Origin of the sequence: Actinoplanes derwentensis, assembly GCF_900104725.1 — a bacterium.
Lineage (GTDB): Bacteria > Actinomycetota > Actinomycetes > Mycobacteriales > Micromonosporaceae > Actinoplanes > Actinoplanes derwentensis.
On the sequence record NZ_LT629758.1, the window covers coordinates 8,936,722 to 9,167,407 of the forward strand.

Sequence of the window (230,686 nt, forward strand, 5' to 3'; positions counted from 1 at the left end):
TCACCGCCTCCTGCACGATGCGGTAGGCGGCCTGGGACAGCGACTCGGGCAGCGGCACCGGCTCACCGTAGACGGCGAACTCCACGGCCAGCCCGGACTCCCGGGCCCGGTCGGCGATCTCCGGCAGCCGCTCGATGCCGATCTTCTCGATCGCGGCCTGCTCGGCCTCGCCGGAGCGCAGCGCACCGAGCATCCGGCGCAGTTCGTCGACAGCGGTCCGGGCGCCCTCCTCGACCGAGGCCAACGCGGTCCGGGCGCGAACCGGGTCCTTGTCCAGCGCCCGGCGGCACGCGGACGCCTGGATGCCCATCACCGACACGTGGTGGGCGACCACGTCGTGCAGTTCACGGGCGATCCGGACCCGTTCGGTGAGGACGGCGCGCTCGGCGGCCAGGGCCTGCGCGGCCCGCAGCTTCTCAGTCTGTTCCTCCAGCTCGTGCCGGCGCAGGACGCCGTTCCAGACGGCGTCGCCCATCAGGTGACAGAAGGCGAAGAACCCCACGTTCACCACCACCGCGTTGATCATCAGTGAAGCGGTCGCGGCCGGGCCGGGTAGATTGCCGGAGAAGACGACGAACGCGAGGGCGAGCCAGCCGAACATCACGCCGATGATCGACAGGCGCAGGATCCGCGAGCGTTGCCGGTCCCGGCCCCAGGCGCCGAGGGTGTAGATCGCCGCGAACAGAACTCCGGTGGTGATCTGCTGCTCCTGCGAACCCCGGTACTGACCGGCGATGAAGGCGACCGCGATGGCCACGGCGACCACATCCGGGTACGACCGGCGGACGGTCAGGGGCAGGGTGGTGACCAGCACCCACCAGATCTGCTCGGGCAGCGCCGCGGCGTGTTCGGAGTCGAACATCCCGCCGCCACGGGCGAGGAAGAGGTTGAGGACGGCGACGGCGGCCACGGTCAAGCCGGTCCACCAGTCGTTACGGCGCTGACGTGCGGTGGGGCCGGGACGCTGCCACTCGCCGGGGGGTACCGATGGCATGCGGTGACTTTTCCATGGATCGTCAGGATCGGCGGGTCTGAGTGGGGATCGTCGCGTCCTCGTCGGGTTGCACCCGGCCGCCCAGGTCCCGGATGTGCCGGTGCGCGGTGGTCAGCCGGTCCTCCAGGGTGACGATCCGGCAGGCAGCGGTGAGCAGGAAACCGTCGTCGAGCAGGATCCGCACCCGGGCGGCCAGGTCGAGTTGGTGACGCGAGTAGCGGCGATGGCCGCCGGCCGACCGCTCCGGTTCGATCAGTCCGGCCTCGTCGAGGCTGCGCAGGAAGGCCGGTGTCACACCGATCGTCTCGGCGGCGCGGCCCATGCTGAACACGGGACTGTCTCGGTCCATACCGTCCATCTAGACACAGGCCAGGGCCCCGGCGGGTAACCGGGGCCCTGGCTGTTCAATTCTGATGCCGGACGGTGCCGGCGAAGGTGGTAGACCGGCTGCGTGCCGCTAGCGGTCTACCGGAGTGTTGGGCATCGGCTGCGATCACCTCTCGTCGAGTCGGGGACGCCTTGATTACGCGTTGCTGCGGTATCTCGTCCTCCTTCTCCAACCTCAGCGACTGTGCCAGTTGCGTTGCCGGCCGTGACCGACAAGACAAATGTAGGCCGGTCGCCGCGAAATTTCTAGAGTCGCCGCTGTAGATTTTTTCGGGAAGAGTCTGACTGGCCTGCATGAATGCCTGTGCGGAAGGTGCGGCGGCGCGAGGCGGGCGCTTGATCCTTGAGAGAGGTGACCGCGCCCCGCACCGCCGCGAGAGGGGTGTCCGCTGGCGATCCTGCCGAGGAACCGCCGTGACTCAAGGCTCGCACCGGGTGATCGGCGCGGCAACGCAATTAACGCTGTGCATTGACGGCCGTAACACGACGGAGCGATCATGGCCCCAGCAGTGGCTCAGGTCACAGTCCTACGTGGGTAGAGGGGCAACCTCGATGAGCACCGACGAAGAACGACTCGCCCAACTCGGTTACAAGCAGGAACTCCACCGCCGGCTCTCCGGCTTCTCCAACTTCGCCGTCTCCTTCTCGATCATCTCGATCCTGGCCGGCGCGATCACCTCGTACGGCATCGCCATGAAGGCCGGCGGCCCGATCGCGATCACCCTGGGCTGGCTCTTCGTCGGCATCATGGTCACCTTCGTGGCCCTGGCGATGGCCGAGGTCTGTTCGGCCTACCCGACCGCGGGCGCGCTCTACTGGTGGGCCGCCGCACTGGCCAAGAAGAACAAACCCGCCTGGGCCTGGTTCGTCGGCTGGTTCAACTTCCTCGGCGAGGTGGCCGTCACCGCGGCCATCGACTTCGGCGCCGCGATCACCACGGCGGCGTTCTTCAGCCTGACCTTCGGGCTGGAGGTGACGGCCCTGTCGACGTTCCTGATCTTCCTGGTCATCATCGTCGTGCACGGCCTGCTGAACACGTTCGGCGTCAACCTGGTGCGGGTGCTCTCCGACGTCAGCGCCTGGTGGCACCTGATCGGCGTCGCGGTGATCGTGGGCATCCTCGCGGTCGTCCCCGACCAGCACAAACCCATCTCCGAGGTGTTCACCGAGGTCTACAACGCCACCGGGTTCACCTTCGCCGGGGCTGGGATCTACGCGGTGCTCATGGGCCTGCTGATGGCGCAGTACACGTACACCGGTTACGACGCCTCCGCGCACGTCGCCGAGGAGACCCACGACGCGGCCAACGCGGCACCGCGCGGCATCGTACTGTCGGTGGTCGTCTCGGTGATCGCGGGTTTCGTCCTGCTGGTCGCGATCACCTGGTCCATCCAGGACTACGAGGGTGCGCTCGGCACCGATCTGGGTCTGCCTCCGGCGCAGATCTTCATCGACGCGGTCGGCCACGACCTGGGTGTGTTCCTGCTCTTCATCTGCATGGTCGCCCAGTGGTTCTGCGGCATGGCCTCGGTCACCGCCAACTCGCGGATGTCCTACGCCTTCGCCCGCGACGACGCGATCCCCGGTTCGCGGATCTGGAAGAAGGTCAATCCCCGGACCGGTACGCCCACCAACTCCATCTGGCTGTGTGTGACCCTCTCCACGATCCTGGTGCTGCCGTCGCTCTGGAACACCGTGGCGTACTTCGCGGCCACCTCGATCGCGGTGATCGGCCTCTACATCGCCTACGTCGGCCCGGTCCTGCTGCGCCGGCTCAACCCGGACTTCCAGCCCGGCCCGTGGCACCTCGGGAAGTGGAGCGCCCCGATCGGATGGATCGCGATCGTCTGGGTAGGGATCATCTGCGTCCTCTTCGTGCTCCCGCCGGCCTCACCGATCACCGCCGAGTCGTTCAACTACACGATCGTCGCCGTGGCGGTGGTGCTCGGCGCGGCCACGATCTGGTGGTTCGCCAGTGCCCGTAAGTGGTTCACCGGGCCGAAGCAGAACGTGCTGGAGAAGGCCGCCCACGGCGACCCCGTCGACTGATAGGACTGAACACATGGATCTCGAGGAACTCGACGTCTCCGTCGCCAACGGCAGCATCGACACGGTGCTGCTGGCCCTGACCGACATGCAGGGCCGCCTGCAGGGCAAACGCCTGCACGGGCGGTTCTTCCTGGACGAGGTGGTGTCGGGCGGCAGCGAGGGGTGCAACTACCTGCTCGCCGTCGACGTCGACATGAACACCGTCGACGGTTACGAGATGTCCTCCTGGTCCACCGGCTACGGCGACTTCGTGATGCAGCCCGACTTCAGCACGCTGCGCCGGGTCCCGTGGCAGCCCGGCACCGCGATCGTCCTCGCCGACCTGCTCGACACCGCCGGGCAGCCGGTGCTCGCGTCACCCCGGCAGATCCTGCGCCGCCAGCTCGACCGGCTGGCGGCGCACGGACTGACCGCGTTCGCCGGGACCGAGCTGGAGTTCGTCCTCTACAAGGACAGCTACGAGGAGGCGTTCACTCGCGGTTATCGCGATCTGACGCCCGCCAATCAGTACAACGTGGACTATTCGCTGCTCGGCACTGCCCGGGTGGAGCCGCTGCTGCGCCGGATCCGCAACGAGATGTACGGGGCCGGGCTGATCCCGGAAAGTGCCAAAGGCGAGTGCAACCTCGGCCAGCACGAGATCGCCTTCCGGTACGCCGACGCTCTGACCAGCGCCGACAACCACGTGATCTACAAGAACGGGGCCAAGGAGATCGCCGCCCAGGAGGGCATGGCGCTCACCTTCATGGCCAAGCCCAACGAGCGGGAGGGTAACTCCTGCCACATCCACTTCTCGCTGCGCGGCGAGGACGGCAGATCCGCGATGCTCGGTGACGGTCCGGCCCACCTGAGCGTGACCGGGCAGCGGGTGCTGGCCGGGCTGCTCGCCACCATGCGCGAGTTCAGCCTGCTCTTCGCGCCGAACATCAACTCGTACAAGCGCTATCAGCCCGGCTCGTTCGCGCCGACCGCACTGCGCTGGGGTGTCGACAACCGCACCTGCGCGCTGCGGATCGCCGGGCACGGGCAGGGCATGCGGGTGGAGAACCGGGTACCGGGCGGGGACGTCAACCCGTACCTGGCGATCGCCGCCCTGATCGCCGGAGCCCTGCACGGGATCGAGAACGAGCTGACGCTGGAGGACGAGTTCGCCGGCAACGCCTACCAGGACGAGAGCGCCGAGCGGGTGCCCGGGACGCTGCGCGCGGCGACCGAACTCTGGGCGGGCAGTGCGGTGGCGGAAACGGCGTTCGGTGCGGATGTGGTGTCTCACTACGCCAACATGGGACGGGTGGAACTGGCGGCCTACGACGCCGCGGTCACCGACTGGGAGTTGCGCCGTGGCTTCGAGCGCCTCTGAGTGTGAGGATCTCAGCGTGGCGACAACAGAGGTGATCGACCCGTCGACGGGTGAGGTCTTCACGACCGTACCCTCGCTGGGGCTGGAAGAGACCGACGCGGCGATCGACCGTGCGGCGAAGGCCTTCGGTGAGTGGCGGCGGGTGTCGCCCGGAGACCGGGCGCGGTTGTTGCGCCGCTTCGCGGCGGTCGTCGAGGAGAACATCGAAGACCTGGCCCGACTGGAGGTACGCAACGCCGGTCACACCATCGGCAACGCCCGGTGGGAGGCCGGCAACGTCCGGGACGTGCTGAACTACTACGCGGGCGCGCCGGAGCGGCTGTCCGGGCGGCAGATCCCGGTGGCCGGTGGTGTCGACGTGACGTTCCACGAGCCGCTCGGCGTGGTCGGCATCATCGTGCCGTGGAACTTCCCGATGCCGATCGCCGGCTGGGGGTTCGTGCCGGCTCTGGCCGCCGGCAACACGGTGGTGCTGAAACCGGCCGAGCTGACGCCGCTGACCGCGATCCGGCTCGGCGAGCTGGCCCTGGAGGCGGGGCTGCCGGAGAACGTGTTCCAGGTGCTGCCGGGCAAGGGCTCGGTGGTGGGGCAGCGGTTCGTCACCCATCCGGCGGTGCGCAAGGTCTGTTTCACCGGGTCCACCGAGGTCGGCAAGTCGATCATGGCGGGCTGTGCCGACCAGGTGAAACGGGTGACGCTGGAGCTGGGTGGCAAGAGCGCCAACGTGATCTTCGCGGACGCTTCACTCGAGGCGGCCGCGGCTGCCGCGCCTTCTGCCGTCTTCGACAACGCGGGTCAGGACTGCTGCGCGCGGTCCCGGATCCTGGTCGAGGCCTCGGTGTACGACGAGTTCCTGGAGAAGTTCGAGGCCGCCGTACGGAAATTTCGGGTGTTGGACCCTTCTGATGATCTGTCGGAGATGGGGCCACTGATCTCCGCGGGGCAGCGGGCGAGTGTGACGTCCTACCTGGACGGCGCTGATGTGGCCTTCCAGGGCTCTGTGCCGGACGGGAACGGCTGGTGGTTCCCGCCGACCGTGCTGCTGGCGTCATCGAGGACCGACCGGCACTGGCGTGAGGAGATCTTCGGGCCGGTGGTGAGCGTGCTGCCGTTCCGGGACGAGGCCGAGGCGATCGAGCTGGCCAACGACACCGAGTACGGGCTGTCCGGCTCGCTCTGGACCCGGGACGTGGGCCGTGCGCTGCGCGTCTCGCGGGCTCTGGAGACCGGCGCGCTGAGTGTCAACAGCAACTCCTCGGTGCGCTACTGGACCCCCTTCGGTGGCATGAAACAGTCCGGTCTGGGTCGCGAGCTGGGACCGGACGCCTTGTTGTCCTTCACCGACGTGAAGAACGTGTTTATCTCAACGGGAGACTGAGTGGAACGCTTGCAGGGCCGGGTCGCCGTCATCACCGGCGCGGGCAGTGGAATCGGCTTGGCCACCGCGCGACGGTTCGCCGCCGAAGGGGCTTTCGTCGTCGCCGTCGACATCTCCGAGAAGGCGGGCAAGGCGATCGCCGAGGAGGTCGGCGGCGAGTTCGTGGCCTGTGACGTCAGCGAGGAGGAGCAGGTCAAGGCCCTCTTCGACGGCGTCGCCGAGCGGCACGGCCGGGTCGACATCGCCTTCAACAACGCCGGCATCTCGCCGCCCGACGACGATTCGATCCTGGTCACCGGCATCGACGCGTGGGAGCGGGTCCTCAAGGTCAACACGACGTCGGTCTTCTTCTGCTGCAAGTACGCGATCCCGCACATGCAGCGGCAGGGCAAGGGCTCGATCATCAACACCGCGTCGTTCGTGGCCCTGCTCGGGGCGGCCACGTCGCAGATCGCTTACACCGCCAGCAAGGGCGGGGTCCTGGCGATGACCCGGGAGCTGGGCGTCCAGTTCGCCCGGGAGGGCATCCGGATCAACGCGCTCTGCCCCGGCCCGGTGGCCACCCCGCTGCTGATGGAACTCTTCGCCAACGACCCGGAGCGAGCCGCCCGCCGGCTGGTGCACGTGCCGATGGGCCGGTTCGCCGAACCGGAGGAGATCGCCGCCGCGGTGGCCTTCCTGGCGAGTGACGACGCGTCGTTCATGACGGCTTCGCAGTTCGTCGTCGACGGCGGCATCACCGGAGCGTACGTAACTCCGCTGTGAGGTTTGCCAACCCGCTACGGTGGGGAAACAGCCCTATACACCCAGCTCAGCCAGGTGTGAAGGGTCGAATCCCCGCCCGCGCGGTCCAGCTCCCGTGTAGGTGGGACAGATGGGCCCGTGACGCGGCGCCGGTTCTCCGGCGCCGCGCGCCTGTGACTACGGTGGTGCGATGCGTCCGATCATCGGCATAACTTCCTACGTGCTTCCCGCGAGTTGGGGAGTGTGGGTCGATCTCCCGACCGCGCTGGTTCCGCACGACTACGCCGAGGCGGTTCGTCTCGCCGGAGGCCGTGCCGTGCTGCTGCCGCCGGACGACCTCGACGCCGACGTGCTGGACCGCCTCGACGGCCTGGTGCTGGCCGGGGGCCCGGACCTGGTGCCCGCGCACTACGGGCAGCAGACCGGGCCGCACACCGTCACCCATCCCGAGCGGGACACCGCCGAGCTGCTCCTGCTGCGTGCCGCCCTGGACCGTGACCTGCCGCTGCTCGGCGTCTGCCGGGGCATGCAACTGCTCGCGGTGGCCGCCGGTGGCACCCTGCACCAGCACCTGCCCGACCTGCTCGGGCACGAGAAACACCGTCCGGCACCGGGTGTCTACGGCTCCCAGTCCGCCGGGTTCGCGCCCGGCAGCCGGATCGCCGCCCTGATGGGCGACGACACGACCATCAACTGTTTCCACCACCAGGGTGTCTCCGACCCCGGTTCGCTCACCGTCACCGGATGGGCCGACGACGGCCTGCCCGAGGCGGTCGAGGACCCGGCGCGGCGGTTTGTGCTCGGGGTGCAGTGGCATCCGGAGGTGGGCCGCGACCGACGGCTCTTCGGGGCCCTGGTGGCGGCGTCCGAGGAGAACCGTTGACCAAGACCAGACCCCTGATCGGCCTGACCGCCTACGCCGAGCAGGTGCGCCACGGCCGGAACGACCTGATGGCCGGAATGCTCCCGATGTCCTACGTGAAGGCAGTGCACGCCGTCGGCGGCCGGGCAGTCCTGATCACGCCCGACGACCCCGGCACCGACGTGCTCGACGCCCTCGACGGCATCGTCTTCTGCGGCGGCGGCGACATCGACCCGGCGCACTGGGGTGCCCCGCAGCACCCGGCCACCGAGGTCGACGGCCCGCGGGACGCCTCCGAACTGATGCTGATGCGCGCCGCCCTGGCCGCCGGCCTGCCGACCCTCGGTGTCTGCCGGGGCCTGCAGATGATGGCCGTCGCCACCGGCGGCACGCTGCACCAGCACCTGCCGGACCTGATCGGGCACGACCGGCACCGGGCCGCGTCCGGCACCGACCCGCTCGCCGCCGGGGCCTCCGACTACGGCCGGCACGACGTGGTTCTCGAAGAGGGTTCGATGGCGCACCGGATCCTCGGCCGGACCCTGACCGTCAACTCCTTCCACCACCAGGCGATCGCCGATCCGGGCGAGTTCGTGCCGGTCGGCTGGTGCCCGGACGACCGGGTGATCGAGGTCGTCGAGCATCCTGGGCTGGCCTTCGCCCTGGGCGTGCAGTGGCATCCGGAGCGCACCTCCGACCTGCGGGCGTTCGCGGCGCTGGTGGAGGCGTCGGTGCGGGCCCGGTCGGTCGCCGCCTGACGAGCGCTCCCGCCGGTCCGGTGTTAAGTTTCTTTTCCGCGGATCAGGGGGAGGCGGCTGATGGGGTGGCTGCGCAACGCCTCGTCCTCTGCGGACGGGCCGGCGACATGGCCCGGGTCGCGCTGGAGGTGACCGAGCCCCGTGAGTTCGAGTTGCGGCTGCCGTCCGAAGCCGGCCGGCTGATCGTGCTGCGGCGGCGCCTGGAGGACTTCCTGTCCGCCCATCAGGTGCCCGACGACGACGCCTTCGACCTGGTGATGGCGGTCTCCGAGGCGGCGGCGAACGCCGTCGAGCATCCGGTCGACCCGGCCGAGCCGTGGATCACCGTGACGGCCTCGTTCCAGCCGGAGGCGGTGCTGGTGACGGTCCGCGACACCGGTGGCTGGCGCCCGTCCGGCGACGCCGGTTTCCGCGGCCGTGGCCTGGCCCTGATCGGCGCGCTCACCGAGCTCTCGGTGCATCGCTCCGCGGAGGGCACCGAGGTGGTGCTGCGCCGGCCGCTCAGCCGGTCCTGACCCGGCGAACGCGACGGTTACGCTGTCGGGCATGACCGTTCGTGCCCCACTCGTGCCGGGAAAACAGTCGCGTGAGCGGTCGGTCCCGGCGCAGATCACCCGCCCTGAGTACGTCGGCAAGAAACGCCCGCAGGAGTGGCGCGGCTCGCACGTGCAGACCGCCGAGACGATCGAGAAGATGCGGATCGCCGGCCGGATCGCCGCGCAGGCCACCCAGCTCGCCGGTGAGCACTGTGAACCCGGGGTGACTACCGACGAGATCGACCGGGTGGTGCACGAGTTCCTGCTCGACCACCGGGCCTATCCGTCGACACTCGGTTACAAGGGTTTCCCCAAATCCTGCTGCACCTCCCTGAACGAGGTGATCTGTCACGGCATCCCGGACTCCACCGTGCTTGCCGACGGCGACATCATCAACGTCGACGTCACGGCGTACCTGAACGGGGTGCACGGCGACACCGACGCCACGTTCTGTGTGGGTGAGGTGAGCGAAGAAGCCCGGCTGCTGGTCGAGCGGACCCACACAGCGATGATGCGGGGCATCCGCGCGGTCGCCCCGGGCCGTCCGATCAACGCGATCGGCCGGGTCATCGAGGCGTACGCGAAGCGGTTCGGTTACGGCGTGGTCCGTGACTTCACCGGGCACGGCATCGGCGAGGCCTTCCACTCCGGGCTGTACGTGCCGCACTACGACAAGCCCGAGCTCACCACCGTGATGGAACCGGGCATGACGTTCACCATCGAGCCGATGATCTGCCTGGGCACCTACGAGTACGAGGTGTGGAAGGACGGCTGGACGGTCGTCACCAAGGACCGGAAGTGGACCGCCCAGTTCGAGCACACCCTGGTGGTCACCGAGGACGGTTACGAGATCCTCACACTGCCCTGACCCGGTCAGTCGAAGAGCGCGCCGAGGCGGCCGTCCACCGGGCGGCCGCGTGCGGTCAGCTCCTCAGCCTGATAGTTCAGGATCGCGCCCAGCTCCTGTGTGCCGGCCGTGGCCACCCCGGCGTGCTTGACCGCGTCCGCGGTGTTGCGGAAGTAGGTGCGGGTCAGGAAACCGGTGACCATCGCCGCGTACAACCGGGCCTCGGCCATCATCATCGTGGCGGCGTCGGTGTCGCACCGCTGGGCGTGCCGCACCGCCCGGGAGTGCGCGCCACTGGCGACCGCCCAGCTGGACCGGGCCTGTCCGGTGAACTCCATCGGCCGGGCCTCGGTCAGCAGCGTCAGATGGGCCTCCCGCCGGTCCTTGAACCAGCTCTGCAGGTCCAGCAGCGGGAACGTGGTGATGAACGCGTCCGCCTGCAGCGGCCAGAGCGGGGCCAGCAGCCGGGCCTCACCCAGTCCCTGTTCCGCGGTGATCACCCGTAGGTCGACCGGGATGCCGTCGACCATGCGCCGGGCGGGTTTCGGCCCGGTCCGCGGACGCGACGTCACCACCAGCAGGTTGACGTCGCTGCTGTCGCTGTCGTCCCCGTGGGCCATCGACCCGAACAGGCCGATCGCCTGGACCTCGGCTCGCCACCGGTCCAGCACGGCCTCGCGCAGCCGGATCGCCAGCGCCCCACGGGGCGAGGTGGCGTCGAGGTCGTCGATCACACAGTCATTGTCGGCCATCCACCCGGTGCGCCGGGGCCGATCATGGGACCGGACGGCCCGGAAAAGCCATTGTCAACGGAGTCACCTCGGCCAGCCGCCGCCACCGGGTCGCCCGAACCGCGGAATCGGTCAGATGCGACAGCGCGTCGGCCCGCTCGGCGTCCTCGGTGACCGGCAGCAGCACCCGCCACGCCTGGGCCACCCCGTCCTCCACGTGCACGGCCAGCTTCAGCGCGCCCTCCCGGTCGGTGACCTCGAACGGCAGCTCGTACGCCGCCGGGGCCGGTGGTGAGCTGGCCCGCAACTCGTCCAGCCTCGTGACCAGGATGTCCCGCCGGGACCGGTGCTCCTGCTCGGCGGCGCGGGCCCGGGACACCTCGTCGTCGCCGGACAGGCGGACGCCGATCACGCCGTACGCATAGATGGCCGCCTCCTCGGCGGCGAGGGCGGCGGCGAGTTGTTCGGTCACGCCCGAAACCCTAACGGGTCAGCGCAGCGCCTCGGCGTGCGTGGCCCGGCAGGCGGCGATCGAACCGACCAGCGCGGCCCGTTCCCGTGGCGCCGCCTTGCACGCGGCGGCGGCGGTCTTCTGCGCGGACTGCTCGGCCTTACGCAGCGTGGCCGTGGTGTCCGTGGCGCCGGCCGGTGCCGAGGCCGAGGGAGCGACCGACGCCACCGCGGCGCCGATCACCTTGGTCAGCTCGGTGGCGTGCGCCCGGTGGTCCTCGGCCAGGGGGGTGAGCCGCGCCGCCAGGTTCGGCGTCGCGAGGATCACCCGGTCGTACGCCCCGGCCAGGGCCAGCGCCTCGTCGAGCAGCGGCTGCAACGCGTCCGGCTGCGGCGCGGGTTCGGGGCCGTCGTCGCCGAGCAGGCCACACCCGGCGAGCGCGGTCGAACCGGCCGCCACCGCCCCCAGGAAGACCCGTCGTGAGTGAATCTGCACCCGGCCAGTCAACACCATTCGGTGCGGCGCTGCTTCGGGCCGTCCGCCGGCGCGTTACGCTCAGCATCAGCCGCGGGGCCGTCGAATGCCCGGCGGCATATAGTCGTTCCCTGCGAGAACACTCGTTCCGCGAATTTTAAGTTGACGAGAGGTCGAGCCCGATGACGCAGCGCGGTCGCGCCGGGGCCCGGCCCGGTGGTCGCCCCGACAGCCGGCGTAACCGGCCGGAGTCCGAGACCCGTGACACCCCGGCCCCACCCCGTGTCGATCTGAGTGCCGCCCGTGCCCGGCTCCGCGAGGTGGTCGAGCCGGTGGTCGCCAAGTCCGGTTATGACCTGGAGGACCTGTCCGTGTCCCGGGCCGGCCGCCGGTTCGTGGTGCGGGTGCTGGTCGACCGGGACGCCGGTGTCGGCCTCGACGACGTGGCGGTGGTCTCCCGGGCGATCTCCGACGCGCTCGACGCCGCCGACGAGTCCGGTGGCGAGTTGCTCGCCGGGGAGTACCAGCTGGAGGTCGGCTCCCCCGGAGTGGACCGGCCGCTGACTGAGCCCCGGCACTGGCGCCGTAACACCGGCCGCCTGGTCGAGGTGAACGGACTGGTCGGCCGAGTGGTCTCGGCCGGCGATACAGGTGTGGCGCTTGACGTGGACGGCACGACCCGTGAGCTGGCCTGGGCCGAGCTCGGGGCGGGCAAGGTCCAGATCGAGTTCAAGCGCTTGGACGATGCCGATTTCGGCGAAGAAGACGAAGACGTCGAAGACGACGATGAGGACGAAGGGGAGGGCGAGGAGTGAACATCGACCTCGCGGCGCTGCGCGCCCTGGAGCGCGAGCGGGAGATCCCGTTCGAGACCATTATCTCGGCAATCGAGACCGCGTTGCTGACCGCTTACCGGCACACCGACGGCGCCGAGAGCCACGCCCGGGTGGAGATCAACCGCAAGAGCGGGGTGGCCTCCGTCCTGGCACAGGAGTTCGACGCGGACGGCACGAAGGTGCGGGAGTGGGACGACACCCCGCACGACTTCGGCCGGATCTCGGCGATGACCGCCAAGCAGGTGATCCTCCAGCGTCTGCGGGAGGCCACTGACGAGCAGCACTTCGGTGAGTACGCGGGGCGCGACGGCGACCTCATCACCGGTGTGGTGCAGGCCGACGCCGCGCGTGCCGAGAAGGGCATCGTGTCCGTCGATCTCGGCAAGATCGAGGGGTCGCTGCCGCAGTCCGAGCAGGTGCCGGGGGAGACGTACCCGCACGGCACCCGGATCCGCTGCATCGTGGTGCACGTGGCCAAGGGTTTCCGTGGTCCGCAGGTCACCCTGTCCCGCTCGCACCCGGCTCTGGTGAAGAAGCTCTTCGCCCTCGAAGTGCCGGAGATCGCCGACGGGACCGTGGAGATCGCCGCGATCGCCCGTGAGGCAGGTCACCGGACGAAGATCGCGGTGAAGTCCACCGTTCAGGGTGTGAACGCCAAGGGCGCCTGCATCGGCCCGATGGGCCAGCGGGTCCGGGCGGTCATGAGCGAACTGCACGGCGAGAAGATCGACATCATCGACTGGTCGGACGACCCGGCCCAGTTCGTCGGTAACGCGCTCTCCCCGGCCAAGGCGCTGCGGGTCGAGGTGGTCGACGCGGCCAGCCGGACGGCCCGGGTCACCGTGCCGGATTTCCAGCTCTCGCTGGCGATCGGCAGGGAGGGGCAGAACGCCCGTCTCGCTGCCCGTCTGACCGGATGGCGCATCGATATCCGTCCGGACAGCGAGCCCGCCGGAGTCTCGGACCGTGATGCGGCCGGGACGGGGAACTGACCGGATACGCGTCCGGCGCGATCGAGGGGTAGACTTGAACTCGGTCGGCCCGACGCGAACCTGCGTCGGATGCCGCAAACGCGAGCCGGCCGCTTCATTGCTGCGGTTCATCGCGGCAGAAACAGAGGGAAACCTCCGGCTTCTGCCTGATCCGGGCCGCCGACTGCCGGGCCGGGGAGCACACTTGCACCCCGATCCGGCCTGCTTCACGCAAGCAGAGCGACGTCGCGCTTTCGGGCGTGCGTTGCGTCTCACTGGTTTTGCTGACCCCGAGCTGCTCGCGGAGCACATCCGCGCGGTCTCCGTGCCGCGTGGAACCACCGATGACGAGGCGTCGGCGCCTCGTCACGACCCAGCAAGGTAGGACGACCCAGATGAGCACACGATGAAGTCCCTGAAATGAACAGGCTTCTAGTGCACGAGTGAGGTCTCTGCGGGTACTGCTCGCACGGACCTCAAAGTGAGGAGTGCAGTGCCAGGCAAGGCCCGCGTACACGAGCTCGCCAAAGAGCTCGGGGTCGACAGCAAGACCGTTCTCGCCACGCTCAAGGACATGGGCGAGTTCGTCAAATCCGCATCGAGCACCGTCGAGGCCCCCGTGGCCCGTCGGCTCCGTGGTGCTCTGGAGCAGGGTGGCGCCATCCCGGCGTCCTCGCCCTCTCCGGCGCCCAGTGCTCCCACCGCAGGTGGATCGAGCGCGTCGTCTCCGTCCCCGCGCCCCGGACCCCCGATGGGGCGGCCTCAGCCGCCGCGCCGGCCGGGCCCGCCGCAGGGTGGAGCACCCAACAACACACCTACCTCTCCGGCGCCGGCGCCCGGACCGGCTTTCTCCGGTCCGAAGCCTCCGGTTCCCGGTCGTCCGGGCCCCCGGCCCGGCCCGATCGCGAAGCCGGCGAGCGCCCACGACATCGAGGTGGCCGCTGCCGAGGCTCGCGCCCAGGCGCTGAAGGCCGAGCAGGAAGCCTCGGTCAAGGCCGTCCGTGAGGCGCAGGCCGCCCGTTCGCGGGATGCCGAGCGCCGTCCGCAGGGCACGACCGAGGCCGGCGCTCCGCGCGGTCCTCGTCCGCCCGGTCCGGGCAGTGTCCCGCCGCGTCCGGGTTCCCCGGCCGCCGGCCGTAACCAGGGTGGCGCCCCCGGTGGCCCCCGTCCCGGTCCTGCTGGTGGCGCTCCGCGTCCGCCGGCCCGTGGCCCGGGTAACAACCCGTTCGGTGTCTCCGGCGGTGGCGCTCCGCGTCCCTCGCCGGCCGGCATGCCGCGCCCGAACCAGCCGGGCATGCCGCCCCGGCCGAGCCCTGCCTCGATGCCGCCGCGGCCCAGTCCCTCTTCCATGCCGTCGCAGCGCCCGGCTCGTCCGGGTGGTCCCGGTGCCGGTGGCGCGGGTCGTCCCGGTGGTCCCGGTGCGGGTCGTGGCGGTCCCGGCGGCGGTGCCGGTGGCGGTGGCTACCGCGGTGGCGGTGCCGGTGCCGGTGGCGGTTTCCGTCCCGGTGGTGGCGGCGGCGCTGGTGGCGGTTTCCGTCCCGGTGGTGGCGGCGGTGCCGGTGGCGGTTTCCGTCCCGGTGGTCCCGGCGCTGGTGGCGGCGGTCCGGTCGGCGGTGCTCCGGGTCGTCCCGGTGGCGGCGGTGGCCGTGGTCGTGGCGGCGGTGCCGCGGGTGCCTTCGGGCGTCCGGGTGGCCGGCCGACCCGTGGCCGGAAGTCGAAGAAGCAGCGGCGTCAAGAGTTCGACAATCTGTCGGCTCCGCAGATGTCGTCCGGTGCCCCCCGGGGTAACGGCCAGGAGATCCGGATGTCCCGTGGGGCGTCCCTCTCCGACTTCGCCGACAAGATCAACGCGAACCCGGGCTCGCTCGTCCAGGAGATGTTCAACCTGGGCGAGATGGTGACCGCCACGCAGTCGGTGTCCGACGACACCCTGCTGCTGCTCGGCGAGCACCTGGGCTTCACCGTCGTGATCGTCAGCCCCGAGGACGAGGATCGCGAGCTGCTCGCGCAGTTCGACATCGACCTCGATGCCGCGGTCGCTGAGGACCGTCTGGTGACTCGTCCGCCGGTCGTGACCGTCATGGGTCACGTCGACCACGGTAAGACGAAGCTGCTCGACGCGATCCGCAAGACCAACGTGGTCGCCGGTGAGGCGGGTGGCATCACCCAGCACATCGGTGCCTACCAGGTCGTCGTCCCCCACCAGGGACAGGACCGGGCGATCACCTTCATCGACACCCCGGGTCACGAGGCGTTCACCGCCATGCGTGCTCGTGGTGCCAAGGTCACCGACATCGTGATCCTGGTGGTCGCGGCCGACGACGGCGTCATGCCGCAGACGGTCGAGGCCCTCAACCACGCCAAGGCGGCCGACGTGCCGATCGTGGTCGCGGTGAACAAGGTCGACAAGCCGGACGCCAACCCGGACAAGGTCCGGCAGCAGCTGACCGACTACGGCCTGCTCGCTGAGGAGTACGGCGGCGAGACGATGTTCGTCAACGTCGCGGCCAAGCCCGGCATCGGCATCGACGAGCTTCTCGAAGCCGTCCTGCTGACCGCCGACGCGGCGCTCGAGCTGACCGCCCCGATCGACGGCCCCGCCCAGGGTGTCGCGGTCGAGGCACACCTGGACAAGGGTCGCGGTGCCGTGGCCACCGTCCTGGTGCAGAAGGGCACGCTGCGGGCCGGCGACTCGATCGTGGCGGGTGGCGCGCACGGTCGTGTCCGCGCCATGCTCGACGAGAACGGCAACCAGATCGCTGAGGCGGGCCCGGCCCGTCCGGTCCTGGTGCTCGGTCTGACCTCGGTTCCCGCCGCGGGCGACACGTTCCTCGCGGCTGAGGACGACCGCACCGTGCGGCAGATCGCCGAGCAGCGGCAGGCTCGCCGTCGTGCGGCGACCTTCGCGAACTCGCGTCGTCCGAAGTCTCTCGACGAGATGATGCGCGACATCAAGGAGGGCGAGAAGGCTTCGCTCACCCTGGTCATCAAGGGCGACGGCTCCGGTTCGGTCGAGGCCCTCGAAGAGTCGCTGTTCAACATCAAGATCCCGGACGAGATCCAGCTCAAGGTCATCCACCGCGGTGTCGGTGCGATCACCGAGAGTGACGTCAACCTGGCGTCGGCCTCGTCCGAGCAGACCGCGACGATCATCGGCTTCAATGTCCGGGCCTCGAACAAGGTCAAGGAGATGGCCGACCGCGCCGGCGTGGAGATCCGCTACTACAGCGTGATCTACCAGGCCATCGAGGAGATCGAGGCGGCGCTCAAGGGCCTGCTCAAGCCGGAGTTCGAAGAGGTCGAGCTGGGCACCGCGGAGATCCGCGAGGTCTTCCGCTCGTCCAAGATCGGTCTCATCGCCGGCTGTATCGTCCGGTCGGGCCTCATCCGCCGCAACACCAAGGCGCGGGTTCTGCGCGATGGTGTCGTGGTGGCCGAGAGCGTCACGATCAGCTCGCTCAAGCGGTTCAAGGACGACGCCACCGAGGTCCGTGAGGGCTTCGAGTGTGGTCTGACGCTGCAGGGTTACGGTTCGCCGCAGCCCGGCGACGTGATCGAGACCTGGGAGATGCGCGAGAAGGTTCGCGCGTAACACCATGCGGTGAGCGGCCCCGGTGCTTCGGCATCGGGGCCGCTTTCTTTTTTCTGGTACGAGTGTCGAAACGGTCCCGCCGGGTCCCCGCGAGACAGGCGGTGGTCCGGACCGTCGCGCGGCCGCCGGGCCGGATCCGGTGGCCGGGGTACGGGCTGGGAGGATGTCGGCATGTCCCGGTATGCCATGCTGCTCGCCCCGTCCGCCAATCGTGTCTACGCCGATCAGGCGTCCCGCATGTCCCAGGCGGAGTTGGCCGCGTTCGGCGCGGTGCTCTCCTCGGGACTCGACGACATCGACGTGGCCGTGATCGGTGGGGTGGAGTACCTGACGTTCTCCGCCGACCTCTCCGAGCGTGACATCGCGTACGTCTCGAACCTCTCCTCGGCCTACGCCCTCTTCGAGCGTGTCGACGATGCCCTGCTGCGCCCGCTGGCGCTCACGCCGCTGGCCCACTACGACAGTGACCTGATCACCATCCCGAAGTACGCGGGCAAGACCAACGAGCAGTTCACCAAGCTGGTGCTGAACCTGACCGTGCTCGCCTCGGCGTCGGCCGACCGGATGCTCGACGGCCACCTCACCGTCCTGGACCCGCTCTGCGGCCGGGGCACCACGCTCAACCAGGCGCTGATGTACGGGTGGGACGGCATCGGTGTGGAGATCGACGGTAAGGACGTGGAGGCGTACAAGCTGTTCCTCCAGACCTGGCTCAAGCGCAAGCGGCTCAAGCACACCGCCGAGCTGGTGCCGGTGCGCCGCCAGGGCCGCCGGGCCGCCCGTCGCCTGGAGGTGACCATGGCCGCCAGCAAGGACGACCACAAGGCCGGAGCGGTGCAGAAGGTGGTGGTGCTGAACGCCGACACCACCGGGCTGGACGGGCTGCTCCGCGGCAACGTGGCCGACGTGCTGGTGGCCGACCTGCCGTACGGCGTGGCGCACGGCAGTTATGACGACGAGGGCGGCATCTCCCGCCGCCCGTTGGACCTGTTGGAGCGGGCCATCTCGCAGTGGCTGCCGCTGCTGCGCCCCGGTGGTGCGATCGGCCTGTCCTGGAACACCAAGGTCGCCAAGCGCGAGCACGCCGAGGACATCCTGTTCGCGGCCGGGCTGGACCTGGTCGAGTACCTGCCGGTCGACCACCGGGTGGACCAGGGCATCGAGCGGGATGTGCTGGTGGCCCGGAAATCCCGGTGACCGGCGGCTCTGCCGGGCGTAATCTGCTCGCTGATGTATACCGAGACCGCAGTCTTCGACCTGCTCCTGCCCGGTGATTCGCAGTCGCTGAAGCAGAAGCGTTCGTATATCCGCCCGATCATCGCGATGCTCAAGAAGTATGACGTCAGCGTCGCCGAGGTCGGTCTGCACGACCTGCACGGCCGGGCCCGCATCGGGGTGGCCGTGGTGGCGGCCGAGCCGTCGCAGGCCCGCGCCGTCGTCGACACCTGCGAGAACCAGATGGCTGGCCGTCCCGAGATCGAGCTGCTCTCGGTCAAGCGACGGCTGTACGGCGACGACGATTGAGCCCTGGGTAGGCTTCAGCAGTTAGAGCGGGGGCAGTTCGAGACCCGCGGGATTCACAGTCCGGAGGTGGGCGATATGTCGGACCCAGCCAAGACGCGGCGGCACGCGGAGCGTATTCGTGAGCTGGTGGCTTCGCTGGTACGGGAGATCAAGGATCCCCGTCTCGGCATGGTGACGATCACGGACGCCCGGATCACCGGTGACCTCCGCGAGGCCACGGTCTTCTACACGGTCCTCGGGGACCCGACCGAGCAGGCCTCGACAGCGGCGGCGCTGGAGAGCGCGAAAGGGATGCTGCGCACCCGGGTCGGGCACGCGCTGAAGCTGCGGCACTCGCCGAGCCTCACGTTCGTGCTGGACAACGTGCAGACCCACGTGAAGGAGATCGACGATCTGCTGACCGAGGCGCGCACCCGGGACCAGGCGGTCCAGAAGATCGCGGTCGGTGCGCAGTACGCGGGCGACGCCGATCCGTACAAGAGCGACGACGACGAAGTCGACGAGGAGACCGGCGACTCGCCGGAGCGGGTCGGTGCCCGCGAGGACCACGGGTGACCCTGCCCGGGCCTACGACTGAGTCATGGGCCGCCGCGGTCGCGGCGGTCCGCTCAGCCGGTGCCGATGACGAGGTCCAGCTCATCTGCCACGTGAACCCGGACGGGGACGCCCTCGGCAGCATGCTCGGCTTCGCGCTCGGGCTGCGGCGGCTGGGCCACACCCGGTTGCGGGCGACGTTCCCCGGCGAGTTCCAGGTCCCCGGCCCGTACGCCGCTCTGCCCGGCTCGGACATGCTGGTGCCGGAGGAGGACGCCTTCGTCTCCCCGCGCCTCGTCCTGATCTTCGACGTGGCGAGCGAGTCGCGGCTCGGCGGACTGGCCGGCCTGCTCACCGGCGCTCCGGCCGCTGTTGTGCTGGACCATCACGCGTCGAACACCGGTTTCGGCGGCGTGCAACTCGTCGACCCGGCCGCGGCGGCGACGTCGGTGGTGGTCGAGGGGCTGCTCAGCCGGCTCGGGGTGCCGCTGGACGCGGAGATCGCGGAGTGTCTCTACGTCGCGCTGGCGACCGACACCGGCTCGTTCAAGTTCGACATGACCACCGTCTCAGTCCATGAGCTGGCCGCGCGTCTGATCGCCACCGGGATCCGGCCGGGCGAGATCTCCCGGCGGATCTTCGACAGCAAGCCGTTCGGGGCGATGAAACTGACCGGCGAGGTGCTCGGGCGGGCGGTTCTGGAACCCGGCGTCGCGGGCGGGCTCGGCATGGTGTGGACCTACGCCACACTCGCCGACCTGGAGCGGCACAGTCAGCCGCCGTACATCCTCGACACCCTGATCGACCCGGTGCGGTCGGTGGCCGAGGCGGACGTCTCGATCGTGGTGAAAGAGGTCGCGCCCGGCGAGTGGTCGGTGTCACTGCGCAGCAAGGGCGCGGTCGACGTGAGCGCGGTAGCCGTGTCCCAGGGTGGCGGCGGTCACCGCCTGGCGGCCGGTTTCACCGGGTACGGTGATCCCGCCCACGTGGTGGACACGGTCCGCCGGCTACTTGACCGGCACCTGATCTGACCGATGTTTCGCCTGTTCGGCGGGGGTTGCCCGGAAGGGTGGCTCCCGTTTTTCCGTCCCGGATCGCGGGATCGGGACCTGCGGGGCGATAACTGAACGATAGTTTGGGGCGGAACGGTGATTTGGTTTCGCGAGGGCTGCCACCGACGCCCACCGCGACACCTCGAGCCGCCCGGGTCCACCGGCCCGGGTCGCGTCATCAGCGCCAGAGGTCCCGGTGATCCCGGGCCGGCCATGTGACGCCCCGCTCGACCGATTCTTGGGCGCACCCGGCGACGTGGTGCGCCCGCACCACCGGAAGGAACTCTCTGATGGCCGCCGAGCCGAAGCCCCAGCCCGCCGACGACGCCGCCGAGCAGGCTCGCCGCGCACTGCAGACCTCGATGGACACGCGCCAGTGAAAGGTAAGTGCCAGGCCGCCTAGCGCTCGTTACCCGCAGGCGGGCATCATGAGTCCCCATGAGCCCGCCTGACGATGCTCGGCGCCACTCGCCGCATCGCACCGCCTCCGCCCGCCGTATCGCCGGCCTGGCCCTGCCCGCGCTGGTGGTCCTGGCCGCCGAGCCGGTCTACGTCCTGGTCGACACCGCGGTCGTCGGCCATCTCGGACCGGTGCCGCTCGCCGCCGTCGCCATCGGCGGAACCGTGATGTCGATGGGTGTGTGGTTCGGCACCCTGATGGCCTACGGCACCACCGGCCGGGCCGCCCGCCACTTCGGTGCCGGCGACCGAGCTGCCGCCGTCGCCGAGGGAGTCCAGGCCTCCTGGCTCGCCCTCGCGTTCGGTGCCCTGCTCGCAATACTCGGCCTGGTCGGTGCGGAACCCCTCGCCGCTCTGATCGCCGGTGACCCGGAAACCGCCGCGGCCGCCGCCGGCTGGCTGCGGATCGCCGTTCTCGGAGCACCCGGCCTGCTGCTCGCCGCCGCCGGCAACGGATGGATGCGCGGCGTGCAGGACACCAGGCGGCCGCTGTGGATCGTGCTCGGCGCCAACGTGCTCTCCGCCGTCCTCTGCCCCGTCCTGGTCTATCCGGCCGGACTCGGCCTCGCAGGCTCGGCCATCGCCAACGTCACCGCGCAGACCCTCGGCGGCCTGCTCTTCCTCGCCGCCCTGATCCGGGAGACCCGGGCGCTTCGGCCGGTCCCGTCGATCATCGTCCGGCAGGTGGTCCTCGGCCGTGACCTGCTCATCCGCGGTGCAGCCTTCCAGGCCTGCTTCCTCTCCGCCACCGCCGTCGCCGCCCGCTTCGGCGTCGCCGCGGTCGGCGCCCACCAGATCGTCCTGCAACTCTGGTTCTTCGCCGCCCTGACCCTCGACGCCGTAGCTATCGCCGCCCAGTCACTGGTCGGAGCCGCCCTCGGCGCCGGCGACACCGACGAGGCCCGCGACGTGGCCCGCAGGGTCACCTTCGCCGGCGGTCTCGCAGCCGTGGCCTTCGCCCTCGCGGCCGCCGCCGGATCGTCGGTCGTCCCCGGCTGGTTCACCCCCGACGAGTCGGTGCACGCCCAGGCCGCGATCATCTGGCCCTACTTCGTGGCGCTGCTCCCGCTGGCCGGCATCGTCTACGCCTTGGACGGCGTCCTCATCGGTGCCGGCGACGTGGCCTTCCTCCGCACCTTGACGGTGCTGTCCGCCCTGCTCGGCTTCCTGCCGGCGATCTGGCTGGCCTACGCCCTGAACCTGGGCCTGGGCGGTATCTGGGCCGGCCTGGCCCTGTTCACCTTCGCCCGTTTCACCGGCCTGCTCTGGCGCTGGCGGTCCCCCCACTGGCTGATAACCGGCACCACCCGCTGACCCCTTCCCCAACGCCGAGCCACAACTGACCACGCGGTCGGCCGCTCCTCGTCGCATGCCGAGTTGCGGTTGGCAGCGGACCGTAGCTCTCCACACGGCCGGTCGCTTCGTGTTGCGTGCCGAGTTGCGCCCATCAGCGAGCCGCAATTCTCCACGCGGTTGGGCGGTCCGGGTTGCGTGACGACGTGTGGTTGGTAGCGAGCCGTAAGACTCCACGCGTCGGCCGGTTTGGCTTTGTGTGGCTACTCGCGGTTTGTATACGCGCCGTAAGTCACCACGCGCCGCGAGCAGGCGAGCGAACGGGCGGGCGGGCGGCAGCGGGGCAGCGGTGGGGGAGGGGAGCGGGGGAAATAGGGTGGGACGGTGGATACCGATGGTCTGATCGTGGTGGACAAACCGGCCGGGATGACGTCGCATGACGTCGTCGCCCGGATTCGGCGGCTGGCCAAGACCCGGCGGGTGGGGCACGGGGGGACTCTGGACCCGATGGCCACCGGAGTCCTGATCATCGGCGTCAACCGGGCCACCCGGTTGTTGACCTATGTGATCGGTTCGGAGAAGAGCTACGCCGGGACCATCCGGCTCGGCCAGACGACCGTCACCGACGACGCCGAGGGTGACGTGACCGCGACCGTTCCGGCGGGCGCCGTGACCGACGAGGCGATCCGGAGCGGGCTCGCCGCCCAGACCGGGGAGATCGACCAGGTTCCCAGTGCGGTCAGTGCCATCAAGATCAACGGCGAGAGGGCCTACAAGCGGGTACGGGAGGGCGAGACCGTGGAGATCCCCGCCCGCCGGATCACTGTGCACCGGCTCGAAGTCCTCGACATCCGGCGGCCCGAGGGCGAGGCGTTCGTCGATGTCGACATCGATGTCACCTGCTCGTCCGGGACGTACATCCGGGCCATCGCCCGTGACCTCGGCACCACCCTGGGCGTGGGCGGTCACCTCACCGCACTGCGCCGGACCGCGGTCGGCGGCTTGACCCTCGACGACGCCTCTACCCTCGCCGAGCTTGAGGAACGCGCCCCGGACGTGATCGGTCTCCCGCTTTCCGAGGCGGCCAGGCAGGCGTTCCCGCAGCGGATCGCGACCGAGGACGAGACCCGCACTCTCCGCCACGGCGGCCCACTGGACAGTGCCGGCATCGAGGGGCCCTACGCGGTCTTCGACCCGGACGGTCAGGTGCTGGCCATCGTCAGCGAGCGCGACGGCCGGGCCCGCGCCGAGATCGTCCTCGCCCCGACCTGATCCCCGGCGAGGTCACGGAGAACCCGGTCGGCCGCAACGCGGTACGCCCCAGCGTCACGCTGCCGGAGTGCTGGTCGGCGGCGCTGCGGTACGTGCCGGTGTCACGTTGCCGGAGTGCTGGTCGGCGGCGCCGCGCTGCGCAGCTTGATCGTGAACGGCGGCCGTTCCGGAGCGTGCGCGGTGTCCGGCCCACCGGCGGCAGTGACGAGCCCCACATCGGTGGTAGCGCCGAGACCGGCGTTCGCGCCGGGACCAGGGCCGGCCTCAGTGACGACGCCCGTGTCGTCGGCGAAGACGAGACCGGCGTCGGCATCGATGTCGAAGTCGAGACCCATGTCGACAGCGGAATCCGCATCGATGACAACAGAACCCGCGTCGGCGGCGGCAGAACCCGAGCTGGTTGCGGTGGAGTCCGTGTCGGCGGAGGGGGAACCCGGGGCGGTGGCAGTGGTGTCGGTGGTGGTGGGAGTCGCTGGTCGGGTGGGGTGCATGTGGGCGCCTCGTGTGGGGCGGGCACGGTCATCCGTACCCGCAAGGGTGTGGGAAAACAACGGCCGGGCTGTGGGATGGCCGGGCGACCTGGAGCCGGACCTGCCGGTGCCGGCGAAGGCGCGGCGGGCGTGGCGGATGCGGCAGGGCGGGAGTAGCGGATCACCGGACATCTCACTCGACGCTTATAACACTGTTTATGGTATCCATCCGGGCACGGTGGAGGGGCCATACCGGGCGGCTGAACGATCGATACGCTAGGTCGGGTAGATGTCGGCGGAGGAGCGTTTCGATGCAGCGATGGCGGGGGTTCGAATCGGTCCCGTCGGGGTGGGGCCGATCAGTCGTGACGATCGGCGTCTTCGACGGTGTGCACCGCGGCCACCAGGCGATCATCGGGCATGCCGTGAAACGGGCCCATGACCTGGGGCTTCAGTCGGTGGTGATGACGTTCGACCCGCACCCGGCCGAGGTGGTCCGGCCGGGCTCGCATCCGGCGGTGCTCACCGAGCCGGTCCGGAAGGCGGAGCTGATCGAGGCGCTGGGTGTGGACGCGCTCTGTGTGGTGCCGTTCACTCCGGCGTTCTCCCAGTTGTCGCCGAACGAGTTCGTGCACGATGTGCTGGTGGAGTCGCTGCACACGGCCGCGGTCGTGGTGGGGGACAACTTCCGGTTCGGGCACAAGGCCGCCGGTGACGTGGGGCTGCTGGAGTCGCTGGGCCGCACGTTCGGCTTCACGGTCGAGGACGCGCCGCTGGTGGCCGAGGACGGACTGGTCTTCTCCTCCACGTACATCCGCAGTTGTGTCGACGCCGGGGACGTGCGGGCCGCGTCCGCCGCGCTGGGCCGTCCGCACAGCCTGTCCGGGGTGGTGGTCCGCGGTGATCAGCGGGGCCGCGAGCTGGGTTTCCCGACGGCCAATCTGCTGGCGGACCGTTATGCCGCGGTGCCGGCCGACGGTGTCTATGCGGCCTGGTTCACCCGTAGTGGTGAGGGGGTGCGGCGCCCGGCGAGTGTTTCGATCGGCACCAATCCGACTTTCTCCGGGACGGAACGCCGTATCGAAGCCTATGTTCTCGATTTCGACGGTGATCTGTATGGCGAGAGGGCGAGTCTCGATTTTGTCGGCCATCTTCGTGAGCAGCGGACATATGACGCCATCGAACCGTTGATCGCGCAGATCAACGCCGACGTCGAAGAGACCAGGATGTTGCTGGCCTGACCCCCTGGTAGGGTTGAAACGTCGTTGGAATATCCGACACCGGTCCCGCCTGCCTGCCCGACGCCGCGGGCCGCGGGGTAACCGTGCAATCGGCAACACAGAATCTCGGAGAACATGGCGCTCGATCAAGAGACCAAGAACAAGATCATGGGCGAGTACGCGACCAAGGACGGCGACACTGGTTCGCCCGAGGTTCAGGTCGCGATGCTGACCAAGCGGATCGCCGACCTGACCGAGCACCTCAAGCTGCACAAGCACGACCACCACAGCCGTCGTGGTCTGCTGCTGCTCGTGGGTCAGCGCCGTCGCCTGCTGAACTACGTTCAGAAGAAGGACATCGCGCGTTACCGGACGCTCATCGAGCGCCTCGGCCTGCGCCGATAGTTTGACTCCCGGGGGAGCGGCGCTCCCCCGGGACGCACCACGGACACACCCCACGGACCCGCGCGGATCACACCCGTCAGCACCGGTCCTCGGTAGTGGTTCCCAGGCAGACTTCCTGGGCACTTCGATCGAAGACCGGCTCGACTGAAACGCGCTGTCGACCGCCGGGTCCTCGACGAAGGAGTACCGCACTTCATGACAGAACAGAACAACGCTCTCGGCAACGAATCCCGCACCGCCGTCATCGACAACGGTGCGTTCGGAACCCGCGAGATCGTGTTCCGGGTCGGTCGCCTCGCACAGCAGGCTGCCGGCTCCGTGATCGTCCAGCTGGGCGACACCACCGTCCTCTCCGCGACGACCGCCAGCAAGCAGCCGAAGGACCACTTCGACTTCTTCCCGCTGACCGTCGACGTCGAGGAGCGGATGTACGCCGCGGGTCGTATCCCCGGCTCGTTCTTCCGGCGTGAGGGCCGTCCGTCCGAGGACGCCATCCTCACCTGCCGCCTGATCGACCGGCCGCTGCGCCCGTCGTTCACCAAGGGCCTGCGCAACGAGGTCCAGGTCGTCGAGACCGTCCTCGCGCTCGACCCGTCCCACCCGTACGACGTCGTCGCGATGAACGCCGCCTCGATGTCGACCAAGCTCTCCGGTCTGCCGTTCAGCGGCCCGGTCGGCTCGACCCGCGTCGCGCACATCGAGGGTCAGTGGGTCGCGTTCCCGACCCTCGAGGAGCTCGAGCGCGCCACGTTCGACATGGTCGTGGCCGGTCGCGTCACCGCCGAGGGCGACGTCGCGATCATGATGGTCGAGGCCGAGGCCACGCCGCACGCGATCAAGCTGATCTCCGCCGGTGCCACCGCGCCGACCGAGGAGGTCGTGGCCAGCGGTCTGGAGGCCGCCAAGCCGGCCATCCGCGAGCTCTGCCGCGCGCAGAGTGAGCTGGCCGAGATCGCCGCGAAGCCGATCGCCGACTTCCCGGTCTTCCTGGACTACCAGGACGACGTCTACACCGCCGTCGTGGAGGCCGTCCGCGAGGAGACCGCCGAGGCGCTGAAGATCGCCGGCAAGCAGGAGCGCGAGGAAGCCCTCGACCTGGTCAAGGCGAAGGCGCACGAGCTGCTCGGCGCGCGCTTCGAGGGCCGGGAGAAGGAGATCAGCGCGGCGTTCCGCTCGGTCACCAAGTCCGAGGTCCGCCAGCGGGTGCTGCGTGAGCAGATCCGCATCGACGGCCGTGGCCCGCGCGACATCCGTGGGCTGTCCGCCCAGGTCGGCGTGCTGCCCCGCGTGCACGGCTCGGCGCTGTTCGAGCGCGGCGAGACCCAGATCCTGGGTGTCACCACGCTGAACATGCTGCGCCTGGAGCAGTCGCTGGACACTCTCGCTCCCGAGAAGACCAAGCGCTACATGCACAACTACAACTTCCCGCCGTACTCGACCGGTGAGACCGGCCGGGTGGGTTCGCCGAAGCGCCGCGAGATCGGTCACGGCGCGCTGGCCGAGCGGGCTCTGGTGCCGGTGCTGCCGTCGCGTGAGGAGTTCCCCTACGCGATCCGTCAGGTGTCCGAGGCCCTGAGCTCCAACGGTTCGACGAGCATGGGTTCGGTCTGCGCCTCGACGCTGGCCCTGCTCAGCGCCGGTGTGCCGCTGAAGGCGCCGGTCGCCGGCATCGCCATGGGCCTGATCTCGGACGAGGTCGACGGCAAGACCCAGTACGTCGCGCTGACGGACATCCTGGGTGCCGAGGACGCGTTCGGTGACATGGACTTCAAGGTCGCCGGTACCAGCGAGTTCGTCACCGCCCTGCAGCTGGACACCAAGCTCGACGGCATCCCGTCGGACGTGCTGGCCGGCGCGCTGCAGCAGGCGCACGAGGCTCGCGCGACGATCCTCGCCGTGATGACCGCGGCCATCGAGGCCCCGGCCGAGATGAGCGAGTTCGCCCCGCGCGTCACCACTGTGAAGATCCCGGTCGACAAGATCGGCATGGTGATCGGGCCGAAGGGCCAGACCATCAACGCGATCCAGGACGAGACCGGCGCCGACATCTCCATCGAGGACGACGGCACGATCTACGTCGGTGCGACCAACGGCCCGGCGGCCGAGGCCGCGGTCGAGCGGATCAACGCGATCGCGAACCCGACCATGCCGAAGGCCGGCGACAAGTTCCTCGGCACCGTGGTGAAGACGGCCGCGTTCGGCGCCTTCATCTCGCTGCTGCCCGGCCGGGACGGCCTGCTGCACATCTCCAAGGTGGGCGACGGCAAGCGGGTCGACAAGGTCGAGGACTTCCTCAACGTCGGCGACAAGGTCGAGGTGTCCATCGCGGACATCGACGCCCGCGGCAAGATCTACCTGGACAAGGTCCGCCCCGAGGGCGAGGAGGCTCCGGCCGCCGCGGCCGAGGGTGCTTCGGAGAGCAAGCCGCCCCGTGAGGAGCGCGCTCCCCGCGGCGAGGGTGGCGGCGAGCCCCGCCGTCGCCGGTCGCGTCCCGCCGGTGAGCGTGGCGAGCGCCGCGACTAAGTGACAATCAACAGCGAACACGGGCCGGCCGAAGTGCCGGCCCGTGCCGTAACCAAGACCCTTCAGGACGGCGTCAAGAAGACCGTCCTGCCGTCCGGTCTGCGCATCGTCACCGAGGCGATCCCGACCACCCGCAGTGCCGCTCTCGGCATCTGGGTGGGGATCGGTTCCCGGGACGAGACGCCGTCGCTGCACGGCGCCTCCCACTTCCTGGAGCACCTGCTCTTCAAGGGCACCCACAAGCGCACCGCTCTGGACATCTCCTCGGGGATCGAGGCGGTCGGCGGCGAGACCAACGCCTTCACCACGAAGGAGTACACCTGCTACTACGCGCGGGTGCTCGACGAGGACCTGCCGCTCGCGGTGGACGTGCTGGTGGACGCGGTGGCCGACTCGATCCTCGATCCGGCGGACGTCGAGACCGAACGTGGCGTGATCCTCGAGGAGATCGCCATGCACGAGGACGAGCCCGGTGACGAGGTGCACGACGTCTTCACCGAGGCGATCTTCGGCGACCAGCCGCTCGGCCGGCTGATCTCCGGCACCCCGGAGTCGATCACCCCGATGACCCGGGACCAGATCAACCGCTTCTACCGGCGCCACTACACGGCACCGGAGATCGTGATCGCGGCGGCCGGCAACCTCGACCACGCGACGGTGGTCAAGATGGTCCGCAAGGCCCTGGCCGGCACTCCGCTGGACACCGGGCCGGCACAGAGCGCGACACCACGTGCCGAGGACAAGCCGATCCGGTTTCGCAAGGCCCGCAACGTGGTCCTGCACCGCGACACCGAGCAGGCGCACATCGTGCTCGGTGGTTCCGGGATCGGCCGTCACGACGAGCGCCGGTTCGCCCTGGGCGTGCTCAACAACGTGCTCGGCGGCGGCATGTCGTCCCGGCTCTTCCAGGAGATCCGGGAGAAGCGCGGCCTGGCCTACTCGGTCTACTCGTACGCCAGCCACTACGCCGACAGCGGCCTGGTCGGTGTCTACGCCGGTTGTGCCCCGGCCAAGTCCCGGGAGGTGCTGGACCTGATCCGGGCCGAGCTGGTCCGGGTCGCGGCCGACGGGATCACCCCGGAGGAACTGGTCCGGGGCAAGGGCATGGCCAAGGGTTCGTACGTGCTGGGCCTGGAGGACTCGGGCTCGCGGATGAGCCGGCTGGCCAAGTCGGAGCTGCTGCACGGCGACCTGATGAGCGTCGACGAGCTGCTGGCCCGGGTGGACGCGGTGACCTTGGAAGAGGTGCACGCGGTGGCCCGGGACCTGTTCGGGCAGACGCTGTCGCTGGCCGTGGTCGGGCCCTTCGACGAGGATGAATTACCCGACTGGTAACCCCTGGTCCTACTCTGGTTCCCCGTGACGACACTGGAGACGCCGCCCGATACACCCACGACCCCGCCGCCACCGGATCTCCGGCGGCGGCGGATCGTCGGGATGCTGATCTGGGCGGCGTTCTTCGCTGTCGGGGTCTACTTCATCGGTGTGCCGACGAGTGACCCGCTGATCGCTTTCGGCTGGCTGTGGCTGGCCACCATCGCCTGGCGCAGCCACGAGCCGTGGCGCACCCACCTGCGCTTCCTGCGTGACTGGCTGCCGATCTGCCTGCTCCTGGTGCTGTACAACGTGACCCGGGGGTACGCCGACAAGTTCTTCGCCCCGCACGTCACCGAGCTGATCGCCTTCGACAAGTGGGCCTTCGGCTGGTTCACCGGTGATCTGACGCCGACCCAGTGGCTCCAGGAGCACCTGTGGCAGCCGGGTGTGGTGCAGTGGTGGGAGGTGGTCGTCTCGATCGTCTACTTCTCGCACTTCCTGACCATGCCGACGATCGCCGTGCTGCTGTGGATGCGGTCCCGCCCGCAGTGGGCCCGGTTCATGCGCCGCTGGTTCCTACTGTGTGTTTTCGGTCTGATCACCTACTTCCTCTACCCGGCCGCACCGCCGTGGTGGGCGGCTCTGCCCGAGCACGGTTCGCTGATCAGCGCCGAGCGCATCTCGACCAACGGCTGGGATGCGATCGGCCTGCACGGCGCCGGCAACACCCTGAACGCGCTGCAGGTGGAGGCGTCGAACCCGGTGGCCGCGATGCCGTCGCTGCACACCGCGTTCGCCTTCATGTCGGTGGTGTTCTTCCTGCCGGTGGTGAAGAAGTGGCTGTGGCCGCTGCTGTTCGCCTACCCGCTGTCGATGACCTTCACCCTGGTCTACACGGCCGAGCACTGGGTGATCGACGTGCTGGTCGGATGGGCGTACGTGGGGGTCGTCTTCCTGGTGGTGGGGGCCGGTGAGCGCTGGTGGGAGCGGCGCCGGGGTACGTTAAATTGAGCTGGTGACTGAAAACATTCGTGTCGGTGTTCTCGGCGCCCGGGGCCGAATGGGCCTCGAGGTGTGTAAAGCGGTCGATGCCGCCGACGACCTCACCTTGGTCTCGATGATCGACCAGGGTGAGGAGCTGTTCCAGGCCTCCTCGGCCGGTGCGCAGGTGCTCGTCGACTTCACCAATCCCGACGTGGTGATGGACAACCTGAAGTGGGCCGTCGGTCAGGGCATCAGCGTGGTGGTCGGCACCTCCGGGTTCTCCACCGAGCGGCTGGAGCAGGTCCGCGAGTGGCTGGCCGCCAAGCCGGGTGTCGGGGTGCTGATCGCTCCGAACTTCGGCATCGGCGCGGTGCTGATGATGCAGTTCGCCGCCCGCGCGGCCCGGTTCTTCGAGTCGGTCGAGATCATCGAGCAGCATCACCCGCGCAAGCTGGACGCGCCGAGCGGCACGGCGGCACACACCGCCCGGGTGATCGCCGAGGCGCGGGCCGCGGCGGGCAGCCCGCCGATGCCGGACGCCACCAAGGAAGAGCATCTCGGCGCCCGCGGCACCGACGTCGACGGGGTGCGGATCCACTCGATCCGGGCCGCCGGTCTGGTCGCCCACCAGGAAGTCCTCTTCGGCACCACGGGTGAGACGCTGACCATCCGCCACGACTCGCTGGACCGCTCGTCCTTCATGCCGGGCGTGCTGCTCGCCGTCCGTGCGGTGCTGCGGCGTCCCGGCCTGACGATCGGCCTGGACCCGCTCCTGGACGAGGGCTGAAGCCAGAGCGAAGTGGGCTAAAGAGCCAGAGCGACATGCAGCCGGGCCTGCGGTACGAGGAGATCGTCCACGTCCAGGGCCCGGCTCGCACCGTCCGGTTCCCACCCGGTCGAGCCGAGGAACGCCTTCATCACGGGGTCCGCGTCGTAGACCCAGGCCACCGCGGTCTGGAAACCGTCGTCGCGCCAGTTGTCCACCGCCGCCGCCAGCAGCCGGCTGCCGTGGCCCCGCCGCCCCCAGCGCGGCTCGATCAGCAGGTCAGTGACCGCCGCGACGTCGTCGGCAAGCGGTTTCTCCTCGGGCGCCAGAGCCTGCTCGTCGGCCGGACCGGACCCGGCGAACCCGACCACCGTCGTCACACTCTCGCCCTGCTCGACCGCGATCAGGACCCGGTGCCGCGACGACGGCGGCGCGCTGATCGCCTCGGCCCAGCCACGGGCCAGATAGTCCTCGTCCAGGTTGTCGAGCACGTGCGGCGGGAACATCCGCCGGTACGCCGTGCGCCAGGTGGAGAGCTGGATGCGTGCGATCTCCGCCGCGTCCTCGGGACGGGCGGGACGGACGAAGCCGAGTGCCATGGCGGCAACTTTGTCACACCTGGCGTCTAGTCTGCCCCGGTGGCCGTGCCCGAATCGCTCTCCGTCGCCCAGGCTCGCCGGATCACCCTGGCGGCGCAGGGCTTCACCGACCCCCGACCCGGTGGTGTCACCGACCTGCGGCACCTGCGCCGGGTCCTGCGCCGCCTGCACCTGATCCAGATGGATTCGGTGAACGTGTTGCAGCGCGCCCACTACATGCCGCTCTACAGCCGTCTCGGGCCCTATCCGGCCGGTCTGCTGGAGCGGGCGGCCTACCGGCGGCCCCGTGAGCTGTTCGAGTTCTGGGGCCACGAGGCGTCGCTGATCCGCACCGATCTGCAGCCGCTGTTCCGGTGGCGGATGGCGCGGGCGCACGAGTTCGCCTGGGGCAACATGCGGCGGATCGCGGTCGAGCAGCCCGCCCTGGTCGCCTGGGTGCTCGACGAGGTCCGCGAGCGGGGCCCGATCACCGCCGCCGAGATCGAGCACGACGCCCCGCGTACCAAAGAGCATTGGGGTTGGAACTGGTCGGTCGTCAAACAGGCGCTGGAGTGGCTCTTCTACACCGGTCAGGTGACCGCCGCCGAGCGCACCACCTCGTTCGCCAGGCGTTACGACCTGCCCGAGCGGGTGCTGCCGGCGGCGGTGCTGGCCACGCCCACCCCGGAGCCCGCCGAGGCGTTCCGGGCGCTGGTGGAGCTCTCTGCCCGGGCGCTCGGGGTGGCCGCCGAGTCCGAGTTGCGCGACTATTTCCGCCTTCCGGTGCAGCCGTGCCGGCAGGCGGTCGCCGAGCTGGCCGAGGCCGGAGTGCTGCGCCCGGTCACTGTCCCGGGGTGGAAGACGGCGTGGCTGCACCACGAGGCGCGACTGCCCCGCCGGGTCGGTGTGGCGACCCTGGTCAGCCCGTTCGATCCGCTGATCTGGGAGCGGGCGCGCACCGAGCGGCTGTTCGGCATGACCTACCGCATCGAGATCTACGTGCCCAAACCCCAGCGGTTGTACGGGTATTACGTGCTCCCGTTCCTCCAGGGCGACCGGTTCACCGCCCGGGTCGATCTGAAAGCCGAGCGCCGGACCGGTGAGTTGCAGGTCCCGGCGGCCTGGCTGGAGCCCGGAGCCGACCCGGTCGAGACCGCTTCCGCGCTGGCCGTGGAGTTGCGCCGGCTGGCCGGCTGGCTGGGCCTGACGTCGGTCGCCGTGCCTGAGCGGGGTGACCTCACGGCCGCGCTGACGAGCGCGCTGCGGGAGAGCCCGGCGGGTGTACCGTGACGGCCATGAACGCCGTCCAGCTGCCCCCCTGGCTGGCCGATCAGCCGATCCAGGGCCCGCCGGTGCCGCCCGAGTGGTTCCGGCACCCGGTTCATCAGCCCGACCGGCTGACCCGTTTCGTCAACCGGCTCGCCGCCCGGTCGCCGATCTGGCTGGCCCCGCTGGCGATCCTGGCCTGCACCGGCGGCGCGATCGGTTACACGCTGGCCACCGATCCGGCCGCGGCCGGTGCCGGTGACCCGCCGTCCTGTCTGCTGAAATATCTGACCGGTTTCGTCTGCCCGGGGTGCGGTGGCACGCGCGCCGCGTGGTTCCTGCTGCACGGCGATGTGACCGCCGCGGCCCGGCATCATCTGCTGTTCGTGTTCGCGGTGCCGTTCCTGATCTATCTGTACGTGGCCTGGGCGGGCCGCAAGGTCTTCGGCTGGAAACTGCCGGAACTCTCGATCAGTCCAGCGGCCATGATCACGTTCATGGCGGTCTGGGGTGTGTGGAGCATCCTGCGTAACCTCCCATGGGCGCCGTTCACCGCTTTCTACGTGTGACGGATGCGTCCGATAGGTTGTCAGGTATGACGCACCACCCGCGGCCCTTCGGACGGCTGCTGACCGCCATGGTGACCCCGTTCACCCCGGACGGTTCCCTGGACCTGGAGGGCGCCGCTCGGCTGGCCGCCCACCTGGTCGACGAGCAGCGCAACGACGCCCTCGTGATCAGCGGCACCACCGGAGAGTCCCCCACCACCACCGACGCGGAGAAGGAGTCACTGCTCCGCGTCGTGATCGACGCCGTCGGGGACCGGGCGCAGGTCGTCGCGGGTGTGGGCACCAACAACACCGCCCACACGATCGAGCTGGCCCAGGCCGCCGAGAAAGCGGGGGCGCACGGTCTGCTGGTCGTGACGCCGTATTACAACAAGCCGCCGCAGGCGGGCGTGGAACGGCACTTCCGCGAGGTCGCCGACGCCGCCGGCCTGCCGATCATGGTCTATGACATCCCGCACCGGGCCGGCACGGCGATCGCCACCGACACCATGTGCCGGATCGCCGAGCATGAGCGGATCGTCGCGGTCAAGGACGCCAAGGGTGATCTGATCGCCAGCTCCCAGGTGCTGGCCCGGACCGATCTGGCTTATTACTCCGGCGACGACGCCGCCACTCTGCCGCTGCTCTCCATCGGTGGCGTCGGGCTGGTCGGCACCTCGTCGCACTTCACCGGAGTGCTGGTCCAGGAGCTGATCGAAGCTTTCGAGCGTGGTGACAACGCCACCGCGCTGGCCCGGCACCGGACGGCGATGCCGCTGTTCACCGGCATCTTCCGCTCGCCCGGGACGATGCTGGTGAAGGCCGGCCTGAACGCACTCGGCCTGCCCTCGGGCCCGGTGCGGTCGCCGCTGGTCGACGCCGGGGAAGACGAACTGAACCAACTGCGCCAGGACGCCGCCGCGGCCGGCATCGTGCTCTGACAGGAAGAGGCGAATGAGTCAAGCTCACATGGAGCTGGGTCCGCCACCGCCGCTGCCGGAAGGCGCCTTGCGCGTCATCCCGCTCGGCGGGCTCGGCGCCATCGGCCGCAACATGACGGTCTTCGAATACGACGGCAAACTGCTGATCGTCGACTGCGGGGTGCTCTTCCCCGATGTCGAGCAGCCGGGTGTCGACCTGATCCTGCCCGACTTCGCACCGATCCTGGATCGGTTGGGGGACGTGCAGGCCATCGTGCTGACCCACGGTCACGAGGACCACATCGGCGCGGTGCCCTATCTGCTGGCCCACAAGCCGGACATCCCGCTGGTCGGCTCGGAGTTCACGCTGGCTCTGGTCGAGGCGAAACTCGCCGAGCGCCGACTCGATCCGTACACGTTGACCGTCCGGGAGGGCGGCATCGAGCGGCTCGGCCCGTTCGAGTGCGAGTTCTTCGCGGTGAACCACTCGATCCCGGACGCGCTGGCGGTCGCGATCCGGACCCCCGCGGGTCTGGTGCTGCACACCGGCGACTTCAAGATGGACCAGGTGCCGCTGGACGGCCGGATCACCGACCTGGCCGGGTTCGCCCGGCTCGGTGCCGAGGGTGTCGACCTGCTGCTGTCCGACTCGACGAACGCCGAGGTCCCGGGCTTCGTCACGCCGGAACGCGACATCGGCCCGGTGCTCAGCTCGATCTTCGGCAAGGCCAGTGGCCGGATCATCGTGGCCAGTTTCGCCTCGCACGTGCACCGCGTGCAGCAGGTGATGGACTCGGCCTGGGAGTTCGAGCGCAAGGTCGCCCTGATCGGCCGGTCCATGGTCCGCAACATGGGCATCGCCCGTGACCTGGGCCTGCTGCGCATCCCGGACGGCCTGCTGGTCAGCCTGGACGAGGCGGCGCGGATGCCGCACGACGAGATCGTCTTCATGTCCACCGGTTCGCAGGGCGAGCCGATGAGCGCGCTGGGCCGGATGTCGACCGGCGACCACCGGCACATCACCATCACCCCCGGCGACACGGTGGTGCTGGCAAGTTCACTGGTGCCGGGCAACGAGACCTCGGTCTACCGGGTGATCAACCAGCTCTCCCGGGCTGGTGCCACGGTGGTCCACAAGGAGACCGCCAAGGTGCACGTCTCCGGGCACGCGCCGGCCGGCGAGCTGCGGTACCTGCTCAACGTGACCCGGCCCAGCAACCTGATGCCGGTCCACGGCGAGTGGCGGCACCTGCGCGCCCACGCCCAGCTCGGCATCGAGACCGGGGTGGCACCCGACCGGGTGGTCCTCTGCGAGGACGGCAACGTCGTCGACCTGGTCGAGGGGCACGCCCGCGTGGTGGGTCACGTCAAGAGCCGCTACGTCTACGTGGACGGTCTCGCCGTCGGTGACGTCAGCGAGTCGCTGCTCACCGAGCGTCGCATACTCGGTGACGGTGGGTTCATCTCGGCGACCGTCGTCATCGACTCGGTCACCGGAAAGGTGGTCGGCGAACCGAATATCTCGGCGAAAGGTTTCTCCGAGGATCCGGACGCTTTCAACCCGGTCATCCCGCTGCTGACCGCGGCCCTGCACCGCTCGGCCGAGGACGGCATCACCGACCCCCACCAGCTACAACAGGTGGTGCGCCGCACTGTCGGGCGCTGGGTGAACGACGCTTACCGGCGTCGGCCGATGATCGTTCCGACGGTGGTAGAGGTGTGAGGAAACCTGTGTAATCCATAAGGATCACGGTTCCTTTTCAACCATCTTCGGACGCGCTGCGTATTCCCTGGCATCGGTGCCGCCCCCACGGCACCCGTGCCGGAGGGAGTTCACCAGATGCAGCGCAGATCGATCGCCGTGGTGACGGCGGTTGTGGTGTCGGCGGGTGCGGCGGCGGTCGCCTTCACCCTGCCGTCGTCGGCCGACACGGAGAAGAAGACGAGCGGTACGCGTGCCGCGAGCACCCCGGGGGGTCTGTCCCCGGAACTGCTCGCGGCCATGAAACGCGACCTCGGTCTCGACGGTGATCAGGCGGCGGCGCGGCTGGCCCGCTCGGAGTGGGCGGGTGGCGTCTCGGCGACGCTGGCGGCCCAGACCGGCGAGAGCTTCGGCGGCGCCTGGCTCGCGGCGGACGGCAAGACGCTCAAGATCGCAGTGACCGACTCCGAGTCGGCGTCCGCGGTGCAGGCCGCCGGTGCCGTCCCGGTGCTGGTCAAGCGGAGCGAGGCTGCCCTCGACGAGGCGAAGACCAAGCTCGACGCGGCGCTGTCCCAGGCGTCCGGCCTGACCGGCTGGTACGTCGACGTGACCACCAACAAGGTGGTCCTGGTCGCCAAACCGAGTGCCGAGTCCAAGGCTCTCCGGCTGGCCCGGCAGGCCGGCGTCTCCAGCGACGCGGTCACCGTGAAGGTCAGCGACGCCCAGCCGAAGCCGCTGATCGACGTGCGCGGCGCGGACCCGTACTTCGTCAACCTCGACGGCGGCCAGGCCCGCTGTTCCATCGGCTTCTCGGTGACCACCGGTTTCGTCACCGCCGGTCACTGCGGGGCCGAGGGCACCGCGACCACCGACCCGGACGGGGTGGCGCAGGGCACCGTCGAGCTCTCGGTCTTCCCGGGCGACGCCGACATGGGCTTCGTCGCGACGAACGACAACTTCACGCCGACGGCGTCGGTCGTCACCGAGATCAACGGTGCGGAGCTGCCGGTGGCCGGTAACACCGAGGCCCCGGTCGGTGCGGCGATCTGCCGGTCCGGTTCCACCACCGGCACGTTCTGCGGCACGATCCTGGCCAAGAACCAGACCGTGCAGTACCCGGAGGGCCAGGTCACCGGTTTGACCCGCACCGACGTCTGCGCCGAGGGCGGTGACTCCGGCGGCCCGTGGCTCTCCGGTGACCAGGCCCAGGGTGTGACCTCGGGTGGTTCCGGTGACTGCACCGTCGGCGGCGAGACCTTCTTCCAGCCGCTCAACGAGATCCTGGCGGCCGGGAACCTGACCCTGGTCACCACCGAGGGCGAAGCCGCTCCGCCCGCTGAGGAGGGCAACGAGACCGCCGCGTGCGACGCTCTGCCGGTCCAGCGCGACGGCACCATCAACCGGGCCGGTCAGGCCCAGGCACAGCCGAACGGCGGGGCCTACCGGGCTCGGGCCGGTACGCACACCGCCTGCCTGGAGGCTCCGGACGGCGCCGACTTCGACGTGGTGCTGCAGCGCCAGAACGACCGTGGCCAGTTCCGCACGGTGGCCACCGGGACGGGTGACGGCACCAAGACGCTGTCCTTCACCGGCCGGGCCGGCACCTACCGCTACGTGGTCGTGGCCTCCTCGGGCACCGGCGCCTACAGCCTGGGCTTCAACGTCCAGTAGCCGTAACGGGACCGGACGGGCCCGGCCCGGGTGTGGAAGCCACTCGGGCCCGGCCCTGCCGCCTGGTCACGGACGCCTCAGCCCGGCCGGGAATCCGTGACCCGGCAGACGATCGGGGTCCGCACGCTCAGCGTGCGGGCCCCGATTCGTCGTCGGGTGCGACGCCCGATTTGAGTTCGCCCAGGGCGTCGCCGAGCCGGCAGCCGGTCGCCACGCCGCAGAGCAGCACCTGATCGAGCTGTTCGAGGGTGGCGCCGTGTTCCCAGTCGGTCGTCACCTCGCCCACCACGATGGCCTGCCCCTCGTCGGTGACCTGCACGTACGCCTTCGGCCAGAGCTGGTCCCGGTTCCACGTGTTGCAGAATTCGTAGAGCCTGGTCACCTCCTCGACCGAGAAGACGTGCTGCATCATGGCCCGCACCTGGAGGATCTCCTGCCGCTCGCCGAGGCGGAAGAAGTAGATGAGGTTGCCCTGGAAGTTGCCGGCGATGTCGCCGTCGGCATCGACGAAGTACGAGAAACCACGCTTGTCCAGCGCGGCCTTGATCAAGTCGTTGCTGAGAGGTTGCACCGTACGATGGTAAATGCCGGGAAAGTGAAAAGCAGTCGCGGTGCGCCTTCTCGGCAGATAGGCCGCACCCGGCTACCGTGACATCCATGGCGGGCCGAACTCCTCCGGCGGGCCGGAGCCGCGCCGCGTCCACTACCAGGGGCGCGGCGGTCAACCGTGCCCAACAGCCGGCAGCTCGCAAGAGCACCGGCAAAGCCGCCGCGCGCAAACCCGCGGCCAAGCGCCCGGCCGCGCGCCGGGCGACACCACAGGCGGTCAATCCCAGCATCACCCGCGGCATCGGCAGTCTCTGGCTGGGCCTGGCCGGCAGCGTCGGCTGGCTGGCCCGGGGTGCCGGCCGGCAGGCGGCCACCGCCCGCAACATCGCGCCCGAGCACCGTCGCGACGGTGCCGGCCTCTTCCTGCTCGGCCTGTCCATCCTGATCGCGGTCGCGGTCTGGGCGGGCAGCGCCGGACCGGTCGGTGTCTGGGTGGCCGACATGGTGCGGCTGTTCCTCGGCAGTCTCGCGGTGCTTCTGCCGCTGCTGCTGTTCTACGGCTCGATCCGGCTGATGCGGGAGCCGGTCGACCCGGAGCACCGCGGGCGCACCATGGTCGGCTGGACCGCGATCATCGTGGCCACCGCGGCCCTGTTGCACATCTCCGGCCCCGATTCGGCGGCCGCCAACCCGACCGTCGACCAGTCCGGTGGCCTGCTCGGATTCGGGATCGGTGGACTGCTGGAGCGGGCGGTGAGCGCCTGGGTGGCCGTACCGCTGCTGCTGTTGCTCTTCGCCTTCGGTCTTCTGGTGATCACCGCCACGCCGATCAACAAGATTCCGGAGCGGGTGTCCCAGCTGCTCGATCTGGTCTCCGGCCGGTCCGGTCAGCACACCACCCGCCCGGTGCCCGAGCCCGGCGACGCCGAGGACGAGGGCGAGCCGGTGGGCGAGACGGCGAAACCGCGCCGCCCGGCCCGGCGCCGGCAGGCCGCGCTGGTCGAGCCGGCCCCGCTCGACCAGGAGCCGCCGGACGACTTCGACGAAGAGCTGATACTGCACGACACCATCGCTCTGCCGAAGCTGCCGAACGTGCCGAAGACCCGGCGCAAGCCGGCGCCCGAGCACTCACCGATGCCGCCCAGCCGGGCTGAGCAGCTGGAGATCTCGGCGGTCAAGGGCGACTACCGCCTGCCGCCGGCGAACATCCTCGCCACCGGTCCGCCGGCGAAAGCCCGCAGCCGCGCCAACGACGAGATCATGGCGGCGCTGACCGGGGTGTTCGAGCAGTTCAACGTCGACGCGGTGGTCACCGGTTTCACCCGTGGCCCGACGGTCACCCGTTACGAGGTGGAGATCGGCCCGGGCACCAAGGTCGAGCGGATCACCCAGCTGTCCCGCAACATCGCCTACGCGGTGAAGTCGCCGGACGTGCGGATCCTCAGCCCGATCCCGGGCAAGAGCGCGGTCGGTGTGGAGATCCCGAACACCGACCCGGAGAACGTGTCGCTCGGTGACGTGCTGCGCTCCCGGGCCGCCGCCGCTGACCACCACCCGATGCTGGTGGCGCTCGGCAAGGACATCGAGGGCGGGTTCGTCGTCGCCAACCTGGCGAAGATGCCGCACATCCTGATCGCCGGCGCCACCGGTGCGGGCAAGAGCTCCTGCCTCAACTCGCTGCTGGTGTCGCTGCTGACCAGGTCGACCCCCGATGAGGTGCGGCTGCTCCTGGTCGACCCCAAGCGGGTGGAGATGACCGCCTACGAGGGGATCCCGCACCTCGTCACGCCGATCATCACGAACCCGAAGAAGGCCGCGGACGCCCTGGAGTGGGTGGTCCGGGAGATGGACATGCGGTACGACGACCTCGCCGCCAACGGGGTCCGGCATCTCGACGACTTCAACCGCAAGGTGCGCAGTGGCGAGATCACCGCGCCGCCGGGCAGCGAGCGGGTGATGAAGCCGTACCCGTACCTGCTGGTGATCATCGACGAGCTGGCCGACCTGATGATGGTCGCGCCCCGCGACGTGGAGGACTCGGTCGTCCGGATCACCCAGCTGGCCCGGGCCGCCGGCATCCACCTGGTGCTGGCGACCCAGCGCCCGTCGGTCGACGTGGTGACCGGCCTGATCAAGGCGAACGTGCCGTCCCGGCTGGCTTTCGCCACGTCGTCGCTGGCCGACTCCCGGGTCATCCTGGACCAGCCGGGCGCGGAGAAACTGCTCGGCCGTGGGGACGGGCTCTTCCTGCCGATGGGCGCCTCCAAGCCGACCCGGATCCAGGGCGCCTGGGTCGACGAGTCGGAGATCGCGGCGGTCGTGGAGTTCTGCAAGGAGCAGCGCGAACCGGAGTTCCGTCCGGACGTCACCGAGGTGCCGCAGAGCAAGAAGCGGGAGATCGACGAGGAGATCGGCGACGACCTCCAGCTGCTGATCTCGGCCATCGAGCTGGTGGTGACCAGCCAGTTCGGGTCGACGTCGATGCTGCAGCGCAAGCTGCGGGTCGGGTTCGCCAAGGCCGGCCGGCTGATGGACCTGATGGAGACCCGTGGCATCGTCGGGCCGTCCGAGGGCTCCAAGGCGCGCGACGTGCTGATCAAGCCGGACGAGCTGGAGGAGACCCTCGCCGACCTCAAGGTCGACTGAGCTCCGGGGCCGGGAAGGTGCGGCGGAAGGTGAACGCCCGCGGCCCCGGCCCCTCCACTCCGAGCAGGGTCAGGCGTTGCAGGCCGTCCCGCAGCGTCGGGACGCGGCCGGCCTCCACCCACCACAGGACCATGGCGGACCGGCCGGGCACGAACCACTCCCGGCGGCGGCGCAGGTAGTCCAGATGGCCGGACTGGTAGACGTAACCCCGCAGGGCCTCCAGGGACACCCAGACCGACATCGTGGCGATCTGCTCCGGTGGCGCCGCCTGGATGCCGAGCGCTTCGAGGTCGACGTCCTCCTCCTTCAGCCGCCAGACGAAGCCCGGTGAACGGTCGGCCAGTGCGTTCATCTCATCGACGCCGGCGGTGAACTCGGCGACCAGGGGATCCCCCTCGGGGGCCACGAGCGTGGCGACGTTCATCTGCGCCAGGTGAAAGTCCGTCATGTGGTCACTTCACCAGCCGTACAATCTAAAGTCAATCGGTTTTGTTTTTAGAGTATTCAGAGAGGGTCACACAGCAGCGGCCGGGCGCCGGGTCCATCCGGGCCGTCCACTCCGAGCCCTCCAGCATCCCCTCCAGCATCGCCAGGTTCATCCCGCAGATCAGCGGTGGGAACTGCTCGGCGAGCTGGTGGAACGGGCAGTTGCGCAGCGTGATCCGGCCGCCCTCGGTGACCGGTGAATAGCCCAGTGCGGTGAGGTCCGCCACCGAGCCGCCGGTCCGGCCCTGCTCCCGGGCCACCGCGTAGAGGGTCTGCTCGGCGCCGGTGCGCTCGATCGTCTCGGCCAGCATCTCGGCGGCACCCCGGTAGGAGCGCGCCGGCACGCTCACTGTGTGCTCGCCGGGGGAGACCCGGTACATCTTGGCGGGCCGGCCGGCGCCCGGCCCGGTGCGGCCGGACCGGCGCTGGTACGACACCTCCAGCAGCCCCGCGTCCACCAGCTTGTCCAGATGGAACGCGGCGAGCGTGCGGCCCACCCCGAGCGTCTCGGCCACCTCGTCGCGTCCGACCGGATCGCCGCCCGCGTCCGCGACCCGATGGTAGGCGGCCCGCCGCACACCGTCGGCAAGTGTCGCCACGGCGGCGAGATCGTCCAGGTTCTCCGAGGTGGTCACCCCTGGATCGTATTACCAATGAGGCTTGGTGCTAGAAGCTGGACGTGCGGAGGAACGACTATCGCCGGGAGACCGGTAACCTTGTCGGGTGTCTGGAACTCCTCCCACCCGCCGTGTCGCGCTGCTGACGCTGGGCTGTGCCCGTAACGAGGTCGACTCGGAAGAGCTGGCCGCCCGACTCGACGCCGATGGCTGGGAGGTCGGGACCGACGCCGAGGGCGCTGACGTCGTCGTCGTCAACACCTGTGGATTCGTCGAGAAAGCCAAGCAGGACTCGATCGACACCCTCCTCGCCGCCGCCGACACCGGAGCCAAGGTGGTCGCCGCCGGCTGCATGGCCGAGCGCTACGGCAAGGAGCTGGCCGATCAGCTCCCCGAGGCCAACGCGGTGCTCGGCTTCGACGACTACACCGACATCACCGACCGTCTGGAGAGCGTGCTGCGCGGCGAGAGCCACGCCTCGCACGTCCCGCGCGACCGTCGCGAGCTGCTGCCGATCACCCCGGTCGAGCGGCACACCGCCAAGGTCGTGGTGCCAGGCCACGCCACCGTCGACGAGCACACCCCCGCCCACCTGCGCAAAGTGTTGCGCCGCCGGCTCGACACCGGCCCGGTCGCCTCGCTCAAGCTGGCCAGCGGCTGTGACCGGCGGTGCGCGTTCTGCGCGATCCCGGCGTTCCGTGGCGCCTTCGTCTCCCGTGACCCGCAGGAGCTGCTGGCCGAGGCGGAGTGGCTGGCCAAGACCGGCGTCCGTGAGCTGGTGCTGGTCAGCGAGAACAGCACGTCGTACGGCAAGGATCTGGGCGACCCGCGCCTGCTGGAGAAACTGCTGCCGCAGCTGGCCAAGGTCGACGGCATCGTCCGGGTCCGGGCCAGTTACCTGCAGCCCGCCGAGACCCGGCCCGGCCTGGTCGAGGCGATCGCCACCACCCCCGGCGTGGCCGCCTACTACGACCTGTCGTTCCAGCACTCCAGCGAGCCGGTGCTGCGCCGGATGCGCCGGTTCGGCTCCACCGAGCGCTTCCTGGACCTGCTCGACTCGGCCCGCAAGCTGGCGCCCGCCGCCGGGGCCCGGAGCAACTTCATCGTCGGTTTCCCCGGCGAGACCAAGCAGGACGTGGACGAGCTGATCCGCTTCCTCACCGAGGCCCGCCTCGACGCGATCGGTGTCTTCGACTACAGCGACGAGGACGGCACCGAGGCCGCCGGGCTGGACGGCAAGATCAAGGACGCGACCATCAAGCGGCGGTACGACCGGGTCGTCGCGCTCGCCGAGGAGCTCTGCGCGCAGCGCGCCGAGGATCGTCTCGGCGAGATGGTCGAGGTGCTGGTCGACACCACCGACGACGGTGAGGTCGAGGGTCGCGCCGAGCACCAGGCCCCCGAGGTCGACGGCTCAACCACCCTGGTCTCCTCGCCGGAGGAGGGTGTCGACCTGTCGATGCTGCGCCCCGGCGACCTGGTTCGCGCCCGTGTCACCGGCACCGAGGGAGTGGACCTGATCGCGGTGCCGGTGGAGATGATCTCGGCCGCCCCGGTGACCCGGTGACCAACGAGCCGGTGCCGGTTCCGGCGCCGCGCGTGGTGTCGCTCTACAACGCGGCCAACGCCCTGACCGTGGTCCGGATCGTGCTGATCCCGGTCTTCCTGTCGATGGTCGTCACCTCCGAGATGAACGACCCGGACTGGCGGATCGCGGCCTGTCTCGCCTTCTGCGTCGCGTCGGCCACCGACTTCGCGGACGGCTGGATCGCCCGGAGATGGTCACTGATCACCTCGTTCGGCAAGGTCGCCGACCCGATCGCCGACAAGGCCCTGACCGGCACGGCCCTGGTGCTCCTCTCCGCCTACGGCCCGCTGTCCTGGTGGGTGACGGTGGTGATCCTGATCCGCGAGTGGGGTGTCACCGCCCTGCGGTTCTGGGTGATCCGGTACGGCATCATCCCGGCCTCGCGCGGCGGCAAGCTCAAGACCGGACTGCAGACCGTCGCGATCGCCTGGTACCTGTGGCCGGTCCCGGAACCGTTCCACCTCGGCGGCGTGGTGCTGATGGGTGCCGCACTGGTGGTCACCGTGGTCACCGGCGCCGACTACGTGATGCAGGCGCTGCGACTGCGGCGCTCCTGATGGACGTCGCGGTGGCCGCCGTGGCGGCGGTGCGCGCGCTCGCCGGCCGGGGCGAGACGCTTGCCACCGCCGAGTCGCTCACCGGCGGTCTGGTGGCCGCGACGATCGTCGCGATCCCCGGGGTGAGTGCCGTCTTCCGGGGCGGGCTGGTCGTCTACGCCACCGAACTCAAACAGGTGCTGGCCGGGGTGCCCGGTGTCCTGCTGGACGAGCGCGGACCGGTCGATCCGGACGTGGCCGCCGCCCTGGCCGAGGGCGCCCGGGACCGCTGCGGCGCCGACTGGGGAGTGTCCACCACCGGGGTCGCCGGCCCGGAGCCGCAGGACGGGAAGCCGGTCGGGCTGGTCTATGTGGCGGTCGCCGGCCCGGACCGGACCGAGGTACGTGAGCTGCGCCTCACCGGAGATCGTGCGGCCATCCGATCCGAAAGTGTGACGGCCGTCCTGCAATTGCTCACCGACTCTCTGCGGGACCGTCCGGCTATGGTCTGAGCTGGGATTACTTCCGTAACTGCGCCGGTTGTCCGATTCTCTGTGTGTTCGGGCGGTCGCAAAATTCGGCGGGGCGGGATGTCGCTGCGGCTCGGGCCAGGTACGGTTGTGCGAAGCCTCCGGCTTCAGCCGGCGGCCTCGCACGCAGGAGGAGGTGCCATGGTCCTGCTACGCCGTGTTATCGGCGACGCTCTTCGTGCGCGCCGGCAGGGGCAGCACCGCACGCTGCGTGAGGTGTCGACCGCCGCGAACGTCAGCCTGGGCTATCTGTCCGAGATCGAGCGTGGTCAGAAGGAAGCGTCCAGCGAGTTGCTGGCAGCGATCTGCGATGCCCTCGGCGCCCGGCTCTCCGAGTTGCTCGGCGAGGTCAGCAACACGCTGGCCCTGGCGGAGAACATGGAGGGCGTGCTCGTCCCGCTCGACGAGAAGGCGACCGCCGGCGGGGATGTCTCCGTCGCAGTGCGCCGCGACTCGCCGCTGAAGGCCACGCTGCACGCGACCCGTAAGCCGAAGCGGGACATCGTCTACGCCGCCTGATCATGAATACGTCTGTGCCGGGCCGCTCCAAGGGAGCGGTCCGGCCTGTTTCACGTCTCGCTACGCCCACCAGGGGAGGCGTAACCTCGTATGCCAAGGGACAACCCTGAGATCCCCCGGAGGACCCGTGACGCCGGTGGCGTCCGGCTGTCACGATGGGTTTCGTGTTCCCGCACTGAACAGCGGTGACGCATCCGACAGAGCGACATTTGAGGGGACACCACGAGATGGCGAATCCGTTCGTCAAGGGCTGGCACTACATGATGGCGCTCTTCGGCGCGAAGATCGATGAGTACGCCGACCCGAAGGTCCAGATCCAGCAGGCCATCGAGGACGCCCAGCGTCAGCATCAGGCTCTCGTGCAGCAGGCCGCCGCCGTCATCGGCAATCAGCGGCAGCTCGAGATGAAGCTGTCCCGGCAGATGTCCGAGGTCGAGAAACTGCAGGGCATGGCCCGTCAGGCTCTAGTGCTCGCCGACCGCGCCCGAGCATCCGGCGATGAGGCCGAAGCCCAGAAGTACGAGTCGACCGCGCAGACGCTGGCCACTCAGCTGGTCTCCGGCGAGCAGTCGATGGAGGACCTGAAGACTCTCCACGACCAGGCTCTCGGTGCGGCCGGTCAGGCCCGCAAGGCCGTCGAGAACAACGCGATGCTCCTCCAGCAGCGCATCGCCGAGCGGTCCCGCCTGCTCAGCCAGCTCGAGCAGGCCAAGATGCAGGAGACCGTCGCGCAGTCGCTGGAGTCGATGTCGCAGCTGGCCGCGCCGGGTAACACCCCGTCGCTGGACCAGGTGCGCGACAAGATCGAGCAGCGGTACGCGAGTGCCATGGGCCGGGCTGAGCTGGCTTCCAACTCGGTCGAGGGCCGGATGCTGGAAGTGCAGAAGTCCAGTCTGGACCTGGCCGGTTCGTCGCGGCTGGAGCAGATCCGGTCGAGCATGGCAGGCGAGAAACTGGGCGGTGCCACGGCGCAGCCCGCCGTCGAGCAGCCCGGCACGATGGCCGCCGACTCGGCAAGCGTCGCCCGTCTCGACGAGATCCGGGCCAGCCTCAACCAGAAGCGCGGCGACACCTCGGCCGCGGGCTGATTTTGAGAAGGGGGAGCGGCGGTGGATGAGCGAGCCAAGTATTTTCGGCGGCTCAAGCGCCTGCGGGGTTCCGCGCGGCGCTGGAGTGTCCTCGGTGGCGGCCTGACCGCGGCTACCGCCGTCCTCACCCCTTACGCGGGTATCGGTCTCGTGGATGCCTTGTGGGCGGCCGGTGCCGGTGCCTCGGCGATGCTGGCCTGGTGGCGCTGGAGCGATCATCGTGAGCTGGCGGCTGCCCCGGCGCCTCCGCCCAGCCTGCAACAGGACCGGCTGACCGCCGCTCTGGAGCGGTTCCCGGCCGGGCAGGCGGTGGTCCGGGAGGTCCGCCGGCAGCACAAGCGCTACGCCCTGCGCGGTTCGGCGATCGCCGACGCGTGGGACCGTCTCGAGCGGGCCTCGACCGCCATGACCGGGCTGGCCGGCCGTCTCACCGGCTCCGCCGAGACCACCCTGCTCGAAGCGGCGACCGCCGAGCAGTGGCTGCGTGACCTGGGCCAGCGGGCGGCGAGTGTGGAGCGGGCCATCCCGTTCGGCCAGACCGGCAACCGGGAGACGCTCGTCGAATCGCACGCCGGGCTGGCCGACCAGTTCATCGAGGGCGTCGCGGCGTACGAGGAACTGGTCGTCGCGGCGGCCAGTTACGTCGCCGAGGACGGGCATCCGGTCACCGACACCCGTCACCCCGGTTACTTCAGCCTGGTCGACGCCACCGACCAACTCCGCGGCATTGCCGAGGCCCTGTCCGAACTCCGTGCCCAGGACCGCCGCACCTCACCCGGCAGCCAGCCCGCGGTCTGACCGGTTCTCCGGCTGGCAGCGCGGGCACCAGTAGGTGACACGCTCATCCTGCTCGGCTTTGCGGATCGCGGTGGCACAGCGACGGCACGGTTGGGCACGACGGCCGTAGACGTAGCTGGTCTGGCCCTTGAAGAGCGAACCGGTGGTGGTCTGCGTCCAGCGGCCACGGTTGTTGGCGACGAGTTTCTGCGCCAGCACGACCGTGGCGGTCAGATCCGGCACGTCGGCGACCGGGGTCCACGGCCACAACCCCCGCAGGAACAGTGTCTCCGCCTTGTAGAGGTTGCCGACTCCGGCGAGGTTGCGCTGGTCCAGCAGGGCCTCGGCGATGCTGGCGGACGGTTTCGCGGAGATCCGGCGGACCGCCTCGGCCGGATCCCAGTCGGCGCCGAGCAGATCCGGGCCCAGATGGCCGACCAGGGTGTCCTCGCCGGCCGTCGGGAGCAGCGCCACGTCGTGCAGGTGGAAGCCGACGGCCACTGAACGGGCGGTGCGCAGGACCACCCGGATCAGGTGGGCGGGCCTGCCGGTCCAGCGTTCACCCGGCGCATAGGACCGCCAGGCGCCCTCCATCCGCAGGTGCGAATGCAGCGTGTGCGCGGGCCGGCCGTCCTTCGTCAGGCGCAGCAGCAGATGTTTGCCCCGGCTGGCGGACTCGGCGACGGTCCATCCGGTCAGGTCGGTGGTGGCCAGCCGCGGCAGCCGGAAATCGGAGCCGGTCAGGGTTTCCCCCGTCAGGGCCTTCTCCAGCACGCGGGCCGTGTTCCAGACAGTGTCGCCTTCCGGCATACCTCCCATTCTGCCCGTTTACCAGGCCGGGAAACCGTGCGTGCCATCCTGTCCGCGTGGACCTGGACATCGCCCCGATCGGGGATCGCGCCGCACTGTTCGAGGAACTCACCGGGAACTGGCCCGAGTTCATGACGAACGACCCGACCGCCGGGTTCTACTACCGGTACCTCGACACACATTGGCCCGACTTCACGCTGCTCGCCGTCGACCGGGGCACCGGGCGGCCGGTGGCGAAAGCGCACGCGGTGCCGATCTCGTGGACCGGTGACATCGAGGCCGGCCTGCCCGAAGGCGGCTGGGACTGGGTGATCCGCACGGCCGTCCACGACCGGCTCTCCGGCACGGCACCGGCGATCGTGTCCGCGCTGGAGATCGCCGTCCGCCCCGACCTGCGCGGCAGCGGCCTGTCCGGCCGGATGCTCGGCGCGATGCGCGACAACGCGGCGGCCCACGGCTTCAGCGACCTGGTCGCCCCGGTCCGCCCCAACGGCAAACCCTTGAAGATCAACGATCCGATCGACGAGTACGCCTACCGAACCCGCCCCGACGGCCTGCCCACCGACCCGTGGCTCCGAGTGCACGTCCGGGCCGGTGCCCGAATCGTGAACGTAGCCCACCACAGCATGACCATCACCGGAACCCTGCCTCAGTGGCGAACCTGGACCGGCCTCCCTTTCGACACCACCGGCCCGGTCGAAGTCCCGGGCGCCCTGTCCCCGATCCACTGCGACACGACCCAGAACCACGCGGTCTACGTCGAGCCCAACATCTGGGTACACCACCGCCTCTAACCCAGGCCCACCCACCACAACCGCCGCACTCTTGCAGTCCCCGGCGCCCCGCCCCGCCTTGCCCCGGCCCGCCCCGCCTTGCCCCGGCCCGCCCCGCCTTGCCCGGCCCGCCCTGCCTTGGCCCGGCCCGCCCCGCCTTGGCCCGCCTCGCCTCAGCCTGCCCGGCCCGCCCGCCTCACTTTGGCCAGCCCCGGCCCGGGCCGGGGCCGCAGCCGCGGTCATGCGGGACCTGGCTCCGCGGTCTGCGGGGGGAACGACGAATCGGGGCCGCACGATGAACGCGGCGGGGACCCCGATCATCTGCCGGGTCACGGATTTCCGGCCCCGCCACCCCCGCCTTGCCTTGCCGCCACACCCGCTCTGCCTTGCCAGCCGCCCGCTCCGCCTTGCCGGCTGGCCTTGCCTGTTGGTCAGCCGCTCTTGCCCGTCGGCCTGCTGGCATTGCCCGGACATGCCTTGCCGCCAGGGGCATGCATGAGTCGGACGCCAGGGACGATCGGGAGGTGACGCCTGCCTTGCCGCCGGATGTGACAGGGCTTTGGAGCGGCGTATCAAATCTGGGTTTGGAAGGCGCGGACCCGCGTTCGTCGCGTCGGGAGTCCGGGCTGGCGCCGGGTCTCGCGGGCGGGTGGGGCCCTCGCGGGCGGTGGGCGGTGGGCAGTGGGCGGTGATGCGGCGGTGTGCGGTGGGCGGTGGTGCCGTGGTGCGGCGGCGGGCCGTGATGCGGTCAGCGGGCCGTGATGCGGACGGTGTCGCCGGGGCGGACGGACAGGAGGACGACGGCGCGGCCATTGTTGACGGCGATGGCGACGCGGTCGGCGGAGTCGGGGAAGACCAGGAGTTCGCCTGCGTTGACGTCGGCGAACGTGGTGCCGCGCCGGGCCCGGACACCGCCGTTGATCAGCAGGTCGGAGCCGAGGCCGGACAGAGCCGCGGCGTCGGCCGCGAGTTGCACGTTGCCGAACCGGTCGACGGTGAGCACCTCGGCCTCGATCCAGCCGTCGCCGATGGTGACCGCCGGGTCGGGCAGGCGGATCAGGGTCGCCGGATCGGCCTCGGGACCGGCCTTTTCCGGGGCGGCGCCGGACGCCAGGCGGGCCGCGGCGGGGGCGAACAGGTCGCGTCCGTGGAACGTCCGGGACACGTCGCCGAGTTGCCAGTCCTTGTTGTCCAGCACGTGTGCGGCGGTGATGCCGCCGAGCGCCTCGGCCGCCCAGATCAGCAGGCCGTTGTCGGGGCCGATCAGCAGACCGTTCGGGGTGGTCAGCACGATGCCGCGGCGGGCCGTGCCGACTCCCGGGTCGACGACCGCGAGGTGCACCGCGGCGGGCAGGTGTGGGGCGGTCTGCGCCAGGACCGCGGCGCCACGGGTGACGTCAGCCGGCGGAACGTGGTGAGTGACGTCGATCACCCGGACCTCGGGCGCCACGCGGGCGATCGAGCCGTGACAGGCGGCGGCAAAGCCGTCAAACGTGCCGTAATCGGTGGTGAAACTGATCCATCCATAACCGGGCATGGTGGGGAACGTTACTGCCTGTTGTTGATCGATGCGGGACGGGCGCGCCGGAGCGACATGGCAGTGTTGAGCCATGCGTCTCGTGATCTTCACCGAACCCCAGCAGGGTGCCTCCCACGACGATCTCCTGCGGGTCGCCAAAGCCGCCGAGGACGGCGGATACGACGGATTCTTTCGCTCCGACCACTACCTCAAGATGGGTGACGGCTCCGGTCTGCCCGGCCCGACCGACGCCTGGATCACGCTCGCCGCGCTGGCCGTCCAGACCTCGCGGATCCGGCTCGGCACCCTGGTCAGTTCGGCCACGTTCCGCCTGCCCGGCCCGCTGGCGATCGCCGTCGCCCAGGTCGACCAGATGAGCGGTGGCCGGGTCGAGTTCGGCCTCGGTGGCGGCTGGTTCGAGGACGAGCACTCCGCGTACGGCATCCCCTTCCCGCCCCTCGGCGAGCGCTTCGACCGGCTCGAGGAGCAGCTGGAGATCATCACTGGGCTGTGGGAGACGCCGGCCGGGTCCACCTACGACTTCGCCGGCAAGCACTACCAGATCGCCGGCTCGCCCGCGCTGCCCAAGCCGGCCCAGTCGCCACGCCCGCCGGTCATCGTCGGCGGCCACGGCAAGAAGCGCACCCCCCACCTGGCGGCCCGCTTCGCCACCGAGTTCAACGTCCCGTTCGCCAAGATCGAGGACATCTCCACCCAGTACGACCGGGTCCGCGCCGCCTCCGACGCCATCGGCCGCACCGACCACCCGGCGTTCTCGGCCGCCGCCGTCCTCTGCGTAGGCCGCGACGACGCCGAAGTGAACCGTCGCGCCGCCGCCATCGGCCGCGAAGCCGACGAGATGCGCACCAACGGCGGCATCGTAGGCACCCCCGCCGAAGCTGCCGACACCATCCGCCGCTACGCGGAAGCCGGCGCCACTCGCCTGTTCCTGCAGGTCCTCGACCTGTCCGACCTGGACCACCTGGACCTGGTCGCCGCCGAGGTCGCGCCGCAGCTCTAGACGTTCCGCGGTTCGGGCTGGGGCGTGAATCGAACTCCGGCCAGCCACGCGGATCGGCTCCCGCACTTGGACCGCGAACGTCTCTGGAGACGGTTCGCGGTCCGGGGCACGTGGCGATCGAGGATGCGAATCGAACCCGAACTCACCCCACCACCCTGACCGTGCTCCCGCATCCGGGGTGGGACACCCCACCCCGGCCCAGCACCGCCGCGTGGCAACCCGTGCTCCCACGTCAGGGGTGGGACTCCTTGCGCTTGGAGCGGGTGGGCATCGCCCTTGGGCGATGCCCACCGCTTGTGCTCGGGAGGGTGGGCATCGCGTTTGTCTTCGGGGCGGTGGGCATCGCATTCGGCCCGGCGGCCGCGTGTCGGCCCGGTGTGTCGCCTGCCTCGCGGGAACGGGGTGGGAGGTGTGGTTCGGCGGGGCGGTCGTCTCGTACCGGAAATGTCTTTTCATGCTCTCAAGCGCAGGCCTCGGGGGGTCGCGCGGAAGCCCGCCGCGGTCAGTGCGTCGCGTAGTGGGGAGGCGTGCACCGATTCGCCGTCGGCTCGTTCGACCGACATCGGGCCCAGGGCGCCGGAGCGGACCGCGGAGGCCAAGCCGTGGGCCGCGCGGGTCAGCAGGTCGGTGTCGTCGGTGAAGGACAGCAGGGTTCGGCCGCCGCGTTCCACATAGAGCACCAGGTCACCGGTGGTGAGTACCACCAGGGCGCCGGCTTTTCGACCGGCTCGGTGACCGGATCTGCCTGGTGTCTCCGGGTCGCCGCTGTCCACGATCCGGTCCGGCCAGGGGAGTGCGGCGCCGTAGGGGTTGGCCGGGTCCGTCGCCGCCAGCACCACCGCTGGTGGCAGGTTTCGATGGTCCTCGCCGGGTTCGCTCAGTGCCCGCAACCGGTCGACGGCGCCCGGCACCGCGAACTGCGCCGCCCCGAGGCCCTCGACGAAGTAGCCGCGGCGGGCCGTGCCGCGTTCCTCCAGCGCCGCCAGCACCGGGTAGACCGCCGCGAACCCGCCGGTCACCCCCTCCGCGACGGCCGCGCCTCGAGTCACCACGCCGTGTCGTTCCAGGAGAAGGTCGGCGACCGCTGCGGCCCGGCGGGTCGGATCGAGATCTCGGGCCGGCAGCCGTGACCAGCGGCCCGCCATGTTCGGTGGACCACCCCGGGCGGGCATGCTCGGCCGGCCGGGGCGCCGGTACCGGGAGCGGGCCGGTGCCGCTTTCGTCTTGTGCGCGCCACTGCCGCCGAGCAGGGCCCGCAGCGGCGCGAACGTGTCGTTGGTGAGATGCCCGGCCCACACCAGGTCCCACACGGCTGCGGACAGTTCGGTGTCGTCGGTCGAACCGACCCGGTCGGAGAGTGACCGGAAGAACAGGGCCTGCCCGTCCTCCAGCGCGGCCAGAACCTCCTGATGCAGCGGGGTGGCGGCGAACTCCTCGTCGGGCACCGGCAGCAGCAGCGGCGCGCTCTCCGCGTAGGCCAGCGTCACCCAGCCGTCCCCACCGGAGATCGACCCGGAACCGGCCCACAGCACCTCCCCGGCGGCGCACAACTCGTCGAGCAGGGGCGGAGCGTAGTCGGCGACCCGCGCGGGCAACACCAGCCGCTCCCACGCGGACGCCGGAACCGCCACACCCTGTACCTGATCGAGCGCGGCGGCGAGCGCGTCCACCCCGCGGTTGTTGCCGCCGACCTGCTGCCAACGGGGCAGGAAGGTGGCCAGCACCCGCGGCGGCACCGGCTCGATCTCGCGGCGCAGCGCGGCCAGCGAACGCCGTCGCAGCATCCGCAGCACCTCGGCGTCGCACCACTCCGTCCCGGCGCCGCCCGGCGAGAACTCGCCCGAGGTGACCCGGCCGGTCGCGGTGAGCCGTTTCAGTGCCTGCTCGACGACGAACACCCCGAGGCCGAACCGGGCCGCGCAGGTCGCCGCCGCGAACGGCCCGTGTGTCCGGGCGAAGCGGGCGACCAGGTCACCGAGCGGGTCGGCGATCGATTCCAGATAGGCCTCGGGGATGCCGACCGGCAGGGCGACCCCGAGCGCGTCCCGATAGCGGGCGGCGTCGTCGATGCCGATCCACCGGTCCTCGCCGGCCACCCGCACCCGGATCGCCCGCCGGGTCGCCTCCAGCCCGGTCACCCACTCCTCGGGGACACCGCGCACGGCCAGCTCGGCCGGTGACAGGTCGCCGAGGAGCCGGAGGAGCTCGGCGGCGTCCTCGGCGTCGCGGGGGGTGCGCTGCGCGGTGAGCCACTGCAACTGTGTCTCGGTCTCGGCCACCACCGCCGGATCGAGTAGCTCCCGCAGGTCGACCCGGCCGAGCAGCTCACCGAGCAGCGTCGAGTCGAGAGCCAGCGCGGCGGCCCGGCGCTCGGCCAGCGGGGCGTCCCCCTCGTAGAGGAAGGTGCCCACGTAACCGAAGAGCAGCGACCGGGCGAACGGTGACGGGCGCGACGTCTCCGTCTCCACCAGCCGGATCTTGCGGCCGGCGATCTCCCGCATCAGCCCGGACAGGCCCGGAACGTCGAACACGTCCTGCAGACACTCGCGGGCGGCCTCCAGCGTGACCGGGAAGTCGGCGAACTCCCGGGCCACGTCGAGGAGTTGCGCCGACCGCTGCCGCTGCTGCCAGAGCGGCTGCCGGCGCTTCGGATCACGGCGCGGCAGCAGCAGCGACCGGGCCGCGCACTCCCGGAACCGGGACGCGAACAGCGCCGAGGTGCCGACCGCCTCCTCGACGATCTGGGCGATCTCCTCCGGATCGAAGACCACCAGCTCGGAACCGGGTGGTTCGTCGGCGGTGTCCGGCAGGCGCACCACGATGCCGTCGTCGGAGGGCATCACCTGACCGTCCACCCCGAACCGCTCACTCAGCCGCCGGGCGATCGCCAGCGCCCATGGTGCGTTGACCTTGGCACCCAGCACACAGTGCACGGTCAGCCGCCAGTCACCCAGCTCGTCGCGGAACCGCTCCACCACGACGGTCCGGTCGTCGGGCAGATGACGGGTCGACTCGCGCTGCTCGCGCAGATAGGCCACCAGGTTGCCGGCCGCCCACTCGTCCAGGCCCGACTCCCGCAGCGCCGTGGTCGCGGCCTCGTCCCCGGCCTTGGTCAGGGCCCGCAGCCGGGCGCCGATGGCCCGGCCCAGCTCGATCGGGCGGCCGGGGGAATCACCTTTCCAGAACGGCATCCGGGCCGGCGCGCCCGGAGCGGGGGAGACCAGCACCCGGTCGGGGGTGATGTCCTCGATCCGCCAGGAGGTCGAACCGAGCAGGAAGACGTCGCCGACGCGAGACTCGTACACCATCTCCTCGTCCAGCTCGCCCACCCGCGACGCCCGCTCCGAACCGGCCAGGAAGACCCCGAACGTGCCCCGGTCGGGGATCGTGCCGCCACTGGTCACGGCGAGACGCTGCGCGCCGGGCCGCCCGGTGAGCTGATCGGTGGCGCGATCCCAGACCAGCCGCGGCCGCAGCTCAGCGAAAGCGGTCGACGGATAACGGCCGGACAACATGTCGAGCACCGCGTGCAAAGCCGACGACGGCAGCTCGGCGAACGGCGCGGCCCGCCGCACCAGCGTCGCCAGATCGTCGACCTGCCACTCGTCCAGGGCGACCATCGCCACGATCTGCTGGGCGAGCACGTCCAGCGGGTTACGCGGACAGCGCAGCTCCTCGATGGCCCCGGCGCTCATCCGCTCCGCGACCACGGCGCAGGACAGCAGGTCGCCGCGATGTTTCGGGAAGACCACCCCGCGCGAGACCGCACCCACCTGGTGCCCGGCCCGGCCGATGCGCTGCAACCCGGCCGCGACCGACGGCGGCGCCTCGATCTGCACCACCAGGTCGACCGCGCCCATGTCGATGCCCAGCTCCAGGCTCGACGTGGCCACCACCGCCGGCAGCTGACCGGTCTTCAGCGCCTCCTCGATCTGTTTGCGCTCCTCGCGGGAGACACTGCCGTGATGGGCGCGGGCCACCATCGGCGGCGCGCCCCGGGTGCCGCCGGCCTGCGCCATGATCTCCGCGGGCATCCGCGACCCGCCGTCGGCCGGTGTGGACGACGGATCGGCACGCTCGGCGGCCAACTCGTTGAGACGCGCGCAGAGCCGCTCGGAACCCCGGCGCGAATTCGTGAACACGATCGTCGACCGGTGTGCCTCGATCAGGTCGAGGACCCGCTCCTCGACCGCTGGCCAGATCGACGGGGTGCGCCGGCCGGACCCGGGATCGTCCTGATCGGTGTCCGGCACCTCGTCCAGGCGGGTCATGTCCTCCACCGGGACCTCGACCGTCACCTCGATGGTCTTGGCGGTACGCGGCTGGACGATCTCCACGTCACGGGCGCCGCCGAGGAACCGGGCCGTCTCGTCGATCGGCCGCACCGTCGCGGACAGGCCGATCCGCTGTGCCGGTTTCTCCAGCAGAGCGTCCAGCCGCTCCAGTGACAGGGCCAGATGCGCGCCGCGTTTGGTCGCCGCGACCGCGTGCACCTCGTCGAGGATCACTGTGCGGACGCCGCGCAACGACTCCCGGGCCGCCGACGTGAGCAGCAGGAACAACGACTCGGGCGTGGTGATCAGGATGTCCGGCGGGGTGCGGGCGAAGCCTCGCCGCTCCTCGGCCGGAGTGTCGCCGGTGCGCATGCCGACGGTGATCTCCGGCGGGGGCAGGCCGAGCCGCCCGGCTGCCTGCCGGATCCCGGTCAGCGGCGCCCGAAGGTTGCGCTCCACGTCGACCGCCAGTGCTTTCAACGGGCTCACGTAGAGCACCCGGCAGCGCCGCCGGGGCTCGGAGGGCAACGGCTCACCGGCCAGCCGGTCGAGGGACCAGAGGAAGGCGGCGAGCGTCTTGCCGGACCCGGTCGGCGCGACCACCAGCGCGTTGCGCCCCGCCTCGATCGCCTGCCACGCCCCGGCCTGAGCAGGGGTGGGCGCGGCGAAGGCAGCCGTGAACCACTCCCTGGTGGCCGGACCGAACTTCGCTAGCACCTCTGCCATGCCACACATCCTGCCTCGGGGGTACGACAAAAAATGGCCCACGCGGTGACCGGGTGATCGTCATTCCATGGGTGGTCTGTACCTGATTATCCTGATCTCCGACGTGATGGGTGGGTGCCGATGACGGTCAGGCAGAGACTCGTCGCCGGCCGGTACCGTCTTCGGGAGCCGGTCGGTGCGGGCGGAATGGGCCGGGTCTGGCTGGCCCGGGACGAGATGCTGCACCGCGACGTGGCGGTCAAGGAGATCGTTCCGCCCGATTGGATGACCGACGCCGAACAGGCGCGTCTGCGGCAGCGCACACTCCGCGAGGCCCGGAGCGCCGCCCGCCTGAATCACCCGCACGTGGTCCGGATCTATGACGTCGTGCACGCCGACGGCCTCTCGTGGATCGTCATGGAATACGTGCCGTCCCGCTCGTTGCATCAGGTCCTTCAGGAGGACGGCCCCTACGAGCCGGTCGTCGCCGCCCGGATCGGCCTCGCCGTGCTGGACGCCCTCGCCGCCGCGCACCGGGCCGGCGTGCTGCACCGCGACGTGAAACCGCACAACGTACTGATCGGCACCGACGGGCGCGTGGTGCTGACCGATTTCGGTCTGGCCACCTACGTGGACGACGGCACCGTGACCGCGCCCGGCCTGATCGTGGGCTCCCCGCAGTACGTCTCCCCCGAACGCGGTCTCGACGGGGCGTCCACCGTCGAATCTGATCTGTGGTCCCTCGGCGCGACGTTGTACGCCGCGGTGGAAGGCCGTTCGCCGTACGCCCGGGAGACCGCGATGGCAACCCTGGCCGCCCTGGCCACCGAGCCACCGGACCCGCCCGTCCGCGCCGGACCACTGACCCCGATCCTCGGCGGCCTGCTGCGGTACGAACCGGCCGACCGGCTGACCGCTCCCGAGGTCGAGCGCCGCCTCCGCATGATCGTCGTCGCCGATCCGCGGGAGATCCCGCCGCTGCCCACTCAGCGCACGCCTCGCTCGGCGGCTGCCGCTGAGCCCAGGCCTCCGGTTCCGAAGGCGTCGGGCCCCAGCCGCCCGAAGCGCGCGGCAGCCGTGCCCACGGATCCGCCGGTCGCGCCAGAGCCGCCGGTCGCGCCGTTCATGCGGGCGGCGCCAGAGCGGCCGGTGGCCGAGAGCTGGTCAGATGGCAGCACTGTGACCGATATGCCGGTCGAGCCCGAACCGAGATCCGTTTCCGGTCAGGCGCCAGTCCGAAGACCGGGTCCAGAGCCAGGGGTCGAGCCGGGTCCAGGCCCGGAACTCGAGCCGGAACCTGAGCCGGAACTCGAGCCGGAACCTCCTGCCGGAGCCGGAGCCGGAACGGGTGTCGGATCGGGAGGCGGAACTGGAACTGGAACCGGCAGCGTGTCCGAGGAGCCCGCATCGTCCGCCGCTCCTGAGCCCGAGATCATCAGTCCGAACCGGTCAGGCGGTCAGGAGATGGTGCTCGCCAGCCCCAAGCCAGGACCAATCATTTCCGGTCAGATAGTGAAGCCGTCCCGGCTGTCCCGCCTCGGCCGGGCGCGGATCCGCGTGACCCGGGCCCGTCTGTCGGCCACCGGTCTGGTCGTCCTGCTGCTGGGCGGCAGTCTGCTCGCCGGATACGTGACGGAGCTGAACGACCCCAGTCCTCAGGTGTTCCTGCCTGCTCCGTTGTCGGCCTCCGCTGCCGAATCCGCCGAACCCGCCGGATCGAGCCCGCCGGTTTCCGGTGATCCAGCCGATTCAGCTGGATCACCCGGTATGCCGTCACCGCGCCCCGGCACCCCACAGCCGCCGGTGGGCCTGCCCGGCATGCCAGCGGAGACAACACCCCCACATTCGGCGTCACCGGATGCGACCCTGTCCGGCCCGCAGTCACCGGGACCTATCTCGTCCGGCCCGCTGTCACAGGGAGCCAACTCGCCAGGGATGCAGTCGCCCGGGACGCTGTCACAGGGAGCCAACCCGCCCGGGACGCAGTCACCGGGAGTCGTCTCGTCCGGATCGGTGCCCCCTGGAGCAGGAACCGGTCAGCGACGCCTACCCGCAGCGACTCCCACCCCCGGAAGCGCGTCGGAGAAGGCGACTTCCAGGGCGGTGGCGTACTCGCCGGTCCGCTGCGACTCGGCCCGGCCCGCGGGTCTGCCCCGGACCCCGCAGCGCGGCGCGGCCCGCGGCGTCAAGGGCTTGACCCTCCAGGCTGGATGGTCTTACTTCAACGACGGCTCTGGCTTCCACATCGCGGTGCCCGATGGCTGGACCTATCAGCGGGTCGGCAGCACCTACTGTTTCCGGAGCCCGCGCAGCGCCCGAGTGATGAGCTTCGACACCGGCCGGGATCCCGCCGCCGACCCACTGACGGCGTTCCAGGACGACGAACGCCGCATCGCCCGCTCCGGAAATCCGCCGGGTTACGCCCTGATCGGCATCGCCTCGGTGCCGTTGCTGAACAAGGCCGCCGACTGGGAGTTCCGCTACCGCTCACCGGCCGGCGGATCCCGGCATGCGAGTGTCCGCTGGTTCGTGAGCAACGGCCGGGCCTACACGCTCGGCTGGAGCACTCCATCGAAAACCTGGAAGTCCGACCTCCTCAAGATTCAGATGATCCGCGGCACCTTCTACGCGAGCCGCACGACCTCCACCCCGCCGCCGTAACCGACTGCCCGCTAGCTCGGCAACCGGACCGGCTCAAATGGGTTCCGGGTGGCTCAGGAGCAGGTCAGCTGACGCTGGCTGTCGCCAGCTTGATGCTGAAACCCACGAACAGTGCGCCCACCGCTGTGGTCGCCCCGGTGGCCAGCCTGCGCCGCTGCTGGAACTGCCCGGCCAGGTAGCGCCCGCCGAAGATCAGCGCCGACAGGTACAGCGCGCTGAAGAACTGCACGACCGCGCCGAGAAGCAGGAACGACAGCGTGGGATGTGGATAGCCCGGCTCGACGAACTGGATGAAGAACGAAAGGAAGAACAGGATCGCCTTGGGGTTGAGCAGGCTGATCACGGCGGCCCGCCGGAACGGCCGCTGCATGCCGGACGGCATCTCCTCGGTCGTGGCGGAGGCGATCTCCGAACGCTGGCGCCACGTGCGCCAGGCGCTGCGGATGATGTTGACACCGACCCAGGCCAGGTAGGCGGCGCCCGCGTACTTCAAGACCAGGAACAGCGGCGGGTACGCGTTCAGCAACGAGGCGACACCGGTCGCGGCCAGGATCATGAGCACCGCGTCGCCGACGAAGACACCGCACGCGGCTTGATAACCGGCCCGGATCCCGCGCTGTGCGCCCACCGAGAGCACGAAGATCGAGTTCGGTCCGGGCAGCAGCACGATCGCCACCACGCCCAGCACGTACGTCCAGAAATCGGTGATGCCGAGCATCCGTCAGCCTTTCTCGGATCCGCGGCCGGAGAACCGGGCCGGCTGGGTCATCCTGCCGCCAGCCGATCCCGAAGGTGCTGCGCCGCGGCCGGCCACTCGTCCGCCGTCATCGCGAACACCACGGTGTCTCGCCAGCTGCCGTCAGCCCGTGGACGGTGGCGGCGGATCACCCCGTCGCGGCTTGCCCCGAGCCGGGCGATGGCACGTTGGGACCGCTCGTTGCGGATGTCCGTATACCAGAACACCCGCTCGGCGCCGAGGACGTCGAAGGCCCTCTCCAGCAGCAGAAGCTTCGCCTCGGTGTTCACCCCGGTCCGCCACCAGCGGCGGCCGAGCATCGTGTGGCCGATGCCGAGAGCCCGTAGCCCGGTGTCGATGTCGTGATAGGTCGTCATCCCCATCACCGCGCCGGTCACCGGGTCGATCTGGACCCACCCGGAGCGCTGGCCCAGCCACTGGCCTCGGAGCACTCCCGTGACGTCGCCGGCGAACTCCTCCGCCGTCCGAGGCCGGGCAGTCGGGAGATGTTGCCAGACCTCTTCGTCGTCGAGGGCCTCGAACAGCGCCGGCACATGCCCGGGCGTGAGCGGTTCCAAACGGACGTGCCGGCCCTCCAGGACGACCGGGGTCTGCCAGTCGGCGGGGTGGCCGGGCAGATAGACAGGTGGGGCTGCGGAGACCTCCGGCTCGGTCACCGGTGGCCCGGCCACCACGCGCAGTGGGAGCACACCTGCCCAGTGCGGCAGATCCATGTCCTCGGGGTCGTCGATCGCCCCGGCAGAACGCACCCGAACCGACACCTCGACGAGCGGCAGTGCGAGCAGACTCGTCTGGGCCAGCTCCTGCCGGTTGGGTGGCCGGCTGTCCGCGGCGCGGCCCTCGCCGATCTTGTCGGCCAGAGCGAGGAGCACCCGGAGTTTCTCGGCCTCGTCGGTGACCGGTCGCGCGGTGCCGAGAGCGACCACGGACCGGTAGTTGGCACTGTGGTTGAACTGGGAGCGGGCATAGACCAAGGCGTCCAGCAGGGTCACTGTCACGCACACCGGGACACCGTCGCCGCGGCCCGCCAGCCCGAGCCGCGAACCGGTCGAACCGTGCAGGTAGAGCACGTCGTCCACCCGAACGTGCAGGTTCGGCAGGACGCGTGGCTCACCGTCCACGACGAAACCCACCGCGCAGTCGTACGCCTCGTCGAGGATGGCGTGGGCGGCTTCCCGCTCGTAGTGCATCCGCTTACGGGTGCGGGTCGCGGTGGTGCGCGGGGTGGGTGTGTAGAGGTCGGTCATCATGGCCTCCCCGGAGGATTCCGCTGGCTGTTGGGGTTGCACAGGCTGCTGTGCTAGTACAGAATCGTTTCTGTGGCAGAACAGTACCAGGTCAGTGGTGAGAGCGCCGCCGAGATTTCGGCCAGCATCGAGTCGGGCGTCGTCCGGGGCGACTGGATCGCCGGTGCCGCGCTTCCCTCGGTGCGTGTCCTCGCGGGTGCCCTGCACGTCAGCCCCGCGACGGTCGCGAAGGCCTATCAGGAGCTGCGCCAGCGTGGGGTGATCGAGACCGAGGGCCGTCGTGGCACCCGGGTCCGTGCCCGCCCGGCGGTGGCCGTGTCGCGGGCCGGGTCACTCGTGCCGGCACCGCCCGGTCTGCGGGATCTGTCCACCGGCGAGCCGGACCTGCGGCTCCTGCCGTCGCTGGCTCCCGCGTTGACGGCCGCTGGAGCGGCGGACGACCCACCCCGGGGGTATGTGTCCGCCGTCACCATGCCGGAACTGGTCGATGCCGCGCGTGTCCGGCTGACCGCTGAGGGCATCCCGGTCGGTGACGCGGACCTGGTGGTGACCTCGGGAGCGCTCGACTCGATCGAGCGGGTGCTCGTCGCGCATCTGCGTTCCGGCGACGCCGTCGCGGTCGAGGATCCGGGCTGGGCCGGTGTGATCGATTTGCTCGCCGCCCTCGGTCTGCGAGTGCTGCCGGTCGCCGTCGACCGGCACGGCCCCGACCCCGGCGCGATGGAGAACGCGCTGCGGGCCGGTGCCCGGGCCGTGATCGTCACGGTCCGGGCGCAGAACCCGACCGGAGCCACGGTGAGTGCCGAGCGGGCCGGACAACTGCGGACCCTGCTGAGTGCTCATCCCGGTGTGGTGGTCATCGAAGACGATCACGCCGCCGAGCTGGCCGAGCGGGAAGCGCACTGCATCGGTCCGGTGACGGGTTCCTGGGCGTTCATTCGTTCCGCGTCCAAGCCGTTCGGTCCCGACCTGCGGATCGCGGTGCTCGCGGGTGACGAGACCACCGTGGCCCGGGTGGCCGGGCGGATGCGGATCGGCATGGGCTGGGTCTCCACCGTCCTCCAGCGGTTGCTGCTGTGGCTGTGGCAGGACCCGGAGGTGACCGGCCAGGTGGCGGGGGCCGCGCGGGCCTACGGCGAGCGCCGTCGCGAGTTGCGTGCCGCCCTGTGGGCCGAGGGTGTCGAGGCTCACGGAGACACCGGCATCAACGTCTGGATCCCGGTTCCGGACGAGACCCGGGCCATCACGGTGCTCCGCGATCGGGGTTACGCGGTGGCGCCCGGGGCGATCTTCCGGATCGACTCCCCGCCGGGGATCCGCGTCACGATCAGCACGCTGGAGGGCGGGGAGGCGGCCGACCTGGCCGGGGCGGTCGCGGCCGCGATCCATCCGGCCGGTGCCGCTCATCCGATGCGATGAGAGGGGGTGCGCCGTAAGAGGCAACCCGTGCGAATTTTGTCGGAGGGGCGGGGTAGAACGGTGCGATGTCATGGACGGAAGCGCCGGCCGGCGCGCAGCAGTGGGTGCCACTGCACCCGCGGAGTATCGATGAGCTGAAGTCGTCAGCGGCGGGCTGCCAGGGTTGTGAGCTGCACCAGGACGCGACCCAGACGGTCTTCGGCCGGGGTGCGCCGAACGCGCGGATCGTCTTCGTGGGCGAGCAGCCCGGTGACATCGAGGACCAGCGAGGGCTGCCCTTCGTCGGGCCGGCCGGACGACTGCTGCGGGAAGCCGTGGACGATGCCGGAATCGACCCTTCTGAGCTGTACATCACTAATGCCGTAAAACACTTCCGTTTCGAGCTGCGCGGCAGCCGGCGGATCCATCAGACTCCCGGGCCGGTTCACATCGCCGCGTGCCGGCCCTGGCTGGTGGCCGAGTTCGCGCTGCTCAAGCCGGAGCTGGTGGTGATTCTCGGGGCCACCGCGGGGAAAGCGCTGCTCGGGCCGTCGTTCCGGGTGACCCGGGCGCGGGGGCAGCTCATGCCGTGGCCGGCGTCCGCGCAGTACCCGGAGGATTTCCCGGTGGGCGAAATCCAGGCACTTGCCACTATCCATCCGTCCGCGGTGCTGCGGGCGGACGACCGTGAGGCGGCGTACCAGGGGCTTGTCGATGATCTTCGGATCGCGGCCCAGGCGGTCGCCGGACCAGCGGTCCGGTAGCTGCTGGATCGAGGCCCCGGCGAGCCACCAGGGCGATCATCGTGGCCGGGGTGGCCGGGGGTGGCGGCGAGGTTGTCGGGCGAGGCGGGGCGGCGTGATGTGGGTGCCCGGCCGTGCGACTGGGGCGTGGGTACCCTTTCCCGGTGCGGTTGACAGATTTCTGGGAACGACTGGAGCAGAGCTTCGGGCCCGCCTACGCCCGCAGCATCGCGGCCGACCACGCCTTCACGGAGCTTGGTGGGCGGACGATCAACGGTGCGATTGCTCACGGTATCGAAACCGTTACCATCTGGCGCGCTGTGGTCGCGTCATACCCCGATCGAGTGCCCTCGCAACTACGCTGAGCTGCTTAGAACACCCGTTCTGGCGTGTCGGCCGATCGTCGTACAGGTGTTCGGCTATTGTCCACAGCGGCTCGGTCATCCACAGCACACGCCGGGGCGGAGGATTTTTGTCATACCCCTCGCTTACCGTGTCGTCCGTGGTGAATAAAAGCTCGTCGACGAAGAACGCGAAGTCGAATACAGGGGTGGCAGGAATGGCGGCAGGACCTGATCGGGAGAAAGCGCTTGAACTGGCGCTGGCACAGATCGACAAGCAGTTCGGCAAGGGTTCGGTGATGCGGCTCGGGGAGCGGCCCGTCTCGCAGATGGCCGTCATCCCCACCGGCTCCATCGCCCTCGATGTGGCACTCGGCGTCGGTGGTCTGCCGCGCGGCCGGGTCGTCGAGGTCTACGGTCCCGAGTCGAGCGGTAAGACGACGGTCGCCCTGCACGCGGTGGCCAACGCGCAGAAGGCAGGCGGTCTCGCGGCGTTCATCGACGCGGAGCACGCCCTCGACCCGGACTACGCGCAGGCCCTCGGCGTCGACACCGACGCACTGCTGGTCTCCCAGCCGGACACCGGTGAGCAGGCCCTCGAGATCGCGGACATGCTGATCCGTTCCGGCGCCCTCGACATCATCGTCATCGACTCGGTGGCGGCCCTCGTGCCGCGTGCCGAAATCGAGGGTGAGATGGGCGACAGTCACGTCGGCCTCCAGGCCCGCCTCATGAGCCAGGCGCTCCGGAAGATCACCGGCATCCTCAACAACTCAGGTACCACCGCGATCTTCATCAACCAGCTCCGCGAGAAGATCGGTGTCATGTTCGGCTCGCCCGAGACCACGACCGGTGGCCGCGCGCTGAAGTTCTACGCGTCGGTTCGTCTCGACGTCCGGCGGATCGAGAGCCTGAAGGACGGCACCGACGTCGTCGGTAACCGGACCCGGGTCAAGGTCGTCAAGAACAAGGTGGCCGCGCCGTTCAAGCAGGCCGAGTTCGACATCATGTACGGCAAGGGCATCTCCCGCGAGGGCTCGCTCATCGACGTCGGTGTCGAGCAGAACATCATCCGCAAGTCGGGTGCCTGGTACACCTACGACGGCGATCAGCTCGGCCAGGGCAAGGAGAAGGCCCGGGAGTTCCTCAAGGAGAACCCGGACGTCGCCGCCGAGATCGAGAAGAAGATCCTGGAGAAGCTCGGTGTCGGCCAGGCCGGCGCCGGCGATGCCGCCGGTGGTCCCGAGTTGCCGCCGGTCGACTTCTGATCCGGTAACCCACGATGGCCGGACGACGTGGTGCACGGTCGGGGCGAGGATGGGATGCCATCCCGCCCCGGACCGGCACCGACATGTCAGCGGGCGACGACCCGGATGAACCGCGGCGCGCTGGGCCGCGCCGCGGTCATAGTGGCCGCTCGAGCTGGGGCAGTCCCGCCCGCAGTGACGACAGCGGATTCTCCAGCAGCGACGACGGATCTTCAGATGCCGGCGGTTCTTCGGGTGCCGGCGGATCTTCGAGCACCCGAAGATTTTCGGGCGGCGGCGGATCTTCGAGTGACGATGGATCTTCGGCCGACAGCGGTTTCCCGGCTGACGGCGGTTCTCCGGGCGGCGGTGGTTCTCCGTTCGGCCGAGGGCGGGGCGCGGCGAGCCGGAACGAGCCGCCGCGCAGTGAGTCGGAGGTCGCCCGGGAGATCTGTCTGCGCCAGCTCGCGGTTCGGCCGCGGACCCGGGCGGAACTGGCGAAGGTTCTGATCCGTAAGGAGATCTCCGAAGAGGTGATCGCCGAGGTTCTCGATCGTTACGACGAGGTCGGGATCATCGACGACGCGGCCTTCGCCCGGGCCTGGGTCTCCAGTCGGCATCACGGGAGGGGCCTGGCGCGCCGGGCGCTCGCCAACGAACTGCGGCAGCGTGGCGTCGACGCTGAAGTGGCCGACGAAGCGCTGGAAGTGGTCGACGAGGAGGCGGAAGCCGACGCGGCCCGAGCGCTGGTGGACCGCAAGCTGCGCACCGCGCGGGGTGCGCCGGACGCGGTGTTCCGCAGGCTGGTGGCGATGCTCGCCCGTAAGGGATACCCGGCCGGCATCGCGATCCGGGCGGTGAAGGACGCCCTGGCCGCCCGAGATGCCGAGGCCGCCGAGTTCGCTGACGCGATCGACCCCGACGCTCTGGCCGACGAAGCCACCGGTATCTGACCCCGGGCAGGCCGCACCCGAGCCGAGCCGCCCGTGAGGCGCGAGGCGTGAGGCGAGCCTGGCTGGTGTCTGCCCCGGGGTTGTGAGGTGGGGCGGGCCGGTGTCTGCGGGGCGTGCGGCGAGTCCGACGACACCGCGCGACCGTGCTGACGGTGCCTGCGTCTGTGGGGGCGTGTGGCGAGGCCGGCGGTACCCCGCGACTGGGCGGTGCCTGCGCTGGAAATGTGCGGCGAGTCCGGCGGTGTCTGTGCTGGGGGCGTGGGGTCAGCCCGGCGGAGTATGAGCCGAGAGCCGAGAGCCGAGAGCCGAGAGCCGAGACTGTGACGGTGGGCTCAGGGGTGGATGGTTTGCGGGTGGGGCCGGTGGTGTCGGGGGGTCACCCGTGTGGTGGGAATCGATTGTGGGCTTGGTTACCCGTACCGGATGAACGTTGTTGGGGTGGGGATCGAGGGTGTCGCCGATATAGTTCTGATGTGAGGATTGCTCCTCTGGTACCTGTTCGGTGGGATATCACTCGGTGGCTTGACAGGCGGGATGGCCGATACGTTCCGTTACTGTGGGTCTCTGTCACGCTCCGTGTCGCCAGGGATGGCGGTTGCGGGAGGGATGGCAGTGTTGGTGGCGGGATCGAGGCGGCGTGATCATACGGTACGTCGGGAATGTCCCGTGGGATCGTGAGCTGGGCGTAAGCAAGTCTGTGCCGTACGTCCCATCCGCTGCCGAATCATGAGTCCTTGACCGAAGCGGTGCTTGCGACCTAACCTCGCGTTACACAAGGTTTGTTCGACCATCGCATGCAACAGGCACAACATAGATCGCATCACATTACGGCATCACTTGGGCGGTCAACCGCTCGTGGGATGCCTCCGTCGGCCGCTGACCGCGTGGCCGACGGCGCGACATACCGGCGGTCAACCCCACAACTCCACACACTCCTGATTCGAGCGGCCTCCGGGCGGCTCACCGGCGGGGCGTTCTGAGCCAGACCGGGATGAGGGCGGAGTCTCCGGCGACAATGGTCGCGGGAGATGGTCGCCGATCCCACTGACGGTAACGAGCGTTCCCGGTCGTTGAGACGACCACGATGGCATGGCTACGCAGGGAAACGTTGCACGGATCTCCGTAGGTGATCTTCGGGCAACGCTGCCAGCCGATGATCCGAGCCGAAAGCTGTCGGCGAGTGCCGGCGGAAGCGGTGACACGGGCGTCGGTTGCCGGAAGCCGAGAGGCGACCGGGATGCCAAGGCGGGCGTCGGCTACTGGAAGCCCATGGGCGACCGGGATGCTGGGGCGGGCGTCGGATGCCGGTAGCTGAGAAGCGGCCGGGATGCCGAGGCGCGTGTCGGTTACCGAAAGCTGAGGTGACCGGGACGTCGAGGCGAGCGTCGGTTATCGGTAGCTGACAGGCGACCGGGATGCCGGGGCGCGCGTGGATCTCGGCACGACCGGGTGCGGCCTCAAGGCCGAGTCAGCCGGACGTGACGGGTCCGGGCTACGCCGGATCCGGTGACGATCGGTGTGAACCGATGGAAGCCGGACGCCAGGATCGACTGGCTGATGTTCAGCAGGGCCGACTGCGGGCGTATGGCTGAAGAGGCCGCCGCGAGAAGGCCCGGCGACGCCATCGTGAGCCGATCAACCGCCCTGGGAAAGCCGCGCACCGTGACCCGCGCACCGAGCGACCCGTAAGGGCCGGACGGGCTCGCGAACGAAAGGCTCGCAAGGGCCGGACAGCCGCGGTCCGAACGGTCGCGAGCCAGATGGCTACGCGTCGGACGGTCACCGGCTAGATAGCTGAGGGTCGGACGTTCGCTAGCCGAAGGGCTGCGCTTCGGACGACCGTTAGCCAGGGGCTGCGCGTCGGACGGCTGCGGGCCGGACGGTGCCGGACGGCTGCGACGGCCAGCGGTGCCGGGCCGGACGGCGAGGACGGAGACTGGAGGCTCGGGGTAGCCGAAGGCGGAACGCGTACTCCCGGGCCCGTTGCCGCCCGCGGTCATCTGCCTTGGTCGGGCATCCCGTAAGAGATGCTCGCGCGCGTGTGCACCGCGCCGGCGGCGAAGGGAGACGCGGCGAGATGGATCCCGTGGACTGGGTGCTCGTGGTTGCGATCATCGTGCTTGCCGCATTGGTGATAGCCGGGCTGGTTCTCGGGACTAGAGCTCTGCGCCAGTTGCGGAATGACCGGCAGGTGGCCCAGGAACGCCAGGAACAGGCGGTGGGCGACGCCCAGGCGAAGGTCGAGGACGCCAAGGCCAAAGCCGCTTCGGTACGGGCGGAGACCGCCGCCGCGAAGGCCGAGGCGAGTGCCGCCCGGGCGGAGGCTCGCCGGGTTCTGGAGGCGGCACACGGTGAGGCCGACACGATTCTGGAGCACGCGCACCGGCAGGCGGAGACGGACGCCGAGCAGTTGAGGGCGGCGGCCCGCCGGTCCGGTGAGCGGGAGACCGCGCTGATCAACGCGACGGTGAAGGAACAGTCGGCCGAGGTGGAACGCCGGGCCGCGCGGATCGACGAGCGGGAGCGTCTGCACGGCGACGAGGTGGAGCGCCTGGTGGAGCGGGAACGCCGCCTGGCCATGCTGGAGTCCGAGCTGTCGAAGCGGGAGACCGCGGTGACCAGCCGCGAGTCCGAGCTGACGAAGGCGGAAGAAGTGAAACGCCGGGAGCTGGAGCGGATCGCCGGGCTCAGCGTGGACACCGCGAGAACCGAGTTGATCGAGGCGATCGAGGGTCAGGCGAAGCGCGAGGCGGCGATCCTGGTCCGCGACATCGAGACGGACGCGCGGAACACCGCTGACACCCGGGCCCGGCACATCGTGGTGGACGCGATTCAGCGGATCGCGAGCGAGCAGACCGCGGAGAGCGTCGTCAGCGTGCTGCACCTGCCGAGTGACGAGATGAAGGGCCGGATCATCGGCCGTGAGGGCCGCAACATCCGGGCGTTCGAGTCGACCACCGGCGTGAACCTGATCATCGATGACACCCCGGAGGCGGTTCTGCTCTCCTGCTTCGATCCGGTGCGCCGTGAGGTGGGCCGGCTGACGCTGGAGAAGCTGGTGCTGGACGGGCGGATCCACCCGCACCGGATCGAGGAGGTCTTCGACAGCGCCAAGAACGAGGTGGAGCGTCTCTGTGACCGGGCGGCCGAGGAGGCCCTCGTCGACGTGGGGATCACCAACATCCACCCGGAGATGGTGAAGTTGCTGGGCCGGCTGCGGTACCGGACGAGTTACGGCCAGAACGTGCTGAAGCATCTGGTGGAGACCGCGCACATCGCCGGGATCATGGCGGCCGAACTGCGGCTGGACGTGCCGACGATGAAGCGGGCCGCGTTCCTGCACGACATCGGCAAGGCGCTCACCCACGAGGTGGAGGGCAGCCACGCGCTGATCGGTGCTGATCTGGCCCGCAAGTACGGCGAGCACGAGGACATCGTCCATGCGATCGAGGCGCACCACAACGAGGTGCCGCCGCAGACGATCGAGGCGGTGCTGACGCAGGCTTCCGACGCGTGTTCCGGTGGGCGCCCCGGTGCCCGGCGCGAGAGCTTGGAGGCGTACGTCAAGAGGTTGGAACGTATCGAGGAGATCGCCGGCGGTAAGGCCGGCGTCGAGAAGGTCTTCGCCATGCAGGCCGGCCGGGAGATCCGGGTGATGGTGCGCCCGGACGACATCGACGACATCGGCGCCGCGGTCCTCGCCCGTGATGTGGCGAAGCAGATCGAGGAGGAGCTGACCTATCCGGGCCAGATCCGGGTCACCGTGGTCCGTGAGTCCAGGGTGACGGAGCTGGCCCGGTAAAGCGGGTCAGATGGCGGCGTCGGCCGTGGCCGGCGCCTCCTTCAACGGCAGGGCGGCGGTCTTGCGGCCGCGTGCCAGGCGCTTCTGGACGTACTGGGCGAGCTTCGACAGCGAGTAGTTCACCAGGATGAAGAGCACCGCGATCACCACGTAGACCTGGATCGGGTTGCTCAGTGCGCCGATGATCTGCTTGCCGATGTTGAGGGTCTCCTCGTAGCTGATGATGAAGCCGAGCGAGGTGTCCTTCAGGACCACGACGAGCTGGCTGATCAGCGCCGGCAGCATGATCCGGAACGCCTGCGGCAGCAGGATCAGCGCGGTGGTCTGGAACGGGGAGAGGCCGATCGCGACGGCCGCCTCACGCTGGCCGGGCGGCAGGCCCTCCATGCCGGAGCGCAGGATCTCGCCGATCACCACGCCGTTGTAGATGGTCAGGCCGATCACCAGGTACCACAGGGTGTCCATGGTGAGGCCGAACTCGGGGAAACCGCGGGCCACGAAGAAGATCGTGATGACCACCGGCAGACCACGGAAGACCTCGACGCAGATCCGGGTGAGACCGGACAGCCCGATGCTGAGGCCGCGCAACAGGTAGGCGACCGCGGTGGCGGAGCCGGTGAAGCGGCGGGTGAGCAGACTCTTGACCTGGATCCGGAGGATGGCCAGCAGAGTGCCGATGACCAGCGAGCTGATGATCGCCAGGACGGCTGCGATCAGGGTGTTCTGGACGCCGACCCAGATCCGTTTCCAGACCAGGATGAAGTTCTCGTTGGAGGGGTCGATCATCGGACCCCACAGCTCCATCGAGAGCTGCCCCTTCTCGTCCAGCGGCAGATAGACGAGGAAGTACGCACCGGCCGCGACCAGGAGGGTCGCCAGGATGCTGATGATCAGGGTGAGCCGCCGCTGCCGGGGACCCGGAATGTCGTACAGAACCGTTTGCTGGCTCATCGGGCCGCCACCGCCTGCCGGCTCTCGATCCGGTCGAGGAGGGCCCCGAGGGGGACGGTCATGATCAGGTATCCGATCGAGATGCCGATGGCGACGGGGATGAAGGCGTAGCCCTCCGCCGAGGTCAGCTGGTCGGCGGACTGGGAGAGGTCACCGACGACGCCGAAGAAGCCGATCAGTGCCGAGTTCTTGATCATCGCGATGATGACCGAACCGAGCGGGACGATCGAGGCTTTCCAGGACTGCGGCAGCACCACGAATCGCAGGTTCTGGCCGAAGGTGAGACCCAGGGAGCGGGCCGCCTCGGCCTGGCCGGGCGAGACCGCGTTGATGCCGGAGCGCAGCGCCTCGCAGACGAACGCGGCGGTGTAGAGGACCAGCGCGATCAGGGCGAAGCGGAAGTACGGCAGGTCGGTGCTGAGCCGGGTGAAGATCAGGTCCAGTCCGGGAATGCGCAGGAAGTCGGCGTTGGAGCCGAGCGCCGGCAGCGCGAACGCGGAGAAGAACATGACCACGGTCAGCGGCATGTTGCGGAAGACGGTGACATAGGCGGTGCCGAGCGCGCGGAGCGGCGGCACCGGTGAGATACGGAGGACCGCCACGACGGCGCCCAGGATCAGGGCGCCGATCGCGGCGAGCACGCAGATCTGGAGGGTGAGCCAGAAGCCGCCCGCGAAGACGTCGAACTTGTCAACTAACACACTCACGGGCGGAAGCTCCCCGGATCAGATCAGCTGGTGCGGATCAGTAACGGTTGACGGCGGGCGCGGTGCCCAGCTCGGCGCCGAACTTGCCGGCGGTGTCGTCCCAGGCCTTCTTCCAGCTGCCGTCGGCGTACGACTTCTCCAGCGTGTCGTTGATGAAGGTCCGGAAGTCCTTGTCGTCGATCTTCACGCCGATGCCGTACGGCTCCTTGGTGAAGTTCTCGCCGGCGAGCTTGTACTTGCCCTCGTTCTTGGCGATGTAGCCGAGCAGGATGACGTTGTCGGTGGTCACCGCGTTGACCTGACCACCGTCGAGAGCGGTGATGCACTTGTCGTAGGTGTCGAAGAGCACCAGCTGGCTGGCGACGTCCTTGACCGAGGTCTTGATGGTCTCGGCCGGGGTGGAGCCGGTGACCGAGCAGACCTTCTTGTCGCCGGCCTTGAACGAGTCCGGCCCGGTGATCGTCGCGTCGTCCGCCTTGACCAGGATGTTCTGGCCGGCCTCGTAGTAGGGCCCGGCGAACGCGATGCGCTCCTTGCGCTTGTCGTTGATCGTGTAGGTCGCCACGACGAAGTCGACGTTGTTGTTGACGATGGCGTCCTCGCGGATCTTCGAGGTCGTCTCGACGAACTCGATCTTGTCCTCGGAGATCCCGAGCTCCTTGACGATGATCTTGGCGATCTCGACGTCGAAGCCCTCGGGCTTGCCGGACAGACCCTTCAGGCCGAAGCCCGGCTGGTCGAACTTCGTGCCGACCTTGACCGTGCCGGCGTCGCTGAGCCGCTTCATCGTGGTGCCGGCGGCGAAGTCCTTGCCGCCGGTGGTGCCGGTGTCACCCGACTCGGTGTCGCCGCCACAGGCGGTCATGCCGAAAGTGAGAGCCGCGGCGGTCGCCAGAGCGGCTACACGAGTGAAACGCATACATATCTCCTTCTTCGATCAAGCCCGCCGTCGTGTGGCGGACCTGAGGGGCACTTCAGTGCGTGAGGATCTTGGAGAGGAAGTCCTTCGCCCGCTCACTGCGCGGGTTCGCGAAGAACTCCTCCGGCGTGGCCTGCTCGACCAGCTGACCGTCGGCCATGAAGACGACCCGGTCGGCGGCGTGGCGGGCGAAACCCATCTCGTGGGTCACGACCACCATCGTCATGCCCTCGCGGGCCAGGGACGTCATCACGTCCAGGACCTCGCCGACCATCTCCGGGTCGAGAGCGCTGGTCGGCTCGTCGAAGAGAAGGGCCTTGGGCTGCATGGCGAGCGCCCGCGCGATGGCGACACGCTGCTGCTGGCCGCCGGAGAGCTGGGCCGGGTACTTGTCCGCCTGGTTGGCGATGCCCACCCGCTCCAGCAGGGACATGGCCCGGTCCCGGACCACCGCCTGCTTCTCCTTGCGGACCTTGATCGGACCCAGCATCACGTTCTGCAGGATCGTCTTGTGCGCGAAGAGGTTGAAGGACTGGAACACCATGCCGACCTCGCTGCGCAGCTTGGCCAGCGCACGGCCCTCGGCCGGCAACGGCTGGCCGTCGAAGACGATGGTGCCGGAGTTGATCGGCTCCAGCCGGTTGATGGCGCGGCACAGCGTGGACTTCCCGGACCCGGAGGGTCCGATGACGACCACCACCTCGCCACGCGCGACAGACAGGTCAACGTCCTGTAGCACGTGCAAGGGGCCGAACCACTTGTTGACGTTCTCAAGGACGATGAGAGCCTCGCCTGTCACCCCTGGTCCATCCACTCGTTGTCGGTTCACTCGAATGCACACACCCTAGGGGCCCGTCCGTATCGGAACGTGTCGAGAATGGTCACGGAGCGATAACTCCGGTACTGCACTGAGAGGGGGGTCTGGACCATGGACCTTATGGCGGACGGCCCGTGGAACTGGTGTATCGCCGGCCGGATCGAGCCCGGGAGCGTGACGGCCGCCCTGGCCGGAGCGCTGGATCGCCCGGTGCACGGGATGGTTCCCGGCGAGGATCTGATGTGCGACGTCTACCACGTCGGTGGAGACTTCCCGACCGTGGTGGACATCTACTTGACGCCCGCCGGCGTCGTCGAGGAGACCATCGCGAGCGCCGTCGCGGTCCGGTTGCGGTCCGCGGTGCTCCTGCCCGACGACACCCTCAACCCGACTCGGTACGTGGTGGCCGAGCCGGACGGGACGTTACGGGCCGTGCACGTCGATGAACGGGAGACCGACGACGGCACCGAGCGCCGTCACCTGCGGCCCTGCACCGGCTCCGACCCGGCGTGCGCTCTCCCGGCCGGCTGTGGCCGGTCCCGGTGGAAACCCGACCCGACACCGGAGCGGCCCGCCGCGGCTTAGCGGGTAGCCTGGTTGATTGCCATGACTACCGAGATTGCGGGCTCCCCGCGCACCTACGACGTGCGTACCTACGGGTGCCAGATGAACGTGCACGACAGCGAGCGGATCTCCGGCCTGATGGAGGACGCCGGTTACGTGCGCGCCCCCGAGGCGGACGCGGCCGACGTGGTGGTCTTCAACACGTGCGCGGTCCGGGAGAACGCCGACAACCGCCTCTACGGCAACCTCGGCCACCTGCGCCCGACGAAGCTGAAGAACCCCGGGATGCAGATCGCGGTCGGCGGCTGCCTCGCCCAGAAGGACCGGGGCGACATCGTCAAGAAGGCGCCGTGGGTCGACGTGGTCTTCGGCACCCACAACATCGGCTCGCTGCCGACGATGCTGGAACGCGCCCGGCACAACGAGGAGGCGCAGGTCGAGATCCTCGAGTCACTCGAGGTCTTCCCGTCGACGCTGCCGACCAAGCGCGAGTCGACGTACGCCGGGTGGGTCTCCATCTCGGTGGGCTGCAACAACACCTGCACGTTCTGCATCGTGCCCAGCCTGCGTGGCAAGGAGAAGGACCGCCGTCCCGGTGACGTCCTGGCCGAGGTGCGCGCACTGGTCGCCGAGGGTGTCTCCGAGGTGACGCTGCTGGGGCAGAACGTGAACTCGTACGGCGTCGAGTTCGGCGACAAGCTGGCGTTCGGCAAGCTGTTGCGCGCGTGTGGCGACGTGGAGGGCCTGGAGCGGGTGCGGTTCACCAGCCCGCACCCGAAGGACTTCACCGACGACGTGATCGCCGCGATGGCCGAGACGCCGAACGTCTGTCACTCGCTGCACATGCCGTTGCAGTCCGGTTCGGACCGGGTGCTCAAGGCGATGCGGCGCAGTTACCGCCAGGAGAAGTACCTGGGCATCATCGAGAAGGTCCGGGCCGCCATGCCGGACGCGGCGATCACCACCGACATCATCGTCGGCTTCCCCGGGGAGACCGAGGAGGACTTCGAGCAGACCCTCGAGGTGGTGCGCCGGGCCCGGTTCTCCACCGCGTTCACCTTTCAGTACTCGATCCGTCCCGGTACCCCGGCCGCGACGATGGCGGACCAGATCCCGAAGAAGGTGGTGCAGGCGCGGTACGAGCGGCTGATCGCCACCCTCGAAGAGATCACCTGGGACGAGAACAAGTTGCTCATCGGGGAGAAGGTCGAGGTCCTGGTCGCGGTCGGCGAGGGCCGTAAGGACGAGCGGACCGGCCGGATGAGCGGGCGGGCCCGCGACGGCCGCCTGGTGCACTTCGGTACCGGCGAGACCAAGCCGCGCCCCGGTGACATCGTCGAGACGGTGATCACCTACGCCGCCCCGCACCACCTCAACGCCGACGGCTCCCCGCTGAGCCACCGCCGCACCCGGGCCGGTGACGCGTGGGAGGCCGGCCGGACGCCGAAACTCAAGGGCGTCACCCTGGGCCTGCCGACCATCGGTGTCCCGGCCCCGCTGCCGGCCGCCGCCGAGGGCTGCGCGCTGTAGGAGGACCTGAAAAAGGGGGCGGCATCGCCGCCCCCTTTTTCAGTGGAGAAAACCTCAGTTCGCCTGCTCCGCGAGGGCCAGGAACTGCTTCTTGGAGGCGAGCGCCTGCTCGGCCTCCTTGATCCGCCGGTTGTCGCCGGCCGCCTTGGCCCGCTCCAGCCGCTGCTCGGCCTCGGCCACCTGGTCACGCATCTGGCGCAGCAGCGGGTTGTCCTGCGGGGCGGTCTTGCGCCAGGCCGAGTCCATCGCCACCCGGATCCGCTCCTCGACGGCCCGCCAGCGACGGTCCAGCCCGGCTGCGGCCTCCCGCGGAACCCGGCCCGCCTCGTGCCACGCGGCCTGGGCGTCACGCAGCTTGTTCTGCGCGCCGCGGGAGTCCGCGTCGACGTCGACGGCCTCGAGGTCGGCCAGGATGGCCTGCTTCTTCTCCAGGTTGCCCTGGTACTCCGCGTCACGGGCCGAGAAGACCTCGCTGCGCCGGGTGAAGAAGGCGTCCTGAGCGGCCCGGAAACGCTCCCAGAGGCGCTGCTCGGCCTCCTTGGCGGCCCGCGGCGCGGCCTTCCACTCGGTCATCAGGTCCTTGAGCCGGTTCGCCGTGCTCGACCACTCGGTCGAGGAGGAGAGCGTCTCGGCCTCGGTGACCAGGTCCTCCTTGGCGGTCTGCGCCTGCTTGCGCTGCCCGTCGAGGGTGGCGAAGTGGGCGCCCCGGCGCCGGGTGAAGCCGTCGCGGGCGGCGGCGAACCGCTTCCACAGCTCCCCGTCGGTCTTCTTGTCGACGCCGCGGATGCTCTTCCAGTCGTCGAGGATCTCCTTGAGGCGGTCGCCGGCCGTCTTCCAGCCGGTGGCGTCGGCGGCGATCGCCTCGGCCTCCTCGACCAGCGCGGTCTTGCGCGCCAGCGCCTCGACCCGGGCCACCTCGCGAGCGGCCTTGGCCTCTCCGGCCTTCTCGTCGGCGAGACCGGCGAGGCGCTCCAGGCGGGCCACGAGCCCGTCGATGTCACCCACCACGTGGGCCTCGTCGAGCTGGGTCCGCAGTCGCTTCACGCTTGTCAGCGAGTGGGAGGCGTCCGCCGCGCCCGATTTGAGGCGAGCCTCCACGAGGTCGACCTCGGTCACCAGGTCGGCGAAGCGCCGGGCGAAGTGAGCCAGCCCCTCTTCCGGGGTACCCGCCTGCCAGGAGCCGACCACCCGGTCGCCCTCAGCGGTCTTCACGTACACGGTGCCGTCGGCATCCACGCGCCCGAAGGCCGTCCAGTCGTTCATGAGCTCATCCTCGTTCTCCCGGCGTCACCGGCCCGAACCGGACCCGTGACCACCGCCACAGCGCAGCCTGAATGCCAACTTCCAACCGGCATTCTTTCTCGCGCATTGTCACAGGTCCAACCCGGTTAGGGGAAAGCTCCCGCTGACGACCGTGACACAACGGTGTCCTACGGTTGCTTACGTGCGGTTCCGGACAGATCAACGAGTACTGACCGTGGTCGGCCCGACGGCTGCCGGCAAGTCCGCCCTGAGCATCGCACTCGCCCATGAGCTGGGCGGCGAAGTGGTCAATGCCGACTCGATGCAGCTCTATCGGGGGATGGACATCGGCACCGCGAAGCTGACCGAGACCGAGCGCGACGGGATTCCGCACCATCTGCTCGACATCTGGGACGTGACCGAGCCGGCGGCGGTCGCGGAGTACCAGCGGCTGGCCCGGGCTGCGATCGACGGCATCCTCGACCGTGGGCGCGTACCGCTGCTGGTGGGGGGTTCCGGTCTTTATCTCCGGGCGGTTCTGGAGGATTTCGAGTTCCCCGGCACCGACCCGGCGATTCGGGCCCGGCTGGAGGCGGAACTGACCGAGGCCGGACCCGGAGTGCTGCACGCCCGGCTGGCCGAGCGGGATCCGGAGGCGGGCGCCAAGATCCTGCCGTCGAACGGCCGCCGGATCGTCCGCGCGCTCGAGGTGATCGAACTGACCGGGCAGCCGTTCACGGCGAGCCTGCCGGATCCGCGCCCGGTCTACCAGGCGGTGCAGATCGGCGTCGACCGGGACACCGCCGAGCTGGACGAGCGGATCGCGCTGCGGGTCGACCTGATGTGGTCGGCCGGGCTGATCGACGAGGTTCGCGGCCTGGACGGCATCCGGGACGGCCGGACCGCCTCCCGGGCGCTGGGCTACCAGCAGGTACTCGCCCAGATCGACGGCACGCTCACCGAGGAGCAGGCCAAGGCGGACACCGTCCAGGGCACCCGGCGGTTCGTCCGGCGGCAGCGTTCCTGGTTCCGCCGCGACCCGGCGGTGCACTGGCTGGACGGCGCCGACCCGAAGCTGTTGGCGGCCGCCCGGGAGCTTGCGGGATGATGGCCGGGTGCGTTTCACCAAAGGCCATGGAACCGGCAACGACTTCGTCATCCTCCCCGACCCCGACGGCGAGCTGACGCTGACGCCCCGGCTGGTCGCGGCACTCTGCGACCGGCGGAAGGGGATCGGCGGCGACGGCGTGATCCGCGTGGTGCGCAGCGCCAAGCACCCGGAGGCCGCCGCGTTCGCGGGCGAGGCCGAGTGGTTCATGGATTACCACAACAGTGACGGCTCGATCGCCGAGATGTGCGGCAACGGCCTGCGGGTCTTCGTTCGCTATCTGCTGGTCAACGGGCTGGCTGTGGCCGGCCCTTCGGGCCTGCCGGTGGCGACGAGGGCGGGGGTCCTGGTCGCCGAGATCGGTGACGGCACGATCCGGGCTTCCATGACGACCCCGCGGTTGTACGCCGGGAGCACCGCCACCCTCGGGCACCTGACCCTGACCGGTGTCGCCGTGGACTGCGGCAACCCGCACCTGGTCTGCGGCCTGCACGACGGTGTGGCGCTGTCCGCCCTCGACCTGGCCAAGGCCCCGCTGCACGACGCCGTGGCCTTCCCGCACGGGGTGAACGTCGAGTTCGTCGAGCAGGCCGAGCCCCTGCACGGCCGGGACCAGCACGTCCGGATGCGGGTGCACGAGCGCGGTTCCGGCGAGACCCAGTCGTGCGGCACCGGCGCGCTCGCGGTCGGCGCGGTGGCACTGCGCGACGCCGGCCTGACCACCGGCTCGGTCGCGGTGGACGTGCTCGGCGGCCGTCTGGTGGTGACCGCCGACGCCGACGGCGTCTGGTGGCTGGAGGGGCCGGCGGTGCTGGTCGCGGACGGCGAGGTCGACCCGGAGGCCGTGCTCTGATGACACACGTCGTCGCGCACCGGGGTTATCCCACGGTCGCTCCGGAGAACACCCTGCCCGCGTTCGCTGCCGCGTTGCGGGCCGGCGCCACGATCGTCGAGTTCGACGTCCGCTGCACCCGCGACGGTGTGCCGGTGGTGATCCACGACCGGACGGTGGACCGGACCACCGACGGTTCCGGCCGGGTCTGGGACCTGACCGCCGCCGAGATCGCCCGCCTGGACGCCGGATCCTGGTTCGGGCCCGGGTTCACCGGTCTGCGGGTGCCGACGCTTGTCGAGACGCTGGACCTGCTCGCCCCGGCGACCGCCGAACTGCTCGTCGAGATCAAGCCGCCGGCCACCCTGGACGAGGTGAAATCGATCATCGCCCAGCTCGGCGAGCGCGATCTGCTGGACCGTTCGGTGGTGCAGAGCTTCGACGCCGACGTGCTGCGCAAGGTCCGGGACGTGGCCCCCGAGGTCCGGCGCGGCCTGCTGCTCTTCCGGTTCGACGGGGAGACCGTCGAGATCGCCCGGGAGTTGGGCGTGACGTACTGCAACCCGCCGGTGGACGACGTGCTGAACGGGCCGGAGACGATGGCCGCGCTGACCGCGGCCGGGGTCGGCGTGATGCCGTGGACACCCAACGACATGGCCCGCTGGCGTCCGCTGGTGGACGCGGGCGCGGCCGGGCTGATCACCGATCTGGTCGGTGAGCTGACCGGATGGGTGAACGCCTGAGCGGTACGGGCGGGCGCTTGCCCACCCGTACCGCCGCAAGGGCTTAGAAGGTCGTCTCCGGAGCCTTGTCCAGCTCGCTCTCCGGCAGCGCCGCCGGGTTGGCCGGGATCGGGCCACCCTTGACCACCGCGCGGATCGCCGCGGCCACCGCCGGGGTGACCCGCGGGTCGAAGACGCTCGGGACGATCACCGTGGGGTTGAGCTTGTCCTCGCCCACCACGTCGGCGATGGCGCGGGCCGCGGCGAGCGCCATCTCCTCGGTGAACTCCTCGGCGGCGGCGTCCAGCATGCCGCGGAAGACGCCGGGGAAGGCCAGCACGTTGTTGATCTGGTTGGGCTGGTCGGAGCGGCCGGTCGCGACGATCGCGGCGTGCTTGCGGGCCTCCCTCGGGTCGACCTCCGGGTCCGGGTTGGCCATCGCGAAGACGATCGACTTCTCGGCCATCCTGGCGATGTCGTCGCCGGTCAGCAGGTTCGGGGCGGAGACGCCGATGAAGACGTCCGCACCGGCGATCGCGCCGGGCAGGTCACCGGAGTAGTTCTCCTTGTTGGTGTGGTCGGCCAGCCACTGCATCGACTCGTTCAGGTCGGGCATGCCACGGTGCAGGGCGCCCTTCCGGTCGTAGGCGATGATGTCGCCCACACCCTGCCGCATCAGCAGCTTCATGATCGCGGTGCCGGCCGCGCCCGCGCCGGAGACCACCACCTTGACGTCCTGCATCTGCTTGCCGACCACCCGCAGCGCGTTGGTCAGCGCGGCCAGCACGCAGATCGCGGTGCCGTGCTGGTCGTCGTGGAAGACCGGGATGTCCAGCAGTTCCTTCAGCCGGGCCTCGATCTCGAAGCACCGCGGGGCGGCGATGTCCTCCAGGTTGATGCCGCCGTAGGCCGGCGCGATCGCCTTCACGATCGCCACGATCTCGTCGGTGTCCTGGGTGTCCAGCACCACCGGCCAGGCGTCCACGCCGCCGAACCGTTTGAACAGGGCGGCCTTGCCCTCCATCACCGGCATCGCGGCGGCCGGGCCGATGTTGCCCAGGCCCAGCACGGCCGAGCCGTCGCTGACCACGGCCACGGTGTTGCGCTTGATGGTGAGGCGCCGGGCGTCCGCCGGGTTCTCGGCGATCGCCATGCAGACCCGGGCCACACCCGGGGTGTACGCCCGGGACAGCTCGTCCCGGTTGCGCAGCGCGACCTTCGAACTGACCTCGATCTTGCCGCCCAGGTGCAGCAGGAACGTCCGGTCGGAGACCTTGCGGACATCCACCCCGTCCTGTTCCTCGAGCTGCTTGACGACCTGGTCGGCGTGCGCGGCGTCAGCGGTGTCACAGGTGAGGTCGACCAGCACTCTGGTGGGGTCGGAGTCCACCACGTCCAGCGCCGTCACGATCGCTCCGGCCTCACCCACACAGGTGGTGAGCCGACCGATGGACGAGGCGTCCGCGGTTACGGCGATTCGGATCGTGATCGAGAATCCTGCGCTCGGCAGGCGGGTGGTCACCACGGTGGTCCCTCCGACGTTGGTGGGGTGAGTACTCCGCATTGTCGCCTGTCCGGAAATGCGGGGCCCGGGCCGGTGGTTACTGAAGGGTCACCATCACGCGGCGCGCATATGTGGATGCGCCTCCGAGCGGGACGTGCCACGATCGAAGGCGGAGGAGGTCACTTTTGCGAAACACTTACCAGACACCCGTCCTTGACGAGCTGGATCCCACCACCGGGGACCTGGAGCTCGAGGAGCGGCACTCGCTCAGGCGGGTGGCCGGTCTTTCCACCGAGCTGACCGACGTCACCGAGGTCGAGTACCGACAGCTGCGACTCGAACGTGTCGTCCTGGTCGGCGTCTGGACCGAGGGCAGCGTGGAGGACGCCGACAACTCGCTCGCCGAGCTCGCCGCCCTCGCCGAGACCGCCGGTTCCCAGGTGCTCGAGGGCCTGATCCAGAGACGAAAACAACCCGACGCCGCCACCTTCATCGGCCGCGGCAAGGTCGACGAGGTGCGCGACGTGGTCATCATGACCGGCGCGGACACGGTGATCTGTGACGGCGAGCTCTCTCCGTCGCAGCTCCGCAAGCTGGAGGAGCAGGTCAAGGTCAAGGTGGTCGACCGGACCGCGCTGATCCTCGACATCTTCGCCCAGCACGCCAAGAGCCGTGAGGGCAAGGCCCAGGTCGAGCTGGCCCAGCTCCAGTACATGTTGCCCCGGCTGCGCGGCTGGGGTGAGTCGCTGTCCCGTCAGGGTGGTGGCGCCGGTGGTTCGGGCGGCGGCGGTGTCGGCACCCGTGGTCCCGGTGAGACCAAGCTGGAGACCGACAAGCGCCGGATCAACATCCGGATCGCGAAACTGCGTCGCGAGATCAAGGCCATGAAGACGGCACGGGAGACCAAACGGTCCCGCCGGGCCGCCAGCGGCATCCCCGCCGTGGCCATCGCCGGTTACACCAACGCCGGCAAGTCCAGTCTGCTGAACCGGCTGACCCAGGCCGGCGTGCTGGTGGAGGACGCACTGTTCGCCACCCTCGACCCGACCACCCGGCGCACCGCCGCGGAGGACGGGCGGGTCTTCACGCTCTCTGACACGGTCGGTTTCGTCCGGCACCTGCCGCACCACATCGTCGAGGCGTTCCGCTCGACGCTGGAGGAGGTGTCGCACGCCGATCTGCTGGTGCACGTGGTCGACGGCGCGCACCCGGACCCGGAGGGGCAGGTCACCGCGGTCCGCGAGGTCCTCAGCGAGGTGGGAGCGGACCAGCTCCCCGAACTGCTGGTGATCAACAAGCTGGACGCGGCCGACGAGGAGACGGTGCTCCGCCTGAAGCGGGCCTGGCCGGACGCGATCTTCGTGTCCGCGCGGTCCGGCGCCGGCATCCCCGAACTGCATCAGGCCATCGCCGACCGGCTGCCACGTCCGGCGGTCGAGTTGCGGGTCCTGATTCCGTACGACCGGGGGGACCTGGTCGCCCGGGTGCACCGGTCCGGTCAGGTGCTCCAGTCCCGTCACCTGGACGACGGCACGGAGCTTCTGGCGCGCGTCGACGAAGAGCTGGCCGCCGATCTCTCCGTCCATCGGTGTTGACGAAGAGAAAACAATTCGGATTTCACGGACTGTCCGGTCATCGTTGATCCACACGTAATACCGGGAGGGGACGCCGCGTGCGACACTGTGCGGATGCGGCGTCTCGTGTTCCCGACCATCGTGACCCTGGGTCTGATTCTGGTCGGATCCTCCAGCGCGTTGGCCGACGATCCGACGCCGGCACCCACCGTGAGCGCGAAATCGACGCCCGGTAAGAAGCTCTGCAAGATCGCCGACAAGGAGATGAACGAACTCTCCGGCCTCGCGGCGCTCAAGAACGGCTTCGCCACCGTCAACGACGGTAAAGAGGACAACAGCAACGCGAAGATCTACTTCCTCAACCGGGACTGCAAGAAGGTTGACGAGAAGAGCTTCAGCGGCACCGGTCCGGCGGATCCGGAGGACATCGTCCTCTCCCCGGACGGCAAGACGCTCTGGATCGCCGACATCGGCGACAACGGCGTCCGGAAATCACCGCCGTCCACCCGCCCGACTGTCGCGCTGTGGAGCATGCCGGCCGACGGCTCGGAGAAACCGGTCATCCACCGGCTCAGCTACCCGTCCGGCGACAAGCACGACGCCGAGGCCCTGATCTTCGACGGTGACGGCACGCCGCTCATCGTGACCAAGGAGATCGGTGCGGACGCCGGCATCTACAAGCCGACCGGCGCACTGAAGCCGAACTCCAAGGCCGGCGTGCCGATGGAGAAGGTCGGCTCCCTCAAGCTCTCGGCCACCGAGACGGCCGGCAACCCGATCGCCCGGATCGGCAACAAGACCATCACCGGTGGCGCGGTCACCCAGGGCGCGACGAAGGTGGTGCTCCGCACCTACACCGACGCGCTCGAATGGGACGTGACCAACGGTGACGTGCTCGGCGCGCTGAAGAAGACGCCGCGCACGACCGGCCTGCCCAACGAGCCGCTCGGCGAATCGATCGCCTACAGCACCGACGGCAAGCTCTTCTACACCGTCTCCGACATGAGCGGCGACACCGAGACCGCGAACCACATCCGGGAGTACACGCCGGCCACCACGATCGCGCAGAAGTCGGAGAAGTCCGCTTCCACCGACACCGGGACCGCCTGGTACCTGGACCCCGACAAGCTGGCCTACGCGGTCGGTGGTGTCGGCCTGTTCGGTCTGCTGCTGGTCGCCGCCGGTGTCTTCGGCATCGTGCGGTTCCGGAAATCGCCGCAGCCCTCGGCCGCTCTGATGTCCGACAGCCACCCCTCCGGCGGGATCAACACCGGCGACCCGGAGACCGAGCTGATCGGCGTCGGCGGGGCGCCGCAGCGCGGACCCTCCTACTCCGGCCGGCCCGGTGGTGGCGGTGGCCCGGTCTACGGCGCGAAGTCCGGCCCGCCGGCCGGTGGCCAGCGTGGCAACGGCCCGGTGTACGGCAACCAGGGCGGCGGTGCTCAGGCCGGTGGCGCTCCGGGTGGCCAGGGCGGTCGTCCCGGCGGTCAGCCGCCGCGTGGCCCGCAGCAGCCGCCCGCACGTGGCCCGCAGCAGCAGGGCCAGCGCAACCCGCAGCAGCCGCCGCGTGGCCCGCAGCCGCCTCAGCGCGGCGGTGCTCCGCAGCCGCCCGCCCGTGGCCCGCAGCCGCCCGCCCGTGGTCCCCAGCAGCAGCCGCCGCGTGCTCCGCAGCCGCCGCGTGGCCCGCAGCAGCAGCAGCCCGGCCGTGGCCCGCAGCAGCAGCCGCCGCGTGGTCCCCAGCAGGGTGGCCCGCCGCGTAACCCGCAGCAGCCCCCGCGCGGTCCGCAGCAGTCCGGCGGCCGTGGACCGCAGCAGGGTCCGCCGCCCGGTGGCCGTGGTGGCAACGGTCAGGGCCCGCCGCGTGGCCCGCAGCCCGGCGGTGGCGTCTACGGCGGAGGCCCCGGCCCCACCGGGCGCTGATCCGGACGGCTCCTCGTGAGCCGGCTGTTCGCGGCGCGCGAGCTTGTTCGACGTACCGACGCAAGGTTTTGATCGGCCGGTTCCGAGTTGCGGAACCGGCCGTCTTGCATCCGGGGGTTTGTCCTGGTCAGACTCGGCGGAGCACCGCCACCACGCGGCCCATGATGGTGGCGTCGTCGCCGGGGATCGGGTCGAAGGCGGGGTTGGCCGGCATCAGCCAGACGTGCCCGTCGCGCTGGCGGTAGCTCTTCACCGTCGCCTCACCGTCGATCATCGCGGCCACTATGTCGCCCGCCTCGGCGTTGGGCTGCTGGCGCACGACCACCCAGTCGCCGTTGCAGATCGCCGCGTCGATCATCGAGTCGCCCTTGACCTCGAGCATGAAGACGTCGCCCTCGCCGACCAGCTCGCGCGGCAGCGGGAAGAACTCCTCGATCGACTGCTCGGCCAGGATCGGGCCACCGGCGGCGATCCGGCCGAGGAGCGGCACGTAGGCCGGCTGGGGCCGGGCCGCCCGCAGCGTCTCGTCGTCGACCATCTCGCTGGGGCCGCGAACGTCCACCGCGCGCGGCCGGTTCGGGTCGCGCCGCAGGTAGCCCTTGGTCTCCAGGGCCTTCAGCTGGTAGGCCACGCTGGACGGGGAGACCAGGCCGACCGCCTCGCCGATCTCGCGCACGCTGGGCGGGTAACCGTACTTCTCCACCCAGGTCCGGATGAACTCGAGGATCCGCCGCTGACGGGCGGTGAGGTCGGTGGCGACCACCTCCGGGACGTTACCGACCGGGGTGACCGAACGTAATTGCGGCGGCTCGCCAGCGCGGGACCGGCTCGCGCCGGTGGTGCGTCGGCGGGCGGTCTCGGGCTTCCTGATCTGATGCTGCTGGCTCGTCCGGTCGTCGGTCGACACGTCCGCCCTCCCTGTCGGCCAGTGCCTGGTCGGCACGTGGTGCGTCGCGGAGCCGGGCGGCGCCGTGGGGATGGCGACCGCCGGCTGACCCCTCTTCACGGAAAACCTAGTGTGCAGGTCCGACATATTCAAACATCTGTACGAGATTTCCCCGGCGTGTCGCTCCGAAAGACTCGACTTCCGTACCTGTGTTCTGATAGACCGTCGTACGGGCGTTCTATCGAACGTGTGTCCGAAAGGGGTTAGTCATGACTGTCAGTGGTGCTCGACACGCGGAGCCCTCGTTGCGGCTCACCCGCCGTGGCCGGATCGTGCTTCTGGGTCTCTTTCTCATGACGTCCGTCATGGCCAGTGTCATCCTCTTCACGACCGCCTCCCAGGGCTGATCCGCCGCCCGGATTTGATCTCCGCAGAGTGCTCTGCCCGATTCTCCGGCGCGTCGTGTCACGTGATCCGGCCGCACCGCGTGATCGTGACATCACCGCTGGTGGTGAGGTGGAAAATACGGCGCGTCGGCATGCTGGTGAACTTGCATCGGCGTCCGCCGAGGCCTAGCGTCTACCCCAACATCTAGTGGTCACACGGATGTAAGTCATCCACAGGTTGGGTTTCCTTCTACCTGGTTATCCACATGTCATCCACAGCGCAGCCGATCGTTTCGACGATGGTTCCGCTGCGTTTTGCCATGCCCGGAGCTGGTCGAGAAGGTGCCGGAGGGAGATTCGCGTGCGCTGCCCGTACTGTCGCCATGCCGATTCACGCGTGGTCGACTCACGTGAGGCCGACGACGGTCAGCTGATCCGTCGCCGCCGTTCGTGCACCGAGTGCGGCAAGCGGTTCACCACCGTCGAGGAGGCCGTCCTCGCGGTGGTCAAGCGCAGCGGTGTCACCGAGCCCTTCAGCCGAACCAAGATCATGAGTGGCGTTCGCAAGGCCTGCCAGGGCCGGCCCGTCGACGAGGACTCGATCGCTGTGCTCGCGCAGCGGGTCGAGGAGGCTGTCCGGGCCCGTGGCGCCGCCGAGATCCCCAGCCACGACGTGGGACTGGCGATCCTCACCCCTCTGCGTGAGCTGGATCAGGTGGCTTACCTCCGGTTCGCCAGCGTGTACAAGTCGTTCGACTCTCTCGACGAATTCGAGAAGGAGATCGCCGCGCTGCGCGACGCCGCCCCCGTCCGGGAAACCGGGACGCGACACCCCGTCGCGCCACGGTCCGGGGGACGCGCACCCAAGCTCAACGGCTGAGCTGGCCTCAGCCCTGGGCACTTCTTACCGACACATCTGTTGCGGTACCTACGAGGGGGAGCACATCCATATGGCCGGAGACGGCATCACTGCAGGTCGCCAGCGCAGCCGGAACAACGGCGGCGGCAACGGCGCTGTGGCCGGGGGGCTGCGTGTGGAGCGGGTCTGGACGACCGAGGGCGTTCACCCGTACGACGAGGTCGAGTGGGAACGCCGCGACGTCGTCATGACGAACTGGCGGGACGGCTCGATCAACTTCGAGCAGCGTGGCGTGGAGTACCCGGCGTTCTGGAGCGTGAACGCGGCGAACATCGTCACGACCAAGTACTTCCGGGGCGCGGTGGGCACCCCGGAGCGGGAGTGGTCGCTCAAGCAGCTGATCGACCGGGTGGTCCAGACGTACCGCAAGGCCGGTGAGGAGTTCGGTTACTTCGCCTCCGCCGCGGACGCCGAACTGTTCGACCACGAACTGACCTGGATGCTGCTGCACCAGGTGTTCAGCTTCAACTCGCCGGTGTGGTTCAACGTCGGCACCAAATCTCCGCAGCAGGTCAGCGCCTGTTTCATCCTGTCCGTCGACGACTCGATGGATTCGATCCTCGACTGGTACAAGGAAGAGGGCCTGATCTTCAAGGGCGGTTCCGGCTCGGGTGTCAACCTGTCCCGGATCCGGTCGTCCAAGGAGCTGCTCTCGTCCGGTGGCACTGCCAGCGGCCCGGTCAGTTTCATGCGTGGCGCGGACGCCAGCGCGGGCACCATCAAGTCCGGCGGCGCCACCCGGCGCGCGGCCAAGATGGTCATCCTCGACGTCGACCACCCGGACATCGAGGAGTTCGTCTCGACGAAGGCGCGCGAGGAGGACAAGATCCGCGCGCTGCGGGACGCCGGCTTCGACATGGACCTGGGCGGCGCCGATATCGTCAGCGTCCAGTACCAGAACGCCAACAACTCGGTGCGGGTCAGCGACGAGTTCATGCGGGCGTACGAGGAGGGCGCCGAGTTCGGTCTCCGCAGCCGCCTCGACGGCGAGGTCATCGAGACCATCGACGCCAAGAAGCTGTTCCGTGGCATCGCCCAGGCCGCGTGGGAGTGCGCCGACCCCGGCCTGCAGTACGACGACATCATCAACGACTGGCACACCAACCCCGAGACCGGCCGGATCACCGCGTCCAACCCGTGCTCGGAGTACATGTCGCTGGACGACTCGTCCTGCAACCTGGCCTCACTGAACCTGATGAAGTTCCTCAAGGCCGACGGCGGCTTCGAGGTGGAGAAGTTCGTCAAGAGCGTCGAGTTCATCATCACCGCGATGGACATCTCGATCTGCTTCGCCGACTTCCCGACCGAGAAGATCGGGGTCACCACCCGGGCGTACCGCCAGCTCGGCATCGGCTACGCGAACATCGGCGCGCTGCTGATGGCCTCGGGTCTGCCGTACGACTCCGAGGGTGGCCGTAGTGTCGCCGCGGCCATCACCTCGCTGATGACCGGCACCGCGTACCGCCGCTCGGCCGAACTGGCCGGCATCGTCGGCGCGTACGACGGTTACGCCCGCAACGCCGAGCCGCACCAGCGCGTCATGCGCAAGCACGCCGCCGCCAACGACGAGGTCCGCCCGCAGGGCGCCGTCGCCACCGAGATCCTTCGCGAGGCGACCCGGCAGTGGCAGAACGGCAACAAGCTCGGCGCGAAGAACGGCTGGCGCAACGCCCAGGCCTCGGTCCTCGCCCCGACCGGCACCATCGGCCTGATGATGGACTGCGACACCACCGGTATCGAGCCGGACCTGGCCCTGGTCAAGTTCAAGAAGCTCGTCGGCGGCGGCTCCATGCAGATCGTCAACCAGACGGTCCCGCGGGCGCTGCGCAGCATCGGCTACCCCGAGGAGCAGGTCGAGGCGATCGTCGAGCACATCGCCGAGAACGGCAACGTCATCGACGCGCCCGGCCTCAAGCCGGAGCACTACGCGATCTTCGACTGCGCCATGGGCGACCGGGTGATCTCGCCGCTCGGCCACGTCAAGATGATGGCCGCGGTGCAGCCGTTCATCTCCGGCGCCATCTCCAAGACGGTCAACATGCCGGAGACAGCGACCGTCGAGGAGATCGAGGAGGTGCACTACCAGGGCTGGAAGCTGGGCCTGAAGGCACTCGCGATCTACCGCGACAACTGCAAGGTCGGCCAGCCGCTGTCGGTCGCCAAGAAGAAGACCTCCGAGATCGAGGCGCCGGTCCTGCCCGCCGCTGAGGTCGAGAAGATCATCGAGAAGGTCGTCGAGTACCGGTCGATCCGCAAGCGCCTGCCGAAGAAGCGGGCGTCCGAGACGGTGTCGTTCTCGGTCGCCGGTGCCAAAGGTTACCTGACCGCCTCGTCCTACCCGGACGACGGTCTCGGCGAGGTCTTCCTCAAGATGTCGAAGCAGGGTTCCACCCTGGCCGGCGTGATGGACGCCTTCTCGGTCGCCATCTCGATAGGGCTTCAGTACGGGGTGCCGCTGGAGACGTTCGTCAGCAAGTTCACCAACATGCGCTTCGAGCCGGCCGGCATGACCGACGACCCGGACGTGCGCATGGCGACCTCGGTGATGGACTACATCTTCCGTCGCCTGGCGCTGGACTTCCTGCCGTACGAGACCCGCGCCGAACTCGGCATCTTCACCGCCAAGGAGCGCACCGCCCAGGTCGCCGCCGAAGCAGCCGCGGAAGCCGCTGCCGAGGCCGCCCAGGTGAGCGTCGTGTCGGCGCCCTCCTCCAGCGTGACGGTGGCCGAGGTCAAGGCTGCGGCGACCCCGGTCACGGTCGCCGTCGGTTCGTCGACCGAACTGCTGGAGCTGAAGACCGGGCACGCCTCGGACGCGCCGCTCTGCTTCACCTGCGGCACGAAGATGCGCCGGGCCGGCAGTTGCTACGTCTGCGAGGGCTGCGGCTCCACCTCCGGCTGTAGCTGACACGAGTCGACGCCCGGTTCCGTACCTGTGCGGAACCGGGCGTTTGTCGTTTCTTGCGGCCGGGCCGACAATGTCCCGACGGGGCCAGGGCGGCCGTGGGGAGGAGACGCACGATGGCTAGCCCGGAGGACCTGCAGGCGGAGGCGCGGGAGGTGCTCGCGCTGCTCGAGCCGCTGGGGCCGGTGACGCCGACCGGCAGCTTCGTCTCGGGGCTGATGGTGTGGCGCGACCTGGACCTGATGCTGGCCGGCGGCCCGGACTACGGTCCGGCGGACGTCGTCGCGCTGCTCGGCCGGGTGATCACCGTTCCGGGCCTGACCGGTTTCGCCTATCACGACGAGCGTGGTGACCGGTCGCCGAGCGGGAAGCCCCGGGACGAGCGGCACCACGTCGTGCTCACCGTGGGGGAGTGGCGGGTCGACGTGTCGATCTGGCTGCACGACGACCACACCGACGTCAGCGAGTGGCACCGGGCGCTCCCCGGCCGCCTGACCGACGAAGAGCGGCGGGCGATTCTCGCGGTCAAGACGGTCTGGCATCAGCGCCCGGAGTACCCGGACGAGGTCTGCGGTTTCGACATCTGCACCGCGGTGCTGGAGAGCGGAGTCCGCACCGCGGTCGAGTTCGGCGTCTGGCTGCGCAACCGCCGTTAGCGGCTGCCCGGCCAGGAATCCCGTTATCGGCTGCCCGGTCAGGAGCCCTGTTTTGCGGCTGCCCGGCCAGGAACCCCGTTTAGCGGCTGCCGGCCAGGAACTCGGTGATCAGGCCGGCCAGTACCGCGGGCTGCTCGATCACCATGGCGTGTGAGGCGTCGGCCAGCGATACCCAACGCAGGTGCGGCACCGCCTTGGCCTGCTCGACCAGGTAACGCCGGTGCGCGGCGTACAGTTCGGCGAACGGCTCCTGCTGCGGCAGGTCGCGGGTGGCCAGGACGACCAGTTGCGGGCAGGTGGTGGCGGCGTAGACCGGGCCCAGGTCGAGCTGGTTCATCTCGGTCCGCAGCTGGGCGGTCAGCCCGGCGGACGGCCGCAGCGACGTCTCGCCGTCGTTGTGCACCAGGTTTCGGCGGAAGCCTTCGACCCAGACCTTCTCGTTGGCGCCCATGTCCCGGGCCGCCATCTGCTGCTGCTCCACCAGGTCGGGTAGCTGGTCGGCGGGGATGACCTGGCCGGCGACGGCCTGGACGGCGTCGAAGATCGCGTGCAGCCGGGCCAGCTCGGCGGCGGCCTTCTCCGGGTCGAGGCCGGGCAGGTGCTCGAGGCGGGTGGGCGGCGGGTTGCCGTCCAGGCTGACCACACCGGGGGAGTCGGGGTGCCGCTGGCCCCAGAGGGCGGCCAGCATGCCGCCGAGGGAGTGGCCGACCACGGCGGGCCGCTCGATCTCCAGCTGGGCGCAGACGGCGGCCAGGTCGCCGAGGGCGTTGTCCCACGTCCAGTCGCCGTCGGCGGACCGGCCGTGCCCGCGCAGGTCGAGGGTGACCACCCGGTGGTGCGGGCGCAGCGCCCGGGCCAGGGTGGTCATCTGGGCGAGGTTGCCGCCGGCGCCGTGCACGAGCAGGAGCGGTGGCTGGTCGCCACCGAAGTCACGGACCGCGAGCTGCACGGAGCCGGCGTCGATGAGACGGTCGTTGATCATTGATTTCCCTCGGTGGGTAGACGGTCCCGGATCGCGGTGACGGGCACGCCCCCGTCCGGGTGCCGGGGCAGCCGGCCGCGGCGGACCAGGTCGTGCACTGCCTGGCGGGTGATGCCGAGCATCGCGCCGGCGGTGGCATAGGAGACGGCTTGGGCGTACGGGTGGCCGGCTCGCCGGAGCACGATCTGCCCGAACGGGCTGCGCCACCAGTCGGCCGGCGGGTTGAACGGCTGATCGCCGGAGTGGAGCGTGCCGATCAGCCGGGCGATCAGGTGGACCGCTGCGGTGTCGTCGTCGCCGGTCAGCACCCGGGCCCACTCGCCGGCCCGCACCCGCAGCAGGTCACGCATCGCGCCGACCGGCTGATCGTCCTGCAGCAGGATCTCCAGCGGGTCGAGCAGGCGGCTGTCGAGCATGCTCATGAGCTGCCCGGTCAGGTCCACACAGCAATCCTGGCGCTACTTGACGGCGACTGTCAAGTAGCGCCCGAACGGCCGGGACAGTACGGTGTGTGCGCCCGCCCCGGGGAGGATCAAGAGTGCCTACGCGTCTGGCCGTGCTCGGCGCGGTCGTCATGCTGTTCGCCGTGTCCGGCTGCACAGCTGACAACGAGACCGCCGCCATCGTCGAACCCGCTCCGTCGGAGTCGGCCGTCGAGATTCCCGCCGCCGCGGCCGGCGGCGCCTGCATCCTGTGGGACTACGACCTGATCCAGCAGACGGTCGGCATCCGCTTCGAGGTGGCCGCCTCCGACCAGGTCGACGACACGTCGAGCTGCGTGGTGCAGAAGACCGATGAGCCCTGGCCCGACCTGTCGCTGTCCGTGGTCGAGACGACCAAGGCGAACGCCGAGGTCTTCCTGGAGGAGCGGATGCCGGCGAAAGCGGCGAAGCTCAAGGGGCTGGGCCGCGCCGGGTACCGCGCTTACGGCCAGCCCGCCGGCGAGCACGGGATCAGCACCGAGATCGGCTGGCTCAGCGAGGCCAAGCAGCTCCAGACGCTCCGCCTCACCTTCCCGAAGGGGACCCCCGCGGCTGAGGTGAAGAAGTTCGACGCCGGACTGCTCGACCTCGCCAAAGCGCTGAGCACCACCAACGGCTAGCGGCTAACGGGCCGCCACGAAGACGCGGGACGCGACCTCACGCGGCAGGCGGATCTTGTCGCCGGCCGAACCGTCGATGGTCACCCCGTCGCGCTCCTGAGCCACCGTCACCGTCGTGCCCGGGTTGATGCCGGCCGCGTGCAGCTGGCGCAGCACGTCGGAGTTGGACTGCACGCTCTCGCAGATGCGGCGGATGACGACACTGCCGGTCAGCCCCGGGAAGGCCAGATTGCGCTCGCCCTGGGTGAGGATCTCGGAGGTGTCGTCGGGGGCGCCGAGGTGTTCGAGGCCGGGGATCGGGTTCCCGTACGGCGAACGGGTCGGCTTGTTCAGCAGCTCGTAGACGCGTTTCTCGACGGCGTCGCTCATCACGTGCTCCCAGCGGCAGGCCTCCTCGTGGGCCTCCTCGTAGGGCATCCCGATGACGTTGACGAGCAGCAGCTCGGCGAGACGGTGTTTACGCATGACGCCGACGGCGGTGTCACGGCCCAGGTCGGTGAGCACGAGGTGGCGGTCGCCCTCGACGGTCAGCAGACCGTCCCGCTCCATGCGGGCCACGGTCTGGCTCACCGTGGGGCCGCTCTGGTGCAGGCGCTCAGCGATCCGGGCGCGAAGCGCGGGAACGCCCTCTTCCTCGAGCTCCAGGATGGTGCGAAGGTACATCTCGGTGGTGTCGACGAGATCGTTCACGATGTGGTCCTCCCAGCAGCGATAATACCGCGTTGCGTTGGGCTGACCTCCGCCCTGGACAAGTGCCTGAAGACCCTACCCGACGCCGGAACACGTGTGCTAACGGCACATCGTCCCCTCCGGGGGACGGAACCACGTGGGAGCATGGCTCGCATGGCGGACGACACGACAGCGGTGGTCTGGGACAGCACCCTGCTGGACTACGACATGGGTGATCATCCCCTCAACCCGGTGCGTGTCGAGTTGACCATGGCACTCGCCCGCGAACTCGGTGTTCTGGACCGCCCCGGCGTTCAGATGATCACTCCGGTCGAGGCGAGTGAGATCGATCTCACCCGAGTGCACCGCGCCGACTATCTGGACGCCGTCCGGCTGGCCCCGATCGACCCGTTCTTCACCGGCTGGGGCCTGAACACCCCGGACAATCCGGTCTTCGACGACATGCACCGGGCCTCCGCCCGGATCTGCGGCGCCACCCTGGCCGCCGCGCGGGCGGTGTGGCACGGGGTGTCCCGGCGCGCGGTCAACGTGGCCGGCGGCCTGCACCACGCGATGCCGGCCCGGGCCGCCGGTTTCTGCGTCTACAACGACCCCGCCGTGGCGATCGCCTGGCTGCTGGAGAACGGCGCCCAGCGGGTCGCCTACATCGACGTCGACGTGCATCACGGCGACGGGGTGCAGACCGTCTTCTACGACGACCCGCGGGTGCTCACGGTGAGCCTGCACGAGACGCCCCTGGCACTCTTTCCGGGCACCGGTTTCGCCGACGAGACCGGCGGGCCGGGGGCCGAGGGCACCGCCGTCAACGTGCCGCTGCCACCGGGCACCGGTGACGACGGCTGGCTGCGGGCCTTCCACGCGGTCGTCCCGTCGGTGGTCCGCGCCTTCGCCCCGGAGATCATCATCAGTCAGTGCGGCGCCGACACGCACCGTCTCGACCCGCTCGCCGACCTGCGCCTGTCGGTGGACGGCCAGCGGGCCGCCTACATCGCGATGCGCGCCCTGGCCGACGAGATCTGCGACGGCCGCTGGGTGGCCACCGGCGGCGGCGGGTACGCCTTGGTCGAGGTGGTGCCACGGGCGTGGACCCACCTGCTGGCGGTCGCCACCGGTGAACCGCTCGACCCGGCGACACGCGTTCCCGACCAGTGGCGCTCGCTGGCCGCCGCGCGCCGTCCGGGGGCTACGATTCCGGAGGCGATGACGGACGGGACCGAACCCTCGGTCTCGCCGTGGCCGGGGACCAGTGAGGACCCGATCGACCGGGCCGTCCTCGCCACCCGCACGGCGGTCTTCCCGCTGCACGGCCTGGACCCGCACGATCCCCGGGACTGACATGACCGAGCGCAGCGCGGACGTCCTCCTCTCCGACGGCACCGCCGTCCACCTGCGCCGGATCCGGCCGGAGGACGCGCCGGCCATCGTGGACTTCCACTCCCGGATGAGCGACCGCACCCGGTACCTGCGTTACTTCTCGCCCTATCCGCGCATTCCGGAACGCGACCTGCAGCGCTTCGTCAACGTCGATCACCATGACCGCGAGGCGTTCGTGACCCTGGCCGACGGCCGGATCACCTCGGTCGGCCGGTACGAGCGGCTCGGCCCCGACTCGCCGGAGGCCGAGGTGGCGTTCGTGGTCGAGGACGCGCAGCAGGGCCGGGGCATCGGCTCGGTGCTGCTGGAGCATCTGGCCGACGCGGCCCGCCAGCACGGCATCACCCGGTTCGTCGCCGAGGTGCTCCCGGAGAACAACGGCATGCTGCGGGTCTTCGGCGACACCGGCTACCAGGTGCAACGGCGCTACGCCGACGGCGTGGTCCACCTGAGTTTCCCGATCCAGCCGACCGAGAAGTCCCGTGAGGTGCAGGAGTCCCGCGAGCACCTCACCGAGAGCCGGTCGATCGCCCGGCTGCTGGCCCCGCGGGGCATCGCGATCTACGGCGTCAGTGCCACCGGGCACGGCATCGGCGCCCTGATGCTGGGCAACCTGCGCGACGGCGGATACACCGGCGAGCTGGTGCCGGTGCATCCCACCGCGGAGACGGTGGCCGGGCTCCGGGCGTACCCCAGCGCCTCGGACGCCGGTGTCCCGATCGACCTGGCCCTGATCGCGGTGCCGGCCGACCGCGTCCCGGAAGCCGGCCGGGATGCGGCCCGGGCCGGGGCGGGCGGCGGTGTGGTGGTCTCGGCGGGTTTCGCCGAGACCGGCCCGCAGGGCGCCGAACAGCAGCGCAGCCTGGTGGAGGCGGCCCGGGCGGCGGGCTTGCGGGTGATCGGGCCGAGCAGTTTCGGCATCGCCAACACCGACCCGGCGGTACGGCTGAACGCCACGCTCTCGCCCCGGCTGCCGACGGCCGGGCGGGTCGGCTTCTTCAGTCAGAGCGGCGCTCTCGGGGTGGCGCTGCTGGCCGAGGCGGACCGTCGCGGGCTGGGCCTGTCGAGTTTCGTGTCGGCCGGCAACCGGGCCGACGTCTCCGGCAACGACCTGCTGCAGTACTGGCAGGACGATCCCGGCACCGACGTGGTGCTGCTCTACCTGGAGACCTTCGGTAACCCGCGCAAGTTCGCCCGGCTGGCCCGCCGGATCAGCCGGGTCAAACCGGTGGTGGCGGTGGCCTCGGCGACCCGTCCGCCCGGCTTGGCCGGCGATTCCCCGGGCCCGGACGCGAACTCGGTGACCGCCCTGTTCGCCCGGTCCGGGGTGATCCGGGTGGACACCGTCCAGGAACTCTTCGACGTGGGCATGCTGCTGGCCCATCAGCCGCTGCCGGCCGGCCGGCGGGTCGCCGTGGTGGGCAACTCGTCGGCGCTGGCCGAATTGGCGGTGGTCGCCTGCCGGGCCGCCGGGCTGGTGGTGGCCGATGGTTATCCGCTGGACACCGGCCCGGAGGCGGGCGCCCACGATCTGGCCGACGCGCTGGCCGACGCCGCCGTCGACGACGCGGTGGACGCGCTGGTGGTGGTCTTCGCCCCGCCGATGCCGGGCCGGCACGCCGACGAGGACGCGGACTTCGCGGCCGCGCTGGCGAGTGTGGCGCTGGCCGGGGAGAAACCGACCGTCGCGACGATGGTCTTCGGCCAGGCACCGCCCCGGGTGCCGGCCTACCCCTCGGTCGAGGAGGCGGTTCGCGCACTGTCCCGGGTGGTGGGTTACGCCGACTGGCTGCGCCGGCCGCCGGGGGTGCTGCCGGTCCTGTCCGGGGTGGATCCGGTCGCGGCGGAGGCGGCGGTGGCAGCCGAATCGCCGACCGGGCTGCTCGCGGCGTACGACATCGCGGTGGTGCCGTCCACGCTGGCGGCGAGCGCCGACGAGGCGGTCGCGGCGGCGGCCGAGCTGGGCTATCCGGTGGCGATCAAAGCGGCGGGCGGTGCGTTGCGGCACCGGATCGACCTCGGCGCGGTGCGCCTCGCGGTCGGGACCGAACAGGGCGTACGTACGGCGTACCGCGAACTGGCCGGGGAGTTCGGCCCGGACGTCCTGGTGCAGACCATGGTCGCGCCCGGGGTGGCCTGCACGGTCGAGATCGTGGAGGACCCGGCGTTCGGCCCGGTGGTCGGGTTCGGGCTGGGTGGTGTCGCCAGTGAGCTGCTCGGTGATCTGGCCTGGCGGGCCGCGCCGCTGACCGACCGGGCCGCCGAGGCCCTGGTCGACGAGCCACGGGCGGCCCCGTTGCTGCACGGCTACCGTGGTTCCACCCCGGTCGACCGGGCCGCCCTGGCCGACCTGCTGCTGCGGGTGGGCCGGCTGGCCGACGAGCACCCGCGGGTCCGGTCGCTGACTCTCAACCCGGTGCTGGCCCGTCCGGACGGCTGGTCGGTGCTGCACGCCGCGGTCGAGTTCGGCGACCCGGGGGCCCGGCCGGACACCGGCCCCCGGAGGTTACGGAGCGTCTGAGGGTCAGGAGGCGTAAGCCTCGAGGCGGGAGGCCCGCTCCGGGTCCCGCAGCTTCAGCATGGTGACCTTCTCGATCTGGCGGATCCGCTCGCGGCTGAGACCGAACTCGCGGCCGACCTCGTCGAGGGTGCGCTGGCGGCCGTCGTCCAGGCCGAAGCGCAGCCGGATCACCGCGGACTCCCGCTCGGAGAGGGTGCCGAGCACGATCTCGACCTCGCTGCGCAGCTCGCCGGTGGTGGTGCCCTCACCGGGCACGGTCGGGCCGGCGGCGGCAACGAAGTCACCGAGGGCGCTCTCGCCGTCCTCGCCGACGGCCTGGTCCAGGCTGACCGGCTCCCGGTCGTACGAGATCAGCTCGATGACCTGGAACTCGGGCACGTCCATGGCCTTGGCGATCTCGGCGATGCTGGGCTCGCGACCGATCGTGGCGGCCAGGTCGCGGCGGCAGCGGACCATCCGGTTGACCTGCTCGACCATGTGCACCGGGATGCGGATGGTGCGGGCCTGGTCGGCCATGGCGCGGGTGATGGCCTGCCGGATCCACCAGGTGGCGTACGTGGAGAACTTGTAGCCCTTGGTGTAGTCGAATTTCTCGACGGCGCGGATCAGGCCGAGGTTGCCCTCCTGGATCAGGTCGAGGAACGCCATGCCACGACCGGTGTACCGCTTCGCGATACTGACGACGAGGCGCAGGTTAGCCTCGAGCAGGTGGTTCTTGGCGGCCTTGCCCTCCGCCGCGATGATCTTCAGTAGGGCGGCCGTCTCGGCGGTGGCCGTCGGGAGCTTCTCCTCGGCGTACAGTCCGCCCTCGATGCGCTTGGAGAGGGTCACTTCCTCGACTGCGGTGAGCAGCCGGGTGCGCCCGATGCCATTGAGGTAGGCGCGAACCAGATCGGCGGAGACGCCCCGCTCGTCGGTGGCGTCCAGGTCGGTGAGCGTCTCGACTTCGTCGGTCATGATGTTCTCGACGACCTTGGACTCCGACGCCTTCTTCATCTCCAGGACCACTTCGAGTCCCCTCCCCCGCGATAACGTCTCGTGCGTGCCAGCCGCTTCGTGCCGGTGTGAGGGCAAGCTTCGTCCGAGGCGCGTTAAGCGGAGGTGAGGCCAGCGTCCAGGTGGCATGAATCAGGGAGAACCCTGACGTCGCCAAGCCGACAAGCCGGACTTGCGTCACCGTGAGTGCTTGCCGGGAATCGATATCGTGTTCAGCCTTACGAAGGGGAGCAGCGTGGTCTTCAAGCGAATGATGCAAGCGCTCGGCGTCGGCGGACCCTCGGTCGACACCGTGCTCACCAATCCGAACACCTATCCAGGTGGTTTTCTGGAGGGTCAGGTCCACGTGGTGGGCGGTGACCACGCCGTCGACATCGAGTACGTGGCGATCGCCCTGACCACCCGGGTCGAGGTGGAGAGTGGTGACAGCGAGTACCAGACGAACCAGGAGTTCCACCGGCAGCGGCTGACCGGCTCGTTCAAGCTGGAGCAGGGCGCCCGTCACGACGTCCCGTTCCGCTTCGAGGTGCCCTGGCAGACCCCGATCACCGAGGTGTACGGGCAGCACCTGACCGGTATGACGATGGGTCTCGCCACCGAGTTGGAGGTGGCCCGAGCCGTCGACAAGTCCGACCTGGACACGGTGGCCGTGCACCCGCTGCCGGCTCAGGAACGGATCCTCAACGCGTTGCTGCAGATCGGTTTCCGGTTCAGCCGGGCCGATGTCGAGCAGGGCCGGGTCTACGGTGTGGAGCAGCATCTGCCGTTCTACCAGGAGATCGAGTTCTACCCGCCGGGGCAGTACGCGAGCGGCATCAACCAGCTGGAGCTGACCTTCCTGCCGACTCCGCAGAAGCTGCAGGTGATCCTGGAACTGGACAAGCGCGGCGGGGTCTTCACCGAGGGGCACGACGCGTTCGGCAGTTTCGACATCGACTACGCGACCGCCGACCAGATCGACTGGGTGGCCCGGCTCGACCAGTGGCTGCGCCAGTCGGCCCAGCGGCGGGGCCTGTTCTTCTAGAGCTCCAGCAGGACCGTGCGGGGTCCGACGTTCACCGACTCCACGAGCATGTGCGCCCGGAAGCGGCCGGTCTCGACAGCCGCTCCCCGGGCGCGCAATGCTGTCACGTACTCCTCGATCAATGGTTCGGCGACCTCGGCCGGTGCGGCCGCGCCCCAGCTCGGCCGGCGGCCCTTGCGTGCGTCGCCGTAGAGCGTGAACTGGCTGACCACCAGCAGCGGCGCGGCGAGGTCGGCGGCCGAGCGGTCGTCCAGGATCCGCAGTTCCCAGGTCTTGCGGGCCAGCTCGGCGGCTTTCGCCGGGGTGTCGTCGTGGGTGACCCCGACCAGCACCAGCAGACCGTCCTCGATCTCGCCGGTGATCTCGTCGCCGACCGTCACGGTCGCCCGGCTCACGGTTTGCACCAGTGCACGCATGCGCCGACGGTAGCCCATCGATTTTCCCGGATTCCGCCTCTCGGGTGAACGGCCCGGTGCCAGGATTTGCCTGGTCGGCGGGGCTGTGGAGGCGTGCTCCCAATCTTGGCGGCCCGACCCCCGCGCGCACCGGATCAACCGGACCCAGATGGGAGACCACCCATGCCCCTCACCAGCACCGCCACCGGACGTGGCACCGAGTCCACCCGTACCACCACCACCCGATCGCCGGCTCCGGCCCGCCCCGCCCGTCCCACCGACCAGGACGCCACCCGTCGGCAGGCCCGGTCGGTGGCGAAACAGCAGCAGGCCGCCGAGCGGATCGCGTCGGCGACCGCTCAGATCTCGGCGCAGAACGCCCAGGCCGCCGAGGCGTCCCGGCAGCTCTCCGAGTCGATGCAGCAGATCGCCGCGGGTGCCGAGGAGTCCTCCGGCGCCACTCAGCAGAGCCTGGCCGCGATGAACCAGATCGAGGAGAAGGCGGTCCGGCAGGAGCAGACCACGCGGCAGGTCGCTGATCTCAGCCAGGTCCTGCAGGGTCTGATAAACGACGCCCGGAACGGGATCAACAACCTGCTGGCGAACGTCGACAGCGCCTCCAACCGGCAGTCCGCCTCGGTGGCGACCATCACCGAGCTGGAGAAACAGGCCGACGAGATCGGCGAGATCGTCAAGACGGTCGCGCACATCGCCGATCAGACCAACCTGCTGGCCCTGAACGCCGCGATCGAGGCGGCCCGGGCCCGGCAGCACGGCAAGGGATTCGCGGTGGTCGCCGACGAGGTTCGGACCCTGGCCGAGACCAGCGAGCGCAGCGCCCGGCAGATCCGGGACCTGATCGACGAGGTACGCAGCAGCGTCACCGAGATCGCCGGGGCGGTGCAGACCTCCGCCGAGCGGGCCCGCGGCGAAGCGGACAAGGGCAAGACGATCAGTTCGCAGCTGGAGCAGATCCGGGCCGACATGGGCTCGATCACGGCCGGCGCCACCGAGATGGCCGCCACCGCCGAGCAGTCGAAACGGTCCGCGGCCAGCGCCAAACAGCGGTCCGAGGAGATCGCGGCGGCGGCCGAGCAGCAGTCGGCCGCCTGTGAGGAGTCGCTGCAGACGGTGGCGCAGCAGACCCAGGCGCTGCGGCAGAGCGAGCAGGCCGCCGAGATGCTGGCCGAGGTGTCCGAGACGCTGCGCAGCAGCACCGACATCGCCAAGAGCGCGGAGGATGTCGCCTCCGCCGCCGAGGAACTGTCGGCGGCGGTCGAGGAGATCAACCGGGCCGCCACCCAGATCAACGTGGCGATCAGCGAGATCAACGCGGGGGCGCGGACCGCGGCGCAGAAGGGTGAGCAGACCTCCGTGCTGGTCGGCGAGATCGAGCAGGGCGCGCAGCTCTCGGTGAACCGGGGCGCCTCCGCGGTGGAGCGGTCCGACGTGATCCTGGGTCTGCTGGTCAGCAACAAGGAGGCCGTCGAATCGATGATCGAGGCGATCGGCCAGGCCGCCCGCGAGGGGGGCGAGAACGTCCGCAAGGTGACCGAGCTGGAACAGATCTCCCGCCGGATCGACAAGATCGTGGACGCCATCGCGAACGTCTCGATCCAGACCAACATGCTCGCGGTGAACGGCTCCGTCGAGTCGGCCCGGGCCGGTGAGTTCGGCAAGGGCTTCGCCGTGGTCTCCACCGACATCCGCAACCTGGCCCGGGACTCGGCGGACAACGCCGACCGGATCAAGGACCTGGTCAAGTCGGTGCAGGACCGGATCATCGAGGTCCGCGCCGACCTGGAGGAGACCAGCCGGCTGTCGCTGGCCGAGGCCGAGTCGGCCAAGACGACCACCGCCCGCCTGGAGGAGATCGAACGCGAGATGCAGCAGGTCCGCGGCGGCAACGAGGAGGTCCGCGAGTCGGCGATCGGGATCGCGCACACGCTCGGCGAGGTCAAGGTCGGCCTGGAGCAGATCGCGTCCGCCGCCGGCCAGGCCGAGCAACTGGCCGGCCAGGCCGCCACCGCCGCCCGGGAACAGGCTCAGGGTGCCGAGGATCTCGCGGCCGCGGTCGAGGAGATCGCCGCCCTCGCCGACGAGCTCCAGAACGCCGCCTGACACCTCGGAAGGGGAACCACCTGATGGACACCACCGAGGACTACGACGTCGATCCGGACGCCGAGGAGTTCGACGAGAACAGCGACTTCGTCACCTTCGACATGGCGGGGGAACGGTACGCCTTCCCGATGCGCCGGGTGCAGGAGATCATCCGGATGCCCACCGTGGTGAAGGTGCCACTCGGCCCGCCGTCGCTGGAGGGCCTGGCCAACCTGCGCGGCCGGGTGTTGCCGGTGGTCAGCCTGCGGCGCTGCTGCGCGATGGAGCCGACCGGGCACGACGAGACCACCCGGGTGATCGTGGTGGACGGCGGTGTGCCGCTCGGCTTCGTGGTGGACCGGGTGTCCAGCGTGATCAGCATCGACCCGCAGCAGATGGAGGACGCCGACTCGGTGCAGGCCACGGTCAACTCCGACGTGCTGGTCGGGGTGATCAAATCCGGCGAGGGCGAGATGACCACGGTGCTGGACGTGGACCGGCTGATCGGCAGCCAGTTCGCCCGGCTCACCGACAAGCGCGGGGGCCGGGACATCCCGGCGACCCGCCTCGCCGACGAGTTCGATGCCGAGGCCGATCTGGACGACACCCTCGAACTGGTCAGTTTCGCGGTGGAGGGGCAGGAGTACGCCCTCCCGATCGACCAGGTCCAGGAGATCGTGCAGGCACCCGAGTCGGTCAGCCACGTGCCCAACGCGGACGGCCGGGTGCTCGGGGTGATCGACCTGCGCGGCCGGCTGCTGCCGGTGGTGAGCCTGCGCCAGGTGTTCGGGCTGCCGGTGACACCGCTGGAACCGCAGAACCGGATCGTGGTGGTCTCCATCGGCGGCGGCGTGGTCGGTGTGGTGATGGACACCGTGCGGGAGGTGCTGCGGGTCCCGCATCAGCTGGTCGCTCCGCTGCCGAGCGTGGTCGCCGGGGAGGGCCGTAAGAGCGAGGTGGAGTCGGTGTGCCGGCTCGAGGACGGCAAACGGCTGGTCTCGGTGCTGAGTGTGAACCGGATGTTCGACTCGCCGGAGGTACGCAACGAGATCGCCGACTATCGGCGGGAGGACGAACCGGACATGAGCGATGAACGGGGCGACGACGTGGACGACGACGGCCGCGGCGACGAGGAACTGTTCGTGGTGTTCCGGCTGGACGGCGAGGAGTACGCCGTCGACGTGGACACGGTGCAGGAGATCATCCGGGTGCCGGAGGCGCTGATCCGGGTGCCCAAGTCGTACGACTTCGTCGAAGGTCTGGTCAATCTGCGCGGGACCGTGCTGCCGGTGGTGGACCTGCGGACCCGGCTCGGGCTGGGACGGACCGAACGCGACGAGCGGCAGCGCATCGTCGTACTGATCATCGGCGGGGTCCGGACCGGATTCATCGTCGACTCGGTGGCCGAGGTGGCCCGGGTCGGCCGCAACGTGCTGGAACCGGCTCCGGAGCTGTCGGCCGAGCAGGCACGGGTGGTGTCCCGGGTGGCCAACCTGCCGGAGCAGCAGCGGATGCTCCTGCTCGTCCAGGTGGACCAGTTGCTCGCGGCCGAGCAGGCGGACCAGGCCGCGGAGTTGTGCATGGACGCCGACGACGACGCGCTCGTCGGCGTCTGATCCGCACCGGCGTCTGATCGGAGTTCCCATTGCCTACGTCCGTACTGGTGGTCGACGACTCGGCGCTGATGCGGCGAGCGCTCAAGGGCATCTTCACCGAGGCGGGTGATTTCGAGGTCTTCACCGCCCGCAACGGGGTCGACGCCCTGGAACAGATGGGCCGGCTGCGCCCTGACGTGGTGACCCTGGACGTCAACATGCCGGAGATGGACGGTCTCACCTGTCTGGCGAAGATCATGGAGGAACAGCCCACCCCGGTGGTGATGGTGTCCTCGCTGACCGAGCACAACGCACTCGTCACCCTGGAGGCGCTGGAGCTGGGCGCGGTGGACTACGTGCCGAAGCCGGGCGGGACGGTGTCGCTCAACATCGACGACGTCGCGGCCGAACTGGTCAGCAAGGTGCGCAGTGCCTCGGTGGCCCGGCTGAAACGGGCCGGCGGGCCGACCGGCCGAGCCCGGGCCCAGACCCGGCGGGTGGCGGACGCGCCGCCCCGGCGGGAGATCAGTGCCGCCGGCCTGGTGGACCTGGTGCTGATCGGTTCCTCCACCGGCGGCCCGGCGCTGCTGTCCGAACTGCTCCCGGCTCTTCCGGGCACGCTCGGCGCGCCGGTCGTGGTGGCCCAGCACATCCCGGCGTCGTTCACCGCGGCGCTGGCCCGCCGCCTCGACGAGATCTGCTCGTTACGGGTGCACGAAGTGGACCGGGTCATGCCGATCCAGCGGGGCAACATCTACATCGGCCGCGGCAGCGCCGACGTCGTGGTGGCGCGGCGCACCGACGGCCTGATCGTCAAGAGCGTCCCGTCCACCCCCGAGTACCGCTGGCACCCGAGCGTGGACCGGCTGGTCGCCTCGGCCCGGCGGTACCTCGACCCGCAACGGCTGGTGTGCGCCCTGCTCACCGGCATGGGCGACGACGGGGCCACCGAGATGGCCGCGGTCAAGGACGGCGGTGGCCGGACCATCGCCGAGGCGGAGGAGACGGCTGTGGTGTGGGGCATGCCCGGTGAACTGGTACGCCTGCGCGGGGCCACGGCCGTGCTGCCGGCGCACGAGATCGCCGGTCGGCTGACCGACTGGGTCCGCTGAGCGTCGCGAGGGAAGAGGTCGATCACGATGGGACTCGTTCGCAAACAGGCGCCGCAGCAGCCCGAGGAGGCGACGCCGGAACGGCCACCGGCCGAAGTGCTGCTGCGCCGGTTGGTCGATCCGGACGCGGATCTCCGGCGGGAGGCGGCGCTGGGCCTGGAGGGTGTCGCCGAGGCGGTTCCGGCCCTGCTTGCCCGAGTGGGCGCGGAGGACGATCCGCGGGTGCTGGAGTCGATCCTCACCACGCTCGCGGCGCACGACACCGACGAGGTCGCGGGCAGTTTGGCGGTCCATCTCGCGAGCGACGAGGCGGCCCTGCGCACCGCCGTCGCCGCGGCCCTGGCCACCATGCCCCGATCGGTCCCGGACCTGCTGCCGGCCCTGCTCGCGGCCCCGGACCACGACATCCGGGTGATGACCGCGATGGTCCTGGCCGACCTCCAGCATCCGGAGGCGCACGCCTGGCTGCTGCGGATGATCCAGGACGATCCGCATCCGAACGTGGTGACCGGGGCCGTCGACGCGTTGCTGCCGTCGGCCACCGCGGACGACATCCCGCTGCTGGAACACGCGGTGGAGCGGTTCCCGGACGACCCGTTTCTGCGGTTCACCGTACAAGCGGCCCTACCCGGTCTGTCCGGGACGGCGTGATGACGGCCACAGCGGCCGGAGCGGGACTCACCGACGCCGATTTCGCCCGGTTCTGCGAATACTTCTACAAACGCACCGGCATCCATTTCACGCCCGCGAAGCGGTACTTCGTCGACAAGCGGATCGACACCTGCATCCGCAACTCGCGGTTCGACACGTTCGCCAGCTGGTTCTCCGCCCTCCGCACCTCCGACCGGGGCGAGATGGCGCAGGATCTGATCAACCAGCTGACCGTCAACGAGACCTACTTCCTGCGCGAGGACTACCAGTTCGACGCGATGCTCCGGACGGTGCTGCCGAACGTCATCACCGACCATGGCGGTCCGAACGGGATCACCGGGCCGGTGAAGATCCTTTCGCTGCCCTGTTCGACCGGTGAGGAGCCGTACTCGATCGCCTTGCGCCTGCTGGAGGAGTGGGACCTGATCGACCGTGTGGACGTGGAGATCCACGGCGCCGACATCGACAGTGAGGTGCTCGCCAAAGCGTCGCACGCCAGTTACGGCGAACGCTCGCTGCACCGGGTTCCGCAGACCTGGCTGGCGAAGCACTTCGTCCCGGTGGGGGCCGGCCGCTACCAGGTCCACCAGGACATCCGCAGCGCGGTGACCCTGCACCGGGTGAACATCTGCGACACCGCCGCGATGCGGTCGTTCCGGGACTTCGACGTGATCTTCTGCCGCAACGTGCTCATCTACTTCGACGAACTGTCCAGCCGCCGGGCGGCGGAGAACCTGTATGGCGCCATGCGCCCCGGCGCCTATCTCTTCCTCGGTCACTCCGAGTCGATGAGCCGCATCTCCCCGATCTTCACCCCGGCCCGCCTGGCGGAGGGCATCGTCTACCAGCGACCGACCGGAGCCAAGTGATGACCTCGGACACCGCGACCAGAGCCCGGGTGCTCGTGGTCGACGACGCCGCCACGGTGCGGCTCTACCACTCCACCCTGCTCAACGGCGCTGGCTTCGAGGTGAGCGAGGCGGCCAACGGACTGGAGGCCGTCGAGGCGGCACTCGGCACCGAGTTCGACCTGTTCGTGGTCGACGTGAACATGCCGAAGATGAACGGCTACGCCTGCGTCGAGGCGCTGCGGTCGGACAGCGTCGGCAGCGACGCCCCGATCGTGATGATCAGCACCGAGGACCGGCCCGGCGACGCCGACCGGGCCTACCAGGCCGGGGCGAACCTCTACCTGGTCAAGCCGGTCGCCGGGGACCGGCTGACCCGGGTCGCGACCATGCTGACGGCGGGGAAGGGCGGTGCCGCATGAGCGAGTTCGCGAGGGAACCATTCGGCTCGGGTGGTAACTCACGGCGGCGCCGGACCGCAGCGGAGGTGATCGCGTGAACCCGCTGCTCGCCCAGTTCCTCGCCGAGGCGAACGACCTGCTCGCCCAGGTGGACGAGGGCCTGCTCCAACTGGAGCGGGACCCCGGCGACCCGGACCTGGTCAACCAGGTGTTCCGGGCCGCGCACACGTTCAAGGGCTCGTCCGGGCTGTTCGACTTTCCCGAGCTGACCCGGCTCACGCACGCCGCCGAGGATCTGCTGGACGCGGTTCGCGGCGGCCGGCTCGCCCTCGACTCCCGCCTGACCGACGACCTGCTGGCCTCGTTCGACCTGATCCGTGGCTGGCTGGCGCACGTCACCACGCACGAGGTACTGCCGTCCAGCGCCGGCAACGACGCGGCCGGCCTGATCACCCGGTTGCGCGCCCCGCTGGGTGGCGAAACGGCCCCGGCCGACCAGCCGGCCGGCGGTCCGGAACCGGTGATCAGCGCCGCCCCGGACTGGCTGGCCTACCTCGACGCCGAGTGGCTGACCGAGACCGCGAACTGGCTGGCCACCACGTCCTCGACCCTGCGGTTCATCTGGTACACCCCGGACAGCGACTGCTTCTTCCGGGCCGAGGACCCGCTGTACCTGGTCCGCCAGCTACCGGCCCTGGACCGGCTCAGTGTGGTGCAGCCCACCGCCTGGCCCGGCGTCGACGACTACGACGAGTACGCCTGCCTGCTCTCCTTCCTGGTGGTCACCCGGGCCTCGCTCGGCGAGCTGACCTACCTCTTCCGCTACGTGCCGGACCAGATCCAGATCGTCGAGCTGGACGCCGACGCGATCACCAGGCATCTCAGCGGGGAGCCGCCGCTGCGGGCCGAGGAAGTGGTCACCGTCGCGGTCACCCCGGTCATCGACACCGAGCTGGCCGCCGATGCCCGCGGCGTGCTGCACGCCGCCCATCGCGCGCTGACCATGGACGGCGTGGTGACCGAGGGCACCCGGCTCCGGTCGTTCCGGCACGTGGTCGCCGCGGCGGCCCGGTCTCTTCGCGTGCCGGTGGACCTCGCCGAGGCCGGTCCGGAAGAGTTGCTGGCGGCGATCGTCCTGCTCGCCGGCGAGGCCGCGCCGGCGCCCGCTGCGGTCGTCCCGGCACACCCGGTACCGGGCCAGGCCGAGGGCCGGGTGGAGGGCCGCGCCGATGACCCGGGCGGCCAGGTCGGCACCCGCGTCCTCAAGGTCGACCAAGAGAAGGTGGACCGGCTGATGGAGCTGGTCGGCGAGCTGAACGTGGCCAAGAACGGTCTCACCTTCCTGGCCGCGGCGGCCGAGGAGGAGTTCGGCAGCCGGTCGCTGAGCCGCCGGATCAAGGACCAGTACGCCGGCCTGCACCGGATCGCCGAGGAACTCCAGGCGGCCGTGATGGACGTTCGGATGCTCCCGCTGTCGGTGGCGTTCAGCCGGTTCCCCCGGCTGGTCCGTGACCTCAGCCGGCGGCTCGGCAAGAACATCGAGCTGGTCACCGAGGGCGGCGAGACGATGGCCGACAAGGACGTCATCGAGGCGCTCGGCGACCCGTTGGTGCATCTGGTGCGCAACAGCCTGGACCACGGGATCGAGACGCCGGACGAACGCGCTCTCCGCGGCAAGCCGCCGGCCGCCCGGCTCACCCTCACCGCGGTGGCCGACGGCGACGCGGTCATCGTCGAGGTCGCCGACGACGGCCGGGGCGTCGATCCGGAACGGGTCAAGCACAAGGCGTACGAGAAGGGCCTGATCTCCGAGGAGGAACTGGAGACGATGAGCGACACCGACGCGGTCGATCTGGTCTTCCGTCCCGGGTTCTCCACCGTCGACCAGGTCTCCGACCTCTCCGGCCGGGGGGTCGGCATGGACGCCGTCCGGGCCAGCGTGGAGAAGCTCGGCGGCGCCGTGACCATGCGTTCCAAGCTGGGCCAGGGCACCTCGACCCGGTTGCGTCTGCCGCTGTCGATGGCGGTCACCCAGGTGATGGTGGTCAGCGTTGCCGGTCAGCGGTTCGGTATCCCGGTGGACCTGGTCGTCGAGACGGTCCGGGTGCCGGCCGGCGGAATGGGCCGGGTCCTGCACCAGGACGTGGTGATGATGCGCGGCGAGGTGGTGCCGGTGATCGACCTGGCCCGCGCCCTGGACATGCCCTGGTCCCTGCCCGAGGACGCGGACCGTCCGATCCTCGTGGTCAGCGTCAACGGACAGCGGGTCGGCCTGCTTGTCGAGCAGTTCCACCGCGAGGTCGACGTGATCCTCAAGCCGATGGAGGGCCTGCTCGCGTACGCCGACGAGTTCTCCGGTACCGCGCTGCTCGGTGACGGGCTGGTCCTGCTGGTGCTGAACATGAAGGAGGTGCTCGGTCTTGCCGCTCGAGTTGCATGAGGAGACCGCGAACCTGGTCGGCGTGGTCACCGTCGACGAGGTCGAACAACTGGTCGGCTGGTTGCGGACCGCCAAACGTCCGAGGGTGTCCCTGCGACGTTGCAACCATCTGCACACCGGCGCACTCCAGGCCCTGCTTCTTTTCCGTCCGAAGATTTCTTCAGCACCGAGTGACGCCTTCCTCGCGACACAGGTGCTGCCACTGCTCACCGGGGGCGGTGGCCCAGCCAACAAGCAGGGAAGCGAATCCTCATGACCACTGTGATGCTCGTCGACGACTCCGCCACCATGCTCATGAGCCTGAAGTCGATCCTCAGCAAGGCCGGTTACGCCGTGGAGACCGCAGTCCACGGCAAGGAAGCCCTCGACAAGTTGAGCAAGGGCGTCAAGCCCAACCTGATCATCAGCGACGTCAACATGCCGCAGATGGACGGGATCACCTTCGCCCGCGAGGCCCGCAAGGCCCCTGGTATGCGGTTCACGCCGATCCTGATGCTGACCACCGAGACCGAGCAGGCCAAGCGGGTCGAGGCGAAGGCGGCCGGCGCGACCGGATGGCTGGTCAAGCCGGTCGGACCGGACCAGCTCCTCGGTGTCATCAAGCAGGTTCTTCCCGGCGCCTGACCGGACCCGCAGAGGCGAAACAGAGGTATCGCATGGCAAGCCTTCTCCGGAAGCTCACGGTGACTTCCCCCGAGAACGGCCACGACGGCCTGCGGGGAGACGTCGTGGCGGCGGCCCTCGACAACGTCCCGGCCTACTGCGAGGTGGTCGACGGCCACGTGCGGGACGTCATCGAGCAGACGGGCGAGGCCGCGGAGGCGATCGTCCATCAGCTCCTGAACGTCGACTCGCTGGCTGAGGTGATGGCCGGGGACGTGGCTCAGCTCGCCGGCACCCTCAGCCGGACCGAGACCGAGCTGAGCCAGGTGACGGCAAGCAACGATCAGCTGGTCGGCCGGCTCATCGCCTACTTCACGCACCGCGATCACCAGATCCGCAGACTGGTCGACCAGATGCGCGAGCTGGACCAGCACGTCAAACAGATCGAGCAGGTCAGCCGGGCCACCAACATCCTGGCACTGAACGCGATGATCGAGGCGGTCCGGGCCGGGGAGGCCGGCGAGGGCTTCTCGGTCGTCGCCGACGAGGTCCGCAAGCTGGCCCGCCGGTCCGCCGAGGCCGCGCACGGCATCGGCTCCAGCATCGGCGACCTGACCGCCAAACTCGACGGGGTGCTCTCCGACGACAGCCAGCTCGACCGGGATCCGGACCAGTCGGCGGCGACCGAGGAGACGGCGATGACCCGCCGGCTCGGCGGCATCGCGAACGCCCAGCGGGAGATGTCGGAGATGGTCGCCGGCATCCTCAAGGAAACCGTGGTCGCCGCCGAACAGGTGCAGCGCAGCTCGTCGGCGCTCACCGCGGAGACCACCGGCGCCGTCGGGCACGTCCAGTTCCAGGACATCAGCCGGCAGATGCTGGAACACGTCGCCGACGCGGTCGCCGACGTCCGCAGGCAGTGCGAGGACGTGGCGTCCTACGTCCGGGACGCTCTCACCGAGGAGGATCTGCTGGCCCGGGTCATCAGTGTGGAGGATCTCCGGGAGAAACACGTGATGTCACGGCAGCGCTCCACCCATGCCCAGCAGACCGGAGGCTCGGCGCAGGCCGGGCCCGAACCGCTCATCGAACTGTTCTGACCAGCCGAGCGAGAGGTGTCTGATGGCCCGCGTCGATGACTACGACCCGGACAAACCGACCGAGCAGGACGCCGTGAAGGCGCTGGCGGACCTGATCGGCCCGCAGATGGCCGAAGGGCTGTGGAACCTGTCGGTCCAGGCCCTCTGCCTGCACCGGCCGGTCGAGGCACCCACCGACCTGAAACGGGTGGCCGAACATGTGATGGAGATCGGCGAACTGAGCCGCGTCGCGGGCCGTTCCCTCAAGGTCCGCATCATCACCTACGAGGCCCTGGCCCGAACGGTCCAGGCCTGAAACTGGCAAAATGACGGCGTGACGTTCTCCCTGCCGGTACCGGCCGAAGCCAACGAACTCCTCAACCGTGATCCGCTCGCGGTGACTCTCGGACTCGTGCTGGATCAGCAGATCACTCTGGAGAAGGCGTTCACTTCGCCGTGGGTGCTGGCGCAGCGGCTCGGGCATGAACCCACCGCTGTCGAGCTGGCCGACTTCGACCCCGAGGCGCTGGTGTCGATCTTTTCCGAGGTGCCCGCGCTGCACCGGTTCCCGAAGGCGATGGCGGCCCGGGTGCAGGAGGTCTGCCGGGTGATCGCCGACGAGTACGACGGTGACGCCGAGCGTCTCTGGCGGGACGCGCCGACCGGCGCTGAGCTGTACCGGCGGATCTTCGCGCTGCCGGGGTTCGGCAAGCAGAAGGCGCAGATCTTCGTCGCGCTGCTCGGCAAGCTCTGTGACGTGCGGCCGGACGGCTGGCGGGTGGCCGCCGGCGGTTACGGCGAACAGGGTTCGTACAAGTCGGTGGCCGACATCGTCGACGCCGAGTCCCTGGGCAGGGTGCGGGCGTACAAGAAGGCGGTCAAGGCGGAGGCCAAGGCCGCGCAACAGGCGTAGATCCCGGGCCCGCTGGGCGGAAGGCCCCGCTCGGTGGGAGGATGACGGGGTCGATCGGAGACCTCGTGTGAAGAAACACCCGGAGCGCCCGGTGTTGATCACCGACGCGGCTCGCAGCCAGGACGATCAGCTTCGCGGCCGGCAGATCCGTTACGTCTCGATGATGAGTGTGCGGGCCGCGTGCCTGATCCTCGGCGGGATCCTGATCAGTGCGAAAGTGCCACTTCTGCCACTCTGGTTGTCCCTGTGTGCTCTCGGCATGGTTCTGCTGCCGTGGATGGCGGTGCTGATCGCGAACGACCGCCCGCCCAAGACCAAGGAGGAGCGGGCGGCCGACGCGGCGGCTCGCGAGGACATGCGCCGCACCCTGATCCAGCCACCGCCCGAGCCCACCCACGTCACCATCGACGCCGAGATCGTCGAAGAGGGCCCCCGCCGAGCCGGTTGACCCCCGATCAAGATCAACCCCTTGCTGCGGTACGGGGGAAAGGGCCCCGTGGCGGCCCTCCGCCGACGGCTCGAACCGGCCCGCCTGCCAAAGGGAGACGGGTCGATCCGGCCCCTCCGTCAGCGGGGAGCCGGGCGTGCCCCGATTCGGGAGACCGCCTCCGCCCCCATGATCCCGCCGGCCCGCAGTGCCTCCGCCGGGCTCGCGCCGGAGCACCAGGCCCGCAGCAACCCGGCCGCGAACGCGTCGCCGGCCCCGGTCGGGTCCGTCACCGGTACCGCGTCGGCGGTCACCGGCCACATCCCGTCCGGCCCGGCCCACACCGCCCCGGCGGCGCCCTGTTTGACGACCACGTTGCGGACGTGTGCGGTCAGCCGTTCCGCCTGCTGTTCCGGACTGCCCGGCCCGGCCAGGACGTCGGCCTCGTCGGCGTTGCACAGGAGCAGATCGGTCCCCCGTACCCAAGCCAGGAATGTCTCGGCCCCGACAGCCCGCAAGGGAGCCGCCGACGCCGCGTCGACGCTGACGGTGATCGTTTTCCGCGCCGCGGCCGTGAGGGCCGCCAGGCCCGCCGGACGGGAACCGGCGTGCAGCAGTGGATATCCGGAGAGGTGCAGATGACCGCCGTCCGGTGTGCCGGTTATCACCGCGGTGACGTGTTCCGGCCCGAGCCGCAGCGAGGCGCCCCGGTCGGTGATCATGGTGCGCTCGGACGACCCGGTGAGCACCACCACACTGCCGGTGGCCAGTCCGGGCAGGACCTCGACCGCGCAGCGCACCCCGGCCGCCGCGAGTTCCGCCACCCGGTCCCGGCCCGGCTGGTCGTCGCCGACCGCCGCGACCAGGGTCACCGCCTGCCCGGCGTGGGCCAGCCAGGCCGCGGTGTTCGCCGCCTGACCGCCACCGGCGACCCGGATCGCGGCGTCCGTGTCCGAGCCGGCCTGGATCGGCCCGTCGTGCTCGACCAGGACGTCGGTGACCAGGTCGCCGACGACGAGGATCATGCGGGTACGGCGAAGCCGACGGTCGCCTTCGAACCGCTGGTGGCGGCCACCGCGATCTGCGCGGCCAGAGCGGCGTTGCGCAGGATGATCCGGATGTTGACCTCCAGGCTCCTACCCTCGGTGCTGGCGTGGAAGTGGCCCAGCAGGAACGGGGTGACCGCCTTGCCGGTGATGTTCTGCTCGGCCAGCAGGTTCAGACCGGTCGCCAGGGTGCGGTCGTGCAGTGCCGGGTCCAGCTGCTCGTCGGCCGGCAGCGGGTTGGCCAGGACCAGCGCGCCCTCGGTGGCGCCCTGCGCGGTGCGGGCCTTGATGAAGTCGGCCACCTGCTCGGGCGAGTCGAGGGCCCAGTCGATGTCGAAGCCTCCGTCGGTGATGAAGAAACCGGGGAAACGGCGGGTCCGGTAACCGGCCACCGACACGCCGAGCGTCTCCAGGCGCTCCAGGGTGGCGCCCACGTCGAGGATCGACTTGACCCCGGCGCAGACCACCACGATCGGCGTGCGGGCCAGGGCGGTCAGGTCGGCCGACTCGTCGTAGGTGACGTTCGCCTCCCGGTGCACGCCGCCGAGCCCGCCGGTGGCGAACACGCCGATGCCCGCGGCCGCGGCGATCGCGCTGGTGGCGGCGACCGTGGTGGCGCCGTCGGCCCGCCGGGCGGCGGCGATCGCCAGGTCCCGCACCGACAGCTTGGCCACCGACTCGGCCGAGGCCAGCCGCTCGACCTGGGCGTCCTCCAGACCGACGATCACCTCACCGTCGATCATGCCGATGGTGGCCGGGACGGCGCCGTTGTCCCGGACCGCCTGCTCGATCTCCCGGGCGACCCGGATGTTGTCGGGGTGCGGCAGGCCGTGCGAGATGATCGTGCTCTCCAGAGCCACCACCGGACGGCCGTCCCGGCGGGCACGGGTCACGTGCTCGCCGTATCGAATCGCGAAGTCAGTCACTGATCAACCGTACGACCCTCGCCGCCTGCGTTGTCGTTGGACCGGCCCGGCGTGAGGTGTCAGACTTGCTGGCTGAAGCTTGGCTTACTTCAGAAGGGCAGATAACCGTGAGCACCCAGATTCTGGAACGTCCGGAGACGCAGGACACCGATACCGGTCCCGAGATGTTCCATTACGTACGCAAAGAGAAGATCGCCGAGAGTGCCGTCATGGGCACGCACGTGATCGCTCTCTGTGGCGAGAGGTTCCCGGTGACGAAGACGCCGAAGCCCGGGTCCCCGGTGTGCCCGCAGTGCAAGGAGATCTACGAGGCGATGAGGGCCTGATCCGACAGTGACGGGCGGATACCCACTGCTCGTCGCGGATCTGATCGGTGTGGCGGTGTTCGCCGCGTCCGGTGCATCGGCCGCCGTGGCCAAACGGCTCGACCTGTTCGGGGTCGCGTTCGTCGGCTTCGCGGCCGCGCTCGGTGGCGGCATCATGCGCGACGTGGTGATCGGTTCGGTGCCCCCGCTGGCGTTCGCGGACTGGCGTTATGCCGTGACCGCTGTCGTCGCCTCGGTCGCGGTCTTCTGGCTGCATCCGGCTCTGTACCGGGTGCGCCGGACCGTGCTGGTGCTGGACGCCGCCGGACTGGGTCTGTTCACCGTGACCGGCACACTGAAGGCTCTCGAAGCCGGTGTGCCGGCGGTCGGCGCGTGCCTGGTGGGGATGCTCACCGCCATCGGTGGTGGCCTGACCCGTGACCTGCTCACCGGAGAGATCCCGGCGGTTCTGCAGCGAGAGATCTACGCGGTTGTCGCCTTGGGCGGCGCCGTACTGGTGGCTGTCCTCTACCGGCTCGACCAGGCGCGTCTGCTCCCGCTGGCCGCCGCGGCGGCCTTGATCACCGTTCTTCGAGTGTTCGCGCTCTACCGTCGCTGGTCAGCCCCGGTGGCGGTGCCGTAACCCGTCGCTGGTCAGCCTCGATGGCGGTGCCGTAACCCCGGACCGCAACGTTCCACGGTTATGCTGGACCCCGCCTCCGCGCCTCTTCATCGCGGAGGCTTTTCCGTGGAGAAGGGATCTTCGCAGCTTGAGCCCGCCTGTGCCGAACCTGGAGATCTTTCCGCCGCTGCGGGACTGGCAGCGCAAGGCGATGGTGACCTATCTCCGTCGTCGTTCCGAGGACTTCATGGCAGTGGCGACCCCCGGCGCCGGCAAGACCACGTTCGCGCTGCGGATCGCGGCCGAGCTGCTCGTCGACGGCACCTGTGACGCGGTCACCGTGGTCTGCCCGACCGAGCACCTGAAGACGCAGTGGGCGCAAGCCGCCGCCCGCGTCGGCATCCAGCTCGACCCGGGTTTCCGCAACTCGGACGTGCACTCGTCGCGTGACTTCCATGGGGCGGTGATCACTTACGCCCAGGTCGGCATGGCGCCGGCTGTGCACAAGCGGCGCACCCTGACCCGGCGGACGTTCGTGATCCTGGATGAGATCCACCACGCCGGCGACTCGCGGACCTGGGGTGACGGGGTCAAGGACGCCTTCATCCCGGCGGTCCGCCGCCTGCTGCTGACCGGGACACCGTTCCGGTCCGACGAGAACCCGATCCCGTTCGTGAACTACGAGCGCGGCGGGGACGGCATTCAACGATCAAAGGCCGATTCGGTGTACGGGTACGCGGACGCCCTGAAGGATCGGGTCGTCCGGCCGGTGCTGTTCATGGCGTACTCGGGGGAGACCCGCTGGCGCACGAACGCCGGTGACGAACTGGCCGCCCGCCTGGGTGACCCGATGACCAAGGACCTGGTCGCGCAGGCGTGGCGGACCGCCCTGGACTACCGGGGCGAGTGGATGCCGCAGGTGATGCGGGCCGCCGACGCCCGGCTCAGCAAGATCCGTGAGCACGGCATGCCGGACGCGGGTGGCCTGGTCATCGCGAGTGACCAGACGGCCGCCCGGGCGTACGCGAAACTGCTGCACGAGATCTCCGGCGAGCCGGCCACCATCGTGCTCTCCGACGACGACGGCTCGTCCGGCCGGATCGCCGAGTTCGCCGCCTCGGAGAAACGCTGGATGGTCGCGGTCCGGATGGTGTCCGAGGGGGTCGACATCCCGCGCCTGGCCGTCGGGGTGTACGCCACCAGCGCCTCCACCCCGCTCTACTTCGCGCAGGCGATCGGCCGGTTCGTCCGGGCCCGGCGGGAGGGTGAGACGGCCACGGTGTTCCTGCCGAGCGTCCCGCACCTGCTCGGGCTGGCCTCCGAGATGGAGGCGCAGCGCAACCACGTGCTGGGTGCCCCGAAGGAGAAGGACGGCCTCGACGACACCGCCCTGGAACGGGCCCAGAAGGCCGAGGACGCGCTCGGTGACCTGGACAAGAAGTTCGAGGCGCTGTCCGCGGTCGCCGAGCTGGATCACATCATCTACGACGGCACCGCGTTCGGCATGGCCGCCCTGACCGGCACTCCCGAGGAGGCGGACTATCTGGGCCTGCCCGGTCTGCTCACCCCGGAAGAGGTGACGTCGCTGCTGAACAAGAGGCAGTCCGAGCAGATGGCGGCGCAGAAGCGGCAGCAGGCTGAGGAGGCGAAGACCGCGGAACCGGTGGTCCGGGAAGCGGTCGTGCCGATGAGCGCGGGGGAGCGCCGCAACAGCCTGCGCCGTCAGCTGAACACCCTGGTCGCGGCACATCACCACCGGACCAATCTGCCGCACGGGAAGATCCACGCCGAGCTCCGCCGGATCTGCGGCGGCCCGCCGAGCGCTCAGGCCACCATCGAGCAGCTGGAGGAACGGATCGCCACGATCCAGTCCTTCTGACCCGAATCCCGCGTGGTGACTTGGGGTTCGATCCGAACCCCAAGTCACCACGCTCGGGTTGCCGCCTCGGCGTGGTGACGGACGGGGCGGGTGTGCACCCGGACCGTCTGAGGCGTCTGCGGGGCTCTCAGGCACGCAGAAAGGGCGCTCCCGGCCTCGGGGGCGCCCTTCCTTGTGTTCACGTCTTCAGTTGGGGGACCGCTGCTGCTAGTTGCTGGAGTTCGACATCATGTCCGCGCCTCGCCAAGTGAACTCCGGATCGGCCTTGTACTGCACCGCGATCTTCACCAGGTCCTTGGCGTACCGGTTGGCGTGGTGGCCACAGAAAACCAGTTCACTGCCACCCGCCAGGGTCAAACGGAGCTTCCCGGCTGCATTGCAGCGGTCGCACCGTTCATCGGCTGCGGGGCCGGCCACACTTCCGGCCGGCGGCGTGAGGGTCGGGGTCATCGCCTTCCTCCTCTGTTCGTCACCGATGAACATGTTCCTCGGCTACTGCTCACACATCGTGCAACACCCTGCACCGTTGCAGCCTTCCCACTGTGCCCCGGGGGGACCGAGGTCACACCGTCCATCCGGGCCCGGTGTGCTGGTTCTAGCTAGTGTGCCGTGATCCAAGGGTGCCACGTCAACGATCACTTCTGCACAACGGTCTGATCACCACCCGTTGATGTACGGGTGGTGATCATTCGGACACGGACAGTTGACGGATCGGCTTAGTCCAGGTAGTCGCGCAGAACCTGGGACCGGGACGGGTGTCGCAACTTCGACATCGTCTTGGACTCGATCTGCCGGATCCGCTCACGGGTCACCCCGTAGACCTGGCCGATCTCGTCAAGCGTCCGCGGCTGGCCGTCGGTCAGACCGAACCGCAGCCGCACCACGCCCGCCTCGCGCTCGGACAGCGTCTGCAGGACCTGCTGAAGCTGGTCCTGCAGCAGCGAGAAGGAGACCGCGTCGACGGCGACGACCGCCTCGGAGTCCTCGATGAAGTCGCCGAGCTGGCTGTCACCCTCGTCGCCGATGGTCTGATCCAGGGAGATCGGCTCCCGGGCGTACTGCTGGATCTCCAGAACCTTCTCCGGAGTGATGTCCATCTCCTTCGCCAGCTCCTCCGGGGTGGGCTCACGGCCCAGGTCCTGGAGCAGCTCACGCTGGATACGGCCCAGCTTGTTGATGACCTCGACCATGTGCACCGGGATGCGGATGGTGCGGGCCTGGTCGGCCATGGCGCGGGTGATGGCCTGCCGGATCCACCAGGTGGCGTACGTGGAGAACTTGTAGCCCTTGGTGTAGTCGAATTTCTCGACGGCGCGGATCAGGCCGAGGTTGCCCTCCTGGATCAGGTCGAGGAACGCCATGCCACGACCGGTGTACCGCTTGGCCAGCGACACCACCAGCCGGAGGTTGGCCTCGAGCAGGTGGTTCTTGGCCCGCTCGCCGTCTCGGTTGATCCACTTGAGGTCGCGCTCGAAGTTGCGCTCGAGCGACTCCTCGCCCTCGTCGGCGGCCCGCAGGCGCTCGGCGGAGTAGAGTCCGGCCTCGATCCGCTTGGCGAGCTCGACCTCCTGCTCCGCGTTGAGCAGCGGGACCTTGCCGATCTGCTTGAGGTAGGCACGGACCGAGTCGGCCGAAGCGGTCAGCTCCGCGTCACGGCGGGCCTGCTTGAGAGCCTCGGACTCCTCGTCGTCCCACTCGAAGTCGCCGTCGGTGGCCGAACTGGCGGCGTCGGTGGCGGCGGCCGCGACAAGCGCGGGTGCTTCCTCGACCACCACGTCGCCGACCGCGGCGAGCTCGGCGGGATCGATGTCCTCGCCGGGCTTACCGGGCACGGCCTTCTTCGCCGGGACGGCCTTGGCCGCCGCGGCCTTGCGGACCGGAGCGGCCCGCTTCGCCGGTTCGCCTCCGGGGGCGGCCTGCTTGGGTGCCGCGGCCGTCTTCTTGACCGGTGCGGCCTTGGCGGTGGTCGCCCGGGATGCCGGGGTCGTGGAACGAGCCGCGGAGACCTTGGGCCGCCGAGTGCTCACCGACCCGTCGACGACGACGGTGATACCCGCGTCCACCAACCCCCGCAGGATCTTCTTGGCCTGCGCCGGGTTTACCGCAGCGGACTCGAGCGTATGCGCGACCTGGGCCGATGTGAGTTGCCCGCCCGCACCCTGAGCATGGGTGATCAAGGCCTCGGTGAGAGAGCGAACGTCGGCACCGTTCTGGTGGGCTTCTGTCACGAATGACCTTCCGGAGGCGATGTGGTTGGGCACGGCCAGATCCAGCGCACCACGCGGAAGCGTGTGTCGCTGGAGTCGGTTTTGGAGACCCCCGGGTCACGGACCATCCCGGTGTTGAGTGTCCGTGAAGCGGGTGCAGGGGTGAATTGTAGCGCCGCTTACCGAGATCCTCCGCCCACAGCACGCCGCCGGGGCCCGGCGACCTCGCCGGAGACGCCTGACGCGAGAATGCTATCGGCGGAAAGGACCCATACGTGAGCGAGATTCCGGTGGTATCGACACCCGGCGAGTTGTTGGCGATCGCCCTCCCGGTGGCGCGCGAAGCGGCTGCCACGGCCCGGCGGATGCGGGACGAGGCGATCGGCGACGTCGAGACGAAGAGTACCGACACCGACGTGGTGACGGCGGCCGACAAGGCGGTCGAGCGGCAGGTCGTGGCGGCGCTGCTGGCCGTCCGGCCCGGCGACGCGGTGCTGGGCGAGGAGTACGGGGACTCGGCGCCGGTGGCGCCCGGCGCCGTGCGATGGATCCTCGACCCGATCGACGGCACGGTGAATTACCTGTACGGCCTGCCCCAGTACGCGGTCTCGCTGGCCGCCGAGGTGGACGGTGCGGTGGTGGCCGGGGTGGTGATCAACGCGGCCACCGGTGACGAGTGGACGGCCACCTCTGGTGGCGGGGCGTGGCGGGCCGGGCGGCGGCTCAGCGGCTCTGCACGGACCACGCTGGACCAGACCCTGGTCGGTACCGGGTTCGGTTATGACGCCCGGCGAAGAGCCCATCAGGGTGCAGTTCTGGCCCGGCTGATCACCCGTGTGCGTGACATCCGCAGATTCGGCGCGGCGGCCCTGGACCTCTGCCAGGCTGCCGAGGGGTCGCTCGATGCGTATTTCGAGAAGGGACTGAATCTGTGGGACCACGCGGCCGGCGGTCTGATCGCGACGGAGGCCGGGCTGATCGTGGCCGGGCTCTCCGGGGCGCCGGCCGGCGAGCGGATGCTCGTGGCGGCGCCCCCGGCGATCTTTCCGGCCCTGCACGCGGCGCTGGTGGAGCTGGACGCCGCGGGCGGGCCGTAGGCCTACTCGGCCTCTTTGCTGGGCTGGTCGGCGGGCTTGAGACAGGAGCCCGGCGGCAGCGTCGGCTCGCCCAGCGAACCGAGGGACTGGTTCACCTCGGTGGTGGTGGCGAGTGCCTGGAACTGGTTGCCGATGACGATGTCGATGACACCGCCGGTGCGCTTGGCGTTGTAGACCATCTTCGACTGGGCCAGGAAATAGGCCCGCAGGAGCTGGGCGTCGCCGGCGGTCTCCGGACCGAACCGGATCTCGGCGACGCCGTCGAACTTGGTCTTGCTCTTGCCGGGGTTCTTCACGCTGAACCGCCGGTTCTGGAACTCGGTGGTGACCTGCTCGGCCAGGCCGGCCCGGTTGGTGCCGTTGTAGACCTTGACGACGACGTCCACCGGATCGGTCGGCAGCCGGATGTCGGCCAGCGGGGCCCCGGCGGGACACGCGCCACCGTTCGAGAGACCACGCTGCGAATCCCGGACGAGGGTGACGACGACGAAGACGATCGCGGCCACGGCCAGCACGCCGACAACGACGAGCGCTCGGACGCGGGCAAAGCTCATGGGGCTGGCTCCAGGATCGGACGGGGGACCCGGGTAAGGTGCCCGGACCTGTCGAGAGGTTAGCGTCTGTCCGCCAGGGGCGCGGAAACAGGGAATGCTTCCGGCGCGTTGACAATGATCCAGAGGCTGGTGCCCCTACCTTGATGTCGCCTCAGTCACATCGGGAACAATGGGCGGCCGGAGTGCGTACAAGCCTGCCGCGACAGCGGTAGGGTTCCGCGCTCACCACGGCTGTTTCTGGTGTCTGACCCGGTGTCAGAAATCGTCCAGCGGAACCGGGAACCGAAAGCCCGTCAGCGGCGTTACCAACGCCGAATGACACATCGATACAGGAGAGTGAAAACCGATGGCCACCGACTACGACGCCCCGCGTCGCGATGAGGTCGACCTCGGCGAGGACAGCCTCGAAGAGCTCAAGGCCCGTCGCGCCGACTCACAGTCGGGCGCAGTGGACGTCGACGAGGTCGAGGTGGCGGAAAGCTTCGAGCTGCCCGGCGCCGACCTCGCCGACGAGGAGCTCACCGTCAAGGTGCTGCCCATGCAGACCGACGAGTTCCGCTGTTCCCGCTGTTTCCTCGTGCACCACCGGAGCCAGCTGGCGACGGAGCGCAACGGGGAGCTGATCTGCCGCGAGTGCGCCTGAGCGCACTCGCGCGCAGCGCGGCATCCATTCAACCCGATCACGGCGACTGTGATCGGGCGTACGACGTTTGACACGGGGTTTGACCCTGGGTCGTGGCCGGGAACAGTACCGGTGACGACCACGGGAAGGACGACGATGAGCCAGCCGGATCGCGCGACCGAGTCTGACACCGAGCCCGGGACCGAGATCGTGCCCGTTGCTGCCCGTGACGAGGTGGGACGCACCGTTGCTGCCCTCACCGCGGACGATCTGGAGCCCGGCGGGCGACGCCGGCTCCTCGGCCGGCTCGCCGGCCAGGTCCGCGGCAGTGGCGTCGGCCGGTTGTTCAAGCCGAGATCAGCCGTGCGCTGGATCGCCGATCAGGTCGCCGAGGTGGCGCCGCACATCCCGGTCCGGGACCGGGAGACGCTACGCCGGCACTTCCCCGGCATGGACGATCGTGAGCTGGCCGAGCGCCTGATCCGCAACGCGGCCCGGGCCACGGCCGGCGTGGGCGCGGCCGGCGGCGGCATCGCGGCGGTGGAGTGGATCGCCGCTCCGACGCTGCTCTCCGCCCCGGTGCTGCTGGCCACCGAGACGGTGGCGGTGGTCGCGATCGAGATCAAGCTGATCGGGGAGTTGCACGAGCTGTACGGGTACCCGGTCGACGGGACCGGTACCGAGCGTGCCGTCAAGCTGGTCGAGGCGTGGTCCGGTCAGCGTGGGGTGAACCCGATGATCCCCGGTACCGGTGTGGCCAAGGTGCTGGGCACGGCGGCCCGCAAGGAGCTGCAGAAGTCACTGATGAAGCGGTTCGGGCGGAACCTGACCACCCTCGGGCCGATGCTGACCGGTGCGGCGGTCGCCAGTTACCTGAACCGGCGGGCCACCCGGACGGTCGGCGACAACGTCCACGACGACCTGCGGAAACGACCGCTCAGGGCACTGTCCGCTCGGCCCGCGCTCGACGACTGACCTCCAGCAGGGCGGTCGCCAGCTCGACCGGCTGGCGGGTGCTGACCACCCAGAACGGCGTCGGGTCGGCCGGGTCGTCGAGCAGCACCTGCACGGCGGTTCCGATGGTGGATTTCTGCACCACGAAGGCGAGCGGGTGAGCGCCGACGCCGAGCACCTCACGTTTGCCCGCGGCGTCCAGCGCCACCACACCGGAGATGAACTCGACCGGCAGCCGGGCGTCGTCGACCCGGAACTCGTCCGGGGTGACCTCGATCCGAAGTCGGCCCAGCGGGGCCAGGATCAGCAGGCTCAACGGGAGCAGCACCGCGTACGGCAGCCAGATGGGCAGTTCCGGGGTGGCCAGCATCAGCTCGGTGGCCAGGACGGCACTCGTCCCGAGGCTGGCGGGCCAGGCCCACCACGGGAGGCTCAGCCGTTCCTGATGGGCCGCCACCGTGCGGGCCGGGGACTCGGGTGTCACCCTCGAAGGGTACGGCGCGCCTCCGTGGCCGGACGCGGCAGGATGGCAGGGTAGTTGCCGCCCGCAGTGCCCGCCCCAGTGAGGAACACCCCCGTGACCGACGTGACCGTCCAGGTTCTCCAGCTCGACCCGGACCTCCCCCTGCCCGCCTACTCGCATCCCGGTGACGCCGGGGCCGACCTGGTCGCGGCCGAGGACGCGGAGATCGACCCGGGTGCCCGGGTGAAGGTTCGGACCGGTGTCGCGATCGCCCTTCCGGAGGGGTTCGTCGGCCTGGTTCACCCGCGCTCCGGTCTGGCCGCTCGGCTGGGGGTGACGGTCCTCAACGCGCCCGGTACGGTCGACGCCGGTTACCGCGGCGAGATCCTGGTGAACCTGATCAATCACGATCGGGAGAAGACCGTCAAGATCGCCCGTGGCGACCGGATCGCCCAGCTCGTGATCCAGCGGGTGGAGCGGGCGGCGTTCCACGCGGTGGACGCCCTCGGCGACACTGCGCGGGGTACCGGCGGGCACGGTTCCACCGGCGGACATCAGGCCCTCTGAGCCCGAAGAAGAACGAAAGGCTGGCAATCATGTTCTCCCGTAAGCGCGGTGCCGCGAAGCATGTCCGCGCGGCCGACGCGCCGCCCTCGAAGGCGCTCGCAAGCAGCCTCGCCTCCGACGGCGAGGCCTCGGCTCCCGAGTTCGGCCCGTGGGACTCCCGGTTCGCCCCCGAGGGGGTGCAGCGGCTCGACCTCGGCAGCCTGCTGATCCCGGCGCTCGAAGGCGTCGAGGTGCGGGTGCAGGCCAACCCGGACGGCGGGGTGGAGCAGGTCGTCCTGGTGGACGGGGAGAGTGCCCTTCAGCTCGGCGTCTTCGCCGCCCCGAAGACCGAGGGCATCTGGGCCGAGGTCCGGGAGGAGATCGCCGGCGCGATGGCGTCCGACGGTGTCACCCCGCGCGAGGTGCAGGGCCGGTACGGCGTCGAGCTGCACGCCCGGGTGAACACCCCGGACGGCCCGGCCGACGTCCGCTTCGTCGGCGTGGACGGGCCCCGCTGGATGGTCCGCGCGCTCTACCAGGGTGCGGCCGCGTCCGACCCGGCCCGTGAGGGGGTACTCGGCGTGGTGCTCGAGGGCCTCGTCGTGATCCGGGACGACGAGCCCCGCCCGGTGCGTGAGCCGCTGCCGCTGCGGCTGCCGAAGGAGATGGCCGAGCAGCAGCAACAGCAGCAGGACGGTGCCGCCGAGTAGCGCCGCCGGACAGTGCTCTGGATCACCGGGGAGAGTCGGGCGTACCGTGGTCGTCGACGAAGGGTGACGGCGAAGTCATGACGACCGAAGAGCGCACCGGACTACGCCGGTTCTTGGACCGGTTGACGGCGACCGACTCGGAACTCGACGCGCAGGAGTTGCAGCGGGACAGCGCCAAGTGCGGCGCCGTCCCGGCCGGCGCCTGCCGCCGAGGTCAGGTCGTCTCGGTTTCGGGACGTTTGCGCACGGTGGCGTACACTCCACGCACCAACCTGCCGACGCTGGAGGCCGACCTCTACGACGGCAGTGATGTGGTCACGCTGGTCTTCCTGGGGCGCCGGTCCATCGCCGGCATCGAACCGGGGCGTCAGCTCACCGCGCGAGGCCGGATCGCGATCCGGGACGACCGCAAGGTGATCTACAACCCCTACTACGAGCTGGAGGCGCCCCGGTGAGTGGCACCGAGCCACGCCACGTCGCGCACGAGTCGGTCGAGGAACGTCTCTCCGAGGTGCTCGGAGCGGCCGAGGAGAAGATCGCCGAGGAGATCATCGCGGAGCACGATCTGCACGAGGTCAAGCCGCCCGCGAAGGCCGCCGACGATGAGGAGGAGCCCTTCCCGTCGATGAGCGAGCAGATCGCCGAGCAGCTCGGCGGTGTGCGCGGCCTGATCGAGTCAAGCGTGCCGGTGCTCGCGTTCGTCCTGCTCAACGTGATCCTCAGCATCGAGGCCCTGGGCCTGGAGAAGCGCGAGGCACTGCTCTGGGCGATCATCGGCTCAGTCGGCTCGGCTCTGGTCATCGGCGGTGTCCGGCTGTTCCACAAGCAGCCGGTGCGGCACGCGGTGAACGGCCTGTTCGGCATCGCGCTCGGCGCCTGGCTGGCCTGGCGCACCGGCGACGCCAAGAACTTCTACCTGCCCGGCATCCTGCTCACCTTCGGCCAGGCCGCGGCGCTGCTGGTGTCGGTGGCGATCCGCAAGCCGCTGATCGGTTACGCCTGGGGCATCATGGCCAACAAGGGCCGGCAGGACTGGTTCGGAAACGCCCGGCTGTTCCGCACCTTCCAGTGGCTGACCGTCTTCTGGGCGGCTTCACTGAGCGTCCGGGCCGGCATCCAGGCGTTTCTGTACTGGCTGGGTGAGGCCAACGCGATCGGTGTCGTCCGGATCCTGGTGAGCTGGCCGATCTACGCCGCCACGTTCGCCCTGACCATCTGGGCCATCCACCGGGTGACGTCGGCCCAGAAACAGGAGACCGCGGCGGCTGCCGGCTAGACGGGACCGAGGACCACGGCACGGACCTGGTCCTCGACCTCCGCAGTGCACACGAAGATCAGCTCGTCGCCGGCCTCCAGCGGGTCGTCCGGAGTCGGCACCAGAACCCGCTTGCCACGCAGGATGGCGACCAGGGCGGCGTCACGGGGCATCGGCACCGAGCGGACCGGCTGACCCTCGTACGGCGCGTTCTTCGGCAGGGTGATCTCCACCAGGTTCGCCTCACCCTGCCGGAACGTCATCAGCCGGACCAGGTCGCCGACCGTCACCGCCTCCTCTACCAGCGCGGCCATCAGGCGGGGCTTGCTGACCGCGACGTCGACCCCCCACTGCTCGGTGAACAGCCACTCGTTCTCGGCCCGGTTCACCCGGGACACCACCCGGGGCACCGCGAACTCGGTCTTGGCCAGCAGCGACACCACCAGGTTGGCCTTGTCGTCGCCGGTGGCCGCGACCACCACGTCACAGCCGGCCAGGTCGGCCTCCTCCAGACTGCTCACCTCACAGGCGTCGGCGAGCACCCAGCGGGCCTCCGGCACCCGCTCCGGGCAGAGCTGCCGGGGGTGCCGTTCGATGAGCATGACCTCGTGCCCGTTGCCGATCAGTTCCTGAGCGATGGACCGGCCCACGTTGCCGGCTCCCGCGATGGCGATGCGCACGATTCAGTTCCCTTCCTTGTCGGCGCCCTGGGCGATGTCCAGCACCTGGTCCACGATCTCGTCGGTGACCAGCATGTAGACCTGGTCGCCGTCCTGGAGCACGGTGGACGGCTGAGTCAGGGTGCCCAGACCGAAACGGGACAGGTACGCCATCCGCGCCCCGGTCCGGTCCTCCAGCGACTTGACCGTCCGGCCGATCCAGTCCCGGTGCAGCGGCGTCTCCACGATGCTGACCACGCTTGTCGGGTCGCGGAACACCTCGACCCGCTCGTCCGGCACCAGGAACCGGTACATCCGCTCGGAGGCCCAGCGGATCGTCGCGATCGTCGGGATGCCCAGCCGCTCGTAGACCGCCGCGCGCCGGGAGTCGTAGATCCGGGCCACCACCCGGGACACGCCGAACGTCTCCCGGGCCAGCCGGGCCGCGATGATGTTGGAGTTGTCGCCGCTGGAGACCGCGGCGAACGCGTCGGCCCGTTCGACCCCGGCGGCTCGCAGCACGTCCCGGTCGAAGCCGATGCCGTTGACGGTGAGCCCGCCGAAGTTGTCGCCGAGCCGGCGGAAGGACTCGGCATCCCGGTCGATCACGGCGACCTGGTGACCTTGGGCGTCGAGTTTCTGGGCGAGCGTGGAACCGAGCCGCCCGCAACCCATGATGACCACGTGCACGGTTCGTGCCCTCCCGAATCTCTGCGAACGATGTGAGCCTGCCATGCCCTGCTGAGAGCCGCTGTCCGGGGCGCGCTCCGCAGCGAATGGTGCGCCCGTACGCTTGGCACTCGTGGCGAGTACCACCTCCTTGGCCAAACGGCTGCTTCTCGGCAGGCCGTTCCGCTCCGACAAGTTGCAACACACGCTGTTGCCGAAGCGGATCGCCCTGCCGGTCTTCGCGAGCGACGCGCTCTCCAGCGTGGCGTACGCACCCGACGAGATCCTGCTGACGCTCTCGATCGCCGGTGCGGCCGCCTACGTCTTCTCTCCCTGGGTGACGCTCGCGGTCGCGGTGGTGATGGTGACGGTGGTCGCCAGCTACCGGCAGAACGTGCACGCCTACCCGTCCGGCGGCGGCGACTACGAGGTGGCCACGGTCAACCTCGGGCCGAAGTTCGGTCTCAGCGTGGCCAGCGCGCTGCTGGTCGACTACATCCTCACGGTGTCGGTGTCGGTCGCCTCCGGGGTGAGCAACCTCGGATCGGTCGTCCCCTGGGTGGCCGAGCACAAGGTCTTCATCGCGATCATCGCGATCATCCTGCTCAGTGCGGTCAACCTGCGCGGGCTGCGAGAGTCCGGGACCGCCTTCGCGGCCCCCACCTATCTCTTCATCGTCGTCATCGTCGGCATGATCCTCACGGGCCTGTTCCGGGTCTTCGTGCTGAATGAGGACCTCCGCGCGCCCAGCGCCGCTCTGACGATCGTCGCCGAGCATGACGACCTCACCCAGGCGGGTTTCGCCTTCCTGTTGTTGCGGACGTTCTCGTCCGGCTGTGCGGCGCTCACCGGCGTCGAGGCGATCTCCAACGGGGTGCCCGCGTTCAAGAAGCCGAAGAGCCGGAACGCGGCGACCACCCTGATGTGGCTGGGCGGCCTCTCGATCGTGATGCTCACCGGGATGGTGCTGCTGGCGCGGGCGACGCACCTGAAGTTCGTCGAGAACCCGATGACCCAGATCGTTCCCAACGCGGCGTCGGAAGGCTACGTCCAGAAGACGGTCACCACCCAGCTCGCCGAGACCGTCTTCGGCAACGGGTCGATACTGCTCTACCTGGTCGGTGGGGTGACCGCACTGATCCTGTTCCTGGCCGCGAACACCGCCTTCAACGGCTTCCCGGTGCTCGGCTCGATCCTCGCCCAGGACCGTTACCTGCCTCGCCAGTTCCACACCCGTGGTGACCGGCTGGCGTTCAGCAACGGCATCTTTTTCCTGGCCGTCGCCGCCATGGTCCTGGTCGTTGCCTTCGAGGCCGAGGTCACGAAGCTGATTCAGCTCTACATCGTGGGCGTCTTCGTGTCGTTCACGCTGTCCCAGGCCGGCATGATCAGACACTGGAACCGGCTGCTGCGGACCCAACGCGACCTGGTCCAGCGGCGCCGGATGCTCCGCTCCCGGGCCATCAACACATTCGGCATGCTGCTCACCGGTGCTGTGCTGATCATCGTCCTGATCACCAAGTTCCTGCTCGGCGCCTGGATCGCGATCGCCGTCATGCTCGTCCTGTACGCGTTGATGGTCGCCATCCACCGGCATTACACGCGGGTCGCCGAAGAACTCAAGCCCACCGACGAACGGCCGATCCTGCCGTCCCGCAACCACGCGATCGTTCTGGTCAGCAAGGTGCACCAGCCGACCCTGCGGGCTCTGGCCTACGCGCAGGCGACCCGGCCGGACACCCTCACCGCGGTCACCGTGAACGTCGACGACAACGACACCCGGGCCATCCAGGCCGAATGGGAGCGCCGGCAACTGCCGGTGGCGCTGGCCGTGGTCGAGTCGCCGTACCGGGAGATCACCCGGCCGATCCTCGACTTCGTGAAGAACACCCGCCGTGCCTCACCCCGGGACGTGGTCACCGTCTTCGTCCCCGAGTACGTCGTGGGACGCTGGTGGGAGAACCTGTTGCACAACCAGAGTGCTTTGCGGATCAAGGGGCGTCTGCTCTTCGAACCCGGCGTGATGGTCACCAGCGTGCCCTGGCAACTGCGCTCCAGCCAGGACCGTGACCTCGACCGCCTGGACCGGGTGCTCAGCCGCGCCCCCGCCCGTGGCCCGCGCAGCCACGGCACCGACCCCGGAGACGGTGATCAATCATGACAGTGCGGATCGACGACGAGCTGGTGGAGGGCGACCGGGTCGAGGTCACGGTCGGCGCGCCCGCGCACGGTGGGCACTGCGTCGCCCGGATCGGTGGTGCGGGCGGCCGGGTGGTCTTCGTCCGGCACGCGCTGCCCGGTGAACGGGTCACCGCGGAGATCACCGAGTTGCATCGCGGCTGGCTGCGGGCCGACGCGGTGGAGATCCACGAGGCGTCGCCGGACCGGGTCACGCCGCCGTGCGCCTTCGCCCATCCCGGCGGCTGCGGTGGTTGTGACCTTCAGCACGCCTCCGGCGATGCCCAGCTGCGCTGGAAGACCGCGGTGGTCCGGGAGCAGCTGACCCGCCTGGCCGGTCTCTCCGAGCAGGAGCAGGACCAGATCTTCGTACGGGTGGAGCCGCTCCCGTCCCGTCCGGCCCGGTCCGGGTTCCCCGCCGCCCCGAAGACCCCGGCCGCCTCCGAGACCGGTCCCGAGTCGCCGGCCGATCCCGCGGCGGCCGGCTTCGGCCACGTCCCGGAGACGCTGCTCGGGTGGCGCAGCCGGGTCCGCTACGCGATCGACGCGGCCGGGCGGCCGGGGCTGCTCCAGCACCGGTCCAACCAGGTGGTGCCGATCGACCGCTGTGTGATCGCGCACCCGGCCATCCAGGACCTGGACGTGCTCGCCAACGACTGGCCCACCGTGGACGCGGTGCAGGCGGTCGCCACCACCGGCGGGGACGTGGCCGTGCTGGCCCGGCCGTCCGGTTCGACCGCGCCGGAGCCCGGTGACGACCTGAGCGAGGCCGCCGAAGCCGGGCTGATCCGGCTGACCGGGCCGACCGAGGTCATCGAGCAGGCCGCCGGCCGGGTCTGGCGGGTGCCGCCGCAGGGTTTCTGGCAGGTGCATCCGGCCGCCGCCGACACGCTGGTCGGGGCGGTTCTGGAGATGTTGCGGCCGGAGCCGGGCGAGGTCTGCTGGGATCTGTACGGCGGTGCCGGCCTCTTCGCCGCGGCCCTCGCCGAACGGACCGGCGCTCGCACGGTCGTCGTCGAGTCCTCGCCGACCGGGGTGACCGCGGCCCGGAACAACCTGGCGAACCTGGCCGGAACCGAGATCGTCGAGGCCCGGGTGGACCTCGCGCTGGCCCGCCGCCGGTTGACCGCCCCGGTCGACCTGGTGGTCCTCGACCCGCCGCGGGCCGGAGCCGGCGCCCGGGTGGTCCGGTCGATCGCCGCCGCGAAGCCACGGGCGATCGCCTATGTCGCGTGCGACCCGGCGGCCCTGGCCCGGGACTTGAAGACGTTCCGGGCCGAGGGCTGGCGGATCGAGAGCCTCCGTGCCTTCGACTGCTTCCCGATGACCCAGCACGTCGAGTGCGTCGCCCACCTCGTCCCCGCCTGACCCCGTGTGGTGAGTTGGGGTGCGCATCGAACCCCAACTCACCACGCAGTGCGTGCCGGTTCGGTGCGTGGTGAGTTGGGGTTCGGTTCGAGCCCTAACTCACCACGCTGTGCGTGCCGGTTCGGTGCGTGGTGAGTTGGGGTTCGGTTCGAGCCCTAACTCACCACGCTGTGCGCGCGGGTTTGGTGTGTGGTGAGTTGGGGTGCGAATCGGGCCCGGACTTTCCACGCTGGGGGTGGGGTGACGGTGGGCACCGCATTCGGCCCGGCAGCCGCGGGGCGGCCTGGCGCCGTGCCTACCTTGCGGGGTAGGCACGGGGCTCTGGGTAGGCGTACGAGATCAGGGGTTTGATCTTTCGGCGGCGGCCACCGCGTTGCGGAAGAGCATCGCCACCGTCGTCGGGCCCACACCGCCGACCCGGGGCGTGATGGCGCCGGCCACCTCGGCGCACGACTCGTCCACGTCGGGGAGCAGGCGGCGGCCCTCGTAGCGGACGCCGGCGCCGATCACCACCGAGCCGGGCCGGACGTGCTCGGGCTTGACGATGCCGGGGACGCCGACCGCGGCGATCAGGATGTCGGCGCGCTGGGCGTAGCGGGGCCAGTCCTTGACGCCGGTGTGCACGACGGTGACCGCGGCGTTGGCGGTGGGGCGTTTCTGGGCCAGCAGCATCGCCAGCGGGCGGCCCAGGGTCGCGCCGCGGCCCAGGATGACCACCTCGCGGCCGGAGACCTCGATGTCGTGGAAGGCCAGCAGCGCCTCGATGCCGGCCGGGGTGCAGGGCAGCGGGCCGGGCAGACCGACGGCGAGGCGGCCCATGTTGAGCGGGTGCATGCCGTCGACGTCCTTGTCGGGGTCGAGGGTCTGCAAGGCGGCGTCGTAGTCCAGGTGGGCCGGGATCGGGTACTGGATCAGGACACCGTGCACGTTTTTGTCGTCGTTGTAGCCGGCGATCACCTTGAGCAGGTCGGCCTGGGTGATGTCGCCGCTCAGGTGCTCGTGCGGGGACTCGAAGCCCAGCTCGGCGGCCTGTTTCTGCTTGATCCGGATGTAGCCGGCGCTGGCGTCGTCGTCGCCGACCAGGATGGTGGCGAGGCTCGGGTTCACGCCGCGGGCTTTCAGGGCGGTGACCCGGTCACGGACGTCGTTCAGGACCGACTCGGCGACGGGGGCGCCGGGCAGAAGGCGTGCGGTTGACATGTGTCTCCCTCAGCGGGGAGCCCAGGCGGTCGACTCCCTCGTGACGAGCAGCTCCCCGATGGTTCGACCATCCCCGTGCCGCCAGTCGCTGCGTGTCTTCCAGGATGCCGGACGACTCGATCGGGCGGCCAGCCGGGGTGATGAACGAACGGATAGGTGGATGTACCAATTGTGTGGAGGATTGGTGACGGTCCGTTCGCTCAAGTCGCGTCCGTGCGCCTCGCGGATAGACTCATGCCTCATGAGCGACTCCCCCTCGACCCCGGCCGGTCTGCTGTCCAGCATCACCAGCCCCGGTGATCTGAAGCGACTGTCCGCGGAGCAGCTGCCCCTGCTCGCGGCCGAGATCCGTGACTTCCTCGTGGCCAAGGTGGCGCGGACCGGGGGTCACCTCGGCCCGAACCTCGGCGTCGTCGAGACGACCCTGGCGATGCACCGGGTCTTCGACTCCCCTCGCGACAAGATCCTCTTCGACACCGGCCACCAGGCGTACGTGCACAAGATGCTCACCGGCCGGCAGGACGGTTTCGACCTGCTCCGTCAGCGGGGTGGCCTGACCGGCTACCCCAACCAGGCGGAGAGCGAGCACGACCTGATCGAGAACTCGCACGCCTCCACCGCCCTGTCCTACGCCGACGGGCTGGCCAAGGCGTTCGCGCTGCGCGGCGAGGACCGGCACGTGGTCGCGGTCGTCGGTGACGGCGCGCTGACCGGCGGCATGTGCTGGGAGGCGCTCAACAACATCGCCGCCACGAAGAACCGCCTGGTGATCGTGGTCAACGACAACGGCCGGTCGTATGCGCCGACCATCGGCGGTCTCGCCGACCACCTCTCCACGCTGCGCCTGAACCCGGGTTACGAGAAGGTGCTCGACCTGGTCAAGGACGCGCTGGGCCAGACCCCGCTGGTGGGCAAGCCGGTCTTCGAGGTGCTGCACGCGGTCAAGAAGGGCATCAAGGACGCGGTCAGCCCGCAGCCGATGTTCGAGGACCTGGGCCTGAAGTACATCGGGCCGGTCGACGGCCACGACGAGCAGGCGATGGAGTCGGCGCTGCGCCGGGCCAAGGGCTTCAACGCGCCGGTCATCGTGCACGCGGTGACCCGCAAGGGCTACGGCTACCGCCCCGCCGAATCGGACGAGGCGGACTGCTGGCACAGCCCGAGCGCGTTCGACGCCGAGACCGGCAAGCTGGTGACGTCGTCGGCGCTGAAGTGGACCAAGGTCTTCGCGGAGGAACTGGTCGCGATCGCCGACGAGCGGCCGGACGTGGTCGGCATCACCGCCGCGATGGCCGAGCCGACCGGGATCGCCGCGCTGGCCAAGAAATACCCCGAGCGGACGTACGACGTGGGCATCGCCGAGCAGCACGCGGCGACCAGCGCGGCCGGTCTCGCGATGGGCGGGCTGCACCCGGTGGTGGCGGTCTACGCGACATTCCTGAACCGGGCCTTCGACCAGGTCCTGCTCGATGTGGCGATGCACAAGCTGCCGGTTACGTTCGTGCTGGACCGGGCCGGGATCACCGGGCCGGACGGGCCGAGCCACTACGGCATGTGGGACATGAGCGTCTTCGGTGTGGTGCCGGGGCTGCGGATCGCCGCCCCGCGTGACGCCGCCACGCTGCGGGAGGAGCTGCGCGAGGCGGTCGCGGTCGAGGACGGCCCGACGATCGTGCGGTTCCCGACCGGCGCGGTTCCGGCGGACACCCCGGCTCTGCGGCGGATCGGCCAGATCGACGTGCTCCGCGAGGATGAGCGCAAGGACGTGCTGCTGGTCGGCGTGGGTTCGTTCGCCGGCCTGGCGCTGGACGCGGCCGAGCGGATCGCCGAGCAGGGTTACGGCGTCACGGTCGTCGACCCGCGCTGGGTCCGCCCGGTGCCGATCGAGCTGACCGGCCTCGCCGCTCAGCACCGGCTGGTGGTGACGGTGGAGGACGGCGTGCGTGCCGGTGGTGTCGGTGACGCGGTGGCGAGTGCGCTGCGCGACGCGGGAGTCGCCACACCGCTGCGTGATTTCGGGGTTCCGGTCGGGTTCCACCCGTTCGGCACCCGCGCTCAGATCCTGGGCGACCTGGGCCTGACCGCGCAGGACGTGGCCCGCGAGGTGACCGCGGCGGTGTCGCGCCTGGAGTCAGGCGAGGTCCGCGTCTGACGTAGTGGGCGATTCCGTTACTCAACCGTTACCTTTAACGGATGGGAGCGGACCGCGTCATCGTCATCGACCTCGGTCTCGACCGGGGCGAGCCGGAGAGTTACACCCGGCCGGGGCGGCGCACCACGCCGCTCTGGTTCGGGCCGGCGATCCTCGCCGTGCTGCTCCTGTTTACCGTCACCGGCTCGGTGCCACCACCCGGCCCGCCGCTGACCGCGTTGTTACGTCTCCCGATCGGGCCGGGTGACCCCTTCACCACCAGCGGCGATCGGCTGCTGATCCAGACGGCCGGCGAACTGAGCGCCTACGACCTGGAGTCCGGGGCCCGCGAGTGGCGGGTCGCCCAGCAGATCCCGGTCTACCGGCTGCGCACCGGCGGCGGCGTGCTGCTGCTGCGCCCGTGGGCGCCCGGCCGGTCCGAGCCGGGCACCACCGCGCTCTCCGTGGTCGACGGCGAACAACGCTGGCACAACGGCCGTAACGTGATCTCCTTCCCCGGCAGTGGGCTGATGGTCGCGGTCGAAGGGGTGCGCAGCGTCTACGGCACCGGCCGCCGGGTGGAGAAATCAGTCGAGGTGATCGACCCGCCGACCGGGTTCGCCCGCTGGCGGCTGTGGGTGCCGTCGACGGCGGTGCTGCTCGGGATTCCCGGCCGGGACGGCGGCCCGGCCCGGATGATGCTGATCCGCGACGATCTGATCGCCCAGCTCTACGACGTCGGCACCGGCGCCTTGCTGGCCCAGCGGAAACTGCCGGCGTCCGGCTACGACCCGGAGAACCCGGTGGTGGCTGGTGGGCTGGTGCTGGTGCGGCATCCGGGGCCGTCCGGGATGGAGATGTCGGCCTACCACCCGGAGACGCTGCGGCCGCTGTGGACGAAACCGGCCGGGAGCATCCGGGAGATCCGGGTGTGCGGGCGGCTGGCCTGTGTGATCGGGCTGGACGGGGTGCGGATGATCGACCCGGCCACCGGCGGCGAACTCTGGCACCGGCCGGGCTGGCGCCGGGTCGAGGAGTCCGGCGGGCAGCTCGTGGCGTACGCGGACGGGCCGGACTCCCCGGCCGGTGTGGTGGACCCGGAGACCGGTGCGGTGCTCGTCGACCTGACCGGCTGGCGGCCGGTGCCCGGTGTCACGGCCGGCGAGGGCCTGCTGGTGGTCCGGGAGATCGGTCCCGGCCCGCGTACCATGATCGGGGTCGCGGCTCCGGGGATGGCCAGGCCACGCCTGCTCGCCGAGCTTCCCACCGGGACGGGGGAGTGTCAGAGCGTTCCGGAGCGGCTGATCTGCCGGTCGATGTACGGCGAGCTGATCGTCTGGGCGTACCGTTCCGGGTCCTGACGCCGACATCCGGGAGGGCCGTGACGTGACGCTGATCGAACTGGATCGCGACACCCCGCTCGATCCCGACGCCGGCCGGATCCCTCCGCCCCGCCTCTACCGGCCGTTGGGCCTGCTGATCGTGCTGGTCCTGACCGTGCTGGTGGGCGGTGCGGCGCCCCGCTCCGGCACGCTCTGGCAGTACCTGGGCGTGATCCCGCCGACCGCCGGCATCGACACCCCCATCCAGCTCGCCGGCGGGCGCCTCTTCACGGTCGTGCCGGCTGGTGGCCGGCGCATCCTGACCGCCTGGGCGCCGCCGCCGGCCCCGGCCAAGCTGTGGAGCACGGAACTGCCCTCCGCCACCGCCGCCGACGTGTCCACCCCGGTTCCGGTCTCGGTCCGGCAGAACGGCGACCTCGTGCTGGTCACGGTGGAGACGACGACGACCGTGCTGGAGAGCGGCACCGGCCGGATCCGGTGGATGATCGGATCCCGGGTCACCACGGCCGGGAACGGAACCGTCGCGACAGTGGCGCGGATCTTCCGGCCGGGCACCCTCTACGACCAGGAGTCCGGCGCCCCGGGGAGGCTGTACTTCTCGGCCGACGGGCAGCCGCACACCGAACCGCCGATCCGGACCGAGGTGCGCGGTATCGACCTGGCCACCGGCGGGGTGCTGTGGACCGCCGAGACGGCCGGGTCGGTCACCGCCGACGCGGTGCCCGGCGACCGGCCCGGTCTGCTGATCACCTCCTCGGACCGGCTGACCCTGCGGGACGCCCGGACCGGCGCGGTGCTGCGCGAGACCGCGCTGCCGGGGGCGTCCAGCAGCGAGACGATCGGGGACGTGGCAGTGGTCGGCTTCGACGAGGCGGGAAAGCAGAGCGGGTACGACACCGGGACGCTCGATCTGCTCTGGACCCGGGACCTGCCTGCCGATCTCGACCCGCCGTCGTGTGCCGGACTGCTCTGCGCGGGCAGCCGGGAGGCGACCACGGTGCTGGACCCGCGCACCGGCCGGCCCGCCTGGAGGCTGGGCGCCGCGGCTGACCTGGACGTCCGGGCCGACTACGTGCTGGACACCGATCCGTCCAGCGGCGACCCGATGCGGCTGCTGGACCCGGCGACCGGAAACCCCCGGGTCGACCTGACCGGCTGGTCCGGCGTGGTGGACAGTTCCGCTGCTCACACCCTGGTGCTGCGGCGCGACAGTCAGGACGGTGGCCAGGTCTTCGGGGTGGTGCCGGCCGGGCATCCCGAGGTGTACACGCTCGGGGTGGCCGATCTCGACAGTCCGGAATGCGGGGCCGACGACCGGTACGTGGTCTGCCGGGACGTACAGGGGCTGCGGATCTGGACGTATCGCAGGTGAGGCCGTCGGCGCGACAATGAGGCGGTGCGCGAAGCCGTCATCGAGCTCGGTGAGGTCCCGTCCGCCGGGTCGGGCGAACCGGACCCGGTCCGGCCGCGTGGCTCGCTGCCGTACCGCTGGGTGGTGGCTCCGCTCGCCGTCGCCCTGACCGTCGCCCTCGGCGGTGCCGGACCGCCGCCCCGGCCACCACCGGAGCCACTGACCCTGTCGGTGACGTTGAGTGACTCGGTGCGGGTGGCGGGCGGGCGGGTCCACGTGATCGGGCCGGGGGAGAAGGCCGAGGGGCGGCCGCGGAGCCGCCGGTTGATGCGGTACCCGATCCGCTCCTACCGTCTGCCCGACCTGGCCCCGCTGGACACCTGGACCACCGTCGTGGACGGCGACATCAGTTATGTCGGCGACGGGCTCGGCGACATCCTGCTCTACAGCTACCAGGGCAACTTCGCCGGCGGGAACGCGGTGGCCGCGGTCCGGCCGGGCTCCGCCGAACCGGTGTGGGAACGGCACGCCTTCCTCTACGGCGTCTCCGCGGACCGCGGCACCGTCCTGGCCTTCGAGGACACCACCGAGGATCCGTTCCAGCAGGACTGGGTGGGCCTGGACAGCCGGACCGGCGCGATCCGCTGGCAGGTCCGGCACCCGACCGGCGGGCACCTCACGCTGCGTGGTGCCGGTGACCTGGCGGCCTACCCGTCCCGGATCTACACGCTGCGGCCGGACGGGCTGATCGAAGCGTGGGACACCGCGGACGGGACTCTCGCCGGATCGCTGCGGACCACGGTCGCGGTGGATCACGACACCCGGTTCTGGTCGGCGGGCGGGCTGCTGCTGGTCGGGCATCCGCGGACCGGGACGATCGCCTACGGCGACGGTGACCTCGGTGAACGCTGGCGGCTGGGCGCACCGGGCCTGGAGGAGAACACTTTCCCGTACGCGTGCGGGGTGGTGATCTGCCTGACCGGGCGGCCCGGTGGGCTGGCCGCGATCGACCCGGCCAGCGGGCGGGAACTGTGGCGCAGCGACTTCTGGGAGTTCACCCAGCCGGTCGGCGACCGGCTGCTGGTCGGCAGCAGCGACCTGACCGAGCCCGAACTGTCCGTGCTGGACCCGGTGACCGGGCGGGTGGTAGCCGAGGCCGGGTCGTGGAGCAGCGGCGGCCCGGGACCGGAACCGGGCACCGCATGGGTCTACCGGATCCAAACCCCGGGATACCGGCTGCGGTACGGGATTCTCGACCTGGCCACCGGAACGGTCCGCACCCTCGGGTCGGCCGAACGGATCGCCGGCGACTGCGTCTTCGCGTCCGGCGCCCTGATCTGCCGCCGCCTCGACTCGTCGGTGGGGGTGTGGCGACTTTGACGTAGCCTGCAGCTACAGCGGTTCATGGAGGCAGCGGTGCGTGTGCTGGTGGTCGAGGACGAGCGGGACATGGCCGACGCGATCGTGCGTGGGCTGCGCCGCAAAGGCATGGCGGTGGATGTCGCCTACGACGGGGCCAAAGGCCACGAGATGGCCTACGTGACGCGGTACGACGTGGTCGTTCTCGACCGTGACCTGCCCGGCATGCACGGAGACGAGATCTGCGCGGCCCTGGTCGCCTCGGGGGCCCTGACCCGGGTGCTGATGCTGACCGCCAGCGCGTCGGTCGACGACAAGGTCGAGGGCCTGGAATTGGGCGCCGACGACTACCTGCCGAAACCGTTCGACTTCAAGGAACTGGTGGCCCGGGTGCAGGCGCTGGGCCGGCGTGCCACCCCGGCCGCGCCCCCGGTGCTCACCGTCGGTGACCTGGCGCTCGACCAGAACCGGCGGGTGGTGACCCGGGGCGGTGGCGCGCTGGAGCTGACCAACAAGGAGTTCGGCGTCCTGGAGGAGCTGCTCAAGGCCAAGGGCGGGGTGGTCTCCACCGAGGAGCTGCTGGACCGGGTGTGGGACGCGAACACCGACCCGTTCACCACCACCGTCCGGGTCACCATCAACACGTTGCGCAAGAAACTGGGCGATCCACCGCTGGTCGAGACCGTGGTGGGGGCCGGCTACCGGATTCCCGACCCGGTCGTGGCCTCGTGACCGTCTACCCCGGCACGAAACGGCGGATGCGGCCGACCCTGCGGCTGCGGCTCACCCTGCTCAACGGCATCCTGCTGGTCGGCGCCGGAGTGGTGCTGGTGCTGCTGGCCTGGCTGCTGGTCAGCGAGTCGCTGCACCCGGTCGACGAGCTGAGCGCCGGTTCCCGTGTGACACTGGCCGACGGCACCACCAAGGAGGCGCTGGTCTGGCAGGCCGAGATGGTAGCCCAGGCCTCCCGGGAACTGCTGATCAAAGGGTTCAGCGCGCTGATCGCGGTCGGAGTCATCGGGAGTGCGCTGGCCTACCTGATGGCCGGCCGGGCGCTGCGGCCGCTGCACTACGTGACCCAGACCGCGCGGCGGCTCGGTGAGACGACCCTCGACCAGCGGATCCGGTACTCCGGCGGCGACGACGAGGTGGCCGAGCTGGCCCGCACCTTCGACGCCATGCTGGACCGGTTGACTGCCGCGTTCGAATCGCAGAAACGGTTCGTGGCGAACGCCTCGCACGAGCTGCGCACCCCGCTCGCGGTGATGCGGACCGAGATCGACGTGACGCTCAGCGACGACGAGGCCGACGTCGCCGAGTACCGGCGGATGGCCAAGGTGGTCCGCAACGCCTCGGAACGGGCGAACGGGCTGGTCGACGCGCTGCTGGTACTGGCCCGGTCGGAGGCGCAGTCCGGTCGCCGGCTGGTCCGCAAGGTGCCGGCTGACCTGTCGATGAGTGTCAACAACGCGTTGTCCGCGGTGCGGGCCGAGGCAGAGCGGCTGAAACTGGACGTCAGCAAGGATCTGTCGCCGGCCCCGGTGGTCGGCGACCCGAGTCTGCTGGACCGGCTGGCCGGCAACCTCATCGAGAACGCGATCCGCTACAACCATCTGCTGGGCCGGTTGTGGCTGCGTACCGAGTCGGTGGACGGGCGGTCGTTGCTGATCGTCGGCAACACCGGTTACGAGGTCGAGCCCGGCGACGTGCCGGGGCTGTTCGAACCGTTCCAGCGGGGCGGCTGGGAACGGACCGGGTCCCGTGGGTCGGGGCTGGGGCTCTCCATCGTGCGGGCGGTCTGCGACGCGCACGGCGGCACCGTCTCGGCGGTGGCGCAGGAGGGTGGTGGCTTGGAGGTCACCGTCTCGTTGCCGGCCGCGGACACCACCCCGGTGGTGGCGGCCACGGCCAGCATCCCGAAAGTCCGGGCTTAGCTCTTCGTCTCGATCTCGGCGCGCAGGTCCGGGAACGAGTCCTGCACGTCTGCGGCGGTCTTGAAGAAGGACATGATCATGCCGACGCTGCCCTCGTCGGCCCAGCCGCAGATCGCCACGTCGATGCCGGAGATCGAGCTGGTGCCGCACTGGGCGACGCCGCCGAGCGAACCGGTGCCGACGGTGGCGATGTCGGTGACCTTGGAACTCTGGCCGAACGTCGTGAACGAGGCGTCCAGTTCCTTCTGCGGGTCGGCGATCGTCGCCTTGGTGGCCAGGGCGGCGACCATGTTCTTGTCCTCGGGGGAGCCGTAGATGGCCCCGAACGAACTCTCCGACCCTGGGTAGGCGGCCAGTTCCTTCTCCATGTTGTCAGTGATCGCCGCGAACTCGGCGCCGTCCAGTTTCGCCAGGCCGCCCAGCGTCACCGGCTCGGTGATGGCGATCTTGGCGGCGGTGTCCTCGGCGTTCTTGCCGATCAGGTAGAAGACGGTGGTGCCGCCGACGCACAGGACCAGCACGATCGCGAGCGAGATCAGCACGATCGGGACGGTCCGGGACTTCCGCGGCGGGGCCGGCTGCGGGAAACCGGGCGGGTAGCCGGGCGGGCCGTACTGCGGCTGCGGTGCGCCGTACTGGGGCTGCTGCGGTGCGCCGTATGGCGACTGCGGCTGCGGCTGACCGTACTGGGGCTGCGGCGGTCCGTACTGCTGGGGCGGTGGCGCCCCGAACGGCTGGGTCGGCGGCAGCTGGTTCGGATCACCGGAGTGCGGGTAGCCGGGCGGCCCGGGCGGCGGGGGGTATGTCATCGACGCTCCATGATTCGAGGGTCCTCATCGACGGCCGGAACGCCGACTGGAGTGCTTGAACACTGAATTCGTGCACGATAACGCCGAAGACCCCCGCACGGGGAGTGCGGGGGTCCCGACCGGGCCGTCTGATCAGCTACGGAGGTTTGCCACCCCGTCGGGCAGGAACCGCTTGCCGGTGATCCGCTCGGCGGTGCCGCTGCGGTCCAGGTACGGCGTGATGCCGCCCAGGTGGAACGGGTAGCCGGCGCCGAGGATCAGGCACAGGTCGATGTCCTGGGCCTCCGCGACCACACCTTCGTCCAGCATGAGGCGGATCTCCTCGGCCAGGCCGTCGAGCGCCTTCTGCCGGACCTGGTCGGCGGTCAGCGGCGAGTCGCCGACCGCCAGGAGCTTGATCACCTCGGGGTTGATCTCTTTGTCGACCATCACCGGCAGCTTGGCGTCGACGATCCGCTTGAGGTTCGGCGAGTCCACGTAGCGGTCCGGGAAGGCCGTGTGCAAGGTCTCACCCACGTGGTACGCGACCGCCGGGCCGACCAGCTGCAACAGTGCGATCGGCCGCATCGGCAGGCCCAGCGGGTCCATCGCCACGTCCACCACGTCCAGCGGGGTGCCCGCGTCGATGGCCTGGAAGATCTCGCTGGTGACCCGGGTGAGCAGGCGGTTGACCACGAACGCCGGAGCGTCCTTGACCAGCACCGACGACTTCTTCAGGGTCTTGCCCACCTCGAACGCGGTGGCCAGGGTGGCGTCGTCGGTCTGCTCGCCCCGGATGATCTCCAGCAGCGGCAGGACGGCGACCGGGTTGAAGAAGTGGAAACCGACGAGCCGTTCCGGGTGCTCCAGGCCGACGGCCATCTCGGTGATCGACAGCGAGCTGGTGTTGGTCGCGAGGATCGCCTCGGGCTTGACGATCTTCTCGAACTCGGCCCAGATCTGCTTCTTCAGGTCCAGGTTCTCGAAGACCGCCTCGATCACGAAGTCGGCGTCGGCGAACACCGACTTGTCGACCGAACCGCTGATCAGCAGCCGCAGCCGGGCCGCGGTGCCCTCGTCCAGGCGGCGCTTCGACACCAGCTTGTCGATCTCGGCGTGTACGTAGCCCACACCCTTGTCGACCCGCTCCTGGTCCAGGTCGGTGAGGACCACCGGCACCTGCAGGCGGCGCAGGAACAGCAGGGCCAGCTGGGAGGCCATCAGACCGGCGCCGACGATGCCGACCTTGGTGACCTTGCGGGCCAGCGCCCGGTCCGGCACTCCCACCGGGCGCTTGGCGCGACGCTGGACCAGGTCGAACGAGTACAGGCTGGCGCGTGACTCGTCACCCAGGATCAGGTCGGCGAGGGCCTCGGTCTCGGCGGCGGTGCCGTCGGAGAACGACGCGGTCTTCGCCAGGGCCAGCAGTTCCAGGGCCTTGTTGGCGGACGGGACGGCGCCGTGCAGCTTCTCGTCCAGCACCGCCTTCGCGAACTCCAGGACGCCGTCCCAGTCCTTGCGCTCGATCTCCGGGCGCTGGACCGTGACCTTGCCGCCGACCACACCGGCCGCCCAGGCCAGCGAGTCCTCCAGGAAGTCGGCCGCCTCGAACAGGGCGTCCGCGACACCCCACTGTTTGGCCTGCTTCGGGCGCAGCGTCTTCTGGGTCAGCGGGTTCTGCAGGATCACCGTGGCGGCGTTGATGATGCCGATCAGGTTCGGCAGAATCTGCGAGCCGCCCCAGCCGGGGATCAGGCCGATCGCGACCTCGGGCAGCGCCAGGGCCGCCGCGCCGGTGGAGACGGTGCGGTAGTGGCAGTGCAGCGCCACCTCCAGGCCGCCGCCCATCGCCGCGCCGTTCACGAACGCGAACGTCGGGATCGTGCTGTCCCTGAGCCGGGCGAAGACCCGGTGGCCCAGCTCGCCGAGCGCGACGGCCTGCTCGCGGGAGTTGATCAGCGGCATGCCGGTGATGTCAGCGCCGACACAGAAGATGTACGGCTTACCGGTCAGGGCGATGAACGCCGGGTTCGCCGCGGTGGCCGCGGTGATCGCCTCGTCCAGCGAGTTCAGGCCGGCCGGGCCGAAACTGTTCGGCTTCTTGTGGTCGAAACCGTTGTCCAGCGTGATCAGGGCGGCCGGCTGGTCCAGACCCGGGACCGCAACCAGCCGGAGCAGCGCCTTGGTGACTACCTCGTTCGGGTTCTCGATCACTTGGCCGCGCCTTCCCAGTACGGGTTCTCCCAGATGGTGGTGCCGCCCATGCCGATGCCGATGCACATGGCGTTGACGCCGTAACGGACGTCGGGGCGCTCCTCGAACTGGCGGGCCAGCTGCGTCATCAGCCGGATCGCCGAGGACGCCAGGGGATGACCGATGGCGATCGCGCCGCCCCACGGGTTGACCCGCGGGTCGTCGTCGGCGATGCCGTAGTGGTCCAGGAAGGCCAGCACCTGCACCGCGAACGCCTCGTTCAGCTCGAACAGGCCGATGTCGTCGATCGTCAGGCCGGCCTTCTTCAGGGCCTTCTCGGTCGACGGGATCGGGCCGTAACCCATGATCTCCGGCTCGACACCGACGAACGCGTAGGAGACCAGCCGCATCGCGACCGGCAGGCCCAGCTCGCGGGCGGTCGCCTCGTCGGCGATGATCGCCGCGGTCGCGCCGTCGTTGAGACCGGCCGCGTTACCGGCGGTGACCCGGCCGTGCGGGCGGAACGGCGTCTTCAGCGTGGCCAGTTTCTCCAGCGACGTCTGGCGCGGGGCCTCGTCGACGGTGGCCAGACCCCAGCCCAGCTCGGCGCTGCGGAGCGCGACCGGCACCAGGTCCGGCTGGATCTTGCCGTTGGCGTACGCCTTGGCGGTCTTGAGCTGGGAGTTGAGGCCGTAGAGATCGGCCCGCTCCTTGGTGATGTGCGGCAGACGGTCGTGCAGGTTCTCCGCCGTCGAGCCCATCACCAGAGCGGTCGGGTCGACCAGTTTCTCGGCCAGGATCCGCGGGTTGGGGTCGACACCCTCACCCATCGGGTGCCGGCCCATGTGCTCGACACCACCGGCGATGGCGATGTCGAACGCGCCCATCGCGATCCCGCCGGCGACATTGGTCACCGCGGTCATGGCGCCGGCGCACATCCGGTCGACGGAATAGCCGGGAGTGGTCTTGGGCAGGCCGGAGAGCAGTGCGGCGGTCCGGCCGAGGGTGAGGCCCTGGTCGCCGATCTGAGTGGTGGCCGCGATCGCGACCTCCTCCACCTTTTCCGGCGGGAGACCGGGGTTGCGCTTGAGCAGTTCGCGGATGCAGCGGATCACCAGGTCGTCGGCGCGGGTCTCGGCATACATGCCACCGGCCTTGCCGAACGGGGTGCGGACGCCGTCGACGAAGACGACCTCGCGTACTTCACGGGGCACAGCAAGCCTCCTTGCGGGCGTGAACCCAAATGTGTCGGCAATGCTACTCGTCAGTAACTAGTAGCTGCCAGGCCCTCCGGAAACAGTGTGGTGACTTGCGGCGCGGCGCGCACCCGAACCCGCCACGCGGGTTCGCGGGAGACAGTGTGTGGTGACTTGTGGTGCGGATCGGACCGCAACTGTCCACGCAGAGGGCGGCGGGGTGCCGGGACCATCGCATTCGGCCCGGCGGTCGCGATGCGGCCCGAGGGGCCGCATCGCTCGCGCGTAGCCACGGTCGGCGTTTCGACGTCCGTACCGGAAAAGCGGTTGTTACTCGGGAAGAACCTTGGCCAGGTCGTCGGCCAGCAGGACCACCTGCCAGTTCCGGGCACCGAAGCCCAGCAGCGTGTCACCGACCGTGCGGGGCGTGATCTCGTTCGGCGGGGACCACGCCAGCCGGCGGATGAAGTCCGGGCTGATCAGGTTCTCCGGCGGCAGGTTGTGCTGCTCGGCGGTGCCCACCACGATCTGCCGGCACCGGGCCAGCCGGGTCGCCGCGACCGGATCGCGCTCGGCCCAGCGGTGCGGTGGTGGCGGGCCGTCCACCGGCTGGTTCACCGGCAGCGCGTCGTCCGGCAGGTCACGGGCCTCGTCGAGGGCGTCCAGCCAGATCTTGGCGAGCCGGCGCACCGAACGGCCCCCGAAACCGGGGATGCCCAGCAGGGTCCGCTCGTCCTTCGGATCGGTCTCGGCCGCGATCACTATCGCCGCGTCCGGCAGCACCCGGCCCGGCGCCGAGTCCCGGCGGGACGCGACACCGTCGCGCGCATACCAGAGCGCCCGCACCCGGGACTGGGCCCGCGCGCCCCGCACCCGGTGGATGCCGGAGGTCCGGCGCCACGGATCGGAACGCACCCGCGGCGGCCGGTCGGCACCGGCGACCAGAGCGGCGAACTCCTCGGCCGCCCAGGCCGTCTTGCCCTGGCGTTCCAGCTCGTCGACCAGCAGATCCCGCAGGTCGGTGAGCATCTCCACGTCGAGCGCGGCATAGGTCAGCCACGACTCCGGCAGCGGCCGGGTCGACCAGTCCGCGGCCGAATGGTGTTTCTCCAGCGAGTAGCCGAGCAACTGCTCGGTCAGCGCGGCCAGACCGACCCGCTCGAAACCGGCCAGCCGGGCGGCCAGTTCGGTGTCGAAGAGCCGGCGGGGTCTCATCCCCAGCTCGGACAGGCACGGCAGGTCCTGGCTGGCGGCGTGCAGCACCCACTCGGTGTCGGCGAGCGCCGCGTCCAGGGTGCGCAGATCGTCCAGCGGCATCGGGTCGAGCAGCACCGTCCCGGAACCGGCCCGGCGCAGTTGCACCAGGTAGGCGCGCTGGGTGTAGCGGTAACCGGAGGCACGCTCGGCGTCCACGGCCACCGGGCCGGAGCCCGAAGCCATCCGGGCGACGACATCGGCCAGTTCGGCCATCGTCTCCACCGGGCGCGGCGTGCCGTCACGAGGTGCGGTCAGAGGTATGGCAGCGGGGCGGGGCTCTTCCTCGGGACCGCCAGATGTCGGGTCGGGCGGCACGACGTGCGGTCCGTCCCCTGCCGTGTCCGGCGAGTCCCGACGGCGCAGGGGTGCTTCGTCGGTCACACCGTAACCGTACGGGGGTGGCACCCTTGCCGTGCGCAGCCGGGGTCCCGGCGCGTCGATTCTCGATCTTTCGGGGAGTTCATCCGTTCCGCCGTTTCATCCGTACCCCTATCCGCAGCGCCGATACCACCGGGAGGCCGTGCCGGATGAGCACCTCGTTCGAACCCTTCACGCCCGCCAACGGAGCCGGTGGGGGACGGCGTTCGCAAGAGTGGTCCTGGAACGAGACCCAGGCGCAGGATCCGTGGGCCCAGCCTCAGCAGCAACAGCAGCCGGTCTACGAGCAGCCTCCGGTGTACGAGCAGCCCCCGGCCTGGTCGACCGGGTATCAGCAGCAGTACCAGCAGCCTTATGAGCAGCCCTACCAGCAGCAGCCGTATCCGCAGCAGGTCTACAACCCGCCGCCGATGCAGGCCGGCCCGCCGGCTCCGGTCAAGGCCAAGGGCGGCAAGTTCCGGGTGGCCGGCATCGGCTTGGTGGCGGCGCTGGTGGCCGTCTCCGGCTGGCAGATCCTCCGGATGGAGAACGTGATCAAGAGCAGCGAGGACCTGGCCGACGCGGTCAGCGCCTCGCAGGGCCGCACCGAGGAGCTGGAGAAGAAGCTGACCTCGGTCTTCGACTCGGAATCGGTTGCCGAGGGAGTGCTGCCCAGCGTCTTCCGGGTGCGGGCCGGCGAGTTCACCGGTACCGCCTTCTCGGTCGGCCAGTCCGACGGGCGCACCAGCCTCTTCACCAACTATCACGTGGTGGAGGAGACCTTCGAGGACGGCGGCCGGCAGGTCGCGCTGGAACGTGGCAACACCCGGATCAACGCCACCATCGTCAAGGTGGACCCGGAGAAGGACCTGGCGCTGCTGCGGGCCAACCGGGAGATCGCCCCGCTCGAGGTGGCCGCAGGCGACGTCAAGCCCGGCCAGCAGGTGATGGCCGTCGGCGCGCCGCTGGGCCTGGAGGACTCGGTCAGCACCGGTGTGATCAGCGCCTTCCGGGACACCGAGGACGGCCCGACGATCCAGTTCGACGCGCCGATCAACCCGGGTAACTCCGGCGGCCCGGTGGTCAACGCCGACAAGCAGGTCGTCGGCATCGCCACAGCCAAGGCCCGGGACGCTGAGGGCATCGGCCTGGCGATCCCGATCGCAGTCGCCTGCGAGACCCTCGGGGCCTGCGGGAACGGCTAGAGCTACGCCACTTACGCCCGGGCGTGGCGGTCGGTGATCGACGCCACGCCGGGCGGCGGCAGCCCCGCCGTCGACGACAGCATCACGCACCAGCCGCGCAGATGCGCGCCGAAGTCGCCGGAGGTCGGCGTCCACGAGGCGCGCACCTCCAGATCGGCCGTCGGCGCCGGCCCGGCCAGCTCCCCGAATCGGGTGGACGCGGTCTGGGTGATCGTGCCGCCGATCGCGGTATACGCCGCCGCGTGCTGATCCAGCCCGTCGGTCAGCCAGGTCCAGGCCACCTCCGGCAGCAGCGGGTCGGAGGCCAGATCGTCCTCCAACTCGGCGGTGACCAGGGTGACCAGCCGCAGATCACCGCGCCAGGCGTCATGCCCGGCCGGATCGTGCAACAGGATGAGCCGGCCGCTCGCCACCTCGTCACCGGCGCGGAGCACGGTGGCGCTGAGAGCGAACGAGAACGGCGCGAGCCGCTGAGGCGCGGCGATCTCCTCGAGAAGGATCTCCGGCCTCGACGACTCCGCGCGCAACCCGGCAACGGCGCGGGTGAACGCCTCGGGGGCAGCGGAGGGGGACGCCATGGGGGCAGCCTATGCCGATCAAGCGCTCACACTGTGCTCGCCGCGCCGCCGGGACTCCTGCGGCGCGTGACAGGATGGCCGGGTGACGGTTCTTGAGGATTCCCCCTTCGTCCGGGCGTGTCGTGGTCTGTCCGTCCCGCACACGCCGGTCTGGTTCATGCGGCAGGCCGGGCGGTCGCTCCCGGAGTACCGCAAGATCCGCGAAGGGGTCGGCATGCTCGAGTCGTGCCGCCGCCCGGACCTGGTCACCGAGATCACCCTGCAGCCGGTGCGCCGCCACAACGTGGACGCCGCCATCTTCTTCAGCGACATCGTGGTGCCGATCGCGGCGGCCGGCGTCGACCTGGACATCGTGGCCGGCACCGGCCCGGTGGTGGCCGAGCCGATCCGCACCGAGGCCGACCTGCAGCGGCTGCGCCCGATCACCCCGGCCGACGTCGACTTCGTCACCGAGGCGATGAAACTGCTGACGGCCGAGCTGGGACCGACGCCGCTGATCGGATTCGCCGGGGCGCCCTTCACCCTGGCCAGCTATCTGATCGAGGGCGGCCCGTCGAGGACCTACCTCAAGACCAAGGCGATGATGTACGGCGCCCCCGACCTGTGGAACGCGCTGCTCGCCCGCCTCGCCGACATCACCGGCACGTTCCTGCGGGTGCAGGTCGACGCCGGGGTCAGTGCCGTCCAGCTCTTCGACTCGTGGGCCGGAGCCCTCTCCGAAGCCGACTACCGGCGGTACGTGATGCCCCACTCGGCGACCGTGCTGCGCGGCCTGATCGACGCCGGGGTGCCCCGCATCCACTTCGGGGTCGGCACCGGGTTGCTGCTGGAGGCGATGGGCGAGGCCGGGGCGGACGTGGTCGGCGTCGACTGGCGGACCCCACTGGACGAGGCGACCCGCCGGATCGGCCCGGACCGGGCGGTGCAGGGCAACCTGGACCCGGCGGTCCTGTTCGCCGGCTGGGAGACCGTCGAGCGGGAGACCCGGCGCGTGCTGGCGCAGGGCAAGGCGGCCCCCGGGCACGTCTTCAACCTGGGCCACGGGGTGATGCCGGAGACCGACCCGGAGATCCTGACCCGCCTGGTCGCCCTGGTGCACGAGGTTTCCGGGACTTAGGACCCTGGGCTTCAGGTCATCACGGAGGGAGTGTGTGGCGTGCGGAAACGGATCGCGATCATCGGTGGCGGTATCGCCGGACTCGCGGCGGCGGTGCGCCTGCGAGACCTCGACCCGCAGAGCGAGATCCTGGTGTACGAGCGGAGCGGCTCCCTGGGCGGCAAGCTCCACACCGGTGCGCTGGGTGGACTCACGGTCGAGCGGGGCGCCGAGTCGTTCCTGAACAGTGCCGCCGACGGCGGTGACTCGGCGGCGGTGGCCCTCGCGCACCGGCTCGGACTGAGCCTGGTGCACCCGGCCGCCCGTCCCGCCGCCCTGGCCATCGAGGGCCGGCTCGCCCCGATCCCCGGCGGCACCCTGGTCGGTGTCCCCGGCGACCTGTCCACGCTCGACGGCGTGGCCCTGCCGATGGCGCACGCCGACCGGGACACCGGCCGCCCGCTGCTGGCCCCCGGGCAGGACATCGCGGTCGGCGCCCTGGTCCGGGACCGGTACGGCGACGAGGTCGTGGACCGGCTGGTCGATCCGATGCTCGGCGGCGTCTACGCGGGCCGGGCCGATCGGCTGTCGTTGCGGGTCACCATGCCGCAGCTCGCGCACACCGCCGAGACCGAGCGCACCCTGTCCGGCGCGGTCCGGGCCGCGCAGGCGCGTAGTAAGCGGGTGCCGGGGCGGCCGATCTTCGCGGCGGTGGACGGCGGGATGAGCCGTCTGGTCTCCGCCGCCGCCGCCGAGTCGGGCGCGCGGGTGGTGCTGGATGCCACGGTGCGGGAGCTCACGCGTACCGCGGCCGGTCGTTGGAAGTTGATCTTCGGTCCCGTGCCGTCTCCGCGAGTCGACGAGGTGGACGCGGTGATCCTGGCGGTGCCCGCATCGGCTGCCGCTCGCCTGCTGGGATCTGCGTTCGCGTTGGACTACGCGAGTGTCGCCCTCGCGGGCCTCGCTTTTACCTCGGCTGATTTACCAGATATGTCGGGATTTTTGGTGCCAGCGGGTGAAGGCACCCTGGTCAAGGCCGCCACGTTCTTCACCACCAAGTGGCCGCACCTGGCGCGCGACGGCGGCCCGGTGATCGTGCGGGTCTCCCTCGGCCGCGCCGGCGAACAGGATCGGCTCCAGCTCGACGACGCGTCGCTGCTGGCCGTGGCCCGCCGTGAGCTGAGCGACCTGATCGGCGTCGAACTGCCGGAGCCGGCGGACTCGTGGGTGCAGCGCTGGGGCGGTGGACTTCCGCAGTACGCGCCGGGTCACGCCGACCGGGTGGCGGACTTCCGGGCCGCGCTGCCCGAGGGGATCGCCGTGGCCGGGGCCGCCTTCGACGGAGTCGGCATTCCGGTGTGTGTGGCCAGTGGTGAGCGGGCGGCGGACGATGTGAGCAAGTTCCTGAAGGAGACAACACGATGACCGAGCAGACCAACGCATCCCGCATCAAAGAGCTGAACGCGACGATCCGCTACACGATGTGGTCGGTGTTCAAGGCGTCGACGCCGCTGCCGGCCCTGCGGGACGGGCTGGCCACCGAGGTCGACGGCCTGTTCGAGCAGCTCGAAGGCAAGGACGTCACGATCCGCGGTACGTACGACGTGTCCGGCCTGCGCGCCGACGCCGACATCATGGTGTGGTGGCACTCCAGCTCGTCGGACGCGCTGCAGGACGCCTACGGGCTGTTCCGCCGCACCGCGCTGGGCCGCCACCTGGAGCCGGTCTGGTCACAGATGGCGCTGCACCGCCCGGCCGAGTTCAACCGCAGCCACCTGCCGGCCTTCCTCGCCGGTGAAGAGGCCCGCCCGTACATCTGCGTGTACCCGTTCATCCGCTCCTACGACTGGTACCTCCTGCCGGACGAGGAGCGTCGGGCCATGCTCGCCGAACACGGGAAGATGGCCCGGCCCTACCCGGACGTGCGGGCCAACACGGTCGCGTCGTTCGCGCTCGGCGACTACGAGTGGATGCTGGCCTTCGAAGCCGACGAACTGCACCGGATCGTCGACCTGATGCGCGACCTGCGGGCCTCGAAAGCGCGGATGCACGTCCGCGAGGAGGTTCCGTTCTACACCGGCCGCCGTCGTTCGGTCACCGAGCTGGTGTCGAACCTGCCCTGATCATCGGGACGTGGGGGATGCCGTCCTCCAGGTACTCGTCGCCGTTGATGACGTATCCGAATCTGCCGTAAAAATCGGATAAATGGGCCTGGGCGTCCAGTACGCTGGTGCGGCTGCCGATCACGGTCAGGGCTTCCTCGATCAGCCGGCCGGCCAGGCCCTTTCCGCGCGCGTCGGGCGCGGTGATCACCCGCCCGATGCGCTCCACGTCCTGGTCGCTCAGGACGCGAAGGTACGCCCGGATGGTTCCGTCTTTTTCGAACCAGATGTGCCGGGTTCCGGGCTCGGTGTCCCGTCCGTCCGGGTCGAGGTAGGGACATTCCTGCTCGACCACGAAGACCTCGCTGCGCAACTTGAGAATTTCGTAGAGGCTGGTGACGTCGAGGTCGCGGAACGACGCCACCCGCAGCTCGTCGTGAGGTTCGGAAAGCATCGGCACAACATACGCGGCAGTCCGACGTTGTACCGGTGAAGGCTGGAGGACGCCATGATCAAACGCAGCAGACTGTTCGGGAACAAGACCAGGGTGACCTTCACCCTGCCCGCTGACGAGCCGGCCGGCACCGTCAGCGTGGTCGGCGACTTCAACGACTGGGAACCCGGCCGGCACGAACTCGTCCCGCGCCGCAACGGCACCCGCACGGTGAGCGTGCCGCTCGACCCCGGGCACTACAAGTTCCGTTACCTGGCCACCGACGGAGTCTGGCTGGACGACGAGAACGGTAGTGAACTTCATCTATAAGTGTTTCGGGTGACCTCGCGGGGAGATGTCCTTGAGTCATGGCTGACGTCAAGCTCGCGATCATCTATTACTCGTCGACAGGCACCGTCCACGCGATGGCCAAGCGGCTCAGCGAGGCGGGGGAGAAGGCGGGCGCCGAAGTGCGACTGCGCCAGGTCGCCGAACTCGCCCCGGAAGCGGCGATCGGCGCGAACCCGGTCTGGAAGCAGCACTTCGACAAGACCAAGAACGAGCCGAAGGCGACCGCCGACGACGTGGTCTGGGCCGACGCGGTGCTCTTCGGTACACCGACCCGGTACGGCAACCTGGCCAGCCAGCTCAAGCAGTTCATCGACACGCTCGGCCCGCAGTGGGGGCAGGGGCTGCTGGCGAACAAGGCGTACGCCGGGTTCACCTCGACGATGACCGAACACGGTGGCCAGGAGTCGACGCTGCTGGCGCTCTACAACACGATCTACCACTTCGGCGGGATCGTCGTCGCCCCCGGTTACACCGATCCGCTGAAGTTCGCCGACGGCAACCCGTACGGCGTCTCGCACGTGACCGGCGGCAACAACGACGCCCCTCTGGGTGACGTTCAGTACGCCGCCCTGGATCACCTGGCGAGCCGCATCGTGACCATCGGCGGGAAGCTTCGCTAGTTTTACCGCATGGCTGTCGACACCCAATACGAAGACCTCCTGCGGCGTGTCCTGGAAACGGGCACCGCCAAGAGCGACCGCACCGGAACGGGGACGCTCAGCCTCTTCGGCGAGCGTCTCCGGTACGACCTGTCGCAGGGGTTTCCGCTGATCACCACGAAGCGGGTGCACTTCAAGTCGCTCGCGGTGGAGTTGCTCTGGTTCCTGCGTGGCGACACCAACGTCGGCTGGCTGCGGGAGCAGGGCGTCACGATCTGGGACGAGTGGGCGTCGGAGTCGGGGGAGCTGGGGCCGGTCTACGGCAAGCAGTGGCGCTCGTGGCCGACGTCACGAGGCGATGTCGATCAGCTCACCGAGATCCTCTCGACGATCCGCACCAATCCGGATTCGCGCCGCATGATCGTGTCGGCTTGGAACGTCTCGGATATTCCGGATATGGCGCTGGCGCCGTGTCACGCGCTGTTCCAGTTCTACGTCGCCGACGGCAAGCTCTCCTGTCAGCTCTACCAGCGCAGCGCCGACCTGTTCCTGGGCGTGCCGTTCAACATCGCCAGCTACGCCCTGCTGACACAGATGGTCGCCGCCCACACCGGCCTCGAAGCCGGTGACTTCATCTGGGTCGGCGGTGATGTCCACATCTACGACAACCACCAGGACCAGGTGCGCGAGCAGCTCACCCGCGAGCCGTACCCGTTCCCCACCCTGGAGATCGCCGCCCGCGACGGCCTCTTCGAGCACGAGTTCGCCGACTTCACCGTGGTCGACTACCGGCACCACCCGCTGATCAAGGCGCCCGTCGCGGTATGACGATCCACATGATCTGGGCCGAGGCCCGCAACCGGGTGATCGGCGCCGGCAACACCATCCCGTGGCGGGTCCCGGGCGAACAGAAGATCTTCAAGGAGCGGACCACCGGCGCCACGGTCGTGATGGGCCGGGCCACCTGGGACTCGCTGCCGCTCAAGCCGCTGCCGGGGCGGGCGAACCTCGTCCTGACCCGGCAGCGGGACTGGGCGGCGCCGGGTGCGACAGCAGTCCATTGTTTCGACGTGGACTTCGATGACGTCTGGGTGATGGGCGGCGGCGCGATCTACGCCGCCTTCCTGCCCCGGGCCACCCACATCGTCCGGACCAGGATCGACCTGGACGTGCCGGGGGACACCTTCGCACCGGAACTCGGCGACGAGTGGGAGGTCACCCACGTCGCCGAGCACCAGGCGCCCACCGGCGTCTCCTACGTCGTCGAGGACCTCAGGCGGACGGGTCCAGCCTGACCGACAGGCTGTTCACACAGTGGCGCGTGTTCTTCGGGGTGAAACCCTCGCCCCGGAACACGTGACCCAGATGTGAGTCGCAGTTGGCGCAGCGGATCTCGACCCGGACCATCCCGTGGTTGCGGTCCTCGATCTCCTTGACCGCACCGGGGATGGCATCGTCATAGGACGGCCAGCCGCAGTGGCTGTCGAACTTGCTGTCACTGTTGTAGAGCGCCACACCGCAGGCCCGGCAGTTGTAGATCCCCTCGGTCTTGGTGTCCACATATTCACCGCTCCACGGCGGCTCGGTGCCGGCTTCGCGAAGCACCCGGAACTCGGACGGCGTGAGGCGGATGCGCCACTCGTCGTCGGTGATGGGGAGATCGGTCGTCATGCCGTCAACGGTACGTCGCGCCTCGGGCCGGCCCGCTGTGATGTCCACCAGTTGTTCGCGCTGTCGAATCCGCCGCGTAGTCATCGTTTCGGTGGTCTTCCGGGCTGAAGACTCGCACGGGGTTGTTTCCGGGTAAAACGGGCAATTAACGTTAAGCCCCCGTGCGATCATGGAACCGTACCTTCAGCAACAGAACGGACTCCTCATGAGCTTCTCGCGTAGGCTGGCCGCTGGAATCACCACGGTCGGAGCCTCTGTCCTCATTGTCCTGGCTCCCAGTGGCGCCTCCGCCGCGACGGCCGCCGACGTGACCGCCGCGACGGCGGCCGATGCGACCACTGTGACGGCCGCCGATGCGACCGCTGTGACGGCGGCCGATGTGGCCGTCGTCGCGGCTGAGGCGGCTCCGGTGGCGCCCGTGGCTCCCGCCGCCGCGGCCGTTGATCTCGCTGTGACGACCGGCCACATGATCATCACGCCCGTCACTCCCGCTCCCACCACTCCCGCTCCCACCACTTCGGCCGCAGCCGACGCGCCGCAGCGTGGCAGCGCCGGTTACGGCACCAACGTGCAGGAGGCGCCGGGCGGCGAGGTCAGCCCGGCCACCGGCACCGCACCCCCGACCACCCCGGCGGCCACCGCCTCAGCCACCGGCGCCCCGGTCGTCACCCCGACCCGCGGCGGCCCGGGTTACACGCCGCCGTCCAGCCCGCCGCCGGCCTCCCCGAGCGTCACTCCGGGCACCCCGGGCGGCATCGCCGGGTCCCAGACGCCCACCGGAGTCAAATCGGCGTCCGCCAAGGTGACGACGCCCAGCTCGCCCAACCCGGTCGGGCTCAAGGACGCGTCGGAACTGCCGCTGACCGGTGCCTCCGTCGACAGCACCCTGACCCTCGGCGGTCTGCTGGTAGCCGGTGGCGTCCTGACGGTCTGGTTCACCCGCCGCCGACGCACCAGCTGAAATATCACGATAAATCGTTGGAGGGCCGCCCGGTTTGCCGGGCGGCCCTCCGTCCGTACCGGGCATAGTCTCAGGGCATGCCGAAAGCCGCCGCGGAAGAGCATGAGATCGCCGGGCACACCGTGCGCCTGAGCAGCCCCGACAAGATCGTCTTTCCGGGGCGCGGGTTCACCAAACGTGACGTCTTCGGCTACTACCTGGCCGTCGGTGACGGCATCCTCCGAGCGCTGCGCGACCGCCCCACCACCCTCCAACGATTCCCCGACGGGATCGACGGCGAGATGTTCTTCCAGAAGCGCATCCCCACCCGCGGCGTCCCCGACTGGATCAAAACCGCGACGATCAAATTCCCCAGCATGCGTACGGCCGACGAACTCAGTCCCGCCGACCTGGCCCACGTCGCCTGGGCCGCCCAGATGGGCACCGTCGTCTTCCACCCCTGGCCGGTCCGCACCACCACCCCCGACCAGCCCGACGAACTTCGCCTCGACCTCGACCCGCAACCCGGCACCGGTTTCCCCCAGGTCGTCGCCACCGCCGAACTGGCCCGGGAAGTGCTCGCCGAACTCGGCTGGACCGGATTCCCCAAGACATCCGGCGGCCGCGGTGTGCACATCTACGCGCGCATCCAACCCCGCTGGACCTTCACCGACGTACGCCGCGCCGTGATCGCCCTGGCCCGTGAGATCGAGCGCCGCAACCCGGACGGCATCACCACCTCCTGGTGGAAGGAGGAACGCGGCGAACGCGTCTTCCTCGACTACAACCAGATGGCCCGGGACCGCACCATCGCCTGCGCCTACTCACTGCGCGCCAACGCCCGAGCCACCGTCTCCGCCCCACTCACCTGGGACGAACTGGCCGACGCCCAGCCCGACGACTTCGACCTGTCGACCATGCCGGCCCGGTTCGCGAAGATCGGCGACCCGCACGCCGGCATCGACGACACCGCCCACGACCTGACCACACTGCTGGAATGGGCCGACCGTGACGAGAAAGCCGGCCTCGGCGACCTGCCCTACCCGCCCGACCACCCGAAGATGCCCGGCGAACCCAAACGGGTCCAGCCCTCCAAGAACCGCGACCTAAAGGGCTAGCTTGAAACCCTCATGCGAGGCGGTGAACCCCAGCGCGGCATAAAAACGGTGCGCGTCGACCCGCCGCTTGTCGGTGGTCAACTGAACCATCCGGCAGCCACGCTCCCGGGCCCGCTCAACCGTCCAGCGGATCAGCTCACCACCGAGACCCTGCCCACGCCGGCCCGAACCGATCCGAACCGCCTCGATCAGCATCCGCTCGCCACCACCCCGGCTCAACCCCGGAATGAAAGTCAGCTGACAGGTCCCGACCACCTCATCGCCGTCGACGGCCACGATCAACTCGTTGCGGTCGTCGACGGCGATCGCCTCGAACGCCGCCCAGATCGCCGCGTCCACCGACTCCGGCACCACCCCGAACCCACGGTCCCGGCTGACGTCGTCATCGGCGAGCAGACCCAGAATCGCCGGAACATCAGCCCGAACAGCGCTCCGGAACGTCAACGTCACTTCGCCGGGCACCGCAACCCCTCCTTCGGCAGCTCCAGATCGACCAGATAGCCGTCCACCGCGTCCCGGATACAAGCCGTCGACGGATACGCGGTGTGCCCCTCGCCCTCCCACGTCAAAACCCGGCCCACACCCAGCATCTTCGCCAGATCAGCGGTGTTCTCGTACGGCGTCGCCGGATCCCCGGTCGTACCCACCACCACGATCGGCGGCGCACCCGCGGCCTCACCCGCCGGATAAGGATCCCGCTCGCCACCCCAGAATGCGCACGGCAACATCCCCACCGCCAGCGCCGACCCGAACAACGGGTACTTCACCTTCCACGCGACCTGCAACTTCCGGATCTCCGCAGCCGACGGCACCGCACCGGCATCCGCACAGTTCACCGCCAGGTTCGCGTCGAACAGATTCGAATAGGTGCCGTCCGGTTCCCGCTCGGCGTACTGATCGGCCAGCTCGAAGATGCCGTCCGCGTCACCGTTCTGCAGAGAAGCGATCGCGTCAGCCAGCTCGGCCCAGCCCGGCTCGGTGTACAGCGACGAGATCAACCCCACGAAGATCCAGCCCGGCGTCGCGTTGCGCCCATCATTGCCGCGCACCGGCGACTTCTCCGCCTTGGCCAGCGCATCCGTCACCGCACCCCGGGCATCCGGCGCGATCGGGCACTGGCTCGGATCATTCGCACACCACTTGGTGAAATTCGTGAACGCCCGCTCGAAACCCTTCGCCTGCTGCTCGGAACCAGCCGCGAAACCCTCCGTCGGATCCACCGCACCGTCCAGCACCAGAGCCCGCACGTTCGCCGGAAACAACTGCGCATACGTGGCACCGAGCAGAGTGCCGTACGAATAACCCAGATAGGTCAGCTTCTCGTCACCGACCGCCACCCGCAACGCGTCCAGATCACGAGCGGCCTGCTCGGTGGAGAACGTATGCAGCCGATCCCCGTACTTCTGCGCACAGGAATCCGCGATCTTCTCGTTCAAAGCAGCGATCTTGTCGAACTCGGCCTGACTGCCCGGATCCGGATCGGCGGCGAAACTCGCGTCCTGATCGGCGTTACTGATGCACTTCACCGGACTCGACCGGCTCACCCCCCGCGGATCGAAACCGACGATGTCGAACCGGTCGGTCACCGCCGTCGGCAACCCGTTGAACGACGGCCCGAACGACAGATACACCGCCAAATCGACACCGGAACCACCCGGCCCACCCGGATTCAACAACAACGACCCGATCCGGTTCTTCTGCTTCTCCGACCGGACCCGGATCAGATCGATGTCGTACGTCTGTCCGCCCGTCGGCGCCGACCAGTCCCGCGGCACCTTCACCGTGGCACAGTCGTAATCCATCCCCTTCGCCGCCCGGCCCACCAGATCAGTCGGCACATCCGGGCACGGCTTCCACACAGCCGCCGCCCCGGCACTCGGCGCCACCCCGCCGGCGCCACCCGGCCGGGCCGGTTCATCGGCCCCCTCCGGCGCGAACGAAGGCAACGTGCAACCGGCAGTGATGGCCAGAGCCAGCACGGTCAGGAGGGCGACAGGCAGGCGCGAGCGACGATCCACGCAAACGACCCTATCCGGTCCGACCGTGAGAGGTTCTCAGCGGCTGGTCAGCACCTCGGCCAAATCGAACCGCACCGGCCGCTCCAACTGCTCATACGTGCAGGTCGACGGCTCCCGATCCGGCCGCCACCGCTCGAACTGAGCAGTATGCCGAAAGCGAACGCCCTCCATGTAGTCGTAACGCACCTCCACCACCCGCTCCGGCCGCAACGGCGTGAACGACAGATCCTTACCCGCGTTCCACCGGCTCACCTCGTTCTTGCGCGGCGTCCGCTCACCCTGCTCATGCGCCGCCCAATTCCACGGATGACCCTCGAACTCCGTCACCAGCGGCTGCAACTCCTCGAACAGCTCCTCACGAACCTTCATCGAGAACGCGCCGATCACCCCGACACTGGCCAGCACACCACGCTCGTCATACAGACCCAGCAACAGCGAACCGATCCGGTTCTCTGCCGACTTGTGCACCCGATAACCGGCCACCACACAATCCGCCGTCCGCTTGTGCTTGATCTTCGCCATCACCCGCTTGTCCGGCTGATAAGTCAGATCACGCCCCTTGGCGATCAACCCGTCCAGACCGGCACCCTCGAACTCGGCGAACCACCGGCGAGCAGTGTCCGGATCATCAGTGGCCGGAGTGACGTACACCGGCGGTCTCGCGTCCTTCAAGACCTCCACCAGACGCGCCCGGCGCTCACCGAACGGCAGCGCCGTCAAATCCTCATCACCCAGCGCCAGCAGATCGAACGCCACAAAACTCGCCGGAGTCTGCACGGACAGCAATGCCACCCGGCTCGCCGCCGGATGAATACGCTGCTGCAGGGCCTCGAAATCAAGCGTGTTGCGCTCGGTGTCAGCCACGATCACCTCGCCGTCGATCACCGCCCGCTCCGGGAAGTTCGCCAGCACCGCCGCCACCACCTCAGGGAAATAGCGGGTCATCGGCTTCTCGTTACGGCTGCCGATCTCCACCTCGGCACCGTCCCGAAAGACGATCGACCGGAAACCATCCCATTTGGGCTCATAGATGTGATCCGGTGGAATGTCCGCGACAGGTTTGGCGAGCATCGGCTTGACCGGCGGATTCAGCGGCAGCTGCATCCGGACAGTCTGCCGGTTCGCCCGCTCACCGGACCAGAAGTTCGACAAGCCTTCCCAGTTCGTGCTCCGGTTCGGCGGCCAGACCCATGTGGACCGGCCCGGCCCGCAAGATCGTGCTACGCGGCGCCACCAGCCAACGGAACCGCTCACCCAGCCGCATACCCTCGGCCGCGCCACCACCGGCACAGGTCCGGTCCCACGCGTCCAGCGCCCCGCGGATCGCCTCCACATCGGCCGAAGGATCCAGCGCCCGCAACCGAGCCTCGTCCAGATGCGTCCGCGCCGACAAGAAATCGTGCCGATGGCTGTAGAGCAGCACACCCACGTTGATCAGCTCACCGCGCTCGATCCGGGGCATCGCCTGAATGATCGCGTACTCGTACGGCGTCCTCGTCACGGCAGCCACGCCTCCGGCTGCTCGGCCCGCCGGGACAGATGGCTGAGGTAGGCGTCCCGGTCGCCGTCCTCCAGCCACTCCTCCGGAACCAGGGCGATGACCTCGGCCAACAGGTCCGGCGTGATTCTCGCGGCCAGCGCGGGTCCGTCGTCGGCGAGATTGCGGGCGTACGATTTGAGCACGTGATCGTCCCACTTGTACGGCCGGTGGATCACGCTCTCGGCACGCGGCCAGTTGTGGTGGAAGTACAGCGTGGCCCCGTGGTCGATCAGCCACAGGTCGCCGTGCCAGATCAGCAGGTTCGGATTACGCCAGCTCCGGTCCACGTTCTCCACGAACGCGTCGAACGCGACGATCCGGCTCGCCAGCCCCGCGTCGACCGGATGCGCCACCGGATCGAACCCCAGCGCCCCCGGCAGGAAATCCATCCCCAGGTTGCCGCCGGCACTGGCCTTGATCAGCTCCTGGACCTCTTCGTCCGGTTCGGCCCGCGCCACCACCGGATCCAGCTCCACCCGCGCCAGTTCGGGCATCGGAAGCCCCAGCCGCCGTGCCAGCTCCCCGGCGATGACCTCGGCGACCAGAGCACGCGGCCCTTGCCCCGCACCGCGGAACTTGACCACGTACGTCCCTAGATCGTCCGCCTCGACCACACCGGGAAGCGAACCGCCCTCCCGCAGGGGCGTGACATAACGGATGGCGGTCACCTCACGAAGCACCCGGTTACCTTAGGCCAGCCCCCAACCCCGCAGCCCGCCGAGCCCCCGACCTCAGGCTCTTCGGTCAGGCTCTGACGCCGGGCCCCTGGCGACCTTTTTAAGTCAGGCGTCGGGACCTTGACGACGCAACTCCTCGACCCTGGTCATGGCGATGCGCAACTCGCCGAGCCAGTCCTCGGTGTGCCGACCGACCAGCTTCACACACCAGGCGAGCGCCTCGGACCGGGACCGGGCCACCCCGGCGTCGACAAGAGTGTCGAGGACCTGCCGCTCCGGCTGGCGCAGCCGGGTCATCACCGGGGCGGACAGATGGGTGAACAGCTCCGAGGCGTCCCCGCAGCGGACACCCCAGGCGACCTTGCGCTGATAGCGGTGCTCGACCTGCCGGGCGACCCGGATCCGTGCGTCCCGGGTGTCCTCACGGAACTGGACGATCCGGCCGGCGTGGCTCGCGGCCCGATCGGCGTCGGTGGCGTCACCGGCCAGCTCGGGGCTGGGCAGCCGCCCCCAGATGATGATCTCGTCACGGTCCACGACGACTTCGGGCGGCTCGGTGAACCACCCGTCCGGCACCGCACCGGTGATCCAGGCGGCAGCGTCGTCAGTGGCAGGGGGCTCAGCAGCACGCCCACCAGGCGGGGCGAATCGAACGCTCATGACATCCTCCTCGACTTACCTGATTACATGCTTACACCCTCCAGCCCTCAGTATCCACCCCTCCACCCCACCCCAAACCCACCCCAGCTACGGCTAGCCGTAGCTCAGACGTGTTATTCGGCTAGCCGTAGCTCAGAGGCCTCAAAGCGTGTCGATTACCTGTCTGATCTACGGCTCGGTCCGCCCGGCTGTACGTCAGATAGGTAATCGACACGCCATGACATGTCTGAGCTACGGCTAGCCGAAGAAAAACGGGGTGAGGGCGGGGCAGCGCGGGGTGAGGTAAATGGAACAGGGCGTCGCGAGGTGAGCGGGCTACGCGGGGGTCAGCTGCCAGACCGTGGTCCGTCGGATCGCCACGCTCTCCAACTCCTCGTTGACCGGCACGTCGTAAACCGCTCGCTCGATCAGACCCGCCGGCAGATAGGCCCGGCCCGGGTCACCGATCAGGACCAGCGAACCGTGGAAGGCAGCCCGGCGCAGGAACGGCAGTACCCGGTTAGCCATCTCCCGGCTGTAGAAGACGTCCCCGGCCAGGACCACGCCGAACCGTTCGTCGGAGTCGAGCAGATCAGCCTCGACCGTCTCCACCCGTACCGCGTTGGCGTCGGCGTTGGCCTGGGCCGCCGCCAGCGAGTACGGGTCGATGTCGTTGGCCGTGACCGGATGCGCCCCGGCTTTGGCCGCGGCCACCGCCACCAGGCCGGACCCGGTGGCCAGGTCCAGCACGCTGCGCCGGGCCACCAGGTCCGGGTCGTCCAGCACGTGCCGGGCCAGCGCCTGCCCGCCGGCCCAGGCGAACGCCCAGAACGGTGGCGGCTGCGAAGCCCCGCCCGCCTCGGTCGCCTCCCACAGGGCGATCGGGTCAGCAGCCTGCAGCAACGTGACCTCAGGGACGAACGGGACCGGGGCGGCAACGGTGTGAGCGCGCACGAACTCGAGAAGCACGCCCCGATTGTGCCGTTGTCGCTCAGATGCGCGGCGACCGGGCCGATCAGTCCGACAAGGGTCGAGAGGAGCGGCGATGCCGACACGATGGCCGGCCACCATCTTCGGCGCCGGGATGGTGGTGCTCGCCCTGGCTTACGGGTTGCAGCCTGCACTTCAGTCCCCGCTCCGTCTGATCGCCGGTGTCGCGGCGGTGGTCGCGATCAATTTCGGGATCCGGAGCAGCAGGCCGGACGACATCCGCCCGTGGTGGGTGTTGATGGGCGCTGTCGGGCTGTCAGCTGCCGGTGGCGCGGCCGCTGACATCCCGCAGCGGATCACCGGTTCGCTGACGTGGATCCAGTCGGGTGGAACCGCGCTGCTCCTGGTCGGTTATGCAGCTCTGGCGGTGGCTCTGGCCGGGTTCGTGGACCGGCGAACCAGTTCGTCCCGGGATCGGGCCGGCCTGCTGGACGCGCTGACCGTGACGTCCGGGGTGGCGCTGCTGATCTGGACGTTCGTGGTCGGCCCCCGGATGGCGGGTTCGGCCGCGACCGGCTGGACCGAGATTGCGATGCCGCTCGCCGACCTGCTCTGTCTGGGCCTGCTGGTCCGGTTGGCGACGGTGCCGGGTCGTCTGGTCGCTCCCGGCTACCTGCTCGGCGCGGGTGTGGTCGGGTTGCTCGCCGCCGATGTGAGCCGGGCTTCGGGACTCGGGCATCTGGCTTTGTACACGGCTGCCGGTCTGGCGGCGCTCACTCCGTCGATGGCGGAACTCACCCGCCCGGCCGAGAAGCCGGCTTCGGAGACCTCCACCGGACGGCTGGCGCTGCTGGCGGTCGCGGCGATGGTGGCGCCGACCGTGCTGTTGGCGAAGATGTTCCGGGAGGGCCGGTTCGCCGGTCTGACCGTGGTGGCCGGGCTGAGCACGCTGATGCTGGCGCTGGTGCTGGCCCGGATGGCTGGGATCATGGCGAGCCACCGGCAGGCGATGTCCCGGGAGCGGGCTTTGCGGGAGGCGTCCGCGGCTTTGGTGTCGGCGAACGACAGCGAAGCCGTCGGCTTGGCGGTACGCACCACGGTCGCCCAGCTCATCCCCGGTGACGTACCGCACGGGGTGGTGCTCGCTATTGCGATCGCCCAGTCCGAGCCGCAGTCTCCGGAGGCCGCCGCGCAGGCCGCTGTGGACCGGGCCGTGGGTACCGCCGCCCGGCTGGTCACCACCCGGGATGTGGATTGGGCGGTGGCGGTCCGGCTCACCCAGTTCACCAAGACGTTGCGCTGCCCGATGGTGCTCAAGGACCGGCCCGGTGGTGACCCGCTCGTCGGTGTGCTGCATGTGGCCGCGCCGACGTGGGCGCTGCTCGATCTGCAACGGTCGGTGGAGGTGCTGGCCGGGCAGGTGGCGCTGGCTCTGGAGCGGATCGTGCTCGGCCATGAGGTGGCTCGCCGTAACAGTGAGACCTATTTCCGGACGCTGGTTCAGAACACCGCCGACGTGATCACGATCGTCGACGACGAGGAGCGGATCCGGTACGCCAGCCCGTCCGCGTTCGGGGTGTTCGGCGCCGACCCGACTGGTGTGCTGTTTCCCGAGGTCATCCATCCGGCGGAGCGGGACCGGCTGGCCGAGGTGCTGGCCGCGGTTCGGGACGGGGAGCGGGTCGAGGAGCAGCTCGACTTCCGGGCTCGCGGGAACCGCCGTACCGAGGTCTTGCTCGAATTGCACTGCCGTGATCTGCGTGCCGAACCGACGGTTTCCGGCCTGGTCATCACCATGCGGGACGTCACCGAGCAGCGCCGTCTTCAGAACGAGCTGACTCATCAGGCGTTCCACGATTCGATGACGGGGCTGGCCAACCGGGTGCTCTTCAACGACCGGCTGAAACATGCGGTGGCCCGGAGTGCCCGGGACGGTTCGGTGGTCGGGGTGCTCTTCATCGACTTGGACGACTTCAAGATCGTGAACGACACGCTTGGGCATGCTGTGGGTGACCAGTTGCTCATCGCGGTCGCCCATCGGATCGCGGGGGCGTTGCGGGCCGACGACACGGCGGCCCGGCTCGGTGGTGACGAGTTCGCGGCGATCGTGGAGAACGTCAACGGGCCCGGCGCCGTCGAGGAGACCGCGACCCGCATTCTGGAGGCGCTCGCCGAACCGGTCACCACCGACGCCAAACCCCTGCACGCCGTCGCCAGCATCGGCATCACCACCACTCCGGAGGGCAGCGACGCCGACGAGTTGCTGCGGCAGGCCGACTTGGCGCTCTATGTGGCGAAAGGCGCGGGCAAGAACCAATGGCGGCGGTACGAGGCACACCTGCACGCCGAGATGGTCGAACGTCTCGAACTGCGGTCGGCCCTCGACCACGCCGTCAACGAGGGTCATTTCCTGCTGCACTACCAGCCGATCGTGGACCTGCCCACTGGTGCGGCGGTCGGGTTCGAGGCGCTGGTCCGCTGGCATCATCCGAAACGCGGGATCGTCACGCCGGACCAGTTCATCGAAGTGGCCGAGGAGAGCGGGCTGATCGTGCCGATGGGCCGGTGGGTCCTCGAGGAGGCTCTTCGTACGGTCGCTGAATGGCGCCGCATCCTGCCGCCGGGGACCGCGCCGTACGTCAGTGTCAATGTGTCGGTCCGGCAGTTCCGGGAGAGCGGGTTCGTCGAACAGGTCCGTAACGCGCTGACGAACACCGGGGTGCCGCCGCAGGCTCTGATGCTGGAGATCACCGAGACTCTGCTGGTCAAGGACGACGAGCGGATCTGGGGTGACCTGAGTGTGCTGCGGGACATGGGTATCCGGATCGCGATCGACGACTTCGGCACCGGGTATTCGTCGCTCGGCTATCTGCGGCAGCGCCCGATCGACGTCATCAAGATCGATAAGGCGTTCATCGACGACATGGTGACCGGGCAGCAGCCGATGGCCCTGGTCAGTGGCATCGTCAGCCTGGCCCGTTCACTCGGTCTGGTCGTCATCGCCGAAGGTATCGAGGACGCCGCCCACCGGGTCGTCCTGGTCCGCCTCGAATGCCCTCTCGGCCAGGGTTTCCTCTTCTCCAGTCCGCTCGGCCCGACCGAGGTGCTGGCCTGGCTCCGCAACAGCCAGCCGATAGCCGTCTGACACCCGTCGGCGTGCGGGTGCCGTCACGAGGACGGTCGGGCCAGGCCGGTCAGTAGTTCGCGCATCGCGCTGATCGCGTCGGTCCGCGGGCGCCAGTCCAGCTGCGACGCGGCCCGGTCGCAGCTCATCAGCGGTGCCTTCCGCGCCAGCCGCACCCAGCCACGGTCGATCGGTTGCAGCCGCAACTGCCAGGTCAGCGCGGCGGCACCTTCGAGGAGCAAACCCGGGACCGGCAGCGGTACGCCATGAAAAGCGCGCCCGATCACATCGGCGTCGAGCACCGGGCCGGCCGCGATGTTGAACGCTCCCCGGACATCGGTACGGAGCACCCGCAGGTACGCGTCGGCCACGTCGTCGGCGTGCACCGCTTGAATCCGCAGCCCCGCGGTCCGCGGCACCAGCGGGATCCGCCCGGCCCGGAGCAGCGGGCCGGCGAGAAGGCGGGTGATCTCGGAGCCGGCGTCCCGCTGGAAGATCAGCCCGGGGCGCATCCGGACCACCCGCAACGTCGGATGATCCGACTCGATCTCGTCGAGAACCCGCTCCACCAGGGCTTTGTGCCGGCTGTAGGAGGACTCCGGGATTCCGGTACGCAACCAGCTCTCCTTGACGAAGCCACGTTTCGGACCGGGCGCGTAGGCGGCCACCGATGAGGCGTGCACCAGGGTGGGCACTCCGGCGTCGAGCGCGGCCCGGAAGACCGCCCGGCTGCCGAGGACGTTCGTCCGGTAAAGGCGGCGCTGGTCGTGGCTCGGCTGGATCTGCCAGGCCAGGTTCACCACGGCGTCGGCTCCGCGGAAGATCCTGGTCAGACTGTCGGCGGCGTCTTCCGCGCCGATGTCGGCGACAAACCAGGAGACATCGGCGTACGGGCCGGCCGGCGTCGGCTCCCGGCGGGAGATCCCGGCCAGGTCCAGGTCGGGTTCGGCGCGCAGGCGGCGCAGCAGGGCGGTGCCGGCGTTGCCGCTGGCGCCCACGATCACTACACGCATGGGGGTCGCGTACCCGGTGGTGGGTCGCCGAATCCCGCCGGCCGTCCGGTCCTGGGATTTCCGGTCCGAGGGTGTCGCATTCCGTGGGGTGCGGCTTTTCCGGGGTACGGTTCGCCTGTTGCTTTCTTGCCGGTGCCACTTCCCGAACCCGCTGCGGTGTTCTTTCCGGTGGTGTCCGTGCCGCTGCTTTTCCGGTTCGGCCGCCGGGTTCTTTCCCAGTGTGCTCGTGGCCTCGGGGGGCGGGCAATTTCGGCGGGGCGTGACCTGATTCCTACGGAGCGTGCCGGGATATCCGCGCCTCCGGCGGGGTGGGCGGGTTCCGGCGTTCCGCATTCTGGAATGCGGGATCGGGCGTGGTCCGTCTCCGATGCCGTCGGTGTGCCCCGGCTCGGGCGGCTTCGGCCGCTATCTGGAATTGCCGGAGTCCCGCTTTCCGCCGGTCGTGTCCCGTTTTCCGGTGGCCCGGCCCGCGTAGAGGCGGTCGGTGACGAACGGCAGCGCATTCGACAGGATGATCGCCGCGCGGTACTTCGCCGGAACCACCACTCGGCGGCGCGGACGGGACAGGGCCCGTTCCACCGCGGCGGCCACGATCTCCGGGCCGGGCAGGCCGGAACGGTGCGCGGTCAGTTCGGTGGCGACGAATCCGGGTTCGACGAGCGTGACTCCGATCCCGGTTCCGGCGAGTTCCCGGCGTACCGAGTCGGTCATCCCCCGGAGCGCGAACTTGGTGGCCGAATAGACCCCGCCGATGCCGATCTCGCCGGCGACCGAGCCGATGTTCACGATCGAACCGGACCGCTGCTCCCGCATGATCGGGACGACCAGGCGCATCAGCCGGATCGGGGCCGTCAGGTTGACCTCGATCATCGCCCGGACCTGCTCCTCGCCGGCCAGCACCGACGCGTCACCACCGACGCCGGCATTGTTGACCAGCGCGTCGATCCGCCCGGACACCGCCAGCGCCCGGGCCACCAACTCGGCGGCCTGTTCCGGGTCGGTGACGTCGGTCCGCACTGGACGGGCTTGCCCGCCGGCCGAAGTGATCTCGGTGGCCACCGCCGCCAGATCGGCGTCGCGGCGGGCGGCGAGGATCACGGTGTCACCGCGTGCGCCCAGCCGGATCGCGGTCGCCCGCCCGATTCCACTGGACGCCCCGGTCACGATGACGACAGCCACCGAAATCCCCTCTCGAAAACAACGGCGCCGCCCGGAAACCCCGGACGACGCCGTTCCCGGTCGTCATTGTTCATTCGAACCGGCTGCTTCGGGTAGCCCCGGGCCGTGCCGAACTAGCGCTTGGCGTGGTACGCCTCGACGACGTGACTCGGGATGCGGCCACGCTCGGAGACCGGGTGACCGTTCTTGTTGGCCCACTCGCGAATAGCCTGATTCTGGTCGCGGCTGGAACGGCTGGACACCGTCGGAACGGTGCGCCGGGCAGTGGTGGGGACGTTACCGTTTCGGCCCAGCCGGGTCGCTGCGGAGAGGAACGGTTCCAAAGCTTTACGCAGCTTGCCGGCGTTCTTCTCGGACAGGTCGATCGTGTAGTTGACTCCGTCGAGGCCGAATTCGACGGTACGGTCCGCATCGCCGCCGTCGAGGTCGTCGGTGAGCACGGTAATTATCTGCTTGGCCATGGTTGTTCGCTCCTACGCGATGTCATTCGAGTGACGTCCGGGCGCGCACGCCCGGTCCTGGCCGCGAATGCTCGTCGTCGCATTCATTCTGTCGCCATCATGGCGGCGAGTGCAAATTGCCCGTTCTGGCATGTCGCAATTGCCGGAACCCATCCGTGCCATCTCCGACCCCAACTCTTTTCGGGATCGTGAATATGCGGTAACGTCTGCCTTGGGAGCGCTCCCAAGGGCCGGGTTTCCTCCACCGTGCGCCCACCGTGCCCCACACCGACCCGAGCCGCCTCGTCGCCGATCCTCCGGTGCCGGGGCGGTTCGCCGTTCCAGCGCGCCGATCTTAACCCCAGAGATCCGCCCGCACCGCCCGCCGCCCGACCCCAGCGCGGCCTCGCCCCCTTCCCGAGCAGGCACCGATCGCCGTTCATCGCCGGCTCATCCCGCCGCCGGAAGGTCCGCGCCGATCAGAAAAAGCGCGACGGGCAAGAAGTCCGCGACGGGCAAGAAGCCCGTGGGGGCAAAGAACTCCGCTACGGGCAGGCCCGTGACCGCAGAATGCCGGACGCGCAAGCATCCGCCGGGCCGAATCGGCCGCCGCTTCACCGCCACTGCCGCCACCGCCTGCAGCAGCGGGTCCGCATTAAACGCGGCGACGCTCGGCATGTTGTACGCCTTCGCCTTCGCCTTCGCCTTAGCCTTCGGCCCGCCACGGCTTGTACCGATCCTCGGCCGTGCCGATGGGGGCCTACGAGGAACTGGCGACAGTGGAACAGGTGGCCTCACCGGGATCACCGGCCGACCGGACGCGGGTCACAGGCAGGCGCCGGAACCCGGCGACCGCCCGGCAGCGTGAGCGGACCGGTCTGTGACAGGCCACGACCTGTGCGCGCCACGAGTTTGGGGATGATGGCGAGGCGCGATTTCGCCGTGCTCGCCGACGAATGGTGTCTGGCCTAGCGGAGCCGACCGGAATGACGGTGCTTGTCAGTGCGCCGCGCCGCGGAGGATACGCAAATTGGCGTACGTGCCGTGGCGAACGGCTTGGCAGTATGGCGAGGTGGAGCGGAACAGGTCGGACCGGGCGCTGGGCGGCATGCTCGCCGTGGTGGCTGTGGCCGGTACCGTCGCGGCCGGCCGTTCAGCGGTTCCCGTCGATATCACCGGATGCGTGCTCGTGGCGGTCGCAGCGCTCGCTCTCACGGTTCGGCGCAGCCGGCCGCTGGTTTCGCTGGTTGTGGCAGCGCTTTGTACCGGTGTGTACCTCGCTGTCGGCTACCCTTACGGTCCGGTCGTCGTCGTGTTCATGATCGCTGTCTACAGTGCGGCCCGGCATGCCAAGCCTCGCGACGCAGTCCTGGTCGCGTCTGCCGCGCTGATGCTTCTCCTGGTCCACTTGCTTGTCTCGGACCGGGACCTGGGCTGGCTGGGCGTGGTCCCGGTCGCCGCCTGGGTGGTCGTTCCGGGCGCGCTCGGCCACGGTTTGCGCCTGCGGGAACAATCCGCCCGTCAGGCGCGTGCCGAAGCGCTCGCCGGTGAACGGCTCCGGATCGCGCAGGAGGTCCACGACGTCGTCGGGCACGGCCTCGCCGCCATCAAGATGCAGGCCGACATCGCGTTGCACATGCTGCACCGCCGGCCCGGCCAAGCTGAGGTGGCACTGACCGCGATCAGTGAGACCAGCGAGCAGGCGCTCGCCGAGTTGCGGGCCGCCCTCGCCGCCGTGCGCGGCCACGACCTGGTCGCTGGTCTCGCGCGCCTGGACGATCTGCGCCGGCGGATGGCCGAGGCCGGTGTCGTGGTGCGCGTTCACGTCACCGGCGATCATGTGCCCGCCATGCCCGCGGCGGTCGATCTGGCCGGCTACCGCATCGTGCAGGAATCCCTCACGAACGTGCTCCGGCACGGTCACTGCGAAAAGGCGGAGGTCCTTCTCCGGTACGCCGGAGACAGCCTGACGATCACCATCGCGAACCCGCTCGACGGCGATGCGGGAACGTCGCCCGGGGTGGGCAGCGGAATCGCCGGCATGCGGGCTCGGGTGCAGGCGCTGGGCGGCGAGTTCATGGCCGGGCGTTACGAACGGCGGTTCGAGGTGCGAGCCCGGCTGCCGTTCGGCGGTGTCTCATGACCACCGTGCTGGTCAATTGGCCGCTTTCCGGTCGTGTCGGGTGATCACCGTGTTGATCGCTGATGATCAGGAGCTCATTCGGATCGGGCTTCGGACCCTTGTCGACGGTGAGGACGACCTGGACTGTGTCGGTGAGGCCGCCGATGGCCTCGCTGTGGTGGCCCTCGCCGCTCGGACTCGCCCGGACATCGTTCTGATGGACATTCGGATGCCCGGCATCGACGGCCTGGAAGCTACCAGGCGCATCACCGCCGACCTGGCCCTGGCCGCCACCCGGATCATCGTGCTCACCACCTTCGAACGCGACGAGTACATCTTCGACGCACTCCGTCACGGTGCCAGCGGCTTCCTGCTCAAGGACAGCAAACCGGCCGAACTGCTGCGCGCTCTCCGGACGGTCGCCGACGGTGGCGCCCTCATGTCGCCGTCGGTTACTCGCACGCTGGTCCGCGAATTCGTCACGTTGCGGCCCCACGTCCGGGTGCCGCATCCGCAACTGTCCACCCTCACCGATCGGGAACGCGAGACCGTGGTGCTCGCGGCGAACGGCCTGTCCAACGATGAGATCGGCGATCGGCTGCGGATCAGTTCCGCTACCGCCCGGACGCACATCAGCCGCGCGATGCTCAAGCTCGGCGCCCGGGACCGGGCGCAACTCGTCGTGTTCGTCTACCGGTCCGGCCTGATGGACTAACCGCGCGCCTGATCAGAGCCTTCAACACGACCAGATCGATCATCCGGCCGAGCAGCGGTCCGGTCATCCGGCCGGGCGGTGGTTCGATCATCCGCCTGGGCAGTGGTTCGGTCATCCGGCCGGGCAGTGGTTCGGAGTTCAGGTCGGCCCGGCGCGGCAGGCGGCTGAACTCGACGCGGTCCGGGCTCAGCTCACGGCTGCTTTCGGCGGGCGGCGATCATGGCAACGACTCCGGTGCCGGCTGCGAACACCAGCCCGGCCGTCATCACCGCGTTCCCGGTGACCGTCCCGGCATCGTCCGACCGGAAGTTGGGGATCAGCAGGCCGGCCGCCCAGCCGCCGACCACGATCCACAGCGAGATCAGCACCGAGAAGACCGGTGCCCACCAGCGGCTGGCAAACGCCATCACGAGGACGGCACAGACCGCGATGAAGCCGATGCCCGGCGGAAATCCGGGGAATCCGGACGGGTCGGCGATCCATTGGATGATCAGACCGGCCACACCGGTGGCCAGGCCGGACAGAGACAGCTTCGTACTGTTCGGCAGCAGCGAGAAACGCATCCCGACAGCGATCATCACCAGTCTCCCCGCACCGGTTGCGGCCGTCGCCGCGTCGTTTGCCGTCGGACGGCGGCCGTCCCGCAGACGATCGCCGCCCCGAAACTGAGCATCTGCAGCCAGCCGCCGGCGAACCCGGCACCGACCGGTCCGGTGAGCCGACTTCTGAACGCCGCGTCGGCAAACCCTCCGACCAGGAACAACACGGACATCGCCACCGCCACCAGCGGTACGAAACGCCACCGCACTGCCGCCAGCAGAACCGCGACACCGAGGTAGATCAGCGGCCCCGGCCCGTCATGACCCGCCAACAGGCCGCGTGACTCGACGATCTCCGGTCCCGCGTCGCCGACCGCCGCCAGGACCAGGGCGCCGCAGGTCGCGACGACCCAGGTCCGCTGGCCCGTTGAGTTCGTGCACTCATCCGTCATGGCCCGATCATCGGCGGCGAGGCCGCTTCGGACGTCCGCTCAGAAGCGGCCGGGAGGCTACGCGAATCCGCGTAGCCTCCCGGCCGGAACGTCGTCGCCGCATCGCCACCGGAACGTTGCCGCCGGAGCCGGACCCGGAGCCGGAGCCGGACCCGGGTCCGGCTCGGGGAGCGGCAGCGATGTGGGGTTTGGGTGGGTGGGGCCGTTCGGCGTCTTGGGCATGCATGAGCCGGCGGCCAGGGACGATCGGGAGGTATGCCCGCCTTGTCCGCGGACCGGGCGGGACGGTGGACGGGCGTACCATCAAAGAAGTTCTTGAAGTCCGTGTCCGTCGGTGACCACCTGGTCCGGTTCGGGCTGGTCGCCGCCGGTGTCGTCGCGGCTGGACGGCATCAGGATCGCGGTGCCGATGTCGGCGCGGCGGGCGCAGGCGATGTCGCGCCGGCGGCTGTCGCCGACGAACCAGCAGGCCGCGGGGGCGATGCCGAGGGCGTCGGTGGCGTTCCAGATCATCTGTGGGTTGGGTTTTCGGACGCCCGCCTCGTCGCTGTAGATCTGCACGGCGAAGAGGTGGCCCACCCCGGCCTGGGTCAGGTAGTCGCGGTGGGCGGCGCCGCACAGGGTGTTGCTGACCACGGCCAGGGGGATGCCGCGTTCGGTCGCGGTGGTGAGGAACTCGGCGATGCCGGGGCGCAGCGTCCAGCCGGAACGCCACGCCCAGTCGTAGCTGAGTTTGGTGACGGAGCCGCGGACCCGGGCTTGGGCGAGGCGCGGCCAGTCGGCGATCACGAAGCGGTTCCACACTTCGAGGTGGGACAGTTCGTCGGGGTGGTCCTCGTCACGCCAGCGGGCGTATGCCGCCGCGCCGTCGGCCAGCGAACGCTGGATCTGGCCGGGGGTGAGGGCACCGTCGGTCAGGTTGTAGAGGCGCAGCACGAGTTCGGACGGGTCGGCACGGAACGGGGCGTCGGCCAGGACCCCGCCGAAGTCGAGAAGCACGGCGGACGGGGTCATCGGGTCTCCTGCCCCAGGGTCCAGGCGCGCACACCGCCGACGATGCCTGCGGTGTTCGGGACCACGACCACGTCGTCGCCCATCCGGGCCAGCTGGGTGGGGGTGATCAGGCGGGAGTTGCCGCCGCCCAGGTAGACCCGGTCCCACAGGAAGACCGGGCGCAGGCCGTCGACCACGTTGCGGACCCGGCGGGACCAGAGCGCGTCGCCGAGGCGGCGGCGTTCGTGTTCGCCGATGTACGTGTCGTAGGACATGCCCCACCGGATCGGGGCCTGCGACATCTCCAGGTGCGGGGCGAGTTCGCCGCCGTCGAAGAGGGCGCAGCCGAGCCCGGTGCCGAGGGTCAGGACCAGCTCGCAGCCGGTGCCGGCGACCACTCCGGCGCCGTGCACCTCCGCGTCGTTGAGCACCAGCGTCGGCAGCCCGAACGCCTCGGCCAGCGCGGTCCGCGCGTCGAAGCCGTGCCACGCGTCGACCAGCTCGGGGTCGATCTTGGTGCGCGGACCGGAACGGGTCACGTAGTGCGGGGTCGCCACCACCACACCGTGCCGGATCATGCCGGGCATGCCGACGGTGACCCGGTCCGCGTTCGGTAGCTGCTCGCCGAGCATGACCAGTGTCTTCACGAACAGGTCAGGTGGCAGGGGATAAGGGGTGGGGACCCGGATCGGCTGGGCCCGCATGGTCCCGGCCTCGTCGAGGACGGAACCTTTGATCCCGCCACCACCGCAGTCGATTGTCAGGGTGAATGCCACCCGGCCAGTGTGCATGGCTGACCACCTCCCCCGACTGTGATTGTGCCCGGTGCCGGTCTATCCCGCCTCTTCCGCCCAGACCCGCCAGCTGTCCAGGACACCGTGCAATGCCGGGGTCAGCCAGCCCGGCGCGGACCGGCGGAACACCCCCGGATCCATCGACCCGGCACCCGACGGCAACGCTCCGACCAGGTGCGGAACCAGTTCGCTCAGGTTCGCCCAGTGGACCAGCTCGGGTTCGGCCGGCCAGGCTCCGAGGATCACCCGGGCCGGTACGCCACGCCGGTCCAAGGCCTCCAGAGTGAGCGCGGTGTGATTCAGCGTACCCAGCCCGGCGCGCGTCACCACGATCATGTTGGCGCCCAGCGTGGTGGCCAGGTCGGCGAACGTCCACGCCTCGCCGGACGGCCGCAGGCCCATCGGGACCAGCAGGCCGCCGGCGCCTTCGACCAGCACCAGATCATGTCGGCCGGCCTCGGCCCGGATCGCATCGACCACGTCGAACAGGTCCAGCGCCGGCAGCCCGGCCACCTTGGCGGCGGCCAGCGGGGACAGCGGTTCCGGATATTCGGCCAGGGTGCGCACCGTCTCCGGCCCGGCCAGGCGGGTGACCACCTCGGCGTCGGTGGGCGCTCCGGTGTTGATGCCGGTCTGTCCGGGTTTGATCACTGCGACCCGAAGCCCGGCGTCCTGGGCGGCCGAGGCCATCGCGGCGGTGGCGATCGTCTTGCCGACCTCGGTGTCGGTGCCGGTGACCAACACGATCCCGTGCCATTCGCCGGGGTTCGCCGGGCCGCGCTTCTCCACGGCGGCGGAGCCCGGCGCGGGACCCGGCTCGGGGCCTGGCGCCGGGTCAGCGGCGGTCACAGGCTCCAGGTCGCGGTCTTCTTGCGGTTCGCGGTTCTCTTCCGGTTCGTCCGGGGCGGGGCTTTCCACCGGCGGCGGTACGGGTAACGGCTCGGTCGAGTGCCCGCCCCCGTGTGCCTGCAACGGGTCGGCCCCGGTCCGCCGGGGCGGTGCCGTGGCCACCGGCAGTCCGTGCCCACCACCGCTGCGGGCCGGCCGTGGGGGAGAGGGGAGTTCGGTCCGGGGTTCGGCGTGCGGCAGTTTCCGGGAACCCCGCTGCAGCGGCGGTTCGGTGTGCCGGAACGACGGTTCGGTGTGCCGGGCCGTGGAGACGGCGACCTGGCCGGACGGCAGGCCCGGCGGTGGGCCGAGGGGTTCGCCCGGTGAGGACGGTGAGGGATGCGAGGGATGTGTGGGCGGGGTGGGTGGTGGAACCACGGAGAGGTGGCGGCGGGGGGACGCCTGCGGGGGATCGGCGGTCAAGGTGCGCACTCCAGGATCACAGTCAGGGCTCGGGCGAAGTCCTGCTCCCCGACGCCCGCGTTGACGGTCAGCCGCAAGCGCGAACTGCCGTCCGGTGTCGAGGGGGGCCGGAAGCATCCGACCGCCACCCCATGGTCCCGGCAGTCGGCGGCCCAGGCCACGGCGGCCTCCGGTCCAGGAGCCGGCACCGACAGGACCCCGGCCGCCGGATCGCGGCCGGCGAACCCGGCTTCCCTCAGCCGCCCGGCGATGAGGGCGCCCCGGTGCAGGAGCACGGCCCGCCGGTCGTCGGCGGCCCGGGCGACCTGCACGGCGGCGAGCACACCGGCGACGACGGCCGGGGGAGGAGCGGTGTCGTAGATGAAGGTGCGGCCGGTGTCGATCAGGTGCCGGGTGAACGCGGCCGGACCGGCCACCACACCGCCGGCCCCACCGAGCGACTTGGACAGTGTCGCGGTGACGATCACGTCGGGCGCGCCGGCCAGCCCGGCGGCGGCCACACCCCCGGCTCCGGCGGAGCCGAGCAGGCCGAGAGCGTGCGCGTCGTCGACGATCAGCAGCGCGCCCCGGGCCGAGGTGACCGCGTGCAGGGCGGCCAGCGGGGCGAGGTCGCCGTCGACGGAGAAGACCGACTCGGTGATCACGGCGGCCCGGCCGGGATGGGCGTCGAGCAGGGCGGCCACCGCGTCCGGGTCGTTGTGCGGGGCGACCCGGACCGGCAGACCGGAGATGCGGCAGCCGTCGATCAGGGAGGCATGGTTGTACGCGTCGGAGACGACCAGGTCACAGACGCTCGCGACGGCGCGGACGACGGCGAGGTTGGCCAGGTAACCGGAGGAGAAGACCAGGGCCGACTCGGCGCCGGTCCAGTCGGCCAGGGCGGTCTCCAGTGCGGCGTGCGCGTCGGTCGATCCGCGGACCAGGCGCGATCCGGTGGCACCCAGCCCGTACGTCTCCAGCGCCTGCCGTGCCGCGGCGACCACCCGGGGGTGATCGGCGAGGCCGAGATAGTCGTTTCCGGCCAGGTCGACGACGCGGTCGGCACCGGATCGCGGCCGTAGCTGACGGGTCAGTCCCGCCTTGGCCCGCTCGTGGGCAAGACGGTCGAGCTCCTCCAGCCAGTCCCCCACGACTCCCCCTGTGATCACGCGAACGGAAACTATCACCCAGCTCCGAAAGTCTGGTCAGGCCGGGAACTCTGTAGGGTACGGGCATGCCAGAGATCCTCGACCGGGCCCGTGCCCGGGTGCTCGACGACGGAGCCGGCCTCGGTGAGGCGGACATCCTGGAGGTGCTGCGCCTGCCCGACGCGGACCTACCAGAGCTCCTGCAACTGGCGCACGACGTCCGGATGAAGTGGTGCGGCCCGGAGGTCGAGGTCGAGGGCATCGTCTCGCTGAAGACCGGTGGCTGTCCCGAGGACTGTCATTTCTGCTCCCAGTCGGGGCTTTTCGCCTCCCCGGTCCGGGCGGTCTGGCTCGATATTCCCTCCCTGGTGGAGGCCGCCCGGCAGACCGCGGCGACCGGCGCCAGCGAGTTCTGCATCGTCGCCGCCGTCCGCGGGCCGGACAAACGGCTGATGGAGCAGATGCGCGCCGGCGTGAAAGCGATCAAGGAAGCGGTCGACATCCAGGTCGCCGCCAGCCTCGGCATGCTCACCAAGGAGCAGGTCGACGAGCTGGTCGACATGGGTGTGCACCGTTACAACCACAACCTGGAGACCTGCCGATCGTACTTCCCCAACGTGGTGACCACCCATTCGTGGGAGGAGCGCTGGGAGACGCTGACGATGGTCCGGGAGTCCGGCATGGAGGTCTGCTGCGGCGGCATCCTCGGCATGGGCGAGACGATCGAGCAGCGGGCCGAGTTCGCCGCGCAGCTCGCCGAACTGGACCCGCACGAGGTTCCGCTGAACTTCCTGTCGCCCCGTCCCGGCACCCCGTTCGGGGACCGTCCGGTGGTCGAGGGCCGGGACGCCCTGCGCGCGATCGCCGCCTTCCGGCTGGCGATGCCGAGGACCATTCTCCGGTACGCGGGTGGGCGCGAGATCACCCTCGGCGACCTGGGCACGCGGGAGGGTCTGCTCGGTGGCATCAACGCGATGATCGTCGGCAACTACCTGACGACGCTGGGCCGCCCGGCGACCGCCGACCTGGAGCTGCTGAAAGACCTGAAGATGCCGGTCAAGTCCCTGTCGGCCACGTTCTGATGTTCTGCGACCGCTGCGGGCTGCCGTCTGCGGAGGGTGACCACGCGGGGTGCGCCGCGGCCCGGGAGCTGGAGCCGCCGCGCTTCTGCCCGGACTGCCGCCGCCGGATGAAGGTGCAGGTCTACCCGACCGGCTGGGCCGCGACGTGCGTGGAACACGGCGAACGCCGGGGCTGACCCCCTTGTAGCGTGCCGAGTTCGGGTGCGTTCTGCTCTTGATGTGCCGAGTTCGGGTTCGAATCGAACCCGAACTCGGCACACCGAAACGTTTGCCGTCACGCGTGGGTGGCGGGGGTCTCCTCGCCGACCGGGCGGCCGGCCGTGCGCAGGGTGACGGTGACCATCGCCCCGTCCCGTTCGATCGGGCCCGCGCCGACCCGGCGCAGGGTGCGCAGCATGCCCGCGTTGCCGGCGCCGGTGTGTGCCACCAGCGCCGCCACGCCGGTCTTCGCGGCGTGTGCCCGCAGCCGCCTCAGCAGGGCGGTGCCGAGCCCACGCTGCTGCCAGTCGTCGGCCACCAGCACCCGCAACTCGCCCAGGTCACCCTCGGTGAGCAGGCTGGCCATCGCCACCACGGCACCGCCGGGGGCGACGGCGAGCAGGGTCAGACCGCCGGCCGGCTCCAGCAGGCGGCGCAGCCGGGTGTCGGCGGGCACCCCGCCGGGGAACCGCAGGCGCAGAGTGGTGGCCGTGCACTCGCCGTGGAACTCGAGCACGGCGGCCAGGTCGTCCGGAGTGGCCGGGCGCAGGACGACCTCGCCACCGTCCGGCAGCAGCAGGGCGACCTGGTCGCGGTGCCGGCGCTGGACCGAGGCGGCGACCTCGACCAGAGCCTGGGCGCGGGCGAACTCGGCCGGGGTGAACGCGGGCAGCGCCCGCAGCACCTCCAGCGCGCCACCGGACGGGTCGGTGAGGGTCATCCGGCCACCGTGGAAACCGGGCCGGTCGCCGGCGGAACCCGGCCGCCAGCGGACCTCGGCGGCGTCGAGCAGGGCGACCAGCACCTCGCCGAGCGCGTCGGGCTCGTGCACCAGCCGGCCGGCCAGTGCGAGCGCGCGGGTCGGCTGGTCGGCCAGCCCTTGCGGGTCGGCTCGGGTCACGAACACCTCCCGGCCGCGGCCTTTCGCCACCGCGGCCAGCAGGTCGGCCTCGGTCAGCGAATCCGGCGCGTCCACCAGGAAGTCGTCGACCGCGCCCTCCTCGGTGGTGTGCACCTGGACGGCGAGGATGTTGACCGACCGCAGAGCCAGGCTCGCGGTCAGCACCGAGAGGTAACCGGGACGGTCGTCGACCGTGGCCCGGACACGCCACAACGCCATTGCGGCACTCCTTCCACCAGACAGCGCCTACACCCAAGAATGCCTCGGCGTTGTTGCGGATGTATTGCCTGAGCTGGGCTTATGGCGTTACGACCATCACATCGGAGTGACCGCGGCCGGCGCGCTCGCCGAGTCGAGCCGGTCACCGAGGATGACGGCGGCGGCCCGGACCAGCTGGGCGACCCGATCGACCTCGGTGATGTGGAAGGCGGCGGCCTGGAGATCGTCCTCGTCGGTCCGGGCCACCACCAGCACCAGGCCGGACCGGCCGAACGGGGCGACCGCGTAACGCGGGCCACCGGGCTCGGCCATCGGGCGGGCCCGCAGCGGGGTCACCTCGGGCAAGTGCAGCGGGGACGGGGCGCGCCAGCTGGCGTAGATCACACTCGGCACGCTGCCGACACCGGCGGCGCTGCTGCGCGATGCCCAGTCGGCCGGCACCACGGCGGCGGCGGCCCAATCGGCGGCGAGCAGTCCGGGGACCGCGTCGACGAGGGTGGCGAGACCGTCCGCCGGGTTCGCGGCGACCTGGGCGAGCAGTTCGGCGTCGTGGCCACCGTTGACCGGTGCTCCTATCGCCTTCCACACGCCGTCGACCTGCACGCCGGGGATGGCGGCGAGACCAGCGAGGAGGCGCTCGACCCGGGAGGCGCCGGGCCAGACCACGGTGAAGTCGTCGACCGCCCGGCCGCCCAGCCGCTCCAGCACCACGACCTGGACGATGTCGGCGCCGGCCACCCCGAGGGTGCGCGCCACCTGCCCGAGGGCGCCGGGGCGGTCCGGCAGGGTGATTCGAACCCGCAGCAACATGAAGCTCCTCCTGTCGCGACGGCCGGTGGCGCCGTCCCTTTTCAACACCCTGACGAGCTGGCGTTTCGGACCGATTGCACAGCCGTGTCCCGGCCGTCAAGCTGTCGCGATATGCCCGGAATCACATTCCTGAAGGGTATGAGGCCAGCATTGTACGGACGGGTAACCGGTCGTGTGTCGGACAGTGCCTTCCTCCCGAAGGGTGGATCATCTTCCCAATATCTGGAAGCCGCGCGTGTCAGGCGACCGGGCGTTAGGGTCGAGTCATGATCTGTGACGCCTGCCGGGAGCGGCGGCACGAGGACTGCCGGAACGGGTCCTGGTGCGACTGCCAGCACCGCAAACTCGAACCGGTACCGCCGGTCACCGGCCCGCCCGGCCCGTGACCGGGCTGCCCTCCGGAGCGGACGGCCTGATCGCCCGCTACCCACGATCGGACCGGCCGGTGCTGCGGGTCAACTTCATCGCCAGCGCCGACGGGGCGGTCTCCGTCGACGGCCTCTCCGCCGGTCTGCAGGGGCCAGGCGACAAGGAGGTCTTCGACACGCTGCGGACGGTCTGCGACGCCTTGATCGTGGCGGCCGGCACGGTGCGCGCCGAGGGCTACGACGCGCTGCGCCCGACCGCGGCCGGCCGGGCCTGGCGGCTGGCGCGGGGGCTGCCGGAGTTCCCGCTGATGGTGATCGTCTCCGGTTCCCTCGACCTGGACCCGGAGCAACTGGTCTTCGCGGACGCGCCGATCCGGCCGATCGTGCTGACCCACCGCTCCGCGCCCGCGTCACCGATCCATGAGGTGGCCGAGGTGATCGCGCTCGGCGAGGACGAGGTCGACCTGGCCGCCGGGGTGCGGCTGCTGCACGGGCGCGGCGCGACCCAGCTGCTCTGCGAGGGCGGCCCGAGCCTGCTCGGCGCGATGATCGCCGCCGATCTGATCGACGAGTTGTGCCTGACGGTCGCCCCGCTGCTGGCCGGCGGTCCGGCGGGCCGGATCGCGCACGGGCCGCCCACACCGCCTCGCCGGATGTCGCTGTGTCACGTGCTGACCCGCGCGGACATGCTTTTCTTGCGGTACGCCCGGAATCAGCACCGTTGATCAGTTCGAATCAGGGCGCGCCTCCCGAATCGGGACAAGATCTTGTGCATAACTCTGTGGATGGACCCCAGAAGTTGTGGACAGCCGATGCCGCGGGCATTTTGTCGTACCTCTGAGGCAACATGATCGGTGTGTCTGACGAAACTTCCCCCGTCGGACGGGTGCTCGGAACCGCGGATGCGACCCCGCTTCAGTTCTGGACGGCCGTCAATCCAGGTAGCTACCTCCAGCTCGACGACGTCGTGGTCACCAAACGCGACCTGCCGGACCGCGAGCCGGTGACGATCGCCGGAGTGGTCACCCAGGTCCGGGCCCGCCACGAGGGTGCCCAGTTCGACTCGGACGTGTTCGCCATCGCCGACGGCACCCTGCCCGCGATGGTGCAGGAGGCGGCCGAGATCACCACCACCCGGGTCGACCCGGAGCTCTACGTGCCACCGGCCCCCGGCGCGGTCGTGCACCGGGCCACCGGCGAGGCACGCGACGCGGCGCTGCACTTCGACCGGATGGAGCGCCGGGTCCCGATGGGCACCGGCCGGGACGGGGTGCCGGTCTTCCTCAACGCCGACTTCCTCGACGGCACCCGCGGCGCGCACGTGTCGATCTCCGGCATCTCCGGGGTGGCGACGAAGACGAGCTTCGCGACGTTCCTGCTCTACTCGGTGTTCCGGTCCGGTCAGCTGGGCGCCGACGGCACCAACGCCCGAGCCCTGATCTTCAACGTGAAGGGCGAGGACCTGCTCTTCCTCGACCATCCGAACACGAAGCTGGACGACAAGACCCGCGAGGCGTATGCGCTTCTCGGTCTCCCCGCCGCCCCCTTCCCGGACGTCCGGGTCTACGCGCCGCCGCGCGCCGGTGACACCTCCGGCGCTCCCGACGTGGCGAGCCGGCTCACCGGGGTCGACGCGTTCTACTGGACGCTCGCCGAGTTCTGCGACCTGAAACTGCTGCCCTACGTGTTCGCCGACGCCGACGACGAGCGCCAGCAGTACACGATGGTGGTCCACTCGGTCACCGCCCATCTGCACCGTTACGCGGTGCCCGCCGAGGGCGGCATCAGCATCGACGGCAAGCGGATCAACTCCTATCAGGACCTGGTCGATCACGTCGTCGAGCAGCTCACCGACGACGACACCCGGTCCACCTGGGCCGGCAGCGCGGTCAACATGGGCACCGTCAACGCCTTCGCCCGCCGGATGATCAACAGCAAGCGTGACCTGTCCCGGCTGATCCGCGGTGACCTGGCCCAGCGCCGCCCGCACCAGATCAAGACCGCCGACAGCGCCCAGGTCACCGTGGTCGACCTGCACAACCTGCCGGACCGGGCGCAGCGGTTCGTGGTCGGCGTGACGCTGAAGACCGAGTTCGAGGAGAAGGAGAAGGCGGGCACCGGCCGCCCGCTGCTCTTCGTGGTCCTCGACGAGCTGAACAAGTACGCCCCGCGCGAGGGCTCCTCCCCGATCAAGGAGGTGCTGCTCGACATCGCCGAGCGCGGCCGTTCCCTCGGGGTGATCCTGATCGGAGCGCAGCAGACCGCCAGTGAGGTGGAGCGCCGGATCGTCACCAACTCGGCGATCCGGGTGGTCGGCCGCCTGGACCCGGCCGAGGCCTCCCGGCCGGAGTACGGGTTCCTGCCACCCGCGATGCGCCAGCGCGCCCTGCTGGCCCGCCCCGGCACGATGTTCGTCAATCAGCCGGACATCCCGGTCCCGCTCTGTGTCGAGTTCCCGTTCCCGGCCTGGGCCACCCGCAAGTCGGAGTCCGGCCCGCCACCGGCCGAGACGCTGCGCTCGATAGTCCAGGGCGCCGACCCGTTCGCGGTGGTCGGCGGCCGCGGCGGGGCAGACGACGACATCCCCTTCTAGTGTTCGGACTAGGGTTCAGCGATGCGCATCCTGCACACCTCCGACTGGCACGTCGGAAAGGTTCTCAAGGGCCGCAACCGCAACGAGGAGCACATCAAGGTCCTCGCCCAGGTTGTCGAGATCGCCCGGGCCGAGCGCCCCGACCTGGTGATCGTGGCGGGTGACCTCTACGACACCGCGGCACCGACGGCCGAGGCGACCCGGCTGGTGACCCGGGCACTGTCCGCGCTGCGCAAGACCGGTGCCCGGGTGGTGGCGATCGGCGGCAACCACGACAACGGGGCCTCGCTCGACGCGCTGCGCCCGTGGGCCGACGCCGCCGGCATCGAGCTTCGCGGGTCGTACCCCAAGGGTGATCTGAATGATCTCTTGATCGAGGGCACGACCGAGAGCGGTGAACGGTGGCGGCTCGTCGCGCTGCCGTTCCTCTCCCAGCGCTGGGCGATCCGGGCCGCCGAGATGTACGACCTGACCGCCGCCGAGGCCAACCAGACCTACGCCGACCTGATGGCCCGCCTGATCGCGAAGCTGAGCGAGTCGTTCGCGGGCGAGGAGAAAGCGGTCAATCTCATCACCGCGCACTTGACGATCGTCGGCGCGAGCACCGGCGGCGGCGAGCGGGAGGCGCACACCATCATGGGTTATGCGGTGCCCGCCACCGTCTTCCCGCCGAACGCGCACTACGTGGCCCTGGGCCACCTGCACCGGACCCAGTCGGTGATCTCACCCTGCCCGACGCGCTATTCGGGCAGTCCGCTCGCCGTCGACTTCGGCGAGGAGGAGAACGTCTCCTCCGTCTCGATCGTCGACGTCTCCACCGAGAAGGCGGCGCACGTCCGGGAGGTGCCGGTGACCTCGGCGATCACCCTGCGGACCGTGCGCGGCACCCTCGAACAGCTCGCCACGGTGAACCTTCCGGGCGCCTGGCTGCGTGTCCTGGTCCGGGAGGCGCCGAGGCCGGGCCTCCGTGAGGACGTGCAGGAACTCCTGCCGAACGCCCTGGAGGTTCGCATCGACCCCGACATGCTGCCGAGCCGGAGCGGGGCGCGCAGCGCCGAGCGGGCCGGCCGGTCCCCCCGCGAGCTCTTCGGTGACTATCTGGACAGTCGCGAGAACGCCGAGGAGGGTGTCCGCGAGCTGTTCGACGAGCTGTACGACGAGGTGAGCAGCAACCAATGAGGCCCTTGAGGCTCGACATGGCCGGGTTCACGGTCTTCCGGGACCAGACCACCGTGGACTTCACCGACGCCGACTACTTCGCCCTGGTCGGCCCGACCGGTTCGGGCAAGTCGACGGTGCTCGACGCGATCTGTTTCGCCCTCTACGGGACGGTGCCCCGCTGGGGCGGCGCCCGCGGGATCGGCAACGCCCTGGCCCCGTCGTCGGCCGAGGCCCGGGTGCGCCTGGTCTTCGAGTCGGCCGGGGACCGGTTCGTGGCGACCCGGGTGGTCCGCCGGGACGGCCGGGGCAACGTGAAGACCGCCGGAGCGGGACTGCAGCTGATGCCGCCCGGGTTCGACGTGACCAAACTCGACACCGGCATGGACCTGGAGGACCTCGGCGAGGTGCTGGCCGGCACGCCCGCCGAGATGGACGCGGCCGTGATCGAGGCGGTCGGTCTGCCGTACGAGCAGTTCACCAGCTGTGTGGTGCTGCCGCAGGGCCAGTTCGCCGACTTCCTGCACGCCAAACCGGCCACCCGGCAGCAGATCCTGATCAACCTGCTCGGCCTGCACGTCTACGAGGGTGTGCAGAGCCGGGCCGCCGAGCGGGGCAAGGCCGCCGAGGCCAAGCTGACCGTGGTGGAGCAGCAGCTCGGCGCGCTGGAGGACGCCACCGACGAGGCGGTCACCGCGGCGAGCGAGCGGCTGGAGCGGATGCGCGGGCTCACCGCGGCGGTCGAGGGCGCGATGCCGGGGCTGCGGGCCGCCCGCGAGGCCGAGGGGACCGCCGCCGGGACACGGGACGCGATCGACGCGGAGCTGACGGCGCTCGGCTCGGTGCGTACCCCCACGGGTTTGCAAGAGGCGACCGGTGCGGTCGCCGCGGCGCGGGAGGCGGCCGACCGGGCCGCCGTCGACGTGCAGGCTGCCGAGGAGTCCGAGGAGAAGGTGCGCGGCGAGCTGACCGCCGCCGGTGACCCCGGCCGGTTGCGGGTGGCGCAGGACCGGCACACCGAGCTGGCCCGGCTGATCGAGCAGGAGGAGTGGTTCGCCGGCAAGGTGTCGGTCGCCGAGGTCGAGCACCGGGACGCGGCGGCCGCCGCCGAGCTGGCCCACGCCCACAACCTGGGTGCTCAGCAGTTGCTGGAGCAGGCCCGGCAGGACTACCGGGACGCCCAGCAGCTGGACCGGGCGTCGGCGCTGCGCGGTCACCTGACCGCCGGGGACGCCTGCCCGGTCTGCGAGCAGACCGTTTCGGTGGTGCCCGAGGTGCCGCGGGAATCCGCGGTGCGGCTGGCCGAGCAGGCCGGCAACCTGGCCCGGGAGGAGTCCGAGGCGGCGCAGGTCCGCTGGCGCGAACGCGACGCGGTGGCCCGCAACGCGGCGTTCGACCTGGAGCGCAAACGCGGGCAGTACGAGCATCACCTGTCCCGGCTGGCCGAGGTCCGCAAAGCCGTCGAGGGTCTGCCCACGGTGGACGAGTTGCAGCGCCGGCTGGCCGAACTGAGCGAGTTGCAGCGTCGGCTGGAGGACGCCGGATCGGCGGTTCGCCGGGCCCGGGAGGCGCAGAAGAAGGCGCAGACGGTGGTCCGGGGCGCGGAGGAGCAGCAGCGGACGGCGTGGCGGCAGTTCGACGGGGTGCGCGACGGGCTGGCACGGTTCGCCCCGCCGCCGGCCGACCGCGACGACCTGGCCGGCGCCTGGCGGGCCCTGGTCGACTGGGCCGCCGGTGAGCACGGGCTCCGGAGAGCGAGCCGGGACGAGGCCGAGGCGGCCGTCCGGGCCGCCCACCAGGCGACGGTGCACGCCCACGACGCGATCGTGCGGTTGTTCACCGAGGCCGGGGTGACCGTCACGGAACGCGACGAGGCGTCGCTGATCCGGGCCGCCACCGTCACCGCCGAGCGGGCCGAGGCGGCCTGGCAGCGGCTGACCGAGCGGCGCGAGCAGGCCCGGGCCGCCCGGGAGCAGCGGGCCGAGCTGTTGAGCGCGAGCCGGGTCGCGAAGTCGCTGGCCGGGCATCTGCGGGCCAACAACTTCGAGCGCTGGCTGCTGGAGGAAGCCCTCGATCTGCTGGTCGACGGCGCCTCCCGGATCCTGCGGGAGCTGACCGGCGGGCAGTACGAGCTGATGCACGAGAAGGGCGAGTTCTTCGTCATCGACCACCACGACGCCGGTCTGCGGCGCGGGGTGCGGACCCTGTCCGGTGGCGAGACCTTCCAGGCCTCCCTCGCGCTGGCGCTGGCCCTGTCCGAGCAGCTGGCCGGGATGAGCACCACCGCGGCCAGCCTGGAGTCGATCGTGCTGGACGAGGGGTTCGGCACCCTGGACGCCGCCACCCTGGACGTGGTCGCGGCGACTCTGGAGAACCTGGCGGCCCGCGGCGACCGGATGGTCGGCCTGGTCACCCACGTGCACGCGCTGGCCGAGCGGGTGCCGGTCCGGTTCGAGGTGCACAAGGACGCGCGTACCGCCCACGTCGAGAGGGTCGGCCTGTGACCAGGATGTTCGTCGACGCGTGGGATCCGTCCTACGGAGCGTCGTACGAGGGCGGTGACGGCGCGGACGGGCCGGCTTCGTCCAGCAGCGCGCAGGTCGACGTGGACGTGGAGGTGCCGGCCGCCGAGTGGGCCCCGATCGGGGTGTCCGCCTCGGCGGTCGTGCCGGACGTGGTGTTCCTGGTCGACGGGGTGCGGCGCAACGACGCCGGGCTGTGGACGGCCGAGGAGGACGGCACCACCTATCCGGGGCTGGCCGCGTCGTACGCCGCCGGGGTGGTCCGCTGCGACCTGGCCCGCGGGGTGGCCGAGCTGGCCGGTGCCCGGGTCGCCCGGGGCCTGTTCACGGCCAGCCCGACCGCGACCGGCGTGCAGGCCGGTTCGGTGCGCTACGAGGTGCACCGGATCAGTGGCGCCGGGGAGGCGAGCAAACTCCCGGCCGCGGTCCAGCCGCCACTGACCGCCCTGGAGATCGAGATCTCGTCGGCGGCCCGGGACGGCGGCTCGGACGGGACCGACCTGCTGATCGTGGACGGGCCGTTGCGTAACCGGCGGCAGTTGCCGCGCACCATCGGCTATGTGAAGACCCAGCAGAAGCACTATCTGCCGGCCGCTCAGGAGTCGATCGTGCCGCGGCTGCGGCCGGCTCAGCGGACGCCGGTCTTCCACCTGGGCACGGTGTGGGGCGGCTGGTCGTGGTACCTGCGGCTGCCCGGCTCGTCGGGTGCGCCGTGGTCCGGGATCGTGCGGGTGGAGTGTTCGCCGGAGTTGAGCGCGGAGCAGGCGGTCGAGTTGGCCGACGTGTCGGTGGCGACGCTGCCGAGGTTCGCGTCGTCGGCCTACAAGGACCCCCGGGCGCCGCAGAACCTGGTGCCGATCGCGGGGCTGGAGCGCCGGTTGCGGAGCATGCTCGGCGACTCCCGGGTGCTGCACCGGGCGCTCGCGCTGGCAGCCAGTCAGTCACGCTGAGCGCCACGCTCCGCACCCGCGCTGTGCTCGTGCACAGGCGGGCGTCCATCAGGTGGGCGGAGGACCCCGGCCGGAGTCCCGCTTGCTGGGAAGTTCGGGTTCGGGTGCAACGCACGGGCCCCGAGCGGCGTCCGGGCCTTGCCCACCGTGGTCGCCGAGCGTGTCGCGCTTCGGGCCTATTCGGGCATCGAGGGCCACACGAACAGGCAATTCGGAAATTGGGAGCGCTCCCCACCGGGTGTCGCCCGAAAGGGTCCGAGTGGAATTCCGGCATCCCCCGATCGGCGTCACCAGGCGGCTATTCACCGCACAATACGCACCTGTGACAACGCAGCGGAATCAAGCGTTCACGCTACGAGATCGCGCTCTCACGTACGCCGAGAATTATTCTCGCCGGAGTTGTCCAGGGGCGAATGTCACTGAGTATCATTCCGCCTTACCTGGTGTCCCAATCGGCGTTGATCAATACACAGAGTGATCGGCGCCGGAAGCGCCACCTCGATCACGAACGCAGCGGAGGACCGTTGAGACCGAGCGTCCCGGAAATTTCTGCCCCGGCTTTGATCCCTGGGGGGCACCCCGGCCGTATCTCAGGCGACGGGGAAAGGTCCGGGCGGAGGTATCGATGCATGCGGTGGCCGAGGATCGGCTCACGCCGGAGAGGGTGCTTGTGATGGCACGGCAACACTCCGGTGGTAGGTGGCAGGCTCTCGACGGTGGTGGAAACCAGCGGGACGAGGGCACGGTGATCCCGAAGCAGGGTCCGCGGCATCAGTCGGCTCCGAGTAGCGCGCCGAGTCACGAGGACACTCTCGTGAAGATGCTGTACGAAGAGCACGCCGGCCCCTTGCTGATGTTCGTCCTGCGGTTGACCGGTGGAGACCGGCAGCGCGCGGAGGACATCGTGCAGGAGACGCTGCTGAGGGCGTGGCGCAACGCGCACCGCCTCGGCGCGCAGGGTCAGCAGTCGCTGAGGCCGTGGCTGGTGACGGTAGCCCGTCGCATCGCCATCGACGAGCATCGCAGCGCCAACGCCCGCCCCGCCGAGACGTACGATCGGGAGCTGGAGAGCTTCCCGACGACGTCCGACGAGACCGACAAGGTTCTGCAGTCGATGACCGTGTCGGACGCGCTCCGGCAGCTCAGCCATTCGCATCGGGAGATCCTCATCGAGACGTACTTCCGCGGCCGTACCGTCCCGGAGGCCGCAGAGTCGCTCAACCTGCCGCTCGGTACCGCCAAGTCCCGGGTCTACTACGCACTGCGTGCCCTGCGCACCGCGCTCCAGCAGCGGGGGGTGACGGAATGACGCAGGACCAGCACTACGACGTCGCCTCGTACGCCCTCGGCATCCTCGACGATCGGGACGCGGCGCGTTTCGAGGACCACCTGATCGAGTGCGCCCAGTGCGCCTACGAGCTGGAGTCCTTCGTCGAGGTGGCGGACGTCCTCTCGACGGTCGACGGTGAGGCCTTCGTGGCGGCCGAGCAGGCCGAGCGGGACGCCACCGTGCTGCACAAGATGCTCAGCGAGGTGGGTGCCGAGCGTCAGCGTGCCAACAGTCGCCGGCTCTACACGCTGGCCGCCGGTGTGGTGGCCTTCGCGGCGCTCTCGGTCGGTGCGCTCTTCGCCGGTGGCCAGTGGCTCGGTTCGGGCTCGGCCGGTACGCCGGAGACCACCGCGCAGGGCAGTCAGAGTCAGCTCGACCCGCTGCCGAACGGTGACCTCGGCATCGGCGGGACGAAGCTGCCGGGTGACAACTACACCGGCACCGACACCCGTACCAACGTCAGTGCCGTCGTGGGTCTGCTGAAGAAGGACTACGGCACACAGGTCTCCTTCGCGGTCGGTGGCATCGACGGCGGCCCCAAGACGTGCGCGCTGTACGTGGTGCGTACCGACGGGGTCAAGGTGAAGGTCACCGACTGGACCGTGCCCGAGGGTGACGGGTGGGGCACCGCCGCCAACCCGACTCCGCTGATGCTCCAGGCGGCCACCGCGGTTCCGCGTGACCAGATCGCGCACGTGCAGATCGACGAGGTCGCCGCGAACGGGTCGACCAAGTCTTTGGTTCGCGTTCCGTAACCGTACGAACACGGAAATGGCCCGGTCACCTCGGTGACCGGGCCATTTCGCATGTGGGGTCCTAAATTTACGGACCGGGTGGGCCGAAGGTTCAACGGAAAATTCATTAATTTGATCGGCCCGAATGTTCAACCGACGCCGCACCGCCGCCGTACTACTGCCCGGAATGGCCAAAGCCATTAATCACCCGGGAGGGGCCACGTGGTACCGGAGAAGCGCAAGTTGATGGTCGTAGGCGCGGCACTGGCGGCGGTGTTCGCTCTGTCCGCATGCGCCCCGACCGGAGCGGCCGTGGCCGACTACGGTAACGCCGCCGAGCCCGCTTCCAACGATGTGGCGGCGACGCCTGAGGCTGAGGCGACCGCTGCCGCCGACCCCGAGGCGGAGTCGACTGCCGAGCCCGCCGCACCGGGTGACGAGGCGAACGTCCCCGAGATCAGCGAAGAGCTGACCACCACCTCGCTCACCTCGAAGAAGGTGAAGCTGATGGGCACCACCGTCCAGGATCAGGACGGCTTCGTGCTCTACCGCTTCGACAAGGACGAGGACGACCCGGCGAAGTCGAACTGCAACGGCGACTGCGCCAAGATCTGGCCGGCCGCGCTCACCAACGACGGGGAGCCGACGCTCAAGGGCGTCGACAAGTCCCTCGTCGGTACGGTGACCCGCGCTGACGGCACCAAGCAGCTGACCCTCAAGGGCTGGCCGCTCTACCGCTACATCGGCGACAAGAAGCCGGGGCAGTGGAAGGGCCAGAACGTCAGCGGCACCTGGTTCGTGATTCAGCCGAACGGCACCAAGAACCTCACCTGCCTGCCCGCCGTGTCGAAGCCGGTCGCCCCGCCGGCCGACGACACCTCCGGCGACGCGGGTAGCGACGCCGAGTCGGGCAGCGAATACAGCTACTGATCCGGCATAGGCACAGGAAAAGTTGGAGGAGGAGAAGATGAGGACCCGCCGAACCCCCCGATGGCTGGTCGGCACCCTGGCTATGTCCCTGGCGTTCATCATGGCGCCGGCCGGGGTGGCTCACGCCGCTGACGAGCCCGTGCCCGTGCCGCCGAACACCGGACTGACGACCAAGGGCACCGGCGTGATCAGCGCCGCGGACAGTGACTTCATCATCAAGGTCCGCCTGGCGGGCCTCTGGGAGATCCCGGCCGGCAACATGGCCCAGGAGAAGTCCGAAGACCCGAACGTCGTGAAGATCGGCAAGGCGATCGCCGAGCAGCACGTCGCGCTCGACAGCCTGGACCGTAAGGTCGCCAAGCAGCTCGGCATCAGCCTGCCGAACGTGCCGAACGGTGACCAGCAGGTCTGGCTGAACGAGATGAAGAACGCCGCGACCCCGCAGCAGTTCGACCAGATCTTCATCGACCGGCTGCGGGCCGCGCACGGCAAGATCTTCCCGGCGATCGGTACCATCCGCGCCACCACGCGCAACGACTCGGTCCGCAAGCTCGCCCAGCAGACCAACCAGTTCGTGATGACGCACATGACCTTGCTGGAGAGCAGCGGAATCGTCGACTACGCCGCGCTTCCCACCGCGCCGGCGCCGGCCGCTGCCGGACAGGGCCCGGTGCCCATCGACAACCAGATGATGCTCCAGGCGCAGGAGGGCCAGAACATTCCTGGCCTCAGCAACACGGTAATCCTGTTGATCCTCGCTGCCGCCCTGGTGGTCGGGGTTGTTACGACCATGCGCATCTTCCGCGCACGGTAGATCTCAACGTCGCCCCCGGCGGACAGAGAAAGGTGTCACCCATGCGAAGGTCCAAGTACCGGCGCCCCAGTAGTTCCCCGGCCTGGTTCAGCGGCCGGCGTCGCGTCGTAGTCATCGGCGCAGCGGCACTGGCGGCTTTCGGTGGCGTGGTGACTGTCACTCAGATCTCGAGTGCCAGCACCGAGCGCACCCAGCAGCGGGCCCTGGCAGCCTGTGACGACCTGCAGGCCCCCAACCGGGCTCAGCTGTCGACACAGACCCGGAAGGGTACGTACACCACGAACAACGGCCAGGTCACCCAGCACGCGGATGACGGCGCCGGCGACGTGGCGACCACCGCCCAGGTCCGGGCTCGTTGCCGGGACTGGGTCATCAAGAACGTCTCCGAGGAGGCGGTCACCCAGGCGACCACCCAGGCGCGCCGCGGCGGTGGCAACAACAACGGTGGCCAGAACAACGGTGGCAACCAGGGCAACAACGGCAACAACGGCAACAACGGTGGCAACGCCGGCAACAACGGTGGCGAGGCCAGTGCCGCGCCGAGTGACGCAGCCAGCGCGCCCGCCGAAGAAGAGCAGAACAACGGTGGCGACACCGGCAACAACGGTGGCGACCAGGGCGACAACGGTGGCGACCAGGGCGGCGACCAGGGCGACAACGGTGGCGACCAGGGCGAGCAGCCGGCCCCGGCCCCGACCACCCCGCCGCCCGGCGCGGGCCTCGGTGTCCTCACCAACTCCTGCGACACGTCGAACCTCGCACCGCACGACGGTTTCCAGAACGGCAACCGTTGCGTCTCCACCGAGTTCGGTGAGGTCGGCGCGGCCGCGAACAACTCGACCCTGCTGATCACCAACGCACCCCGGCAGGTCAACCGGAACACCCCGTTCACCATCCAGGTCAGCACCCGCAACCTGATCCGGGACCGCTTCCTCGCGGCCGGCCAGGGCGGTTACTACGTGGAGAGCAGCGTTCTGCAGAACGGCCTGGTCCGTGGTCACTTCCACACCGCCTGCCGGATCCTGCAGAGCCAGAACTCGGCCCCGGCCCCGGAGCCGGTCCCGGCGTTCTTCGTCGCGACCGAGGACAACAAGGGTGGCGCTCAGGCCGACACTGTCGCCATTCAGGTGCCGGGTCTGCCCGAGGCCGGCAACTTCCAGTGCTCCTCGTGGGCGGGTGACGGTTCGCACCGTATCCCGATGATGGAGCGCGCCAACCAGACGCCGGCCTTCGACTCGGTGCGCGTCCGAGTTCGCTGACCAGCGTTTCAGTAAGCGGAACCAGACTGCGGAACCGTCCGCCGCCGAAGCCGGAAACGATCCGGACCGGGTTTCACGACCCGGTCCGGAACCCCCCTTCGCTACGGCGTCGTCCTTCCCCCTGCCGGACGAACAGGCGGCAGACGGTTCCCAGGTGACCGGACCTTTCTCGGGTGTCCGGACACCACCTACCGATGGCCCTGACCCTGGAGCAAGGTCAGGGCCATCGGCATGTCCGCAGGTGGATGGCATAGTGACCCGGTGACCGTGACCCGGCGACTGACACCACCGGAGCGATACGCCTTCGGCGCCTCGGTGCGGCCGCTCCTGGTCCCGAAACACGACCCGTGCGGGCGGTTCGATGCCGGCGGGCTCCAGCTCGCCATGCGTACCCCAGCCGGTCCGGCGTCTTTGATCTTGACCCGAATCGCCGGGGAGCTGGAGGCGACCGGACACGGCCCGGGAGCAGAGTGGGCGGTGGAGCGGGCCGACGCGATCGCCGGACTGCGCGACGACGTGAGCGTTTTCCCGGCCTTGGCGGCGCGTCACCCGCTGGTCGAGCGGCTGGCCAAGACCTTCGCGGGAGTACGCCTACCCGCCACCGGCCAGATCTTTGCTCGCCTGTTACGGGCGATCCTGGAGCAGAAGGTGACCGGAAAGGAGGCACACCGGTCGTACCGCGCGGTGTGCCGTAGTTTCGGGGAGCCCGCGCCCGGCCCGGTCGATCTGCTGCTGCCGCCGGACCCGGCCGTGGTGGCGGCCACCGCCTACTGGGAGTTCCATCCGTTCGGTGTCGAGCAGCGCCGCACCCAGGCCCTGTTGCGGGCCGCGCAGGTCGCGGACCGGCTGGAACGGTGTGCCGACGCGGCCGAGGCGACGGCCCGGCTGACGGCTCTGCCGGGGATCGGACCGTGGACGGCCGCGGAGACGGTGCGGTTCGCCTTCGGTGATCCGGACGCGGTGAGTGTCGGTGACTTCCACATCCCGAACACGGTGGCGTTCGCGCTGGCCGGCGAGGCGCGCGGCACCGACGAACGGATGCTGGAGCTGCTGGAACCGTTCCGTGGGCACCGGGGCCGAGTGTGTGATCTGCTCGCGATGGGCGGGATCACCGCACCGAAGTTCGGTCCGCGGATGCCGCTGCGGTCGTTCTCCCGGTTCTGACCGGATCCGCTCGGTAAATTGCTCGGGATGTTCGCCATGTCCCGAAGGGTGGGTAGATCCTCCTGGTCCTCCTACTGGTACTGATCAGCACCATGATCCTCGGTAGCGAGCCGACGCTGATCGCACAGCGCTGGGCGTTGCTCGCCGCTCGACTGGTCCGCGGCCGCCGCGGCGAGGACACCGCCCAGGAGATCCGGGACCTGGTCGCCGCCCAGCGGGAGTTCTCGGCGGAGCAGCGCACCATCATCTCCGGCGCGTGCGCGATCGCCGGCCGGAACCTGCGCGAGATCCTGGTGCCCCGCCGTGACGTCCTCACCCTGGCCAGCGGCCGGCCCGCGGCCGAGGCACTGCGGGCGCTGATCGACGGCGGGCACTCCCGGGCGCCGGTGATCGGGCCGGCCGGGCTGGACGACGTGATCGGCGTGGTGCACCTGCGGGATCTGGTCGGCGCGGCCGGCCCGGTCGACGGGGTGGCCCGGCCGCCGCTGTTCCTGCCGGCGACGCTGCGGGTCTCCGACGCGCTCCGGCAACTGCGTGCCGAACGGCAGCCGCTGGCCCTGGTCGCCGACGAGAACGGGGCTGTCGACGGCATCGTCACGATCGAGGACCTGGTCGAGGAGATCGTCGGGGAGATCTACGACGAGACCGACGCGGACGTGGCGTCGGCCGTGCGGGAACCGGACGGATCCCTGCTGATGCCGGGCTCGTTCCCGATCCACGACCTGCCGGACGTCGGGTTCCGCGGGCAGTCCGCCGAACCCGGCGACTACACCACGGTCGCCGGCATGGTGCTTGCCGAACTCGGGCACATCCCGACCGGGCCGGGCGAGGTGGTGACCCTGCCGGAGTTCACCGCCGAGGTGACCGAGGTGACCGGGCGGGCCATCACCCGGTTGCGGGTTCGTGCGCTACCCGCCGATATCGACTGACGCGCTGTGCGACTTCTCCGGGTTCGGCGGGAATAGGCTTTCATCCATGACAGAGTCGTCTAGCGCCTACGAATACCTGGACAACGTGGACCCGCGGGAGCAGGCCCGCCTCGACGCGGTGCGCCGGTACCGGCTGGTCGATCAGCCGGTCGAGGACGCGTACGACCGGATCGCCTTCGTCGCCGGCGCCCTCTTCGGCACCCCGATCGCCACCGTCTCCCTGGTCGAGCGGGACCGGGTGTGGCTGGCCGCCTGCCAGGGCCTGACCGGGGTGCGGGAGATCGGCAAGGAGCCCGGCCTGTGCGCCTCGGTGATCGCCCAGGACGACGTCTACGTGATCAACAACGCGGCCGTGGACCCGCGCACCCTGGAACACCCGCTGGTCCGCGGCGACCTGGGGCTGCGGTTCTACGCCGCGGCCCCGATCCGCACCCACGACGGTTACCGCCTCGGCACCGTCAACGTGATCGACAGCGTGCCCCGGGAGGCGCACCCGCGTCAGCTCAAGGCCCTGGAGAACCTCGCCGCGATCGTCGCCGACGAGCTGGAACTGCGGCTCATGGTGATCCGCAGCGCTGCCGCCGAACAGCGGATGCGGGAAACGGTGAACTGATCTCCCCGAATGGGTACTCCAGTGACATGATCTGGAATCTTCTTCGCCGCATCGTCCTTACCGCCGTCCTCGTCCCGCTCGGTGTCGCCGGTGCCCGCAAGCTCAGCGACACCGTCGAGCGTCGCCGAGGGCCGAACAACCGGGCGTCCCGGCTGCTACGGCAGGGCGCAGACACCGCGCAGACACTGTTCGGGCGGAAGAAGAAGCGCCGCTTCGGCTTCCGCTGATTGGTATTCCGTCCGGCCGGGTAACGGCGGCGACATGCGAACCCCCCGCACGATCGCCGTCGTGGCCCACCGGCGGAAGACCCTCGGTGGCGGACTCGACGAACTACGCCGTCTCCTGACCAGCCGTGGCATCGAGAAACTCCTCTGGTACGAGGTGCCGAAGAGCCGCAAAGCCCCCAAGCAGGTCCGCAAAGCGGTCAAAGCCGATGTGGACCTGCTGATCGTCTGGGGCGGCGACGGCATGGTCCAGCGCACCCTCGACGTGCTGGCCCGCGACAAGAAGGGCCGTGAGACGCCGGTCGCGATCATGCCGGCCGGCACCGGCAACCTGTTCGCCGGCAACATGGGCATCCCCACCGACCTGGAGAAGGCCGTCGAGATCGCCTTCACCGGCGACCGCCGCCGCATCGACCTGGGTCGGCTCGACGACGAACACTTCGCGGTGATGGCCGGAGTCGGCTTCGACGGCGCCATGATCAAAGACGCGGACGGCGCCCTCAAGGACCGCCTCGGCAAACTCTCCTACGTCTGGACCGGCCTGCGCCACGTCAACGGCGAGACCCCGCGCGCCAAGATCAAGATCGACGGCAACGACTGGTTCGACGACGAGGCCAGCTGCGTCCTGATCGGCAACGTCGGCACCATCCACGCCGGGATCCAGGCCTTCGACGGCGCCTCACCGACCGACGGCTGGCTCGACGTCGGCGTCGCCACCGCCCACAACGCCGTCGAGTGGGCCCGCGCCCTCGGCACGATGGCCGTCACCCGCTCCGACAACTCACCGTTCGTCCGCACCACCAGGGCCCGCCGCATCGACGTCACCCTGGAATCCAAGATGGAATACGAACTCGACGGCGGCGCCCGCGCCAAAACCCGCAAGTTCACCGCGCGGGTGGTCCCGGAGGCCGTCCGGATCTGCGTACCCTCCGAAAAACCATGACCCCGCTCTGATACGCCTACCCGTCCGGCAACCGCAGGCGACCCCGCCCGTGGCCACACCGCGAGGCAGGCGACGGCCCGGACCGCAGCGCGCCCGCCGGGCGTGAGCGTCGTTCCAGGACCCCAACGGCCCACATGTCGCGTGCGGTTCCGCGCCTCAGGTCACCACGCTCATGCGGCCCGCTTGTTGTGTGGAAACTTGCGGTGCGAATCGCGCCTCAAGTCACCACGCTCGCGCGGTTCGCTTGTTGTGTGGAAACTTGCGGTGCGTTCCGCACCCCAGCTCACCACGCTCGTGCGGTTCGCTTGTTGTGTGGTGACTTGGGGTGCGGATCGCACCGCAAGTCACCACGCTCTCGGGGCGGTCAGCTGACCTGCTGCCACCAGCCGTCGACTGCGGGCGGGTTGTCCACGTCGACCCGTTCGCCCGGACGGGGAACGGCCAGTTTCACGCCGCGGGCCTTCGCCTCCCGCCACGTCCGGTCGGCGGGCTCGGCCCACTCGTGCAGCGCCAGGTTGAACGTCGCCCAGTGCACCGGGATCAACAGCCCACCACGCACGTCGAGGTGCGTGGACACGCCGTCCTCCGGCGTCATGTGAATGTCCGGCCAGGCATCCCCGTACGCCCCGACCTGCACCAGCGTCGCGTCGAACGGCCCGTGCTCGGCACCGATCGCGGCGAACCCGTCGAAGTAACCGGTGTCGCCGGAGTAGAACACCTTCCGGGTCGGCCCGTTGATCACCCAGCTGGCCCAGAGCGTCTCGTCCCGGCTCAGCCCGCGCCCGGAGAAGTGCCGGGCCGGCGTGGCCACGAACTCGATCCCGGCGACACTTGCCTTCTCGTTCCAGTCCAGTTCGACGATCCGGCCGACCGGCACCCCCCAGCTCTCCAGGTGCGCACCCACACCCAGCGGCACCAGGAACCGGGCCGCCTGCAGGTCGACCAGGTTCTGGATGGTGACCATGTCGAGGTGGTCGTAGTGGTCGTGGGAGATCACCACGGCGTCGATCGGGGGCAACTCCCGCAGCGGAACCGGCGGCTCGTGCAGGCGCCGCGGGCCGGCCAGCCGGGACGGCGAGCACCGATCGCTCCAGACCGGGTCGAGCAGGACCCGGCGGCCCTCGATCTCGATCATCGCGGACGAGTGCCCGTACCAGGTGATGTGCAGTCCCCGCGCGTCGCCGCCCGGCGGCGTGGTGACCAGCGGGATCGGCTGGTGCGGCCGTCGCGAGTCGCGGTCGCTCGCCGCCGCGAGCGCCGCCTTCGGCATCGAGCCGACGGCGATCTGCACGGCGGGGACGGTGTTGCGGAATTTGCCCTCGGAGTACTGGGGTGATCTCTGGACCCGCTCCCGGCGGGGCCCCCGGGAACGGGCGCCCAACTGGGCGGGAACGTCGCGGGCGGCCCACACCGCCGCGGCGCCCAGAGCCAGAGCCATCACGGTACGGGTACGCGTTCGCTTAGCCATGGTCTCCAGTCTGACCCGCGCAGGTTGCGGCTTGCCACCACGTCCCTCAGCATCGTCTCAGTTAGTGACCGGTATGGCACACTGCGGCGGTGACGCTCGACACCCTTCAGACTCAGAACCATCTCATCGTGCGCCAGCGCATCCGGCTCATGGTCAACCAATACGAGGTCCACGCCGTCACCCCCGACGGTCAGGAGGCCGGGATCCTCGCCTTCGCCCAGCAGAAGCGGCTGGCGTTCAAGGAGCAGGTGACCCTTTACACCGACGACACCAAGCAGGTTCCGCTGCTCGGCTTCAAGGCCCGGCAGGTCATCGACCTCGGTGCCACCTACGACGTCACCGACGCCGGCGGGCAGCCGATCGGCCTGTTCCGGAAGAACTTCGCGGCCTCTCTGCTGCGCTCCAGCTGGGTCGTGGAGCAGCCCGGATACGGCGAGATCGCCGGCCAGGAACGCAACCAGTGGGTGGCGATCCTGCGGCGCTTCATCGACTACCTGTCGTGGCTGCCGTACCACTTCGACTTCGTGATCCAGGGCCGCCCGGCTTTCTCGGTGGTGCGCAAGTGGGGCCTGCGGGACACCTACCAGGTCAGCATCCACGACCCGAACGTCGACCGCAGGCTGGTCGTGGCGATGGCCGTCGGTTTGGACGCTCTGCAGAGTCGGTAGATTCCACGGGCATGGACGACCCCCGTGCCCAGCGACTCTTCGGCGACAGCCTGGTAGCCCCCGGCGATCTGGCGTCGAGCCCGTTCCGGGTGGACCGGGACCGGATCGTCAGCTCCCCGTTCCTCGCCCGCCTCGCCGGGGTCACTCAGGTGATCAGCCCCGGCGGGGCCGGCCTGCTCGTGCACAACCGGCTCACCCACAGCCTCAAGGTGGCACAGGTCGGCCGGGCCATCGCCGAGCGCCTGCAAGCCGCCGACCCCGATCTGGCCGGCAAACTCGGCGGCTGCGATCCCGATGTGGTGGAGGCGGCGGCGCTCGCCCACGACCTCGGTCACCCGCCGTTCGGGCACCTCGGCGAGCGGGTCCTCGACCGGCTGGCCCGCCAGCGTCTCGGACTGCGCGACGGCTTCGAGGGCAACGCCCAGTCGTACCGGATCGTCACCAGCACCGAGATCCGCGGCCAGGCCACCATCGGGCTCAACCTCACCAACGCCGTCCGCGCGGCCATCCTCAAATACCCGTGGACCCGGCTCACCCATCCCGATCCGCATCCCCGGTTCATGGACCCGCCGCCCCGCGGTGCCGCAGCGGTCCCCGACGACCCGGACGGCGGATCGCTCAAGTTCGGTGCCTATTCGACCGAGATCGCGGACGTCCGGGCCGCCCGCGCCCCGTTCAGCGGCCGGGTCGCCGACTGGCAGCAGACCGTCGAGGCCTCGGTGATGGACGCCGCCGACGACATCGCCTACGCCATCCACGACCTGGAGGACGTGCACCGGGTCGGGGTGCTCCAGCAGGGTGCCGTCGCCGCCGAGCTGATGGCCTGGCAGCGCTGGGGCCCCGAGTCGGACACCAACCGGGCCGGTGGCGCCATCGAGTCGCTGCGCCGCCAGTTGCACCGCAAGGACGGCTGGATCGCCGACGACTCGGCCTTCGCCGACGCCGTCGAACTGGTCCGCGCCGAACTGGTCGACGGCCTGCTGGCCCGCCCGTTCGACGGTTCCCTGGAGTCGGAGGCCCGGGTGGCGGCGTTCTCCGCCAACTGGACGCGCCGCCTGGTCGACGCGGTCGAGATGATCGGTCAGCCGGCCGTCCGCAGCGGCCACGTCCAGTTGTCCCGGGAGCAGTGGCACGAGGTACAGATCCTGAAGTTCGTCCAGAACCGTTTCGTCCTGGAACGCCCGGATCTGGCCCTCCACCAGCGCGGTCAGGGCCGCCTGCTGGCCTCCCTGGTCGAGGCCCTGCTGTCCTGGCTCACCGACCCCGACGAGGCCCAGCGCCTCCCGCGCCGGCTCCGCGACCTGGTGGAGCTGGCCGAGGCCGAACTCCCGCCCGGCACCCCCGAACGCGTCCAGCGAGCCCGGGGCCGCGCGATCGTCGACTTCGTCGCCGGCCTGACCGACAGCCAGGCGGTGGGCCTGATGGAGGCACTGTCCGGCCGCTCCCGCCAGCTGTGGACCGACGCCCTGGTCCTCTGACCGGCCGCAGATCTCCCTCGGGTGGATGGCCCGGGTGCGTTTCGCACCCGGCCCTGACCGCGAAACGGCCTGGAGAGCGTTCGCGGTTGCCCTGCTGTGTGGTTACTCCGGGTGTGAATCGCACCCCGAGTAACCACACAGGCCTAAGGGGCGACGTGTTCCTCGCCTCGGCGCAGCAGGATCGCGTTGTAGTTCAGGCCCTTCAGGGCGGCGGCGCCCCGGCCCTCGGCGAAGGCGTCCGGGATGTCCAGCCCGGCGCCGAGCGCGTCGTAGAAGCCGCGGGTGAACTCGATCGCGGCCGGGTCGGCGAGCGGGCCGTCGGACGCGATCGTGTACTCGGTCCCGACCGCACTGATCCGGCCCACCGACAACGAGTAGCAGGCGTTGAGCACCGCGACCTTGATCTTGCGGCGGGTGAACAGCTCGGCGAGCGCGGCGCTGGACGGCTGGAAGTGCTTCCCCACGTCGTCCTCGAAGATCAGCCCCCGGCGGGTGCCGTGACCGGAGAAGTGCACGACGTCGAACTGCCGCCCGAGCAGAGCCCGGCGCAGGTCGTCGATGGTGACCGCGTTCAGTGTCTCGACCCGGATCCGGTCGCGGTTCGCCGACAATGCGATCGACTGCCGCAGCGTCCGGTCCTCCGCACCGAGGCGCAGCGGCTCACTGCCGCGCGGATTGGCACATGCGAGCAGGATCGCCAGCCGGGGCGCCGACCCCCCGGACGGGCCTGAGGAACCGGACGAGCCAGGGGAACCGGATGGGGTCGAGGAGACGGATGAGGCCGGGGCTCCGGTGAACGAGCCGGTCACGGTGCTGTGGTTGACGATCGTGGCGCCGTCGCCGATGTTGCTGAAGGAGTCGCCGGCCACGTGTGCGCTGCCCAACTGGTCGACGTGCAGGCTGCCGGTGGTCACCGAGACGAACACCGGGCGGCTGCCGGCGGCCGGCTGGGGTGGCAGTCGCCAGGCCGACACCGCCTCGCCCGCGTTCATGGTCTCGGCCAGCAGCCGCAGCCCGGTCGGCACCGGCGGCAGCCCGGCCAGGTAACGCTTGTCCCAGCGCACGTTGTCCAGGGCGGTCAGGTTCCGCCGGGCGGTGTCCATCTCGTCCGGTTCGGGCGTCACGACGACATGGGTGACCTCGCGGTCGGCGCGGGGCGCGCAGATCGTCGCCGCCACCCGGGTGACGAGGGTGGACGGCAGCGGACCGGGTGCGGCGAGGGTGATCCGGGTACGGAAGACCGTGGACTGGTAGTGCTGCCACGCTTCGGCGAAGTGCCGGGCCGCGTACGCCGCGAACGGGTCGGCGGCCAGTTCGTGACTCCGCATCCGCAGCGGGCTCCGCTCGCTCCGGCCCGGGGTCGCGAGCCGGCCGTACCGTGCGGCCAGGTCGGCGAGCATGCCGGCGAACGGTGCGGGCGGCGCGTACGGCTCCAGCCCGACCGTCAGCATGAACGGTTCCGGCAGGTCGGCGACGCTCTGCCAGAGCGGGTCCCAGCTGGCTGCCCCACCGGCGAGCCGGGGCACGGCGAGGTAGTAGGCGACTCCCGCGTCCGGCCGGGCCGGCTGTCCGGCCCGGATCTGTTTGCGCACCTCGGCCAGGCCGGACGGATGTGCCCGGAACGGTTCCAGCAAGAGCCTGATGTCGGCAGCGGCCCGGACCGGTGCGGCCCGCACATGCGCGGGCAGGGCGCCGAGCCGGTCGCGCAGCCGCAGGGCCGCCTCGGTCGCTGCTGCGGCGGTCGGCGCGGTCACCCGGCCGAGCAGCACACACCGCAACCGCTCGCCGGGCTGGTGCAGGTAACGCAGTTCGAGCCGGGCTCCGGCGGCCGGATCCCACAGGCCGGCGAGCCAGCCCGCGTCGGCGAGGGCCGCTTCGGCACGACGGTGCTGGCCGGTGCCGTCGCCGGATTCCCGGCCGGGCACCGGCTCGACGAGCAGGGCGATCCACGCGTGGCAGCCGTGCGGCCCGGCGGCGGTCAGTACCCCCGCCGCCGGCGCCGTACTGTCCGGCTCGGCCAGAACGTCCCGGTCGGACATACCCGTCATCCGCCTCAGTGCTCGCCGGGTGCGGCCGGCCGGCCCACCATCGGGGGCGGCCCGCCCGCGGTGTGCGGCGGCCCGCCCGCGGCGCCGGGTGTGGTGGCCGGCAGGGACTCGATCGGGATGTCGTAGCCGAAGGTCGCCGCGATCGGCATCTCGATGCCTTCGACTGCCGCGTCGACGCCTTCACGCACCGCCGAGTGCAGGGCCTCGCGTGTCGCCCGGACCCGTTCGGTGCGCAGCATCTGGTTGATGATGCCGGTCCGCCCGAGCACCGAACCGACGATGTCCTTGACGAACTGGGCGATCAGGGCGGTGCCCCGGCGTTCCCGCCACATCGTCCAGCCGACGTAGAGCGAGGTGCCGAACGCGAAGACCGAGACATAGGCGATGTACGAGCGTTCCGTGATGATCAGCCGGTTGTTGACCGACTCGGCAATCATGTCGCTGCGGACCCGGCGGGGTGTCACCGCGACCGGGATCCGGCGACGGGCCAGCGAGTGGTAGATCGCCGCATAGGACGACTCGGCCGCCGCGGCCTTGCCTTCGATCAGGGTCTTCCACTCGGCGACCGGCTCCTGGATCTTGACCAGGAGCAGCACCGCCCAGAACGCCGCGACCCCGGCGAAGGTGCCGAATCCCAGCAGGCCCCCGAAGACCGTGGGGCTCGCGGAACCGCCCGCCCCGCCGAGCAGGGTGAGCAGGAAGAGCAGGACGAACACGAAGTACACCAGGGTGCCGGCGATCGCGGCGTACAGCCACAGCCGGAGCAGGGCGAAGAATGACACCGACTCGTCGAGCGACAGTTCCATGCCGGTGAATCGGAGTGTCTGGGTGCGGTAGGCGATGTCCTCGTCGGACTGCGGACCGGTCGCGGCCCATCGAGCGCCCATCGGATCTGAGGTCGTCAACTCTCCTCCTAATAGCCGAGTGTGATCGTGATCGCGCCGTCGTCGCCGACTGCGGCGTGGCCGTTGATGTCGATCGGTACCGTGCCGGACTCGGTCTTCTCGCCCCCACCGAACTCGGTGTAGGTGGTCGTGTAGGCCGCCGATCCGGCGGTGCCGGTGGTGAACCGCACCTGAGCCCGCCCGGTGTCCGCCGGAACCACCGCAAGCTGGGGGAACGCGGTTACGGCCCAGGTCGTGGTCTGGCTCCAGGCCAGCGACGGGGCCTGCATCGGGCACCGGTACGAGGCCGAGCCCTGCGGGTCGACGCAGGTCGCGGTCAGGTAGGCCTCGGCGGCCGTCTGCACGGCTCCCGCCGCACCCGGAGCGATCGCCAACTGGGCGAGGTCGATCTCGGCCGAGACACCCTGCTGCCCGGCCTGGTAACTCGCGGTCCGGGTGGCCCCCGCGAACAGGGTGTTGCCGCTGGTCGTCGCCGTGTAGACGGCGGGCAGCGCGGGCATGCCACGAGCCGCCGACGAGCCGACCGCGACCCCGTTCACCGTGAGGTCCATCCCCTCGGGCAGTTGCACGGCCAGGTAGAGGAACGGCTGCTCCAGCCGGTACGGGATTTCCTCGTCCCCGGTCCCGATCACCGCGAAGCCCTGTTCGATGGTCTGTCCGCCGAGCCGGTACGAGGCCGTCACCAGCGAGTATCGGCCGTCGCCACTCAGGTCCTGGGTGGACTTCACGGTGATGTCGGCCGGCCGGTTCGCGGCGGTCACGAGGGCGGCCGGCACGAGCAGCGGCGCATCCTCCGGGGTGAACCAGCCGCCGCTGTCGGCGAGCGCCAGCGCGGCGGCCGTGTCACCGGCGGCGAGGTGGCCGAAGTAGTCCTCGACGGTCGAGGCCGGGCTCGGCGGGTCCGGCCGCAGCACCAGGAAGGCGATCACCACGAGCACCAGGGCCGCGCACCCGGCCCCGATCCGCCGCCAGGTGGTCCGGCTCAGGTGCAGATCGAGCGCGGACTGGACCGCCGCCGGCGGGAAGTTGTGCACCGGCCCGTCGCCGACCTGGACCGCTGCGGGTGTGAACCGGTGGGCCGGCCCGTCGATGCCCGGCGGTGGCACCCGCGCCACCGTCGGATCGGTCAGTGCTGAACCGCAGTGCGCGCAGGACCCGGATGATCCCGGGCTGATCTGCCCGCATCGCCGACACAGCGTCGGAGTGCCACTCGTCGATACATTCATCCGTCCACACCGATCCTTCCGCTGGCGCCTTCGATGGTGACTGACGGACAGCGATCGGGCTATCGCATTCCGCCCGGCGGTCGCCGGGCGGTCCGGAGCCGCGCCCGCCTCGCGCGGACCGGGCGGGACTCCGCTGGTGCGGTTGTCGGAGGTGCCGGGCGTACCGCAGCGTGCTTTTCAAGCCCTGACGGTGAGCGTCACGCGGATCGGGGGAGGCGCAGGGCTGCGGGGGCGTGATGGTGGCGCCGCCGAGGATGTGCGCGGTGAGCGGAATGTTGAAGACGTCGCCGACGGTGCCGCCGGGGTAGCCGCCGATCCGGTCGGCGATCCGGCGGACCGCTTCGTGGCCGACCGGGATCCAGGGCGGGTTCGGTTCGCCGCACCGCCTGCCCGAGGAACCGCAATGGCCGGGGTCTCCACCCGCCAGCCGTCGCCGTCCGGCCGGAGCGCGGTGACCTCGGTTTCCGGGTGCACGGTGACGCCGGCCCGCTCGGCGAGGTGGAGAACCTCGAAGATCTAAGGCCCAGCAGTCTCTAGCGCCGATAGATACTGATCGAATAGCCCACCTGATCGATGAGAGTGCTGCCTTCCATCATCTGTTTCAGGCGGGGACTGGCCAGCGCCACCCGGCTGTCCGAGATGACCAGAAGACCCCGGATCTGACTGACCGGTACGGAGTACGGATCCCGTGCGTCGATCCCGTAATACCGTGGCACCCCGGAACCCTTGTAGATCAGCCACACCGGCTCACCCGGGTACTTCGTCCGCAGATGCTGCCCGAGCCGGGCCAGGTCCTGACCCCAGTCCACGTTCGCGTCGTGCAGATTGTTGTGCGTGTTCGCGGTGCCGCCGAACGCCTCGTTCGAGTACGGCAGGTAGTACGGGAACGTCCGCAGCGAACTCACCGCCACCATCAGCAGCAACCCCACCGTGGCCACCCGCGACGGTATCGTCCGGATCAGCGCCACCGCCCCGGCCGCCACCGCCAGGAACATCGGCAGAATGATCACGTACCGGGTACCGAAGTTCCGTGCCCCCACCATCGTGAACAGCAGCAACAGCGCCGAAACCGGCAGCAGATAGAGCGTCGCCGCCCGCAGCTTCGGAACCACCAGCATGGTGAACACCCCGGCCACCCACAGCGCCAGCATCCCCAGCGGCGTCTTGATCAGGATCGCGACCGGCATGTAGTACCACGGCGAACCCTTGTAGGCCTCACCCAGCAGGAACCCGTTGTACAGCTTGTTCTCGAACTTGAACTGGACCAGCATCCCGTCCCGGTAAGCCTGCGGGAACGGCAGCAGATCCACCACCATGGCCTTCAGCCCGGTGAGTTCCGGCAGGCCGGGTGGCGTCTCCCAGCGCAGCCGCGGATCCACCACCAGATAGGTGAACCAGACCACCGCGATGGCGATCAGCCCCGCGCCGAGCGCCGCTCCGGCCGCCTCCGCGAGTCGCTTCTTGAGGACGCCGGGCCGAGCCTTCCACGTCGAAAGAGCCAGAAGCAGGATCAGCAGCGGTACGGCCGGGAGAACGCTCATCCTGGTCGCCAGCGCCGCACCGAGCGCCACAGCGGCCAGTGGCACGTACAGTTTCGGCCGCTCCCGGGCCCGCCACGCCAGCCAGAACGCGGTCAGCAACATCCCCGCGGCCGGCACGTCGAGCGTGGCCAGCGAACCGTGCGCGATCAGGTCGGGGGAGAAGCTGTACAGCGCCAGCGCGATCAGCCCCGCCCACGCCCCCGCCAGATCCCGGGCGAAGAACAACACCACCAACCCGAAGACCAGCGTCAGTACGATCACCGGCAGCCGTGCCAGCAACATCACCTGAAACGGGTTGTTGCCGGTCTCGTACAGCAGATGCCGCCCCAGCCGGGTCTGATTACCCGGGTACGCCGGATCCAGCTCGGCCCCGGCGAACGCCGTCCCGGCCGCGATGATCAGCTTGCCGAGCGGCGGATGCTCCGGGTTGTAGCGCAGACTCTGCTGCTGCCGGTACACCTCGGCGGTAGCCACATACACCGGCTCGTCGATGGTCGGCGACTGCTGCATAGCCGTGGTGACCATGGCGAACGCCATCTGCCCCAACATCGCCACAACAGCCAGGATGTAGATCAATCGGCGTCGCAGCATCGGGCCAATCTAGTCGGCCCCGGATCCGGCGCCCACCGTGCGGGTGGCCACCAGAGCACGGGAAGCGTCGCCGGTCACCGTCGGTGTCGCCAGCGCCCACCCAGTGCCAGAGACCGACCGCACAGTCCGCTGTCGGTGGCAGAACAGGAGCACCCCCGGTGCCGTAGCGCCGGGGGTGCTCGATGTTCCGTCAAAATCCAGTCACGCCGCGCAGCTCACCGCCGCGTTCGCGTGCTCAGACCGTGGCCGGGGCGGACTGCGTCTCGGTAACCGCCGCGGCGCGCTCCGCCTCGTGCTGCTCGTAGGCAACCCTGGCGGCTTCCAGCCGGCCCGGGAACCGCTGGCAGGCCCGGAGCAGCTTGAAGATCAGGAACGACTCGAAAGCGAGCAGACCGGCACCGGCGATGATGGTGACCGGGAAGACCAAGCCGGTGATCGGGCCGACGATGAAGACGAACATCTCGTACTCGATACCGCTGATCAGGTGGGTCCGGATGCGGTTGCGGCGCAGGGTCGCACCGATCCGGTTCTTCAGCGAACTCTTCTTCGGGGGAGTGCTCGGGTTCGCGGGGGCCGTCTCCGGCTCCGGCTCGGGCATCTCGGTGGACGGCTCGCTCATCTCGGCGGCAGCCTCGGCCTGTGCGGCCCGCAGCGGCTCCTTGTAAGCGTTGACCTGGTCCGTCATGCTGCGCCGGACCTTCGCGATCTGCGCACCGTTCAGGTACCGGAACAGGTCCAGGAAGATCGCGACGGCCATCAGCCAGAGCCAGGCGACGTCGTCGGTCCGCACGAACTGGCCGCCGAAGAGGGCCAGCGCGATGAAGAAGACCCGGACACGGTCGAGCACGAAGTCCAGCCATTGGCCGAACATGGTGCCCGTGCCGTTGAGCCGGGCGATCTTGCCGTCCATACAGTCGACCACGAAGCTGATGTGGAAAAGGATTCCACCAGCCACGAGGTACCAGGTCTCACCGACGGCGAAACAGGCGGCGGCACCGAACCCGAAGATCGACGCGATGAGAGTCAGAATATTGGGCGTGATCCATCGGTAGGGCGCTACCAGACGCACCAGTCGCGACGCCAGCGGGTCGACCAAAAGCACGGTCCACCACGCGTCGACCGGCTTGTAGGTCCGCTCCCGGATCTCCTGCAAGGTCACCTTCACGCGCGGCACTTTAAACCTTAATCCTCTGAAAACGCTATGTGGCCCGCCGATGAACGAAAGGCACTACCAGGGGTAATGCCAAACACGGCGGCCGGTAGCCAATTTTGACGGGGTTGTTACGACTCGGTATCACTTCAGAGTGGTGCTCCATCGAGCACCCCCGAGCCGGTCCGGCTACCTTACGCCCCGCCCCCGGCAGCCGCTCAACTCCATCCCGGAGTTCGGCATCGATGGCACCGCGGGGCCATTCTTCCGCCCCGGCGGTGTTCATCTCGCCCGCAGCTCGGCACCGACGTCGTGCAGATGCCGCAACGCCTGCCGATACGACTCGATCAGCCCCGTCTCCGCGTAGGGCACCCCGATCTCGGCGCAGAAATCCCGCACGATCGGCTGGGCCCGCCGCAGGTTCGGGGTCGGCATGGCCGGGAACAGGTGGTGCTCGATCTGATAGTTGAGCCCGCCCAGTATCGCGTCCACGAACGGTCCGCCCCGCACGTCACGTGAAGTCAGGACCTGTTTGCGCAAATAGTCCTCGGTGCCGTCGGGATGCGGCATGCCCTTGTGGTTCGGTGCGAAGGTCAGGCCCAGATAGACCCCGTACAACGCCTGGTGCACCACTAGGAAGGCCAGCGCCTGCAGCGGTGTGAGCACCAGGAACAGCGCACCGAGATAGCCGATGAAATGAGCCGTGAGCAGCGCGCTCTCCAGCCCGCGCCGTTTCACCGTGCCCCGTAGCAGCGCCCGCACGCTGTCCCGCTTGAGATCGACTCCCAGGAGGGTCAGCAGCGGGAAGAAGAACCAGGCCTGGTGACGGGTCAGGAAGCCCCGGCCGCGGGCCTGCTCGCGGGACCACACCAGCACGTCCGGGCCGACATCGGGATCCAGATCGTCATGATTCGGGTTGGCGTGGTGCTTGGTGTGCTTGTCCATCCAATACCCGTAGGACATGCCGATCGCCAGGTTGCCGGCGATCAGCCCGGCCCGCGCGCTCGGTCTGTTGGTGCGGAACACCTGCCGGTGCGCCAGATCGTGTGCCACCAGCGCGACCTGGGTGAACACGACGGCCAGGAGAACCGCCACGGCGAGTGTCCACCAGGAGGAGCCGACCAGGAAGAAGACCGTCCACCCACCGATCAGGGCGAGGGTCACCAGTCCGATGCGGACTGCGTAGTGGGCGGGACGCCGCCGTAGCAGTCCGGCCGTGTTGATCCGGCGGTTGAGTTCGGCGAAGTCGCTTCCGGAAGTACGGGTCTCGGCTGTCGTCGTCATGGATCCAGCCAACCGGCGTCAGGCTCCCGCGTCAGTCGTGCCAGCACCCTCGTGATGGTGGGGCTGGCACTACCGACAGCCCGGCGCCCGGCGGCCAGGATGGGGACATGGAATCGCGCGACTGGATCCGGGAGGGCATGCGCGCCGTGGCGAGCGGAGCGGTCGCCGTCCCGCTGGCCATCCTCAACATCCCGCTTCTGGTGCTCTTCGTGGTGTCGCTGGTGCTGACCCCGGTGCTGGGGCTCGGCCTGGTGCTGGTGCCCCTGGTGACGAGACTGGTCCGGGCCCGTGCCGACCTGGCCCGCCGGCTCGCGGCCGGCTGGGGGCAGCCGATCGCCCGGCCCTACCTGCCCCGCCCGGAGCAGGCGCGGCTCGGCGGGTTCCGGCACTACCGCTGGATCATGCGCGACCCGGCCACCTGGCGCGACCTGGGCTGGCTGCTGCCCGGCGCGGTGGCCGGGCTGGTCCTCGGCCTGTCGTCGATCGCCCTGCCGGTCTACGGCGCCGAGGGCATCCTGCTGATCCCGCTCTGGATCTCGCTGGGGACGGACTACGGCTATGGCGTGATCTGGCCGATCGAGACCCTCGCCGACGGTTTCCTGTCCCTGCCGCAGGGCGCGGTGATCCTGGCGATCGGGGTGGCCGCGGCACCCTACCTGCGACAGGCCGACGCCTGGTCCACCCGGCTGTTCCTCGCCCCGACCAGGGCGGCCGAGCTGCGCCTGCGCGTCAGCCAGCTCACCACCACCCGGGCCGACACCGTCGACGCGCAGGCCGCCGAGCTGCGCCGGATCGAGCGTGACCTGCACGACGGCGCCCAGGCCCGGCTGGTGTCGCTCGGTATGACCATCGGTCTCGCCGAGGAGATGGTCGACGACGACCCGGTCGCCGCCCGCAAACTGCTCGCCGAGGCCCGCGAGAGCAGCCTGACGGCCCTGGTCGAGCTGCGCCAGCTGGTCCGTGGCATCCACCCGCCGGTGCTCGCTGAGCGCGGGCTGGAGGGCGCGGTCCGCGCGCTGGCGATGGCCCTGCCGATCCCGGTGACGGTGACCGCGGCACTGCCCGGCCGGCCGGACACCCCGGTCGAGTCGGCGGCCTACTTCGTGATCGCCGAAGCGCTGGCCAACGCGGCCCGGCACAGCGGGGCCGCCGCGGTCACCGTCGACCTGTGGCACACCGGCGACGTGTTGTCCGCCCGGGTCACCGACGACGGCCGGGGCGGAGCCGAACCGTCCGGCGGCACCGGGCTGCGGGGCATCGAGCGCCGTCTCGCCGCCTTTGATGGCACGATGAGCCTGTCCAGCCCGCCGGGTGGGCCGACCGTCGTGACCGTGGAGCTGCCGTGCGCGTTGTCATCGCCGAGGATCTCGCCCTCCTCCGGGACGGGCTGATCCGGATCCTCGAGGCGTTCGACTGCACGGTCGTGGCCGCCGTCGACAACGGACCCGCGCTACTGCCGTCGCTGTTGGAGCATCGCCCCGACGTGGCAGTGGTCGACGTGCGGCTGCCGCCCACCTTCACCGACGAGGGCCTGCAAGGTGCCATCGAGGCCCGGCGGGCGATCCCCGGGCTGCCGGTGCTGGTGCTCTCCCAGCACGTCGAACCGCTCTACGCCCGTGAACTGCTGACCGACCGGGCCGGCGGGGTCGGTTACCTGCTCAAGGACCGGGTGGCGAACGTGGCCCAGTTCCTCGACGCGGTCCGCCGGGTGGCCGGGGGCGGCACGATCATGGACCCGGAGGTCGTCACCCAGCTGCTGGCCCGCAACGTGCCGCCGCTGGCGGCTCTGACCGTCCGCGAGCGCGAGGTGCTGGGGCTGATGGCCGAGGGCCGTTCCAACGGCGCCATCGCCACCAAGCTCTACGTCGGCGACAAGGCCGTGAGCAAACACATCAACAGCATCTTCACCAAGCTCGGTCTGCCCCCGTCCGACGACGACCACCGCCGAGTCCTGGCCGTCCTCGCCTACCTGGATGTCTGACCACCCCACTCCCTCACCGTGCGGCGCTTCGTCCCGGGTGAGCCGAGCCGAACCCCGACTCACCACGCAGTAGGGGTGCCGTTGGGCGGTGAGTCGGAGGCTCGGCAGGTGGGGTGGGTCAGCGGTGGGTCAGGTGGGCTATGCGGCCGTCTCGGCCGGAGGCCCAGCAGGCGCCGCCGGGAGTGCAGGCGACCGCGTCGAAACTGCCGGTGCCGAAGCGCCGCCAGGTGATTCCGCCGTCGTAGGAGACGTCGCTGCCGGTCGGGCCGACGGCGAGTGCGGTGCGTCCGCGCCAGGCCACGCCGGACCGGTATTCGCCGGGTTCGGTCCGGGACACGGTCCAGGTCCGGCCGCCGTCGCGGGTGACCGCAGAACCGTCGGGCGCCGAGGTCTCGGTGGTGTAGTCGCCGCCGACGGCGATGCCGTGCCGCGGGTCCCGGAAGGCGAGGGAGTAGATCCCGGCGCTGGCTCCGCTGGGTACCGGAGTGTTGCTGACGGTCCAGTTCCAGCCACCGTCGCGGGTGGCGAAGACCCGGGCGGTGGCGTCTCCGCCGGTGGCGAACCAGGCATACCCGCCGGCGGGCCGGGAGCGTTCGTCGGCGGTGAGAGAACGGCTGTGGGCACCGGCGGAGACCAGGCAGGTGCCGCTGGCGGCGAAGGCGAACTCGCCGGGCAGGGCGGCCGGCATGCCGTCGGTGGGCCGGACCTGCCAGGTGCGGCCGCCGTCGCGGGTGGCGAGGATCCGGAACTTTCCGCCGACCGGGTCGGAGAGGGCCAGGCCGTGCCTACGGTCGAGGAACGTGACGCAGTCGTAGAAGGCGGCCGGGTCCTCGTTGCGGAACGTCTCGGTCCAGGTGGCGCCGCCGTCGGAGGTGGCGTAGATCCTGGAGTCGGTGCCGTTGCCGATGGTGAGCGCGACGGCGTCGCGGGGCCCGAACGCTTCGATGTCCCGGAACTGGAGGGCGGCGGCGTCGGGCGGTCCGACCGAGGCCCAGGTGCGTCCGCCGTCGACGGTGCGCAGGACGGTTCCGGCGGAACCGGCGGCCCACGCGACCTTGGCGCTGACCGGGGCGAGACCACGGAACCGGGCGGTGGTCCCGGTGTCGGTGAGCTGCCAGGACAGCCCGGGTCCCGGGGTGAGACCGGTGCCGGCGAGAACGACGAGCGCGAGCACCGCCATGGAGATCTTTCGATGCGATGTCATGCCCGGCAAACTACCGCTTCAAGCGGCGGATCTCGATGGCCCGCGAGGTGCGCCACTGGACGGGCTTCACGCGACACAAGGTTGCCGATCATCGCAAGGGTGACGACCGGGACGTCGGTGGGGAGCTGAGTGAGGGGACGGGCGACGGGTCGGGGGATGGTGGCGGATGTGGTGGCTCGTCGGTGAGCAGCCGGCCGGCGAGCAGTCCGCCGCCCAGGATCAGGACGGCGGCGATCATGCCGCCCACGCCTTGGACGATCGGCCGCTGCCGGCGCCCGGGTACACGCTGAAACCCGTCGCCCATCCATGCCTCCCTCTCCCGTTCCTCCCCTGATTCTCAACGCGGTGACGGCCCGTACGGGTGTCACCCTTCTCGGGTCGGCCGAACAACCGGGTATCCAGCCCGTATCCGGCAGTTCACGATTGAGGCGGATTCGTTCGGCGGAGGGTGCGCGGATGGACGACCGGTTCAGAGTGGATTTCCGGCGCGGCCTGCTGGTGGGCCTGATCGCCGTCTCGGTGGTGGCCTTCCTCGCCGGGCTGGCCGTGCGGGCCTGGGCCGGTGAGACCGGTGCCCGGCCGGCTCCCGCCACCGACCGCTCGGTGATCAACTCCCGGATGGGAGAAAGGCCGGCGGTGGAGAGACTGCCGGACGTCAGCCGTCCAACAGCGCCCGCAACCGAAGACTGTCCTGCGTGGTCCAGCCCGGCGGCGGAGCGATAGCCGCCCATCCGTCCACCGTCTCGGACTTGTAGACGTGCCCGTGCCCGGTCGGCACCTTGTTGGAGAAGACCAGGTCACAGGTGATCTGCCAGAACGTGATCCCCGGGTACCAGTGCATGTCCGGAGTGACGTCGGCGGCCCGCTTCCCGGTCAGCCACTGCGGTTTCTGCCAGAGCAGGTCCCAGCTCCACCACACCACCGGGTCGGTGGCGTTCTGCAGGTAGACGACTTTGGGCCGGGGCCCGGTCAGGTCCCGGAGTTCGGCGGCGTCGTCGGCGAACTCGACCGGCAACTGTGGATAGTGCGGGTCCCAGATCGGGCTGCCCGGTGCGCGGCCCTCGGTGAGTGCCCGGTGTGCCGGGTTGGCGAAGGTCGGCCCGAGCAGCAGGGCGCCGTCCGCTCCGTCGACCAGGGCTTCGGGCGTACCGAAGGTCATCTCCATCCCGTACGTCCCGAGGCTCTCGCCGAGCAGCAGCAGCCGTGGCCGGTTGTCTGCGGGCATCGCCGCCCAGCGGGCCCGCACCGCACCGATCAGGGCGGCGGCCGCGTCGGCGACTTCGGACCGGTCACCCATGAAGGCGAAGAAGCTCGGCAGGTACGAGTACTGCAGGGAGACGAGGGCGCTGTCACCGGCGTACATGTACTCCAGGGACCGGGTGACCTTGTAGTCCACCCATCCGGTGCCGGTCGGTGTGAAGACGGCGATCACCGAACGGCTGAACGCCCCGGTCCGGTCCATCTCGCGGACCACCAGCCGGGCCCGTTCCTCGACGGTGTCCGCCGAGGTCAGGCCGGCGTAGAGCCGGATCGGCTCGGCCGCGGGCCGGCCGGCGAAGGCGGTGAGTTCGGCGGTGCTCGGGGAGCCGGCCACGAAGGCCCGGCCCTGCCGGCCCAGCGAGTCCCAGGGAACCAGTGATCCGGGCCCGCCGGAGCGCAGGTGTGAGGCGGGGACGGTCACGCCGTTGCCGGTGCCGTTGTTGACGACGGCCGCGGACCGGTCGGCCATCGCGAACAGGTTGGCGACCAGCAGCCCGTCGAACGCGGTGTAGCTGAGCAGCGCCACGACCAGGGTGCCCGCGCAGTAGGCGGCCGGCACCGGGACGACCCGGCGGAACATCAACGCGCAGCCGTGGGTGGCCAGGCGCAGCAGCCGGGCGATGCCGAGCAGTACGAGGAAGGTGAGCAGGCTGACGCCGACGGTGCGGGCGATGTCGTAGTCCGGTGCGGGTTCCATGCCGAGCCGGATCCGGAGGTCCTGCTGCCATCGGGTGCCGAGCCAGAGGAAGACCGCGACCAGGACCGGGACGGTGATCGCCAGTACGGCCCAGGCGATCCGGGCGGCCGGGGCCCGCATCGGCCCCCGGAAGCGGCGGGCCAGGGCTCCGAGGGCGGCGCCCAGTCCGTACCCCATGGCCGCGGTGACACCGGCCACCATGCCCTGCAGGAACCAGACCCGGGGCAGCAGCGACGGGGTGAAGGAGAGGCAGTAGAAGACGGCGCCGAAGGCGGCGCCGGTGAGGCTGAGACGGGCCAGCGCGATACGGGGGCGAGCCGGAGGGGCGACGGTGGCGGGACGGTAGCCGAGTGAGCGGCGCTGCGAAGGGACGGGCGGTGACGCCACCACCTGTATGTGCATCCGGTGCTCCGTTCGTCGGGCCGGGACCGTACGCGGGGTGACCGATCCACCCCGCTACGTTGCCTCTCCATCATCAGGGGTCGATGCTGCTGAGCGCCGCCCTATTTACCTCCGGGTTCTCCCTGGTTTTCCGCCCACGGCTGCCGATGAAACGCGGTGAGGAGGAACGCGATGCGGTTTCGCAACTGGATCGCGGTGCTGGTCAGTGTGCTTTTGCTGGCCGGTGCCGGGGTTGTTGGCATTCTGGTGAACCAGTCGGCGGTCAGGGCGGTCGAGACGGTGCACCAGAACGACACCACCGCTCTGGGGACCAACAACGGCACGCTCACCGGTCAGCTGCAGCGGAACTCCACGCTGGAGTTGAGCCGCCTGCTGGGCCAGAGCGCGTTGCGGTTCGGTGCGTCCGACGCCAAGGACCAGCTCACGCTGACTGTCGCCGCGGCCAAGAGCACCACGTTCCAGTACGGGATGATCACCGCCGGCCTGGACCACGGGTTCCTGACCTCGAACCGGGCCGCCGGGCTGCCTGACGCCGCCGACGTCGGCTGGGCCGCGATGTGGGATTCGCTGGAGACCAACGCGTACGGCTTCTCCGGCGTGATGCCGGCCGGTGACACCTTCGTGGCCGCCGTGGCCATCCCGGTCGCCGTCAGCGGTGGCGTCGTCGGCTATCTGATCGGGCTGAACCAGGTCGCCACCACCCCGCTCAACGGTTACATCCGTGAGCTGCGCGGTGACGCCCACCTGACGATGATCGTGGACACCGGCGGCCGGATCGGCGCGTCGAGCGACGACTCGCGACTGGGTACCTACATCAACCCGGCGATCCGCGCCGATCTGGGTCATTCCGGGAGCCGCTTCGTCAAGTACGAAGAGGGTGGCGTGGAGATGATCGCGGTCGTCGTCGCTGTCTCCCCGAGCGGCTGGGCCTATGTGCGTACGCAGACGCAGGCCTCTTTCGACGGTGCGGTCTACAGCTGGAGCCGTACCCTGACCATCACGCTGCTAGCCATGCTGGTGATCGGTGTGGTCGGCATCACAGCCCTCGGTTATCGCACGCAGATCCAGCGCCGCCGGGCCGACCAGCGTTTCCAGGCCCTTATCCAGCACGCCCCCGACCTGGTGTCGGTGCTGGACGAGTCCGGCCGGATCATCTTCAGCAGCCCCAGCAGCACCGCGATCCTCGGGTTCCCGACCGGTGCGCTGTCCGGCCACAGTGTCTTCGATGTGGTGCACCCGGAGGACCAGCCGCAGATGCGGGAGCGCCTGACCGCCCTGCTCGCCGAGGCGGAGGGGGTGGTGCGCCTGCAGTGCCGGGTCCGGACCGCCGACGGTGAGTACCGCTGGTTCGAGTTCACCGCCTCCAACCAGATGCACAATCCGGCCCTGAGCGGTGTGGTGGTCAACGCCCGGGACATCTCGGAGAACCGGGCCTTCCAGGAGCGGCTGGAGCACGACGCCCAGCATGATCCGCTGACCGGGCTGCCCAACCGGCGGCGGATGCAGGACCGGCTCAGTTCGTCGTTGCGGTCCGACTCGGTGGCGGTGCTCTTCGTCGACCTGGACGGGTTCAAGCCGGTCAACGACGAGCACGGGCACGAGGTCGGCGACGAGCTGCTGCGTCAGGTGTCGGACCGGCTCAGCGCCTGTGTCCGGGCCGAGGACGTGCTGTCCCGGGTCGGTGGTGACGAGTTCGTCATCCTGATGCCGGGGGTGTTCGGCCCGGAGGCCGGAGTCGCGATGCGGGAACGTATCCGGTACATCCTGGATCTACCGTTCCGTATCGGCGATCATGAGATCACCATCGGAGCCAGTGTCGGCGTGCACCTGGCGCCGGCGTCGACCGACCCGGACGAGGCCCTGCGCTTCGCCGACCACGCGATGTACGAGATCAAACACGCCGGCCGGATGCCGGAGCGGATAGGCAGGCATCGGACGGCGGACTAAAGTCAGTGCACACTGAGTGCAATAACTTCCCGACGAACGGCGGTGACCGCGGTGTCCAAGGTCTTCTCCCGGCGCGACCTCGACTTCCTGCTCTACGAATGGCTCGACGTCGAGGCGCTGACCGCGCGGGAGCGGTTCGCCGAGCACTCCCGGGAGACGTTCGACGCCTTCCTCGACGTCTCCCAGCGGATCGCCGAGCGCGACTTCGCCCCGCACAACCGCAAGAACGACCTGCACGAGCCGACCTTCGACGGCGAGCGGGTGGAGATCATCCCGGAGGTCTCCCGGGCGCTGACGATCTTCGCCGACTCCGGGCTGATCGCCGGCACCATCGACATCGATCGGGGCGGCCTGCAACTGCCCCTGGTCGTCCAGCGCGCCTGTTTCCTCTGGTTCCAGGCGGCGAACACCGGCACCTCGGCGTACGCCATGCTCACCTCGGCCAACGCCCACCTGCTCCTGGCGCACGGCACCGAGGAGCAGATCCGCACCTACGTCGAGCCGATGCTGGCGGGCCGTTACACCGGGACCATGTGCCTCTCCGAGCCGCAGGCCGGATCGTCACTCAGTGACGTGACGACAAAGGCCGTCAAGCTCCAGGACGGCACGTACCGGATCACCGGCGGCAAGATGTGGATCTCCGGCGGCGACCACGAGCTGAGCGAGAACATCGTCCACCTGGTGCTGGCCCGGGTCGCCGGAGCGCCCGCCGGGGTCAAGGGCCTGTCGCTGTTCATCGTCGCGAAGAAGGACGTGACCACCGGCGAGCGCAACGGTGTGATCCTGGCCGGTCTCAACCACAAGATGGGCTACCGCGGTACGACCAACGCGGTGCTCGCCTTCGACGACGCGAAAGGCGAGCTGGTCGGCGAGGAGGGCCGTGGCCTCCAGTACATGTTCCACATGATGAACGAGGCCCGGATCGGCGTCGGGGCGGGCGCGGTGGCCCTGGGCTACACCGGTTACCTGCACGCGCTGGACTACGCCCGTGAGCGGCAGCAGGGCCGCCCGGTGACCGGCAAGGACCCGTCGGCGCCCCCGGTGGCGATCGTCGAGCACCCGGACGTGCGCCGGATGCTGCTGGCCTCCAAATCGTACGTCGAGGGCGGTCTTGCTCTGGTCCTCTGGGCAGCGAAGCTGCTCGACGAACCGAGCGAGGAGAACGCGCTGCTCCTGGACGTGCTCACCCCGATCGTGAAGGCCTGGCCGTCGCAGTGGTGCCGGCTCGCCGACGATCACGCGATCCAGATCCACGGCGGTTACGGCTACACCCGGGAGTACCCGGTCGAGCAGTTCTACCGCGACAACCGGCTCAACTCGATCCACGAGGGCACCGACGGCATCCAGGCGCTGGACCTGCTCGGCCGCAAGGTCACCCAGAAGGGCGGCGCCGGTCTGGCTCTGTTGCTGGACCGGATCCGGGCGACCGCCGCCGAGTCGGCGGAGCTGGGCGGCGAGGTGACGAAGGCCGCGGACCGGCTGGCCGCGACCACCGCCACGCTGTGGAAGGACCCGGCAAGTGCCCTGGTCAACGCCACCGCCTACCTGGACGCCGCCGGCCATCTGGTGATCGCCTGGATCTGGCTGGAGCAGCTGAAAGCCGCCGAAGGCAAACAGGGAGCCTTCTACGAGGGCAAACGCCTGGCCGCCCGGTACTTCGTCACGCACGAGCTGCCCCGGATCGGCCCGCTGCTGGACCTGCTCGACTCGGGCGACACTCTGCTTCGGGACATGGACGACGCCTGGCTGGGTTAGCGTCATGGGATGGCCGGTAAAGCCACGATCATCGAAGCCGGTGACCACGAGGTCCGGGTCTCCAACCCGGACCGGGTCTACTTCCCGGAGCTCGGCGCCACCAAGCTCGACCTGGTCGAGTACTACCTGGCGGTGAGCGACGGGATCGTCCGCGCGCTGCGGGAGCGCCCGTGCATGCTGCACCGTTTCCCGGACGGCCTGGCCGGCGAGAAGGTGCACCAGAAACGGGTGCCGAACGGTGCTCCGCCCTGGCTGGAGACGGTCCGGGTGGAGTTCCCGCGCTACCACCGGCACGCCGACGAACTGTGCGTGACGAAACCGGCCGACGTGATCTGGGCGGTGCAGATGTCCACCGTGGAGTTCCATCCGTGGAACTCGCGGCGCGCCGACACCGAGCGTCCCGACGAGTGGCGCATCGACCTGGATCCGATGCCGGACTGCCCGTTCGGCACGCTCCGTCGGGTCGCCCCGGTGGTCCGCGAGGTGCTGACCGAGCTGGGGATGACCGGATACCCCAAGACCAGCGGCGGTACGGGGTTGCACGTCTACGTGCGCATCGAGCCACGCTGGGGCTTCCCGGACGTACGCCGCGCCGCTCTGGCCTTCGCCCGCGAGGTCGAGCGCCGCGCTCCCGGCGACGTGACGACCACCTGGTGGCGCCGCGACCGGGACCCGTCAGCGGTGTTCATCGACTACAACCAGAACGCCCGTGACCACACCATCGCCAGCGCCTACTCGGTCCGCGGCGTCCCCACCGCCACCGTCTCCACCCCGGTCACCTGGGACGAGATCCACGATCTGGACCCCAAGGCCTTCACCATCCGTACGGTTCCCCAGCGCTTCGCCGAACTAGGGGACCTGCACGCGACCATCGACGACCATGCTCATTCCCTGGTCACCCTGCTGGAATGGGCCGACCGCGACGAGAAGTCCGGTCTGGATACCCCGGCCGAGAATTAGCCGGGAACCGATCGGGGCTCTCCCGCGTGTACCGGGCATGGTGCTTCCGGCAGTGACGATCGAACTGGGTACGACGCCTTCCGCGCACCAGGGTTTCGAGGCCTTCTACCGGGCCAACGCCGACCGGGTGTACCGCGCGCTCGCGGTCACCCTGCGCAACGACGACCTGGCCGCCGAAGCGGTGGCCGAGGCGATGGCCCGCGCCTGCGCCCGCTGGCCCACGGTCAGCCGGTTGGAGAACCCGGCGGGCTGGGTGTTCCGGGTCGGCCTCAACTGGGCCACCTCGTGGTGGCGCAAGGTCCGCCGCGAACGCCCACCGGCCGCCGAGGCTGATCATCCTCGGACACGGCCGCCGGAGAATTCGATCGTCGCCCGGTCCGCCCTGGCCGGACTGCCCGAGACGCAACGCGCCGTGATCACCTGCCGGGTATTGCTCGAACTCTCCACCGCCGAGACGGCCGCCGCCCTGCGGATCAGCGAGGGCACCGTCAAGAGCCGCCTCTCCCGCGGGCTGGCCGCCCTGCGCCACGAGCTGAACAGCGAGGACTGATCGATGGACACGATTCCGCAGGACCTGACCGATGCGGTCCGGGCAGCGGCCGAAGCGGCGCCGGGCTATCGGGCGGACCTCACCGACGTACACCGCCGGGTCCGCCGTCGCCACAACCGGCAGGCCGCCCTCTCCGTGGTGGGCGCGGTCGCCTTGGTCGTCGCCACCGGTTTCGGCGTGGTGACCCGGCACCGGGAGACCACGCCGGACGTCCTCCCGGCCGCGAGTGACACCCCACCGGAGCCGGCGTGGCAGCGGATGACGCTGAACGGTGCGTTCGGCCGGTACCGGATGCCGTCGGGCGGCAGTGAGCAGACCGTCGCGCTCAGCAATACCTCACAGATGGGTGTGCTGGAGCCGAGCGGCCGGATCGACACCGTGAAGGTGGCCGGTGCGCGGCGCTGGGATCGCGTGGTGGCGCTTCCGGACGGTGGGGTGGTGGCGATGAGCGAGAACGAGTTCCGGCTGGTGGTGACCGCCCCGAACGGTACGGTCCGGATCCAGCGGAACCTGAGCCACGACGGCGAATGGGTGAGCATGGTGACCGCGTCGGCCGACACCGCGTATCTCTGGCGCGAGACCGAGCTGGTCGCGCACGACATCGCCACCGGCAAGGAGACGGGGGTGGTGAACATGCACCAGCTCGGTGTTCGGGATCTCTACGGGGCCTTCACCGCGGCCGACGTGAGTAGCGGCTTGCTCGTCTTGGCACCGAAGAGGGCTGGTTGCCCGGTCGGTGTGCTGGCCCGGCCCCTGAGCGCGGGCCGGAATCCGGTCCCACCAGAGATGGCGTACGTGGGCTCGGCGGACTGCGAGCGGGTCACCGGGATCCGGCTTTCTCCGGACGGTGCCATGGCCGCCGTCACCTACGAGGTGAAGGACAACAACTTCGGGATCGTCGTGTTCCGGATCGCCGACAAGGCGGTCCTGGCCCGGGGCGGCGGGGTCAGCATCGGCTCGCGGGACGGATCGATCGTCGGGAACGTGCGGCCCGATCCGCGGGTGTCGGTCGCCTGGCAGAGCCCGACCGAGGTGCGCGGGGCCTGGTATTTCACCTATGGCGACGAGCCGTTCCGGATCAACACGTTCGCCGTCAATTGGTGATCAGCGATCTGTCATATTGATCAATATCGGTGATATCGTCCGGCGATGGCACTGCTCTCCGCTCTCGATCGAGAGCACACCATCGCCCCGGAGGGGTTCAGCCGCTGGCTGATTCCGCCCGCCGCTCTCGCCGTCCACCTGTGTATCGGCCAGGCGTACGCGACGAGCGTCTACAAGAACTCTCTCGTTCAGCATTTCGACACGACGCAGACGGCGATCGGGATCGTGTTCAGCATCGCGATCGTCATGCTCGGCCTGTCCGCCGCGGTCGGTGGCACCTGGGTGGAGCGCAACGGCCCGCGCAAGGCGATGTTCGTGTCCGCCTCGTTCTGGACGTCCGGCTTCCTGGTCGGCGCTCTCGGCATCTCCACCGGTCAGCTCTGGCTGCTCTACCTCGGTTACGGCGTGCTCGGCGGGATCGGCCTGGGCATCGGCTACATCTCGCCGGTGTCCACGCTGATCAAGTGGTTCCCGGACCGGCCGGGCCTGGCCACCGGCCTGGCGATCATGGGCTTCGGTGGTGGCGCCCTGGTCGCCGGCCCGGCGTCCCGGCAGCTGCTGTCCTTCTACGACTCTGGCTACGACCCGAAGGTGGCCACCTCGGTCGCCGACGGTGGCGCGCTGACCGCCCTGTTCCTGACCCTCGGCATCGCGTACTTCCTGATCATGATGTTCGGGGTGTTCAACATCCGGGTGCCCCGGGATGGCTGGCGGCCCGAGGGCTGGGATTCGGCGACCGTCAAGGCGAAACCGATGGTCACCACCGCGCACGTGTCCGCCGCCAACGCGGTCCGGACCCGCTCGTTCTGGCTGCTCTGGATCGTGCTGTTCTGCAACGTGACGGCCGGTATCGGCATCCTGGAGCAGGCCAGCCCGATGATCCAGGACTTCTTCCGGGGCGACGGCGGCACCTCCACGGTGGCGGTGACCGCGGCGGCCGGGTTCGTCGGCCTGCTCTCGCTGTTCAACATGGCCGGCAGGTTCGCCTGGTCGACCACCTCCGACCTGATCGGGCGCAAGCCGATCTACATGGTCTACCTGGGTGTCGGCATGGTGTTCTACGCGCTGCTGGCGCTCTTCGGGCACACCGCGACCGCTTTGTTCGTACTGCTGGCCGGGGTGATCCTGTCGTTCTACGGCGGTGGGTTCGCGACCGTGCCGGCCTACCTGCGGGACCTGTTCGGGACCTACCAGGTGGGCGCGATCCACGGCCGGTTGCTGACCGCCTGGTCGGCCGCCGGAGTGGCCGGGCCGCTGATCATCAACGGGTTCCTGGACGCGCAGGGCAAACCGGGCACGCTGACCGCCGAGGCGTACCGCCCGGCCCTGTTCACCATGGTCGGTGTGCTGGCCGTCGGGTTCGTCGCCAACCTGCTGATCCGACCGGTGCCGGAGAGCCTGCACGAGCCCGCCACGAAGAAACAGGAGGTGCCGGCATGAGACTCGCGATCTCCTGGGCGCTGGTGATCGTCATGCTCGGTTACGGCATCATCCAGACCCTGATCACCGCGGCGAAACTCTTCCAGTAGTGCTCTCCCGCACCACCAGTTTGTAGGGGGTCCGCAGCTCGAGACCGGGCGGCGGGCTCTCGCTGGTGATGCGCAGCAGCAGCCGTTCCACGGCGGTCGCCGCGATCGCCTCCTTGTCCGGGGAGATCGTGGTGATCGTCGGGTTGGAGAACCGGCCGTCCTCGATGTCGTCGTACCCGATCACCGCGATGTCCTCGGGCACCCGCAGACCACGCGACACGATGGTCCGGATGGCGCCGAGCGCGACCAGGTCGGAGTAGCAGAAGACCGCGTCCGGTGGCTCGGCCAGGCCGAGCAGGTGCTCCATGGCCCGGGCGCCGTCCGGCCGGTTGAACCGGGGCGTACTGATGATCAGGTCTTCGCGCGGGGTCAGGCCGCGGGCCGTGTGCGCCTCCCGGAAGCCCCGGGTGCGCCGCTGCGCGGCCTCACCGGTGGCGTACGGCTGGTCGCCGATCGCCGCGATCCGCTGCCGTCCGAGATCGATCAGATGCTCGGTGGCCAGCCGGGACGCGGCCACATCGTCTATCCCGACGTGGTCGAAGCTGCCGTCGCTGGCGCGCTCGCCGAGGATGACCAGCGGCAGGGAACGGTCGCGGTCGGCGAGGGCCTGCTGATCGAGGCCGAGCGGGCTGAAGATGACGCCGTCGAAGAGCAGCCGCCGCGAGCCGTGGGCGATGAACGCCCGCTCGTGTTCCGGGTCGCCGTCGGTCTGGTCGATCAAAACGTTATAGCCGCTGACCCGGGCCGCCCGGATGACGCTCTGCAACAACTCGGAGAAGTAGGGGGTGTCCAGGTACGGCACCACCACGGCGATCTGGCCCGACTTTCCCTGCGCCAGGTTGCGCGCCAGGACGTTGGGTCGATATCCGAGTTCGTCAACCGCGCGCTGAACACGCTCTCTCGTACGCTCCGTGACATTGGCATAGCCGTTGACCACGTTGGAGACGGTTCTGCTCGATACGCCGGCCAGCTCCGCGACGTCACGCAGAGTGACTTCTCGACGCATTTTGCCTCCCTCTGCCCGCCCCAAGTTTCCGGCAGGTTACCCCTTGCCGTCGCTCAGGCGTCCGTGCATGCTGTGTTTTGCAGCGCTGCAAAAGCGTAGCAACATCGTCCGCCGGATCGCTGAGAACCAATTCGGCGGCGCGAGAAAGGCCTTTTCGGCCGACCCCCGGTGTGCCAGCACCGGAGGCCGGCTCTCTGAGCCCTGGACCGGCTCAGACCTGATCAACTGGATACGCATCTACTCGAACTGTGAGGACCCAGTGAACCTCAGCAAACTTAGCGCACCCCGAGTCAGCCGGCGATCACTTGTGGCGGCCGTCGCGGCGACTGCCCTGGCGCTGACCGGGTGCAGCAGCGGCGGCGGTGACGAGCCGGCCGAGAAGCCGACCGGCCCGGTCACCATCAAGGTCTGGGCGTGGTACCCGGAGTTCCAGGGTGTCGTCGACCTGTTCAACTCCACCCACTCCGACATCAAGATCGAGTGGACGAACGCGGGCACCGGCCAGGACCAGTACACCAAGCTCCAGACCGCGCTGAAAGCCGGTAAGGGCGCGCCGGACGTGGCGATGCTCGAACTCCAGGAGATCCCCACCTTCCAGCTCACCAAGCACCTGGTGGACCTGGGCAAGTACGGCGCGAACGACGTCAAGGGCGACTACGTCGACTGGGCGTGGAAGCAGGTCAGCTCCGGCGACCAGGTCTACGCGATCCCGGTCGACGCGGGCCCGATGGCGATGATGTACCGCGACGACATCTTCAAGAAGTACAACCTGACCGTCCCGACCACCTGGGACGAGTACAAGGCGCAGGCCGAGAAGCTGAAGACCGCCTCGGCCGGCAAGTCCTTCATCACCGACTTCGGCGCTAACGACGGCGGCTTCCTCAGCGGCCTGTTCTGGCAGGCCGGCGCCCAGCCGTACAGCTACGACCTGGCCAACCCGGCGAACATCGGCGTGAACCTGGCCAGCGCCGAGGCCAAGAAGGTCATCTCGTACTGGGAGGGCCTGGTCAACGGCGGTCTGGCCGACACCACCGCCTTCCACACCACGGACTTCTACAACGGCCTCGGCTCGGAGAAGTACGCCACCTACATCGCGGCCGGCTGGGGTCCCGGTTACATCCAGGCCAACGCCGCCAAGTCGTCCGGCAAGTGGAAGGTCGCGCCGCTGCCGCAGTGGGTGGCCGGCGAGAACAAGCAGGGTGACTGGGGCGGCTCGTCGTTCGCCGTGACCGACCAGGCGAAGTACCCGGATATCGCGGCCAAGGTCGCCATGGAGATCTTCGGCGCGAAGAACACCGAGGCCTGGAAGATCGGCATCGACAAGGCGTTCCTCTTCCCGACCGCCACCCCGATCCTGGAGTCGGACACCTTCAAGAACAAGGAGTACGAGTTCTTCGGCGGCCAGAAGGTCAACGAGGTCTTCGTCCCGGCGTACAACGCGATCGGCCCGTTCGCCTGGAGCCCGTTCAACAGCTACAACTTCAACCAGCTGACGACCGGACTGAACCAGGCGATCGAGAACAAGACCTCCTGGACGGCGTCGCTGGACGCGGCCCAGGCGAACGTCAAGACCTACGCCACCCAGCAGGGTTTCCAGGTCCAGTAATGACCGAGGTCCAGACTCCCCCCGCGGCCGTTTCGGCGGCCGCGGGGCCTTCGGTGAAAAGATCCCGTTGGCGGGAGGCCGCGACCGGCTGGCTGTTCGTGCTGCCGTTCGCAGTGCTCCTGGTCGCGTTCCTGCTGCTGCCGATGGCGTACGCGTTCAAGATCAGCCTCTACCGTTCGACCCTGATCGGTGGGGAGGTCTTCGCCCTCTTCGACAACTACAAGCAGGCGATCGACGACCCGCTGGTCCGTGAGGGCGTGGTCCGGGTCCTGGTCTTCGGCCTGATCCAGACTCCGGTGATGATCGGGATCGCGCTGCTCGCGGCGCTGCTGATCGACGCCGCCACCTCCCGGTTCTCCCGGATCTTCCGGCTCGCGGCCTTCGTGCCGTACGCCGTTCCGGTGGTCATCGGCACCCTGATGTGGGGCTTCCTCTACAGCGACAGCATCGGCCCGTTCTCCGGCCTGGGCATCGACTTCGTCTCCAGCGACACGGTGCTGGCGTCGCTGGGCAACATCGTGACCTGGCAGTGGGCCGGTTACAACATGATCGTCCTGTACGCGGCGCTGCAGGGCCTGCCTCGGGAGATCTACGAGTCGGCCCGCATCGACGGGGCTGGCGAGGTGCAGATCGCGCTCCGGATCAAGACCCCGATGATCTCCTCGGCCCTGATCCTGGCCACCCTCTTCACGATCATGGGCACGCTCCAGTTCTTCACCGAGCCGCTGATCCTCCAGCCGCTCAACCCGGGAGCGATCACCCAGCACTACACACCCAACGTGTACGCCTACAACCAGGCGTTCTCGTTCCAGCAGTACAACTACTCGGCGGCGATCTCGTTCCTGCTCGGAGCGGTGGTCTTCATCGGGTCCTACATCTTCCTGTTCGCCACCCGGAAGAGGAGTGCGTTGCGATGAACCTTAAGAAGGGTAACGTCGCCGCCCACCTCGCGATGGGCCTGATGGCGATCTACTTCCTGCTGCCGTTCTGGTGGCTGCTGGTGGCCGCGACCAAGGACAACGACGCGCTCTTCCAGTCCTCGTCGCTCTGGTTCGACGGGTTCAACCTGGTCGAGAACCTCAAGCTGCTGTTCAGCCAGGAGAACGGGATCTTCCTGACCTGGCTGCGCAACTCGGCGTTCTACGCGGTGGTCAGCGGGGTCGGCGCGACCGCGATCTCGGCCCTGGCCGGGTACGCCTTCGCCAAGCTGCGCTTCCCCGGCCGCAACGCCCTGTTCTCGCTGCTCCTCGGCCTGATCATGGTGCCGGCCACGGCGCTGGTGCTGCCCACCTACCTGCTGATGTCGCAGGCCGACCTGATCGACACGATCTGGGCGGTGATCCTGCCGTCGCTGCTCAACCCGTTCGGCGTCTACCTGCTGCGGGTGTACGTGCACGACTCGATCCCGGAGGAGATGCTCGAAGCGGCCCGGATCGACGGCGCCGGCGAGTTCCGGGTGTTCACCAGTGTCGCGCTGCCGGCGATGAAACCGGCCCTGGTCACCGTGCTGCTGTTCAGCATGGTCGCGTCCTGGAACAACTTCTTCCTGCCTCTGGTCATGTTGAGCAACGACGATCTCTACCCGCTCACCGTCGGGCTCCGGGCCTGGTACATGTCGGCGATCATGGGCAACGGCGGAGCGGCGACCTTCAACGTGATCATCACCGGGGCGCTGGTCGCCATCGTCCCGCTGATCGTGGCCTTCCTGATGTTGCAGCGGTACTGGCGAGGTGGCCTGACCATCGGCTCCGTCAAGTAACTTTCTCCATGTAAAGGGTAAAACCATGCTCCGTGCGCGTGTTGTTTTGAATCCGGCTGCCGTGGTGGCGCCGGTCAGCCGCCGGACCTTCGGCTCGTTCGTCGAGCACATGGGCCGCTGTGTCTACACCGGTATCTACGAGCCGGGTCACCCGCTCGCCGACGAGGACGGCTTCCGGACCGACGTGCTGGCGCTGGCCCGCGAGCTGGGCGTCACGATGGTCCGCTACCCCGGTGGCAACTTCGTCTCCGGTTACCGCTGGGAGGACGGCGTCGGCCCGCGCGACCAGCGCCCCCGCCGGCGGGACCTGGCCTGGCGCAGCATCGAGACCAACGAGGTAGGCATCGACGAGTTCGCCAAGTGGGCGGCCAAAGCCGACGTCGAGATCATGTACGCGGTCAACCTCGGCACCCGTGGGGTGCAGGAGGCGCTCGACGTCCACGAGTACGTCAACCACCCCGAGGGCACCGCGATCTCCGAGCAGCGCCGGGCCAACGGTGCCGAGAAGCCGTACGGCATCAAGCTCTGGTGTCTCGGCAACGAGCTGGACGGACCCTGGCAGACCGGGCACAAGACCCCGGAGGAGTACGGGCTGCTCGCCGCCAGCACGGCCCGGGCCCTGCGCTCGGCCGAACCCGATCTCGAACTGGTGGCCTGCGGCAGTTCCAGCTCCACGATGCCGACGTTCGGCACCTGGGAGTCGACGGTGCTGGAGCACGCGTACGACGTGGTCGATTATGTGTCCTGTCACGCGTACTACGAGGAGCACGACGGCGACCTGGGCTCGTTCCTGGCGTCCGCGGTCGACATGGACTTCTTCGTGAACAGCATCGTGGCCACCGCCGACGCGGTCGGTGCCCGGCTGAAGAGCACCAAGAAGATCAACCTGTCGTTCGACGAGTGGAACGTCTGGTACCTGTCGCGTTTCCAGAACGCCCCGCTCCCCGAGGAGTGGAAGGTCGCCCCGCCGGTCATCGAGGACCGCTACAACGTGGCCGACGCGATCGTGGTCGGCAACCTGCTGATCTCGCTGCTGCGGCACAGCGACCGGGTCACCGCGGCCTGCCAGGCGCAGCTGGTCAACGTGATCGCCCCGATCATGACCGAGCCGGGCGGCCCGGCGTGGAAGCAGACCATCTTCCACCCGTTCGCCAAGACCGCAGCCCTGGCCAAGGGCGACGTGCTGCGCCTGCACATCGACGCCCCGACCTACGAGACCGGCAAGTACGGCACCGCCCCGCTGGTCGACGCGGTCGCCACTCACGACCCGTCCACCGGCGACGTGACGGTCTTCGCGGTCAACCGGGACGTGGCGAACCCGGTCGAGTTCACCGTCGACCTGAGCGCCTTCACCGAGACGGGGGAGCTCATCGTCGCCGAGTCGTGGACTCTCACCGACGACGACGTCTACGCCAGCAACACCAAGGAGGACCCGGAGCGGGTCGTGCTGCGCCCCTTCGACACGATCGTCGTCGACGGCGGCACCGCCACGATCACGCTGCCCAAGGTCTCCTGGAACGCGATCCGTTTCACCCGCGCCGCCTGACTTTCCGATCCCGGCCGAGGAAAAGTGTTATCGGCCGGGATCGGAAATCGTCAGAAATTTAGACCTTAAAGCAAGATTAAAGCCTCTGGGACAGCGGATTTCCGCAGGTGATGATGGCGGGCGTTCACCTGTGTCTGCTTTCGGAGGTCGCACCCCCATGCGCCGTAAAAGGAGCTTGATCCTGGCCTCGGCGGCCACGGTCGCCGCGCTCGCCACCGCCTGGATAGCCCTGCCCGCCTCGGCTGCCGCGCCCACCGCCACCCTGCGGACGGTCTCCGACTGGGGCTCCGGATGGCAGGACGAGGTGACCGTGACGAACTCCGGAACGTCCACCATGACGTCCTGGAAAGTGGAATTCGATCTGCCCGCCGGAGGCTCGGTCGGCAGTTTCTGGGAAGCCGACATGGCCGCCTCCGGCAGTCACCGGACATTCAGCAGCCGCTCCTGGAACGGCACCCTTCCGGTCGGTGCGAGCGTGACGTTCGGTTTTGTCGGTGCGGGCGCGCAGCCGGTCAACTGCAAGCTGAACGGCAACCCGTGCGCGGGCGGAGCGGTCGTCACGACACCGCCCACGACCGCCCCGACGACGGTGCCGACCACCCGGCCGACGACGGCGGCGCCCACGACCACGACTGCCGCTCCCACGACGGCACCGACCACACCTGCGGCCACCACACCGGCCCAGACCGTTCCGCCCGCGGGCGATCTGCTGCCGGTCACCCTGACCAACAACAGCGGCCGCAACCAGCCGGTCTTCGTCTACGTGCTCGGCGTCAACCTGCAGACTGGCAAGCTCGGCTACGTGAACGCGAGTGGCGCCTTCACCCCGTGGACCGGTGGCGGCCCGGTGCCGGTGCCGGCTCCGGACGTCGCGATCCCCGGCCCGGCCAACGGTTCCAGCACCACGATCAAGGTGCTGAAGAACCTCTCCGGCCGGATCTACTTCTCCTTCGGCGAGAAGCTCGACTTCCGGCTCACCGGTGACGGTCTGGTCCAGCCCGCGCCGTGGGCCGGTGGCGACCCCAACCGGGACATCCTCTTCGACTGGAGCGAGTTCACCCTCAACGGTTCGGGCCTGTGGTTGAACAGTTCGCAGGTGGACATGTTCGCGGTGCCGCACGTCGTCTCGGTCACCGGCGGCAGTGGCAAGACCAGCAAGACCGGTGAGGTGGTGGCGGGCGGCCGGCAGAAGGTGATCGACGCGGTCAAGGCCAACCCGGACTTCGCCAAGAGTGTCGTCACCGGCTCGGACGGCACCGTGCTGCGGGTGCTCGCCCCGGGCAAGGCCGCCGACGCGGGGCTGATGAGCCCGACCTACCTGGACTCCTACATCACCAGTGCGTGGAACGCGTACACGGCGAAGACCTTGACCGTGGTCCCGTTCGGGGACCGTCCGGACGTGAAGTACTCCGGGCGCACCGCCGGGAACGTCATGAACTTCACCGACGGCACCGGCAGGACCGTGGCGTCGTTCACGAAACCGTCCACCGCGAACGTCTGGGGCTGCGACGGCGCGCTCGGTGCACCGAACGACCAGATCGTCGGCCCGATCGCCCGGACCCTGTGCGCGGCGCTGTGGCGGACCACGCTGGGAACCATCGACACCCAGCCCGGCGGTACGGCTGCCGACTTCTACCGGAGCGGCCCGGCCAACCCGTACGCGAAGGCCGTCCACGACCACATGATCGACGGCAAGGCCTACGCTTTCGCCTTCGACGACGTGCAGAACCAGGAGTCCCTGGTCCACGACGGGGACCCCCGCGCGGCAGGCATCACGCTCACCGCTTTCTGATCATCTACATCGACGAAGCCCACTCTGCAAAGAGTGGGCTTCGTGCGCTATGTGGCAACCATCACTTGGTGGTCATCTACGTATTTCTGCGCAGGCCGGGGCGTGTTCGGCCGTACACCGAACCCCTCGCGGCGCCGAACGCAAGTTTCCTTCAGGTGTCCGGCCGGTTAGCCTCCCCTCAGGTTAGGTAAGGTTTACCTTATTGGAGGCCCCGTTGGAGCGGTCCGATTCCCCGCATCTGTTTTCCGCGTCAACGCTGGACGTCTATACGTCCGGCGTGTGGCACGCGTCGGCACTGCTGGCCGACAGGGTGAAGGCAGTGCGGCAGCCGTACTCCGGCGCCACCGTCACCGAGCTGCAGGAACAGGTCGACGCCGTCGACCTCGACCAGCCGCTCGGCGACACCGGAGCGGCACTGCACGAAGTCGCCCGGCTCTACCTGGACAACGCCGTCTGGTTCCACGAGCCCACCTACGTCGCCCACCTGAACTGTCCGGTCGCGCTCCCCGCGCTCAGCGCCGAAGTGCTGATCTCCGCGGTGAACTCGTCGGTGGACACCTGGGACCAGAGCACCGCGGGCACCCTCATCGAACGCCGCCTGATCGACTGGACGGCCGGCCGGATCGGTTTCGGCCCGGGCGCCGACGGCATCTTCACCAGCGGCGGCACCCAGTCCAACCTGCAGGCCCTGCTGCTGGCCCGCGAGGAGGCCCTCTCCGTTCATCAGGATCGAAGCGCCATCCCCCGGCTGCGGATCTTCGCCACCACCCAGAGCCACTTCAGCGTCAGCAAGTCGGCCGGGATCCTCGGCATGTCGGCCGACGCGGTGATCGGCGTCGCCACCGACCACACCGGAAAGATGGACGCTGCGGCCCTGACCGTCGCGATCGACGACGCCCGCCGGGACGGGGGCATCCCGATGGCCGTCGTCGCCACCGCGGGCACCACCGATCTGGGCCGGATCGACCCGGTCGCGGAGATCGCCGCCATCTGCGAGCGACAGGGCATCTGGTTGCACGTGGACGCCGCGTACGGCTGTGGCCTGCTCGTCTCCACCCGCCGCCGGCACCTGCTGGACGGCATCGAACGCGCCGACTCGGTGACCGTGGACTTCCACAAGAGCTACTTCCAGCCGGTCAGCTCCAGCGCCATCGTGGTGCGCCGGGGCGAGACGATGCGCCGGATCGCGGTGCACGCCGACTACCTCAACCCACGGACGGCGGCCCTGCCGAACCAGGTCGACAAGAGTCTGCAGACCACCCGCCGGTTCGACGCCCTGAAACTGTGGATGACGCTGCGGACCATGGGCTCCGACCAGATCGGCGACATGTTCGACGCCGTGGTCGACCGGGCGCACGACGTACACACGCTGATCACCGCCGACCCGGACTTCGAGGCGGCCGCCGAGCCGACCCTCAGCACGGTCCTCTTCCGCTATCGGCCGGGGCAGCTGAGTGTCGCCGAGTGCGACGAGCTGATGCCGAGACTGCGGCAGCGGCTCTTCTACGGCGGGCGCGCGATCGTCGCCGGCACCACCATCGGCGGCCACTACTGGCTCAAGTTCACCCTGCTCAACCCGAACACCACGATGGACAACCTGCGCGACGTGCTGGACCTGATCCGGGGGATCGGGCGCGAGATGACCGGCGAACGCGACGAGGCCGCGGCGGTGATGGCCTGATGCGTACGTACGACTTCATCGCCATCGGTGTCGGCCCGTTCAACCTGGGCCTGGCCGCCCTGACCGAGGACCTGCCGGACGTCGACGGGATCTTCCTGGAGCAGCGGGCCGAGTTCGACTGGCATCCGGGGCTGATGCTCGACGGTGTCACGATCCAGGTGCCGTTCCTCGCCGACCTGGTCACGATGGCCGACCCGACGAACCGGTTCTCGTTCCTCAACTACCTCAAGCAGGTGGGCCGGCTCTACCCGTTCTACATCCGGGAGAGCTTCTTCCCGCTGCGCGCCGAGTACAACGAGTACTGCAAGTGGGTGGCCCGGCAGCTGCCGTCGATCCACTGGAACACCCGGGTCGACACGGTCACCCACGACGGCTCCGGATATCTGGTGCACACCGCCGGTGGCGAGACGTTCCGGGCCCGCAAGCTGGTGCTCGGCATCGGCACCGAACCGCGCGTGCCGGCTGCCGTCGACCAGGGGCCGTTCGTGCACAGCGCCGACTACCTGCCGAACAAGCAGCAGCTGCAGGGGCTGGACTCGATCACGGTCATCGGCAGCGGGCAGAGTGCCGCCGAGATCTATCTCGACCTGCTCAACGACATCGAGACGTACGGCTACCACCTGAGCTGGATCACCCGGTCGCCCCGGTACTTCCCGATGGAATACACGAAGCTGACCCTGGAGATGACGTCACCGGACTACATCCGGTACCACCAGGCCCTGCCCATGGAGGTCCGCGACCGGCTCGGCCGGGAACAGCGCAACCTCTACAAGGGCATCAGCGGCGACCTGGTCGACGCCATCTACGAGACGCTGTACGCCAAGAGCCTGCACGGCCCGGTCCCGACCACACTGCTCACCGGCACCGCCCTGGAGGGCGTGATCTGGGACGGCGAGCGCTGGACCCTCGCGCTCGAACACCAGCAGGAGGGCCGCTCCTTCACCGCCACCACCCAGGGCCTGGTTCTGGCCACCGGGTACGCCCCACGGGTCCCGTCGTTCCTGGAGCCGGTGCGGGACCGGATCAACTGGGACGCCCGCGGCCGGTTCGACGTGACCGCGGACTACGCCGTCGACACCGCCGGTGCCGAGATCTTCGTCCAGAACGCGGCCGAGCACACCCACAGCGTGACCGATCCCGACCTGGGCATGGGACCGTACCGGAACTCGGTGATCCTCAAGGCCATCACCGGCCGGGAGATCTACCGGATCGAGGAGTCGATCGCGTTCCAGCAGTTCGGAGTCCCGGGTCGCAAGAGGTCCCAAGCCGACATCCCTCGTCAGTTGGTGAAGCGATGAGACTCGTACCGCTCGATCTCGACCGGGATCTTGATCTTCTGCACGAATGGGTCACCCACCCGCGCTCGCACTACTGGGGACTCCAGGACGCGACCCCCGACCGGGTCCGCGCGGAGTACCAGGGCTTTCTCGACAACCCGGACTACGACGTGTGGCTCGGGCTCGACGACGACGACAGCCCGCTCTTCCTCGCCGAGACCTACGACCCGGCACACAGCGAACTGGCACCGCACTACCCGGTGCGCCCGGGTGACATCGGCATGCACGTGCTGGTCGCCCCGCCGACCCGGAAACGCTCCGGGGTCACCTCCGCGGTGATGCGCGCCGTGATGGACCACTGCTTCGCCGACTCCCGCATCGAACGGGTGGTGGTCGAGCCGGACGTCCGCAACGACGCCATCCACCGCAAGAACGCCGAGGTCGGGTTCGTGGTGGACCGGGACGTGCCACTGCACGGCAAGACCGGCCGGCTCAGCTTCTGCACCCGGACCGCCTACGAGATGAGCGTCCCGCATCTGAGCCCGGAAGCCATCACGTTCGCGCATCGCCGCCTGATCGCGAAAGCGATCGCCGAGTTCAGCCACGAGCGCCTGATCGAGCCGGTCGCCGCCGGAGACCGTTTCCGGTTCGGCGACAACACCTTCACCGCCAAGCGCTACCCGCTCGAACACTGGGTGATCGACCCGGACTCGCTCGACGGGCCGCTCGACGCACTCGACTTCATCGCCGGACTGCGCGAGACACTCGGCATCCCGGAGAAGCTGCTCGGCACGTACCTGGAGGAGATCTCGGCGACCCTGGCCGGGACCGCCTGGAAGTTCGCGCACCGCCGGGAGACCGCCGCCGACCTAGTGCACGCGAGCTTCCAGACCATCGAGGCCGCGATGACCGAGGGTCACCCCGGCTTCGTCGCCAACAACGGGCGGATCGGTTACGGACTCCGTGATCACGAGGCCTACGTGCCGGAGTCCGGCCGGCCGGTCCGGTTGCGGTGGGTCGCGATCCTCAGGACCGAGAGCCTGTTCGTGTACGACGGGGACGAGCGCGCGTTCTACGAGGCGGAGTTCGGTGCGGACCTGCTGACCCGCTTCGAGCAGCAGTTGCGTGGCCACGGGCTGGACCCGGCCGACTACCGCTACCTGCCGGTGCACCCGTGGCAGTGGGAGCACAAGGTCACC

General features: G+C 69.8%; 213 protein-coding genes, 1 pseudogene and 1 riboswitch (2 of these 215 running past the window's edge). Of the genes and pseudogenes, 141 read left to right on the plus strand and 73 right to left on the minus strand.

All coding sequences use genetic code 11. The annotated features are described in order from the left end of the window. Positions 1-994 carry the 5' portion of a sensor histidine kinase gene (locus BLU81_RS39985; RefSeq protein WP_092553634.1) on the minus strand. The gene continues 245 nt to the left of window position 1, outside the view, so the window shows 994 of its 1,239 coding nt (coding positions 1-994); the start codon lies at positions 992-994; the stop codon falls past the left edge of the window. A gap of 22 nt (positions 995-1,016) precedes the next feature. Then, complete coding sequence (locus BLU81_RS39990; protein WP_373873312.1) at positions 1,017-1,343, minus strand: MerR family transcriptional regulator; 327 nt, start codon at positions 1,341-1,343, stop codon at positions 1,017-1,019. Positions 1,344-1,933: 590 nt separating this feature from the next. On the opposite strand from BLU81_RS39990, the gene BLU81_RS39995 reads away from it, so the two are divergent. The 8 genes from BLU81_RS39995 (at position 1,934) to map (ending at position 9,936) form a co-directional block, all read left to right on the plus strand. Beyond that, the gene (locus tag BLU81_RS39995; protein ID WP_092553641.1) at positions 1,934-3,430 is read left to right on the plus strand and encodes an amino acid permease; all 1,497 of its coding nucleotides are present in this window, start codon (positions 1,934-1,936) and stop codon (positions 3,428-3,430) included. A 13-nt stretch (positions 3,431-3,443) separates the two neighbouring features. Continuing rightward, positions 3,444-4,790 carry a glutamine synthetase family protein gene (locus tag BLU81_RS40000; RefSeq protein ID WP_092553644.1) on the plus strand — a complete coding sequence of 449 codons (1,347 nt, stop codon included), beginning with the start codon at positions 3,444-3,446 and terminating at the stop codon, positions 4,788-4,790. A gap of 16 nt (positions 4,791-4,806) precedes the next feature. Next, entirely contained in the window at positions 4,807-6,168 is a 1,362-nt protein-coding gene (locus BLU81_RS40005; RefSeq protein ID WP_092558308.1) for an aldehyde dehydrogenase family protein, read from the plus strand. Beyond that, complete coding sequence (locus BLU81_RS40010) at positions 6,169-6,933, plus strand: 3-oxoacyl-ACP reductase (protein WP_092553646.1); 765 nt, start codon at positions 6,169-6,171, stop codon at positions 6,931-6,933. Between the two features lie 169 nt (positions 6,934-7,102). Next, a complete protein-coding gene (locus tag BLU81_RS40015) occupies positions 7,103-7,795 on the plus strand; it encodes a gamma-glutamyl-gamma-aminobutyrate hydrolase family protein (protein ID WP_092553649.1) in 693 nt (230 codons plus the stop codon). Continuing rightward, positions 7,792-8,532 (plus strand): gamma-glutamyl-gamma-aminobutyrate hydrolase family protein, encoded by a 741-nt coding sequence (locus BLU81_RS40020; protein WP_092553651.1) that lies wholly within the window; start codon positions 7,792-7,794, stop codon positions 8,530-8,532. The genes BLU81_RS40015 and BLU81_RS40020 overlap by 4 nt, the downstream gene beginning before the upstream one ends. Before the next feature lie 65 nt (positions 8,533-8,597). Next, positions 8,598-9,047 (plus strand): ATP-binding protein, encoded by a 450-nt coding sequence (locus BLU81_RS40025; protein WP_231953735.1) that lies wholly within the window; start codon positions 8,598-8,600, stop codon positions 9,045-9,047. A gap of 31 nt (positions 9,048-9,078) precedes the next feature. Next, on the plus strand, positions 9,079-9,936 hold the full coding sequence (gene map, locus BLU81_RS40030; RefSeq protein WP_092553657.1) for a type I methionyl aminopeptidase: 858 nt from the start codon (positions 9,079-9,081) through the stop codon (positions 9,934-9,936). 5 nt (positions 9,937-9,941) lie between these two features. Here the strand turns inward: map and BLU81_RS40035 are convergent, their stop codons facing one another. Genes BLU81_RS40035 through BLU81_RS40045 form a run of 3 tightly spaced genes read right to left on the minus strand, consistent with a single transcriptional unit; the run spans position 9,942 to position 11,592 of the window. Next, positions 9,942-10,649, minus strand: a complete 708-nt coding sequence (locus tag BLU81_RS40035) for a nucleotidyltransferase domain-containing protein (protein ID WP_092558310.1) — start codon at positions 10,647-10,649, stop codon at positions 9,942-9,944. A 40-nt stretch (positions 10,650-10,689) separates the two neighbouring features. Next, a complete protein-coding gene (locus BLU81_RS40040; RefSeq protein ID WP_092553661.1) occupies positions 10,690-11,118 on the minus strand; it encodes a ferritin-like domain-containing protein in 429 nt (142 codons plus the stop codon). A gap of 18 nt (positions 11,119-11,136) precedes the next feature. Beyond that, on the minus strand, positions 11,137-11,592 hold the full coding sequence (locus BLU81_RS40045; protein WP_307833797.1) for a hypothetical protein: 456 nt from the start codon (positions 11,590-11,592) through the stop codon (positions 11,137-11,139). A gap of 161 nt (positions 11,593-11,753) precedes the next feature. Between BLU81_RS40045 and rimP the strand changes: the two genes are divergently transcribed. The 10 genes from rimP (at position 11,754) to truB (ending at position 23,104) form a co-directional block, all read left to right on the plus strand. Further along, positions 11,754-12,386, plus strand: coding sequence for a ribosome maturation factor RimP (gene rimP, locus BLU81_RS40050; protein ID WP_092553665.1), 633 nt, complete (start codon positions 11,754-11,756; stop codon positions 12,384-12,386). Then, on the plus strand, positions 12,383-13,399 hold the full coding sequence (gene nusA / locus BLU81_RS40055; RefSeq protein WP_092553668.1) for a transcription termination factor NusA: 1,017 nt from the start codon (positions 12,383-12,385) through the stop codon (positions 13,397-13,399). The genes rimP and nusA overlap by 4 nt, the downstream gene beginning before the upstream one ends. Next, on the plus strand, positions 13,377-13,763 hold the full coding sequence (locus tag BLU81_RS40060; protein WP_092553671.1) for a YlxR family protein: 387 nt from the start codon (positions 13,377-13,379) through the stop codon (positions 13,761-13,763). Before nusA ends, BLU81_RS40060 begins: the two co-directional genes overlap by 23 nt. 108 nt (positions 13,764-13,871) lie before the next feature. Beyond that, positions 13,872-16,970, plus strand: coding sequence for a translation initiation factor IF-2 (gene infB / locus BLU81_RS40065; RefSeq protein WP_092553674.1), 3,099 nt, complete (start codon positions 13,872-13,874; stop codon positions 16,968-16,970). Between the two features lie 171 nt (positions 16,971-17,141). Continuing rightward, complete coding sequence (locus BLU81_RS40070) at positions 17,142-18,167, plus strand: TRM11 family SAM-dependent methyltransferase (RefSeq protein ID WP_092553677.1); 1,026 nt, start codon at positions 17,142-17,144, stop codon at positions 18,165-18,167. Positions 18,168-18,200: 33 nt separating this feature from the next. Beyond that, positions 18,201-18,494, plus strand: a complete 294-nt coding sequence (locus BLU81_RS40075) for a DUF503 domain-containing protein (RefSeq protein WP_092553680.1) — start codon at positions 18,201-18,203, stop codon at positions 18,492-18,494. Between the two features lie 75 nt (positions 18,495-18,569). Further along, positions 18,570-19,049 (plus strand): 30S ribosome-binding factor RbfA, encoded by a 480-nt coding sequence (rbfA, locus tag BLU81_RS40080; RefSeq protein WP_092553683.1) that lies wholly within the window; start codon positions 18,570-18,572, stop codon positions 19,047-19,049. Beyond that, positions 19,046-20,059, plus strand: coding sequence for a DHH family phosphoesterase (locus tag BLU81_RS40085; RefSeq protein ID WP_092553686.1), 1,014 nt, complete (start codon positions 19,046-19,048; stop codon positions 20,057-20,059). Before rbfA ends, BLU81_RS40085 begins: the two co-directional genes overlap by 4 nt. Before the next feature lie 459 nt (positions 20,060-20,518). Continuing rightward, entirely contained in the window at positions 20,519-21,853 is a 1,335-nt protein-coding gene (locus tag BLU81_RS40090) for an MATE family efflux transporter (protein WP_092553689.1), read from the plus strand. A gap of 363 nt (positions 21,854-22,216) precedes the next feature. Then, complete coding sequence (gene truB, locus BLU81_RS40095) at positions 22,217-23,104, plus strand: tRNA pseudouridine(55) synthase TruB (RefSeq protein ID WP_092553692.1); 888 nt, start codon at positions 22,217-22,219, stop codon at positions 23,102-23,104. Between the two features lie 101 nt (positions 23,105-23,205). Here the strand turns inward: truB and BLU81_RS48860 are convergent, their stop codons facing one another. Next, positions 23,206-23,595, minus strand: a complete 390-nt coding sequence (locus BLU81_RS48860) for a hypothetical protein (protein WP_157751988.1) — start codon at positions 23,593-23,595, stop codon at positions 23,206-23,208. Between the two features lie 290 nt (positions 23,596-23,885). Here BLU81_RS48860 and BLU81_RS40105 point away from each other — a divergent pair, with 290 nt between their 5' ends. The 6 genes from BLU81_RS40105 to dapB all read left to right on the plus strand — a co-directional run bounded on the left by BLU81_RS40105 (position 23,886) and on the right by dapB (position 30,810). Continuing rightward, a complete protein-coding gene (locus tag BLU81_RS40105) occupies positions 23,886-24,815 on the plus strand; it encodes a bifunctional riboflavin kinase/FAD synthetase (RefSeq protein WP_092553697.1) in 930 nt (309 codons plus the stop codon). Positions 24,816-24,929: 114 nt separating this feature from the next. Next, entirely contained in the window at positions 24,930-25,199 is a 270-nt protein-coding gene (rpsO, locus tag BLU81_RS40110; RefSeq protein ID WP_092553700.1) for a 30S ribosomal protein S15, read from the plus strand. Positions 25,200-25,394: 195 nt separating this feature from the next. Next, on the plus strand, positions 25,395-27,722 hold the full coding sequence (locus tag BLU81_RS40115) for a polyribonucleotide nucleotidyltransferase (RefSeq protein WP_092553703.1): 2,328 nt from the start codon (positions 25,395-25,397) through the stop codon (positions 27,720-27,722). Beyond that, positions 27,723-29,057 carry a M16 family metallopeptidase gene (locus tag BLU81_RS40120; RefSeq protein ID WP_092553706.1) on the plus strand — a complete coding sequence of 445 codons (1,335 nt, stop codon included), beginning with the start codon at positions 27,723-27,725 and terminating at the stop codon, positions 29,055-29,057. It begins immediately after the preceding gene. 102 nt (positions 29,058-29,159) lie between these two features. Continuing rightward, positions 29,160-30,050 carry a phosphatase PAP2 family protein gene (locus BLU81_RS40125; protein ID WP_092553709.1) on the plus strand — a complete coding sequence of 297 codons (891 nt, stop codon included), beginning with the start codon at positions 29,160-29,162 and terminating at the stop codon, positions 30,048-30,050. Between the two features lie 4 nt (positions 30,051-30,054). Beyond that, positions 30,055-30,810 carry a 4-hydroxy-tetrahydrodipicolinate reductase gene (dapB, locus tag BLU81_RS40130; protein ID WP_092553712.1) on the plus strand — a complete coding sequence of 252 codons (756 nt, stop codon included), beginning with the start codon at positions 30,055-30,057 and terminating at the stop codon, positions 30,808-30,810. Positions 30,811-30,827: 17 nt separating this feature from the next. Here dapB and BLU81_RS40135 read toward each other — a convergent pair whose 3' ends face one another. Further along, on the minus strand, positions 30,828-31,388 hold the full coding sequence (locus tag BLU81_RS40135; protein ID WP_092553715.1) for a GNAT family N-acetyltransferase: 561 nt from the start codon (positions 31,386-31,388) through the stop codon (positions 30,828-30,830). Positions 31,389-31,427: 39 nt separating this feature from the next. Between BLU81_RS40135 and BLU81_RS40140 the strand changes: the two genes are divergently transcribed. The 5 genes from BLU81_RS40140 to BLU81_RS40160 all read left to right on the plus strand — a co-directional run bounded on the left by BLU81_RS40140 (position 31,428) and on the right by BLU81_RS40160 (position 37,474). After that, complete coding sequence (locus BLU81_RS40140) at positions 31,428-32,657, plus strand: winged helix-turn-helix domain-containing protein (protein WP_092553717.1); 1,230 nt, start codon at positions 31,428-31,430, stop codon at positions 32,655-32,657. Positions 32,658-32,662: 5 nt separating this feature from the next. Further along, a complete protein-coding gene (locus BLU81_RS40145; RefSeq protein ID WP_092558314.1) occupies positions 32,663-33,202 on the plus strand; it encodes a DUF2752 domain-containing protein in 540 nt (179 codons plus the stop codon). Between the two features lie 26 nt (positions 33,203-33,228). Further along, the gene (dapA, locus tag BLU81_RS40150; protein WP_092553720.1) at positions 33,229-34,122 is read left to right on the plus strand and encodes a 4-hydroxy-tetrahydrodipicolinate synthase; all 894 of its coding nucleotides are present in this window, start codon (positions 33,229-33,231) and stop codon (positions 34,120-34,122) included. Positions 34,123-34,135: 13 nt separating this feature from the next. Then, the gene (locus BLU81_RS40155; protein WP_092553723.1) at positions 34,136-35,824 is read left to right on the plus strand and encodes a ribonuclease J; all 1,689 of its coding nucleotides are present in this window, start codon (positions 34,136-34,138) and stop codon (positions 35,822-35,824) included. Positions 35,825-35,941: 117 nt separating this feature from the next. After that, entirely contained in the window at positions 35,942-37,474 is a 1,533-nt protein-coding gene (locus BLU81_RS40160; RefSeq protein ID WP_092558316.1) for a S1 family peptidase, read from the plus strand. A gap of 127 nt (positions 37,475-37,601) precedes the next feature. Here the strand turns inward: BLU81_RS40160 and BLU81_RS40165 are convergent, their stop codons facing one another. Continuing rightward, entirely contained in the window at positions 37,602-38,045 is a 444-nt protein-coding gene (locus BLU81_RS40165) for a YbjN domain-containing protein (RefSeq protein WP_231953736.1), read from the minus strand. Positions 38,046-38,131: 86 nt separating this feature from the next. Between BLU81_RS40165 and BLU81_RS40170 the strand changes: the two genes are divergently transcribed. Continuing rightward, positions 38,132-40,669: a DNA translocase FtsK gene (locus tag BLU81_RS40170; RefSeq protein ID WP_092553726.1), complete on the plus strand. Its 2,538-nt coding sequence runs from the start codon at positions 38,132-38,134 to the stop codon at positions 40,667-40,669. Here the strand turns inward: BLU81_RS40170 and BLU81_RS40175 are convergent. Then, positions 40,656-41,117: a DUF3291 domain-containing protein gene (locus tag BLU81_RS40175; protein ID WP_092553729.1), complete on the minus strand. Its 462-nt coding sequence runs from the start codon at positions 41,115-41,117 to the stop codon at positions 40,656-40,658. The two genes, BLU81_RS40170 and BLU81_RS40175, sit on opposite strands and share 14 nt — an antisense overlap. A 31-nt stretch (positions 41,118-41,148) precedes the next feature. Continuing rightward, positions 41,149-41,790 carry a helix-turn-helix transcriptional regulator gene (locus BLU81_RS40180; protein WP_092553732.1) on the minus strand — a complete coding sequence of 214 codons (642 nt, stop codon included), beginning with the start codon at positions 41,788-41,790 and terminating at the stop codon, positions 41,149-41,151. 88 nt (positions 41,791-41,878) lie between these two features. On the opposite strand from BLU81_RS40180, the gene rimO reads away from it, so the two are divergent. The 6 genes from rimO to pspM all read left to right on the plus strand — a co-directional run bounded on the left by rimO (position 41,879) and on the right by pspM (position 46,831). Continuing rightward, on the plus strand, positions 41,879-43,339 hold the full coding sequence (gene rimO, locus BLU81_RS40185) for a 30S ribosomal protein S12 methylthiotransferase RimO (RefSeq protein ID WP_092553735.1): 1,461 nt from the start codon (positions 41,879-41,881) through the stop codon (positions 43,337-43,339). Then, entirely contained in the window at positions 43,336-43,917 is a 582-nt protein-coding gene (gene pgsA, locus BLU81_RS40190) for a CDP-diacylglycerol--glycerol-3-phosphate 3-phosphatidyltransferase (RefSeq protein WP_092553739.1), read from the plus strand. Before rimO ends, pgsA begins: the two co-directional genes overlap by 4 nt. Next, positions 43,917-44,408 carry a CinA family protein gene (locus BLU81_RS40195; protein ID WP_092553742.1) on the plus strand — a complete coding sequence of 164 codons (492 nt, stop codon included), beginning with the start codon at positions 43,917-43,919 and terminating at the stop codon, positions 44,406-44,408. Before pgsA ends, BLU81_RS40195 begins: the two co-directional genes overlap by 1 nt. A gap of 159 nt (positions 44,409-44,567) precedes the next feature. Beyond that, a complete protein-coding gene (locus BLU81_RS40200) occupies positions 44,568-44,945 on the plus strand; it encodes a helix-turn-helix domain-containing protein (RefSeq protein WP_092553745.1) in 378 nt (125 codons plus the stop codon). A 227-nt stretch (positions 44,946-45,172) separates the two neighbouring features. Next, complete coding sequence (locus tag BLU81_RS40205; protein WP_092553748.1) at positions 45,173-46,033, plus strand: PspA/IM30 family protein; 861 nt, start codon at positions 45,173-45,175, stop codon at positions 46,031-46,033. Positions 46,034-46,054: 21 nt separating this feature from the next. Further along, a complete protein-coding gene (gene pspM / locus BLU81_RS40210) occupies positions 46,055-46,831 on the plus strand; it encodes a phage shock envelope stress response protein PspM (RefSeq protein ID WP_092553751.1) in 777 nt (258 codons plus the stop codon). Here the strand turns inward: pspM and BLU81_RS40215 are convergent. Further along, entirely contained in the window at positions 46,805-47,620 is an 816-nt protein-coding gene (locus BLU81_RS40215; RefSeq protein ID WP_092553754.1) for a DNA-formamidopyrimidine glycosylase family protein, read from the minus strand. The two genes, pspM and BLU81_RS40215, sit on opposite strands and share 27 nt — an antisense overlap. Before the next feature lie 56 nt (positions 47,621-47,676). On the opposite strand from BLU81_RS40215, the gene BLU81_RS40220 reads away from it, so the two are divergent. Next, positions 47,677-48,414 carry an N-acetyltransferase gene (locus tag BLU81_RS40220; protein ID WP_092553757.1) on the plus strand — a complete coding sequence of 246 codons (738 nt, stop codon included), beginning with the start codon at positions 47,677-47,679 and terminating at the stop codon, positions 48,412-48,414. 727 nt (positions 48,415-49,141) lie between these two features. On the opposite strand, the gene BLU81_RS40225 is transcribed toward BLU81_RS40220, so the two are convergent. Beyond that, positions 49,142-49,930 (minus strand): SAM hydrolase/SAM-dependent halogenase family protein, encoded by a 789-nt coding sequence (locus BLU81_RS40225; RefSeq protein WP_092553760.1) that lies wholly within the window; start codon positions 49,928-49,930, stop codon positions 49,142-49,144. A 73-nt stretch (positions 49,931-50,003) separates the two neighbouring features. Here BLU81_RS40225 and BLU81_RS40230 point away from each other — a divergent pair, with 73 nt between their 5' ends. Beyond that, positions 50,004-50,933 carry an LLM class F420-dependent oxidoreductase gene (locus tag BLU81_RS40230; protein ID WP_092553763.1) on the plus strand — a complete coding sequence of 310 codons (930 nt, stop codon included), beginning with the start codon at positions 50,004-50,006 and terminating at the stop codon, positions 50,931-50,933. 452 nt (positions 50,934-51,385) lie between these two features. Here the strand turns inward: BLU81_RS40230 and BLU81_RS40235 are convergent, their stop codons facing one another. Continuing rightward, positions 51,386-55,942 (minus strand): ATP-dependent helicase, encoded by a 4,557-nt coding sequence (locus BLU81_RS40235; RefSeq protein WP_092553766.1) that lies wholly within the window; start codon positions 55,940-55,942, stop codon positions 51,386-51,388. Between the two features lie 111 nt (positions 55,943-56,053). Here BLU81_RS40235 and BLU81_RS51115 point away from each other — a divergent pair, with 111 nt between their 5' ends. Continuing rightward, positions 56,054-58,573, plus strand: a complete 2,520-nt coding sequence (locus tag BLU81_RS51115) for a serine/threonine-protein kinase (RefSeq protein WP_231953738.1) — start codon at positions 56,054-56,056, stop codon at positions 58,571-58,573. 64 nt (positions 58,574-58,637) lie between these two features. Here BLU81_RS51115 and leuE read toward each other — a convergent pair whose 3' ends face one another. Both leuE and BLU81_RS40250 read right to left on the minus strand, forming a co-directional pair. Beyond that, on the minus strand, positions 58,638-59,291 hold the full coding sequence (gene leuE, locus BLU81_RS40245; RefSeq protein WP_092553769.1) for a leucine efflux protein LeuE: 654 nt from the start codon (positions 59,289-59,291) through the stop codon (positions 58,638-58,640). A gap of 47 nt (positions 59,292-59,338) precedes the next feature. Next, positions 59,339-60,577 carry a bifunctional pyridoxamine 5'-phosphate oxidase family protein/GNAT family N-acetyltransferase gene (locus tag BLU81_RS40250; RefSeq protein WP_092558320.1) on the minus strand — a complete coding sequence of 413 codons (1,239 nt, stop codon included), beginning with the start codon at positions 60,575-60,577 and terminating at the stop codon, positions 59,339-59,341. Between the two features lie 72 nt (positions 60,578-60,649). On the opposite strand from BLU81_RS40250, the gene BLU81_RS40255 reads away from it, so the two are divergent. The 6 genes and pseudogenes from BLU81_RS40255 to rny all read left to right on the plus strand — a co-directional run bounded on the left by BLU81_RS40255 (position 60,650) and on the right by rny (position 69,061). Beyond that, the gene (locus BLU81_RS40255; RefSeq protein WP_092553772.1) at positions 60,650-61,996 is read left to right on the plus strand and encodes an aminotransferase class I/II-fold pyridoxal phosphate-dependent enzyme; all 1,347 of its coding nucleotides are present in this window, start codon (positions 60,650-60,652) and stop codon (positions 61,994-61,996) included. Positions 61,997-62,061: 65 nt separating this feature from the next. Continuing rightward, the gene (locus tag BLU81_RS40260; protein ID WP_092553776.1) at positions 62,062-62,739 is read left to right on the plus strand and encodes a UdgX family uracil-DNA binding protein; all 678 of its coding nucleotides are present in this window, start codon (positions 62,062-62,064) and stop codon (positions 62,737-62,739) included. A 143-nt stretch (positions 62,740-62,882) separates the two neighbouring features. Beyond that, complete coding sequence (locus tag BLU81_RS40265; protein ID WP_092553779.1) at positions 62,883-63,083, plus strand: DUF3046 domain-containing protein; 201 nt, start codon at positions 62,883-62,885, stop codon at positions 63,081-63,083. 194 nt (positions 63,084-63,277) lie between these two features. Next, a complete protein-coding gene (gene recA / locus BLU81_RS40270; RefSeq protein WP_092553783.1) occupies positions 63,278-64,327 on the plus strand; it encodes a recombinase RecA in 1,050 nt (349 codons plus the stop codon). Positions 64,328-64,731: 404 nt separating this feature from the next. Next, a pseudogene (locus BLU81_RS40275) lies at positions 64,732-65,259 on the plus strand (regulatory protein RecX); the annotation flags it as partial. A gap of 2,077 nt (positions 65,260-67,336) precedes the next feature. Continuing rightward, complete coding sequence (gene rny, locus BLU81_RS40280; RefSeq protein WP_092553786.1) at positions 67,337-69,061, plus strand: ribonuclease Y; 1,725 nt, start codon at positions 67,337-67,339, stop codon at positions 69,059-69,061. 6 nt (positions 69,062-69,067) lie between these two features. Here the strand turns inward: rny and BLU81_RS40285 are convergent, their stop codons facing one another. Genes BLU81_RS40285 through BLU81_RS40300 form a run of 4 tightly spaced genes read right to left on the minus strand, consistent with a single transcriptional unit; the run spans position 69,068 to position 72,437 of the window. Then, complete coding sequence (locus BLU81_RS40285) at positions 69,068-70,012, minus strand: amino acid ABC transporter permease (protein ID WP_092553789.1); 945 nt, start codon at positions 70,010-70,012, stop codon at positions 69,068-69,070. Next, the gene (locus BLU81_RS40290; RefSeq protein WP_092553792.1) at positions 70,009-70,719 is read right to left on the minus strand and encodes an amino acid ABC transporter permease; all 711 of its coding nucleotides are present in this window, start codon (positions 70,717-70,719) and stop codon (positions 70,009-70,011) included. The genes BLU81_RS40285 and BLU81_RS40290 overlap by 4 nt, the downstream gene beginning before the upstream one ends. A gap of 37 nt (positions 70,720-70,756) precedes the next feature. Beyond that, positions 70,757-71,638 carry a glutamate ABC transporter substrate-binding protein gene (locus tag BLU81_RS40295; RefSeq protein WP_092553795.1) on the minus strand — a complete coding sequence of 294 codons (882 nt, stop codon included), beginning with the start codon at positions 71,636-71,638 and terminating at the stop codon, positions 70,757-70,759. Positions 71,639-71,693: 55 nt separating this feature from the next. Beyond that, on the minus strand, positions 71,694-72,437 hold the full coding sequence (locus BLU81_RS40300; protein WP_092553798.1) for an amino acid ABC transporter ATP-binding protein: 744 nt from the start codon (positions 72,435-72,437) through the stop codon (positions 71,694-71,696). A gap of 138 nt (positions 72,438-72,575) precedes the next feature. Between BLU81_RS40300 and BLU81_RS40305 the strand changes: the two genes are divergently transcribed. Both BLU81_RS40305 and miaB read left to right on the plus strand, forming a co-directional pair. Next, a complete protein-coding gene (locus tag BLU81_RS40305) occupies positions 72,576-73,040 on the plus strand; it encodes a hypothetical protein (protein ID WP_231953740.1) in 465 nt (154 codons plus the stop codon). 21 nt (positions 73,041-73,061) lie between these two features. Further along, complete coding sequence (gene miaB, locus BLU81_RS40310; protein ID WP_092553804.1) at positions 73,062-74,549, plus strand: tRNA (N6-isopentenyl adenosine(37)-C2)-methylthiotransferase MiaB; 1,488 nt, start codon at positions 73,062-73,064, stop codon at positions 74,547-74,549. 54 nt (positions 74,550-74,603) lie between these two features. On the opposite strand, the gene BLU81_RS40315 is transcribed toward miaB, so the two are convergent. Beyond that, positions 74,604-75,812: a DUF349 domain-containing protein gene (locus BLU81_RS40315; RefSeq protein ID WP_092553807.1), complete on the minus strand. Its 1,209-nt coding sequence runs from the start codon at positions 75,810-75,812 to the stop codon at positions 74,604-74,606. Between the two features lie 181 nt (positions 75,813-75,993). On the opposite strand from BLU81_RS40315, the gene miaA reads away from it, so the two are divergent. Genes miaA through BLU81_RS40330 form a run of 3 tightly spaced genes read left to right on the plus strand, consistent with a single transcriptional unit; the run spans position 75,994 to position 78,474 of the window. Continuing rightward, positions 75,994-76,899, plus strand: coding sequence for a tRNA (adenosine(37)-N6)-dimethylallyltransferase MiaA (gene miaA / locus BLU81_RS40320; RefSeq protein WP_231953741.1), 906 nt, complete (start codon positions 75,994-75,996; stop codon positions 76,897-76,899). Between the two features lie 7 nt (positions 76,900-76,906). Continuing rightward, on the plus strand, positions 76,907-77,752 hold the full coding sequence (dapF, locus tag BLU81_RS40325) for a diaminopimelate epimerase (RefSeq protein WP_092553813.1): 846 nt from the start codon (positions 76,907-76,909) through the stop codon (positions 77,750-77,752). Beyond that, a complete protein-coding gene (locus tag BLU81_RS40330; protein WP_092553816.1) occupies positions 77,752-78,474 on the plus strand; it encodes a glycerophosphodiester phosphodiesterase in 723 nt (240 codons plus the stop codon). The genes dapF and BLU81_RS40330 overlap by 1 nt, the downstream gene beginning before the upstream one ends. 43 nt (positions 78,475-78,517) lie before the next feature. Here the strand turns inward: BLU81_RS40330 and BLU81_RS40335 are convergent, their stop codons facing one another. Beyond that, entirely contained in the window at positions 78,518-80,017 is a 1,500-nt protein-coding gene (locus tag BLU81_RS40335; protein WP_231953742.1) for an NAD-dependent malic enzyme, read from the minus strand. Between the two features lie 125 nt (positions 80,018-80,142). On the opposite strand from BLU81_RS40335, the gene hflX reads away from it, so the two are divergent. Further along, positions 80,143-81,552: a GTPase HflX gene (gene hflX / locus BLU81_RS40340; protein ID WP_092553819.1), complete on the plus strand. Its 1,410-nt coding sequence runs from the start codon at positions 80,143-80,145 to the stop codon at positions 81,550-81,552. 93 nt (positions 81,553-81,645) lie between these two features. Further along, entirely contained in the window at positions 81,646-83,451 is a 1,806-nt protein-coding gene (locus tag BLU81_RS40345; protein ID WP_092553822.1) for a hypothetical protein, read from the plus strand. 127 nt (positions 83,452-83,578) lie between these two features. Here the strand turns inward: BLU81_RS40345 and lexA are convergent, their stop codons facing one another. Continuing rightward, positions 83,579-84,358: a transcriptional repressor LexA gene (gene lexA / locus BLU81_RS40350; RefSeq protein WP_092553825.1), complete on the minus strand. Its 780-nt coding sequence runs from the start codon at positions 84,356-84,358 to the stop codon at positions 83,579-83,581. 248 nt (positions 84,359-84,606) lie between these two features. Here lexA and BLU81_RS48865 point away from each other — a divergent pair, with 248 nt between their 5' ends. From BLU81_RS48865 to BLU81_RS40365, 4 genes are all read left to right on the plus strand, one after another. Next, positions 84,607-84,744 carry a hypothetical protein gene (locus BLU81_RS48865; protein ID WP_157751989.1) on the plus strand — a complete coding sequence of 46 codons (138 nt, stop codon included), beginning with the start codon at positions 84,607-84,609 and terminating at the stop codon, positions 84,742-84,744. A 340-nt stretch (positions 84,745-85,084) separates the two neighbouring features. Then, on the plus strand, positions 85,085-85,603 hold the full coding sequence (gene nrdR, locus BLU81_RS40355; protein WP_092553828.1) for a transcriptional regulator NrdR: 519 nt from the start codon (positions 85,085-85,087) through the stop codon (positions 85,601-85,603). A gap of 70 nt (positions 85,604-85,673) precedes the next feature. Further along, the gene (locus BLU81_RS40360) at positions 85,674-88,550 is read left to right on the plus strand and encodes a vitamin B12-dependent ribonucleotide reductase (RefSeq protein WP_092553831.1); all 2,877 of its coding nucleotides are present in this window, start codon (positions 85,674-85,676) and stop codon (positions 88,548-88,550) included. A gap of 113 nt (positions 88,551-88,663) precedes the next feature. Continuing rightward, positions 88,664-89,203: a hypothetical protein gene (locus tag BLU81_RS40365; RefSeq protein ID WP_092553834.1), complete on the plus strand. Its 540-nt coding sequence runs from the start codon at positions 88,664-88,666 to the stop codon at positions 89,201-89,203. 79 nt (positions 89,204-89,282) lie between these two features. On the opposite strand, the gene BLU81_RS40370 is transcribed toward BLU81_RS40365, so the two are convergent. Next, entirely contained in the window at positions 89,283-90,185 is a 903-nt protein-coding gene (locus BLU81_RS40370) for an alpha/beta fold hydrolase (protein WP_092553837.1), read from the minus strand. After that, complete coding sequence (locus tag BLU81_RS40375; RefSeq protein ID WP_197686027.1) at positions 90,182-90,628, minus strand: hypothetical protein; 447 nt, start codon at positions 90,626-90,628, stop codon at positions 90,182-90,184. Before BLU81_RS40375 ends, BLU81_RS40370 begins: the two co-directional genes overlap by 4 nt. Positions 90,629-90,723: 95 nt before the next feature. On the opposite strand from BLU81_RS40375, the gene BLU81_RS40380 reads away from it, so the two are divergent. After that, positions 90,724-91,287: a hypothetical protein gene (locus tag BLU81_RS40380; protein WP_092553840.1), complete on the plus strand. Its 564-nt coding sequence runs from the start codon at positions 90,724-90,726 to the stop codon at positions 91,285-91,287. A gap of 3 nt (positions 91,288-91,290) precedes the next feature. On the opposite strand, the gene BLU81_RS40385 is transcribed toward BLU81_RS40380, so the two are convergent. Beyond that, on the minus strand, positions 91,291-91,980 hold the full coding sequence (locus tag BLU81_RS40385; protein WP_092553843.1) for a metal-dependent transcriptional regulator: 690 nt from the start codon (positions 91,978-91,980) through the stop codon (positions 91,291-91,293). Between the two features lie 150 nt (positions 91,981-92,130). Between BLU81_RS40385 and BLU81_RS40390 the strand changes: the two genes are divergently transcribed. Continuing rightward, positions 92,131-93,312 carry an acetoin utilization protein AcuC gene (locus tag BLU81_RS40390; RefSeq protein ID WP_092553846.1) on the plus strand — a complete coding sequence of 394 codons (1,182 nt, stop codon included), beginning with the start codon at positions 92,131-92,133 and terminating at the stop codon, positions 93,310-93,312. A 1-nt stretch (position 93,313) separates the two neighbouring features. Further along, complete coding sequence (locus tag BLU81_RS40395) at positions 93,314-95,872, plus strand: bifunctional acetate--CoA ligase family protein/GNAT family N-acetyltransferase (protein ID WP_092553849.1); 2,559 nt, start codon at positions 93,314-93,316, stop codon at positions 95,870-95,872. Positions 95,873-95,875: 3 nt separating this feature from the next. Here the strand turns inward: BLU81_RS40395 and sigB are convergent, their stop codons facing one another. Next, entirely contained in the window at positions 95,876-96,829 is a 954-nt protein-coding gene (gene sigB, locus BLU81_RS40400; RefSeq protein ID WP_231954883.1) for an RNA polymerase sigma factor SigB, read from the minus strand. 274 nt (positions 96,830-97,103) lie between these two features. Here sigB and BLU81_RS40405 point away from each other — a divergent pair, with 274 nt between their 5' ends. After that, complete coding sequence (locus BLU81_RS40405; protein WP_092553852.1) at positions 97,104-97,892, plus strand: sporulation protein; 789 nt, start codon at positions 97,104-97,106, stop codon at positions 97,890-97,892. Here the strand turns inward: BLU81_RS40405 and dtd are convergent. Continuing rightward, the gene (dtd, locus tag BLU81_RS40410) at positions 97,889-98,308 is read right to left on the minus strand and encodes a D-aminoacyl-tRNA deacylase (protein WP_092553855.1); all 420 of its coding nucleotides are present in this window, start codon (positions 98,306-98,308) and stop codon (positions 97,889-97,891) included. The two genes, BLU81_RS40405 and dtd, sit on opposite strands and share 4 nt — an antisense overlap. A gap of 162 nt (positions 98,309-98,470) precedes the next feature. Here dtd and BLU81_RS40415 point away from each other — a divergent pair, with 162 nt between their 5' ends. From BLU81_RS40415 to BLU81_RS40475, 13 genes are all read left to right on the plus strand, one after another. Beyond that, complete coding sequence (locus tag BLU81_RS40415; protein WP_092553858.1) at positions 98,471-100,408, plus strand: methyl-accepting chemotaxis protein; 1,938 nt, start codon at positions 98,471-98,473, stop codon at positions 100,406-100,408. Positions 100,409-100,431: 23 nt separating this feature from the next. Then, on the plus strand, positions 100,432-102,003 hold the full coding sequence (locus BLU81_RS40420) for a chemotaxis protein CheW (RefSeq protein WP_092553861.1): 1,572 nt from the start codon (positions 100,432-100,434) through the stop codon (positions 102,001-102,003). Positions 102,004-102,032: 29 nt separating this feature from the next. Beyond that, positions 102,033-103,094 (plus strand): chemotaxis-specific protein-glutamate methyltransferase CheB, encoded by a 1,062-nt coding sequence (gene cheB / locus BLU81_RS40425; protein WP_092553864.1) that lies wholly within the window; start codon positions 102,033-102,035, stop codon positions 103,092-103,094. Positions 103,095-103,121: 27 nt separating this feature from the next. Beyond that, positions 103,122-103,745, plus strand: coding sequence for a HEAT repeat domain-containing protein (locus BLU81_RS51700; protein ID WP_092553867.1), 624 nt, complete (start codon positions 103,122-103,124; stop codon positions 103,743-103,745). Beyond that, complete coding sequence (locus tag BLU81_RS40435) at positions 103,745-104,614, plus strand: CheR family methyltransferase (RefSeq protein ID WP_092558330.1); 870 nt, start codon at positions 103,745-103,747, stop codon at positions 104,612-104,614. Before BLU81_RS51700 ends, BLU81_RS40435 begins: the two co-directional genes overlap by 1 nt. Then, entirely contained in the window at positions 104,614-105,015 is a 402-nt protein-coding gene (locus BLU81_RS40440; RefSeq protein ID WP_092553870.1) for a response regulator, read from the plus strand. Before BLU81_RS40435 ends, BLU81_RS40440 begins: the two co-directional genes overlap by 1 nt. 73 nt (positions 105,016-105,088) lie before the next feature. Next, on the plus strand, positions 105,089-107,434 hold the full coding sequence (locus BLU81_RS40445) for a chemotaxis protein CheA (protein ID WP_092553873.1): 2,346 nt from the start codon (positions 105,089-105,091) through the stop codon (positions 107,432-107,434). Beyond that, positions 107,415-107,690 carry a hypothetical protein gene (locus BLU81_RS40450; protein WP_231953744.1) on the plus strand — a complete coding sequence of 92 codons (276 nt, stop codon included), beginning with the start codon at positions 107,415-107,417 and terminating at the stop codon, positions 107,688-107,690. The genes BLU81_RS40445 and BLU81_RS40450 overlap by 20 nt, the downstream gene beginning before the upstream one ends. Continuing rightward, positions 107,687-108,058 (plus strand): response regulator, encoded by a 372-nt coding sequence (locus BLU81_RS40455; RefSeq protein WP_092553876.1) that lies wholly within the window; start codon positions 107,687-107,689, stop codon positions 108,056-108,058. Before BLU81_RS40450 ends, BLU81_RS40455 begins: the two co-directional genes overlap by 4 nt. A 32-nt stretch (positions 108,059-108,090) precedes the next feature. Next, on the plus strand, positions 108,091-109,137 hold the full coding sequence (locus BLU81_RS40460; RefSeq protein WP_092553879.1) for a methyl-accepting chemotaxis protein: 1,047 nt from the start codon (positions 108,091-108,093) through the stop codon (positions 109,135-109,137). 22 nt (positions 109,138-109,159) lie between these two features. Continuing rightward, positions 109,160-109,432, plus strand: a complete 273-nt coding sequence (locus tag BLU81_RS40465) for a hypothetical protein (RefSeq protein ID WP_092553882.1) — start codon at positions 109,160-109,162, stop codon at positions 109,430-109,432. Between the two features lie 18 nt (positions 109,433-109,450). Next, complete coding sequence (locus tag BLU81_RS40470) at positions 109,451-110,029, plus strand: HhH-GPD-type base excision DNA repair protein (protein WP_092553885.1); 579 nt, start codon at positions 109,451-109,453, stop codon at positions 110,027-110,029. 67 nt (positions 110,030-110,096) lie between these two features. Next, positions 110,097-110,477, plus strand: a complete 381-nt coding sequence (locus tag BLU81_RS40475) for a DUF3099 domain-containing protein (RefSeq protein WP_092553889.1) — start codon at positions 110,097-110,099, stop codon at positions 110,475-110,477. A gap of 119 nt (positions 110,478-110,596) precedes the next feature. Here the strand turns inward: BLU81_RS40475 and BLU81_RS40480 are convergent, their stop codons facing one another. Beyond that, positions 110,597-111,481: a carbohydrate kinase family protein gene (locus BLU81_RS40480; protein ID WP_092553892.1), complete on the minus strand. Its 885-nt coding sequence runs from the start codon at positions 111,479-111,481 to the stop codon at positions 110,597-110,599. After that, positions 111,478-112,428 carry a pseudouridine-5'-phosphate glycosidase gene (locus BLU81_RS40485; protein WP_092553895.1) on the minus strand — a complete coding sequence of 317 codons (951 nt, stop codon included), beginning with the start codon at positions 112,426-112,428 and terminating at the stop codon, positions 111,478-111,480. The genes BLU81_RS40480 and BLU81_RS40485 overlap by 4 nt, the downstream gene beginning before the upstream one ends. A gap of 101 nt (positions 112,429-112,529) precedes the next feature. Here BLU81_RS40485 and BLU81_RS40490 point away from each other — a divergent pair, with 101 nt between their 5' ends. The 3 genes from BLU81_RS40490 to BLU81_RS40500 all read left to right on the plus strand — a co-directional run bounded on the left by BLU81_RS40490 (position 112,530) and on the right by BLU81_RS40500 (position 115,234). Further along, positions 112,530-112,754, plus strand: coding sequence for a DUF3039 domain-containing protein (locus BLU81_RS40490; RefSeq protein ID WP_172890881.1), 225 nt, complete (start codon positions 112,530-112,532; stop codon positions 112,752-112,754). 7 nt (positions 112,755-112,761) lie between these two features. Further along, the gene (locus tag BLU81_RS40495) at positions 112,762-113,376 is read left to right on the plus strand and encodes a trimeric intracellular cation channel family protein (protein WP_092553898.1); all 615 of its coding nucleotides are present in this window, start codon (positions 112,762-112,764) and stop codon (positions 113,374-113,376) included. 127 nt (positions 113,377-113,503) lie between these two features. Then, on the plus strand, positions 113,504-115,234 hold the full coding sequence (locus tag BLU81_RS40500; protein ID WP_092553901.1) for a DEAD/DEAH box helicase: 1,731 nt from the start codon (positions 113,504-113,506) through the stop codon (positions 115,232-115,234). 207 nt (positions 115,235-115,441) lie between these two features. Here BLU81_RS40500 and BLU81_RS40505 read toward each other — a convergent pair whose 3' ends face one another. Continuing rightward, the gene (locus tag BLU81_RS40505) at positions 115,442-115,684 is read right to left on the minus strand and encodes a DUF7455 domain-containing protein (RefSeq protein WP_092558336.1); all 243 of its coding nucleotides are present in this window, start codon (positions 115,682-115,684) and stop codon (positions 115,442-115,444) included. A gap of 266 nt (positions 115,685-115,950) precedes the next feature. After that, positions 115,951-117,462 (minus strand): RNA polymerase sigma factor, encoded by a 1,512-nt coding sequence (locus tag BLU81_RS40510; RefSeq protein ID WP_092553904.1) that lies wholly within the window; start codon positions 117,460-117,462, stop codon positions 115,951-115,953. Positions 117,463-117,716: 254 nt separating this feature from the next. On the opposite strand from BLU81_RS40510, the gene BLU81_RS40515 reads away from it, so the two are divergent. After that, positions 117,717-118,538, plus strand: a complete 822-nt coding sequence (locus BLU81_RS40515) for an inositol monophosphatase family protein (RefSeq protein ID WP_092553907.1) — start codon at positions 117,717-117,719, stop codon at positions 118,536-118,538. Between the two features lie 2 nt (positions 118,539-118,540). Here the strand turns inward: BLU81_RS40515 and BLU81_RS40520 are convergent, their stop codons facing one another. Then, positions 118,541-119,092, minus strand: coding sequence for a LytR C-terminal domain-containing protein (locus BLU81_RS40520; protein ID WP_092553910.1), 552 nt, complete (start codon positions 119,090-119,092; stop codon positions 118,541-118,543). A gap of 346 nt (positions 119,093-119,438) precedes the next feature. On the opposite strand from BLU81_RS40520, the gene BLU81_RS40525 reads away from it, so the two are divergent. Continuing rightward, positions 119,439-119,735 (plus strand): DUF4193 domain-containing protein, encoded by a 297-nt coding sequence (locus tag BLU81_RS40525; protein WP_014446959.1) that lies wholly within the window; start codon positions 119,439-119,441, stop codon positions 119,733-119,735. Between the two features lie 135 nt (positions 119,736-119,870). Beyond that, positions 119,871-120,689 carry a hypothetical protein gene (locus tag BLU81_RS40530; RefSeq protein WP_231953745.1) on the plus strand — a complete coding sequence of 273 codons (819 nt, stop codon included), beginning with the start codon at positions 119,871-119,873 and terminating at the stop codon, positions 120,687-120,689. On the opposite strand, the gene BLU81_RS40535 is transcribed toward BLU81_RS40530, so the two are convergent. Continuing rightward, the gene (locus BLU81_RS40535) at positions 120,652-121,152 is read right to left on the minus strand and encodes a DUF3093 domain-containing protein (RefSeq protein ID WP_092553913.1); all 501 of its coding nucleotides are present in this window, start codon (positions 121,150-121,152) and stop codon (positions 120,652-120,654) included. The two genes, BLU81_RS40530 and BLU81_RS40535, sit on opposite strands and share 38 nt — an antisense overlap. Before the next feature lie 93 nt (positions 121,153-121,245). On the opposite strand from BLU81_RS40535, the gene dut reads away from it, so the two are divergent. The 4 genes from dut (at position 121,246) to BLU81_RS40555 (ending at position 123,663) form a co-directional block, all read left to right on the plus strand. Further along, a complete protein-coding gene (dut, locus tag BLU81_RS40540; RefSeq protein WP_092553916.1) occupies positions 121,246-121,698 on the plus strand; it encodes a dUTP diphosphatase in 453 nt (150 codons plus the stop codon). A 29-nt stretch (positions 121,699-121,727) separates the two neighbouring features. Further along, positions 121,728-122,387: a DUF3710 domain-containing protein gene (locus tag BLU81_RS40545; protein WP_092553919.1), complete on the plus strand. Its 660-nt coding sequence runs from the start codon at positions 121,728-121,730 to the stop codon at positions 122,385-122,387. A 77-nt stretch (positions 122,388-122,464) separates the two neighbouring features. Further along, entirely contained in the window at positions 122,465-122,842 is a 378-nt protein-coding gene (locus tag BLU81_RS40550; RefSeq protein WP_092553922.1) for an OB-fold nucleic acid binding domain-containing protein, read from the plus strand. Beyond that, a complete protein-coding gene (locus tag BLU81_RS40555) occupies positions 122,839-123,663 on the plus strand; it encodes a DUF3159 domain-containing protein (RefSeq protein ID WP_092553925.1) in 825 nt (274 codons plus the stop codon). Before BLU81_RS40550 ends, BLU81_RS40555 begins: the two co-directional genes overlap by 4 nt. Here BLU81_RS40555 and BLU81_RS40560 read toward each other — a convergent pair. Together BLU81_RS40560 and BLU81_RS40565 are read right to left on the minus strand one after the other, a co-directional pair. Further along, positions 123,660-124,322: a potassium channel family protein gene (locus BLU81_RS40560; protein WP_092553928.1), complete on the minus strand. Its 663-nt coding sequence runs from the start codon at positions 124,320-124,322 to the stop codon at positions 123,660-123,662. The genes BLU81_RS40555 and BLU81_RS40560 overlap by 4 nt on opposite strands. 3 nt (positions 124,323-124,325) lie before the next feature. Further along, entirely contained in the window at positions 124,326-124,991 is a 666-nt protein-coding gene (locus BLU81_RS40565) for a potassium channel family protein (protein WP_092553931.1), read from the minus strand. A 112-nt stretch (positions 124,992-125,103) separates the two neighbouring features. Between BLU81_RS40565 and BLU81_RS40570 the strand changes: the two genes are divergently transcribed. After that, positions 125,104-127,131, plus strand: coding sequence for an APC family permease (locus tag BLU81_RS40570; RefSeq protein WP_092553933.1), 2,028 nt, complete (start codon positions 125,104-125,106; stop codon positions 127,129-127,131). Beyond that, the gene (locus tag BLU81_RS40575; protein WP_092553936.1) at positions 127,128-128,516 is read left to right on the plus strand and encodes a class I SAM-dependent RNA methyltransferase; all 1,389 of its coding nucleotides are present in this window, start codon (positions 127,128-127,130) and stop codon (positions 128,514-128,516) included. The genes BLU81_RS40570 and BLU81_RS40575 overlap by 4 nt, the downstream gene beginning before the upstream one ends. A 339-nt stretch (positions 128,517-128,855) precedes the next feature. Here BLU81_RS40575 and BLU81_RS40580 read toward each other — a convergent pair whose 3' ends face one another. Beyond that, positions 128,856-129,716, minus strand: coding sequence for a bifunctional 5,10-methylenetetrahydrofolate dehydrogenase/5,10-methenyltetrahydrofolate cyclohydrolase (locus BLU81_RS40580; RefSeq protein ID WP_092553939.1), 861 nt, complete (start codon positions 129,714-129,716; stop codon positions 128,856-128,858). Between the two features lie 12 nt (positions 129,717-129,728). Continuing rightward, positions 129,729-129,815: riboswitch (ZMP/ZTP riboswitch) on the minus strand. A gap of 142 nt (positions 129,816-129,957) precedes the next feature. Between BLU81_RS40580 and dxs the strand changes: the two genes are divergently transcribed. Genes dxs through BLU81_RS40610 form a run of 6 tightly spaced genes read left to right on the plus strand, consistent with a single transcriptional unit; the run spans position 129,958 to position 137,834 of the window. Then, positions 129,958-131,868 carry a 1-deoxy-D-xylulose-5-phosphate synthase gene (gene dxs / locus BLU81_RS40585; protein WP_092553942.1) on the plus strand — a complete coding sequence of 637 codons (1,911 nt, stop codon included), beginning with the start codon at positions 129,958-129,960 and terminating at the stop codon, positions 131,866-131,868. Between the two features lie 41 nt (positions 131,869-131,909). After that, positions 131,910-133,208: an outer membrane protein assembly factor BamB family protein gene (locus tag BLU81_RS40590; protein WP_092553945.1), complete on the plus strand. Its 1,299-nt coding sequence runs from the start codon at positions 131,910-131,912 to the stop codon at positions 133,206-133,208. A 25-nt stretch (positions 133,209-133,233) separates the two neighbouring features. Continuing rightward, positions 133,234-134,562 carry an outer membrane protein assembly factor BamB family protein gene (locus tag BLU81_RS40595; protein ID WP_092553948.1) on the plus strand — a complete coding sequence of 443 codons (1,329 nt, stop codon included), beginning with the start codon at positions 133,234-133,236 and terminating at the stop codon, positions 134,560-134,562. Between the two features lie 24 nt (positions 134,563-134,586). Further along, positions 134,587-135,921 carry an outer membrane protein assembly factor BamB family protein gene (locus BLU81_RS40600; protein WP_092553952.1) on the plus strand — a complete coding sequence of 445 codons (1,335 nt, stop codon included), beginning with the start codon at positions 134,587-134,589 and terminating at the stop codon, positions 135,919-135,921. Positions 135,922-135,957: 36 nt separating this feature from the next. After that, the gene (locus BLU81_RS40605; RefSeq protein ID WP_092558340.1) at positions 135,958-136,632 is read left to right on the plus strand and encodes a response regulator transcription factor; all 675 of its coding nucleotides are present in this window, start codon (positions 135,958-135,960) and stop codon (positions 136,630-136,632) included. A 26-nt stretch (positions 136,633-136,658) separates the two neighbouring features. Next, positions 136,659-137,834 (plus strand): sensor histidine kinase, encoded by a 1,176-nt coding sequence (locus BLU81_RS40610; protein ID WP_092558342.1) that lies wholly within the window; start codon positions 136,659-136,661, stop codon positions 137,832-137,834. On the opposite strand, the gene BLU81_RS40615 is transcribed toward BLU81_RS40610, so the two are convergent. The 4 genes from BLU81_RS40615 to BLU81_RS40630 all read right to left on the minus strand — a co-directional run bounded on the left by BLU81_RS40615 (position 137,831) and on the right by BLU81_RS40630 (position 143,649). Beyond that, positions 137,831-138,643 carry a hypothetical protein gene (locus BLU81_RS40615; protein WP_092553955.1) on the minus strand — a complete coding sequence of 271 codons (813 nt, stop codon included), beginning with the start codon at positions 138,641-138,643 and terminating at the stop codon, positions 137,831-137,833. The two genes, BLU81_RS40610 and BLU81_RS40615, sit on opposite strands and share 4 nt — an antisense overlap. A gap of 132 nt (positions 138,644-138,775) precedes the next feature. Then, positions 138,776-140,836: a 3-hydroxyacyl-CoA dehydrogenase NAD-binding domain-containing protein gene (locus tag BLU81_RS40620; RefSeq protein WP_092553958.1), complete on the minus strand. Its 2,061-nt coding sequence runs from the start codon at positions 140,834-140,836 to the stop codon at positions 138,776-138,778. Beyond that, on the minus strand, positions 140,833-142,029 hold the full coding sequence (locus BLU81_RS40625; RefSeq protein ID WP_092553961.1) for a thiolase family protein: 1,197 nt from the start codon (positions 142,027-142,029) through the stop codon (positions 140,833-140,835). The genes BLU81_RS40620 and BLU81_RS40625 overlap by 4 nt, the downstream gene beginning before the upstream one ends. Before the next feature lie 312 nt (positions 142,030-142,341). Then, positions 142,342-143,649 carry a ribonuclease D gene (locus BLU81_RS40630; RefSeq protein ID WP_092558344.1) on the minus strand — a complete coding sequence of 436 codons (1,308 nt, stop codon included), beginning with the start codon at positions 143,647-143,649 and terminating at the stop codon, positions 142,342-142,344. A 146-nt stretch (positions 143,650-143,795) separates the two neighbouring features. Between BLU81_RS40630 and BLU81_RS40635 the strand changes: the two genes are divergently transcribed. Beyond that, complete coding sequence (locus tag BLU81_RS40635; protein ID WP_092553964.1) at positions 143,796-144,830, plus strand: S1C family serine protease; 1,035 nt, start codon at positions 143,796-143,798, stop codon at positions 144,828-144,830. 11 nt (positions 144,831-144,841) lie between these two features. Here BLU81_RS40635 and BLU81_RS40640 read toward each other — a convergent pair whose 3' ends face one another. Continuing rightward, on the minus strand, positions 144,842-145,408 hold the full coding sequence (locus BLU81_RS40640; protein ID WP_092553967.1) for a DUF3000 domain-containing protein: 567 nt from the start codon (positions 145,406-145,408) through the stop codon (positions 144,842-144,844). A gap of 82 nt (positions 145,409-145,490) precedes the next feature. Between BLU81_RS40640 and hemE the strand changes: the two genes are divergently transcribed. Genes hemE through hemQ form a run of 3 tightly spaced genes read left to right on the plus strand, consistent with a single transcriptional unit; the run spans position 145,491 to position 148,627 of the window. Continuing rightward, positions 145,491-146,525 (plus strand): uroporphyrinogen decarboxylase, encoded by a 1,035-nt coding sequence (gene hemE / locus BLU81_RS40645; protein WP_092553970.1) that lies wholly within the window; start codon positions 145,491-145,493, stop codon positions 146,523-146,525. 39 nt (positions 146,526-146,564) lie between these two features. Continuing rightward, the gene (gene hemG / locus BLU81_RS40650) at positions 146,565-147,929 is read left to right on the plus strand and encodes a protoporphyrinogen oxidase (protein WP_092553973.1); all 1,365 of its coding nucleotides are present in this window, start codon (positions 146,565-146,567) and stop codon (positions 147,927-147,929) included. Continuing rightward, positions 147,926-148,627, plus strand: coding sequence for a hydrogen peroxide-dependent heme synthase (hemQ, locus tag BLU81_RS40655; protein WP_092553976.1), 702 nt, complete (start codon positions 147,926-147,928; stop codon positions 148,625-148,627). Before hemG ends, hemQ begins: the two co-directional genes overlap by 4 nt. Here the strand turns inward: hemQ and BLU81_RS40660 are convergent. Then, on the minus strand, positions 148,599-149,060 hold the full coding sequence (locus tag BLU81_RS40660) for a GNAT family N-acetyltransferase (protein ID WP_092553979.1): 462 nt from the start codon (positions 149,058-149,060) through the stop codon (positions 148,599-148,601). The two genes, hemQ and BLU81_RS40660, sit on opposite strands and share 29 nt — an antisense overlap. Before the next feature lie 54 nt (positions 149,061-149,114). On the opposite strand from BLU81_RS40660, the gene BLU81_RS40665 reads away from it, so the two are divergent. The 4 genes from BLU81_RS40665 to BLU81_RS40680 are packed head-to-tail and all read left to right on the plus strand — an operon-like array spanning position 149,115 to position 151,284. Beyond that, a complete protein-coding gene (locus BLU81_RS40665; protein ID WP_092553982.1) occupies positions 149,115-149,369 on the plus strand; it encodes an isoamylase early set domain-containing protein in 255 nt (84 codons plus the stop codon). Positions 149,370-149,407: 38 nt separating this feature from the next. Further along, a complete protein-coding gene (wrbA, locus tag BLU81_RS40670; protein WP_092553984.1) occupies positions 149,408-150,010 on the plus strand; it encodes an NAD(P)H:quinone oxidoreductase in 603 nt (200 codons plus the stop codon). 9 nt (positions 150,011-150,019) lie between these two features. After that, positions 150,020-150,817, plus strand: coding sequence for a thymidylate synthase (locus BLU81_RS40675; RefSeq protein ID WP_092553987.1), 798 nt, complete (start codon positions 150,020-150,022; stop codon positions 150,815-150,817). Continuing rightward, positions 150,814-151,284 carry a dihydrofolate reductase gene (locus BLU81_RS40680; protein WP_092553990.1) on the plus strand — a complete coding sequence of 157 codons (471 nt, stop codon included), beginning with the start codon at positions 150,814-150,816 and terminating at the stop codon, positions 151,282-151,284. Before BLU81_RS40675 ends, BLU81_RS40680 begins: the two co-directional genes overlap by 4 nt. On the opposite strand, the gene msrB is transcribed toward BLU81_RS40680, so the two are convergent. Then, positions 151,262-151,660, minus strand: a complete 399-nt coding sequence (gene msrB, locus BLU81_RS40685) for a peptide-methionine (R)-S-oxide reductase MsrB (protein WP_092553993.1) — start codon at positions 151,658-151,660, stop codon at positions 151,262-151,264. The two genes, BLU81_RS40680 and msrB, sit on opposite strands and share 23 nt — an antisense overlap. Before the next feature lie 205 nt (positions 151,661-151,865). Here msrB and BLU81_RS40690 point away from each other — a divergent pair, with 205 nt between their 5' ends. Then, positions 151,866-152,621, plus strand: a complete 756-nt coding sequence (locus tag BLU81_RS40690) for an LPXTG cell wall anchor domain-containing protein (protein WP_157751990.1) — start codon at positions 151,866-151,868, stop codon at positions 152,619-152,621. Between the two features lie 77 nt (positions 152,622-152,698). Further along, positions 152,699-153,718 (plus strand): non-homologous end-joining DNA ligase, encoded by a 1,020-nt coding sequence (gene ligD, locus BLU81_RS40695; protein WP_092553999.1) that lies wholly within the window; start codon positions 152,699-152,701, stop codon positions 153,716-153,718. Here the strand turns inward: ligD (BLU81_RS40695) and BLU81_RS40700 are convergent. The 7 genes from BLU81_RS40700 to BLU81_RS40730 all read right to left on the minus strand — a co-directional run bounded on the left by BLU81_RS40700 (position 153,707) and on the right by BLU81_RS40730 (position 159,561). Beyond that, complete coding sequence (locus BLU81_RS40700; protein WP_373873316.1) at positions 153,707-154,180, minus strand: GNAT family N-acetyltransferase; 474 nt, start codon at positions 154,178-154,180, stop codon at positions 153,707-153,709. The genes ligD (BLU81_RS40695) and BLU81_RS40700 overlap by 12 nt on opposite strands. Next, entirely contained in the window at positions 154,165-155,736 is a 1,572-nt protein-coding gene (locus BLU81_RS40705) for an alpha/beta hydrolase (RefSeq protein ID WP_092554002.1), read from the minus strand. Before BLU81_RS40705 ends, BLU81_RS40700 begins: the two co-directional genes overlap by 16 nt. A gap of 36 nt (positions 155,737-155,772) precedes the next feature. Then, positions 155,773-156,840 carry an ATP-dependent DNA ligase gene (locus tag BLU81_RS40710; protein WP_092554005.1) on the minus strand — a complete coding sequence of 356 codons (1,068 nt, stop codon included), beginning with the start codon at positions 156,838-156,840 and terminating at the stop codon, positions 155,773-155,775. 25 nt (positions 156,841-156,865) lie between these two features. Beyond that, entirely contained in the window at positions 156,866-157,237 is a 372-nt protein-coding gene (locus BLU81_RS40715) for a DUF3037 domain-containing protein (protein ID WP_275423823.1), read from the minus strand. Beyond that, complete coding sequence (locus BLU81_RS40720) at positions 157,234-157,956, minus strand: HipA family kinase (protein WP_092554008.1); 723 nt, start codon at positions 157,954-157,956, stop codon at positions 157,234-157,236. The genes BLU81_RS40715 and BLU81_RS40720 overlap by 4 nt, the downstream gene beginning before the upstream one ends. Before the next feature lie 102 nt (positions 157,957-158,058). Then, positions 158,059-158,613 (minus strand): hypothetical protein, encoded by a 555-nt coding sequence (locus BLU81_RS40725; RefSeq protein WP_092554011.1) that lies wholly within the window; start codon positions 158,611-158,613, stop codon positions 158,059-158,061. 315 nt (positions 158,614-158,928) lie between these two features. After that, positions 158,929-159,561 carry a class I SAM-dependent methyltransferase gene (locus BLU81_RS40730; RefSeq protein WP_231953746.1) on the minus strand — a complete coding sequence of 211 codons (633 nt, stop codon included), beginning with the start codon at positions 159,559-159,561 and terminating at the stop codon, positions 158,929-158,931. A 76-nt stretch (positions 159,562-159,637) separates the two neighbouring features. Here BLU81_RS40730 and BLU81_RS40735 point away from each other — a divergent pair, with 76 nt between their 5' ends. Continuing rightward, on the plus strand, positions 159,638-162,667 hold the full coding sequence (locus tag BLU81_RS40735; RefSeq protein WP_092554014.1) for a putative bifunctional diguanylate cyclase/phosphodiesterase: 3,030 nt from the start codon (positions 159,638-159,640) through the stop codon (positions 162,665-162,667). Between the two features lie 23 nt (positions 162,668-162,690). Here the strand turns inward: BLU81_RS40735 and BLU81_RS40740 are convergent, their stop codons facing one another. The 4 genes from BLU81_RS40740 to BLU81_RS40755 form a co-directional block, all read right to left on the minus strand. Continuing rightward, positions 162,691-163,659 (minus strand): NAD-dependent epimerase/dehydratase family protein, encoded by a 969-nt coding sequence (locus tag BLU81_RS40740; protein WP_092554017.1) that lies wholly within the window; start codon positions 163,657-163,659, stop codon positions 162,691-162,693. 405 nt (positions 163,660-164,064) lie between these two features. Then, a complete protein-coding gene (locus BLU81_RS40745) occupies positions 164,065-164,838 on the minus strand; it encodes an SDR family NAD(P)-dependent oxidoreductase (RefSeq protein ID WP_197686029.1) in 774 nt (257 codons plus the stop codon). Positions 164,839-164,951: 113 nt separating this feature from the next. Further along, complete coding sequence (locus BLU81_RS40750; RefSeq protein WP_092554023.1) at positions 164,952-165,299, minus strand: histone-like nucleoid-structuring protein Lsr2; 348 nt, start codon at positions 165,297-165,299, stop codon at positions 164,952-164,954. 429 nt (positions 165,300-165,728) lie between these two features. Beyond that, entirely contained in the window at positions 165,729-165,956 is a 228-nt protein-coding gene (locus BLU81_RS40755) for a hypothetical protein (protein ID WP_092554026.1), read from the minus strand. Between the two features lie 361 nt (positions 165,957-166,317). Between BLU81_RS40755 and BLU81_RS40760 the strand changes: the two genes are divergently transcribed. Next, positions 166,318-167,421, plus strand: coding sequence for a sensor histidine kinase (locus BLU81_RS40760; protein WP_231954886.1), 1,104 nt, complete (start codon positions 166,318-166,320; stop codon positions 167,419-167,421). A gap of 40 nt (positions 167,422-167,461) precedes the next feature. After that, positions 167,462-168,115, plus strand: coding sequence for a response regulator transcription factor (locus tag BLU81_RS40765; RefSeq protein WP_092554029.1), 654 nt, complete (start codon positions 167,462-167,464; stop codon positions 168,113-168,115). A 191-nt stretch (positions 168,116-168,306) separates the two neighbouring features. Here BLU81_RS40765 and BLU81_RS40770 read toward each other — a convergent pair whose 3' ends face one another. From BLU81_RS40770 to BLU81_RS40795, 6 genes are all read right to left on the minus strand, one after another. Continuing rightward, positions 168,307-168,693 (minus strand): hypothetical protein, encoded by a 387-nt coding sequence (locus BLU81_RS40770; RefSeq protein ID WP_092554032.1) that lies wholly within the window; start codon positions 168,691-168,693, stop codon positions 168,307-168,309. Beyond that, complete coding sequence (locus tag BLU81_RS40775) at positions 168,693-169,106, minus strand: hypothetical protein (protein WP_092554035.1); 414 nt, start codon at positions 169,104-169,106, stop codon at positions 168,693-168,695. Before BLU81_RS40775 ends, BLU81_RS40770 begins: the two co-directional genes overlap by 1 nt. Before the next feature lie 303 nt (positions 169,107-169,409). Next, on the minus strand, positions 169,410-170,120 hold the full coding sequence (locus BLU81_RS40780) for an HAD family hydrolase (protein ID WP_092554038.1): 711 nt from the start codon (positions 170,118-170,120) through the stop codon (positions 169,410-169,412). Next, entirely contained in the window at positions 170,117-170,875 is a 759-nt protein-coding gene (locus BLU81_RS40785) for an ROK family protein (RefSeq protein WP_092558353.1), read from the minus strand. Before BLU81_RS40785 ends, BLU81_RS40780 begins: the two co-directional genes overlap by 4 nt. A gap of 57 nt (positions 170,876-170,932) precedes the next feature. Beyond that, positions 170,933-171,682 (minus strand): dethiobiotin synthase, encoded by a 750-nt coding sequence (gene bioD, locus BLU81_RS40790; RefSeq protein ID WP_092558355.1) that lies wholly within the window; start codon positions 171,680-171,682, stop codon positions 170,933-170,935. A 518-nt stretch (positions 171,683-172,200) separates the two neighbouring features. Beyond that, the gene (locus BLU81_RS40795) at positions 172,201-173,334 is read right to left on the minus strand and encodes an 8-amino-7-oxononanoate synthase (RefSeq protein WP_092554041.1); all 1,134 of its coding nucleotides are present in this window, start codon (positions 173,332-173,334) and stop codon (positions 172,201-172,203) included. 83 nt (positions 173,335-173,417) lie between these two features. Here BLU81_RS40795 and bioB point away from each other — a divergent pair, with 83 nt between their 5' ends. Both bioB and bsaP read left to right on the plus strand, forming a co-directional pair. Next, positions 173,418-174,413 (plus strand): biotin synthase BioB, encoded by a 996-nt coding sequence (bioB, locus tag BLU81_RS40800; protein ID WP_092554044.1) that lies wholly within the window; start codon positions 173,418-173,420, stop codon positions 174,411-174,413. Then, entirely contained in the window at positions 174,413-174,589 is a 177-nt protein-coding gene (gene bsaP / locus BLU81_RS52260) for a biotin synthase auxiliary protein BsaP (RefSeq protein ID WP_444978668.1), read from the plus strand. The genes bioB and bsaP overlap by 1 nt, the downstream gene beginning before the upstream one ends. 98 nt (positions 174,590-174,687) lie before the next feature. Here bsaP and BLU81_RS40805 read toward each other — a convergent pair whose 3' ends face one another. Both BLU81_RS40805 and BLU81_RS40810 read right to left on the minus strand, forming a co-directional pair. Next, on the minus strand, positions 174,688-175,731 hold the full coding sequence (locus BLU81_RS40805) for a GNAT family N-acetyltransferase (RefSeq protein WP_092554048.1): 1,044 nt from the start codon (positions 175,729-175,731) through the stop codon (positions 174,688-174,690). 96 nt (positions 175,732-175,827) lie between these two features. After that, positions 175,828-176,541 carry an ACT domain-containing protein gene (locus BLU81_RS40810; RefSeq protein WP_092554051.1) on the minus strand — a complete coding sequence of 238 codons (714 nt, stop codon included), beginning with the start codon at positions 176,539-176,541 and terminating at the stop codon, positions 175,828-175,830. Between the two features lie 382 nt (positions 176,542-176,923). Between BLU81_RS40810 and BLU81_RS40815 the strand changes: the two genes are divergently transcribed. From BLU81_RS40815 to BLU81_RS40885, 15 genes are all read left to right on the plus strand, one after another. Next, positions 176,924-177,634, plus strand: a complete 711-nt coding sequence (locus tag BLU81_RS40815; RefSeq protein WP_307833800.1) for a pyrimidine reductase family protein — start codon at positions 176,924-176,926, stop codon at positions 177,632-177,634. 122 nt (positions 177,635-177,756) lie between these two features. Next, entirely contained in the window at positions 177,757-179,502 is a 1,746-nt protein-coding gene (locus BLU81_RS40820) for an ATP-binding protein (RefSeq protein ID WP_092554057.1), read from the plus strand. 21 nt (positions 179,503-179,523) lie between these two features. Further along, the gene (locus tag BLU81_RS40825) at positions 179,524-180,681 is read left to right on the plus strand and encodes an exonuclease SbcCD subunit D (RefSeq protein WP_092554060.1); all 1,158 of its coding nucleotides are present in this window, start codon (positions 179,524-179,526) and stop codon (positions 180,679-180,681) included. After that, positions 180,678-183,164: an AAA family ATPase gene (locus BLU81_RS40830; RefSeq protein WP_092554064.1), complete on the plus strand. Its 2,487-nt coding sequence runs from the start codon at positions 180,678-180,680 to the stop codon at positions 183,162-183,164. Before BLU81_RS40825 ends, BLU81_RS40830 begins: the two co-directional genes overlap by 4 nt. Beyond that, positions 183,161-184,132, plus strand: coding sequence for a hypothetical protein (locus tag BLU81_RS40835; protein WP_092554067.1), 972 nt, complete (start codon positions 183,161-183,163; stop codon positions 184,130-184,132). Before BLU81_RS40830 ends, BLU81_RS40835 begins: the two co-directional genes overlap by 4 nt. Positions 184,133-184,757: 625 nt before the next feature. Next, a complete protein-coding gene (locus BLU81_RS40840; RefSeq protein ID WP_092554070.1) occupies positions 184,758-185,441 on the plus strand; it encodes a sigma-70 family RNA polymerase sigma factor in 684 nt (227 codons plus the stop codon). After that, on the plus strand, positions 185,438-186,217 hold the full coding sequence (locus BLU81_RS40845; RefSeq protein ID WP_092554073.1) for a zf-HC2 domain-containing protein: 780 nt from the start codon (positions 185,438-185,440) through the stop codon (positions 186,215-186,217). The genes BLU81_RS40840 and BLU81_RS40845 overlap by 4 nt, the downstream gene beginning before the upstream one ends. 225 nt (positions 186,218-186,442) lie before the next feature. Further along, a complete protein-coding gene (locus tag BLU81_RS40850) occupies positions 186,443-187,126 on the plus strand; it encodes a COG4315 family predicted lipoprotein (protein ID WP_172890883.1) in 684 nt (227 codons plus the stop codon). Between the two features lie 37 nt (positions 187,127-187,163). Next, on the plus strand, positions 187,164-187,940 hold the full coding sequence (locus BLU81_RS40855) for a DUF4142 domain-containing protein (RefSeq protein WP_092558357.1): 777 nt from the start codon (positions 187,164-187,166) through the stop codon (positions 187,938-187,940). A 41-nt stretch (positions 187,941-187,981) separates the two neighbouring features. Then, positions 187,982-189,199 carry a Pecanex-like protein 1 gene (locus tag BLU81_RS40860; RefSeq protein ID WP_092554079.1) on the plus strand — a complete coding sequence of 406 codons (1,218 nt, stop codon included), beginning with the start codon at positions 187,982-187,984 and terminating at the stop codon, positions 189,197-189,199. A gap of 231 nt (positions 189,200-189,430) precedes the next feature. Continuing rightward, positions 189,431-190,363 (plus strand): DNA-3-methyladenine glycosylase family protein, encoded by a 933-nt coding sequence (locus BLU81_RS40865; protein WP_092554082.1) that lies wholly within the window; start codon positions 189,431-189,433, stop codon positions 190,361-190,363. Between the two features lie 92 nt (positions 190,364-190,455). Then, positions 190,456-191,292, plus strand: coding sequence for a hemolysin family protein (locus BLU81_RS40870; protein ID WP_092554085.1), 837 nt, complete (start codon positions 190,456-190,458; stop codon positions 191,290-191,292). A gap of 46 nt (positions 191,293-191,338) precedes the next feature. Further along, entirely contained in the window at positions 191,339-191,905 is a 567-nt protein-coding gene (locus tag BLU81_RS40875; RefSeq protein WP_092554088.1) for a GAF domain-containing protein, read from the plus strand. A gap of 26 nt (positions 191,906-191,931) precedes the next feature. After that, positions 191,932-192,132, plus strand: a complete 201-nt coding sequence (locus BLU81_RS40880; protein ID WP_092554091.1) for a hypothetical protein — start codon at positions 191,932-191,934, stop codon at positions 192,130-192,132. Between the two features lie 34 nt (positions 192,133-192,166). Then, entirely contained in the window at positions 192,167-193,072 is a 906-nt protein-coding gene (locus BLU81_RS40885; RefSeq protein WP_092554094.1) for a diacylglycerol/lipid kinase family protein, read from the plus strand. Positions 193,073-193,436: 364 nt separating this feature from the next. Here BLU81_RS40885 and BLU81_RS40890 read toward each other — a convergent pair whose 3' ends face one another. Beyond that, positions 193,437-194,540 (minus strand): MBL fold metallo-hydrolase, encoded by a 1,104-nt coding sequence (locus BLU81_RS40890; protein ID WP_092554097.1) that lies wholly within the window; start codon positions 194,538-194,540, stop codon positions 193,437-193,439. 149 nt (positions 194,541-194,689) lie between these two features. Here BLU81_RS40890 and BLU81_RS40895 point away from each other — a divergent pair, with 149 nt between their 5' ends. Together BLU81_RS40895 and BLU81_RS40900 are read left to right on the plus strand one after the other, a co-directional pair. After that, a complete protein-coding gene (locus tag BLU81_RS40895) occupies positions 194,690-195,208 on the plus strand; it encodes an LURP-one-related/scramblase family protein (protein WP_172890884.1) in 519 nt (172 codons plus the stop codon). Between the two features lie 11 nt (positions 195,209-195,219). Beyond that, the gene (locus BLU81_RS40900) at positions 195,220-196,686 is read left to right on the plus strand and encodes a deoxyguanosinetriphosphate triphosphohydrolase family protein (protein ID WP_092554103.1); all 1,467 of its coding nucleotides are present in this window, start codon (positions 195,220-195,222) and stop codon (positions 196,684-196,686) included. A 143-nt stretch (positions 196,687-196,829) separates the two neighbouring features. On the opposite strand, the gene BLU81_RS40905 is transcribed toward BLU81_RS40900, so the two are convergent. The 3 genes from BLU81_RS40905 to BLU81_RS40915 are packed head-to-tail and all read right to left on the minus strand — an operon-like array spanning position 196,830 to position 200,745. Next, positions 196,830-198,725: a CHAT domain-containing protein gene (locus BLU81_RS40905; protein ID WP_157751991.1), complete on the minus strand. Its 1,896-nt coding sequence runs from the start codon at positions 198,723-198,725 to the stop codon at positions 196,830-196,832. A gap of 14 nt (positions 198,726-198,739) precedes the next feature. Further along, positions 198,740-199,639, minus strand: coding sequence for an adhesin (locus tag BLU81_RS40910; RefSeq protein WP_157751992.1), 900 nt, complete (start codon positions 199,637-199,639; stop codon positions 198,740-198,742). 8 nt (positions 199,640-199,647) lie between these two features. After that, positions 199,648-200,745 (minus strand): hypothetical protein, encoded by a 1,098-nt coding sequence (locus tag BLU81_RS40915; RefSeq protein WP_157751993.1) that lies wholly within the window; start codon positions 200,743-200,745, stop codon positions 199,648-199,650. A gap of 256 nt (positions 200,746-201,001) precedes the next feature. On the opposite strand from BLU81_RS40915, the gene BLU81_RS48870 reads away from it, so the two are divergent. Next, positions 201,002-201,385, plus strand: a complete 384-nt coding sequence (locus BLU81_RS48870) for a hypothetical protein (protein WP_157751994.1) — start codon at positions 201,002-201,004, stop codon at positions 201,383-201,385. Positions 201,386-201,398: 13 nt separating this feature from the next. Here the strand turns inward: BLU81_RS48870 and BLU81_RS40920 are convergent, their stop codons facing one another. From BLU81_RS40920 to BLU81_RS40930, 3 genes are all read right to left on the minus strand, one after another. Then, positions 201,399-202,997, minus strand: coding sequence for a phospholipid carrier-dependent glycosyltransferase (locus BLU81_RS40920; protein WP_092554115.1), 1,599 nt, complete (start codon positions 202,995-202,997; stop codon positions 201,399-201,401). Between the two features lie 235 nt (positions 202,998-203,232). Then, positions 203,233-204,162 carry a CDP-alcohol phosphatidyltransferase family protein gene (locus tag BLU81_RS40925; protein ID WP_092554118.1) on the minus strand — a complete coding sequence of 310 codons (930 nt, stop codon included), beginning with the start codon at positions 204,160-204,162 and terminating at the stop codon, positions 203,233-203,235. A 267-nt stretch (positions 204,163-204,429) separates the two neighbouring features. Continuing rightward, positions 204,430-205,431, minus strand: a complete 1,002-nt coding sequence (locus BLU81_RS40930; RefSeq protein ID WP_092554121.1) for a fatty acid desaturase family protein — start codon at positions 205,429-205,431, stop codon at positions 204,430-204,432. 107 nt (positions 205,432-205,538) lie between these two features. Here BLU81_RS40930 and BLU81_RS40935 point away from each other — a divergent pair, with 107 nt between their 5' ends. Together BLU81_RS40935 and BLU81_RS40940 are read left to right on the plus strand one after the other, a co-directional pair. Continuing rightward, a complete protein-coding gene (locus tag BLU81_RS40935) occupies positions 205,539-206,822 on the plus strand; it encodes a sensor histidine kinase (protein ID WP_092554124.1) in 1,284 nt (427 codons plus the stop codon). Then, entirely contained in the window at positions 206,774-207,412 is a 639-nt protein-coding gene (locus BLU81_RS40940) for a response regulator transcription factor (protein WP_092554127.1), read from the plus strand. Before BLU81_RS40935 ends, BLU81_RS40940 begins: the two co-directional genes overlap by 49 nt. Before the next feature lie 118 nt (positions 207,413-207,530). Here the strand turns inward: BLU81_RS40940 and BLU81_RS40945 are convergent, their stop codons facing one another. The 3 genes from BLU81_RS40945 to BLU81_RS40955 all read right to left on the minus strand — a co-directional run bounded on the left by BLU81_RS40945 (position 207,531) and on the right by BLU81_RS40955 (position 210,975). After that, complete coding sequence (locus tag BLU81_RS40945; RefSeq protein ID WP_092554130.1) at positions 207,531-208,616, minus strand: WD40/YVTN/BNR-like repeat-containing protein; 1,086 nt, start codon at positions 208,614-208,616, stop codon at positions 207,531-207,533. Between the two features lie 88 nt (positions 208,617-208,704). Further along, complete coding sequence (locus tag BLU81_RS48875) at positions 208,705-208,920, minus strand: hypothetical protein (protein ID WP_157751995.1); 216 nt, start codon at positions 208,918-208,920, stop codon at positions 208,705-208,707. Positions 208,921-209,271: 351 nt separating this feature from the next. Next, the gene (locus BLU81_RS40955; protein ID WP_092554136.1) at positions 209,272-210,975 is read right to left on the minus strand and encodes an alpha/beta hydrolase; all 1,704 of its coding nucleotides are present in this window, start codon (positions 210,973-210,975) and stop codon (positions 209,272-209,274) included. Between the two features lie 171 nt (positions 210,976-211,146). Here BLU81_RS40955 and BLU81_RS40960 point away from each other — a divergent pair, with 171 nt between their 5' ends. Genes BLU81_RS40960 through BLU81_RS52265 form a run of 7 tightly spaced genes read left to right on the plus strand, consistent with a single transcriptional unit; the run spans position 211,147 to position 218,820 of the window. Further along, positions 211,147-212,922: a sensor domain-containing diguanylate cyclase gene (locus tag BLU81_RS40960; protein ID WP_092554139.1), complete on the plus strand. Its 1,776-nt coding sequence runs from the start codon at positions 211,147-211,149 to the stop codon at positions 212,920-212,922. A gap of 42 nt (positions 212,923-212,964) precedes the next feature. Then, positions 212,965-214,677 (plus strand): acyl-CoA dehydrogenase, encoded by a 1,713-nt coding sequence (locus tag BLU81_RS40965; protein ID WP_197686030.1) that lies wholly within the window; start codon positions 212,965-212,967, stop codon positions 214,675-214,677. Between the two features lie 9 nt (positions 214,678-214,686). Beyond that, a complete protein-coding gene (gene ligD, locus BLU81_RS40970) occupies positions 214,687-215,637 on the plus strand; it encodes a non-homologous end-joining DNA ligase (protein WP_092554142.1) in 951 nt (316 codons plus the stop codon). A gap of 52 nt (positions 215,638-215,689) precedes the next feature. After that, the gene (locus BLU81_RS40975) at positions 215,690-216,187 is read left to right on the plus strand and encodes a sigma-70 family RNA polymerase sigma factor (protein WP_231953747.1); all 498 of its coding nucleotides are present in this window, start codon (positions 215,690-215,692) and stop codon (positions 216,185-216,187) included. Between the two features lie 3 nt (positions 216,188-216,190). Beyond that, on the plus strand, positions 216,191-217,291 hold the full coding sequence (locus BLU81_RS40980; RefSeq protein WP_092554148.1) for a hypothetical protein: 1,101 nt from the start codon (positions 216,191-216,193) through the stop codon (positions 217,289-217,291). A gap of 51 nt (positions 217,292-217,342) precedes the next feature. Then, positions 217,343-218,731 carry an OFA family MFS transporter gene (locus BLU81_RS40985; protein WP_092558361.1) on the plus strand — a complete coding sequence of 463 codons (1,389 nt, stop codon included), beginning with the start codon at positions 217,343-217,345 and terminating at the stop codon, positions 218,729-218,731. Further along, positions 218,728-218,820, plus strand: a complete 93-nt coding sequence (locus BLU81_RS52265; protein WP_444978667.1) for an MFS transporter small subunit — start codon at positions 218,728-218,730, stop codon at positions 218,818-218,820. The genes BLU81_RS40985 and BLU81_RS52265 overlap by 4 nt, the downstream gene beginning before the upstream one ends. Here the strand turns inward: BLU81_RS52265 and BLU81_RS40990 are convergent. After that, positions 218,795-219,826, minus strand: coding sequence for a LacI family DNA-binding transcriptional regulator (locus tag BLU81_RS40990; protein WP_092554151.1), 1,032 nt, complete (start codon positions 219,824-219,826; stop codon positions 218,795-218,797). The two genes, BLU81_RS52265 and BLU81_RS40990, sit on opposite strands and share 26 nt — an antisense overlap. A 307-nt stretch (positions 219,827-220,133) precedes the next feature. Here BLU81_RS40990 and BLU81_RS40995 point away from each other — a divergent pair, with 307 nt between their 5' ends. The 8 genes from BLU81_RS40995 to BLU81_RS41030 all read left to right on the plus strand — a co-directional run. Beyond that, entirely contained in the window at positions 220,134-221,432 is a 1,299-nt protein-coding gene (locus BLU81_RS40995; protein ID WP_157751996.1) for an ABC transporter substrate-binding protein, read from the plus strand. A gap of 53 nt (positions 221,433-221,485) precedes the next feature. Continuing rightward, on the plus strand, positions 221,486-222,349 hold the full coding sequence (locus BLU81_RS41000) for a carbohydrate ABC transporter permease (protein ID WP_231953748.1): 864 nt from the start codon (positions 221,486-221,488) through the stop codon (positions 222,347-222,349). After that, positions 222,346-223,191: a carbohydrate ABC transporter permease gene (locus BLU81_RS41005; RefSeq protein ID WP_092554160.1), complete on the plus strand. Its 846-nt coding sequence runs from the start codon at positions 222,346-222,348 to the stop codon at positions 223,189-223,191. The genes BLU81_RS41000 and BLU81_RS41005 overlap by 4 nt, the downstream gene beginning before the upstream one ends. A 25-nt stretch (positions 223,192-223,216) precedes the next feature. After that, positions 223,217-224,737, plus strand: coding sequence for an arabinosylfuranosidase ArfA (arfA, locus tag BLU81_RS41010; protein WP_092554163.1), 1,521 nt, complete (start codon positions 223,217-223,219; stop codon positions 224,735-224,737). Positions 224,738-224,894: 157 nt separating this feature from the next. Continuing rightward, complete coding sequence (locus BLU81_RS41015; RefSeq protein WP_092554165.1) at positions 224,895-226,529, plus strand: beta-1,3-glucanase family protein; 1,635 nt, start codon at positions 224,895-224,897, stop codon at positions 226,527-226,529. A 214-nt stretch (positions 226,530-226,743) separates the two neighbouring features. Then, positions 226,744-228,210, plus strand: coding sequence for a pyridoxal phosphate-dependent decarboxylase family protein (locus BLU81_RS41020; RefSeq protein WP_231953749.1), 1,467 nt, complete (start codon positions 226,744-226,746; stop codon positions 228,208-228,210). Beyond that, complete coding sequence (locus BLU81_RS41025) at positions 228,210-229,508, plus strand: lysine N(6)-hydroxylase/L-ornithine N(5)-oxygenase family protein (protein ID WP_092554171.1); 1,299 nt, start codon at positions 228,210-228,212, stop codon at positions 229,506-229,508. Before BLU81_RS41020 ends, BLU81_RS41025 begins: the two co-directional genes overlap by 1 nt. Then, a protein-coding gene (locus tag BLU81_RS41030; RefSeq protein ID WP_092554174.1) for a GNAT family N-acetyltransferase crosses the window boundary here: on the plus strand, positions 229,505-230,686 show its 5' portion. The gene runs 1,017 nt beyond the window's last position; 1,182 of the gene's 2,199 nt are visible here — the first part of the coding sequence; the start codon lies at positions 229,505-229,507; its stop codon lies off the right edge, out of view. Before BLU81_RS41025 ends, BLU81_RS41030 begins: the two co-directional genes overlap by 4 nt.

Coding starts and splice junctions, on each gene's coding strand:
- BLU81_RS40775 (WP_092554035.1), bottom strand. CDS start 169,106: ATGACGGATGAGTGCACGAACTCAACGGGCCAGCGGACCTGGGTCGTC.
- BLU81_RS40755 (WP_092554026.1), bottom strand. CDS start 165,956: ATGCCGAGCGTCGCCGCGTTTAATGCGGACCCGCTGCTGCAGGCGGTG.
- BLU81_RS39990 (WP_373873312.1), bottom strand. CDS start 1,343: ATGGACCGAGACAGTCCCGTGTTCAGCATGGGCCGCGCCGCCGAGACG.
- ligD (WP_092553999.1), top strand. CDS start 152,699: ATGCCGAAAGCCGCCGCGGAAGAGCATGAGATCGCCGGGCACACCGTG.
- BLU81_RS40060 (WP_092553671.1), top strand. CDS start 13,377: ATGCGGCCGGGACGGGGAACTGACCGGATACGCGTCCGGCGCGATCGA.
- BLU81_RS40545 (WP_092553919.1), top strand. CDS start 121,728: ATGTTCTCCCGTAAGCGCGGTGCCGCGAAGCATGTCCGCGCGGCCGAC.
- BLU81_RS41025 (WP_092554171.1), top strand. CDS start 228,210: ATGCGTACGTACGACTTCATCGCCATCGGTGTCGGCCCGTTCAACCTG.
- BLU81_RS40225 (WP_092553760.1), bottom strand. CDS start 49,930: ATGCCCGGTTATGGATGGATCAGTTTCACCACCGATTACGGCACGTTT.
- recA (WP_092553783.1), top strand. CDS start 63,278: ATGGCGGCAGGACCTGATCGGGAGAAAGCGCTTGAACTGGCGCTGGCA.
- BLU81_RS40175 (WP_092553729.1), bottom strand. CDS start 41,117: ATGACGGACTTTCACCTGGCGCAGATGAACGTCGCCACGCTCGTGGCC.
- BLU81_RS40660 (WP_092553979.1), bottom strand. CDS start 149,060: ATGCTTTCCGAACCTCACGACGAGCTGCGGGTGGCGTCGTTCCGCGAC.
- BLU81_RS40395 (WP_092553849.1), top strand. CDS start 93,314: ATGACCGAGCGCAGCGCGGACGTCCTCCTCTCCGACGGCACCGCCGTC.
- BLU81_RS40845 (WP_092554073.1), top strand. CDS start 185,438: ATGACGCAGGACCAGCACTACGACGTCGCCTCGTACGCCCTCGGCATC.
- BLU81_RS40435 (WP_092558330.1), top strand. CDS start 103,745: ATGACGGCCACAGCGGCCGGAGCGGGACTCACCGACGCCGATTTCGCC.
- BLU81_RS40345 (WP_092553822.1), top strand. CDS start 81,646: ATGCGGCGTCTCGTGTTCCCGACCATCGTGACCCTGGGTCTGATTCTG.
- BLU81_RS48875 (WP_157751995.1), bottom strand. CDS start 208,920: ATGGGCGACGGGTTTCAGCGTGTACCCGGGCGCCGGCAGCGGCCGATC.
- BLU81_RS40260 (WP_092553776.1), top strand. CDS start 62,062: ATGTCATGGACGGAAGCGCCGGCCGGCGCGCAGCAGTGGGTGCCACTG.
- rpsO (WP_092553700.1), top strand. CDS start 24,930: ATGGCGCTCGATCAAGAGACCAAGAACAAGATCATGGGCGAGTACGCG.
- BLU81_RS39995 (WP_092553641.1), top strand. CDS start 1,934: ATGAGCACCGACGAAGAACGACTCGCCCAACTCGGTTACAAGCAGGAA.
- BLU81_RS40820 (WP_092554057.1), top strand. CDS start 177,757: ATGATCGGTGTGTCTGACGAAACTTCCCCCGTCGGACGGGTGCTCGGA.
- BLU81_RS40740 (WP_092554017.1), bottom strand. CDS start 163,659: ATGCGTGTAGTGATCGTGGGCGCCAGCGGCAACGCCGGCACCGCCCTG.
- BLU81_RS40420 (WP_092553861.1), top strand. CDS start 100,432: ATGGACACCACCGAGGACTACGACGTCGATCCGGACGCCGAGGAGTTC.
- BLU81_RS40945 (WP_092554130.1), bottom strand. CDS start 208,616: ATGACATCGCATCGAAAGATCTCCATGGCGGTGCTCGCGCTCGTCGTT.
- arfA (WP_092554163.1), top strand. CDS start 223,217: ATGCTCCGTGCGCGTGTTGTTTTGAATCCGGCTGCCGTGGTGGCGCCG.
- BLU81_RS40075 (WP_092553680.1), top strand. CDS start 18,201: ATGTATACCGAGACCGCAGTCTTCGACCTGCTCCTGCCCGGTGATTCG.
- BLU81_RS48860 (WP_157751988.1), bottom strand. CDS start 23,595: ATGCACCCCACCCGACCAGCGACTCCCACCACCACCGACACCACTGCC.
- BLU81_RS40830 (WP_092554064.1), top strand. CDS start 180,678: ATGAGGCCCTTGAGGCTCGACATGGCCGGGTTCACGGTCTTCCGGGAC.
- BLU81_RS40935 (WP_092554124.1), top strand. CDS start 205,539: ATGGAATCGCGCGACTGGATCCGGGAGGGCATGCGCGCCGTGGCGAGC.
- BLU81_RS40580 (WP_092553939.1), bottom strand. CDS start 129,716: ATGTCAACCGCACGCCTTCTGCCCGGCGCCCCCGTCGCCGAGTCGGTC.
- BLU81_RS40955 (WP_092554136.1), bottom strand. CDS start 210,975: ATGCACATACAGGTGGTGGCGTCACCGCCCGTCCCTTCGCAGCGCCGC.
- BLU81_RS40205 (WP_092553748.1), top strand. CDS start 45,173: ATGGCGAATCCGTTCGTCAAGGGCTGGCACTACATGATGGCGCTCTTC.
- dtd (WP_092553855.1), bottom strand. CDS start 98,308: ATGCGTGCACTGGTGCAAACCGTGAGCCGGGCGACCGTGACGGTCGGC.
- BLU81_RS40145 (WP_092558314.1), top strand. CDS start 32,663: ATGAACGCCGTCCAGCTGCCCCCCTGGCTGGCCGATCAGCCGATCCAG.
- BLU81_RS48865 (WP_157751989.1), top strand. CDS start 84,607: ATGACTGTCAGTGGTGCTCGACACGCGGAGCCCTCGTTGCGGCTCACC.
- BLU81_RS40960 (WP_092554139.1), top strand. CDS start 211,147: ATGCGGTTTCGCAACTGGATCGCGGTGCTGGTCAGTGTGCTTTTGCTG.
- msrB (WP_092553993.1), bottom strand. CDS start 151,660: ATGACGACCGATCTCCCCATCACCGACGACGAGTGGCGCATCCGCCTC.
- BLU81_RS40920 (WP_092554115.1), bottom strand. CDS start 202,997: ATGCTGCGACGCCGATTGATCTACATCCTGGCTGTTGTGGCGATGTTG.
- BLU81_RS40590 (WP_092553945.1), top strand. CDS start 131,910: ATGGGAGCGGACCGCGTCATCGTCATCGACCTCGGTCTCGACCGGGGC.
- BLU81_RS40235 (WP_092553766.1), bottom strand. CDS start 55,942: ATGTGTGGCATGGCAGAGGTGCTAGCGAAGTTCGGTCCGGCCACCAGG.
- BLU81_RS52265 (WP_444978667.1), top strand. CDS start 218,728: ATGAGACTCGCGATCTCCTGGGCGCTGGTGATCGTCATGCTCGGTTAC.
- dapA (WP_092553720.1), top strand. CDS start 33,229: ATGACGCACCACCCGCGGCCCTTCGGACGGCTGCTGACCGCCATGGTG.
- BLU81_RS40550 (WP_092553922.1), top strand. CDS start 122,465: ATGACGACCGAAGAGCGCACCGGACTACGCCGGTTCTTGGACCGGTTG.
- bioB (WP_092554044.1), top strand. CDS start 173,418: ATGCCAGAGATCCTCGACCGGGCCCGTGCCCGGGTGCTCGACGACGGA.
- BLU81_RS40090 (WP_092553689.1), top strand. CDS start 20,519: ATGAGCCCGCCTGACGATGCTCGGCGCCACTCGCCGCATCGCACCGCC.
- BLU81_RS40610 (WP_092558342.1), top strand. CDS start 136,659: ATGCGGCCGACCCTGCGGCTGCGGCTCACCCTGCTCAACGGCATCCTG.
- BLU81_RS40370 (WP_092553837.1), bottom strand. CDS start 90,185: ATGATCAACGACCGTCTCATCGACGCCGGCTCCGTGCAGCTCGCGGTC.
- BLU81_RS40105 (WP_092553697.1), top strand. CDS start 23,886: ATGCAGCGATGGCGGGGGTTCGAATCGGTCCCGTCGGGGTGGGGCCGA.
- BLU81_RS40455 (WP_092553876.1), top strand. CDS start 107,687: ATGACCACTGTGATGCTCGTCGACGACTCCGCCACCATGCTCATGAGC.
- BLU81_RS40295 (WP_092553795.1), bottom strand. CDS start 71,638: ATGCGTTTCACTCGTGTAGCCGCTCTGGCGACCGCCGCGGCTCTCACT.
- BLU81_RS40990 (WP_092554151.1), bottom strand. CDS start 219,826: ATGCGTCGAGAAGTCACTCTGCGTGACGTCGCGGAGCTGGCCGGCGTA.
- BLU81_RS40840 (WP_092554070.1), top strand. CDS start 184,758: ATGCATGCGGTGGCCGAGGATCGGCTCACGCCGGAGAGGGTGCTTGTG.
- BLU81_RS41005 (WP_092554160.1), top strand. CDS start 222,346: ATGAACCTTAAGAAGGGTAACGTCGCCGCCCACCTCGCGATGGGCCTG.
- BLU81_RS40690 (WP_157751990.1), top strand. CDS start 151,866: ATGAGCTTCTCGCGTAGGCTGGCCGCTGGAATCACCACGGTCGGAGCC.
- ligD (WP_092554142.1), top strand. CDS start 214,687: ATGGCCGGTAAAGCCACGATCATCGAAGCCGGTGACCACGAGGTCCGG.
- rbfA (WP_092553683.1), top strand. CDS start 18,570: ATGTCGGACCCAGCCAAGACGCGGCGGCACGCGGAGCGTATTCGTGAG.
- BLU81_RS40885 (WP_092554094.1), top strand. CDS start 192,167: ATGCGAACCCCCCGCACGATCGCCGTCGTGGCCCACCGGCGGAAGACC.
- BLU81_RS40680 (WP_092553990.1), top strand. CDS start 150,814: ATGACGATCCACATGATCTGGGCCGAGGCCCGCAACCGGGTGATCGGC.
- miaB (WP_092553804.1), top strand. CDS start 73,062: ATGACTACCGAGATTGCGGGCTCCCCGCGCACCTACGACGTGCGTACC.
- BLU81_RS40725 (WP_092554011.1), bottom strand. CDS start 158,613: ATGAGCGTTCGATTCGCCCCGCCTGGTGGGCGTGCTGCTGAGCCCCCT.
- BLU81_RS40900 (WP_092554103.1), top strand. CDS start 195,220: ATGGACGACCCCCGTGCCCAGCGACTCTTCGGCGACAGCCTGGTAGCC.
- wrbA (WP_092553984.1), top strand. CDS start 149,408: ATGGCTGACGTCAAGCTCGCGATCATCTATTACTCGTCGACAGGCACC.
- BLU81_RS51115 (WP_231953738.1), top strand. CDS start 56,054: ATGACGGTCAGGCAGAGACTCGTCGCCGGCCGGTACCGTCTTCGGGAG.
- BLU81_RS40895 (WP_172890884.1), top strand. CDS start 194,690: ATGGTCAACCAATACGAGGTCCACGCCGTCACCCCCGACGGTCAGGAG.
- rny (WP_092553786.1), top strand. CDS start 67,337: ATGGATCCCGTGGACTGGGTGCTCGTGGTTGCGATCATCGTGCTTGCC.
- BLU81_RS40530 (WP_231953745.1), top strand. CDS start 119,871: ATGAGCCAGCCGGATCGCGCGACCGAGTCTGACACCGAGCCCGGGACC.
- BLU81_RS40215 (WP_092553754.1), bottom strand. CDS start 47,620: ATGCCGGAAGGCGACACTGTCTGGAACACGGCCCGCGTGCTGGAGAAG.
- map (WP_092553657.1), top strand. CDS start 9,079: ATGACCGTTCGTGCCCCACTCGTGCCGGGAAAACAGTCGCGTGAGCGG.
- rimP (WP_092553665.1), top strand. CDS start 11,754: ATGACGCAGCGCGGTCGCGCCGGGGCCCGGCCCGGTGGTCGCCCCGAC.
- BLU81_RS40770 (WP_092554032.1), bottom strand. CDS start 168,693: ATGATCGCTGTCGGGATGCGTTTCTCGCTGCTGCCGAACAGTACGAAG.
- BLU81_RS40460 (WP_092553879.1), top strand. CDS start 108,091: ATGGCAAGCCTTCTCCGGAAGCTCACGGTGACTTCCCCCGAGAACGGC.
- BLU81_RS40750 (WP_092554023.1), bottom strand. CDS start 165,299: ATGGCCAAGCAGATAATTACCGTGCTCACCGACGACCTCGACGGCGGC.
- BLU81_RS40855 (WP_092558357.1), top strand. CDS start 187,164: ATGAGGACCCGCCGAACCCCCCGATGGCTGGTCGGCACCCTGGCTATG.
- BLU81_RS40505 (WP_092558336.1), bottom strand. CDS start 115,684: ATGACCCCGACCCTCACGCCGCCGGCCGGAAGTGTGGCCGGCCCCGCA.
- BLU81_RS40865 (WP_092554082.1), top strand. CDS start 189,431: ATGTCCGCAGGTGGATGGCATAGTGACCCGGTGACCGTGACCCGGCGA.
- BLU81_RS40335 (WP_231953742.1), bottom strand. CDS start 80,017: ATGCGGAGTACTCACCCCACCAACGTCGGAGGGACCACCGTGGTGACC.
- dxs (WP_092553942.1), top strand. CDS start 129,958: ATGAGCGACTCCCCCTCGACCCCGGCCGGTCTGCTGTCCAGCATCACC.
- BLU81_RS40170 (WP_092553726.1), top strand. CDS start 38,132: ATGGCGGGCCGAACTCCTCCGGCGGGCCGGAGCCGCGCCGCGTCCACT.
- BLU81_RS40930 (WP_092554121.1), bottom strand. CDS start 205,431: ATGACGACGACAGCCGAGACCCGTACTTCCGGAAGCGACTTCGCCGAA.
- BLU81_RS40810 (WP_092554051.1), bottom strand. CDS start 176,541: ATGTTGCTGCGGGTTCGAATCACCCTGCCGGACCGCCCCGGCGCCCTC.
- BLU81_RS40135 (WP_092553715.1), bottom strand. CDS start 31,388: ATGGCACTCGGCTTCGTCCGTCCCGCCCGTCCCGAGGACGCGGCGGAG.
- BLU81_RS40805 (WP_092554048.1), bottom strand. CDS start 175,731: ATGGCGTTGTGGCGTGTCCGGGCCACGGTCGACGACCGTCCCGGTTAC.
- BLU81_RS40870 (WP_092554085.1), top strand. CDS start 190,456: ATGATCCTCGGTAGCGAGCCGACGCTGATCGCACAGCGCTGGGCGTTG.
- BLU81_RS40360 (WP_092553831.1), top strand. CDS start 85,674: ATGGCCGGAGACGGCATCACTGCAGGTCGCCAGCGCAGCCGGAACAAC.
- BLU81_RS40880 (WP_092554091.1), top strand. CDS start 191,932: ATGATCTGGAATCTTCTTCGCCGCATCGTCCTTACCGCCGTCCTCGTC.
- BLU81_RS40860 (WP_092554079.1), top strand. CDS start 187,982: ATGCGAAGGTCCAAGTACCGGCGCCCCAGTAGTTCCCCGGCCTGGTTC.
- BLU81_RS40525 (WP_014446959.1), top strand. CDS start 119,439: ATGGCCACCGACTACGACGCCCCGCGTCGCGATGAGGTCGACCTCGGC.
- BLU81_RS40710 (WP_092554005.1), bottom strand. CDS start 156,840: ATGCAGCTGCCGCTGAATCCGCCGGTCAAGCCGATGCTCGCCAAACCT.
- BLU81_RS40115 (WP_092553703.1), top strand. CDS start 25,395: ATGACAGAACAGAACAACGCTCTCGGCAACGAATCCCGCACCGCCGTC.
- BLU81_RS40285 (WP_092553789.1), bottom strand. CDS start 70,012: ATGAGCCAGCAAACGGTTCTGTACGACATTCCGGGTCCCCGGCAGCGG.
- BLU81_RS51700 (WP_092553867.1), top strand. CDS start 103,122: ATGGGACTCGTTCGCAAACAGGCGCCGCAGCAGCCCGAGGAGGCGACG.
- BLU81_RS40675 (WP_092553987.1), top strand. CDS start 150,020: ATGGCTGTCGACACCCAATACGAAGACCTCCTGCGGCGTGTCCTGGAA.
- BLU81_RS40365 (WP_092553834.1), top strand. CDS start 88,664: ATGGCTAGCCCGGAGGACCTGCAGGCGGAGGCGCGGGAGGTGCTCGCG.
- BLU81_RS40250 (WP_092558320.1), bottom strand. CDS start 60,577: ATGACCGACCTCTACACACCCACCCCGCGCACCACCGCGACCCGCACC.
- BLU81_RS40665 (WP_092553982.1), top strand. CDS start 149,115: ATGATCAAACGCAGCAGACTGTTCGGGAACAAGACCAGGGTGACCTTC.
- leuE (WP_092553769.1), bottom strand. CDS start 59,291: ATGCTCGGCATCACCGATTTCTGGACGTACGTGCTGGGCGTGGTGGCG.
- BLU81_RS40480 (WP_092553892.1), bottom strand. CDS start 111,481: ATGATCCTCGTCGTCGGCGACCTGGTCACCGACGTCCTGGTCGAGCAC.
- BLU81_RS40330 (WP_092553816.1), top strand. CDS start 77,752: ATGACACACGTCGTCGCGCACCGGGGTTATCCCACGGTCGCTCCGGAG.
- BLU81_RS40125 (WP_092553709.1), top strand. CDS start 29,160: ATGCTGATCTGGGCGGCGTTCTTCGCTGTCGGGGTCTACTTCATCGGT.
- BLU81_RS41015 (WP_092554165.1), top strand. CDS start 224,895: ATGCGCCGTAAAAGGAGCTTGATCCTGGCCTCGGCGGCCACGGTCGCC.
- BLU81_RS40440 (WP_092553870.1), top strand. CDS start 104,614: ATGACCTCGGACACCGCGACCAGAGCCCGGGTGCTCGTGGTCGACGAC.
- BLU81_RS40850 (WP_172890883.1), top strand. CDS start 186,443: ATGGTCGTAGGCGCGGCACTGGCGGCGGTGTTCGCTCTGTCCGCATGC.
- BLU81_RS40195 (WP_092553742.1), top strand. CDS start 43,917: ATGGACGTCGCGGTGGCCGCCGTGGCGGCGGTGCGCGCGCTCGCCGGC.
- BLU81_RS40825 (WP_092554060.1), top strand. CDS start 179,524: ATGCGCATCCTGCACACCTCCGACTGGCACGTCGGAAAGGTTCTCAAG.
- BLU81_RS40200 (WP_092553745.1), top strand. CDS start 44,568: ATGGTCCTGCTACGCCGTGTTATCGGCGACGCTCTTCGTGCGCGCCGG.
- hemQ (WP_092553976.1), top strand. CDS start 147,926: ATGACCGAGCAGACCAACGCATCCCGCATCAAAGAGCTGAACGCGACG.
- BLU81_RS40390 (WP_092553846.1), top strand. CDS start 92,131: ATGGCGGACGACACGACAGCGGTGGTCTGGGACAGCACCCTGCTGGAC.
- BLU81_RS40735 (WP_092554014.1), top strand. CDS start 159,638: ATGCCGACACGATGGCCGGCCACCATCTTCGGCGCCGGGATGGTGGTG.
- BLU81_RS40575 (WP_092553936.1), top strand. CDS start 127,128: ATGACAGTGCGGATCGACGACGAGCTGGTGGAGGGCGACCGGGTCGAG.
- BLU81_RS40635 (WP_092553964.1), top strand. CDS start 143,796: ATGAGCACCTCGTTCGAACCCTTCACGCCCGCCAACGGAGCCGGTGGG.
- BLU81_RS40905 (WP_157751991.1), bottom strand. CDS start 198,725: ATGTCCGACCGGGACGTTCTGGCCGAGCCGGACAGTACGGCGCCGGCG.
- BLU81_RS40875 (WP_092554088.1), top strand. CDS start 191,339: ATGACAGAGTCGTCTAGCGCCTACGAATACCTGGACAACGTGGACCCG.
- BLU81_RS40980 (WP_092554148.1), top strand. CDS start 216,191: ATGGACACGATTCCGCAGGACCTGACCGATGCGGTCCGGGCAGCGGCC.
- BLU81_RS40415 (WP_092553858.1), top strand. CDS start 98,471: ATGCCCCTCACCAGCACCGCCACCGGACGTGGCACCGAGTCCACCCGT.
- BLU81_RS40615 (WP_092553955.1), bottom strand. CDS start 138,643: ATGACATACCCCCCGCCGCCCGGGCCGCCCGGCTACCCGCACTCCGGT.
- BLU81_RS40315 (WP_092553807.1), bottom strand. CDS start 75,812: ATGAACGACTGGACGGCCTTCGGGCGCGTGGATGCCGACGGCACCGTG.
- BLU81_RS40780 (WP_092554038.1), bottom strand. CDS start 170,120: ATGACCCCGTCCGCCGTGCTTCTCGACTTCGGCGGGGTCCTGGCCGAC.
- BLU81_RS40520 (WP_092553910.1), bottom strand. CDS start 119,092: ATGAGCTTTGCCCGCGTCCGAGCGCTCGTCGTTGTCGGCGTGCTGGCC.
- BLU81_RS40070 (WP_092553677.1), top strand. CDS start 17,142: ATGTCCCGGTATGCCATGCTGCTCGCCCCGTCCGCCAATCGTGTCTAC.
- BLU81_RS40305 (WP_231953740.1), top strand. CDS start 72,576: ATGGCGGACGGCCCGTGGAACTGGTGTATCGCCGGCCGGATCGAGCCC.
- BLU81_RS40640 (WP_092553967.1), bottom strand. CDS start 145,408: ATGGCGTCCCCCTCCGCTGCCCCCGAGGCGTTCACCCGCGCCGTTGCC.
- BLU81_RS40160 (WP_092558316.1), top strand. CDS start 35,942: ATGCAGCGCAGATCGATCGCCGTGGTGACGGCGGTTGTGGTGTCGGCG.
- BLU81_RS40890 (WP_092554097.1), bottom strand. CDS start 194,540: ATGGCTAAGCGAACGCGTACCCGTACCGTGATGGCTCTGGCTCTGGGC.
- sigB (WP_231954883.1), bottom strand. CDS start 96,829: ATGACCGACGAAGTCGAGACGCTCACCGACCTGGACGCCACCGACGAG.
- BLU81_RS40465 (WP_092553882.1), top strand. CDS start 109,160: ATGGCCCGCGTCGATGACTACGACCCGGACAAACCGACCGAGCAGGAC.
- BLU81_RS40015 (WP_092553649.1), top strand. CDS start 7,103: ATGCGTCCGATCATCGGCATAACTTCCTACGTGCTTCCCGCGAGTTGG.
- BLU81_RS40230 (WP_092553763.1), top strand. CDS start 50,004: ATGCGTCTCGTGATCTTCACCGAACCCCAGCAGGGTGCCTCCCACGAC.
- BLU81_RS40155 (WP_092553723.1), top strand. CDS start 34,136: ATGAGTCAAGCTCACATGGAGCTGGGTCCGCCACCGCCGCTGCCGGAA.
- bsaP (WP_444978668.1), top strand. CDS start 174,413: ATGTTCTGCGACCGCTGCGGGCTGCCGTCTGCGGAGGGTGACCACGCG.
- BLU81_RS40000 (WP_092553644.1), top strand. CDS start 3,444: ATGGATCTCGAGGAACTCGACGTCTCCGTCGCCAACGGCAGCATCGAC.